General features: G+C 64.8%; 199 protein-coding genes, 1 tRNA gene, 2 rRNA genes and 1 pseudogene (2 of these 203 cut by a window edge). 104 read left to right on the forward strand and 99 right to left on the reverse strand.

The genetic code is table 11. The features are described from left to right. From WHT83_RS05150 to WHT83_RS05160, 3 genes are all read left to right on the forward strand, one after another. A 23S ribosomal RNA gene (locus WHT83_RS05150) occupies window positions 1–1,256 on the forward strand (it extends 1,558 nt beyond the left edge of the window). Window positions 1,257–1,409: 153 nt separating this feature from the next. Then, a 5S ribosomal RNA gene (rrf, locus tag WHT83_RS05155) occupies window positions 1,410–1,524 on the forward strand. A gap of 207 nt (window positions 1,525–1,731) precedes the next feature. Continuing rightward, window positions 1,732–1,808 (forward strand) — tRNA-Met (locus WHT83_RS05160). Window positions 1,809–2,009: 201 nt separating this feature from the next. Here the strand turns inward: WHT83_RS05160 and WHT83_RS05165 are convergent. Both WHT83_RS05165 and WHT83_RS05170 read right to left on the reverse strand, forming a co-directional pair. Next, complete coding sequence (locus tag WHT83_RS05165) at window positions 2,010–2,447, reverse strand: hypothetical protein (RefSeq protein ID WP_406873165.1); 438 nt, start codon at window positions 2,445–2,447, stop codon at window positions 2,010–2,012. Between the two features lie 139 nt (window positions 2,448–2,586). Continuing rightward, complete coding sequence (locus WHT83_RS05170) at window positions 2,587–3,243, reverse strand: TerC family protein (RefSeq protein ID WP_108605901.1); 657 nt, start codon at window positions 3,241–3,243, stop codon at window positions 2,587–2,589. A gap of 332 nt (window positions 3,244–3,575) precedes the next feature. Here WHT83_RS05170 and WHT83_RS05175 point away from each other — a divergent pair, with 332 nt between their 5' ends. From WHT83_RS05175 to WHT83_RS05210, 8 genes are all read left to right on the forward strand, one after another. Beyond that, window positions 3,576–4,250: a Crp/Fnr family transcriptional regulator gene (locus WHT83_RS05175; protein ID WP_318762959.1), complete on the forward strand. Its 675-nt coding sequence runs from the start codon at window positions 3,576–3,578 to the stop codon at window positions 4,248–4,250. A gap of 218 nt (window positions 4,251–4,468) precedes the next feature. Further along, entirely contained in the window at window positions 4,469–6,442 is a 1,974-nt protein-coding gene (locus WHT83_RS05180) for an AMP-dependent synthetase/ligase (RefSeq protein WP_406873166.1), read from the forward strand. Further along, window positions 6,439–7,218: an ABC transporter ATP-binding protein gene (locus WHT83_RS05185; RefSeq protein WP_406873167.1), complete on the forward strand. Its 780-nt coding sequence runs from the start codon at window positions 6,439–6,441 to the stop codon at window positions 7,216–7,218. The genes WHT83_RS05180 and WHT83_RS05185 overlap by 4 nt, the downstream gene beginning before the upstream one ends. A gap of 131 nt (window positions 7,219–7,349) precedes the next feature. Further along, window positions 7,350–8,324, forward strand: coding sequence for a branched-chain amino acid ABC transporter permease (locus tag WHT83_RS05190; protein WP_183263172.1), 975 nt, complete (start codon window positions 7,350–7,352; stop codon window positions 8,322–8,324). A 4-nt stretch (window positions 8,325–8,328) separates the two neighbouring features. Then, window positions 8,329–9,405, forward strand: a complete 1,077-nt coding sequence (locus tag WHT83_RS05195; RefSeq protein ID WP_406873168.1) for a branched-chain amino acid ABC transporter permease — start codon at window positions 8,329–8,331, stop codon at window positions 9,403–9,405. 48 nt (window positions 9,406–9,453) lie between these two features. Further along, complete coding sequence (locus WHT83_RS05200; protein WP_406873169.1) at window positions 9,454–10,785, forward strand: ABC transporter substrate-binding protein; 1,332 nt, start codon at window positions 9,454–9,456, stop codon at window positions 10,783–10,785. A gap of 64 nt (window positions 10,786–10,849) precedes the next feature. Further along, the gene (locus WHT83_RS05205; RefSeq protein WP_318762953.1) at window positions 10,850–11,686 is read left to right on the forward strand and encodes an ABC transporter ATP-binding protein; all 837 of its coding nucleotides are present in this window, start codon (window positions 10,850–10,852) and stop codon (window positions 11,684–11,686) included. Window positions 11,687–11,763: 77 nt separating this feature from the next. After that, entirely contained in the window at window positions 11,764–13,002 is a 1,239-nt protein-coding gene (locus WHT83_RS05210; protein WP_318762952.1) for a phenylacetate--CoA ligase family protein, read from the forward strand. Window positions 13,003–13,020: 18 nt separating this feature from the next. Here WHT83_RS05210 and WHT83_RS05215 read toward each other — a convergent pair whose 3' ends face one another. The 4 genes from WHT83_RS05215 to pdxA are packed head-to-tail and all read right to left on the reverse strand — an operon-like array spanning window position 13,021 to window position 17,299. Beyond that, a complete protein-coding gene (locus WHT83_RS05215; RefSeq protein ID WP_318762951.1) occupies window positions 13,021–14,151 on the reverse strand; it encodes an iron-containing alcohol dehydrogenase in 1,131 nt (376 codons plus the stop codon). Window positions 14,152–14,191: 40 nt separating this feature from the next. Next, window positions 14,192–15,355: an exo-alpha-sialidase gene (locus tag WHT83_RS05220; protein ID WP_404801299.1), complete on the reverse strand. Its 1,164-nt coding sequence runs from the start codon at window positions 15,353–15,355 to the stop codon at window positions 14,192–14,194. Between the two features lie 52 nt (window positions 15,356–15,407). Then, window positions 15,408–16,313 (reverse strand): dihydrodipicolinate synthase family protein, encoded by a 906-nt coding sequence (locus WHT83_RS05225; RefSeq protein WP_406873170.1) that lies wholly within the window; start codon window positions 16,311–16,313, stop codon window positions 15,408–15,410. Next, a complete protein-coding gene (gene pdxA / locus WHT83_RS05230; protein ID WP_406873171.1) occupies window positions 16,310–17,299 on the reverse strand; it encodes a 4-hydroxythreonine-4-phosphate dehydrogenase PdxA in 990 nt (329 codons plus the stop codon). The genes WHT83_RS05225 and pdxA overlap by 4 nt, the downstream gene beginning before the upstream one ends. A gap of 385 nt (window positions 17,300–17,684) precedes the next feature. Between pdxA and WHT83_RS05235 the strand changes: the two genes are divergently transcribed. From WHT83_RS05235 to WHT83_RS05275, 9 genes are all read left to right on the forward strand, one after another. Next, window positions 17,685–19,337 carry an ABC transporter substrate-binding protein gene (locus tag WHT83_RS05235; RefSeq protein WP_406873172.1) on the forward strand — a complete coding sequence of 551 codons (1,653 nt, stop codon included), beginning with the start codon at window positions 17,685–17,687 and terminating at the stop codon, window positions 19,335–19,337. 82 nt (window positions 19,338–19,419) lie between these two features. Further along, the gene (locus WHT83_RS05240; RefSeq protein ID WP_108605889.1) at window positions 19,420–20,376 is read left to right on the forward strand and encodes an ABC transporter permease; all 957 of its coding nucleotides are present in this window, start codon (window positions 19,420–19,422) and stop codon (window positions 20,374–20,376) included. 7 nt (window positions 20,377–20,383) lie between these two features. Next, window positions 20,384–21,343 (forward strand): ABC transporter permease, encoded by a 960-nt coding sequence (locus tag WHT83_RS05245; protein ID WP_406873931.1) that lies wholly within the window; start codon window positions 20,384–20,386, stop codon window positions 21,341–21,343. After that, window positions 21,340–22,350 (forward strand): ABC transporter ATP-binding protein, encoded by a 1,011-nt coding sequence (locus WHT83_RS05250; RefSeq protein ID WP_406873173.1) that lies wholly within the window; start codon window positions 21,340–21,342, stop codon window positions 22,348–22,350. The genes WHT83_RS05245 and WHT83_RS05250 overlap by 4 nt, the downstream gene beginning before the upstream one ends. After that, the gene (locus WHT83_RS05255; protein WP_108605887.1) at window positions 22,350–23,342 is read left to right on the forward strand and encodes an ABC transporter ATP-binding protein; all 993 of its coding nucleotides are present in this window, start codon (window positions 22,350–22,352) and stop codon (window positions 23,340–23,342) included. The genes WHT83_RS05250 and WHT83_RS05255 overlap by 1 nt, the downstream gene beginning before the upstream one ends. Then, window positions 23,339–24,415 carry a four-carbon acid sugar kinase family protein gene (locus WHT83_RS05260; RefSeq protein ID WP_406873174.1) on the forward strand — a complete coding sequence of 359 codons (1,077 nt, stop codon included), beginning with the start codon at window positions 23,339–23,341 and terminating at the stop codon, window positions 24,413–24,415. The genes WHT83_RS05255 and WHT83_RS05260 overlap by 4 nt, the downstream gene beginning before the upstream one ends. Further along, window positions 24,412–25,200 (forward strand): FadR/GntR family transcriptional regulator, encoded by a 789-nt coding sequence (locus tag WHT83_RS05265; RefSeq protein ID WP_406873175.1) that lies wholly within the window; start codon window positions 24,412–24,414, stop codon window positions 25,198–25,200. The genes WHT83_RS05260 and WHT83_RS05265 overlap by 4 nt, the downstream gene beginning before the upstream one ends. Window positions 25,201–25,251: 51 nt before the next feature. Beyond that, window positions 25,252–26,214: a hydroxyacid dehydrogenase gene (locus WHT83_RS05270; RefSeq protein WP_406873176.1), complete on the forward strand. Its 963-nt coding sequence runs from the start codon at window positions 25,252–25,254 to the stop codon at window positions 26,212–26,214. 2 nt (window positions 26,215–26,216) lie between these two features. Next, the gene (locus WHT83_RS05275; protein WP_406873177.1) at window positions 26,217–27,263 is read left to right on the forward strand and encodes an Ldh family oxidoreductase; all 1,047 of its coding nucleotides are present in this window, start codon (window positions 26,217–26,219) and stop codon (window positions 27,261–27,263) included. A 141-nt stretch (window positions 27,264–27,404) separates the two neighbouring features. On the opposite strand, the gene WHT83_RS05280 is transcribed toward WHT83_RS05275, so the two are convergent. Continuing rightward, window positions 27,405–28,427, reverse strand: a complete 1,023-nt coding sequence (locus WHT83_RS05280; protein WP_406873178.1) for a hypothetical protein — start codon at window positions 28,425–28,427, stop codon at window positions 27,405–27,407. Between WHT83_RS05280 and WHT83_RS05285 the strand changes: the two genes are divergently transcribed. The 5 genes from WHT83_RS05285 to WHT83_RS05305 all read left to right on the forward strand — a co-directional run bounded on the left by WHT83_RS05285 (window position 28,410) and on the right by WHT83_RS05305 (window position 43,212). Then, on the forward strand, window positions 28,410–40,256 hold the full coding sequence (locus WHT83_RS05285; RefSeq protein WP_406873179.1) for a DUF5801 repeats-in-toxin domain-containing protein: 11,847 nt from the start codon (window positions 28,410–28,412) through the stop codon (window positions 40,254–40,256). The genes WHT83_RS05280 and WHT83_RS05285 overlap by 18 nt on opposite strands. A 7-nt stretch (window positions 40,257–40,263) precedes the next feature. After that, the gene (locus WHT83_RS05290) at window positions 40,264–40,614 is read left to right on the forward strand and encodes a hypothetical protein (RefSeq protein WP_406873180.1); all 351 of its coding nucleotides are present in this window, start codon (window positions 40,264–40,266) and stop codon (window positions 40,612–40,614) included. A gap of 89 nt (window positions 40,615–40,703) precedes the next feature. Continuing rightward, window positions 40,704–41,078, forward strand: coding sequence for a hypothetical protein (locus tag WHT83_RS05295; RefSeq protein WP_406873181.1), 375 nt, complete (start codon window positions 40,704–40,706; stop codon window positions 41,076–41,078). Between the two features lie 25 nt (window positions 41,079–41,103). Then, complete coding sequence (locus WHT83_RS05300; RefSeq protein WP_406873182.1) at window positions 41,104–41,889, forward strand: lytic transglycosylase domain-containing protein; 786 nt, start codon at window positions 41,104–41,106, stop codon at window positions 41,887–41,889. A gap of 117 nt (window positions 41,890–42,006) precedes the next feature. After that, window positions 42,007–43,212: an ABC transporter substrate-binding protein gene (locus WHT83_RS05305; protein WP_406873183.1), complete on the forward strand. Its 1,206-nt coding sequence runs from the start codon at window positions 42,007–42,009 to the stop codon at window positions 43,210–43,212. Between the two features lie 78 nt (window positions 43,213–43,290). Here WHT83_RS05305 and WHT83_RS05310 read toward each other — a convergent pair whose 3' ends face one another. Both WHT83_RS05310 and alr read right to left on the reverse strand, forming a co-directional pair. Next, on the reverse strand, window positions 43,291–44,544 hold the full coding sequence (locus WHT83_RS05310; RefSeq protein WP_406873184.1) for a D-amino acid dehydrogenase: 1,254 nt from the start codon (window positions 44,542–44,544) through the stop codon (window positions 43,291–43,293). Window positions 44,545–44,559: 15 nt separating this feature from the next. After that, a complete protein-coding gene (gene alr / locus WHT83_RS05315) occupies window positions 44,560–45,693 on the reverse strand; it encodes an alanine racemase (RefSeq protein WP_406873185.1) in 1,134 nt (377 codons plus the stop codon). A gap of 130 nt (window positions 45,694–45,823) precedes the next feature. Here alr and WHT83_RS05320 point away from each other — a divergent pair, with 130 nt between their 5' ends. Beyond that, window positions 45,824–46,288, forward strand: a complete 465-nt coding sequence (locus tag WHT83_RS05320; protein ID WP_108605877.1) for an Lrp/AsnC family transcriptional regulator — start codon at window positions 45,824–45,826, stop codon at window positions 46,286–46,288. Window positions 46,289–46,330: 42 nt separating this feature from the next. On the opposite strand, the gene WHT83_RS05325 is transcribed toward WHT83_RS05320, so the two are convergent. The 3 genes from WHT83_RS05325 to WHT83_RS05335 form a co-directional block, all read right to left on the reverse strand. Further along, on the reverse strand, window positions 46,331–47,764 hold the full coding sequence (locus tag WHT83_RS05325) for an NAD-dependent succinate-semialdehyde dehydrogenase (protein ID WP_406873186.1): 1,434 nt from the start codon (window positions 47,762–47,764) through the stop codon (window positions 46,331–46,333). Between the two features lie 82 nt (window positions 47,765–47,846). Next, a complete protein-coding gene (locus tag WHT83_RS05330) occupies window positions 47,847–48,968 on the reverse strand; it encodes an NAD(P)/FAD-dependent oxidoreductase (RefSeq protein WP_406873187.1) in 1,122 nt (373 codons plus the stop codon). 1 nt (window position 48,969) lies between these two features. Then, the gene (locus tag WHT83_RS05335) at window positions 48,970–49,656 is read right to left on the reverse strand and encodes a GntR family transcriptional regulator (RefSeq protein WP_108605874.1); all 687 of its coding nucleotides are present in this window, start codon (window positions 49,654–49,656) and stop codon (window positions 48,970–48,972) included. 192 nt (window positions 49,657–49,848) lie between these two features. Between WHT83_RS05335 and WHT83_RS05340 the strand changes: the two genes are divergently transcribed. Further along, window positions 49,849–51,219, forward strand: a complete 1,371-nt coding sequence (locus tag WHT83_RS05340) for an aspartate aminotransferase family protein (protein ID WP_406873188.1) — start codon at window positions 49,849–49,851, stop codon at window positions 51,217–51,219. Between the two features lie 98 nt (window positions 51,220–51,317). Here the strand turns inward: WHT83_RS05340 and WHT83_RS05345 are convergent, their stop codons facing one another. Then, on the reverse strand, window positions 51,318–52,070 hold the full coding sequence (locus WHT83_RS05345; RefSeq protein ID WP_406873189.1) for an SDR family NAD(P)-dependent oxidoreductase: 753 nt from the start codon (window positions 52,068–52,070) through the stop codon (window positions 51,318–51,320). Window positions 52,071–52,138: 68 nt separating this feature from the next. Beyond that, on the reverse strand, window positions 52,139–53,056 hold the full coding sequence (gene pcaQ, locus WHT83_RS05350; protein ID WP_406873190.1) for a pca operon transcription factor PcaQ: 918 nt from the start codon (window positions 53,054–53,056) through the stop codon (window positions 52,139–52,141). Window positions 53,057–53,150: 94 nt separating this feature from the next. Here pcaQ and pcaD point away from each other — a divergent pair, with 94 nt between their 5' ends. The 11 genes from pcaD (at window position 53,151) to WHT83_RS05405 (ending at window position 62,771) form a co-directional block, all read left to right on the forward strand. Next, window positions 53,151–53,948: a 3-oxoadipate enol-lactonase gene (gene pcaD / locus WHT83_RS05355; RefSeq protein WP_406873191.1), complete on the forward strand. Its 798-nt coding sequence runs from the start codon at window positions 53,151–53,153 to the stop codon at window positions 53,946–53,948. Between the two features lie 7 nt (window positions 53,949–53,955). After that, on the forward strand, window positions 53,956–54,354 hold the full coding sequence (gene pcaC, locus WHT83_RS05360; protein WP_108605870.1) for a 4-carboxymuconolactone decarboxylase: 399 nt from the start codon (window positions 53,956–53,958) through the stop codon (window positions 54,352–54,354). Then, window positions 54,351–55,106, forward strand: coding sequence for a protocatechuate 3,4-dioxygenase subunit beta (pcaH, locus tag WHT83_RS05365; protein ID WP_108605869.1), 756 nt, complete (start codon window positions 54,351–54,353; stop codon window positions 55,104–55,106). Before pcaC ends, pcaH begins: the two co-directional genes overlap by 4 nt. Continuing rightward, a complete protein-coding gene (pcaG, locus tag WHT83_RS05370; RefSeq protein ID WP_406873192.1) occupies window positions 55,106–55,720 on the forward strand; it encodes a protocatechuate 3,4-dioxygenase subunit alpha in 615 nt (204 codons plus the stop codon). The genes pcaH and pcaG overlap by 1 nt, the downstream gene beginning before the upstream one ends. A 4-nt stretch (window positions 55,721–55,724) precedes the next feature. Further along, window positions 55,725–56,789 carry a 3-carboxy-cis,cis-muconate cycloisomerase gene (locus tag WHT83_RS05375; RefSeq protein WP_406873193.1) on the forward strand — a complete coding sequence of 355 codons (1,065 nt, stop codon included), beginning with the start codon at window positions 55,725–55,727 and terminating at the stop codon, window positions 56,787–56,789. An 89-nt stretch (window positions 56,790–56,878) separates the two neighbouring features. Beyond that, window positions 56,879–58,051 carry a 4-hydroxybenzoate 3-monooxygenase gene (gene pobA, locus WHT83_RS05380; RefSeq protein WP_406873194.1) on the forward strand — a complete coding sequence of 391 codons (1,173 nt, stop codon included), beginning with the start codon at window positions 56,879–56,881 and terminating at the stop codon, window positions 58,049–58,051. A gap of 139 nt (window positions 58,052–58,190) precedes the next feature. Then, window positions 58,191–59,375: an ABC transporter substrate-binding protein gene (locus tag WHT83_RS05385; RefSeq protein ID WP_406873195.1), complete on the forward strand. Its 1,185-nt coding sequence runs from the start codon at window positions 58,191–58,193 to the stop codon at window positions 59,373–59,375. A gap of 63 nt (window positions 59,376–59,438) precedes the next feature. Further along, window positions 59,439–60,302 (forward strand): branched-chain amino acid ABC transporter permease, encoded by an 864-nt coding sequence (locus tag WHT83_RS05390; RefSeq protein ID WP_108609594.1) that lies wholly within the window; start codon window positions 59,439–59,441, stop codon window positions 60,300–60,302. Further along, complete coding sequence (locus WHT83_RS05395; protein ID WP_406873196.1) at window positions 60,303–61,313, forward strand: branched-chain amino acid ABC transporter permease; 1,011 nt, start codon at window positions 60,303–60,305, stop codon at window positions 61,311–61,313. Further along, window positions 61,310–62,074, forward strand: coding sequence for an ABC transporter ATP-binding protein (locus tag WHT83_RS05400; RefSeq protein WP_406873197.1), 765 nt, complete (start codon window positions 61,310–61,312; stop codon window positions 62,072–62,074). Before WHT83_RS05395 ends, WHT83_RS05400 begins: the two co-directional genes overlap by 4 nt. Continuing rightward, window positions 62,055–62,771, forward strand: a complete 717-nt coding sequence (locus WHT83_RS05405; protein ID WP_406873198.1) for an ABC transporter ATP-binding protein — start codon at window positions 62,055–62,057, stop codon at window positions 62,769–62,771. The genes WHT83_RS05400 and WHT83_RS05405 overlap by 20 nt, the downstream gene beginning before the upstream one ends. An 18-nt stretch (window positions 62,772–62,789) precedes the next feature. Here WHT83_RS05405 and WHT83_RS05410 read toward each other — a convergent pair whose 3' ends face one another. From WHT83_RS05410 to WHT83_RS05420, 3 genes are read right to left on the reverse strand one after another with little or no spacing between them, the layout of a single operon-like run. Then, window positions 62,790–65,873 carry an efflux RND transporter permease subunit gene (locus tag WHT83_RS05410; protein WP_406873199.1) on the reverse strand — a complete coding sequence of 1,028 codons (3,084 nt, stop codon included), beginning with the start codon at window positions 65,871–65,873 and terminating at the stop codon, window positions 62,790–62,792. Window position 65,874: 1 nt separating this feature from the next. After that, complete coding sequence (locus WHT83_RS05415; RefSeq protein ID WP_406873200.1) at window positions 65,875–66,939, reverse strand: efflux RND transporter periplasmic adaptor subunit; 1,065 nt, start codon at window positions 66,937–66,939, stop codon at window positions 65,875–65,877. Further along, a complete protein-coding gene (locus WHT83_RS05420; RefSeq protein WP_406873201.1) occupies window positions 66,936–68,066 on the reverse strand; it encodes an efflux RND transporter periplasmic adaptor subunit in 1,131 nt (376 codons plus the stop codon). Before WHT83_RS05420 ends, WHT83_RS05415 begins: the two co-directional genes overlap by 4 nt. Before the next feature lie 254 nt (window positions 68,067–68,320). On the opposite strand from WHT83_RS05420, the gene WHT83_RS05425 reads away from it, so the two are divergent. The 4 genes from WHT83_RS05425 (at window position 68,321) to tauC (ending at window position 71,482) form a co-directional block, all read left to right on the forward strand. Beyond that, on the forward strand, window positions 68,321–68,566 hold the full coding sequence (locus WHT83_RS05425) for a DUF982 domain-containing protein (protein ID WP_183263137.1): 246 nt from the start codon (window positions 68,321–68,323) through the stop codon (window positions 68,564–68,566). Window positions 68,567–68,750: 184 nt separating this feature from the next. Then, a complete protein-coding gene (gene tauA / locus WHT83_RS05430; protein WP_406873202.1) occupies window positions 68,751–69,764 on the forward strand; it encodes a taurine ABC transporter substrate-binding protein in 1,014 nt (337 codons plus the stop codon). Between the two features lie 90 nt (window positions 69,765–69,854). Continuing rightward, the gene (locus WHT83_RS05435) at window positions 69,855–70,628 is read left to right on the forward strand and encodes a taurine ABC transporter ATP-binding protein (RefSeq protein WP_406873203.1); all 774 of its coding nucleotides are present in this window, start codon (window positions 69,855–69,857) and stop codon (window positions 70,626–70,628) included. Continuing rightward, on the forward strand, window positions 70,625–71,482 hold the full coding sequence (tauC, locus tag WHT83_RS05440; protein WP_406873204.1) for a taurine ABC transporter permease TauC: 858 nt from the start codon (window positions 70,625–70,627) through the stop codon (window positions 71,480–71,482). The genes WHT83_RS05435 and tauC overlap by 4 nt, the downstream gene beginning before the upstream one ends. Window positions 71,483–71,485: 3 nt before the next feature. On the opposite strand, the gene WHT83_RS05445 is transcribed toward tauC, so the two are convergent. Then, a complete protein-coding gene (locus WHT83_RS05445; protein WP_406873205.1) occupies window positions 71,486–72,364 on the reverse strand; it encodes an EamA family transporter in 879 nt (292 codons plus the stop codon). Between the two features lie 88 nt (window positions 72,365–72,452). Here WHT83_RS05445 and WHT83_RS05450 point away from each other — a divergent pair, with 88 nt between their 5' ends. Beyond that, window positions 72,453–72,941, forward strand: coding sequence for a MarR family winged helix-turn-helix transcriptional regulator (locus WHT83_RS05450; protein ID WP_183263134.1), 489 nt, complete (start codon window positions 72,453–72,455; stop codon window positions 72,939–72,941). A 223-nt stretch (window positions 72,942–73,164) separates the two neighbouring features. Here WHT83_RS05450 and WHT83_RS05455 read toward each other — a convergent pair whose 3' ends face one another. From WHT83_RS05455 to WHT83_RS05470, 4 genes are all read right to left on the reverse strand, one after another. After that, window positions 73,165–74,331, reverse strand: coding sequence for a PLP-dependent aspartate aminotransferase family protein (locus WHT83_RS05455; RefSeq protein ID WP_183263133.1), 1,167 nt, complete (start codon window positions 74,329–74,331; stop codon window positions 73,165–73,167). Next, a complete protein-coding gene (locus tag WHT83_RS05460) occupies window positions 74,328–75,716 on the reverse strand; it encodes a pyridoxal-phosphate dependent enzyme (RefSeq protein WP_183263132.1) in 1,389 nt (462 codons plus the stop codon). The genes WHT83_RS05455 and WHT83_RS05460 overlap by 4 nt, the downstream gene beginning before the upstream one ends. Before the next feature lie 241 nt (window positions 75,717–75,957). Beyond that, entirely contained in the window at window positions 75,958–77,799 is a 1,842-nt protein-coding gene (gene ilvD / locus WHT83_RS05465) for a dihydroxy-acid dehydratase (protein ID WP_108605853.1), read from the reverse strand. A gap of 140 nt (window positions 77,800–77,939) precedes the next feature. After that, window positions 77,940–78,815, reverse strand: a complete 876-nt coding sequence (locus WHT83_RS05470) for a MurR/RpiR family transcriptional regulator (RefSeq protein WP_406873206.1) — start codon at window positions 78,813–78,815, stop codon at window positions 77,940–77,942. A 140-nt stretch (window positions 78,816–78,955) separates the two neighbouring features. Between WHT83_RS05470 and WHT83_RS05475 the strand changes: the two genes are divergently transcribed. Further along, window positions 78,956–80,065: a Gfo/Idh/MocA family protein gene (locus WHT83_RS05475; protein WP_406873207.1), complete on the forward strand. Its 1,110-nt coding sequence runs from the start codon at window positions 78,956–78,958 to the stop codon at window positions 80,063–80,065. A gap of 372 nt (window positions 80,066–80,437) precedes the next feature. Then, the gene (locus WHT83_RS05480) at window positions 80,438–80,707 is read left to right on the forward strand and encodes a hypothetical protein (protein ID WP_406873208.1); all 270 of its coding nucleotides are present in this window, start codon (window positions 80,438–80,440) and stop codon (window positions 80,705–80,707) included. Between the two features lie 2 nt (window positions 80,708–80,709). Here WHT83_RS05480 and WHT83_RS05485 read toward each other — a convergent pair whose 3' ends face one another. Continuing rightward, window positions 80,710–81,453, reverse strand: coding sequence for a hypothetical protein (locus WHT83_RS05485; RefSeq protein ID WP_406873209.1), 744 nt, complete (start codon window positions 81,451–81,453; stop codon window positions 80,710–80,712). A 282-nt stretch (window positions 81,454–81,735) separates the two neighbouring features. Here WHT83_RS05485 and WHT83_RS05490 point away from each other — a divergent pair, with 282 nt between their 5' ends. The 6 genes from WHT83_RS05490 to WHT83_RS05515 all read left to right on the forward strand — a co-directional run bounded on the left by WHT83_RS05490 (window position 81,736) and on the right by WHT83_RS05515 (window position 87,957). Continuing rightward, window positions 81,736–81,945 carry a hypothetical protein gene (locus WHT83_RS05490; protein ID WP_245439586.1) on the forward strand — a complete coding sequence of 70 codons (210 nt, stop codon included), beginning with the start codon at window positions 81,736–81,738 and terminating at the stop codon, window positions 81,943–81,945. A 150-nt stretch (window positions 81,946–82,095) separates the two neighbouring features. After that, a complete protein-coding gene (locus WHT83_RS05495) occupies window positions 82,096–82,305 on the forward strand; it encodes a hypothetical protein (RefSeq protein ID WP_406874057.1) in 210 nt (69 codons plus the stop codon). Window positions 82,306–82,484: 179 nt separating this feature from the next. Beyond that, window positions 82,485–83,129 (forward strand): outer membrane protein, encoded by a 645-nt coding sequence (locus tag WHT83_RS05500; RefSeq protein WP_406873210.1) that lies wholly within the window; start codon window positions 82,485–82,487, stop codon window positions 83,127–83,129. Window positions 83,130–83,393: 264 nt separating this feature from the next. Next, a complete protein-coding gene (hrpB, locus tag WHT83_RS05505) occupies window positions 83,394–85,853 on the forward strand; it encodes an ATP-dependent helicase HrpB (protein WP_406873211.1) in 2,460 nt (819 codons plus the stop codon). 104 nt (window positions 85,854–85,957) lie between these two features. Then, complete coding sequence (locus WHT83_RS05510) at window positions 85,958–87,283, forward strand: ActS/PrrB/RegB family redox-sensitive histidine kinase (protein ID WP_406873212.1); 1,326 nt, start codon at window positions 85,958–85,960, stop codon at window positions 87,281–87,283. Between the two features lie 113 nt (window positions 87,284–87,396). After that, window positions 87,397–87,957, forward strand: a complete 561-nt coding sequence (locus tag WHT83_RS05515; protein ID WP_108605845.1) for an ActR/PrrA/RegA family redox response regulator transcription factor — start codon at window positions 87,397–87,399, stop codon at window positions 87,955–87,957. Window positions 87,958–88,040: 83 nt separating this feature from the next. Here WHT83_RS05515 and WHT83_RS05520 read toward each other — a convergent pair whose 3' ends face one another. Next, window positions 88,041–88,541, reverse strand: a complete 501-nt coding sequence (locus WHT83_RS05520) for an MmcB family DNA repair protein (protein WP_406873213.1) — start codon at window positions 88,539–88,541, stop codon at window positions 88,041–88,043. Between the two features lie 296 nt (window positions 88,542–88,837). Between WHT83_RS05520 and WHT83_RS05525 the strand changes: the two genes are divergently transcribed. Further along, window positions 88,838–89,458, forward strand: coding sequence for a L,D-transpeptidase (locus tag WHT83_RS05525; RefSeq protein ID WP_108605843.1), 621 nt, complete (start codon window positions 88,838–88,840; stop codon window positions 89,456–89,458). Between the two features lie 232 nt (window positions 89,459–89,690). Here WHT83_RS05525 and WHT83_RS05530 read toward each other — a convergent pair whose 3' ends face one another. The 5 genes from WHT83_RS05530 to WHT83_RS05550 all read right to left on the reverse strand — a co-directional run bounded on the left by WHT83_RS05530 (window position 89,691) and on the right by WHT83_RS05550 (window position 96,614). After that, a complete protein-coding gene (locus WHT83_RS05530; protein WP_108605842.1) occupies window positions 89,691–90,266 on the reverse strand; it encodes a NifU family protein in 576 nt (191 codons plus the stop codon). Between the two features lie 121 nt (window positions 90,267–90,387). Beyond that, window positions 90,388–90,879 (reverse strand): universal stress protein, encoded by a 492-nt coding sequence (locus WHT83_RS05535; RefSeq protein WP_108605841.1) that lies wholly within the window; start codon window positions 90,877–90,879, stop codon window positions 90,388–90,390. Between the two features lie 81 nt (window positions 90,880–90,960). Continuing rightward, window positions 90,961–92,031: a tryptophan--tRNA ligase gene (trpS, locus tag WHT83_RS05540; RefSeq protein WP_406873214.1), complete on the reverse strand. Its 1,071-nt coding sequence runs from the start codon at window positions 92,029–92,031 to the stop codon at window positions 90,961–90,963. 142 nt (window positions 92,032–92,173) lie between these two features. Beyond that, on the reverse strand, window positions 92,174–93,772 hold the full coding sequence (gene murJ / locus WHT83_RS05545; RefSeq protein WP_318762911.1) for a murein biosynthesis integral membrane protein MurJ: 1,599 nt from the start codon (window positions 93,770–93,772) through the stop codon (window positions 92,174–92,176). Window positions 93,773–93,818: 46 nt separating this feature from the next. Then, complete coding sequence (locus tag WHT83_RS05550) at window positions 93,819–96,614, reverse strand: [protein-PII] uridylyltransferase (RefSeq protein WP_406873215.1); 2,796 nt, start codon at window positions 96,612–96,614, stop codon at window positions 93,819–93,821. Window positions 96,615–96,917: 303 nt separating this feature from the next. Between WHT83_RS05550 and WHT83_RS05555 the strand changes: the two genes are divergently transcribed. From WHT83_RS05555 to WHT83_RS05565, 3 genes are all read left to right on the forward strand, one after another. Beyond that, window positions 96,918–99,413 (forward strand): heavy metal translocating P-type ATPase, encoded by a 2,496-nt coding sequence (locus tag WHT83_RS05555; RefSeq protein WP_406873216.1) that lies wholly within the window; start codon window positions 96,918–96,920, stop codon window positions 99,411–99,413. A 28-nt stretch (window positions 99,414–99,441) separates the two neighbouring features. Beyond that, window positions 99,442–99,834 (forward strand): DUF305 domain-containing protein, encoded by a 393-nt coding sequence (locus tag WHT83_RS05560; protein ID WP_406873217.1) that lies wholly within the window; start codon window positions 99,442–99,444, stop codon window positions 99,832–99,834. Between the two features lie 81 nt (window positions 99,835–99,915). Continuing rightward, window positions 99,916–100,755: an aldo/keto reductase gene (locus WHT83_RS05565; RefSeq protein WP_406873218.1), complete on the forward strand. Its 840-nt coding sequence runs from the start codon at window positions 99,916–99,918 to the stop codon at window positions 100,753–100,755. A 6-nt stretch (window positions 100,756–100,761) separates the two neighbouring features. On the opposite strand, the gene WHT83_RS05570 is transcribed toward WHT83_RS05565, so the two are convergent. Both WHT83_RS05570 and WHT83_RS05575 read right to left on the reverse strand, forming a co-directional pair. Then, complete coding sequence (locus WHT83_RS05570; RefSeq protein WP_108605834.1) at window positions 100,762–101,067, reverse strand: hypothetical protein; 306 nt, start codon at window positions 101,065–101,067, stop codon at window positions 100,762–100,764. 71 nt (window positions 101,068–101,138) lie between these two features. Then, window positions 101,139–103,607 carry an EAL domain-containing protein gene (locus WHT83_RS05575; RefSeq protein WP_406873219.1) on the reverse strand — a complete coding sequence of 823 codons (2,469 nt, stop codon included), beginning with the start codon at window positions 103,605–103,607 and terminating at the stop codon, window positions 101,139–101,141. Between the two features lie 331 nt (window positions 103,608–103,938). Here WHT83_RS05575 and WHT83_RS05580 point away from each other — a divergent pair, with 331 nt between their 5' ends. Beyond that, on the forward strand, window positions 103,939–104,538 hold the full coding sequence (locus WHT83_RS05580; RefSeq protein WP_406873932.1) for a YdeI/OmpD-associated family protein: 600 nt from the start codon (window positions 103,939–103,941) through the stop codon (window positions 104,536–104,538). 42 nt (window positions 104,539–104,580) lie between these two features. On the opposite strand, the gene WHT83_RS05585 is transcribed toward WHT83_RS05580, so the two are convergent. Together WHT83_RS05585 and WHT83_RS05590 are read right to left on the reverse strand one after the other, a co-directional pair. After that, window positions 104,581–104,880, reverse strand: a complete 300-nt coding sequence (locus WHT83_RS05585) for a DUF6958 family protein (RefSeq protein ID WP_406873220.1) — start codon at window positions 104,878–104,880, stop codon at window positions 104,581–104,583. After that, window positions 104,864–105,403 (reverse strand): GFA family protein, encoded by a 540-nt coding sequence (locus WHT83_RS05590; protein ID WP_406873221.1) that lies wholly within the window; start codon window positions 105,401–105,403, stop codon window positions 104,864–104,866. Before WHT83_RS05590 ends, WHT83_RS05585 begins: the two co-directional genes overlap by 17 nt. Before the next feature lie 132 nt (window positions 105,404–105,535). Here WHT83_RS05590 and WHT83_RS05595 point away from each other — a divergent pair, with 132 nt between their 5' ends. Further along, window positions 105,536–106,162 carry a TetR/AcrR family transcriptional regulator gene (locus tag WHT83_RS05595; protein WP_183263113.1) on the forward strand — a complete coding sequence of 209 codons (627 nt, stop codon included), beginning with the start codon at window positions 105,536–105,538 and terminating at the stop codon, window positions 106,160–106,162. Between the two features lie 47 nt (window positions 106,163–106,209). Here the strand turns inward: WHT83_RS05595 and WHT83_RS05600 are convergent, their stop codons facing one another. Beyond that, window positions 106,210–106,995 (reverse strand): alpha/beta hydrolase family protein, encoded by a 786-nt coding sequence (locus WHT83_RS05600; protein ID WP_406873933.1) that lies wholly within the window; start codon window positions 106,993–106,995, stop codon window positions 106,210–106,212. Between the two features lie 425 nt (window positions 106,996–107,420). Between WHT83_RS05600 and WHT83_RS05605 the strand changes: the two genes are divergently transcribed. After that, complete coding sequence (locus tag WHT83_RS05605) at window positions 107,421–108,437, forward strand: AraC family transcriptional regulator (RefSeq protein ID WP_343061737.1); 1,017 nt, start codon at window positions 107,421–107,423, stop codon at window positions 108,435–108,437. 27 nt (window positions 108,438–108,464) lie between these two features. Here the strand turns inward: WHT83_RS05605 and WHT83_RS05610 are convergent, their stop codons facing one another. The 4 genes from WHT83_RS05610 to WHT83_RS05625 all read right to left on the reverse strand — a co-directional run bounded on the left by WHT83_RS05610 (window position 108,465) and on the right by WHT83_RS05625 (window position 111,694). Then, window positions 108,465–109,589, reverse strand: coding sequence for an epoxide hydrolase family protein (locus tag WHT83_RS05610; RefSeq protein WP_406873222.1), 1,125 nt, complete (start codon window positions 109,587–109,589; stop codon window positions 108,465–108,467). Window positions 109,590–109,722: 133 nt separating this feature from the next. Next, complete coding sequence (locus WHT83_RS05615) at window positions 109,723–110,466, reverse strand: helix-turn-helix domain-containing protein (protein WP_406873223.1); 744 nt, start codon at window positions 110,464–110,466, stop codon at window positions 109,723–109,725. A gap of 2 nt (window positions 110,467–110,468) precedes the next feature. Then, window positions 110,469–111,455 (reverse strand): methyltransferase, encoded by a 987-nt coding sequence (locus WHT83_RS05620; RefSeq protein ID WP_406873224.1) that lies wholly within the window; start codon window positions 111,453–111,455, stop codon window positions 110,469–110,471. Window positions 111,456–111,538: 83 nt separating this feature from the next. Next, a complete protein-coding gene (locus tag WHT83_RS05625) occupies window positions 111,539–111,694 on the reverse strand; it encodes a hypothetical protein (RefSeq protein WP_183263107.1) in 156 nt (51 codons plus the stop codon). A gap of 213 nt (window positions 111,695–111,907) precedes the next feature. On the opposite strand from WHT83_RS05625, the gene WHT83_RS05630 reads away from it, so the two are divergent. Both WHT83_RS05630 and WHT83_RS05635 read left to right on the forward strand, forming a co-directional pair. Continuing rightward, a complete protein-coding gene (locus WHT83_RS05630) occupies window positions 111,908–112,240 on the forward strand; it encodes an ArsR/SmtB family transcription factor (protein WP_406873225.1) in 333 nt (110 codons plus the stop codon). Then, window positions 112,237–112,725, forward strand: coding sequence for an SRPBCC family protein (locus tag WHT83_RS05635; RefSeq protein ID WP_406873226.1), 489 nt, complete (start codon window positions 112,237–112,239; stop codon window positions 112,723–112,725). Before WHT83_RS05630 ends, WHT83_RS05635 begins: the two co-directional genes overlap by 4 nt. A gap of 185 nt (window positions 112,726–112,910) precedes the next feature. On the opposite strand, the gene WHT83_RS05640 is transcribed toward WHT83_RS05635, so the two are convergent. Further along, on the reverse strand, window positions 112,911–114,482 hold the full coding sequence (locus WHT83_RS05640) for a helix-turn-helix domain-containing protein (protein ID WP_406873227.1): 1,572 nt from the start codon (window positions 114,480–114,482) through the stop codon (window positions 112,911–112,913). Between the two features lie 512 nt (window positions 114,483–114,994). Between WHT83_RS05640 and WHT83_RS05645 the strand changes: the two genes are divergently transcribed. Then, window positions 114,995–115,303, forward strand: a complete 309-nt coding sequence (locus tag WHT83_RS05645) for a hypothetical protein (protein WP_406873228.1) — start codon at window positions 114,995–114,997, stop codon at window positions 115,301–115,303. A gap of 596 nt (window positions 115,304–115,899) precedes the next feature. Here the strand turns inward: WHT83_RS05645 and mutS are convergent. Continuing rightward, window positions 115,900–118,626: a DNA mismatch repair protein MutS gene (mutS, locus tag WHT83_RS05650; protein ID WP_406873934.1), complete on the reverse strand. Its 2,727-nt coding sequence runs from the start codon at window positions 118,624–118,626 to the stop codon at window positions 115,900–115,902. Window positions 118,627–118,767: 141 nt separating this feature from the next. Between mutS and WHT83_RS05655 the strand changes: the two genes are divergently transcribed. From WHT83_RS05655 to WHT83_RS05665, 3 genes are all read left to right on the forward strand, one after another. Further along, window positions 118,768–121,056 (forward strand): NADP-dependent malic enzyme, encoded by a 2,289-nt coding sequence (locus tag WHT83_RS05655; protein WP_183263100.1) that lies wholly within the window; start codon window positions 118,768–118,770, stop codon window positions 121,054–121,056. Window positions 121,057–121,525: 469 nt separating this feature from the next. Further along, the gene (locus WHT83_RS05660; protein ID WP_406873229.1) at window positions 121,526–122,572 is read left to right on the forward strand and encodes a DUF262 domain-containing protein; all 1,047 of its coding nucleotides are present in this window, start codon (window positions 121,526–121,528) and stop codon (window positions 122,570–122,572) included. Continuing rightward, on the forward strand, window positions 122,569–123,237 hold the full coding sequence (locus tag WHT83_RS05665) for a HEPN domain-containing protein (protein ID WP_406873230.1): 669 nt from the start codon (window positions 122,569–122,571) through the stop codon (window positions 123,235–123,237). Before WHT83_RS05660 ends, WHT83_RS05665 begins: the two co-directional genes overlap by 4 nt. 711 nt (window positions 123,238–123,948) lie before the next feature. Here WHT83_RS05665 and WHT83_RS05670 read toward each other — a convergent pair. After that, the gene (locus WHT83_RS05670) at window positions 123,949–124,941 is read right to left on the reverse strand and encodes an adenosine kinase (protein ID WP_406873231.1); all 993 of its coding nucleotides are present in this window, start codon (window positions 124,939–124,941) and stop codon (window positions 123,949–123,951) included. A 170-nt stretch (window positions 124,942–125,111) separates the two neighbouring features. On the opposite strand from WHT83_RS05670, the gene WHT83_RS05675 reads away from it, so the two are divergent. Further along, on the forward strand, window positions 125,112–125,834 hold the full coding sequence (locus WHT83_RS05675; RefSeq protein WP_406873232.1) for a sulfate transporter family protein: 723 nt from the start codon (window positions 125,112–125,114) through the stop codon (window positions 125,832–125,834). A gap of 35 nt (window positions 125,835–125,869) precedes the next feature. Here the strand turns inward: WHT83_RS05675 and WHT83_RS05680 are convergent, their stop codons facing one another. The 3 genes from WHT83_RS05680 to dut form a co-directional block, all read right to left on the reverse strand. Next, entirely contained in the window at window positions 125,870–126,676 is an 807-nt protein-coding gene (locus WHT83_RS05680; protein WP_406873233.1) for an isocitrate lyase/phosphoenolpyruvate mutase family protein, read from the reverse strand. A gap of 68 nt (window positions 126,677–126,744) precedes the next feature. Next, complete coding sequence (locus WHT83_RS05685; protein WP_318762894.1) at window positions 126,745–127,401, reverse strand: HAD family phosphatase; 657 nt, start codon at window positions 127,399–127,401, stop codon at window positions 126,745–126,747. Next, window positions 127,398–127,877 (reverse strand): dUTP diphosphatase, encoded by a 480-nt coding sequence (gene dut, locus WHT83_RS05690; RefSeq protein ID WP_406873234.1) that lies wholly within the window; start codon window positions 127,875–127,877, stop codon window positions 127,398–127,400. Before dut ends, WHT83_RS05685 begins: the two co-directional genes overlap by 4 nt. Before the next feature lie 250 nt (window positions 127,878–128,127). On the opposite strand from dut, the gene WHT83_RS05695 reads away from it, so the two are divergent. The 5 genes from WHT83_RS05695 to WHT83_RS05715 all read left to right on the forward strand — a co-directional run bounded on the left by WHT83_RS05695 (window position 128,128) and on the right by WHT83_RS05715 (window position 131,089). After that, the gene (locus WHT83_RS05695) at window positions 128,128–128,922 is read left to right on the forward strand and encodes a class II glutamine amidotransferase (RefSeq protein ID WP_406873235.1); all 795 of its coding nucleotides are present in this window, start codon (window positions 128,128–128,130) and stop codon (window positions 128,920–128,922) included. Between the two features lie 82 nt (window positions 128,923–129,004). Beyond that, entirely contained in the window at window positions 129,005–129,784 is a 780-nt protein-coding gene (locus WHT83_RS05700) for a helix-turn-helix domain-containing protein (RefSeq protein ID WP_406873236.1), read from the forward strand. A gap of 111 nt (window positions 129,785–129,895) precedes the next feature. After that, a complete protein-coding gene (locus WHT83_RS05705) occupies window positions 129,896–130,291 on the forward strand; it encodes a VOC family protein (RefSeq protein ID WP_406873237.1) in 396 nt (131 codons plus the stop codon). 42 nt (window positions 130,292–130,333) lie between these two features. Further along, complete coding sequence (locus tag WHT83_RS05710; protein WP_108605806.1) at window positions 130,334–130,744, forward strand: VOC family protein; 411 nt, start codon at window positions 130,334–130,336, stop codon at window positions 130,742–130,744. A gap of 75 nt (window positions 130,745–130,819) precedes the next feature. Then, window positions 130,820–131,089 carry a DUF1801 domain-containing protein gene (locus WHT83_RS05715; RefSeq protein ID WP_256371675.1) on the forward strand — a complete coding sequence of 90 codons (270 nt, stop codon included), beginning with the start codon at window positions 130,820–130,822 and terminating at the stop codon, window positions 131,087–131,089. Between the two features lie 51 nt (window positions 131,090–131,140). Here WHT83_RS05715 and WHT83_RS05720 read toward each other — a convergent pair whose 3' ends face one another. Beyond that, window positions 131,141–131,530 carry an SRPBCC domain-containing protein gene (locus tag WHT83_RS05720; RefSeq protein WP_159091534.1) on the reverse strand — a complete coding sequence of 130 codons (390 nt, stop codon included), beginning with the start codon at window positions 131,528–131,530 and terminating at the stop codon, window positions 131,141–131,143. Between the two features lie 249 nt (window positions 131,531–131,779). Between WHT83_RS05720 and WHT83_RS05725 the strand changes: the two genes are divergently transcribed. The 3 genes from WHT83_RS05725 (at window position 131,780) to phnN (ending at window position 135,942) form a co-directional block, all read left to right on the forward strand. Continuing rightward, on the forward strand, window positions 131,780–132,886 hold the full coding sequence (locus tag WHT83_RS05725) for a DNA alkylation repair protein (protein WP_406873238.1): 1,107 nt from the start codon (window positions 131,780–131,782) through the stop codon (window positions 132,884–132,886). Between the two features lie 124 nt (window positions 132,887–133,010). Continuing rightward, window positions 133,011–134,603, forward strand: a complete 1,593-nt coding sequence (locus WHT83_RS05730) for a peptide chain release factor 3 (RefSeq protein ID WP_108605803.1) — start codon at window positions 133,011–133,013, stop codon at window positions 134,601–134,603. 709 nt (window positions 134,604–135,312) lie between these two features. Continuing rightward, on the forward strand, window positions 135,313–135,942 hold the full coding sequence (phnN, locus tag WHT83_RS05735) for a phosphonate metabolism protein/1,5-bisphosphokinase (PRPP-forming) PhnN (protein ID WP_406873239.1): 630 nt from the start codon (window positions 135,313–135,315) through the stop codon (window positions 135,940–135,942). A 21-nt stretch (window positions 135,943–135,963) separates the two neighbouring features. On the opposite strand, the gene WHT83_RS05740 is transcribed toward phnN, so the two are convergent. From WHT83_RS05740 to WHT83_RS05765, 6 genes are all read right to left on the reverse strand, one after another. Next, on the reverse strand, window positions 135,964–137,073 hold the full coding sequence (locus WHT83_RS05740) for a DUF1513 domain-containing protein (RefSeq protein WP_406873240.1): 1,110 nt from the start codon (window positions 137,071–137,073) through the stop codon (window positions 135,964–135,966). A gap of 10 nt (window positions 137,074–137,083) precedes the next feature. Beyond that, entirely contained in the window at window positions 137,084–138,157 is a 1,074-nt protein-coding gene (locus tag WHT83_RS05745; RefSeq protein ID WP_406873241.1) for an imelysin family protein, read from the reverse strand. After that, complete coding sequence (locus WHT83_RS05750; protein ID WP_406873242.1) at window positions 138,157–139,773, reverse strand: di-heme oxidoredictase family protein; 1,617 nt, start codon at window positions 139,771–139,773, stop codon at window positions 138,157–138,159. Before WHT83_RS05750 ends, WHT83_RS05745 begins: the two co-directional genes overlap by 1 nt. A gap of 11 nt (window positions 139,774–139,784) precedes the next feature. Next, window positions 139,785–140,270 (reverse strand): bacterioferritin, encoded by a 486-nt coding sequence (bfr, locus tag WHT83_RS05755; protein WP_055972116.1) that lies wholly within the window; start codon window positions 140,268–140,270, stop codon window positions 139,785–139,787. After that, complete coding sequence (locus WHT83_RS05760; RefSeq protein WP_108605798.1) at window positions 140,236–140,547, reverse strand: (2Fe-2S)-binding protein; 312 nt, start codon at window positions 140,545–140,547, stop codon at window positions 140,236–140,238. Before WHT83_RS05760 ends, bfr begins: the two co-directional genes overlap by 35 nt. Before the next feature lie 74 nt (window positions 140,548–140,621). Then, the gene (locus tag WHT83_RS05765) at window positions 140,622–141,926 is read right to left on the reverse strand and encodes an imelysin family protein (protein ID WP_108605797.1); all 1,305 of its coding nucleotides are present in this window, start codon (window positions 141,924–141,926) and stop codon (window positions 140,622–140,624) included. Window positions 141,927–142,541: 615 nt separating this feature from the next. Here WHT83_RS05765 and WHT83_RS05770 point away from each other — a divergent pair. Further along, the gene (locus tag WHT83_RS05770) at window positions 142,542–143,774 is read left to right on the forward strand and encodes an NAD(P)/FAD-dependent oxidoreductase (RefSeq protein WP_406873243.1); all 1,233 of its coding nucleotides are present in this window, start codon (window positions 142,542–142,544) and stop codon (window positions 143,772–143,774) included. 218 nt (window positions 143,775–143,992) lie between these two features. Here WHT83_RS05770 and WHT83_RS05775 read toward each other — a convergent pair whose 3' ends face one another. After that, complete coding sequence (locus WHT83_RS05775) at window positions 143,993–145,267, reverse strand: 4-aminobutyrate--2-oxoglutarate transaminase (RefSeq protein WP_183263083.1); 1,275 nt, start codon at window positions 145,265–145,267, stop codon at window positions 143,993–143,995. Between the two features lie 187 nt (window positions 145,268–145,454). Here WHT83_RS05775 and WHT83_RS05780 point away from each other — a divergent pair, with 187 nt between their 5' ends. Continuing rightward, window positions 145,455–145,829, forward strand: coding sequence for a YciI family protein (locus WHT83_RS05780; RefSeq protein WP_108605796.1), 375 nt, complete (start codon window positions 145,455–145,457; stop codon window positions 145,827–145,829). Continuing rightward, a complete protein-coding gene (locus WHT83_RS05785; protein WP_108605795.1) occupies window positions 145,826–147,094 on the forward strand; it encodes an RNA polymerase sigma factor in 1,269 nt (422 codons plus the stop codon). The genes WHT83_RS05780 and WHT83_RS05785 overlap by 4 nt, the downstream gene beginning before the upstream one ends. A 62-nt stretch (window positions 147,095–147,156) precedes the next feature. On the opposite strand, the gene WHT83_RS05790 is transcribed toward WHT83_RS05785, so the two are convergent. The 8 genes from WHT83_RS05790 to WHT83_RS05825 form a co-directional block, all read right to left on the reverse strand. After that, window positions 147,157–148,026, reverse strand: a complete 870-nt coding sequence (locus tag WHT83_RS05790; RefSeq protein ID WP_108605794.1) for a DUF2189 domain-containing protein — start codon at window positions 148,024–148,026, stop codon at window positions 147,157–147,159. A gap of 196 nt (window positions 148,027–148,222) precedes the next feature. After that, entirely contained in the window at window positions 148,223–149,128 is a 906-nt protein-coding gene (locus tag WHT83_RS05795) for a carbohydrate kinase family protein (protein WP_406873244.1), read from the reverse strand. Between the two features lie 64 nt (window positions 149,129–149,192). After that, window positions 149,193–150,437 (reverse strand): Gfo/Idh/MocA family protein, encoded by a 1,245-nt coding sequence (locus WHT83_RS05800; protein WP_108605792.1) that lies wholly within the window; start codon window positions 150,435–150,437, stop codon window positions 149,193–149,195. A 30-nt stretch (window positions 150,438–150,467) separates the two neighbouring features. After that, window positions 150,468–151,481 carry a LacI family DNA-binding transcriptional regulator gene (locus WHT83_RS05805; RefSeq protein WP_108605791.1) on the reverse strand — a complete coding sequence of 338 codons (1,014 nt, stop codon included), beginning with the start codon at window positions 151,479–151,481 and terminating at the stop codon, window positions 150,468–150,470. Continuing rightward, window positions 151,478–152,473 (reverse strand): ABC transporter permease, encoded by a 996-nt coding sequence (locus WHT83_RS05810; protein WP_108605790.1) that lies wholly within the window; start codon window positions 152,471–152,473, stop codon window positions 151,478–151,480. The genes WHT83_RS05805 and WHT83_RS05810 overlap by 4 nt, the downstream gene beginning before the upstream one ends. Beyond that, complete coding sequence (locus WHT83_RS05815) at window positions 152,470–153,462, reverse strand: ABC transporter permease (protein ID WP_318762874.1); 993 nt, start codon at window positions 153,460–153,462, stop codon at window positions 152,470–152,472. Before WHT83_RS05815 ends, WHT83_RS05810 begins: the two co-directional genes overlap by 4 nt. Then, the gene (locus WHT83_RS05820; RefSeq protein ID WP_406873245.1) at window positions 153,459–154,958 is read right to left on the reverse strand and encodes a sugar ABC transporter ATP-binding protein; all 1,500 of its coding nucleotides are present in this window, start codon (window positions 154,956–154,958) and stop codon (window positions 153,459–153,461) included. Before WHT83_RS05820 ends, WHT83_RS05815 begins: the two co-directional genes overlap by 4 nt. A gap of 80 nt (window positions 154,959–155,038) precedes the next feature. After that, window positions 155,039–156,064: an ABC transporter substrate-binding protein gene (locus WHT83_RS05825; RefSeq protein ID WP_108609586.1), complete on the reverse strand. Its 1,026-nt coding sequence runs from the start codon at window positions 156,062–156,064 to the stop codon at window positions 155,039–155,041. A gap of 538 nt (window positions 156,065–156,602) precedes the next feature. Here WHT83_RS05825 and WHT83_RS05830 point away from each other — a divergent pair. The 3 genes from WHT83_RS05830 to rpe all read left to right on the forward strand — a co-directional run bounded on the left by WHT83_RS05830 (window position 156,603) and on the right by rpe (window position 162,613). Further along, entirely contained in the window at window positions 156,603–158,498 is a 1,896-nt protein-coding gene (locus tag WHT83_RS05830; protein ID WP_406873935.1) for a hypothetical protein, read from the forward strand. A gap of 11 nt (window positions 158,499–158,509) precedes the next feature. Further along, the gene (locus WHT83_RS05835; protein WP_406873246.1) at window positions 158,510–161,782 is read left to right on the forward strand and encodes a hypothetical protein; all 3,273 of its coding nucleotides are present in this window, start codon (window positions 158,510–158,512) and stop codon (window positions 161,780–161,782) included. Window positions 161,783–161,938: 156 nt separating this feature from the next. Then, window positions 161,939–162,613 (forward strand): ribulose-phosphate 3-epimerase, encoded by a 675-nt coding sequence (rpe, locus tag WHT83_RS05840; RefSeq protein ID WP_183263073.1) that lies wholly within the window; start codon window positions 161,939–161,941, stop codon window positions 162,611–162,613. A 365-nt stretch (window positions 162,614–162,978) separates the two neighbouring features. Here rpe and nagA read toward each other — a convergent pair whose 3' ends face one another. Genes nagA through WHT83_RS05860 form a run of 4 tightly spaced genes read right to left on the reverse strand, consistent with a single transcriptional unit; the run spans window position 162,979 to window position 166,817 of the window. After that, on the reverse strand, window positions 162,979–164,133 hold the full coding sequence (gene nagA / locus WHT83_RS05845) for an N-acetylglucosamine-6-phosphate deacetylase (protein WP_406873247.1): 1,155 nt from the start codon (window positions 164,131–164,133) through the stop codon (window positions 162,979–162,981). Next, a complete protein-coding gene (locus tag WHT83_RS05850) occupies window positions 164,130–165,140 on the reverse strand; it encodes an SIS domain-containing protein (RefSeq protein WP_406873936.1) in 1,011 nt (336 codons plus the stop codon). Before WHT83_RS05850 ends, nagA begins: the two co-directional genes overlap by 4 nt. Before the next feature lie 14 nt (window positions 165,141–165,154). Further along, the gene (locus WHT83_RS05855) at window positions 165,155–165,943 is read right to left on the reverse strand and encodes a GntR family transcriptional regulator (protein WP_406873248.1); all 789 of its coding nucleotides are present in this window, start codon (window positions 165,941–165,943) and stop codon (window positions 165,155–165,157) included. Continuing rightward, window positions 165,936–166,817, reverse strand: a complete 882-nt coding sequence (locus tag WHT83_RS05860; RefSeq protein ID WP_108605782.1) for an N-acetylglucosamine kinase — start codon at window positions 166,815–166,817, stop codon at window positions 165,936–165,938. Before WHT83_RS05860 ends, WHT83_RS05855 begins: the two co-directional genes overlap by 8 nt. 197 nt (window positions 166,818–167,014) lie before the next feature. On the opposite strand from WHT83_RS05860, the gene WHT83_RS05865 reads away from it, so the two are divergent. The 6 genes from WHT83_RS05865 to WHT83_RS05890 all read left to right on the forward strand — a co-directional run bounded on the left by WHT83_RS05865 (window position 167,015) and on the right by WHT83_RS05890 (window position 173,299). Then, window positions 167,015–167,929, forward strand: a complete 915-nt coding sequence (locus WHT83_RS05865) for an N-acetylmuramic acid 6-phosphate etherase (RefSeq protein ID WP_406873249.1) — start codon at window positions 167,015–167,017, stop codon at window positions 167,927–167,929. 33 nt (window positions 167,930–167,962) lie between these two features. Further along, window positions 167,963–169,219 (forward strand): ABC transporter substrate-binding protein, encoded by a 1,257-nt coding sequence (locus WHT83_RS05870; RefSeq protein ID WP_108609584.1) that lies wholly within the window; start codon window positions 167,963–167,965, stop codon window positions 169,217–169,219. A 216-nt stretch (window positions 169,220–169,435) separates the two neighbouring features. Then, window positions 169,436–170,377 carry a carbohydrate ABC transporter permease gene (locus tag WHT83_RS05875; protein ID WP_108605780.1) on the forward strand — a complete coding sequence of 314 codons (942 nt, stop codon included), beginning with the start codon at window positions 169,436–169,438 and terminating at the stop codon, window positions 170,375–170,377. Between the two features lie 7 nt (window positions 170,378–170,384). Continuing rightward, the gene (locus WHT83_RS05880; RefSeq protein WP_108605779.1) at window positions 170,385–171,224 is read left to right on the forward strand and encodes a carbohydrate ABC transporter permease; all 840 of its coding nucleotides are present in this window, start codon (window positions 170,385–170,387) and stop codon (window positions 171,222–171,224) included. After that, entirely contained in the window at window positions 171,221–172,285 is a 1,065-nt protein-coding gene (locus WHT83_RS05885) for a Gfo/Idh/MocA family protein (protein ID WP_406873250.1), read from the forward strand. The genes WHT83_RS05880 and WHT83_RS05885 overlap by 4 nt, the downstream gene beginning before the upstream one ends. Window positions 172,286–172,300: 15 nt before the next feature. After that, window positions 172,301–173,299, forward strand: a complete 999-nt coding sequence (locus WHT83_RS05890; protein WP_108605777.1) for an ABC transporter ATP-binding protein — start codon at window positions 172,301–172,303, stop codon at window positions 173,297–173,299. Between the two features lie 167 nt (window positions 173,300–173,466). Here WHT83_RS05890 and WHT83_RS05895 read toward each other — a convergent pair whose 3' ends face one another. Both WHT83_RS05895 and WHT83_RS05900 read right to left on the reverse strand, forming a co-directional pair. Next, window positions 173,467–175,200, reverse strand: coding sequence for a hydantoinase B/oxoprolinase family protein (locus WHT83_RS05895; protein WP_406873251.1), 1,734 nt, complete (start codon window positions 175,198–175,200; stop codon window positions 173,467–173,469). A 169-nt stretch (window positions 175,201–175,369) separates the two neighbouring features. Then, complete coding sequence (locus tag WHT83_RS05900) at window positions 175,370–177,439, reverse strand: hydantoinase/oxoprolinase family protein (protein WP_406873252.1); 2,070 nt, start codon at window positions 177,437–177,439, stop codon at window positions 175,370–175,372. 186 nt (window positions 177,440–177,625) lie between these two features. Between WHT83_RS05900 and WHT83_RS05905 the strand changes: the two genes are divergently transcribed. The 3 genes from WHT83_RS05905 to WHT83_RS05915 all read left to right on the forward strand — a co-directional run bounded on the left by WHT83_RS05905 (window position 177,626) and on the right by WHT83_RS05915 (window position 182,254). Then, on the forward strand, window positions 177,626–178,453 hold the full coding sequence (locus WHT83_RS05905; RefSeq protein WP_406873253.1) for a ferredoxin--NADP reductase: 828 nt from the start codon (window positions 177,626–177,628) through the stop codon (window positions 178,451–178,453). Window positions 178,454–178,673: 220 nt separating this feature from the next. Then, entirely contained in the window at window positions 178,674–179,720 is a 1,047-nt protein-coding gene (gene deoC, locus WHT83_RS05910) for a deoxyribose-phosphate aldolase (RefSeq protein WP_406873254.1), read from the forward strand. 164 nt (window positions 179,721–179,884) lie between these two features. Beyond that, window positions 179,885–182,254 carry an aldehyde dehydrogenase family protein gene (locus WHT83_RS05915; RefSeq protein ID WP_406873255.1) on the forward strand — a complete coding sequence of 790 codons (2,370 nt, stop codon included), beginning with the start codon at window positions 179,885–179,887 and terminating at the stop codon, window positions 182,252–182,254. A 45-nt stretch (window positions 182,255–182,299) separates the two neighbouring features. On the opposite strand, the gene WHT83_RS05920 is transcribed toward WHT83_RS05915, so the two are convergent. The 6 genes from WHT83_RS05920 to WHT83_RS05945 are packed head-to-tail and all read right to left on the reverse strand — an operon-like array spanning window position 182,300 to window position 189,430. Further along, entirely contained in the window at window positions 182,300–182,728 is a 429-nt protein-coding gene (locus WHT83_RS05920) for a MarR family winged helix-turn-helix transcriptional regulator (RefSeq protein ID WP_406873256.1), read from the reverse strand. After that, window positions 182,725–183,309, reverse strand: a complete 585-nt coding sequence (locus WHT83_RS05925) for an amino acid synthesis family protein (RefSeq protein WP_406873257.1) — start codon at window positions 183,307–183,309, stop codon at window positions 182,725–182,727. Before WHT83_RS05925 ends, WHT83_RS05920 begins: the two co-directional genes overlap by 4 nt. Next, on the reverse strand, window positions 183,302–184,171 hold the full coding sequence (locus tag WHT83_RS05930; protein ID WP_406873258.1) for a UPF0280 family protein: 870 nt from the start codon (window positions 184,169–184,171) through the stop codon (window positions 183,302–183,304). Before WHT83_RS05930 ends, WHT83_RS05925 begins: the two co-directional genes overlap by 8 nt. Next, window positions 184,168–185,703 carry a 6-hydroxynicotinate reductase gene (locus WHT83_RS05935; protein ID WP_406873259.1) on the reverse strand — a complete coding sequence of 512 codons (1,536 nt, stop codon included), beginning with the start codon at window positions 185,701–185,703 and terminating at the stop codon, window positions 184,168–184,170. The genes WHT83_RS05930 and WHT83_RS05935 overlap by 4 nt, the downstream gene beginning before the upstream one ends. After that, window positions 185,700–188,576 carry a molybdopterin-dependent oxidoreductase gene (locus WHT83_RS05940; RefSeq protein ID WP_406873260.1) on the reverse strand — a complete coding sequence of 959 codons (2,877 nt, stop codon included), beginning with the start codon at window positions 188,574–188,576 and terminating at the stop codon, window positions 185,700–185,702. Before WHT83_RS05940 ends, WHT83_RS05935 begins: the two co-directional genes overlap by 4 nt. Continuing rightward, entirely contained in the window at window positions 188,573–189,430 is an 858-nt protein-coding gene (locus WHT83_RS05945) for an FAD binding domain-containing protein (RefSeq protein WP_406873261.1), read from the reverse strand. Before WHT83_RS05945 ends, WHT83_RS05940 begins: the two co-directional genes overlap by 4 nt. Window positions 189,431–189,641: 211 nt before the next feature. On the opposite strand from WHT83_RS05945, the gene pncA reads away from it, so the two are divergent. Beyond that, a complete protein-coding gene (gene pncA / locus WHT83_RS05950; RefSeq protein ID WP_183263056.1) occupies window positions 189,642–190,241 on the forward strand; it encodes a bifunctional nicotinamidase/pyrazinamidase in 600 nt (199 codons plus the stop codon). Between the two features lie 56 nt (window positions 190,242–190,297). Further along, window positions 190,298–191,725, forward strand: a complete 1,428-nt coding sequence (locus WHT83_RS05955) for a sodium:proton antiporter (protein WP_183263055.1) — start codon at window positions 190,298–190,300, stop codon at window positions 191,723–191,725. A 139-nt stretch (window positions 191,726–191,864) separates the two neighbouring features. On the opposite strand, the gene WHT83_RS05960 is transcribed toward WHT83_RS05955, so the two are convergent. The 8 genes from WHT83_RS05960 to gcvA (WHT83_RS05995) form a co-directional block, all read right to left on the reverse strand. Then, complete coding sequence (locus WHT83_RS05960) at window positions 191,865–192,572, reverse strand: ABC transporter ATP-binding protein (RefSeq protein WP_108605763.1); 708 nt, start codon at window positions 192,570–192,572, stop codon at window positions 191,865–191,867. Next, window positions 192,569–193,306, reverse strand: coding sequence for an ABC transporter ATP-binding protein (locus WHT83_RS05965; RefSeq protein ID WP_318762852.1), 738 nt, complete (start codon window positions 193,304–193,306; stop codon window positions 192,569–192,571). The genes WHT83_RS05960 and WHT83_RS05965 overlap by 4 nt, the downstream gene beginning before the upstream one ends. Next, the gene (locus WHT83_RS05970; RefSeq protein ID WP_318762851.1) at window positions 193,303–194,268 is read right to left on the reverse strand and encodes a branched-chain amino acid ABC transporter permease; all 966 of its coding nucleotides are present in this window, start codon (window positions 194,266–194,268) and stop codon (window positions 193,303–193,305) included. The genes WHT83_RS05965 and WHT83_RS05970 overlap by 4 nt, the downstream gene beginning before the upstream one ends. Next, window positions 194,265–195,146, reverse strand: coding sequence for a branched-chain amino acid ABC transporter permease (locus WHT83_RS05975; protein ID WP_406873262.1), 882 nt, complete (start codon window positions 195,144–195,146; stop codon window positions 194,265–194,267). Before WHT83_RS05975 ends, WHT83_RS05970 begins: the two co-directional genes overlap by 4 nt. Before the next feature lie 150 nt (window positions 195,147–195,296). After that, the gene (locus tag WHT83_RS05980; RefSeq protein WP_406873263.1) at window positions 195,297–196,601 is read right to left on the reverse strand and encodes an ABC transporter substrate-binding protein; all 1,305 of its coding nucleotides are present in this window, start codon (window positions 196,599–196,601) and stop codon (window positions 195,297–195,299) included. Between the two features lie 165 nt (window positions 196,602–196,766). Then, complete coding sequence (locus WHT83_RS05985; RefSeq protein ID WP_406873937.1) at window positions 196,767–198,167, reverse strand: hypothetical protein; 1,401 nt, start codon at window positions 198,165–198,167, stop codon at window positions 196,767–196,769. A gap of 672 nt (window positions 198,168–198,839) precedes the next feature. Continuing rightward, on the reverse strand, window positions 198,840–200,144 hold the full coding sequence (gene pncB, locus WHT83_RS05990; protein ID WP_406873264.1) for a nicotinate phosphoribosyltransferase: 1,305 nt from the start codon (window positions 200,142–200,144) through the stop codon (window positions 198,840–198,842). 169 nt (window positions 200,145–200,313) lie between these two features. After that, the gene (gene gcvA, locus WHT83_RS05995) at window positions 200,314–201,276 is read right to left on the reverse strand and encodes a transcriptional regulator GcvA (protein WP_406873265.1); all 963 of its coding nucleotides are present in this window, start codon (window positions 201,274–201,276) and stop codon (window positions 200,314–200,316) included. Window positions 201,277–201,484: 208 nt separating this feature from the next. Here gcvA (WHT83_RS05995) and speB point away from each other — a divergent pair, with 208 nt between their 5' ends. The 8 genes from speB to WHT83_RS06035 all read left to right on the forward strand — a co-directional run bounded on the left by speB (window position 201,485) and on the right by WHT83_RS06035 (window position 208,809). Continuing rightward, the gene (speB, locus tag WHT83_RS06000; RefSeq protein ID WP_108605756.1) at window positions 201,485–202,546 is read left to right on the forward strand and encodes an agmatinase; all 1,062 of its coding nucleotides are present in this window, start codon (window positions 201,485–201,487) and stop codon (window positions 202,544–202,546) included. 93 nt (window positions 202,547–202,639) lie between these two features. Further along, window positions 202,640–203,443 (forward strand): transporter substrate-binding domain-containing protein, encoded by an 804-nt coding sequence (locus WHT83_RS06005; protein ID WP_318762846.1) that lies wholly within the window; start codon window positions 202,640–202,642, stop codon window positions 203,441–203,443. A 3-nt stretch (window positions 203,444–203,446) separates the two neighbouring features. After that, window positions 203,447–204,115, forward strand: a complete 669-nt coding sequence (locus tag WHT83_RS06010) for an amino acid ABC transporter permease (protein ID WP_108605754.1) — start codon at window positions 203,447–203,449, stop codon at window positions 204,113–204,115. After that, complete coding sequence (locus WHT83_RS06015; RefSeq protein WP_108605753.1) at window positions 204,112–204,759, forward strand: amino acid ABC transporter permease; 648 nt, start codon at window positions 204,112–204,114, stop codon at window positions 204,757–204,759. Before WHT83_RS06010 ends, WHT83_RS06015 begins: the two co-directional genes overlap by 4 nt. A 79-nt stretch (window positions 204,760–204,838) precedes the next feature. Then, complete coding sequence (locus WHT83_RS06020) at window positions 204,839–205,927, forward strand: PotD/PotF family extracellular solute-binding protein (RefSeq protein ID WP_404801240.1); 1,089 nt, start codon at window positions 204,839–204,841, stop codon at window positions 205,925–205,927. Between the two features lie 196 nt (window positions 205,928–206,123). Then, the gene (locus WHT83_RS06025) at window positions 206,124–207,161 is read left to right on the forward strand and encodes an ABC transporter ATP-binding protein (protein ID WP_108605752.1); all 1,038 of its coding nucleotides are present in this window, start codon (window positions 206,124–206,126) and stop codon (window positions 207,159–207,161) included. Continuing rightward, complete coding sequence (locus WHT83_RS06030; RefSeq protein WP_108605751.1) at window positions 207,158–208,012, forward strand: ABC transporter permease; 855 nt, start codon at window positions 207,158–207,160, stop codon at window positions 208,010–208,012. The genes WHT83_RS06025 and WHT83_RS06030 overlap by 4 nt, the downstream gene beginning before the upstream one ends. Further along, complete coding sequence (locus WHT83_RS06035) at window positions 208,009–208,809, forward strand: ABC transporter permease (protein WP_108605750.1); 801 nt, start codon at window positions 208,009–208,011, stop codon at window positions 208,807–208,809. Before WHT83_RS06030 ends, WHT83_RS06035 begins: the two co-directional genes overlap by 4 nt. Before the next feature lie 36 nt (window positions 208,810–208,845). Here the strand turns inward: WHT83_RS06035 and WHT83_RS06040 are convergent, their stop codons facing one another. Both WHT83_RS06040 and gcvA (WHT83_RS06045) read right to left on the reverse strand, forming a co-directional pair. Then, window positions 208,846–210,249, reverse strand: coding sequence for an MATE family efflux transporter (locus WHT83_RS06040; protein WP_406873266.1), 1,404 nt, complete (start codon window positions 210,247–210,249; stop codon window positions 208,846–208,848). A gap of 185 nt (window positions 210,250–210,434) precedes the next feature. Beyond that, entirely contained in the window at window positions 210,435–211,328 is an 894-nt protein-coding gene (gene gcvA / locus WHT83_RS06045) for a transcriptional regulator GcvA (protein ID WP_406873267.1), read from the reverse strand. A 132-nt stretch (window positions 211,329–211,460) separates the two neighbouring features. Here gcvA (WHT83_RS06045) and WHT83_RS06050 point away from each other — a divergent pair, with 132 nt between their 5' ends. Together WHT83_RS06050 and WHT83_RS06055 are read left to right on the forward strand one after the other, a co-directional pair. Then, complete coding sequence (locus tag WHT83_RS06050) at window positions 211,461–211,640, forward strand: hypothetical protein (RefSeq protein ID WP_108609581.1); 180 nt, start codon at window positions 211,461–211,463, stop codon at window positions 211,638–211,640. Between the two features lie 99 nt (window positions 211,641–211,739). Next, window positions 211,740–212,375: an HAD family phosphatase gene (locus WHT83_RS06055; RefSeq protein WP_108605747.1), complete on the forward strand. Its 636-nt coding sequence runs from the start codon at window positions 211,740–211,742 to the stop codon at window positions 212,373–212,375. 1 nt (window position 212,376) lies between these two features. Here WHT83_RS06055 and WHT83_RS06060 read toward each other — a convergent pair. From WHT83_RS06060 to WHT83_RS06115, 12 genes and pseudogenes are all read right to left on the reverse strand, one after another. Then, window positions 212,377–213,140, reverse strand: a pseudogene (locus WHT83_RS06060) (class II aldolase and adducin N-terminal domain-containing protein). A gap of 63 nt (window positions 213,141–213,203) precedes the next feature. Then, a complete protein-coding gene (ureG, locus tag WHT83_RS06065; RefSeq protein WP_108605745.1) occupies window positions 213,204–213,839 on the reverse strand; it encodes an urease accessory protein UreG in 636 nt (211 codons plus the stop codon). After that, on the reverse strand, window positions 213,836–214,276 hold the full coding sequence (locus WHT83_RS06070) for a DUF3995 domain-containing protein (protein ID WP_406873268.1): 441 nt from the start codon (window positions 214,274–214,276) through the stop codon (window positions 213,836–213,838). The genes ureG and WHT83_RS06070 overlap by 4 nt, the downstream gene beginning before the upstream one ends. Next, window positions 214,273–215,031: an urease accessory protein UreF gene (locus WHT83_RS06075; RefSeq protein ID WP_406873269.1), complete on the reverse strand. Its 759-nt coding sequence runs from the start codon at window positions 215,029–215,031 to the stop codon at window positions 214,273–214,275. The genes WHT83_RS06070 and WHT83_RS06075 overlap by 4 nt, the downstream gene beginning before the upstream one ends. After that, on the reverse strand, window positions 214,937–215,488 hold the full coding sequence (locus tag WHT83_RS06080; RefSeq protein ID WP_406873270.1) for an urease accessory protein UreE: 552 nt from the start codon (window positions 215,486–215,488) through the stop codon (window positions 214,937–214,939). Before WHT83_RS06080 ends, WHT83_RS06075 begins: the two co-directional genes overlap by 95 nt. A gap of 185 nt (window positions 215,489–215,673) precedes the next feature. Then, on the reverse strand, window positions 215,674–216,129 hold the full coding sequence (locus tag WHT83_RS06085; RefSeq protein ID WP_406873271.1) for a DUF29 domain-containing protein: 456 nt from the start codon (window positions 216,127–216,129) through the stop codon (window positions 215,674–215,676). A gap of 158 nt (window positions 216,130–216,287) precedes the next feature. Beyond that, window positions 216,288–216,833, reverse strand: coding sequence for a peroxiredoxin (locus WHT83_RS06090; RefSeq protein ID WP_108609579.1), 546 nt, complete (start codon window positions 216,831–216,833; stop codon window positions 216,288–216,290). A gap of 149 nt (window positions 216,834–216,982) precedes the next feature. Next, window positions 216,983–218,695, reverse strand: a complete 1,713-nt coding sequence (ureC, locus tag WHT83_RS06095) for an urease subunit alpha (protein ID WP_406873272.1) — start codon at window positions 218,693–218,695, stop codon at window positions 216,983–216,985. Then, entirely contained in the window at window positions 218,695–219,000 is a 306-nt protein-coding gene (locus tag WHT83_RS06100; protein ID WP_108605740.1) for an urease subunit beta, read from the reverse strand. The genes ureC and WHT83_RS06100 overlap by 1 nt, the downstream gene beginning before the upstream one ends. Before the next feature lie 11 nt (window positions 219,001–219,011). Next, window positions 219,012–219,266, reverse strand: a complete 255-nt coding sequence (locus WHT83_RS06105) for a DUF1272 domain-containing protein (protein ID WP_406873273.1) — start codon at window positions 219,264–219,266, stop codon at window positions 219,012–219,014. A gap of 7 nt (window positions 219,267–219,273) precedes the next feature. Beyond that, window positions 219,274–219,576 (reverse strand): urease subunit gamma, encoded by a 303-nt coding sequence (locus WHT83_RS06110; protein WP_108605738.1) that lies wholly within the window; start codon window positions 219,574–219,576, stop codon window positions 219,274–219,276. A 15-nt stretch (window positions 219,577–219,591) separates the two neighbouring features. Next, window positions 219,592–220,446: an urease accessory protein UreD gene (locus WHT83_RS06115; protein ID WP_406873274.1), complete on the reverse strand. Its 855-nt coding sequence runs from the start codon at window positions 220,444–220,446 to the stop codon at window positions 219,592–219,594. A 194-nt stretch (window positions 220,447–220,640) separates the two neighbouring features. On the opposite strand from WHT83_RS06115, the gene WHT83_RS06120 reads away from it, so the two are divergent. From WHT83_RS06120 to WHT83_RS06130, 3 genes are all read left to right on the forward strand, one after another. Beyond that, complete coding sequence (locus tag WHT83_RS06120) at window positions 220,641–220,895, forward strand: acyl carrier protein (protein ID WP_108605736.1); 255 nt, start codon at window positions 220,641–220,643, stop codon at window positions 220,893–220,895. Window position 220,896: 1 nt separating this feature from the next. After that, window positions 220,897–222,108 (forward strand): beta-ketoacyl-[acyl-carrier-protein] synthase family protein, encoded by a 1,212-nt coding sequence (locus tag WHT83_RS06125; RefSeq protein WP_406873275.1) that lies wholly within the window; start codon window positions 220,897–220,899, stop codon window positions 222,106–222,108. A gap of 157 nt (window positions 222,109–222,265) precedes the next feature. Beyond that, window positions 222,266–222,970 (forward strand): glutathione S-transferase family protein, encoded by a 705-nt coding sequence (locus tag WHT83_RS06130; protein ID WP_183263036.1) that lies wholly within the window; start codon window positions 222,266–222,268, stop codon window positions 222,968–222,970. 29 nt (window positions 222,971–222,999) lie between these two features. Here the strand turns inward: WHT83_RS06130 and WHT83_RS06135 are convergent, their stop codons facing one another. From WHT83_RS06135 to WHT83_RS06145, 3 genes are all read right to left on the reverse strand, one after another. Beyond that, window positions 223,000–223,317 (reverse strand): hypothetical protein, encoded by a 318-nt coding sequence (locus tag WHT83_RS06135; RefSeq protein WP_406873276.1) that lies wholly within the window; start codon window positions 223,315–223,317, stop codon window positions 223,000–223,002. A 95-nt stretch (window positions 223,318–223,412) separates the two neighbouring features. Further along, the gene (locus tag WHT83_RS06140; protein ID WP_108605733.1) at window positions 223,413–224,021 is read right to left on the reverse strand and encodes a nucleoside triphosphate hydrolase; all 609 of its coding nucleotides are present in this window, start codon (window positions 224,019–224,021) and stop codon (window positions 223,413–223,415) included. A 72-nt stretch (window positions 224,022–224,093) separates the two neighbouring features. Continuing rightward, a complete protein-coding gene (locus tag WHT83_RS06145; protein ID WP_406873938.1) occupies window positions 224,094–225,179 on the reverse strand; it encodes a hypothetical protein in 1,086 nt (361 codons plus the stop codon). Between the two features lie 272 nt (window positions 225,180–225,451). Between WHT83_RS06145 and WHT83_RS06150 the strand changes: the two genes are divergently transcribed. Then, entirely contained in the window at window positions 225,452–226,441 is a 990-nt protein-coding gene (locus tag WHT83_RS06150) for a D-alanyl-D-alanine carboxypeptidase family protein (protein WP_406873277.1), read from the forward strand. Window positions 226,442–226,497: 56 nt separating this feature from the next. Here the strand turns inward: WHT83_RS06150 and WHT83_RS06155 are convergent, their stop codons facing one another. Together WHT83_RS06155 and WHT83_RS06160 are read right to left on the reverse strand one after the other, a co-directional pair. Further along, on the reverse strand, window positions 226,498–226,899 hold the full coding sequence (locus WHT83_RS06155) for a cupin domain-containing protein (protein WP_183263034.1): 402 nt from the start codon (window positions 226,897–226,899) through the stop codon (window positions 226,498–226,500). A 179-nt stretch (window positions 226,900–227,078) separates the two neighbouring features. Further along, window positions 227,079–227,237: the final stretch of an IMPACT family protein gene (locus WHT83_RS06160; protein ID WP_406873278.1), read on the reverse strand. 429 nt of this gene lie beyond the right edge of the window; the window shows 159 of its 588 coding nt (coding positions 430–588); its start codon lies off the right edge, out of view; it ends in the stop codon at window positions 227,079–227,081.

Genomic DNA, 227,237 nt, shown 5'->3' on the forward strand with positions numbered 1-227,237 from the left:
CGAAACCGACACTGGTGGACTGGTAGAGTATACCAAGGCGCTTGAGAGAACTATGCTGAAGGAACTCGGCAAATTGCACGCGTAACTTCGGAAGAAGCGTGACCCTTTCATGCGCAAGCATGTGGAGGGTGGCACAGACCAGGGGGTAGCGACTGTTTATCAAAAACACAGGGCTCTGCGAAGTCGCAAGACGACGTATAGGGTCTGACGCCTGCCCGGTGCTGGAAGGTTAAGAGGAGAGGTGCAAGCTTTGAATCGAAGCCCCAGTAAACGGCGGCCGTAACTATAACGGTCCTAAGGTAGCGAAATTCCTTGTCGGGTAAGTTCCGACCTGCACGAATGGCGTAACGACTTCCCCGCTGTCTCCAGCATAGACTCAGTGAAATTGAATTCCCCGTGAAGATGCGGGGTTCCTGCGGTTAGACGGAAAGACCCCGTGCACCTTTACTATAGCTTTACATTGGCATTCGTAGTGGCATGTGTAGGATAGGTGGTAGGCTTTGAAGCCAGGGCGCCAGCCTTGGTGGAGCCACCCTTGAAATACCACCCTTATCTCTATGGATGTCTAACCGCGGCCCGTTATCCGGGTCCGGGACAATGTATGGTGGGTAGTTTGACTGGGGCGGTCGCCTCCTAAAGAGTAACGGAGGCGCGCGATGGTGGGCTCAGACCGGTCGGAAATCGGTCGTCGAGTGCAATGGCATAAGCCCGCCTGACTGCGAGACTGACAAGTCGAGCAGAGACGAAAGTCGGTCATAGTGATCCGGTGGTCCCGTGTGGAAGGGCCATCGCTCAACGGATAAAAGGTACGCCGGGGATAACAGGCTGATGACCCCCAAGAGTCCATATCGACGGGGTTGTTTGGCACCTCGATGTCGACTCATCGCATCCTGGGGCTGGAGCAGGTCCCAAGGGTATGGCTGTTCGCCATTTAAAGCGGTACGTGAGTTGGGTTCAGAACGTCGTGAGACAGTTCGGTCCCTATCTGCCGTGGGTGTAGGAATATTGAAAGGATCTGTCCCTAGTACGAGAGGACCGGGATGGACGGATCTCTGGTGGACCTGTTGTGGCGCCAGCCGCATAGCAGGGTAGCTATATCCGGACGGGATAACCGCTGAAGGCATCTAAGCGGGAAACCCACCTTAAAACGAGTATTCCCTGAGAACCGTGGAAGACGACCACGTTGATAGGCCGGGTGTGGAAGTGCGGCAACGCATGAAGCTTACCGGTACTAATAGTTCGATAGGCTTGATCGTTCTCATTCCTAATGCTCATCGCTGCCGAAAGGCAGGATGAAAAGGCACACAAAGACCAGCGAACAGCCCGAGAGGCACCCGACAGTTCCGCTGTCGACGCCTCTTGACGCTCCTTCGCTCAAAAAGCTTCTCGAACAACGTGCGTTTTGCCGACCTGGTGGTTATGGCGGAGCGGCTGCACCCGATCCCATTCCGAACTCGGCCGTGAAACGCTCCAGCGCTGATGGTACTTCGTCTCAAGACGCGGGAGAGTAAGTCGCTGCCAGGTCTGCCAAACGCACGTTAAATCCACGCATCGCAACGCGATGTTGCAATCTTCTCGATACAAACCAAGGCCCGCCAACGGGTAGACGGGCCGCGCAAGCGGCCCTTTCCATTGGCAGCAGCCTGAAATCCTCGCAATCAGGTGGGCAAATGCCTACATGAAGCAAGGAATCGCCGGAATATCCGCAAGCACAGCTTGCGAAAATGGTGGCGCGGGGTGGAGCAGCCCGGTAGCTCGTCAGGCTCATAACCTGAAGGTCACAGGTTCAAATCCTGTCCCCGCAACCAAATAACAAAACGCCCGTGTCAGAAATGACGCGGGCGTTTTGCTGTTCAACTGCCGGTGACGCGCCGATCGGAACCGCAGCAAAACCCCGCAAGCACGCAAACGCCGACAAAGCCGGGCAAAAAAGACAAAATCCTGGCTCCAAAATCAAAAAGGCCCGCACGGTGAAAACCGGCGGGCCTTTGTCGTATCACGCGCCGGCTTCAGCCAGCGGAGCGCTTCACTTCTGCCAGGCTGCGAACGGCGCCGGGCACGACCGGCGTGCCGCGCTGCGTCGAGGCGATCGCGGCGAAGGTCAGCCCAAGGCTCCGCAGATTGGCCCGGGCGCCGTTGAGCGGCTCGCGGCCGTCTTCGATGGCTGACAAAAGCTCTCCCATCGTGCCGGCAAAACCGTCGTTGAACCAGCTGCCTGCGAGTGCGGGCCGTGCCGTGCCGGCCATGGTCGTCAATTCCACCGCCTGAATGCCGAGGTCGGGGCCGGTGCTCGACAGGCTGCCTCCAGTGCCGGCGATGTAGCTGCGGTCCTGCGGGCCGAAGGGCGTCGCCCCGTCGAAGGCCAGAGAAGCCTGCCCACCGTCGAATTCGACAAGCGCCTGGGCGAGTAGCGGCGAAAGAAAAGTGAGCAGTCGATGGGCCGGCATCGTGTCTTGGCGGTGACCGCTCCAATGCCAGAGGCTGATTCCAGGTGCCTTGCGGTCATGAAAAAGGCCCGCGCGAAGCGGGCCTGATCATGTGGCAAAGGCTGGTCAGAGAGGCTTCTCCGGCCAGCCTGCCGGGCTCTCAGGAGCCGGTAATGAAGGGCATCAATTCGTGGGCGCCGCGATAGATCATCTCGCCGGCAACATAGAGGATGATCGCCAGGCCGACATAGGCGATCCAGCGATGCTTCTGCAGCAGGTTGGCGATGAAGCTCGCGGCAATGCCCATCAATGCGATCGACAGGACAAGACCGAAGACCAGAACGTTGGGATGGTCGCGCGCAGCGCCGGCGACGGCGAGCACATTGTCGAGCGACATGGACACGTCGGCGATGAGGATCTGCCAGGCTGCCTGGCCAAGGGTCTTGCGCGGGGCAGCACCTGCAACCTTGCCGTCCTTGTCGATGTCGCTTTCCGAAAGCGCCTCGATGGCCTGCGTTTCCTCGGCGTGGTTCTGGCGAAGCTCGCGCCACATCTTCCAGCACACCCACAACAGCAGCACGCCGCCGGCAAACAGCAGGCCGACGATCTGCAGCAACTGGGTCGTTGCGGCGGCAAAACCGATGCGCAGCACGGTCGCTGCGACAATGCCGATGAGAATGGCCTTTGCGCGCTGGTCCTTGGGCAGGCCCGCTGCGGCAAGGCCGATGATGATCGCGTTGTCACCCGCCAGGACCAGGTCGATCATGATCACCTGGAATAGAGCGGTCATTGCTTCGGGAGTGAAAAATTCTGTCATGCGGCACCCTTTGCTTTCAGCTGGGGGCGGCGCGGCTTGCAATCATAGCCGTAGGCAGCGCGGATTCCGCGCGTGTCAAAAAGTGCTGCTACAGCGTAGGGATTTCAAAAGCCAGGCCACCCGGATTGGAACGTCCAGTCCGACATCACAGTCCTGATGGACTGCCAGAGGGGCCCGGCCTGGTAGCGACTAGCTAATTGCCGGACGCGAGAAACTCAAGGCCAAATTTCGCAATGCAGAGCGGATTGGCGGCGATTAGCTGACCTCCCGGCGTGACGAGGGCACACACCCCATGGTACGCACGTCCTTCATGGCAGTGTGCAGGAGCGCGCGTGATAAGCCCGGAACAATTTCTGTCGTCGGTATTCTGGGCGCGGGAACTGCCGGAGGATGAGCGTGAGCGTGCGCGTCGCGGCATCATGTTGCGCACCCTTGAGCCGGGGACCTATTTCATCCATCGCGGCGATCGCATCGACAACTGGATCGGCGTCGTCAGTGGACTGTTGCGGCTGGGTTCGATCACCACCTCGGGCAAGGCCGTGACCTATGCCGGCCTGCCGCCGAGCTGCTGGTTCGGCGAAGGCTCGCTGCTCAAGGACGAGCCACGCCAGTATGACGTCCTTGCCCTGCGGCGTACGCAGGTGGCGCTACTCAACCGCTCGACATTTTTCTGGCTCTTCGAAAACAGCGTCGCCTTCGACCGGCTGCTGGTGCGGCTCATCAACGAGCGGCTCGGGCAGTTCATTGCGCAGGTCGAGCATGATCGCACGCTCGATTCGACGGGCAAGGTGGCGCGCAGCCTGGCCTCGCTGTTCAACCCGGTGATCAGTCCCTTCGTCGGCTCGCACATCGACATCAGCCAGGAGGAGATCGGCTTGCTGGCCGGCGTGTCGCGGCCTGTCGCCAACCGAATCCTGCAAGAACTGGAAAAGGCCGGCTTGCTCCGCAATGAGAGCGGCGGCGTTACGATCCTGGATCTGGAAAAGCTGCGCGGCTACGGCGAGTAGCGCGGCCGCCGCTGTGGCGCGTGGTTTATGAAGGTCTATGATTTCAAAGGGTTAGGCGTGCAATTGCGCCCAAGGCGCATGAGGCCGGTACCCAAGACTGAACATTGGCGTCCTGTCTGTCAAGCCAGCCCTTGAAAAAGCCTGCCAAGGTTGCGAGCTTCGATCCAACGACCGGGAACACCCGGCGATCTACGAGGGAACAAACGGGAGGCGTGCCTTTGGCACAAGGGAGCGTAACGCGCGAGCTCGATACGTTTGCCAAGCTGCTGTGCGAGCATGCTCGCCTGCGGCCCAGCCGCCCGGCGATGCGTCACAAGGATCTCGGCATCTGGCGGACATGGGACTGGAGCGAGCTGGCCCAAACCATCCGCGCCTATGCCGCCGGCTTGCAGCAACTCGGCCTGGAGCGCGGCGCGACCATCGCCGTCATCGGCGCGAACCGGCCGGCCATGTACTGGACCATTCTCGCCGCGCAATGGCTGGGGGCGATCCCCGTGCCGGTCTATGCCGATGCGGTGGCGGACGAGATGGCCTATGTGCTCGACCACGCCGACGTCGCCTTTGCGGCGGTGCAGGATCAGGAGCAGGTCGACAAGCTGATCTCGGTCCAGGACCGCGTGCCCAAGCTCCGCACCGTTCTCTATGACGAGCCGCGCGGCTTGCGCGACTACGATCACAGCCGGCTCCATGCCATCGGCGGCATCATCGAGCAGGGCCGCGAGCTTCTGCGGACCGATCCGGCTGCTGCAAGGGCGGTCGATGCCGAGCGGGATCGTGGTCAGGCCAGCGACATCTCCATCATCCTGTATACCTCCGGCACGACAGGCCGATCCAAGGGTGTGCTGCTGACCGCCGGCGGCTCTATCGCGGCGGCGCGCGATACCGTCACCTTCGACAAGCTCACCGACCGCGACGAAGTGCTCGCCTACCTGCCACTGGCCTGGGTCGGCGATCACTACCTCAACTACGCCCAGTCTATGGTCGCGGGCTTCTGCGTCGCTTGTCCCGAAAGCCGGGAAACGGCGGAAGCCGACACGCAGGAGATCGGACCGAGCTTCTATTTCGCGCCGCCGCGCGTGTTCGAGACGCTGCTGACCCGGATCACCATCCGCATGGAGGATGCCGGAGCGCTCAAGCGCGGTATGTTCAATTACTTCATCGGCGTAGCCAGGCGTTGGGGTGAAAAGATCCTCGACGGCGAGACCGTGCCGCTCGGCGCCCGCCTCGGCTACGTGATCGGGAACCTGCTGGTTTACGCGCCGCTGAAGAACGTGCTCGGCTTTTCCCGCATTCGCGTCGCCTACACGGCCGGCGAGGCAATCGGACCGGACCTGTTTTCCTTCTACCGGTCGCTTGGCCTCAACCTGAAGCAGCTCTACGGCCAGACCGAGGCCTTTCTCTATGTCACCGCGCAGCCCGACGGGCAGATCCGCGCCGGCACGGTCGGGCCGGCGACGCCCAATGTCGAGATCCGCATCGCCGACGATGGCGAGGTGCTCTATCGCTCGCCTGGCCAGTTCGTCGGCTATTACAAGGACGCTGAACGCACGGCAGAAACGGTCACCCCGGAAGGTTACGTGAAGACAGGCGACGCCGGCTTCTTCGATCCCGACGGCCACCTCACCATCATCGACCGCGCCAAGGATGTCGGCAAGTTGAGCTCGGGCGCGCTGTTCGCGCCGAAATACATCGAAAACAAGCTGAAATTCTTCCCCAACATCAAGGAAGCCGTTGCCTTCGGGCAGGACCGCGACTTCGTCACGGTCATGGTCAACATCGACCTGACGGCGGTCGGCAACTGGGCGGAACGCAAGAACATCGCCTACGGCTCCTACCAGGAGCTGGCGCAGCGCCCCGAGGTCTATGAAATGTTCACCGGTCACGTCGCCGAGGTGAACCGGGCACTGGCCGCCGAGCCGCGCATGGCGGCGGCGCAGATCAAGCGCTTCCTTATCCTGCACAAGGAACTCGACGCCGACGACGGCGAGATGACGCGCACGCAGAAGGTGCGGCGCGGCTTCATTGCCGAACGCTACAAGCCTCTGGTCGACGCGCTCTACAATGGCTCGGAGGCCTCCGACATCTCGACCGAAGTGACCTTCGAGGACGGCCGCAAGGGTATCATATCCGCCAGGGTCCGCATCGCCGAGGCTGAGGTTGCGCAAGTCGCCAAGCTTGGGGTCGCCGCATGAACGTCGCACCCGAAACACTGCTGGCGGTCGATGGCGTATCGCTGTCCTTCGGCGGGGTGAAGGCCATCACCGATGTGTCCTTCGACATCCGCAAGGGCGAGATCCGCGCCATCATCGGCCCCAACGGCGCCGGCAAGACCTCGATGCTGAACGTGGTCAACGGCTTCTACCACCCCCAGCACGGCCGCATCACCTACAAGGGCAAGACCCGTCCGCGCATGCGGCCCTATCAGGCCGCGAGCCAGGGCATCGCCCGCACCTTCCAGAACGTGGCGCTGTTCCGCGGCATGAGCACGCTCGACAACATCATGGTCGGCCGCACGCTGAAGATGCACCGCGGTCTGTTGTGGCAGATGCTGCGCTACGGCCCGGCGATGCGCGAGGAGATCGAGCACCGGCGCGTGGTCGAAGACATCATCGATTTCCTGCAGATCGAGGCGATCCGCAAGACGCCGGTCGGCAAGCTGCCCTACGGCCTGCAGAAGCGCGTCGAGCTTGGCCGTGCGCTGGCGATGGAGCCGGAGCTCTTGCTGCTCGACGAGCCGATGGCCGGCATGAACATCGAGGAGAAGGAGGACATGTGCCGCTACATCCTCGATCTCAACAAGCATTTCGGTACCACCATCGCCCTGATCGAGCACGACATGGGCGTGGTGATGGACCTGTCGGACCGCGTGGTGGTGCTCGAATACGGGCACAAGATTGCCGACGGCACGCCCGAAGTGGTCAAGGCCGATCCCAAGGTCATCGAGGCCTATCTCGGCGTGGGGCACTGACCATGCCGGTGTCTGGTGGAGGAGGAAAAATCCGCATGAACACGAGACGCAGGGCAGCGGAGACGACGGCAGGCGGCTTGGCATGTCGCCAGGCCTGTCCGACGCGCCGGGCCGGCTGAGGAGGGAGACCGATGCTCTACAACATCTTCATCGACCCCTTCGTGCAGATGGTGCAGATGCCCGACCTTTTGGTCCAGACCCTGTGGGAGGGGCTGGTGTCGGGCGTCCTCTATGCGCTGATCGCCCTTGGCTTCGTACTCATATTCAAGGCGTCGGGCGTGTTCAACTTCGCCCAGGGCATCATGGTCGTGTTTTCAGCGCTTACCCTCGTCGGCTTCTACGAGAAGTTTTCGGCCGCGGGCTTTTCCGGCCACACCGCGGCCTTCGTCGCGCTGATCCTGACGGCGGGCGTGATGTTCGTGCTGGCGATGCTGGTCGAGCGCGTCGTGCTGAGGCCGCTGGTCAACCAGCCCGACATCATCTTGTTCATGGCGACGTTCGGCGTCACCTATGTGCTGATCGGCTTCGGCGAGATGGTGTTCGGCGGCGACCCCAAGCAGATGATCGCCAGCGAGCTGTTCCTGCCCAGCGGCTCGGTCGACGTCGAGATGCTCGGCGGCCTTGTCAGCTTCCAGAAGATCGACATCGCCGCCGCCGTCATCGCCTCCGTGATGATCGTCGGGCTCGCCCTGTTCTTCCAGAAGACCCGCATCGGCCGGGCCTTGCGCGCCGTTGCCGACAGCCACAAGGCAGCGCTTTCGGTCGGCATATCGCTCAACCAGATCTGGGTTATCGTCTGGTTCGCCGCCGGCCTGGTCGCACTGGTGACCGGCATCATGTGGGGCGCCCGTTCCGACGTCTCCTTCGCGCTCGAGATCGTGGCGCTCAAGGCGCTGCCGGTGCTGGTGCTGGGCGGGCTGACCTCGGTGCCCGGCGCGATCGTCGGCGGGCTGATCATCGGCATCGGCGAAAAGCTCGGCGAATTCTACTGGGGCCCCCTGCTCGGCGGCGGCATCGAGAGCTGGTTTGCTTACGCCATAGCCCTGCTGTTCCTGCTGTATCGGCCGCAGGGTCTGTTCGGCGACAAGATAATCGAGCGGATCTGACACCATGTTCTATCGCGAGACGGGCCAGTTCAAGCAAAGCTACGCGGCCGACCAGGCAGTGTTCCCGATCCTGCAGGACCGGTTCGGCCTGGCCTTCATCCTGCTCATCGCCTTCGTCGCGGTGCCCCTGTTCGGCAACGAGTTCTTGCTTGCCTCGGTGATGGTGCCGTTCCTGATCCTGTCGTTGGGCGCAATCGGGCTCAACATCCTTGTCGGCTACACCGGACTGCTCTCCCTCGGCTCGGCCGCCTTCATGGGCGTCGGCGCCTATTCGGCCTACAAGCTGTCGACCATCTTTCCAGGCGTCAACATCCTGGTCTGGATCCTCTGCTCGGGCTTCTTCGCCGCAGGCATCGGCGTGCTGTTCGGCCTGCCGTCGCTGCGCATCAAGGGCTTCTACCTGGCGGTCGCGACGCTGGCCGCGCAGTTCTTCCTGCAGTGGTGCTTCGTGCGCATCAGCTGGCTCTACAACGACAATCCGTCCGGAGCCATCGAAGTGCCGGCCCGCACGCTGTTCGGCCTGGCCATCACCGGCCCCTCCGCGACGCCCGTCACGCGCTACCTCGTGGTGCTGGTCATCGTCGTCGTCATGACCCTGCTCGCTTCCAACATCGTCCATGGCAGGATCGGCCGCACCTGGATGGCGGTGCGCGACATGGACATTGCAGCGCAGCTGATGGGCATCCGGCTGCTGCCGGCAAAGCTGCTGGCGTTTGCGGTGTCGTCCTTCTACTGCGGTGTTTCGGGCGCGCTCATGGTCTTCCTCTGGCTCGGGGCCGCCGAGCCGTCCGCCTTCGACATCAAGCTGTCGTTCTTGCTGCTGTTCATGGTCATTATCGGTGGCCTCGGCTCGATGATCGGCAGCTTCTTTGGCGCAGCGCTGATCCACATCCTGCCGATCGTCATCCGCATGCTGCCCGAGGCGCTTGGCCTGCCCATTGCTGCCGCAACGGTGGAGCACCTGACGTATCTGATCGTCGGCGCCCTCATCATCTTTTTCCTGATCGTCGAACCGCACGGCCTCGCGCGGCTCTGGCAGATCGCCAAGCAGAAGCTTCGTGTGTGGCCCTTCCCTTACTAGGGGCCATGCACAAGACGGAAATGCAAAAGAAGTAGGGAGGAGAACGAAATGTCGCTCAAGAACTGGCTATACGCACTTTCTGCAGCAGCATCGCTGACCTTGCCGGCCGTGCACGGCGCGCAGGCCCAGGAAGAATCGATCTACGTGCCGCTGTTCACCTATCGCACCGGCCCGTTTGCCGGGTCCGGAACGCCGATCGCCAACGGCATGCACGACTACCTGACGCTTCTCAACGAGCGCGACGGCGGCATCGGCGGCGTCAAGCTGATCGTTGAGGAGTGCGAGACCGGCTACGACACCAAGAAGGGCCTCGAATGTTATGAATCGGTGAAGCCCAAGAAGCCGGTGATCGTCAATCCGTGGTCGACAGGCATCACCTTGCCGCTGATCCCCAAGGCCGCCGTGGACAAGATCCCGGTGCTATCGATGGCCTACGGCCTGTCGGCCTCGGCCAAGGGCGACACCTTCCCATGGATCTTCAACCCGCCGGCAACCTACTGGGACGGCTTCACCCAGATCCTGCAATACATCGCCACCCAGGAAGGCGGCGGCATCGACAAGCTCAAGGGCAAGAAGATCGGCTACATCTATCTCGATGCCAGCTTCGGCCGCGAGCCGCTGCCGCTGATCGAGCAGCTGTCGAAGGAACTCGGCTTCGAGGCCAAGCTCTATCCGGTGGCCGCCGCCGACATGCAGAACCAGTCGTCGCAGTGGCTGAGCGTTCGCCGCGACAAGCCCGACTACATGATCCTCTACGGCTGGGGCGCGCTGAATGCCACCGCCGTCAAGGAAGCGGTGAAGACCAACTACCCGATGGAGAAGTTCATCTCGATCTGGTGGCCGAGCGAGGATGACGCCAAGGGTGCCGGAGACGGCGCAAAGGGCTTCAAGACGCTGAACTGGCATGCCGTGGGCGCGGACTTCCCGCTTCTCGCCGACATCCAGAAGCACGTCGTCGATGCCGGCAAGAGCCAGGTTTCTGGCAAGGACAAGGTCGGCCAGGTTCTCTACAACCGCGGCATCTACAATTCGATGCTGATCGCCGAGGCCATCCGCAAGGCGCAGGAGATCACCGGCAAGAAGGCGGTCACCGGCGAGGACGTTCGCCGCGGCCTGGAAGGCCTCAGCATCGATGAGGCGCGGCTCAAGGAAATCGGCCTCGAAGGCTTCACCGGTGCGGTCAAGCTTTCCTGCGCCGACCACAACGGCCACTTCTCGACCTTCGTCCAGAGCTGGAACGGCACCACCTACGAGAAGGTGTCCGACTACATCGCGCCGATGAGCGACAAGGTCGGGCCGCTGCTCGATGCCGACGCCAAGGCCTATGCCGAGAAGAACGCACCGTGGCCGGCCCGCGCCGAGGCCTGCGACGCCTCGTAAGGCTGCAGCTTGAACCCTGTCCCTTCCCCGTCAGGGGGAGGGACCTTTGTCCCGGAGCTTGCTGATGTCTGAACATGCTTCCAACGCGGTCGAGCCGGCCCGCCCGATGCTGTCGGTTAACAACATCGAGGTGATCTACGATCACGTCATCCTCGTCCTCAAGGGCGTGTCCCTCACTGTCCCGCAGGGCGGCATCGTCGCCATCCTCGGCGCCAATGGCGCCGGCAAGACGACGACGCTGAAGGCGATCTCAAATCTTCTGCATGCCGAGCGCGGCGAGGTCACCAAGGGCTCGATCGAGTTCGACGGCGAACGTGTCGACAGCCTCAGCCCGAACGAGCTGGTGCGGCGCGGCTGCATCCAGGTGATGGAGGGGCGGCACTGCTTCGGCCATCTCAGCATCGAGGAAAACCTGCTCACCGGTGCCTTCACGCGGCGCGACGGCAACCGCGCCATCCGTGACGACCTCGACATGATCTACGCCTACTTCCCCCGGCTGAGGCAGCGGCGGTCTTCGATGGCCGGCTACACCTCGGGCGGCGAGCAGCAGATGTGCGCCATCGGCCGCGCCATGATGAGCCGTCCCAAGATGATCCTGCTCGACGAGCCGTCGATGGGGCTCGCGCCGCAGGTGGTCGACGAGATCTTCGAGATCGTCAGGGACCTGAACGACAAGCAGGGCGTGTCGTTCCTGGTGGCCGAGCAGAACACCAACATGGCGCTGAAATACGCCACCTACGGCTACATCATGGAAACCGGCCGCATCGTCATGGATGGCGACGCCGCCTCGTTGCGCGACAACGAGGACGTCAAGGAATTCTATCTCGGCATTGGCGGCGAGGGCCGCAAGTCGTTCCGCGAGGTCAAGAGCTACAAGCGGCGCAAGCGCTGGCTGGCCTGAACCGCGTCATTTTCCGGGTGTTGCGCGGTCATGCCCGCTGGGTGGCGCGCCCTCATCGTCCAGAACCTAGGTGAACCATGGTCACGAACGCACATTACGATGCCGCGGAAACCCAGGACCCGGCCGTCCGCGAGGCGGCACTTTTTGCTAGGCTGCGGTCGCTGCTCGATGGCGCGCAAGCCAGCGCGCCGGCCCTGCGCCAACAGCTCGAGGGGAGTGAGGTTGCGAGCCTCGTCGACCGTGCAGCGCTCCAGCAGGTGCCGGTCATCCGCAAGGGCGACCTGATTGCCCTGCAGGCCAAGGATCCGCCCTTCGCCGGCTTGTCGCCCGTCAGGCCTGGCGCGCTGAAGCGCCTGCTTGTCTCACCGGGGCCGATCTTCGACCCCGAAGGCCGCGACGACGACTGGTGGGGTGCGGCGCGGGCCCTTTTCGCGGCCGGCATGCGTCGGGAAGACATCGTCCACAACGCCTTCAGCTACCACCTGACACCGGGCGGCCACATGATGGAATCGGGTGCCCATGCGCTCGGCTGCGCGGTGATCCCCGCCGGTGTCGGCAACACCGATCAGCAGGTCGAGGCGGTCGTAGCGCTCAAGCCGTCCGGCTATATAGGCACGCCCGACTTCCTCAAGATCCTGCTCGACCGCATGAGTGCCACCGGTGCCGTCAGTCCGTTCCGCCACGCCTTGGTATCGGGTGCCGCGTTCCCGGCCTCGCTGCAGCAGGAGATCGCCGGCGCCGGCATCGACGCCTATCAGGCCTATGCCAGCGCAGAACTCGGCGTCGCCGCCTATGAAACCACGGCGCGCTCGGGCCTGGTGGTCAACGAGGGACTGATCGTCGAGATCGTGCGCCCGGGCACCGGCGAGGCTGTGGCCGATGGCGAGGTTGGCGAGGTCGTGGTCACACGCCTCGTCCCGGAATATCCCTTGCTGCGTTTCGGCACCGGCGACCTGTCGCGGGTGCTCTCCGGCCTCAGCTCCTGCGGCCGTACCAACATGCGGCTCGCCGGCTGGATGGGCCGCGCCGACCAGCGCACCAAGGTCAAGGGCATGTTCGTCGACCCGGCTCAGGTTGCCGCCATCGGACGCAGGTTTCCCGCCCTCGGCCGGCTTCGCCTCGTCGTCGGCCGCGACGGCGCACAGGACACGATGCTGCTCAAGGTCGAAGCCGGCGCGGCCAGCGACGAACTCCGTGCGGAGCTCGAGGCGGCATTGCAGGCCGCGACCAAGATGAAGGGCTGGGTCGAGATCGTCGCCCTTGGCAGCCTGCCCAATGACGGCAAGGTCATCGCCGACGACCGTCCGGTCGAATAGTCCCCGGCAGCCGCGGCCTCAGTAGGCCGTCCGGTAGATCGACAGGATGTCGCCTCGCGCCAGTTCGCGCGGGTTGTTGTCGAGCAGACGGCGGATGGCGAAGGCGTCGTCTGCCATCGTCTCCAGGTCGTTCTCCGGCACGCCGAGCTGGGACAGCCTCATCTCGATGCCGAGCGAGGCGCAATAGTCATGCGTCGACCCGAACACGTCCTGCACGGCATGGGCCTCCGGCAGCCCGAGGGCCGACAGGATATGGCTCGTCTTTTCCGAGGCCGCCGGTAGGTTGAAGGCGAGCACATGCGGGAAGATCAGCGCGTTGGCCGCACCATGGGCGATGTGCCAGCGCGTGCCCAGCGGATAGGCGAGCGCATGGCCGCCGGCGGTGTTGACCGGGCCGAGGCAGAAGCCGCCATAGAGCGAGGCGAGCGCCAGCCCGGCGCGGGCCTCGACGTCGCTGCCGTCCTTCACCGCGCGGGCGAGATAGCGGCCGACCAGCTTCACGCCTTCCAGCGCGTAGAGGTCGATCATCGGATGCGCCTTCTTGTTGGTGTAGGCCTCGACGCAATGGGCCATGGCATCGACGCCGGTGGCGGCGGTGACGGCCGGTGGCACGGTCATCGTCAGCGCCGGGTCGACGACGGCGATGTCGGCCAGCATTTCGATGCTTTCGACGGCGAGCTTGGCCTGCGTTACGGGATCGGTGACGAGGGCGCGAATGCCGGCCTCGCTGCCGGTGCCCGACGTCGTCGGCACCTGAGCGAGCGCGACCCGGCGCTTGGCCGCCTTGCCGACGCCGACGATGTCCTGCAGCCGCTGCCCGCTACCGGCCATCACCGAGACGAGCTTGGCGAGATCCATCGCGCTGCCACCGCCGAAACCGACGATCAGGTCGGCTTGCGACAGCGCGGCAAGTTCCAGCACTTTTTCGAGATTGGGCAGGTCAGGCTCGGGGCGCACTTCGCCGAAGACGACGGTTTCGATGCCGAGATCGAGTGTCGCCACGCGCGTGGCGTTGAAGGCGTCGGCAACGACGAGTGCCTTCTTGACGTTGCGCGCCTTCACCCAGCCGGCAAGCCGCGAAACCACGCCGGGACCGAATTCGATGACCGGAGGCCGAACGATCGAGATGGGCGTGCTGAGACCGGTCATCGTCTATGCTCCTGCTGGATTTGGTCGCCGCGATCACGCATCAGCTGTCGGCCGGGGAGAGGCGGACGTATTTGATGGCGCGGCGGAAATAGGTGAAGGCGACGTGGATCGTCCCGTCCGGGGTCGCGAGGATCGACGGGTAGGAGAACTCGCGGTTCAGCCCGTCCTTGGAATTGTTGGTCAGGCAGAAGCCATCGCCGGTCTCGAGGTCGATCCGCTCGCCGAAGGTTGCGCCGCCATCGGACGAGAAGGCGAGGCTGAGCGGCGCGCGCGGCACGCCCCAGACGGCCTTGCGGCCCTCCGGCTCGGCAGCAGGCTCGGTCGCGACCGGCTCGTCGCCCTCGATCTCGTCATAGAGCGAAAGGCGCCGGTCATCCGACATCGACGCATTGGCGTGGTTGTACACGATGGCAATGCGGCCATCGCCTGTTCGCACGGCCTGGACCGACGAATTATTGTTGGGCAGCTCGGTCGTTTCAGGGGCGCTCCAACGGCGGCCGCCGTCATGCGAGCGGCTGCGCAGCACCTGCTCGGAGAAGCGGTTGCGGTAAAGCGCTACCATCTCGTCACCGCCGAGCGGCACGATGTTCATGTGCACGGCGCCGATGCTGTCGGGCACGTCATGCATGGTCCAGCTTGTGCCGGCATCGGTGGAGATGAGCACGGCAGCGGTGTCGACATCGCCGCTCCAGCGCGTCCCCGGTCGGCCGATGCAGCGGAACACCGGCAGCAGCCACTCGCCGCGATCATTGACGATGATCGGTTGGCGCACGAAGGTGCCGGGGATGTCGCAGAGCACCGACACCTCGCCGAAGCTCTTGCCGCCGTCATTGGAGATGCGCCGCTTGACCACCGCACCGTCCTGGTGGCCCGAGGTCTGCGAGGTGTAGAGCAGGCACACCTTGCCGTCGGGCGCGTTGAACAGCAGTGGGTTCTGTTCTGATTTCTGCGCATCGTCCGACATCTTTTCCGGTGCCGACCAAGTGTCGGAACCGGGTGCCAGACGCGACAGGTAGACCGAGATGTCGCCCATGCCTTCCATCGTGCCGCCGAACCAGACGCAGGCGAGCGTGCCGTCGGGCAGCAGGCTGAGGTTCGCGGCGTGGTTCTGCACCGTTGGCGACGGCAGGAAGGCGTCGGTGCGTCCCGCAGACACCTGGTGCAACTTGCCGTCCATTTGCGCGGCAACATCCGCGTGGGTCATGCCTGCAGCGGATGATTGTGCCTGGGCCGCGGTGGTGGTCATCGAAACCTCCTTACGGCAGCTGTTCGAGCTGCGGCTTCAGCTCTGCCATCTCGCCGTCGCTCAGCCCGACCAGCGGCGGCCGCAGCCGCTGCCATGCCTTCTCGCCGTGCTTCAGGCCGACCATCGCCTTGATGGTCGGGATCTGGGCGTAGCTGTTGGAGAGGTTGCGCCAGGCATTGATGCGCGCCTGCGCCGCCTCGACCTTGGCCTCTTCGGCCGGGTTGGCGTGGTTGTCGAACACGGTGCGCAGCGAATCCGCGATCAGGTTTGAGGTGGCGGTGATGCAGCCGGCGCCGCCTTCACGCAGCAGCGGCAGCATCAGCGGATCGGCGCCCGGGAACACCGCGAAGCCGGGATAGGCCTTCACCAGCGCCTGCATGTTGGCGAAATCGCCCTTGGATTCCTTGATGCCGACGACAGTCTTCGGGAAGGCCGCGATCAGCCGCCCGACGAGTTCCACCGACAGCGGAATGCCCGACACCTGCGGGATATGGTAGAGCACCACCTTGAGCCGGTCGTCGGCGACGCCTTCGAGGATGCGGGCATAGGCGTCGAACAGCCCGTCGTCGGACACGCCCTTGTAGTAGAAGGGCGGCAGCATCACGACCTTGTCTATACCGATCGACAGCGCATGGCGGGTCAGCTCGATGGTCTCGGGAATGGCTGCGACGCCGGTGCCCGGCATCAGTCTGTCGGCGGCAACGCCTGCCTTGACGACGCTTTCCAGCATTGTCTTGCGTTCGCCGAGCGAGAACGAGTTTGCCTCTCCAGTCGTGCCGAGCAGGGCTACGCCATGGCAGCCCTCGTCGAGCAGCCTTTGGCAGTGTGTGGCGAGCAGGCCGTGGTCGGGCGAAAGGTCGGCATTGATCGGCGTGGCGGCGGCGGAGAAGACGCCAGAGATGGCAAAATTGGTCATGCGGTCACCCGAGGCGTTCCGGCGAGCTTGCGCGCATAGGCGATCGCCGCGTTCATGTTGACGTGATTGGCCTTGCCGCTCCCGGCAATGTCGAAGGCGGTGCCGTGGTCGACCGAGGTGCGGTCGATGGGCAGGCCGAGCGAGATGTTGACGCCGCTGTCGAAGGCGACCAGCTTCATCGGGATGTGACCCTGGTCGTGATACTGCGCGACCACCAGGTCGAAGGCGCCCGAATAAGCGCGGTGGAAGACCGTGTCGGGCGGAACCGGACCATGGGCGTCGATGCCCTCGGCCTTGGCCGCGGCCACTGCGGGAGCGATGAACTCGTCGTCCTCGGTGCCGAACAGGCCGTTCTCGCCACAATGCGGGTTGAGGCCGGCGACCGCGATGCGCGGGTTTTCAATGCCGATGCGGCGCAGATGGCGATACCCGGTACGAATGGTCTCGAGGATGCGCTCCGGCTTCACCCGGGCGATCGCCTCTTGCAGCGACACATGCGTCGAGACGTGGATCACCGACATGCGTTCGGCGGCGAGCAGCATCCAGGACGAGCGCGAATTGGTGAGATGCGCCAGCATGCCGGTGTGGCCGTCATAATGGTGGCCGGCAAGGTTCAGCGCTTCCTTGTTGATCGGCGCGGTGACGATGCAGCCGATCTCGCCTGCGGTCGCCGCTTCCACCGCGCGGGCGATGAAGCGGAACGAGGCGTCGCCGGCACGGGTGTCGATCTTGCCGAAGGCGATTGGGCCGCCCTCGATGGCGACATGCTCGACGGCCACCGTGTCGGCTCCACCGGAGACCAAGGCGAATTTCAGCGGCGCGCCGACGATCCTTGCCGCCGCCTCCAGGCTGTCGCGATTGCCGAAGACGCGCATGGTGGCGCGGTCGGCGGCACTCATCTCGGCCAGCGACTTGCAGATGATCTCGGGGCCGACCCCGGCGGGGTCTCCCATGGTGATGCCAATCGTGCGGCTAGAACTCGCCATCGCTCCCTGTCCGTCTTGTCCGCAGGCAGTACCGGTCGTACGGCACCCCGCTTGCTGGAATCCTCCCGAGCGCATGCCCCTCGGTGGCGCAAACTGCACTTGGCTTTATGGTCGGAAACTGATCGCAAGCAGACAAGTTGTCAAGTTGCTTTTTCCGATGTCAGATCGCAGCTTGAATCTGATGGTGCTTTACAACATTGATTTCTAAAGAGATTTTATTGGACATTTCACCAAGTTCTAATTTTCGTGCCACGCTATCTAAAAAAATGAATTGACATGTTTACAATATGGCGGCATTTGTTCGGCCACGGTTGCCGCTTCCGTGTCTGCTGCCATTGCATCCGACCAGAGCATCGCCGTTCATGGATTTCACGGGAGGAATGTCATGTCGAAACGGATTTCCGAGACTGCACGGCCACGCGCCGGGATGACCCGCCGCGATGCGCTCAGGCTCGGCCTGGGCGGTGCTGTCGGCTTCACCTTGCTCGGGCTTGATTCCAAGATCGTCTTTGCGCAGGAAGGTCAGGTGCTGAAGGTCGCCAACCCTGCCTTCAACCAGGACTGGTCGCCGCTGCGCGGCGGCGGCGTGCCTTATCGCTGGAACTCGGCCTGGTGGGCCTCGCCGATGTATTTCGACAGCGAAGGCAAGATCCACCCTTACGTCTTCGCGAGTTGGGAAGGCTCGGCCGACTCCAAGACCTGGACCTTCAAGCTCGATCCCAAGGCGACCTTCTCCGACGGCAGCAAGATCACCTCGGGCGACGTCGCCGGTTCGTGGAACGTGGCTGCGATGCCCGGCACCAAGAGCCAGCGCGCTGACCAGGTCCTGGCCAAGGTCGCCGGCTTCGCCGAAGTGACCGGCGGCACCGCCACCGAAATCTCGGGCGTCGCCACGCCTGATGAGGGCACCGTCGTCGTGACGCTGACCGAAGCCGACCCGATCTATTTCATGCGCGTCGCCAACCATATCGTGCCGATCACCAAGGCCTCGCAGTCGCGCGGCGAAGACGGCAACGAGATCCAGGACTGGTTCACGCCGGATGCAGGTGCGGTCTATTCCGGCCCGTTTAAGCTGACCAGCATCGACATCGACGGCGGCAAGCTGGTGTTCGAACCCAACGAGAATTTCTTCGGCCCGAAACCCAAGCTCGCCCGCATCGAGATCACCTCGATCGAGGACAATGTGACGGCGACTTCGCTGCTCAAGTCGGGCGAATTCAACGCCCACACCGAGCTCGTCACCTCGACCATCGTCCAGGACCTCGGCGCCGACTTCGCCGCCGGCCCGATCATCCCGACCGGCCAGCACTTCTGGTTCAATTCCAAGCGCGCGCCGATGGACGATCCCAAGGTCCGCCAGGCCTTGATCATGGCGGTCGACCGCGATGGACTGATGAAGGCCTCGTTCCCCGACGGCCCGCACAAGAAGACCGACCAGATCCTCAACTCGGTGCCCGGCGCCGACAATTCCGGCTTCGAGCCTTATCCCTACGATCCGGAGGGCGCCAAGAAGCTGCTCGCCGAGTCGACCTATGGTGGCCCCGAGCGCCTGCCCAAGATCCTGTTCGTCGGCATCTCTTCGCCGGCCAACGAGGCGGCGGCCCAGTTCATCGCCGAACAGTGGCGCCAGAATCTCGGCATCACCGCCGTCGACATGAAGCCGCAGCAGGACGCCTATGCCGGTCCGGACCAGAACGCGGTGCAGATCTTCCGCGACGACGTCGGCACCCGCGTGCCCGATGCCGCGAGCTATCTCGCCGGCTCGATCGCCTCGACCTCGTCCAACGCCCAGAACAAGCTCGGCGGCTACAAGAACGACAAGGTCGACCAGTTGCTGGCCGAAGCCGCCAGCAAGGCGGCGGACGACCCGCAGCGCATCGCCCTTGCCCAGGAAGCCCAGAAGGCCTTCCGCGAGGACTGGACCTTCATCCCCTGGTACGCACAGGCGATGTCGCGCTGGGCCAATGCCAATGTGAAGGGTATCGACAAGAACCTCGACTGGCAGGTTGTCGCCCCTTGGGAAATCACCGTCGGCTGATGCCCCGGTGAAGCGCACGGGGGCTCGGCCCCCGTGTTATGCTCCTCTTTGGAACTTACCGAGCGGTGGGAGGCCGCCCGCCATGCTGCGTTATATTGCAACACGGCTGCTGCTGTGGATCCCGTCCGTTCTGCTGGTCATGCTGGCCGTCTATGCCATGGCCTATTTTGGCGCCGGCGACCCGATCAAGCTGATTTTCCTGCGCGCCCCCGGCGACGTCGCCTACAATCCCGAGAAGATCGAGGCGATCCGCGATGCCGCCGGCCTCAACCGGCCGTTTCTCGTCCAGTTCGGCAGCTATATCCTCAACCTGATCCAGGGTAATTTCGGCAATTCGCTGACCTCGGGCCGTTCGGTGTGGGCGATGGTTTCGGCGGCAGCTCCGGTCTCGTTCAAGCTCGGCCTCTGCGCCGTCGTGCTGACGGCCATCGTTGCCGTCCCGCTCGGCATGATCGCGGCGATGAACCAGAACACCAAGATCGACTACGCGATCCTCGGCTCGGCGCTGTTCCTCTGGGCCATCCCGGCCTATGTCGCCGGCCCGTTGCTGATGGTGCTGCTGATCTTCATCCTGCCCGGCGGCAGCGTTCCTTACGGCTGGGGCGGCATCTTCGACGCACGCATCATCCTGCCGCTGCTCGTTCTCTCGTTCCAGCCGATCGCGCTGATTGTGCGCCAGACTCGCGCCGCCGTCATCGAGGTGCTGTCTGAGGATTTCGTCCGCACTGCCCGCGCCAAGGGCGTGCCCGAGATGGTGGTGGCCTTCCGCCACATTCTCAGGCCCGTGTTGACGCCGGTCGTCACCCAGCTCGGCCTGATCATGATCACCATCGTCAACGGCGCCATCTTCGTCGAGCTGGTGTTCGGTCTTCCCGGCCTCGGCCGGCTCACCGTCTCGGCGCTGACCAATTCCGACTATCCCGTCATCCTGGCCATCACGCTGATTGGCTCTTTCCTGGTGATGCTGTCGAACCTTCTGGTGGACGTGCTTTACCCGCTGCTCGATCCGCGCGCCAACGACACGATGAGGAGCCGCTGACATGACGATGACCCCCGTCAATCTCTCCTCCACCGTGGCCGACGACGAGCCCCCCGTCAGCCTGTGGCGCGATGCCTGGCACCGCCTGCTGCGCAATAAGCTGGCGGTCGCCGGCCTCGCCGTCGTCATCCTGCTCGCCTTCGTCGCCGTCTTCGGTCCCTGGCTGACGCCCTACGACTTCCTCACCCAGGACCTCGCCGCCCGTAATCAGGCGCCGTCGCTGGCACATCTGTTCGGCACCGACGATCTCGGCCGCGATGTCTTCTCCCGCGTCGTCTACGGCACCCGCACTGCCTTCGTGGTGGCGATCGTCGTGACGACGATCGCCGTCGTCATCGGCGTCACCCTCGGCGCCATGGCCGGCTACTTCGGCGGCCTCTTCGACCGCATCGTGATGTGGTTCACGGACATGACCATGTCGGTGCCCAACCTGTTGCTGGTCGTCGTCATCAATGCCTCGCTCAAGACGCCGCTCACCGCCTGGATGGAAGCGCGCTACCAGGCGACGCTCAACCCGTTCTACCGCGAAACCATCTGGGTCGACTTCCTGCTGGTCTTCGGCTCGATGGCGCTGATCAGCTGGCCGCCCTATGCTCGCCTGGTGCGGGCCCAGGTGCTGTCGATCCGCGGCCGGCCCTATGTCACGGCGGCACGAGCGCTCGGCCTGACCAACCGCCTGATCCTTATGCGCTACATCGTTCCGAACGCCATCGGCCCGCTGATCGTCTCGGTCAGCGCCGGCCTCGGAACGGCGATGGTGCTGGAAAGCGCATTCTCCTTCCTCGGCGTCGGCGTCAATCCGCCCACACCCAGCTGGGGTAACATGATCTCCGATGGCCTGCGCGTCTGGCAGCACTATCCGCATCTGCTCGCCGCACCAGCAGCCGTGCTCGGCCTCGCCACCGTCGCCTTCTCCTTCCTCGGCGACGGCCTCAACGACGCTCTCAACCCGAGGGGCAGCAAATGACCGCTCGCGCAGACAACAAGCCGCTGCTCGACGTGCGCGGCCTCACCATCGAGATCGAAACCCGCCGTGGCCCGGCCATCATCGTCGATGGCATCAATTTGACTGTCGGCAAGGGCGAGACCGTCGGCGTCGTTGGCGAGTCCGGCTGCGGCAAGAGCCTGACCATGCTCTCCCTGGTGCGGCTGCTACCCAACAAGATCAAGGTCAAGGGCGGCACCGCCGAGTTCGCCGGGCGCGATCTCCTCAAGATGTCGAAGTCGGAGCTGCGCCAGGTGCGCGGTGGCAAGATCGGCTTTGTCTTCCAGGATCCGATGACCTCGCTCAACCCGGTGATGCGCATCGGCGACCAGCTCTGCGAGCCGCTCATCTATCATCGCAACATGAGCAAGGCCGACGCCCGCAAGCGCGCCATCGAACTGCTGAGACTGGTCGGCATCCCGGGCCCCGAGCAGCGCATCACCGCCTATCCGCACGAACTGTCCGGCGGTATGCGCCAGCGCGTGATGATCGCCATGGGCCTTGCCTGCGATCCGGAACTTTTGATCGCCGACGAGCCGACGACCGCGCTCGACGTCACCATCCAGGCACAGATCGTCGACCTGGTTAAGGACCTGCGCAAGAAGCTCAACATGTCGGTGGTGTGGATCACCCACGACCTCGCGCTGATCGCCGGCCTCGTCGACCGTGTCGCGGTGCTCTACGCCGGAACCGTGGTCGAGGACGCACCGGTCGGCGAACTCTTCGCGCGCCCGACCCATCCCTATACACGCGGCTTGCTCGCCTCGATCCCGAAACTCTCCGACGAGCAGGCGAGCCGCCTGTCGTCGATCGGCGGCACGCCGCCCGAGCCGGGCCGTCGTCCCAAGGGCTGCCCATTCGCGCCGCGATGCGCTCTGGCAGAAAGCGTCTGTCATGAGAGCGTGCCGGTGCTTGAGTCGGTCGCAGGCACCAGCGGCCACCGCGTCGCCTGCTTTGTCGCCCAGCGCCAGATGAAGGAGGCCGCGTGATGGCTGCCGAACCGCTGATCAAGGTCGAGAACCTCGTCAAGCATTTCGTCGTCCGCCTGGGCGCCTTCGGCGAGCGCGGCGCCACCGTGCACGCGGTCGACGACGTCAACTTCGACATCTTCGCCGGCGAAACGCTTTCCTTGGTCGGCGAATCCGGCTGCGGCAAGTCGACGACGGGCTTCACCTTGCTCAACTTGCAAAAGGCGACCTCGGGCAAGGTCATTTTCCAGGGCGAGAACATCGTCTCGCTCGACGAGAAGCGCATGCGGCCCTATCGCCGCGAACTGCAGATCGTCTTCCAGGACCCCTATTCGACACTCAACCCGCGCATGACAATCGGCGAAGTCGTCGGTGAGCCGATCCTGTTCCACAAGCTCGCCACCAAGGCCGAATTGCCGGAAAAGGTGACGCGTCTGTTGGCCGATGTCGGCCTGCCCGCGCGCTTTGCCTCACGCTATCCGCATGAGCTGTCCGGCGGCCAGCGCCAGCGCGTGGCTATTGCACGTGCGCTCGCCTGCCAGCCGAAATTCATCGTCTGTGACGAGGCGATTTCGGCCCTCGACGTTTCGGTCCAGGCGCAGATCATCAACCTTTTGCTCGACCTGCAGGAAAAATACGGGCTGACCTATCTGTTCATCGCCCACGACCTTGCTGTCGTGCGCCATATCAGCGACCGCGTCGGGGTCATGTATCTCGGCCGTCTTGCGGAACTCGCGACGCGCGAACAGCTCTTTTCCAACCCGCTCCACCCATACACCAGGGCGCTGCTTTCGGCAGTGCCGGAGGCCGACCCAGAACTCGAAAAGACGCGTCAGCGGCAGATCCTCGTCGGCGACGTGCCGAGCCCGCTGGCGCCGCCGGCCGGCTGCCGCTTCCACACGCGCTGCCCGATCGCCATGGACAAGTGCCGCGCGGTGGTTCCCGAGTGGCGCGAGGTCGTTCCCGGCCACCACGTCGCCTGCCATGCAGTCGGGATGGAAACGGCGGGATGACGCTGATGCTCGCCATCGTCGCCGACGACCTGACCGGAGCGCTCGACACGTCGGCGCCCTTCGTCGCGTCGGGTCTCAAGGTGGCGGTGGCGATGACCCCTGAAGCGACTGTCAAGGCGCTCGCCAGCGAGCCTGACATCTTTGCCGTCAGCACCGCCTCACGGGCGCTGCCGGCCGATGTCGCCTCCACCCGGGTGCGCGACGTGGCCAAGCGGTTGATGCCGCATGCCCCTGCTATCGTGATGAAGAAGATCGACTCGCGCCTGAAGGGCAATGTCGGCGCCGAAGCCGACGCGCTGGCCGAAGCATCGGGTCGCAACGCGCTGGTGGTGGCACCTGCCGTACCAGACCAGGGCCGCGCGACGCGCGATGGCGCAGTCGTTGGTCGTGGCGTCGATGCACCCTTGCCGGTGCTGGCGGCATTCGCCGGCTCCCAAAGGCGCGTTACCGTCCGCAATGCGGCCACCGACGCCGACCTCGACCTGGTCGTCGCTGATACGGATTGGAGCGACGCCGTTGCCGTTGGGGCGAGGGGGCTGGGCCTCGCCTTCGCCCGCGGTCTCCACGCCAGTTTCAGGCCCGCCGTCGCACCGACAAGCGATCGGAACGTGCTGTTTGCCTTCGGCTCGCGCGATCCCATCACCGACCAGCAAATGGCCCGACTGCTTCAGGACAACCCCGATGCCGGCGTCGCGGACGCCCTCAATGGCCTCTTCGCGCTTCCCGATGACACGACCTTGCCTGTTGTCGTTCGCTGCATCGGCGAGATGGTCGAGGAGCCGGCCCGCATCGCCGCCCGTTTCGCCGAGCAGGTCGCCAACGCCGTCGAGCGCCTTCGCCCCTCGACGCTGGTTATGGGCGGCGGCGATACGGCGCTGGCCATACTTGGCGCGCTTGGCGCCGACGTGCTATTTCCGCAAGGCGAGGTGGCGCCGGGCCTGCCCTGGTTCACCATCGCGACACGCCATGGCGAGGGGCTGCGCTGTGTCGTAAAATCCGGTGGATTCGGGACGGTCGCGGTTCTCTCCGATCTCTTGCGACCGCCGAGCCGGGAACAGGCGGAACACACATGACGACCGAATTGCAGCAGGACGGAACAGAGCCTGACGCGACCGAGGCAGGGGAAAAGCCGGGCAACGGCAGCGCCAAGGTCGCCTCCAAGGCGCCCAAGCTGGTCGACAAGGTGTTCGATCAGTTGCAGGAGCGCATCGTCTCGGGCGAATTCCCGTCGGGCTCCAAATTGCCGGGCGAGCACGACCTCGCAACGCTGTTGGGCGTTTCCCGGCCGGTGGTGCGCGATGCGCTCGGCCGCCTGCGCGACGTCGGCCTCGTCTATTCCCGCCAGGGCTCGGGCACCTATGTGCGCGTCTTCGACACCCAGAAGACCAACCTCGGCTTCTCCCCGGTCAAGACCATCGCCGACATCCAGCGCTGCTACGAGTTCCGCCTGACCATCGAGCCCGAGGCTGCCTATTTCGCCGCACTCCGCCACGACGACGCCGCGATGCAGAAGATGCGCGCAGCACTTTCCGAGCTCCGCGACGCGACGCGAGACCAGACCCACCGCTCCGACGTCGACTTCCTGTTCCACCGTTCGGTGGCCGAGGCCGCCAACAACCACTACTACACCGCCTGTCTCGACGCCCTGCGCCAGCACATCGCCGTCGGCATGAACCTGCACGGCCTGTCGCTGATGGGCCCGCTGACCAAGCTCGAACAGGTCTATGACGAACATCGCGGAATCTGCGATGCCATCGCCGCAGGCGAGGCGGAGCTGGCGCGCGACCGCATGCGCGAGCATCTCGAAGGCTCGCGCAACCGCCTGTTCGAAAACAAGGTGCTTGACCTCTCGCGCTGACCTCGGGTCGGCTGAACTCCAGCCGCGCTTGCGGCACGACAGGAAAGAACGATGACAACGACGATCGTTACGGTCGGCGGCCGGATGGCTGCCGAGGGCCTTGCCATGTTCGAAAATGCCGGGGTCGAATGCATCTGGACGGAGGCTTACCCCCGGAAATCCGAGGTGCTGGAGCTGATCGAACGGCACCAGCCTGCTGCGCTGGTGATACGGCTGGTCGAGATGGTCGATGCCGACATGCTCGCCGCATCGCGCAATCTGAAAATCGTCGCCAAGCATGGCGTCGGCACCAACGACATCGATGTCGCGGCGGCCAAGGCGCTGGGCATCCCGGTCATCATGGCGACCGGCGCCAATGCCCATTCTGTGGCCGAGCACGCGCTCGGGCTGATCCTGGCGCTGGCCAAGGATTTCCTGCGCCAGGACGGCCATATCCGCCACGGCCTGTGGGACAAGAAGCGCTATGCCGGGCGCGAGCTGCGCGGCCAGAAGCTCGGTCTCGTCGGCTTTGGCCTGATCGGCCAGATTCTTGCCCGCATGGCCGCTCCGATCGGCATGCAGGTTTCGGCCTACGATCCGTTCGCGCCGGATGAGGCCTTTGGCGGCGCTGTCACCCGCGTCGGATCGCTCGACATGTTGCTTGCTGAAAGCGACGTCGTCAGCCTGCACTGTCCGCTGACCGAGGGCACGCGCGGGCTGATTGGCGCACGTGAGATCGGGCTGATGAAGCCGACCGCCTTCCTCGTCAACACTGCGCGCGGCGAGGTGGTCGACGAACCAGCCCTGATCGCGGCCCTTCAGGTTAACCACATCGCCGGCGCCGGGCTCGACAGCTTCGCCGAGGAACCGCCGGTCGCAAGCCCGCTGTGGCAGCTGCCCAACGTCGTGCTGACGCCGCATGTCGCCGGCGTCACCGAAGATGCGCGCCGGGCCGTCTCGATCATGACCGCCGGCAACGTGCTTGCCTTCCTCCGTGGTGAGCCGCTCGCCCACAACCTTTATGCAAGGGTTTGACCATGGCCTCCGATGACACGCGCCACGACGTCGACACGCTGACCGATCTCGCCTTTGCCCTCTTCAAGGCAGCGGGCCTCGAGCCGGACAAGGCCCATGCGGTCGCCGAAATCCTCGTCGAGGCCGACCTGATGGGCCACACCACCCACGGGCTGGCGCTGGCCCCATGGTATCTCGAAAGCATCCGCAACGGCGTCATGACCAAGGCCGGCCAGCCGAAGATCATTTCCGATCGCGGCGCCTGCGTTGCCTGGGATGGACTGCGCCTGCCCGGCGCCTGGCTCACCTCTACCGCCATGGACCTCGCCGTTGAGCGCGCCGCCACCTATGGCACCGTCACGATCACCATCGGCAACAGCCATCACATCGGCTGCCTCGCCGCCTACCTCACCCGCGCCACCGATCGCGGCTACATGGTGCTGCTGGCCAGTTCCAGCCCTTCGGGCGCCTCGGTTGCCCCCTTCGGCGGCACGCGCGGCGTTTTCACGCCCAATCCCATCGCCGCCGGCATCCCCACCGACGGCGACCCGATCCTGATCGACGTCAGCGCCTCCATCACCACCAACAACATGAGCTCGCGACTGATCGCCGAGGGCAGGAAATTCGATCACCAGTGGCTGCTCGACCGCGACGGCAATCCGACCGACGATCCTAATGTGTTGAACGACGGCGGCACCATCCTGCCCGCCGGCGGCCTCGACCACGGCCAGAAGGGCTACGCGCTGGCGATCCTGGTCGAAGCCCTCACCCAGGGGCTCGCCGGCTTCGGCCGCGCCGACAAGCCGGAAGGCACCAATGCCTCGGTGTTCCTGCAGGTCATCGACCCCAGCGCCTTTGCCGGCGAGGCGGCCTTCGTGCATCAGACCGGATGGCTGGCCGATGCCTGCCGCGACAACCCGCCCCGACCAGGCGTCGGGCGCGTTCGTTTGCCGGGCGAAAGTGCCGTCAGCCGCAAGCGCCAGGCACTGGTTCAGGGTGTCGCACTTCATCAAGGCGTATTCGACAAACTGCGTGCCGAGGCTGCCCGGCTCGGCGTCGATTTCATCTAGTTCGGGCGCTGCCGGGTGCCCGGCGCCGCAACCGTTCGTTGATCAATTGAGTCTTCGGACGCTAAAATTTTACATACTGTGGTATGCACCGCCAGTTTACCAAAAGAAAAAAAGAGAAAAGATCACATATCAAGATATATATTAGTGGATCGCATTAGGTTGCAATGACGATTGGCGCCTTGTTCTGTCGAGCCAATTAGGCAGGGGGATATGGCGATGGCGACCAGTATTGAGTTTGAGAACGTCTCGGGTGCACTCGAAGGTGCTTCGGCAGCAGGCACGGTCCAGTTGGCGCAGGCCGAAGGCGTCTCGCCACAGCAGCCGGCAGCTCAAGCCGATCCCGTTCCCGTCGACGCAGGTTCCGGCCAGCCGGTCCAGGCCCAGCCGAGCGCAGCCGCTCCGGCGCAGGCGCAGGCCGAATATGTCGCTGACGCTTCCAATGTCGTGCACCTGCCGGCCAGCGTCTCGATCGACAACATCAAGGTCGACGGCGACAACCTTGTTCTCGAACAGGCCGACGGCAGCGTCATCGTCATCAAGGACGCCGCTGCCAACGTTCCGACCTTCCTGATCGGCGATGTCGAAGTTCCGCGCGTCGCGCTGATTGCGGCCCTCGAAGCCGGCGGCATCAACGTCGCCTTCGGCGCCGATGGCTCGATTTCGGCTGCTGGTGGCTCGGCCTCGAGCTCGGGCGGCAACTTCGAACTGCCTGCCGGCGGCATCGGCGACGGTTTCGACCTGTCGGCCCTTCTGCCGCCGACCGCGCTGGCCTTCCCCGAATACGATGGCCGCGAACTGACCCTCGGCGAGAACGCTGATCCGGAATTCGCCGGCTTCTCGGTTCGTCTCTCGGAAGAGGGACTCGGGGGCGGAATCCAGGATGATCTGGGTGATCCGGACGACAAGTCCAACAGCGCCAGCTACTCGGGCTTCTTCGGCGCGACCGATCCCAACGGCGATGCGCTGACCTACAGCCTCGGCCTGCCCACTACGCCCGGCCTCACCTCCGGCGGCCAGCCGATTACCTGGGAACTCGTCGGCCCCAACCTGCTGGTCGGCAAGATCGATGGCGGCGAAGGTCCGGATCAGGAGATCATCCGCCTGGAGATCACCAATCCCGGCACCGGTGCGTTCCAGGTCACGATCATGGGGCCGATCGACCACCCCGTGAACAGCGTGGAGGATGTCATCGGTTTCGACGTGCCGGTGACCGTCAAGGACCCCAACGGCGGTTCGGCGACGGCCAATGTGAATTTGCAGATCGAGGACGACAGCCCGGAAATCAGCCTGGCTGATGCCGACGAGCCGGAGCTTGTCGTCGACGAATCTAACTTCGCCGACGACGCAACGACGTCGTTTGCGTCGAGCTTTGTCACGGCATTTGGCGCCGACGGCGCAGGAACGGTCACTTACGCCTTGAGTGTGGTTGCCGGCGAGTCCGGTCTCCTGGATACCGCTACCGGCGAGCAGGTTCTGCTCAGCATGAACAACGGCGTCGTCGAGGGCAGGACCGCTGTCGGCAATGCCCTGGTGTTTACCGTCAAGGTTGACGCTAACGGCAACGTCACGCTCGACCAGTCCCGCGCAGTCAAGCATGCCGATCAGGACAATCATGACGACAGCCAGAGCCTCCTCGACAATCTGGTCAAGCTGACCGCGACCATCACCGACGGAGACGGAGACTCCAAGTCCGCCTCGCTGGATATCGGTGCGAACCTTGTGTTCAGGGACGACGGTCCCAGCGTGTCCGAGAACAAGGTTGTGCTTCTCGACGACGACGCGCTTGGCGGCAATCCCAGCGGTACCGGCGACGACGCCGACAGCGCCAACGTCTCCGACAATCTCGGCCTCGATTTCGGTGCCGACGGCGGCTCGGTCGCGTGGCTGATGACGGGTTTCCCGACGGGCTTCGAGTATAAGCCGGGCGCCGACGGTGCGCTGGAGGTCTATCAGAACGGCACCAAGGTGCTCACCGTCACGCTGGACAGCGCTACCGGCGCTTATACCGTGACCCAGAATGCGCCGATCAAGCACGCGACGGGCGATAACGAAAACAACCAGTTCTTCACCTTGACCTATCAGGTCACCGACAATGACGGCGACACCGCCAACGGCACGCTGCAGATCAATGTCGATGACGACACGCCTACGATCGTCAGCAACGGCGATGGGGCCGTGCTCACGGTCGACGAGTCCACCCTCGGCACCAATGCAACGGGGTCCTTTGCCGGCAATTTTGTTACGTCCCACGGCGCTGATGGTCCCGGATCCGTCACTTACGCCCTGAGCGTGGTCGCCGGCAATTCCGGCCTCGTCGACACCGCAACCGGACAGCAGGTCGTGCTGAGCATGAACAACGGCACGGTCGAGGGCAAGACCGCCGGTGGCCTCCTCGTGTTTACCGTCAAGGTCGACCCAAGCGGCACGGTTACGCTCGACCAGATCCGCGCCGTCAGGCACGAAAATCCAGACAATAACGACGACTCCCGCAGCCTGACCGAAGATCTGGTCAAGCTGACCGCCACGGTCTCCGACGCCGACGGCGACAGCCAGTCGGCGACCCTGAACATCGGCGACAATCTGGTGTTCAAGGACGACGGCCCGTCGATCAAGCCGGGCAATGCGTCCGTCAAGGTTGACGAAGACGACATCTGGACTGCGCTTTCGCACGGTACATCGCCCGACGGCGACACCGAGTGGTTTACGGGCGCAGCAAAGGCGTCGGAATCGGTCGCAGGCTTGGTCAACTTCGGTGCCGATGGCGCCGCTGCCGGCGGTGGGTTCGGGTTCACCGCGACGGCGGTCGACCAGATGGAAGCCCTTGGACTGCAGTCCAAGGGTTCGCCTTTGAGCTATGCCGTGGTCGGCAACACGCTTGTCGCCTTCGTCGACAACGTCAATGGCCCGGACCGCCCGGTCTTCACGATGACGCTCGACGGCGATGGCGACTTCACCTTCCGCCTGGTCGACCAGCTCGATCATGTTGCGCCGGCGTCCGGTGCCAATCAGAATGAGGACTTGCAGACCGACGGCGCGCCGATCTCGTCGATCGACTTCGGCTCGGTCATCCAGGCCACGGACCGGGACGGCGATTCCGTCACCTTGGCCGGCAAGGTCAACGTGTCAGTTGTCGACGACATCCCGCAGGTCCACATCAAGGCGACCGGCGCCGCGGTGACGCATGATGAAACGGCAGGTCTCCAGGGCGATGACATCGATGATGCGGACATTGCCGCCCAGTTCGCGTCGCTCGACCAGCCGGCGGCCCTTGGCTACGCACACCAGAGTGACGTGGTCAGATATGGCACCGACCTTCTTGCGCCGGGTGCCGATGAGCCGATCACGATGTCGATCGCGCTTGCCCTCAACGGCCAGGTTAACGGCACGGATGGCCTTGCTTCCAACCTGCAGACAACCTCCGGCAGCCAGATATCGCTCTACCTCGTGGACGGTTTGATCGTCGGCCGCGTGGACAATGCCGACGGCTCGGCGAATCCGAACGGCCAGATCGCCTTCGCGGTCGCCCTCGATCAGGACGGTGGCGTCAGCATCGCCCAATACCTGCCGCTGCAGCATCCGAAGCCGGGCAATGGCTTGAACGATTCGCACGACGAGCCGGTCAATTTAGGTAACCTTGTCAAAGTCGTTCTCACAGCGACCGACAACGACGGCGATGCGGTCGAGAGGTCGGTCGTCATCGGCAACAAGATCGTGTTCGAGGACGACGGCCCCAAGATCACCGCGCCGGTCGCGAGTGCTGGCGTGGTTCACGACGAAACGCCTGGCAACGATCTCGACGCCAACGACACCGGCACGATTTCGCCGCTGAACGTTCTCAACCCCGGCAGCGACCCGCACGTTAACAACGGCGTCGGCCCCATTGGCGTCGCCCAGTCGCAGGGCGCCATCGTCACGGCAAACGTCGACTATGGTGCGGATGGCGCTGGCGGGCTGACCTACGCGCTCAACATCGGTTCCGCGAGCACGACGCTGCTCACCACCGAGGGTCAGGTAATCCACCTGTTTGACGAAGGTGGGATCATCGTCGGCCGCTTCGACGCTGCCGGTGGCCAGATCGACCAGGGCGACCCTGCTGCATTCGCGGTCGGCATCGACCCGGTGTCGGGCGTGGTCACGCTCGTGCAATACGTCTCGCTGCAGCATCCGAACCAGGGCGCCAGCCATGACGAGGAACTGTCGCTCGCAGCCAACAACATCAGGGTCGTCCTCACGGCCAAGGATGGCGACGGCGACACCACCAGCGCCACCGTCAATGTCGGCAACGTCATCAAGTTCCAGGATGACGGCCCGAAGCTGACCGTGACTGCGCCGCAGTCGGTTGCCAACGGCCTGTTCATAGACGGCTTCACAGGCAACAACGGCGCCTGGGGCACGGGCAGCGGCACCGCCGCCACGGGTCAGGCGGCCGGGTGGAAGATCGAAGCCTCCGAGACCGGAGGTGCGGGCACTGTGGTGCTGGAGAAGGTCGCCGATGGTTATCTCGGCGCCGACAGCCCGACCAACAGCGTCATGGTCGATCTCGAGGCCTCGCCGGGCAACATCCAGATCTCGCAGACCATCTCAGGCCTGACGGCCGGCGAAAGCTATGGCCTGTCCTTCGAGATCGGCGCCGCCAACGGTACTGTCGCCGGCAGCGCAAAGCTCGAGGTGATCTGGAACGGCCAGGTTGTCGGCGTCTACCAGCCCAACACGGGTCCGATGCAGACCATCGTCATCAACGTTCCGGCCATCGGCGGGAACAACACGCTTGAGTTCCGCGAAGTGGGCACGTCCGGCGACAACACCGGCACCTACCTCGCCAACGTCAAGCTGAACGACATCATCGTCATCGACGAGACCGCGGCCATTGACCCTGCGTCCGACGAAGTGGCCGCCACCCTGGCGATTGAAAATCTGTTCGATGACGTCAACGCTGGTACCGATCTCGACATGTCGGTGCAGTATGCCCAAGGCACCGGCTCTATCGTCAATGCCGACATTGCCTTCGGCGCCGATGGTCCGGCTGCCAACAACTCTCGGGTCTTCGCACTTGAACTCGCCAACGACAATGGCGTGAATTCCGGCCTGGAGACCACCGAAGGCAAGCCGATCTTCCTCTACAAGGACGCCAGCGGCCGGGTCATCGGTGTCTACGACGCCGACGGCAACGGCGTCACCAGCACCGACAAGGTCGCCTTCGCGCTGCATGTCGATGCCGGCACGGGCGTCGTCACGATCGCCCAGTATGTGTCGTTGCATCATCCCGACACCAACAGCCACGACGAAGGCATCACGCTTGCTGCCAACACGGTTTCGGTGAGCGTCACCGCGACCGACGGCGATGGCGACACCGCGACGGGCAGCGCCGACATCTCCGGCCGCGTCCTGTTCGAGGACGACGGTCCGAAGGTGACCTCTGTCGTCCCGACGGTGCCTGCCCTCGGACAGGAGCTGATCCAGAACGGCAGCTTCGAAAGCGGCCATGAGAATATCCTCGGCAACCAGGATTGGGAGATCTTCCACTCGCTTGACGGCTGGACGTCCGACGGCAACGTGCCGTTCGAGGTCCAGACGGGTGGTGCCGGCGGCGTAAGCACCCCGTACGGCAATGCGCTGGTCGAGCTCGATTCCGACACGGTCGGCAATTCGTCCAACGGCAACGTTGGCGACATCAACACCACCACCTCCACGAACGCCACGATCCAGCAGACGATTACTGGCACAGAGGCCGGCCAGACCTATCAGCTGAGCTTCGCCTATTCGCCGCGTGGCGGCGATGGCGCCGGTTCCAGCGGCATGCAGGTCTGGTTCGAAGGCAAGCTCGTCTACGAGATCCCGGCCAACAACAATGTTGCCCCCGGTCTGCAGCAGATCACGATCAACGTGACCGCCACCGGCCCTAACGCCGTGCTCGCCTTTAAGGGTACCGGCAGCGAAAACCAGCATGGCGCCCTGCTCGACAATGTCAGCCTGAAGGCGGTCTACACCACCACCATCGATGACGAGAATGTGCCGGGCGGTGCCACGGGCATTGCGGGCGGCCCCGGCGATGACGGCGCGAGCAATGTCGCGACCGGCAAGATCAATTTCGATGCCGGCAGCGACGGGCTCAAGTCGATCGTTGCAGAAGGCATTGACGGCCTCAAGGCGATCCATGTCGCCAATGGCATCGGGACGCAGTACGACGTTGCCCAGAATTGGGTGCAGAACGGTGCGGATGCTGGCGGCACGCTCACCGGCACGATCGACGTCAACGGTACCAGTGTCACCGTCTACACCCTGACCATCGACGCCTTCGGCAACTACACCTTGACCATGCTTCAGCCGCTGGTGCACTCGGTTACGGACAACCCTGACACGAGCGAGCAGGAGACCTCCTTCGAGGACAATCGTCCGCTCGACTTCGGCTTCACAATTACCGACGGCGACGGCGACACCGCGACGGGCAATATGGTCGTCAACGTCGACGACGACAGCCCTGAATTCGTCGATGGCGGCATCGAGGACGGCGCGGTTTCGGCCCTGAATGCGGCTGTCACCGGCGACCTGAACCTTGCCTTCGGCGAAGACGGCCAGCACGCCACGAACGGGCTGCGCATCACCGGTTGGCCCGAGCTCGAGGGCATCACCACCAGCCTCTCCCCCGATGGCAAGACCCTGACAGCCACGATTGGCGGCCAGAACGGCCCAACGCTCTATACGCTTCAGCTCAATGGCGACGGCACCTACACCTTCAACCAGGTGAACTCGCTGCCGGGCGGCGGCAACACGCTGCCGGAAGTCTCCGTTTCGGGTGGCTTTGGGCCGACCGCGACCAGGGACTACGAAGGCTTCACCCTCAAGGGCCTCGACGGCGGCCTGCTCAATGGCTCTGCAGACGGCATTGGCATTGGCAACAATGGCATGAATCCCGGCGAGAAGTTTGCCGTCGTTTATGATGTCGAGATGACGTCGGCCAAGCTTGGCGTCAACCATTTTGGCAATGGAACGGCTCGCCTCGACTGGGTCGCCAAGGATCAAGACGGCAACGTTGTCGCGAGCGGCAGTAGTTTGAACATCAGTTCGGACGGCTTCGTCACGATTCCGCCTGTCCTTGATCCGGGCTTGAAGTTCTTCAGCCTTGAATTCGAGACCGTCGCAGTCGAGGGCAATAGCCCGAAATTCAAGCTCATCAGCGTCGGTGGCGAAACGCATGCCGATGCACTCATCGACAAGCTGAATTTCGAGGTCACCGGCAAGGATGGCGACGGCGACACGGTGTCGGATGCCTTCGACATCAAGCTTGGCGGGTCGAAGCCTCAGGCAGGAAATGTCTGGGCTGCGGTCGATGAAGACGGCTTGCCAGGCGCCAATAACGCCCCTGGTTCAGTCGGAGATATCGACGCGAATGCGGGAGAAGTGGACCCGGGTGATCCGAGCGAGGCGATCTTCCTTGGCAAGCTTGAGGGCAGCGGCGGCGATGGCGCGCTGGTGTTCAGCTTTGCCGACCTGGATACCAAGTATGGTACAGTTGGTCAGGAGCAGGTCATTTATAGCTGGGATGACACGTCGAAGACGCTGACTGCTACTGGACCTCGCGGTGAACTGTTCACCATTCAGATCACCGACACCGCGACCGGCGCCTACAAGCTGACGCTGCTCGACAACGTCCTGCACGCCGCCGGCGGCGACGAAGCAAACGCCTTTACAGCGCTCGACTACACGGTGGGTGACTCCGACGCCAACACGTCGACCACCGACACCGACACCGGCACGTTGACGATCAAATTCAACGACGATGTTCCGGCGGTTGGCGTGACGGGTCCTGCGAGTGGTGCGGAAGGCACGACGATCAGCGGGACGTGGTCTCAGGCTATCGGCGCTGATGTCGAGGGCGCGGTGACCAAGGTGGTCGTCGGTGGAGCCGAGTACAATCTGGGCCAGGCGATTGCGGTTCCGGGGCTTGGCACGCTGACGGTCACTGCTGGCAGCTGGAGCTTCGCGGCGGCGAACGGCTTGGACAATACGCCGGCTCCGTCGGTGAGCTTCACGATCAAGGTGACGGACGGCGATGGCGACGTTGCGACGGCCGATCACAGCTTCACGATCACGGATGCGAACGCTCCGACTGTGCCTGTGGCCGGCACTGTCACGGCGAAGGTTGACGACGATGGCCTGACGGGCGGAAATTCGGCCAGCACGGCGGGTGATCTCAACGCCAATACGGGCGACGATCCGGCCGATACCAGCGAGAAGACCTTCACGGGTAAGCTGGATGGTAGCGTCGGCGCCGACGGTGCGGGCTCGAACGGCTTCTCATTTGCCGGGATCGACGGACAGACCGGAGTTGCGATCGGCCAGGAGACGGTCAAGTACAGCATTGTCAACAATGTGCTGACGGCGACGATCGAAAACGGGGACCGTGCCGGCACGGACTTGTTCAAGGTCGAGATCACCGACGTTTCAACGGGCGCCTACAAGGTGACGCTGCTCGACAACGTCATGCATGCGCAGGGTCCGAACGACGAGAACGATGCGTCGGTGAACCTAGGCTACACCATCACCGACGCCGACGGCTCGACGGTCTGGGGCACACTGGCCATCACCTTCGACGACGACGCACCGACGGCTGAGACTGCCGTCAACGGCAATGTCTCACAGGTAACCGAGGGGGGTTCGATTTCGGGCACTTGGGATCAGGCTGCCGGTGCTGACGGTCTCAAGGAGATCGTTTTCTCCGCGGGTAGCGAAACCCACACCGTCACGACGGCAAGTTTCGACAGCTTTGCGTTGAATGTTGCCGGAGGCACCGTCACCTTCAACCAAAATGGCACCTGGACCTTTGCCTCGCCGAACAACTCCGTGGCCGCCGACCAGAGCTTCACGCTCGGCGTCAAGGTGGTCGATCGCGACGGGGACGAGCACAGCAGCAGCGAGCAGATAAAGCTGCTCAACAGTGCGTCGCCGACGGCGACCGCTGCCGCGGTGGTCGTCGATGAAGACGATCTGGCTGCCGGCAATCACAATACGAACAGTGACGGTGATGCGAATCCGTCGGTGTTGACCGGCTCGCTTGGCAGTTTTGGTCTGGATGGGGCTGGTTCTGTGGTCTTTGGCGTCGCCAATGGCGCTGCGGTGACAGCGACTGGCTATCCGACGGTTAGCGCCGGCGGACAGCAGCTGTTTTACCATTGGGAAGCGGGCACTAAGACGCTGTACGGCACCACGGACACTTCCGGCGATACTGCGGCCGCCAACAATGCTGCATTCAAGGTAACCTTGAGCGGCACAAGCTACGAATTCACCTTGCTCAAGGCGCTCGACCACAAGACCGCCGGTACCGAGGATGATATCGACATCAGCCTCGGCTACACGATCACGGACAGCAATGGCGATACCGCCAACGCCACCCTGTCGATCAAGGTCGATGACGACATGCCTTTGGCAAAGAACGATACGGCGACGGTTGTCGAGGGTTCCAAGCCGAGCATGAACGTCGTGCTGGTCATCGACACGTCCGGCAGCATGGCCGAGGACGGCGACCTCAATACTCCGGGCGTACAGTCGCGGCTGGCCATGGCCAAGGCAGCGGCACTCAACTTGCTCAATTCGAGCGGCGTCACCATCAATCAGGTGATGGTCGTTGAGTTCTACGACGGCATCAAGGTAAACGACCCCACCTGGGGCAATTGGAGCAATCCAGCCGACCGGGCCGATATCGAAGGCTTCATCAACAGCAGGGTCACCGGCGGCGGAACCAACTACGACTTGGCGACCGGAGCTGTTCGGTCGAGCTGGGGTACGGGTCCCACGGCGGCCGACCTCACCAATGTCTACTTCTTGTCCGATGGCGATCCCGATCCCAACGATGCTGGGCTCGACACCAACGAAACGACGGTTTGGCAGAACTTCCTTGTTAACCCGGACAACAAGGCCTGGACCAACGACGCCGTGGACAATGTCTATGCTGTTGGCATCGGTTCCGGCGTAAGCACTGGTGCGCTCGATCCTGTTGCCTGGGCGAATGGCAATGCCAACTTCCCTCCGATCGTCATCACGGATGCGACGCAACTGAGCTCCACCCTGACGAGTACATTGCCAGGCTCGACCACTGGAAACGTGCTCTCCAATGACGGCGGCTTCGGCGCCGATGGCGGCCGTATCCAGTCGATCGAGGTCGACGGCGTGACCTACACCTGGAACGGCGCCAACGAGATATCCAAGTCCACTGGCGGCAGCGCCATCGCCGGAACGTCGTTCACCGTGACCACGGTGAACGGGGGGACCTTCACCTTCAACTTCGCAACCACCGGCGGAAAGAACGCCGGCGATTGGAGCTACAAGGCGCCGAACAGCGTTACCCAGGACAAGGTCGAGCACTTCACCTATGTCGTTCGAGACGGCGACGGCGACACGGCGTCGGCAAATCTGGATATCACCGTTCAGAACATCAACCAGGCGCCGGCTGGCATCGATGGCGGTATCAGCGGTACTGAAGACACCCCCGTCACGCTGACGACGGGCAACTTCAGCTTCGCCGACAGCGACAACAACGCGCTCCAGTCGGTGATCATCACGACGCTGCCGGCAGGCGGGCAGTTGCTGCTCAACGGTGTTGCCGTGGCTGCGGGAGCGTCGATCTCGGCCACCGCTATCGCCGCCAGTCAGTTGACCTATGTTCCTGCGGCGAATGCCAACGGCCCGGTCAACCTGACGTTCCAGGTGGTCGACAACGGCGGCACGGCCAATGGCGGGCAGAATACCGACACCTCGCCGAACACGCTGACGATCAACCTGGCGGCGGTGAACGATGCGCCGACTTCGACCGATGACGCGGTGACGATCAGCGAGGACACCACGTACCTTCTCAAAATCGCCGATTTTGGAGCCTTCGACGATGTCGAGGGTGCCTCCTTGGCAAGGGTGCAAATCACCACGCTGCCTGGCAACGGCTCGCTGCAATACTACAACACCGGCAGCAGCAGCTGGATGTCGGTAACCGCAAACCAGCAGTTCACGGTTGCGAACATCAACGCCGGCGGCCTGCGTTTCGTGCCAGATGCCAACGAATTCGGCACGGACTACGCCACAATCGGCTTTAAAGTCGGCGACGGGACGACGTTCAGTAACTCGGCCTACACGCTGACGGTCAACGTCAAGGATATGCCAGAGAACGCCGCGCCGGCAGCCAACAATGATATCGTGCTTACCAACGTCGTCGATGGCTCACCGATCGTCGTTTCGCATGCTGCCCTGCTTGCAAACGATACCGATGCCAACTTTGATCCGCTCGCAGTCAATGGCACCAGTTCTGCTGTCGGCGGGGGCGCCATGACTGGCGGGGGGAACGTTGTCTTCACGCCGACACTTGCGGCCCCGACACAATCGGTGTCTCAGTATAGGTTCACCGATGTAACTACGACGACCGTTGCGTCGGGAGGCCATCGGGCAGGGCAATTTGTGGCATCCGAGGCCGGCGACACGCCTCTGAGTTCGCTGGCGGCGCCCACGACCTTCACTGCAAACTTGTCGAATACCGACTACAACAATATCGAATCGACAAACGATGTTCGCTTCCAAACGGGTGACCCTGGCAAGGACAACAACGCCGTGTTCTGGGCAGAGTTCGATATCGCCCCGGACCCGTCTGCAATAACCCAGATCGTCTTTCGGATTGAAGCTCGGCAGGTGGGATCACCTGATAACGACGAAGGCATCGATTTCGGCATCTACAATTACAGCACTGGGGCTTGGGAAACGATCACCGAAGTCGTCACGACAAGTGACCACCTGTTTACGGTAACCAAAACGGGCAACGCCTCGGATTACGTTGGCCCCGGAGGCAAGGTTGCATTGGTCCTCTACAACGAGGATGATGATAACCAAGACCAACGCATCCAGGTCGACAATGTGGAGCTTGACGTCACCCATGCCGTTCAGGCGCCGTTTGCCAATGGCTCGTTCGACTATACCGCAACCGATGGCCAGGCCAGCGATGGCGCGCAGGTCAACATTACCGGTGTCAACAGCAATACTGTCACCGGAACTGGAGCAGACGAAATTCTGATCGGACGCAGCGGCCACACAGTTAACGCTGACATACGTGCTGGCTCTATCGGCAATACCAATGCCAACCAGTTCGGCTTTACCTATGTCGCCGCGTTGACCGCATCGGACTTCGTCAAGCAGATCACGATCGATATCAGCACGTACGGCAATTCCTTCTTTGATCTGACAGGCAGCAGCTCAGTGCCATTCACTATTGGCAGCCAGTCGACCATTACTGTTGCCGATATTCAAAGCGTGACGTCAGTCGATAGTGAGACGCTGGTCGTCACATTTTACGATGGAGCATTCAGGCAGGGTGATACGCTGCGTTTTGAAGCTGATGTTGATTCATCAACTAGCGGTTTCGACACTGCTGCTGGTTTTGGGGCAAACAACGTACCGTTCCAAGTCCAGTTCAGTGATGGGAGCACCGCAACGGGTCATTATGGACCTGCCGCGGCAAGCAGTGCGGCGGATACTCTTGTTTCCGGAAGCACGCTCAATGGCGGCGGCGGTGCCGACTATCTCGTTGGCAGTGTTGGCAACGACATTCTGAATGGCGACGCTGGAAATGATGTCCTCGTTGGTGGCGGCGGAGACGACATTCTGGCCGGCGGTCTTGGGTACGATATTTTGACTGGTGGGGATGGCAACGACACATTTGTCATTGAATCCGGCGCCTTGTCGCTTGCGATTGACGACTTGATCACTGACTACACGTCTGGCGACGTTGTTGATTTGACGGATGTCTTTGCGACGTTCTCATCCAACAACCGCCCCGATAACGCCAACGAAGCAGAAGCCCTGGTAAGCTTGATCAATGACGGTACGAATACCAGTGTGATGGTGGACAGCAATGGTCTTGCCGCAGGTGGTTCAATGGTCTCAGTGGCGACTTTGTCCGGTATTCACACAACCATCACGGTTCTGTACGATGACAACCAACCTCCTGCTCCGGTGACTTGATCAGCATATGACAAAGACAACGATCATCATCACGGATAGCTCCGGCGAGATTTCGCCGGAGCCTGCTTCGGCATATTTCGACGATGAGATCGCGTTGCCGGTACTCGCCCCGTCTCCGCTGCCGGCAACCGACCAGGCGGCGCTCGGCGAGATCCTCGCCGATGCGCTGTTCGGCGAGGTCATCGAGATCTCCGACCTGATCCCGCACCTGCTGGCGCCCGCTGCCGATGTTGCGGTGGGTTCGGCGCCGGTCGACGTTGTGATGGCAGATGAGATGGCAGGGGATACCATGGCCGCCATGGTGCCCTTCACCATCCTTTTCGAGGAAGACGGGTCGTCGGGACACGGCACGTTTTGAGTTTTTGAATACGCCCGGGTTTGCCGGGTGGGGACGTCAACGGGTTGCAGCCGGCGACCAACGCATGCCGGCAGGAGAGGGGACTTCTCATGGCTTTCAACTGGAAGATTCGGTCGGCCTTTGCCGGCCTTTGCCTGGCAGCCTTCGCCGGCCAGGCTGTGGCGGCCGACCTGATCGACATGCCCACGGTCAGCTATTGCAGCATGGCCGGCACGTCCAGCCTGGCGCTGAACGAGAATGTCGGCGAGCTCCGCACTGAGGTCGTGCGCCTGATGGACGAAGCGGTTGCGGCGGCGAACAGCTCGCAGTGGATCGATTCCAAACGCCCGGTCTTTGTCTGGGCTTCGGAGGCCAAGGTCGCCTGCGGCAAGGCCTACGGCTACCTCAAGACCAACTACCGCGACGAAGACTACCTCAACAAATGCGAGTGCTTCCACAGCCGCATGGTCGAGTACATGAACTAGCCGGGCAGCGGGCACGAGTTCTCCTGTGGCCTTCGCCGTGGCGATGCCGCTCGATGGGCCCCGGCCCAGCGCGATGGGACGGCGCTTCGCTGCCGCGGCTTTTGGCTGCCTGGCCTTGGCGGCGACCGCGGCTTCCGCCGCCGTTCCCGAGTTCAGGCTGCCGCAGGCCGATCATGTCGCGGCGCCGGCGCAATGCGCCGATCCGGGCGCCGATGCCGGCAGGGAAGCCTTCCGTGCATTTGCCGCCTGCGAAGCCACGGCCAGGGACCTGCCGGCCGAGTTCGCCCTTGCGGTAATGGAGATCGAGAGCTTTTTCGATCCCGAGGCGCGCGGCGGCGACGGCGAGATAGGGCTGATGCAGGTGATGCCGGCCACCGCCCGGCTGATGGGTTTTCGCGGCACGCTCGCCGAGCTGGCCGACCCGCGCACTAACATCGCCCTTGGCGTGCGCTACCTCGCCGCCGCGTTCCGGCTTGGCGGCGGCGACCTCTGCACGACCGTCATGAAATACCGCGCAGGCCATGCCGAGACGCGGTTTTCTGCGCTTTCGGTGCGCTATTGCCTCAGGGCCCGGGCGATCCTGAAGCGCGACGGCCACACGGTGACCGGTACGGTGCCCGAGGCGACGTTCGGTTTCGCAGCCGTGGCCGGCCTTGGTGAAGTCACGGTCACCGGGTCGGCGGCACCCAAGGGCGTCTGCGTCAGGCGCTCCTTCGTGCCGGGCCCGCGCTACATGCGCTGCGCCGAATACCGGCCGGCGGCCCAGGCGCGTCATATCCGCAGCTTGCGCGCCAAGCTGTTTGGCGGCTAGGTCTGGATGCGGGGGGTGCCTTGCTGCGCCACGTGTCCCATTGGGCGCGGACGCTGCAGTACTTTGAATCTGCGCACGGCCCTGCCGAAATCGGGGTCTTGCGCCAGGGGAGGAATGATGACGGTATCCCGACAGCGCTACTTGCGGCATGCCGCATTGCTGGCTCTCGCATTGGCGCTGCCGCTCGGCCTTGGCGCCTGCCAGTCCGGCGCTGGCAGCGAGGACGTGCTGGGCACCGCTGCCGACGGCAGTGCCGTGTCCGCGCCAGCCGCGGCGAAGGCCGGCCCGGCGAAGGCGGGTGAAACGCTCGGCAAGGGGCCGGTCAAGGTGGCGATGCTCTTGCCCCTCTCCGCCGGCGGAACCGCCGGCGACCGCGGCCGCAAGATGCGCGACGCGGCAGCGCTGGCCATGGCCGACCTCGGCAACGATCTCATCACGCTCAATGTCGAGGACACCGGCGGCAATGACGGCCGCGCGCGCACGCTGACCACGGGCGCGCTGGCCTCGGGCGCCAAGCTGGTCATCGGCCCTTCCGAGCAAGGCGCGGTGCGGCAACTGGCGGCAATCTCGGGCGCCAACCGGCCGCTGGTGCTGGCCCTTGCCGACAATTATGCCGGTGCGCCCGGTGTCTATTCGGTCAGGCTCAACGAAGCCGACAGTGCCGCCGCCGGCGCTGCCGCCATCGCCGCCAAGGGTCCGCGCAAGTTCGTGCTGTTCATGGCCGAGGGCGAGGCCGGCAAGGCGGTCGAAAAGCGCGTCGCCAACAGCCTCTCGATCTACGGCGCCTCGCTTGCCGTGGCGCTGCCTTTCGGCCCGGGCGGTTCGGAAAAGGCGGTGGCCGACATGATGGCGCTGGTCAGCGATCCGCAGGCGGTCGTCATCGCCAGTGGCGGCGCCAACCCGGCGCCGCTGGTCTCGGCGCTGAAGGCCAGGGGCGTGCTCGGCAAGAACGTCACGCTGGTCGGCTCCAATCGCTGGCTCGAGCACGGCATCGACGATCCGGTCTTGCAGGGTGCCTACATCGCCACGCTCGACAGCGCCGAGATCGGGCCGATCGCCGAGCGTTTCCGCAAGACCTACAACTACGAGCCCGACGTCAATGTCGCCTATGGCTACGACACGGTGGCGCTTGCCGCCGGCATCGCCAGTGCCATGGGGCCGAAGGGCTTCACCAGGAAGGTGATCGAAAACCCCACCGGCTTCCGCGGCTCGACCGGCGTCTTCCGCTTCCGCCAGGATGGTGCGGGCGAACGCGCCATGCCGTTCTTCCGCATCGACAAGGGCAAGCTCACGCAGATCGAAAAGTCGACCTCGGGCTTCTAGGCCCACGTCTCGCTGTTGCTGTGGCAACGAAAAAGGCGTCGGAACGATCTCCGACGCCTTTTCTCATAGTTACCGTGCTCAGGCGTAGCGCGACAGCGCCAGGTCCGAGACGTCGATGTCGGGGCGGGTGCCGCCGATCATGTCGGCCAGCACGCGGCCCGAGCCGCAGGCCATCGTCCAGCCCAGCGTGCCGTGGCCGGTGTTGAGGTAGAAATTGTCGAACCGGGTGCGGCCGATAACCGGAGTACCATCCGGCGTCATCGGCCTGAGCCCGCTCCAGAAAGTGGCGCGGCTCTGGTCGGCAGCGCCGCCGAACAGGTCCTCGACCGAGAACTGCAGCGTCGCCTTGCGCGATGGCGACAGGTCGGTGTTGAAGCCGGCGATCTCGGCCATGCCGCCGACGCGGATGCGGTCGCCCAGGCGGGTGATGGCGATCTTGTAGGTGTCGTCCATGATGGTCGACACCGGCGCCTTGCTTTCGTCGACGATCGGCACGGTGATCGAGTAGCCCTTGACCGGGTAGACAGGCACCCTGAGCCCGAGCGGCTTGACGAAGGACGGCGTGAAGCTGCCCAGCGCCCCGACGAACGTGTCGGCCTCGAACTCGCCTTCGGAGGTGCGGACGGCCACGATGCGATTGCCTTCCTGGCGCAGGCCTTCGAGCTTCACGCCGTAGCGGAACTCGACGCCGAGCCCTTCGGCGAGCTTCGCCAGCTCGTTGGTGAACTTGAAGCAGTCGCCGGTCTCGTCATTGGGCAGGCGCAGGCCGCCGGCGATCTTTTCGCGCACCGGCGCCAGGCCCGGCTCGGCGCCGACGCAGCCGGTGGCGTCGAGCACTTCATAAGGCACGCCGTCGCTCTGCAGCACCTCGATGTCCTTGGCCATGCCGTCGAGCTGCTTCTGGTAGCGGAACAGCTGCAGCGTGCCTTGCGTCCGATGGTCGTACTGGATGCCGGTGTCGTCGCGCAGGTTGATCAGGCAGTCGCGGCTGTATTCGGCGAGGCGCACCATGCGGCTCTTGTTGAGCGCATAGCGGGCCGAGGTGCAGTTGCGTAGCATCGCGGTCACCCAGCGCCAGGTCGAGATGTCGAGCATCGGCTGGATGATCAGCGGCGCGTGCTTCATGAACAGCCACTTCATGGCCTTCTGCGGAATGCCGGGGGCGGCCCAGGGCGAGGCGTAGCCGGGCGAAATCTCGCCGGCATTGGCAAAGCTGGTCTCCAGCGCCGGGCCCGGCTGGCGGTCCAGCACGGTGACCTTGTGGCCGGCTTTGGCCAGGTAGTAGGCGGAGGTGACGCCGATGACGCCGGCGCCGAGGATGACTATGCGCATGATTGCCCCTGTGAGTTAGCGCGCTGCCGGGCTGAGGTAGCGGCGCTCGTAGCGCCGGCCCAGGCTGGTCAGGATTTCATAGGAAATGGTGCCGGCATCCGCCGCGATCATTTCGAGCGTCTGGTGTGGGCCGATGAGCTCGACCATGTCGCCGAGCTTCAGCGTGCCTGGTGCCAGCGTGGTGATGTCGAGGATGATGCTGTCCATCGACACACGCCCGACGATGGGCAGGCGAACATCGCCGAAGTAAGCAGCCCCGGTGTTGCTGAGATGGCGCGGCAGCCCGTCGGCATAGCCGGCGGCGATGGTGGCAAGCCGCATCTCCGCCTTGGCGACGAAGCTCGCGCCATAGCCGATTTCTGAGCCGGCCGGCACGGTGCGCGTCTGCACCACGGCGACCTCGAGCCGCACTACCTGATGCATCGGGTTTTCGGCTCCGGCCAGCGGCGCGCCGCCATAAAGCGCGATGCCAGGGCGGGCGAGGTCGCCGCGATAGTCCTCGCCAAGGAAGATGCCGGCCGAATTGGCAAAGGACAGTTTTGCGTCGGGAAAGCGGCTGCGGACGGCGCCCATTCGCGCCAACTGGCGGGCGTTGGCGGCATGCGCCGGCTCGTCGCCGCAGGCGAGATGGCTCATGATGATGTCGACACGGATGCCGCCGAGACGCTGCGGCTCGGCAAGCAGCGTTTCCAACTCCCGCGGTTCGAGCCCGAGCCGCGACATGCCGGTGTCGGCCTGCAGGGCTGCCGGCAGCGTGGTCTTGCGCGCCCTGGCCGTCGCCGACCAGTTGGCGGCCTGTTCGAGCGAGTTCAGCACCGGCACGACGCCGAGATCGGCGCAGTCGCCCTCGCTGCCCGGCATCAGGCCGTTCAGCACCAGGATGCGCGCGTCGGAAGCGAGATACGGCTTCAGCCTGACGGCTTCGATGAAATGCGCGACGAAGAAGTCGCGGCAGCCGGCCTCGTAGAGCGCCGGCGCGACATGGGCGACACCCAGGCCATAGGCATCCGCCTTGACGACGGCGGCGGCCTTCGCCGGTGCCGTTTGCCGGCAAAGCAGTTCGTAATTGGCTACCAGCGCCTTCAGGTCGATGGTCAGGACCCCGCAGGCCGCACGGCTCTCGATGTCGCTACGCACGCTCATGGTCATGTCCGGGGCCTGTCCTCGCCTGATCAAGACAATACCGCAACAATCGTCGAAAATCTTGCCAATGTGACGTAGCTTGTGCGAACAAGACGAGATTGCTGCAATTATTCTCGCCTGTTTGGAAGGAAATGCGATGCCGTCCCTGGATGCCATCGACCGCAACATCATCCGTGCCCTGCGTGCCAATGCGCGCATCAGCAATGCCAGGCTGGCGGAAGAGGTTGGCCTGTCGCCGTCCGCCTGTCTCAGGCGCGTGCAACTGCTGGAACAGGAAGGCGTGATCCGCGGCTACACCGCGATCATCGGCAACGCAGCCGCCGACGAGGGCATCGCCGTCATCGTCCAGATCACGCTTGAGCGGCAGACCGAGGACTATTTCAACCGCTTCGAGCTTGCGGTGCGGCGCTACCCCGAGATCAAGGAGTGCTACCTGATGACGGGCGACTCCGACTATTTCCTGCGCGTCGAGGTGGCCAGTGCCGGCGACTTCGAGCGCGTGCACAAGGAAATCCTGTCGGCGCTGCCGGGGCTCGCCCGCATCCACTCCAGTTTTTCGATCCGCAACATCCTGCAATCGAAACGGCCGAAGGCGTCGTAAGAAAACCCGGCGCCGCTTGCGACGCCGGGTTTGTTGTCAGTCTCAGACGGCTGCCTGGGTCAGGAACTTGGTGACCAGGTAGGCCTCCAGCGCCTCCGAGCCGCCTTCCGAGCCGTAGCCGCTGTCCTTGATGCCGCCGAACGGCGTTTCGGGCAGGGCGAGGCCGAGATGGTTGATGGTCAGCATGCCGGTTTCGATCTCGGCGCCGAGGTCCGTCACCGTCTTGTTCGACTTGGTGAAGGCATAGGCCGCAAGCCCGTAGGGCAGGCGGTTGGCTTCGGCGACGACATCCTCGAACGTCTTGAACGGCATCACCAGCGCCACGGGGCCGAACGGTTCCTCGTTCATGATGCGCATGTCGGGGCGGACGCCCGAAAGCACAGTTGGCTCGAAATAGGACCCCTTGTTGCCGATGCGCTTGCCGCCGGTCTCGATCCTGGCGCCGTCGCTGACCGCCTCGTTGATCAGCTTCTCGACCGCTTCGAGGCGGCGTTCGTTGACCAGCGGGCCCATGCGGGTGCCTTCGGCCAGGCCATCGCCGACCTTCACCGCGCGCACATGCTCGACGAACTTGCCGAGGAAGCGGTCATGCGAGCCTTCCTGGATCAGGAAGCGCGTCGGCGACACGCAGACCTGGCCGGCGTTGCGGAATTTCGAGCCGGCCAGGATTGCCGCTGCCGCATCGATGTCGGCGTCGTCGAACACCATCGCCGGGGCATGGCCGCCCAGTTCCATCGTCGCCCGCTTCATATGCGTGCCGGCAAGGGCTGCGAGATGCTTGCCGACCGGCACCGAGCCGGTGAAAGACACCTTGCGGATGATCGGATGCGGCACGAGGTAGCCCGAGATCTCCGGCGGATTGCCGTAGACGAGGTTGAGTACGCCGTCGGGCAGGCCGGCGTCCTTGAACACGTCGGCCAGGCATGCCGGCGACGCCGGCGTCTCTTCCGGCGGCTTGACGATGATCGAACAGCCGGTGGCGAGTGCCGCGCCGATCTTGCGCACCGCCTGCGACACCGGGAAGTTCCACGGCGTGAACGCCGCCACCGGGCCCACCGGCTCCTTGACGACGAACTGCTGGACACCGGGCGCGCGAGCCGGGATGACGCGGCCATAGGTGCGGCGGCCCTCTTCGGCGAACCAGTCGAACAGGTCGGCCGACGACAGGATTTCCATCCTGGCTTCGCCGATGGGCTTGCCCTGTTCCTGCGTCATCAGCGTGGCGATCTGGTCGACACGCTCGCGCATCAGTTCGGCGGCGCGGCGCAGCACCTTGGCGCGGTCGAACGGCGAGACCTTTCGCCACGCCTTGAAGCCGCGTTCGGCAGCAGCAAGCGCCCGGTCGAGGTCGCCCTTGCCGGCCGAAGCCACCTTGCCGATCACCTCGTTGGTAGCGGGATTGTAGATGTCGATGGTGTTGCCGCCTTCAGCGGCCGTCCATTTGCCGTCGATGAACAGTTTAACGTCAGGGTACATTGCGTGTCCTTGCTGGTCGTTCGTGAGGGGCGGGCTCAGGCTTGCGTCGACGCTGGCCTAAACGCGTAATCGGGTGGTTGCGCTAGACATAGGATGGCATAATTCTTTGTGCCACCAGTTCGGCGATCGCCAATGACGAGGTCAGCCCCGGGCTTTCGATGCCGAACAGGTTGACGAGGTTCTTGACCCCATGGGCCTCCGGACCCTGGATGACGAAATCGGCCGCCGGCTCGCCCGGCCCCGAGAGCTTGGGGCGGATGCCGCTGTAGGTCGGGCTCAGGCTGCCGTCGGCCAGATCCGGCCAGTACCGTCGAATCTCGCCGTAGAAATGTTCGGCGCGGCGCGGGTCGACCGCGTAGTCCTTCTCCGCGATCCACTCGACGTCGGGGCCGAAGCGCATGGCGCCGTTGAGGTCGAGCGTCAGGTGAACGCCGAGCCCACCCGGCTCCGGCACCGGGTAGATCAGTCGGGAGAAGGCTGGCTTGCCGGTGACCGCGAAATAGCTGCCGCGCGCCAGCTTGAGTTCCGGCACGAATTGCGGGTCGAGCCCTTCGAGCGAGGCGGCCAGACTGTTGGCGCCGAGCCCGGCGGCATTGATAAAATGCCGCGCCGCGATCTCGAAGCCGTTGCCGGTCGTGGCGTCGCGCGTTTGCAGCACGAACCGGTCCGCCTCGATCCGCCCCGACACGATTTCGGTGTTGAGGCTGGGATAGGCGCCATGTTCCTCGGCTTCGCCGAGCAGCGACAGCATCAGCGCATGGCTGTCGACGATGCCGGTCGAGGGCGACAGCACCGCCGCCACGCAATTCAGCGAAGGTTCCAGCGCCTGCGCCTCGCCGGCACTCAGCATGACCAGGTCGTCGACGCCGCAGGCCCGCGCCTTGTCGATGATCCCGGCAAGCGTCGCCTCCTGCCCGGGCAGCGTCGCAGCTATCAGCTTGCCGCAGCGTTTGTGCGGAATGTTGCGCTCGGCGGCATAGGCATAGAGCCTGTCGCGGCCGGCGACGCACAGCTTCGCCTTCAGGCTGCCTTGCGGATAGTAGATGCCGGCGTGGATCACCTCGGAGTTGCGCGAGCTGGTCTCGGTGCCGATGGCATCCGCCGCCTCGACAATGATCGTCTCCATGCCGCGGCGCGCCAGCTCGCGGGCAACAGCCAGGCCGATGACGCCGGCGCCGGCGACGATGCAGTCGACGCTGTCCATGTCAGGCAGCGTCCCCGGCCGGTTTCAGCGCGCTCAGTTGCTCGATGATGACCGAGCTTGCGCCCCTGATGTCGTCGACGATGGCGCGTTCGGCCCTGTCGGCATCGCGGGCTTCGATGGCGGCGAGGATGACATGGTGTTGGTCGATCATGGCCCGGCCGCCATGCTGGTAGGACGCGGCGATCATCGGCCCCATCTGCAGCCACAGCCGGCCCAGTATGCCGCGCAGCACCGTCATGTTGGCAATCTGGGCAAGGGCGAAATGGAAGGTCTGGTTGAGTTCGAGCGCGCCGGCCCAGTCCTCGTCCGCGATCGCCTGTTCATTGCGGTCGATGAGATCGCGCAGCCGCGCCATGTCCCTGGCCTCGGCCTTCAGCGCCGCCTCGCGGGCGGCCAGCCCTTCGAGATTCATCCTGATCTGGCGTATCTCGAGATAGCGTTCCAGCGTCATCACCGGCACGCGCACCTCGCGCGCCGATTTCTGCACCAGCGCCTCGTCCTGGATCAGTCTGAGGATCGCGTCGCGCACCGGTGTCACGCTGGTGCCGAGGGACTGCGCGAGATCGCGGATGGTCAGCCGCGCGTCAGGCGCGAAGCGACCCTTGATCAGCGCGTCCGACAGCTGGCCGTAGACGATCTCGCCGAGATTGTCGTGTTCCACCGCCTGCAAGCCGAAACTCTCGTTCATCGATCCTTGATCCTGTCGACCTGTCTTGGCCTGCCTGCGGGCGCGCGCTGGCCCTTGACAGTCTGCGGTCGGAAAAACATGATGCATCAAACAGCAAAACACGGATTTTGCAAGTGCGGTCGCAGCCAGGCCGGATCGTTCTTGCATGCGGATCGCCGCCGGTGCGGCTCAGGACCGAACAAAGGAACCGTCATGGACACCCAGCCCAATTCGCCCGAGGCGCGCGACAAGAAATACCACATGCACGCCTACACCAATGCCCGCCGGCATCAGGAAGTCGGTCCGCTGATCATCGAAAAGGGTGACGGCATTTATGTCGAGGACATCTCGGGCAAGCGCTACATCGAGGCGATGTCGGGCCTGTGGAGTGTCGGCGTCGGCTTCTCCGAGCAGCGCCTCGTCGATGCCGCGACCAGGCAGATGTCCAAGCTGCCCTTCTACCACAACTTCACCCACAAGGGGCATTCGCCGCTGGTCGACCTCTCAGAGAAGCTGGTCACCATGGCGCCGGTGCCGATGAGCAAGGCGTTCTTCACCAATTCCGGATCCGAGGCCAATGACACGGCCATGAAGATGATCTGGTTCCGCTCGAATGCGCTCGGCCAGCCCCAGCGCAAGAAGATCATTAGCCGCAAGCGCGCCTATCATGGCGTCACCATCGCCTCGGCCAGCCTCACCGGCCTGCCCAACAACCACCTGTCCTTCGACCTGCCGATCGCCAATGTGCTGCATACCTCGTCGCCGCACCACTGGCGCGAAGCGCTGCCCGGCGAAACCGAACAACAGTTCTCGACCCGACTGGCCGACGATCTCGAAAAGCTGATCCTGGCCGAAGGCCCCGAGACCATCGCCGCCTTCTTCGGCGAGCCGGTCATGGGTGCTGGCGGCGTCGTCGTGCCGCCGGCCGGCTACTGGGAGAAGATCCAGGCCGTTCTGCAGAAATACGACATCCTGCTCGTTGCCGACGAGGTCATCTGCGGCTTCGGCCGTACGGGCAACATGTTCGGCACCGAGACTTATGCGATGAAGCCGGACATCATGGTCATGTCCAAGCAGATCTCGTCGTCTTACCTGCCGATCTCGGCGATGCTGATCAACGACAAGGTGTTCGAGCCGCTGGCCGACGAGAGCAACCGCATCGGCACCTTTGGCCACGGCTTCACCGCCGGCGGCCACCCGGTGGCGGCAGCCGTGGCACTCGAAAACATCGCCATCATCGAGGAGCGCAATCTTGTCGCTAACGCCCGCGAGGTCGGCGCCCATATGCAGAAGCGCCTGGCACGCATAGCCTCGCACGACCTCGTCGGCGAGGTGCGCGGCATCGCCCTCATTGGCGCCATGGAACTCGTTGCCGACAAGGCGACCAAGGCTCCCTGGGGCGCTGCCGGCGCGCTCGGCGGCCTGGTCAACGGCATTTTGCAGCAGAACGGCGTCATCTCCCGCAACATGGGCGACGCGCTGGCCTTCTGCCCGCCGCTGATCATCAACGACAAGCAGGTCGACGACATCTTCGACGCGGTCGAAAAGTCGCTCGACGAGGCGGCGAAACAGGTCAAGGCCTGACCGACTCTGCCATCAGCAAAAAGCCCGCCAAATGGCGGGCTTTTTCGTTTGGCGATGGCGCCTTCCCTTCTCCCACGAGGGGAGAAGGACGAATCGCTTCACACGTGCTGGCCGCCGTTGATGTGGATCTCGGAGCCGGTGACGTAGGATGCCTGGCCCGAGCACAGGAAGTAGATGATGTCGGCAACCTCTGAGGTCATGCCGAGGCGTCGCATCGGGATCGTCTCGACGATCTTGTCCGTGCCCGGCGACAGGATCGCAGTGTCGATTTCGCCGGGCGCGATCGCATTGACGCGGATGCCGTGCGGGCCGAAGTCGGCGGCCATTTCGCGCGTCAGCGCGCCGAGCGCGGCCTTCGACGTTGCATAGGCGGTGCCGGCAAAGGGGTGGACGCGCGTTCCGGCGATCGAGGTCACGTTGACCACCGAACCCTTGGCAGCGGCCAGTTCCTTGAACAGGCCGCGCGCCAGCATGATCGGCGCCAGGAAATTGACCTGGAACACGTCGCGCCAGACATGCATCGGCGTGTCGATCGAGTTCATGCGGCCGCCACCCTTGTGCTTGGGCGAGATGCCGGCATTGTTGACCAGCGCGTGCAGCAGGCCGCCTTCCTTTTCCAGCCGTTGGCGGATTTCCGAAACGGCGCTGCCGACGTCGCCCTGGTCGGCAAGGTCGACCTTGATGTGGTCGTCCGGACCGGCGGGCCATGGGCAGTCGTCGGAAAACGCCTGGCGCGAGCAGGTGATGACGCGCCAGCCTTCGCGCGAGAAGCGCTTCACAGTCGCATGGCCGATGCCGCGGCTGGCTCCGGTCAAAACGATCGTCTTTCGCCCTTCGGTCTTCTCGGCCATCGCATCCTCATTTCAAGCTTACAGCGTATGTAGCGAATGCATCTCGCCATTGCGAGGGGGCGCGGCTCTCAGCCGCGCTCGGCGGCGGCTTCGCGGATCGTCTTGAGCAGGATCGAAAATGCTGCCGAAGGCTGCGTGTCGGTGCGCATGGTCAGCCCCACCGGGCCGCGTGTCTCCGTGGTGTCCACCGGCAGCATCTTCAGCGTACCGACCTTGATCTCGTCGCTGACCACGCCATGCGAGATGATCCACACGGCATCGCTCTGGCGTACGAAGGCGCGGCCGAACGAGTCCGACACGGTCTCGATCTCGGTCGGGATCGAGGCGACGCCATTGGTGATGAAGAAGCGCTCGACGAAGGGCCGGATGATTGAGCCGCGCGTCGGCATCAGCAGCGGGAACTCGCCCAACCGCTCGAACACGTCGGTGTCGCCCTTGAGCAGCGGATGGCCGGCGCGCACCACGAATACCACCTGCTCGGAATAGAGGTGCTCGAAGAAGAAGCCGGTCATCTTCTCGGGCGCGGCCAGGCGGCCGACCACGAGGTCGAGCTCGCCGAGCCTGAGCTGCTCCAGCAGCACCGCGTTCTCGCCGGTCACGATCTTGATCGTGGCGCCCGTGTCCTCGCCGAGGAAAAGGCTCATCGCCCGCGGCATGATGTGCGCCGAAACGGTCGGCAGCGCGCCGATGCGGATCGGCGGCCCGCCCTCTGCCCGTGCATTGGCGACCGAATCGATGCCCTGGCGCAGCGCGGTGATCGCCATGCCGGCATGCTGCATGAACACTTCGCCCGAGCGCGTGATCTTGATGCCGCGGCCGTCGCGTTCGAACACGCTGACGCCGAGCGCTTCCTCCAGTTCGCGGATCGTCTTGGTCACCGCCGGTTGGCTGACGTTCAGCAGCCCGGCCGCCTTGACCACGCTTTTCTGGCGCGCGACTTCTAGGAATGTCTGGAGGTGGCGGAACCTGACACGGCTTTCGATCATGGGCTTTTCATAACCCAGGAGTTAAGAGAAGGCCACAAAATATCATTTTACCAAACCAAACATCTCATCCACTGTCTTCTAGAGGAGAAATCGAGTGCAATTCACAGACATCGGCGGCGTCACGCTGCACCACCAGCTCATCGGCGGGCCCGCGGACAAGCCGGTCCTGGTATTTGCTAATTCGCTGGGCACCGATTTCCGCATCTGGCGCGACGTTATCGTCCGGCTTGCCGGTGACTTTCCCATCGTCACCTACGACAAGCGCGGCCATGGTCTTTCGGACACGGGGACGGCTCCTTATTCGATGGATGACCATGTCGGTGATCTTGCCGGCCTGCTCGATCATCTCAACGTCAAGAACGCCATCGTCTGCGGCCTGTCGGTCGGCGGGCTCATCGCGCAGGGCCTCTATGCCAGGCGCCCCGATCTCGTCCGTGCGCTCGTCCTCTGCGACACCGCCCACAAGATCGGCACCAACGACAGCTGGAACACGCGCATCGCCGCCGTCGAAAAGGACGGCATCGCCTCGATCGCCGATGGCGTGATGAAGCTGTGGTTCACGCCCGAGTTTCACGAGCAGCGCCAGCCTGACCTCGTTGGCTACCGCAACATGCTGTCGCGCCAGCCGCTCGCCGGCTACACCGGCACCTGTGCCGCCCTGCGCGACGCCGACTACACCGAGGCGGCAAAGGCGATTGCCGTGCCCACGCTTTGCGTCGTCGGCGACCAGGACGGCTCGACGCCGCCTGCACTGGTGCGCTCGATGGCTGATCTCATTCCCGGCTCGCGCTTCAAGATCATCGACGGCGCCGGCCATATCCCTTGCGTCGAAAAGCCGGACGAACTCGTCGCCCTCATCAGGCGCTTCATCGCCCGCCTTCCACTGGAGTGATTTGACCATGAACGCATCGGCGCCAGCCTCGACCAGGTATCGCCAGGGTCTCGCCGTCCGACGCTCGGTACTCGGCGATGCCCATGTCGACCGCGCCGAAACGGCCTCCACCGATTTCGACCGGCCGTTCCAGGAACTGATCACCGAAGCCGCCTGGGGCACGGTCTGGGCGCGCCCGACCTGGACCAAGCGCGAGCGCTCGATGGTGACGCTGGCACTGCTGGCAGCCCTGGGCCATGACGAGGAGGTGGCGATGCATGTGCGCGCCACCGCCAACACCGGGGCATCGCGCGAGGACATCTGCGAAACCTTCCTCCATGTCGCGATCTATGCCGGCGTGCCGGCGGCCAACCGCGCCATCAAGATCGCCAAGCAGGTCTTTGCCGAAATGGATGCGGGCCGATGAGCATTGACCCCAAGCCGAACCGCCAGCCCGAGATCGGCGCCTTCTTCCAGCGCGACCGCTCCTGGCATCCGCCGGCCTACACGCCTGGCTACAAGACCTCGGTCCTGCGTTCTCCGCAGAAGGCGCTGCTGTCGCTCGACACCACCATTTCCGAGATCACCGGCCCGGTCTTCGGCCACGGCATGCTGGGCGAGCTCGACAACGACCTGATCCACAATTTCGCCAAGCCGGGCGAGAGCGCCATCGGCGAGCGCATCATCGTCTATGGCCGCGTGCTCGACGAGCGCGGCAAGGGCGTGCCGGGCGTACTGCTCGAGTTCTGGCAGGCCAATGCCGGCGGGCGCTACCGCCACAAGAAGGAGGGCTACATCGCCGCCCTCGACCCCAATTTCGGCGGCTGCGGCCGCACCATCACCGGCGAAGACGGTTCCTACGCCTTTCGTACGATCAAGCCCGGCCCCTATCCCTGGCCGAACGGCGTCAACGACTGGCGCCCCGCCCACATCCACTTCTCGGTCTTCGGCCATGGCTTTGCCCAGCGGCTGATCACCCAGATGTATTTCGAGGGCGACCCGCTGATCTGGCTCTGCCCGATCGTCAGGACCATCCCCGACCGGGCAGCCGTCGAGACGCTGATCGCGGCGCTCGACATGCAGTCGACCATCCCGATGGATGCGTGCGCCTACAAGTTCGACATCGTGCTGCGCGGCCGCCGCTCGTCGGTGTTCGAAAACCGTCTGGAGGGCAACTGATGGTCCAGTCGCTGAACCGGCTTAGGGAAAGCCCCTCGCAGACCGCCGGGCCCTATGTCCATATCGGGCTCACCCCCAATTTCTGCGGCATCGCCGGTGTCTTCGAAAAGGACCTCGGCACGGAAATGGTCAATGACGAGACCAAGGGCGAGCGCATCACCGTGCGCGCCCGCGTGCTCGATGGCACCGGCACGCCCCTCAAGGATGCGCTGATCGAGATCTGGCAGGCCGACGCCGCTGGCCTCTACAACTCGCCGACCGAAATTCGCGGTGCCGCCGATCCCAACTTCACCGGCTGGGGCCGCATGCCGACCGACATGGTCTCGGGCGAATGTCTGTTCGAGACCATCAAGCCGGGCCGTGTGCCCTACAAGCCCGGCCTGCTCATGGCCCCGCACATCACCTTCTGGATCGTTGCCCGCGGCATCAATCTCGGCCTGCAGACACGGATGTATTTTGCCGACGAAGAACAGGCGAATGCCGAGGACCCGGTGCTGGCCCGCATCGAGCATCGCTCGCGTGTGCCGACGCTGATCGCCGCGCGCCAGGACGATGTCTATGTCTTCGACATCCACCTGCAGGGTGACAACGAAACCGTGTTCTTCGACGTCTGAGCACATGACCGTTTCTCCCTTCGATCACCCTTTGCTGTCCGGCCTTCTCGGTGACGAGGAGACTGCGCGCCAGTTCTCCGCCGACGCGGAACTGGCCGCCATGCTTGCCTTCGAGCGCGCACTGGCCGAGGCCGAGGCAGGCGAGGGCGTGATCGGCCGCGAGGCAGCCGATGCGATTGTCGCCGTACTCGCCTCGTTCGAGCCCGACGTTGCGGCTCTCAGAAATGCCGTCGCCCGCGATGGCGTGGTCGTGCCCGAACTGGTGCGCCAGTTGCGTTCGGCAGTCGGCGCACCGCATGGCGACAAGGTCCATTTCGGCGCCACCAGCCAGGATGTTATCGACACGGCGCTGGTGCTCCGTCTCAAGCCGGTTGTCGAGCGCCTCGATGCGCTGCTCGCCGAGGCGGCCGCAAAGCTGGCGGCGGTGGAGAAGAGATTTGGTGCCCGTCTGCTGATGGGTCGCACGCGCATGCAGGCGGCGATCGAAATCACCGTCGCCGACCGTGTCCGCGCCTGGCGCGAACCGGTCGAACGCAACCGCGCGCGGCTGGCTGCGATCCGCCACGAACTTCTCGTCGTCCAGTTCGGCGGTGCCGCCGGTACGCTGGAAAAGCTTGGCGACAAGGCGCTCGCCGTGCGGAAATCGCTGGCCGAAAAGCTGGGACTCCACGACGCCCCACAATGGCACAGCCAGCGCGATCGTCTCGCCGAATTTGCCGGTCTGCTGTCGCTCATCACCGGCAGCCTTGGCAAGTTCGGCCAGGACGTTGCCCTGATGGCGCAGGACGGCTCAGAGATTGCACTCGCCGGAGGCGGCGGCTCCTCTGCGATGCCGCACAAGCAGAACCCGGTGGCAGCGGAGGTGCTGGTGACGCTCGCCCGTTTCAACGCCACGCAACTGTCGGGCATGCACCACGCTTTGGTGCATGAGCAGGAACGCTCGGGATCGGCCTGGACGCTGGAATGGCTGCTCCTGCCGCAGATGGCCGTGGCGGCGGCGGCGGCGCTCAGGCAGGCGGCGGCACTCGCCGGCCAGATCGAAAGCATAGGTGCGCGGCCGGGCAACTAGCCCGCGGCACCCGTCAACAAAACGCCTGACACTTGGCGTGCCGAAGGCCCGCAGCTCGATGGCAGGCGGTGCGGGTAGAAGGAAAAAAGATGCGTACTCAGGTGGTCATCATCGGCTCCGGCCCGTCCGGGCTCCTGCTCGGGCAACTGCTCGCCAATAGCGGCATCGACAACGTCATCCTCGAGCGCGTCGATCGCGACTATGTGCTCGGCCGCGTCCGTGCCGGCGTGCTGGAACAGGGCATGGTCGACCTGCTCGACGAAGCTGGCGCCGGCGCGCGCATGCATGCCGAAGGCCTGCCGCACGAGGGTATCTCGCTCGCCTTCGACAACCGGCTGCATCGCATCGACCTTGCCCAACTCACCGGCGGCAAGCGCGTCACGGTCTACGGCCAGACCGAGGTGACGCACGACCTGATGGACAAGCGCGAGGCGGCGGGACTGACCACGATTTACGATGCCAAGAACGTGCTGCCGCAGGGGTTCGACAGCGACACGCCCTTCGTCACCTACGAGAAGGATGGCGCTACCCACCGCATCGATTGCGATTTCATCGCCGGCTGCGACGGCTTCCATGGCATCAGCCGCAAATCGGTGCCCGAAGGCGCCATCAGGACCTATGAGCGTGCATACCCGTTCGGCTGGCTCGGCATCCTGGCCGAGGTGCCGCCGGCCGACCACGAGCTGATCTACGCCAACCATCCCAGGGGCTTTGCGCTGTGTTCGATGCGCTCGACCCACCGCAGCCGCTACTATGTCCAGTGCCCGCTCGATGATCACGTCGAGGACTGGAGCGACGAGCGCTTCTGGGACGAGCTGCGCCGGCGCCTGCCACCCGAGGCTGCGGCGCGCGTCGTCACCGGCCCGTCCTTCGAGAAGTCGATCGCGCCGCTGCGCTCCTTCGTCGCCGAGCCGATGCGCTTCGGCCGTATGTTCCTCGTTGGCGACGCCGCCCACATCGTGCCGCCCACCGGCGCCAAGGGTCTCAACCTCGCCGCCAGCGACGTGCGTTACCTCTACTGGGGCCTGCGCGAATTCTATCAGGACAGGTCGCAGGCAGGCATCGACGCCTATTCGGCCCGCGCCCTGTCGCGCGTCTGGAAGGCGGTGCGGTTCTCCTGGTGGATGACCACCATGCTGCACCGTTTCCCCGACACCGACGACTTCGGCCAGCGCATCCAGGAGGCCGAACTCGACTATCTCGTCCACTCGCAGGCGGCATCCGCCTCGCTCGCCGAAAACTATGTCGGGCTGCCTTATTGATCCAAGGGAATCGCGCCAGTCACATATCTTTCAGGTTATGGATTGCGCGATTCTTTTCATTTTACATTACCGTTTCGAACATGACACTTGGCTACGGACATACCGAGACCGACGCGCGCGACAGTGCCGGCTCGTCCAGATGGAGGAAAAATTGAAGAAGTCTGTTTTGGCCGCCCTGGCGGTACTTGCGCTTTCCGGCACCGCCTTCGCCGACACCATCAAGGTCGGCGTCGTCGGTCCGTTCTCCGGCCCGTTCGCCATCCAGGGCAAGAACTTCAAGGCCGGCATCGACGCCTGGATCGCGCTCAACGGCGCCAAGGTCGGCGACGACGACATCGAGATCGTCTACCGCGACCTGCCGGCTGCCGACCCGGCCCAGTCCAAGGCGCTGGCCCAGGAACTGGTCGTCAAGGAAGGCGTGCAGTATCTCGCAGGCTTCTATTTCACCCCTGACGCGATGGCGGTCACCCCGCTGCTCGAGCAGGCCAACGTGCCGCTGGTCGTCATGAACGCCGCCACCTCGGCGATCGTCACCAAGAGCCCGCTGGTCGTGCGCACCTCCTTCACCACCTGGCAGACCTCGGCGCCGATGGCCAAGGTCGCCAAGGAGCGCGGCGTCAAGAAGGTCATCACCGTGGTCTCCGACTACGGCCCGGGCGTCGATTCCGAGAACGCCTTCAAGACCACCTTCACCGCCGAAGGCGGCGAGGTTGTCGATTCCGTCCGCATGCCGCTGTCGACCAACGACTTCAGCCCGATCATGCAGCGCGTCAAGGATTCCGGCGCCGACGCCGTCTTCGCCTTCCTGCCGTCGGGCCCGACCACGCTCGGCTTCGTCAAGGCCTACAATGACAACGGCCTTGCCAAGGCAGGCGTGCAGTTCCTCGCACCCGGCGACCTGACGCAGGAGTCCGATCTGCCGGCGCTCGGCGAAGCCGCATCCGGATTGCTCACCACCTTCCACTACGCCGTCTCGCATGACTCGGCCGAGAACAAGAAGTTCGTCGAGGCCGCGCACAAGGCCATCGGCAATCCGGCCGAACTGTCCTTCCCCTCGGTCGGTGCCTATGACGGCATGCACGTCATCTACAAGATGATCGAGGCCACCGGCGGCGAGCAGGACGCCCAGAAGGCGGTCGACGCCGTCAAGGGCCTCGCCTGGGAAAGCCCGCGCGGCCCGGTCTCCATCGATCCCGAGAGCCGTCACATGACGCAGAACATCTATCTGCGCGAGGTCGCCAAGGCCGAGGACGGCACCTTCTACAACAAGGAAATCGCGACCTTCGAAAAGCAGGGCGACCCCGGCCTTGCGGCTCTGAAGTAACAGCGTTACGCCAACGACAGGGCCCGGATGCCTGACGCGTCCGGGCTGCTGCTGGATCAAACGATGCAAACCGTTCTCAGCGTTGGGATCGACGCCCTTGCCTATGGCATGGTGCTGTTCGTCATCTCGATAGGACTTTCGGTGACCATGGGCCTGATGCGCGTGGTCAACCTCGCCCATGGCGCTTTCGCCATGATCGGCGGCTATATCGCTTCTTACGCCACCCAGACGCTCGGCTTCGGCTACGGCGTCGCCATCCTCGCCGCGGTGGTCGGCACCATCATCATCGCCATCCCGGTCGAGCGGTTCCTCTACCGCCGCATCTATGGCGCGCCCGAGCTTACCCAGGTGCTGATGACCATCGGCATCACCTTCTGCGTCATCGGCATCGCCAACTACGTCTTCGGCCCGACGCTGAAGACCATTCCTTTGCCCGAGACGCTACGCGGTCCGGTCGATCTCGGCTTCCGCTCGATTGCCGCCCACAAGCTGTTCGCCATCGCCTGCGGCGTCGCTGTTGCGGGTGCGCTCTGGTACCTGATCGAAAGGACGTCCTTCGGCGTCAAGCTGCGCGCCTCGGTCGACAATGCCGCCATGGCCGCCTCGCTCGGCGTGCGCACCCGCATCGTTTATGCCGTCAGCTTCGCGGTTGCCGTCGGCCTCGCCGCCTTCGGTGGCATTGTCGGCGCCGAGCTCCTTCCGATCGAGCCCTATTACGCGCTGCGCTACATGGTGACCTTTCTCGTCGTCGTCTCGGTCGGTGGCGCAGGTTCCATCCCCGGCGCACTGCTCGCCTGCCTGCTGCTCGGCGCCATCGACACCACAGGCCGCTATCTTCTGCCCGAATATGGCGAGTTCTTCTTCTACCTCGCCGTCATCGCCATCGTCTGCGTCTTCCCGCGCGGCCTTTTGGGCAGGAGAAGCTAGATGGCCGCCATCGAAACCACCTCCGCCGCCAAGCCTGAGGCCGCCGCTCGTCCGAACTGGCTCAAGCGCGACCTCGTCGGCCTCGCAGTGATCCTGGCCGTCGCTGCCATCGGCTACTTCCTGTTCCCCAACAATCTGGCGCTGCTGACCCGCATCCTGGGCATTGCACTCCTGGTGTTGTCGATCGATCTCGTCACTGGTTTCTGCGGTGTCGCCACGCTTGGCCATGCCGCACTCTTCGGCGCCGGCGCCTACGCCTCGGGCATCGCCGCGGTCCATTTCGGCATCACCGATCCGCTGCTGATGGTCGTGGTTGGTGCCATTGGCGGCGCTGTTGCCGGCATCGTCTCCGGCGCGGTCATCCTGCGCGGCCATGGACTGGCGCAATTGGTGCTGTCCATCGCCGTCGTCCACCTGTTCCACGAGGCTGCCAACAAGGCCTCCGTGTATACCGGTGGTAGCGACGGCCTGTCGGGCATTTCGCCCGACCCGATCTTCGGTATGTTCGCCTTCGATCTCTGGGGCCGCACGGCCTACGGCTTCGCCGTCGCGCTGGTGGTCATCGCCTTCATCGTGCTGCGGCTGATCACCCGTTCGCCCTTCGGCATGCTTTGCCGCGGCATCAAGGAAGACCCGATCCGCATCCGCGCCATGGGCGCATCGGTCCAGGGCACGCTGCTCAAGATGTATGTCATCTCGGGCGCGGTGGCGGGCACAGGTGGCGCGCTCAACGCCATCTCCACCCAGGTCGTCGGCCTCGACTCGCTCAGCTTCACGCTCTCCGCCGAAGCGCTGGTGATGCTCGTGCTTGGCGGCACCGGCTCGCTCTATGGCGCGCTGATCGGCACCGTCAGCTTCATGTGGTTCGAGGATTTCGTCTCGGCGGCCAATCCGTTCCACTGGCTCACCATCGTCGGCGCGCTTCTGATCGCCGTGGTGCTGTTCGCGCCGCGTGGGCTCTATGGCACGGCGCTCTCGCTTGCCGATCGTTTCAGGGGGAACGGCAAATGAGCGCGGTCTTCCAGGTCCAGAACCTCAACAAGGCGTTCGGCGGCCTTGCCGTCACGCAGGATGTGTCGATCACCATGAACCCCGGCGACCGCGTGGCCCTGATCGGCCCCAACGGCGCCGGCAAGACCACCTTCGTCAATCTCGTCACCGGCCATCTCGAACCCGATTCCGGCAAGGTTCTGCTCGGCGGCAACGATGTCACCTCACTGGGGCCGACGCCGCGTGTCCGCCAGGGCCTCGTCCGCTCGTTCCAGGTCACGCGCCTGTTTCCCGACATGACGCCGGAAGAACACCTGGCGCTCGCCGTGATGCAGCGCACCGGCCGCACCGGCGCGATCTTCGGCCACTACCAGGCCAAGGCGGACGTCATGGCCGAGGTCGCCGAACTGCTGCGCACGCTCGGCCTCGATCACATCGCCACCCGCAAGGTCGCCGAGATCGCCTATGGCCAGCAACGCCTGCTCGAGATCGCGCTCGCCCTGGCGCTCAAGCCTAAGGTGCTGCTGCTCGATGAGCCGGCCGCCGGCGTGCCTCAGAGCGACACGCCGCGCATCGAGGCCGCCCTTGCCGGCCTGCCGTCCGACCTCGCCGTGCTGATGATCGAGCACGACATGGATCTCGTTTTCCGCTTCGCCAGGCGTGTCATCGTGCTCGCCGCCGGCGCCATCATCTTCGACGGTTCGCCGCAGGACGTCACCAGGGACGCCCGTGTCCGTGAAGCCTATCTCGGAAGCTACGCCAATGACCGCAGCGCCGCTTGAAGTCGCCGACCTGAGCGCCGGCTACGGCCCGACGCGCGTGCTGGAGAACGTCTCTTTCTCCGTGCCCGCCGGCTCGCGGCTTGCCGTGCTCGGCCGCAACGGCATGGGCAAGACGACGCTGCTCGCCACCATCGCCGGCCAGACCAGGCGCTACGGCGGTTCGATCCGCCTCGGCGGCACCGATCTCAGTAGCCAGGAAAGCTCGGCGCGTGCCCGCAGCGGTCTCGGCTACGTGCCGCAGGCGCGTTGCATCTTTCCTTCACTGACCGTCGAGGAAAACCTCTTCGTCGGGCTCAAGGGCCGCGACCGCTCGGCGATCGAGGAAGCCTACCAGATGTTCCCGCGCCTCAAGGAGCGTCGCAGGAACCTCGGCTCCCAGCTTTCCGGCGGCGAACAGCAGATGCTGTCCACTGCCCGCACCATTCTCGGCAAGCCGACCGTGCTGTTGCTCGACGAACCTTTGGAGGGCCTGGCGCCGGTCATCTGCGAAGAGCTGATGGTGGCGTTCTCGCAACTGGCCTCGGGCGGCGAGATGACCGTCGTGCTGGTCGAGCAGCGCATCCAGAGCGCGCTTGATTTCGCCGACCGCGCCATCATCCTCGAGCGCGGACGCATCGCCTGGTCGGGCACGCCGTCGGAGCTGTCAGCGCAGCCCGAAGTGGTGGAAAAGCTGCTCGGCGTCGGCAGCCTGCACTGAGCCGCCGAAAAACGCTCGCTACCCGACAGCGGCCTCGGCAGCCTCGGTCGTCGGTGTCGCCTCGCCCGGCTCCTTGATCCTGAACCAGGCGACATAGAGCGCGGGCAGGAACAGCAGCGTGATCGCGGTGCCGGCGAGGATGCCGCCCATCATCGCATAGGCCATCGGCGCCCAGAAAACCTCGCGCGCGATCGGGATCAGCGCCAGACTGGCTGCGGCAGCGGTCAGCGCAATCGGCCGCATGCGGTGCTCCGAGGCTTCGATCACCGCGTGCCATTTGTCTGTGCCCGTGGCGATCAGCTCCTCGATCTGCACGATCAGGATCACCGAGTTCCGGATCAGGATGCCGACCAGTGCCAGCACCCCGAGCAGCGCCACGAAGCCTAGCGGCTGGCCGGTCGGCACCAGCGCCGCCACCACGCCGATCAGCCCCAGCGGCGCCACAGCCACCACCAGGAACAACCGCTGGAAGCTCTGCAGCTGGATCATCAGCACCGTCGCCATGATGAACAGCATCAGCGGCACGACGGCAATGATCGGACCCTGGCTGTTCACGCTTTCCTCGACCGAGCCGCCGGTCACTACCGCGTAGCCTGCCGGCAGCTTGGCGGCGAAAGCCTCGACCGCGGGCTTGAGCTCTGCAACCACGGTGTCGGGCAAGGTGTCGCCGACCATGCCGGCCTTGACGGTGATGGTGGGCATCCGGCTGCGCCGCCAGATCGTCGGTTGTTCCAGTTCGTAGCGGAAATCGGCGACCGTCGCGAGCGGGATCGCCTCGCCGTTGCCGGTTGGGATCTGCAGATTGCGCAGCGTCTCGATCGAGCCGCGCTCGACGTCCTGGGCCCGCACCACTACGTTGATCAGGTAGGTCGCGTCGCGCACCTGGGTGATCGCCACGCCGCCGACCACGCTGTTCATCGCGCTGGCGATATCTTCGGAGGTGATGCCGAGCTGGCGCGCCTTGTCCTGCAGCACCTCGACCTTGAGCACGCGCGACGGCTCGTTCCAGTCGAAGCTCGGCGCCTGAATCTTCGGATTGGCGGAGATGATGCCGGCCAGCTGCTGCGACAGGGTCCGTACCGTCTGAACGTCGGGACCGCTGACGCGATATTGCACCGGCCGGCCCACCGGGGGCCCGAGTTCCAGCGTCTTGACGAAGGCGTCGGTGCCGACGAACTGTTCCCGCAGGATCTTCTCGATCGCCGGCTGCACCCGATGCCGCGCTTCCAGATCCTTGGTGACGATGACCGTCTGGCCGAAATAGGGATTGGCCGGCTGCACGTCGTAGGCCAGCACGAAGCGCACCGCGCCCTGGCCGATATATGAGCTCCAGTGGTCGATATCGGCGTTGCCCTTCAGCGCGATCTCCTCGAAATGCTCGATCTCGGCGCGCGTCTCGGCGATCGAGCTGTTGTGCGGCAGATTCCAGTCGACGATCAGTTCTGGCCGGTCGGAGGGCGGGAAGAACTGCTGCTGCACGAAGGTCAGCCCGACGACCGACAGCGCGAACAGCACGACGGTGGCGATGATGGTGAGCCAGTGGCGGCGCACCGCCCAATTGAGGATGCGGGAGAAGCCAGCGGCAACGCGGCCCGGCCGCTCGTCGTGCTTCTTCATCGTTGCCGGCAGGAGCGTGACGCCGAGCAGCGGCGCAAACAGCACCGCCACGATCCATGACAAGAGCAGCGACACCGCGATGACGACGAACAGCGTGTAGGTGTATTCGCCCGCCTGGCTGCTGTTCAGCCCGATCGGCACGAAGCCGGCGACGGTGACCAGCGTGCCGGTCAGCATCGGAAACGCCGTCGAGGTGTAGACATAGGTCGCCGCTTTCCTTAGCGAGTCGCCGACCTCCAGCCGCGCTACCATCATCTCCACCGCAATCATCGCATCGTCGACAAGAAGCCCGAGCGCGATGATCAGCGCGCCGAGCGAGATGCGCTGCAGCGAGATGCCCAGATAGGCCATGACCAGGAAGGTGATCGCCAGCACCAGCGGGATCGACAGCGCGACAACGAAGCCGGCGCGCATGCCCAGGCTGATGAAGGAAACGGCGAGCACGATCGCGACGGCCTCGAACAGCGCCCGCGTGAAGCCGGAGACGGCATGCTCGACAATGGCCGGCTGGTCGGCAACCTGGTGCACGCCGACGCCGATCGGTAGTTCGCCCGTCACCTCATGCATCAGCTCCTTCAGCGCCTCGCCGAATTCCAGCAGGTTGGCGTTGGGCTTCATGCCGATCGCCAGCCCGATCGCCGGCTCGCCATTGACCCGGAACAGCGCGGTCGGCGGATCGACATAGCCGCGGCTGATGGTGGCGACGTCGCTCAGCCGGAAGAAGCGGTCGTTGACCCTGAGGTTGATTGCCCTCAGGCTTTCCTCCGAGGTGAACTGGCCGCCGACGCGCACCGCAATGCGTTCCGACCCGGCCTGGATGACGCCCGACGGCGCAATCGCGTTTTGCGATTGCAGGCTGGCGATGACAGCCTGCTGGTTGAGGCCGAGCGCCGCGATCTGGCGCGTCGAGAATTCGAGGTAGATGACCTCGTCCTGCGCCCCGATCAGCTCCACCTTGCCGGCATTCGGAATGGTCAGGATGCGGGTGCGCACCGTCTCGACATGGTCGCGCAGCTGGCGCATCGACAGCCCGTCCGATGTGAAGGCATAGACGTTGCCGAACACGTCGCCGAAGCGGTCGTTGAAGAACGGCCCCTGCACCCCTTGCGGGAAATTCGACCTCAGGTCGCCCACCATGTTGCGGACCTGCACCCAGGTCGGGGCGACGTCGCGCGCCTTGGTCGTCGGCTTGAGGTTGACGAAGATGATCGTCTGGCCGGCGGTGGTGACGCTGCGGCTGAAGTCGAGGCTTTCCAGCTCCTCGAGCTTCTTCTCGATCCGGTCGGTCACCTGCCTGGTCGTCTCGTCGACCGAGGCGCCCGGCCAGTTGGCCTGGATCAGCATGGTCTTGATGGTGAAGCTCGGGTCCTCCTCGCGGCCGAGGTTGAGATAGGCGAACACCCCGGCGATCGTGAAGATCAGCATGAAATACCAGACCATCGAGCGGTGGCTCAGTGCCCAGTCGGAAAGATTGAAACCCTTCACGCTACGCCCCCTCTGGAATGCGGACCTTCTGGCCTTCTGCGAGGCTGTTCACCCCGGCAGTCACCACCCGCGTCCCCGCCGTCAAGCCGTCCACGGTGAAGCTGGCGCCATCCTTTGCCTTGACCTCGATACCCTGCAGGCTGACCGTCGACGCAGCCTGGTCGACGACCCAGACGAAGTTCTTGCCATCCTTCTCCAGAAGCGCCGACAGCGGCAGGTCGATCGCCTCGTCGGCCTTCAATACCGGCACGGCCGTCACCGTCGAACCCAGCCGGAAGGCGGTCGGCGGGTCGGTCAGCGCCAGCCGCACCCGCCGGGTCCGTGTCGACGCATCGGCCTGCGGCGCGATCTCGCGGACATGCGCCTTGGTGCGCAGCGACAGCGCCGATTGCAGCGACACTTCGAATTCGGCGCCTTCCTTGAGTTCGCTCGCCATCTGGTCGGGAACGTCCACCACCGCCTCGCGGGCGTCGGAGCGCGCCACCGTCACCACCATCTGTCCGGGCGACACGGTCTGGCCGACTTCAGCGCCGACGGCGGTGACGATGCCGTCGAAATCGGAGAACAGCCGGGCATAGCCGAGCTGTTCCTGTGCCTTGGCAAGGGCGGCGCGCGCCCTTTCGACATTGGCAGCAGCCGAATCAAGTGCCTGCTTGGCGGAATCGTAGACTGCCTGCGACGTGTTGGATTCCTGGAGCAGGGTGCGCTGGCGTTCTTCGCTCGCCGAGGCGTTGGCGAACTGCGCCTCGGCGGTCGACAGGTCGGCGCGTGCCGACTGCATCGACAGCTCCAGCGCCAGCGGGTCGATGGCCGCGAGCGTTGTGCCCTTGGCGACCTGGTCGCCGACGCCGACGTCGCGCGCCACCAGCCGCCCGAGCAGGCGGAAGGCGAGGTCGGCGGAAAATTCCGGCTGGATGGTGCCGGCGAAACCCTGCACCGTCCGTGCATGCGGTTCGACGACGATGGACAGCACCGGGCGGATCACCTCGGGAGGCGGGGCCTGTTCCTGGCTGCAGCCGGCCAGTGCCAGCACGGCCATCAGGCCGATCGGCGCGAGTGATCTCATGGTGCCACCTCCACCACCTGGCCGGGGCTCAGCAATTGGCCGCCTTGCGCGACGACGGTTTGCCCTGCCTCCAGTCCCTTCGACACGACCACGACGCCGGAAGCGAACGACAGCACCTCGATCGGCACCATCGCCACCGCCTTGGTGCCGGGGTCGACGGTCCACACGGCCGGCCGGCCATTCTCCGACATCAGCGCCTGCCACGGCAGCACGATGGCCTGTTGTGGCTTGGCGGTGATCGTGCCTGTAATCGCCGCGCCGAGCGGCATCTGTGCCGGCGTGTCGGGCACCGCCACCTTGACGCGGATCGAGCCGGAGGCCGGGTCGACGGCTGGCGAGACCTCGCGCACTTCGCCTGTCGCCTCGATCTTCGGGTCGGAGATCAATGATATCCTGACCACCGGCGCCACCGGGGTCCGGGCAACCATGGCCTCGTCGACGTTGAACACCGCGTCGCGGTCGCCGTCCTCGGCAACGGTGAACACCGTCTGTGCCGCCTGCACCACCTGGCCGACCTCGATCGTCCGTGCCGTCACCACGCCGGACGCACTGGCCTTCAATTCGGTATAGCCCATCCGGTCCTTGGCATTGGCAAGCTGGCTCTGCGCGGCTTCGACCCCGTTTCGCGCCACGCGCAGGGACTGTTCGGCGAGGTCATATTCGCGCCGCGTCGTGAAGCCCTGGGCAAGCAAAGTCTTCTGGCGGTCGAAGGCAGCCGACGCCTGCCGCAGTTGCGCGTCAGCGGAATCGAGGCTGGCTTGCGCCGCGCGCACGTCGGACTGCTGCTCTTGCGGATCGAGCCTGGCCAGTACCTCGCCCTTCTCGACGCGTTGGCCGACATCGACCGTGCGTTCCGAGACGCGCCCGCCGACCTGGAACGACAGGCTGTTGAGCGTGCGGGCGGCAATCACGCCAGTCAGCGACGTGGCCGGGGCGAAGTCGGACAGCTTCACCTCAATCGCGCGGACCACCACCGGCAGCCGTTCGGCCGCCTCCTTCTTCTGGCAGGCGGCCAGGGGCAATGAAAGGCACAGGGCAAGCAAGGCGAGCGAGGATGTCGAATTGGCGCGGGCAGGCGTTCTGCCATGAGTGCCTGACGGGTTCGGGTTCGCGGAAGTCATGTACATCCCCCAAAATCGCTTCGCCTCAGGCTACGACGGAGAATTCCATCCGGCAACGGCTAGCCGAATTTCTTGTCAGGCCGGTGACGGGTGTTTCCGATCACGGTTTGGGAGGGTAACACGGGTGTGATGTTTGGCGGATTTGGACACGGAACCCGAGCGATTCCGGTGCGTTGAAAGGGGTTGCAGAGCATCGGACCCGAAGTGGGGAGCCGGTTTGGGGAGATCGGATGCTCAAGGAATGGACGTCGGAGGCCCTTATGGATCGAATGCTCTTTGACAGTCCGGTTTCGATTCGCATCGGACCGGAAAGCACCCAGCGCGAAGTCACGACCGTCAAGGGCGCCTACGAGGCGCTGGTTGATTGGCCGCACGCCAAGCGCAGCGGCCCGCTCTACCGCGAGGCGGTCGAGACGGTCTCGGCGGCGCTCGCCGGCACCCGCTCGCACAAGGCGGCGCGGCAGGCACTCGTCGCTGCTGCCGAGGAGATCGGTATCCTGGTCTGACCCACTTGCCATGTTTCCGGCGCCGCCCGTTCGCCGCACGGCGAACGGCACCGCCCCTGTATGCCGCAAGGACGGGCAGGACATTTCCTCGCCGGCCGGGTTTTGCAGCATAAATTAACTCTACAGAGTTTGTAGAATTTACCATCCTGAATGGGCATCGTCATTCAACCCCGAGGGGAAGCCCATGTCAGATTTCACGCGCCGTGCCTTGCTCGCCACCGTTGCCGCTCTGTCGATTGCGCCGTCCGTCGGCTCTCTCCATGCCGAGGACCTCAAGATCACCATCGCCTACCAGACGGTGGTCGAGCCCTCGAAAGTGCCGCAGGCCGATGGCGCCTATGAGGCTGCCACCAAGGCCAGCATCGACTGGCGCAAGTTCGATTCCGGCGCCGATGTCATTGCCGCCATCGCATCCGGCGCGGTCGACATCGGCTATGTCGGCTCGAGCCCGCTGGCAGCTGCCGCCAGCCGCCAGTTGCCGATCGAGACCATCTTTGTCGTCGGCCTGATCGGCGAATCCGAAGCGCTCGTCGCCCGAAACGGTGCAGGCATCGAGAAGGCCGCCGATCTTGCCGGCAGGAAGGTCGCCGTGCCCTTCGTCTCGACCACGCATTACAGCCTTCTCGCAGCGCTGAAACACGAGGGCGTCGATCCCAAGTCGGTCGAGATACTCAATCTGCGCCCGCCGGAAATCGCTGCCGCCTGGCAGCGCGGCGACATCGACGCGGCTTACGTCTGGGATCCGGCGCTCGGCCAGATCAAGACCTCGGGCAAGGTCGTGCTCGACTCGGCCAAGGTCGCCGAATGGGGCGCGCCGACCTTCGACGCCTGGATCGTCCGCGCCGACTTCGCCGAGAAGAACCCGGCCGCCGTGCGTGACTTCGTCAAGGTGACGGGTGCTGCCTATGCCGAATTCCTCGCCAAGCCGGAAGCCTGGGACAAGGGCTCGCCGCAGGCCGAGAAGATCGCCCGCCTGACCGGCGCCAAGGTCGAGGAAGTGCCGGCCCTGCTGAAGGGCTATGTCTTCCCGACGCTGGAAGAACAGGCCTCGGTCAAGTTCCTCGGCGGCGACACGGTCAAGGCGGTCGCGGCGACCTCGGCTTTCCTCAAGGAGCAGGGCAAGATCGACGCCGTTCAGCCTGACTATTCGAAATACGTGACGTCGAAATACGTCACCGAGGCGCTCGCCTCCAACTGAGGCGCCAGCCGGCCCGCGTCCTCCCGCGTGGGCACAGACCCCGGCCGGCTCCTCCCGGCCGGGGCATCCCCTTTTCCAGGAGACCCAACGATGTCGACGCTTACGCTCAGCAACATCGCCGTGCGCTATTCCGGGCAGCCTCGGCCGGCGGTCGAGGGTGCATCGCTCTCCGTCGGCCAGGGCGAGTTCGTCGTGCTCACCGGACGTTCCGGCTGCGGCAAGTCGACCTTGCTTAACGCCGCCGCGGGCCTGGTTGTGCCCGAGCACGGCGAGGTCTCGGTCGACGGCCGGCCGATCGAGGGGCCAGGGGCCGACCGCGCCGTCGTCTTCCAGAGCGACGCGCTGTTTCCCTGGTTCTCGGCGCGCGACAACGTCGCTTTCGCGCTGAGAGTGCGCGGCATCGGTGAGCGGCAGCGCCACGCCCTCGCCAACGAACTGCTCAGGCGCGTCCGGCTCGACGGCCTCGGCGACAAGCCGGTTTGGGAGATGTCGGGCGGCATGCGCCAGCGCGTCGGCCTTGCCCGCGCGCTCGCCGCCGAGCCCGACTTCCTGCTGATGGACGAGCCGCTCGGCGCGCTTGATGCGCTGACGCGCGAGCGCATGCAGACGCTGCTGCTCGACATCTGGGCGCCGGGAAATCTCGGCGTGCTGATGGTCACCCACGGCATCGAGGAAGCGCTGCTGCTCGGCACCCGCGTCGTCGTCATGGCGCCCGATCCCGGCCGCATTGCGCTGAGCTTCGAGGCCGGCTTCAGCCGGCGCTATGCCGCCGGCGAGCCCGTCCGCTCGATCAAGGCCGATCCGGCCTTCGCCTCAGCCCGGGCCGAGCTTGCCGATGCGATTTTCGAGGGAGAGCCGGCATGACCCTGCTGCAGGCCGAACGCGGCCGGCGCGACCTGGCCGAACCTGAACGCGCGACGGTGCGCTGGCCGCGCAGCGATACACCCCGCCGCGAGCTGTCGTCGCGAACCATCAGCGCCATCACCATACTGGCAGCCCTTCTGGTATGGACTCTCGTTACCAGGCTCGGGCTCGTCGCACCGCTGTTCCTGCCGCCGCCGCAGGACGTGCTGTCGAAATTCTGGACGGTCGCCTCCCAGGGGTTCGTCGACGCGACGCTTGCCCAGCATCTGCTCGCTTCGCTGGGGCGTGTCTTCACAGCATTGGTGGCGGCGACCTTGGTCGGCATTCCGGTCGGGCTCGCCATCGGCGCGAGCCGCGTCGGCCGTGGCCTCTTCGACCCCGTGCTCGAGTTCCTGCGGCCGATCCCGCCGCTCGCCTACCTACCGTTGATCATCATCTGGTTCGGCATCGGCGAGTCCGCCAAGGTCCTGGTCATCGCCATCGCCATGGTGGCGCCGATTGCGCTGTCGACGGCGTCTGGCGTTCGCGGTGTCCAGCAGGATCGTCTCAGTGCGGCCAGCTCGCTCGGCGCGACACGCTGGCAGGTCATCCGCTTCGTCGTGCTGCCCAGCGCGCTGCCATCGATCGTCACCGGCCTGCGCATCGCGCTCGGCGCCGGCTGGACCACGCTGGTCGCCGCCGAACTGGTGGCTGCAACGCGGGGCCTCGGCTTCATGATCCAGTCGGCGGCGCAGTTCCTCGTCACCGACGTCGTCGTCATGGGTATCCTGGTCATCGCAGCGGTGGCCTTCGTGCTCGAATTCGGCCTGCGCTTTGTGGAGCGCAGGCTGGTGCCCTGGGCCGGGCGCGACTGACCGTCAGGCGGTGGCGAGTTTGGTCCGGGCGGGCTTGGCCTGCTGGGCGCGCTGGCTGAGCCAGACGCTGCCGAGCACGACGATCATGCCGAGGATCTGCGCTGCGCTCAACGACTGGCCGAGCACCGACCAGCCGAGGATCACGGCGGTCATCGGGCTGAGGAAGCCGAGCGGCGACACCACTGACGGTTCCAGCTTGGCGATACCGCGGAACCACAGGATGTAGGTCAAGGCCGCACCGATCAGGCCGAGCCAGGCGAGGCCGAGCAGGTTGGCGGTCGTCAGCGGTGGCAGCGAAGGCTCCTGCAACAGGGCGATCGGCAGAAGCAACAGGCCGCCTGCCGTCAGCTGCCAGGCGGTGAAGGTCAGCGGTGTGACAGGCGGCTGCCAGCGCCGGCTGAGCACGGTGCCAGCCGCCATCGATACGGCGCCGGCAAGTCCTGCCGCGATGCCGATCGGATCGAGCGCCGCATTCGGCGTCAGGATCAGCAGCGCCACGCCGGCCATGCCGGCAATGGCAGCTATGATCGCCAGCGGGCGGATCGGCGAGCCGAGCAGGGCGCGGGCGAGCAGGATGACAATCAGCGGCTGGATAGCGCCGACCGTTGCCGCCACGCCGCCGGGCAGGCGATAGGCGGCGACGAACAGCAGCCACCAGAAAACAGAGAAGTTGAGCGCGCCGAGCACCAGCACGCGCGCCCACCAGATGCCCTGTGGCAGCTGTCGCACGAGCAGCAGCAGCAACAGGCCTGCGGGCAGGGCGCGCAGCATCGCCACCGTCAGCGGATAGCCTGCCGGCAGGAACTCGGTCGTCACGATATAGGTGCTGCCCCAGATGGCGGGGGCGATGGCCGTCAGCAGCAGGTCGGAGTTGCGGGACATGGGTGGTTTATCTCCACATCAATAATCTTGACGTCAAGATAATACGAGTTCTCTTGACGTCAAGAGATTTTTTCCCGAAAGCTTGGCCATGGATCGCGTCGACGACATTCTTGCCCAGTGGAACCGCGAACGGCCCGACCTCGACGTCGCGCCCATGGGGCTGATCGGCCGCCTCAACCGGGTCTCCCAGCACCTCGGCCGCGAGATGGAAAAGACCTTCGCCGCCCACGGACTGAACTATGCCAGCTTCGACGTGCTGGCGACGCTGCGCCGCTCCGGCGCGCCCTATGCGCTGTCGCCGGGCGATCTCTCCGCCACGATGATGATCACCTCCGGCACCATGACCAACCGCGTCGACCAGCTGGAAAAGGCAGGGCTGGTCGAGCGCCGGCTCAACCCCGACGATCGCCGCAGCTTCATTGTCTCGCTGACTGAAAAGGGTTTCGCCACCATCGACGCGGCCGTCACCGACCACGTGGCGACGCAGTCGCGCATCGTCGAAATGCTTGCCCCCGAGGAGCGCGCCGTGCTCGGGGCACTGCTCAGCAAGTTTTTGGTGGGTTTCGAGAGCGCCTGAGGTCGGCTACGGCCAGTTTGAAGCTACCCCCACCCCTAACCCCTCCCCACAAGGGGGAGGGGACCAGGTTTGCCGCCGTCGGAGCGATCTCCTGCCGTCCGAGCCAGGAATTAGGTCGGCGCTTTGCTCGATGTGTCAAAGATCTGGTGGCTGCGGGGCCGCAGAATCCCCTGTGGGGAGGGGTTAGGGGTGGGGGGGTACTTGCCGCGCAAGCCTTGCTGGCTCACCCCGCCAGCGCCTGCTCCAGGTCGGCGATCAGGTCGTCGCCGTCCTCGATGCCGGCCGACAGTCGCACCAGCGAATCCGAGATGCCGATCTCGGCGCGCTTTTCCGCCGGAATCGAGCCATGCGTCATCAGCGCCGGGTGCTCGATCAGGCTCTCCACCCCGCCGAGGCTTTCGGCCAGCGTGAACAGCTGGGTGCGTTCGAGGAAGCGTTTGGTGCCGGCGAGATCGCGGTCGAGTTCGGCCGTGATCATGCCGCCGAAATGAAACATCTGCGCCTTGGCGATGGCGTGCTGCGGGTGGCTTTCGAGACCGGGATAGATCACCCGGGGCACGTCCTTGCGACCCTCCAGCCAGCGAGCGATCTTGGCCCCGTTCTGCGAATGGCGCTCCATGCGCAGCGCCAGCGTCTTGATGCCGCGCAGGGCGAGGAAGCTGTCGAACGGCCCCGAGATCGCGCCGATGGCGTTCTGCAGGAACTTCAGCTGGTCGCGCAGATCCTTGTTGTCGCCCACCACCACGCAGCCGCCCACCATGTCGGAATGGCCGTTGAGATATTTCGTCGTTGAATGCACGACGATGTCGATGCCGAGCTCCAGCGGCCGCTGCAGATAGGGGCTGCAGAAGGTGTTGTCGGCGACCGACAGCACGCCTTTGCGCTTGGCGAGAGCCGCCACGCCTTCGAGGTCGACGACGCGCAGCAGCGGGTTGGTCGGTGTCTCGACCCAAAGCATCTTGGTTTCCGGCCGGATCGCGGCTTCGACGGCGGCAAGATCGGTGAAGTCGACGAACGTCACTTGCAGCCCGGCCGAGCGTTTGCGCACCCGTTCCAGCAGCCGGAACGTGCCGCCATAAATGTCGTCGGTGGCAACGATATGCGCGCCGCTATCCAGCAGTTCGAACACCGTGCCGATCGCCGCCAGCCCGGAGGCGAAAGCGAAGCCGGCGGAGCCGCTTTCGAGATCGGCGATCGCTCGCTCGAAGGCAAAACGCGTCGGGTTCTGGCTGCGGGCGTATTCAAAACCCTTGTGCACGCCCGGGCTCTGCTGGCCGTAGGTCGACGTCGCGTAGATCGGCACCATGACGGCACCGGTCGTCGGGTCGTGGCTCTGGCCGCCATGGATGGTGCGCGTCGAAAATGCCAGCCGGTTCTTCTGTGTCGTCATTTTGTCCGCCTGAGGTGGTTGATGAGGTCGACCCGGGTGATCAGCCCGACGAATTCTTCGCCGTCGAACACGATCGCCACTTCGTTGCGGTCGAAGATCGGCAGCAGTGCATCGAGCGTCTGGTTGGCCTGCAGCGTGTGCAGGTCCTTCGCCATGGCGGTCGAGACGGGCGCGTTGAAACGGTTCCAGCGGCTGTCATATGGACCATCGACCTTGGACAGGATGTCGCCCTCGTCGATGATGCCGACGAGCTTGCCGTCCTCCAGCACCGGCAGCTGAGACACGTCCCCGCGCCGCATCCGGCCATAGGCGGTGAGCAAATTGTCCTCGGGTCCGACGAACACGGTGCCGCCTTCGCGATGCGAGCGCGCCACGAGGTCGCTCAGGTCGCCATGCTGCTCCTTCTCGGCAAGCCCCTGTTCGGCCAGCCAGAAGTCGTCGAACACCTTGGAGAGATACTTGTTGCCGCTGTCGCAGACGAAGGTCACCACTCGCTTCGGCGTCCTCTGCTCGCGGCAGTAGCGCAGTGCTGCCGACAGCAGCGTGCCCGACGACGAGCCGGCCAGGATGCCTTCCTTGGCGAGCAGGTCGCGCACCGCCAGCATGCTTGCCTTGTCGTTGACCGAATAGGCCTTCTTCACCAGCGACAGGTCGGCATTCGGCGGCACGAAGTCCTCGCCGATGCCTTCGACGGTCCAGCTGCCAGCCTCTTCCATCTTGCCGGTCTTGATCAGCGGCGCCAGCACCGAGCCGACAGGATCGGCCAGCACCATCTCGGTCTTGGGCGACACCTTGGCGAAGAACCGGCCGAGCCCGGTCAGCGTGCCGCCGGAGCCGACGCCGACCACCACCGCGTCCACGTCGCCTTCGAGTTGGTCCCAGATCTCGGGTCCGGTCGTCGTCTCATGCGCCTCGGGGTTGGCCGGATTGGCGAACTGGTTGACGTAGAACGAGCCGGGAATCTCGGCGGCGATCTTCTCGGCCATGTCCTGGTAATATTCGGCATGTCCTTTGCCCACGTCCGAGCGCGTCAGCCGGACCTCGGCGCCGAGCGCGCGCAGGTGCTGGATCTTCTCGCGCGACATCTTGTCGGGCACCACGAGGATGATCCGGTAGCCCTTGGGGATGCCGACTTGCGCCAGCCCCAGCCCGGTATTGCCGGCGGTCGCCTCGACGATGGTGCCGCCGCGCTTCAGCTTGCCCTCGCGCTCGGCCGCCGCGATCATCGACAGCGCGATGCGGTCCTTGATCGAGCCGCCGGGGTTCTGGCTTTCGAGCTTGATGAACAGCCGGCAGGGCCCGGTGTCGAATTGCGTCAGCTCGACGACCGGCGTGTTGCCGATCAACTCGAGCACGGACCTGAAGGGCGGGTGCAGGCGGCTCATGGCGGCGTCTCCCTCGGGCAGGGTGCTGAACATATCGCATCTCAGCCGGTCGGGACATCCGCCGGATCTGGCCGCATTTACCGGCGCAGGCCCCTGCGAACAAAGGCAGGCGATTTCGTTTCCGGGCGATGCTTGAGAAGGAAATTCCCGTATGCCCGAAAATGTTCCGCCCGCCGGGTCGGCTGACCGGGCGGGCGGCTGCATGTCTGGTTTTGGCCGCGCCGCGGCGCGGAGACGTATGCTATTCGAAGTCGCCGAGGTCGCGCACGGCGCCGCGGTCGGCCGAGGTGGCGAAGGCGGCATAGGCCTTCAGCGCCTTGGTCACCTTGCGCTTGCGCAGTTCAACTGGCTTCCAGCCCTTGGCGTCCTGCTCGGCACGGCGTGTGGCCAGCTCGGCCTCGTCGACGCGCAGGCTGATGGTGCGGTTGGGGATGTCGATGTCGATGATGTCGCCCTCGCGCACCAGCCCGATCGTACCGCCATTTGCCGCCTCAGGCGAGACGTGGCCGATCGACAGGCCCGAGGTGCCGCCCGAGAAGCGGCCGTCGGTCAGCAGTGCGCAGGCTTTGCCCAGGCCCTTCGACTTGAGGTAGCTGGTCGGGTAGAGCATCTCCTGCATGCCGGGGCCGCCCTTCGGGCCCTCGTAGCGGATCACCACCACGTCGCCGGCCTTGACCTCGTTGGCGAGGATCGCCTTGACGGAAGCGTCCTGGCTCTCGAACACCCGTGCCGGGCCGGAGAACTTGAGGATCGACTCGTCGACGCCGGCTGTCTTCACCACGCAGCCGTCGCGCGCGATGTTGCCCTTGAGTATGGCCAGGCCGCCGTCCTTGGAGAAGGCATGTTCGGCCGAGCGGATGACGCCCTTTTCCCGGTCGAGGTCGAGGTCGTCCCAGCGCCGGTCCTGGCTGAAGGCCGTCTGCGTCGGCACGCCGCCGGGAGCAGCGAGGTAGAAGTCGCGCACTGCCTGGCTCTTTGTCCGCGAGGTGTCCCAATGGTCGATGGCTTCGCCGATCGTTGCGGTGTGCACCGTCGGCAGGTCGCGGTTGAGCAGGCCGGCCTTGTCGAGCTGGCCGAGGATGGCAAAAATACCGCCGGCGCGATGGACGTCTTCCATGTGCACGTCGGCCTTGGCCGGCGCCACCTTGCACAGCACCGGCACCTTGCGCGACAGCGCGTCGATGTCGTCCTGGTCGAAGTCGATCTCGCCTTCATGTGCCGTGGCCAGGATGTGCAGCACGGTGTTGGTCGAGCCGCCCATGGCGATGTCGAGCGCCATGGCGTTTTCGAACGCGCCTTTGGAGGCAATATTGCGCGGCAAAACGCTTTCGTCGTCCTGCTCGTAATAACGCTGTGCGAGGTCGACGATCAGGTGTCCCGCCTCGACGAACAGGCGCTTGCGGTCGGCATGCGTCGCCAGCGTCGAGCCGTTGCCGGGCAGCGACAGGCCAAGCGCTTCGGTCAGGCAGTTCATCGAATTGGCGGTGAACATCCCCGAGCACGAGCCGCAGGTCGGGCATGCCGAGCGCTCGATGATCTTGACGTCCTCGTCCGAAACCTTGTCGTCGGCGGCCGCGACCATGGCGTCGACTAGGTCGAGCGCGACGTTCTTGCCACCGAGCACCACCTTGCCGGCCTCCATAGGACCGCCGGAAACGAACACCGCCGGGATGTTGAGGCGCATCGCGGCCATCAGCATGCCGGGCGTGATCTTGTCGCAGTTGGAGATGCAGACCATGGCGTCGGCGCAATGCGCGTTGACCATGTATTCGACGCTGTCGGCGATGATCTCGCGGCTCGGCAGCGAGTAGAGCATGCCGTCATGGCCCATGGCGATGCCGTCGTCGACGGCGATGGTGTTGAACTCCTTGGCCACGCCGCCGGCCGCCTCGATCTCGCGGGCGACGAGCTGGCCGAGGTCCTTGAGGTGGACGTGGCCCGGCACGAACTGGGTGAAGGAGTTGACCACGGCGATGATCGGCTTGCCGAAATCGGTGTCCTTCATGCCGGTGGCGCGCCATAGGCCACGCGCGCCCGCCATGTTGCGGCCGTGGGTGGTGGTGCGCGAACGATAAGCAGGCATGGGGGCTCTCTCATACAATAGATGGCTAACAGTGGGATTGAGCCACTATCGCCCCTGCGTCAACTATTTTCCGCCTCAAGGGCATTCTGGCATGCCGACAGCGGGAAGCTGCCATGCGTCCAGCGCACCACAGCGGTGGTTCAACCCTTCGAATTGGCTGATTTCTTGCCTTTGCGTCCGCGCCTGAGCTCGGCCACGCCGACGGTCAGTCCCATCGCCAGAGCCATGGTCGCGGCCAGCGAGCGGAAGCCGCCGAAATCGGCCTCCGCCACCTCGAACCAGACCTTGGCGAACTGAGCCAGCGGCGAGAACGCGCTGTCGGTGATGGCGATGACAGGCACGTTGTTCGCCGAAAGTATCCGTGCTTCCTCCACCGTCGCCGAGGCGTAGGGTGAGAAGCTGATGGCGATCACCGCATCCCTGGAATTGGCAAACGAGATGATTTCGGGGCTCAGGCCCGAGGCGGATTCGATCAGCTGGCTGCGCACGCCGAGCTTACCGAGCGCATAGGCGATGTAGCTGGCGACGGGGTAGGAGCGGCGGCGGGCGAGGATGTAGATGGTCTCGGCGCCGTTCAGCAGGTCGATGGCGCGGTCCAGCGTCTCGTCATCGAGATTGCGCGACATCACGTCGATCGATTTGCTCGCCGCGGCCAGGAAGCCGTCGACGATGCGGCGGTTACTGGTGCCGTCGTCATTGCCGCGCACCACGGTCAGCCGCTCTTCATAGGAGGTCGTCCGCTCCCTCAATCGCTCGCGGAACACCTGCTGCAGGCTGGTGAAGCCGTCATAGCCGAGATGCTGGGCGAAGCGGATCAGGGTCGAGGGCTGCACCCCGGCCGAACTCGCAATGCTGGCGGCGGTGCCGAAGGCGATCTCGTCGGGATTGTCGAGCGCATAGGCGGCCACCTGGGCGATGCGCTTGGGCAGGCCCTCGCGGCGGTCGAGGATCAGCGCCCTCAGCGCCTCGAAATCGCGCGGCAGTGCCTCCGAAACCGTATCCGCCATGTCGTCCATTCCGCCTCCGCCTATTCCACCATAGCGCCGCCGCCACGGGCTGTCCAAATAAAATGAACCGTATGTTCCATTTTCGCAAAAATTCGACTATTCAATCCGTCAACGGCAAATGCCCATTCTATAAACCGGGAGAGCGTGAAGTGACAGGTGTAGGTCTTATCGGAACCGGCTTCATGGGCAAGTGCCATGCGCTGGCATGGAATTCGGTGCGCACGGTGTTCGGCGACGTGGAGAAGGTCAGGCTCGTCCATCTCGGCGAGGCCAATGCCGGCCTCGCCGCGATCCGCGCCACCGAGCTCGGTTTCGAGAAATCCTCGGGCGACTGGCGCGCTGTCGTCGCCGATCCCGAGGTCGAGATCGTCTCGCTGACCACGCCAAACCAGTTCCATCCCGAGATGGCCATCGCCATCCTCGAAGCCGGCAAGCACCTGTGGTGCGAAAAGCCGATGGCGCCGACGCTCGCAGAGGCCGAAGCCATGGCCGCCGCCGCCCGCAAGTCGGGCAAGACAGCGGTACTCGGCTACAACTACATCCAGAGCCCGGCCATCCGCCATATCCGCCAGCTGCTCGACGAGAAGGTCATCGGCGAGGTCAACCATCTCCGCGTCGAGATGGACGAGGACTTCATGGCCGATCCCGACGCTCCGTTCTTCTGGAAGCACGAGGCGACATCAGGCTACGGCGCGCTCGACGACTTTGCCGTCCATCCGCTGTCGTTGATTTCGGCACTCTTCGGCCGGGTCGAGCGCGTCATGTGCGACATGGCAAAACCCTATCCGGATCGGCAGGTAACGGGCGGCGGACGCCGCGCGGTCGAGACCTACGACATCGCCTCGAGCCTGATCCATCTCGACAACGGCGTCTCCGGAACGCTTCTGGTCAACCGCTCGGCCTGGGGCCGCAAGGGCCGCATCCAGGTCCAGATCTTCGGCTCCAGGGGCTCGATCGTCTTCGACCAGGAGCGCTTCAACGAGATCCAGCTCTACGTCACCTCGGACCGTGCGACCGAGCAGGGTTTTCGCACCATCCTCGCAGCCCCCGTCCACGAGCCCTATGGCAAGTTCATCCCCGCCCCCGGGCACGGCCTAGGCTTCAACGATCTCAAGACCATCGAATGCCGCGAACTCCTCGCCCGCATCGCCGGCCAGCCGGCGCGCGTTATCGACTTCGACGAGGGCGTGGAGATCGAGCGCACCGTGCATGCGATGGCGCAGTCGTTTGCCGAGCAGAAGTGGGTGAAGGTGAGGTAGAGGACGCATTTACGTCGGGCAGGCGTCAGAGTGGAGCGATGCTATTGCTGCCGCGAGGCACGTTGAGATCTACGCTACGCTTCGCAAGCCGTGATTTCGCTACTAGTCGCGTATCTCTGGTTCAGTCCAACGAGGCAGACGGTCGCGAAATACTGCTGCTTTCCGGTTGAAGGTATAATATAGACCCATGGATTTCTGAATGCAGAAGATCTTGGGGGGATAGTGGTTAGGAAGTTTTCTCATACGGCTTGCTTTGCGCATTTCGGCACTGCACCACGAAACGTTCAGTGGAGTTGGTCAGCGCGTAATGAAACGACAAAGGTGGTAGTGGTTACACTATGGCAGGACGAATTCGTTCGACGAGATGGCCGAATGATATATGAGCGCGGAGATCTCGGTCCAGCTGAACGAGCCAAGTTGGGGCACCGGGAGTTGATGGAGAATTTGCGTTGGGCCGTCGACCATTGCGATGGGAAATTGAGCGTCATCGTTGCTATTGCGAAAGACAAGTTCGCCCACCCGAGGTCAATTGCCGAGTGTTTTCCAAGCAAGATGGCCGTTTTTGTCACAGAACTCAACGAAGCCGTCGGATCGTTCTGTCTGCAGGCGAAAGAAGCAAGCGTTCCAGCAGCGTCCAATTAAGATCATCGCATCGGACTTTGATTGGGGAGTGAAACCCATAGGTTGGGCCGAACAACTTCCCACCCCTGCTGCGCCGCATAAAACGCCAGCAATATCGCGGCGTTGAGTTCGAGCACTTCCTCGACGGCGGCAAGTGCGCGCGACGATGCAGCGATGTCGATGACCTGCGCCAACCCGATGAAGCCGACATGCAGGAAAAGCAGGGCGTGGCCCGAGAGCCATGTCGTCGCTCCGCCCATGTTGCGCGCGATCTGGCGCAGGGCGAACAACGAGAGCCCCACTGATACCGCGAGCATCAGCACGACCAGCAGCCAGGCGAGGTTGTGGCTGACCTGCTGCAACAGCCGGAACGCCAGGATCAACAGGTCGTGGAAACCGTCGAGCTGCCCGCCGCCATAGAGCGCCAAGGGCTGGAACCCGAACAGCCGCGAGCCGAAGCTGGTTTCATCAAGAAGTTCGGCGAGGGCAATCAGGCCCGCCAGCACCAGCGGCACGCGCGGTCCCCGCAGCGCCGTTGCGGCACCCGCTCCGAGCACGGCTGCCCCGAGGAAAAGCACGGTGCCCATCTCGATGATGCCGTCCTCCTGCAGCAGCAGCGAGCGGATTCCGGGCGCAATGATCGCCGCGAGCGCCGAGGCGACGGTGACTGCGCCGACGAGCGCCAGCGCACAGGCCAGGAAGCGGAAATGGTCGCGCCGTGGTCCCATGGCGACGTTGCCAACTGCTGGATGCATCATCTGCGCCACGGACCCTCTCCTGTCGCAAAACTGTCAGGGATCCGTCACATATCGTCCGTTTCGGGCAATGAAAGGGCCGTCGGATCACACTTGGCTAACGATTGTGACGCTTCGCGGTCGGCATTCACCGCGTCGCTCCTGGCAACCCGGTCCACCGTTCCCTGGACTTCGCTGGCAGGCGAGCTCGCTACAATTTTAATCTTATCCTGTTGTTAATACTTATCTTTCCTTCACCAGCGCCAGTCACACCGGTTCATGCCCGATCATTCATGATTCGCGAGGAGGCGCATGATGGACAAGCGTTACGAACTGGTCCTGGACCCATCCGATCTCTGGACCGTCTGGGACACCATGACCGAGGAGCCCGCCATGCTCGGCTTTGCTCCGCTCATCGGCCTGACCAAGTCCGAGGCGTCGATCGCCTGCGCTCTGCTGAGCGACATCGATCAGAAAAACACGGCGGAAAAGACCAGGGAACGCCGTGGAAAGAGCGCGGCCTGAGCCCGGGATCGCAGCTGAAAGCAGCCCGCACCCAGGTGCGCAGGCCGCGAGACGAGCCAGCGGGCCTCGCACGCGACATTGCCTGATCCCCGCTTCCGCTGATATTGCGGCCGGGCCGCCCACGCGGCGGATGGCCCGGAACGAATACTGATGACCAAGCTTCCTGACCTGCCGGTGACGGCGGTCCTGCCGCAACTTGCCGAAGCCCTGTCGGCGGGCAGCAGCGCCGTGCTGGTCGCCCCGCCCGGCGCCGGCAAGACCACGCTGGTGCCCCTGGCGCTTCTCGACGCTGCGCAGACGAGGGACGCGCAAAATTCTGCCACGGACCCCTCTGTCACCGTCAAGGATTCATCACGTTAAGCTTCATTCCGGCAAAGAAAGGGTCGCGATGAGCACTGCCTTGGCGACCGAATGTGACAGGAAGCTCCATTCAATTGCTGCAGGTACAATCTGAGCTGTACTACTTGTTGACACCTAAGATCGCGGCTGTATCCAGTCCAACCAGACAGATTCGACTTGCTGTCGTCTGAGGGGGAACCATGAAACGTCTTGCCGTTGCCTCGGCTTCCATGGTCGTGGCTGCCGGGTCGGCTTTTGCGCAGGACGCAAGGCAGGCCGCTGTCGACTGGTCTGGCGCCTATGTCGGCGCCTTTGCTGGTGGCGCCAATGGCGATGCGACTTATGCCAACGTTCCCGTTGGCGTTCCCGACATGGGAGCTATCGATGGCGGCCTTGCCGGCCTGAAAGTCGGCTATCGCTACCAGTACGGCGCGGCGGTCATGGGTGTGTCGGTGGACGGAGCCCTGGGCAACGTCAAGGGCATAGTGGGCAGCTTCAATCACGCCCGGTTCAACGTGGACTGGCTGGCAACAGCCAACGCCCAGTTCGGCCTGGCGTTCGGCCGTGCACTGGTCTACGGCACCGCCGGCGGGGCGCTGGTCGGCATCCAGCACGACTACGACTCGTTCGCGTCCCTTGACGTCTCTTATCCCCGCCGCACGCACTCCGGTTATGCCGTCGGCGGTGGCGCGGAATATGCGTTCGCGGAAAAGGCCTCGATCAGCTTCGAAGTCCGACATTTCGTCCTTGAGAAGCAAACCTTTCCGCAGGTGCTCAATGTGATGGGTCACGCCGTCGATGCCGATTTCACGACAGGCACCATCGGCCTGAACGTCAGGTTCTAGTGCATGACCCCGAAAATCGGAATCGATTTTCGGAAAGGATCATGCACCAATTCAAGTGCTACAGCGTCCTTTGCGCGTCCAAGAGGACGCGCGGCGCTGTAGATGCCCGCTGGCTTCGGCTGGTGCAACTGGCCTGATGCCAGCTCATCCCCGCGCGGCCTGCACGCTGAAATTGGCCGGGATGCCGTTGTTGCCTGATGCCGGCTTGCGCTGATATTGCGGCCTGGCCGCCTGCGCGGCGCAGATGGCCCGGAACGAATACTGATGACCAAGCTTCCCGACCTGCCGGTGACGGCGGTCCTGCCGCAACTTGCCGAGGCCCTGGCGTCCGGCAATAGCGCCGTGCTTGTCGCCCCGCCCGGCGCCGGCAAGACCACGCTGGTGCCGCTGGCGCTGCTTGAAGCGCCGTGGCGCGGCGACGGCACGATCATCCTGCTCGAACCGCGCCGGCTCGCCGCCCGCGCCGCCGCCCGCCGCATGGCTTCGTTGCTCGGCGAGGAGCCGGGCGGGATCGTCGGCTATGCCATGCGCATGGAAAACAAGGTCGGACCGAAGACCAGGATCCTGGTCGTCACCGAGGGTGTGCTTGCCCGCATGATCCTCGACGATCCCGAACTGCCCGGTGTCGCGGCCGTGCTGTTCGACGAGTTCCACGAGCGCTCGCTCGACGGCGATTTCGGCTTGGCGCTGGCGCTCGACGTGCAGGGCGCGTTGCGCCCGGACCTCCGGCTCATCGTCATGTCTGCTACACTCGACGGTGCGCGGGTGGCGAAGTTGCTGGATGGCGCCCCGATGATCGAGAGCCAGGGCCGCAGCTTTCCGGTCGAGATCCGCTATGACGAGCGCCCGGCAGGCACAGCCATCGAGGACGCGATGGCCAAGGCGATCCGTGGCGCCCTTGCCGATGAGCCGGGCAGTGTGCTCGCGTTCCTGCCCGGCCAGCGCGAGATCGAGCGCACCACCGAACGTCTTGAAGGCCGCGTTAGCGCCGATGTCGACGTCGTGCCGCTCTACGGCATGCTCGACGGCAAGGCCCAGGACGCGGCAATCAGGCCGGCGCCTGCCGGTCGCCGCAAGGTGGTGCTCGCCACCGCCATTGCCGAGACCTCGATCACCATCGACGGCGTCCGCGTCGTTATCGATTCCGGCCTGTCGCGCCTGCCCAGATACGAGCCGGCGAGCGGGCTTACGCGGCTGGAGACCGTGCGCGCCTCGCGTGCAGCCGCCGACCAGCGCGCCGGCCGCGCCGGCCGCACCAGCCCGGGCATCGCCATCCGCCTCTGGCGCGCCGAACAGACGGCGGCACTTCCGGCATTTTCGCCGCCCGAAATCCTGGAGGCCGACCTGTCCGGTTTCCTGCTCGATTGCGCTGCCTTTGGCGTCGCCGATCCGACCACGCTTTCTTTCCTCGACGCTCCACCGGCACCGGCGCTGGCCGAGGCGAGGGCGCTTCTGGCCGAACTCGACGCCATCGACACCGACGGCCGCCTGACTGCTTCAGGCCAGGCGATGCGCAGGCTCGCGCTGCCCGTCCGCCTCGCCCACATGGTCGCCGAAGCCGCGCGCCAGGGTGCCGGGCCGGAGGCCGCGCAGCTCGCCGTGCTGATGACCGAGCGCGGCCTCGGCGGCGACAGTGCCGACCTCGAACGCCGGCTGCAGCGTTTCCGCAACGAGCGCTCGCCCCGCGCCAACGCTGCCCGGCAACTGGCCGAGCGTCTGGCCCGGCAGGCTGGCAACGGTGCGCAGCCGTCAGGTGCACCCACCCCCGGCGCGCTTCTTCTGCTCGCCTGGCCTGACCGTGTCGCCAAGGCGCGTGGCGAACGCGGTCGTTTCGTGCTCGCCAATGGCAGCGGTGCTGCCGTCGATGCTGCCGATCCGCTCGCCGGCGAACAGTATCTCGTCGTCGCCGATCTCCAGGGCAAGGCGCAGAACGCCCGCATCTCGTCCGCCGCCGCGGTCTCCGAAGCCGACATCCGCACCGTCCTTGCCTCGCATCTGGAGCGGAAAACCCAGGCCGCCTTCGACAGGGAAAAACGCGCCGTCCGCGTCCGCGAAACGGTCCGCCTGGGCGCGGTCACCCTGTCCGAGCGCATGCTGCCGGCGCCCCGGGGCGAAGAGGCCGACCTTGCCATCCTGGAAGCGCTCCGCGCCCACGGCCTCGACCTGCTCGACTGGGGCAAGGAGGTCGAGACGCTGCGCCAGCGCCTCACCTGGCTGCATCGCGGCCTCGGCGATCCCTGGCCCGACATGGCGGACGAAGCCTTGCTCGACCGCCTCGAGGATTGGCTGCTGCCCTTCCTGCGCGGCGAGGCGTCCTTTGCCCGCATCGGCGCGGGCGTTCTGCACGATGGCCTGATGTCGCTCGTCCCGCACGACCTGCAGCGCAAGATCGCCGCGCTTGCCCCGACGCATTTCACAGTACCGTCCGGCAGCCATGTGCCGATCCGCTACGATGGCGAATGGCCGGTGCTGGCCGTCCGCGTGCAGGAGCTGTTCGGCATGGACAAGCATCCCTCGATCGCTGGGGGCACCGTGCCGCTCACCCTGGAACTGTTGTCGCCGGCCCATCGCCCGATCCAGACGACGCGCGATCTGCCAGGCTTCTGGCGCGGCTCCTGGGCCGATGTCCGCTCCGACATGCGCGGCCGCTACCCCCGGCATGTCTGGCCGGACAACCCGCTGGAGGCACAGGCCACCGCCCGCGCCAAGCCGCGCGGCACGTGATGCCGACCCGAACCGAAGGTTTGCGGAGCCGCTGATACTGGTTTTCAGAAAAGACCGTGCACGGGCACTTGGCGCGGGCGCGCCTTGCAGCGCATATAGCTGGCATGAACTCGCTGACCCGCACCCCCGACCTCCAGCACAGCCACCGGCTGCGGCTCAACACGCTTATCCGCCTGCGCTGGCTGGCGATCGTCGGCCAGAGCTTTACCGTCGTGGTGGTCGCCTACTGGCTGGAGTTCCCCCTGCCGGTCAGCCTGTGTTTCGCGCTCATCGCCAGCTCCGCCTGGCTCAACCTGTTCCTCGCCTTCCGCTATCCGGCCACCCAGCGCCTCAATCCTTTCGCCGCCTTCGCAATCCTCACCTTCGACAGCCTGCAACTCGCCGGCCTGCTGTTCATCACCGGCGGCCTCACCAACCCGTTCTCGCTGTTGATGACGGTGCCCGTCGTCATCTCGGCGACGTCGCTGCCGCTGCGGCTGACCGCCATGCTGGCGGTGCTGGTCATCATCATGGTCAGCCTGCTTGCCTTTTTCCACCTGCCGTTGCCCTGGTATGAAGGCATCGTGCTGGCGATGCCGTTCATCTACACATCGGGCATCTGGATCGCGGTGTGCTGCTCGATTGCCTTCACCGCCATGTATGCCTTCCGCGTCGCCGACGAGGCTCGCCTGCTCGCCAACGCGCTCGCCGCCACCGAACTGGTGCTGCAGCGCGAGCAGCATCTGTCGGCGCTCGACGGCCTCGCCGCCGCCGCCGCCCATGAGCTTGGCACGCCGCTCGCCACCATCACGCTGGTCGCCAAGGAGATGGAGCGCGCGCTCGGCAACGATCCGAAATATGGCGAGGACGTCACCTTGCTTCGCAGCCAGAGCGAGCGCTGCCGCGAGATCCTCAAGCGCCTCACCAGTCTGTCCTCCGAGGGCGAGGAGCATCTCGCCCGCCTGCCGCTGACGTCGCTGGTCGAGGAGGTCATCGCCCCGCATCGCGACTTCGGCATCTCCATCAAGCTCGATCCCGGTGAGCGCATCGGGCCCGAGCCGGTCGGTCACCGCAACCCCGGTGTCATCTACGGTCTCGGCAATCTCGTCGAAAACGCCGTCGACTTCGCCCGCAGCCGCGTCACCGTGCGCTGGCGCTGGGACAGCGACGTCGTCGCCTTCAGCATCCTCGACGACGGCCCGGGTTTTCCTGCCGACATCATCGATCGCATCGGCGAGCCCTACATGTCGACCCGCCAGGGCGCCGAGCCGGGCGGCGGTCTCGGCCTCGGCCTGTTCATCGCCAAGACCCTGCTCGAGCGTTCCGGCGCCGACATCAGTTTCAGCAATTCGAACGGACCGGGAGAGGGGGCGGTTGTCGAGATCTCCTGGCCGCGCGCCATCTTCCTCAATCCCGCCCCTGCCGGCACGACGATGTTCGACACCGCATGAGGTCTTGAACGGGGTGTTCACCGCCCCGGCATTGGACATCGCGGCTTTGCACCTATATCTGCTTGAAAAACGATAAGAACGACTGGGATCAACGACAAAAAGGATCAAAGGCGATGACCACCCAGGACATTGCGGCCGCATTGCCGGGCGAAGACCATTCACTGCTGCTCGTCGATGACGACAAGCCCTTCCTGACACGCCTGGCCCGCGCCATGGAAAGCCGCGGCTTTACCGTCGATACAGCCGAAAGCGTCGAGGAAGCGGTCGCCAAGGTCCGCGCCAATCCACCGGCCTATGCCGTGGTCGACATGCGCCTCGGCGACGGCAACGGCCTTGATGTCGTCTCGGCCATCCGCGAGCGGCGTGAAGACACCCGCACTGTCATCCTCACCGGCTACGGCAACATCGCCACCGCCGTCACCGCCGTGAAGCTCGGTGCCATCGACTACCTCTCCAAGCCTGCCGACGCCGACGACGTCTATGCCGCACTGACCAACGCCTCTGGCGAGCGTGCAGCCCCGCCGGAAAATCCGATGTCGGCCGACCGCGTCCGCTGGGAGCACATCCAGCGCGTCTACGAGATGTGCGAACGCAACGTGTCCGAAACCGCACGCCGGCTCAACATGCACCGCCGCACCCTTCAGCGCATCCTGGCCAAGCGGGCGCCGAGATAAAGCGAATAGTGAGTAGCGAATAGCGAATAGTGAATAGTGGGCGGCGCTTGATCTTCGGGCGCCGTTTCTCGTTCTGCTATTCCCTATTCGCTCTCCCCCTCCAGCGCCGGCACCGAAACCCCGGCGAGTTCCGCTGCCAGCAGCCGGGCTGCGCCGGCGCGGGCGATGCGCAGCATCAGGGCTTTGCGTGTCGCTGCCGCGATCCGGTGCTCCGGGGCCTCGCGCATGATCTCGGCGCCATAGCCGTCGGAGAGGATGAAGCCGCACTCCTCGGGGAAAATCTCCGCCGGCACCTCCGGATGGGTGGCGAAGAAGAAGCGGTCCGAATGCAGCCGGTATTCCGGCCATTTGCGGTCGACACGGAAGTCCTCGATCGACGACTTGATCTCGATGATCCAGATGTCGCCCTGGCGCGTCAGCGCCACAAGGTCGGCGCGTCGCCCGGTCGCCAGCGACAGTTCGGGCAGCACATGCGCGCCCATCTGCATCAGCAGGCGCTGTACGCCGCGGCGCACCAGCATGGCGCGCTCGGACTGGCGGCCATCGACGAGAGGGTTGGAGGCGACAGGTGAAATGATCGGCATGGACCAATCATTGCATCATTTGTTCACGTTTTGAACCCGTCTGTTGGATTATTCCAGACAGTTTTCCGCCATCCGGCTCTGCGCGAACGCAAAATCCGCCATTGCCCCCTATCGTTGAATCTGTTGGCTTTTCCCGCGATGCGTGTTGCCGAAATGCCATAACCCGGACGTTACGTTAACGAGAGCGCGGCTTTGCTGGCCTCCGCCTCTTGGCAAGCAAAATGCCCGACCGGTAAGAATGGTGGCAAAAATGAGGCCGAATCGGCCCGGACACCGCTCTTGCTTGGGAACCCCACATGCGATTGAAGTCTCTTGCCATTGTCGCCGCCCTGGCGCTGACCACCGCACTCGCGGGCTGTTCGACCGACGGCGTCTCGCGCATGTTCTCCAACGACTATGGTGGCCGCGTCGACGCCGGTTACCAGCTGCCGACCATCCCGATCAGCAAGGTTCCGCGCCAGTTCCATCGCCAGATCGTGCGCTACGAAACCAATGAGAAGCCCGGCACCGTCGTCGTCGATACCGGCCAGAAGTTCCTCTACCTCGTCCAGCCCGATGGCAAGGCGATGCGCTACGGCATCGGCGTCGGCCGCGAGGGTTTCGAGTGGCAGGGCACCGCCCGCATCGCGGTGAAGCGCGAATGGCCGGTGTGGACGCCGCCGCCCGCAATGATCAAGCGCCAGCCCGAGCTCGCCAAGTGGTCGGGCGGCATGCCCGGCGGTCCGAAGAACGCGCTCGGCGCCCGGGCGCTCTACCTCTTCAACAAGGGTGGCGATTCCGGCTACCGCCTCCATGGCACGCCGGAATGGAACTCCATCGGCAAGGCCATGTCCTCGGGCTGCATCCGCCTGATGAACCAGGACATCATCGACCTCTACAACCGCGTCGAAGTCGGCGCCAAGGTCATCGTCCAATAACTGCGAACCGTCCAGGCAACACGGACGTCGCAAACGAAAAACCGGGCGCTTTGGCCCGGTTTTTTGTTTGAGCTGTCACTTGTGGACGGCGAGGGTCTTTCGAGAACTCGCTCCGGCGAGGCATATGGCGTGGATTTCGAGAACAGGAGCGCAGCGGACGTTCAGGTCCGTGAGCACCGGAAGCGCAGAAAGCCGCGTCAGATGGCCGTCGGAGTAGAGTTCGCGAAGATCCTCAGGAGATCTGTTCGACCTGCTGGACCTCAGGCACGAAGTGGCGAAGCAGGTTCTGGATGCCGTGCTTCAGCGTTGCCGTCGAAGACGGGCAGCCGGCGCAGGCGCCCTTCATGTGCAGGAACACGGTGCCGTTCTCGTAGCCGCGGAAGGTGATGTCGCCGCCGTCCTGGGCCACCGCCGGGCGCACGCGCGTGTCGAGCAGCTCCTTGATCGTCACCACGATCTCGGCGTCAGCCTGGTCGAAGAATTCGTTCTGGTCGTCATGATGGCCGCCGCCGCCTGCGGCCTGGCCGGCCATCACGGGAGCGCCCGACATGAAGTGTTCCATGATCGAGCCGAGGATCGCCGGCTTCAGGTGCTGCCAGTCGGGGCCGTCCTTGCTGACGGTGATGAAATCGTAGCCGAAGAACACGCCGGTCACGCCCGGAATGTCGAACAGCCGGCCGGCAAGCGGCGAAGCCGCACGCGCGCTGTCGGCATCGCGGAAATCGGCGGTGCCTTCGAGCAGCACTTCCTTGCCCGGCAGGAACTTCAGCGTCGCCGGATTGGGGGTCGCTTCGGTCTGGATGAACATGGACGTGTCTCCGTGCCCGCGCGCGCGGGAGTGTCAGTTTGGAATAGTTCTAATTAGGCTCAAGACGGCCGACATTCAAGCCGCTGGCGCGCCTCCGCGCCAATATGTTGCGCCCGACCTATTAGGCCAGGCTGTCGATGTCCTCGTCGGACAGGTTCTGCGGCACCACCGTCACCGGGATCGGGAAGGCGGCACCCTTGCCGGCGATCGAGGCGACGAGCGGCCCGGGGCCTTCCTTGCCGGCGCCTGCTGCCAGCACCAGGATAGCGATATCCTGGTCGTCTTCAATCAGCTTGTGGATCTCGTCGGCCGGCCGGCCCTCGCGCACCACCAGTTCGGGCTCGATCCCAAGCGTCTCGCGGACCCGCCCGGCCTGCGAATCGAGGGCGGCATTGGCTGCTGCGGTCGCCTCCTCGCGCATGATCTTCTCGACTCCCAGCCAGTGCTGGAAGTCGTCGGGCTCGATGACATAAAGCAGCACCAGGACGCCGTTCGTGCTCCGTGCCCGCTTGGAGGCATAGGCGACTGCGCGCTCGCATTCCGGCGTATCGTCGATGATCGCCAGGAACTTGCGCCGGTGGCCGGCTTCCTTGCTGAGGCGTTTGGAGACCATGTGCTACCCTGATGCGAGGTTTCGGTTGGCAATCTGCCACCGGCGCCGGCCGCCCGCAAGCAGCCGGCGACGATGTCGTATTCAGTCGCCCAGCAGGCCGATGATGTTGCGAACGTCCTTCATCGTCTTTTCGGCGATGACGCGGGCGCGGTCGCCGCCGTCACGCAGCACGGCGTCGATATGGCCGGGATCGGCCATCAGGCGGCGCATCTCGTCGGCGATCGGTGCCAGCTTCTCGACGGCGAGGTCGGCAAGCGCCGGCTTGAACACCGAGAACTGCTGGCCGGAAAACTGGCGCAGCACTTCTTCCTTGGAAATGTCGGCAAGGCCGGCATAGATGCCGACGAGGTTTTCCGCCTCGGGGCGTTCCTTGAGGCCTTCGAGCTCGCTCGGCAGCGGTGCCGGATCGGTCTTGGCCTTGCGGATCTTCTTCGAGATGGTGTCGGCATCGTCGGTCAGGTTGATGCGCGACAGGTCGGAAGGGTCCGACTTTGACATCTTCTTCGAACCGTCGCGCAGGCTCATGATGCGCGCGGCCGGCCCGCCGATGATCGGCTCGGTGATCGGGAAATAGCCGTTCACCGTCTCTTCGCCCACCTGCATCTCGACGCCGATGCCAAGGTCGGCGATGCGGCTGGAGAAATCGTTGTTGAACTTCTGGGCGATGTCGCGCGTCAGCTCCAGATGCTGCTTCTGGTCGTCGCCGACCGGCACGTGGGTGGCGCGGTAGACGAGGATGTCGGCGGCCATCAGGCTCGGATAGGCGAGCAGGCCCAGCGAGGCGTTCTCGCGGTCCTTGCCGGCCTTGTCCTTGAACTGCGTCATCCGGTTCATCCAGCCGATGCGCGCCACGCAATTGAAGATCCAGGCAAGCTCTGCATGTTGCAGCACCCGCGCCTGGTTGAAGACGATATGCTTCTTGGGATCGATGCCCGAAGCCAGGAATGCGGCTGTGATCGAGCGCGTCTGGCCCTCGAGGTCGTCATGGACGAGCTGGGCCGTCAGCGAATGCAGGTCGACGACGCAATAGATGCACTCGTTGGTTTCCTGCAGGGCGACGAACTTGCGGATGGCGCCGAGGTAGTTGCCGAGATGGAGATTGCCGGTCGGCTGGACGCCGGAGAAGATGAGCGGTTTGAAGGCGGCGGTCATGATTGATCCCGTGGCTTGTGGAGGGCCGTTTCGCGCGCGGCGAAATTCGAGTGGCGCTTATGAACGAGCCGAAAGCGTCGATCAAGTCTCGACTGGTCTGGCACTATTGTCGCCGCGCTGTAGTACAGCGTCCTTGTCGCGGTCATTCGGGGTCGATGGCGGCAGGGGCTGCGTTGGTGCGATTGCGCCGGATGTTGCGCCTGATCATGCCGATATCCGCTCCGCCGATGCCGAAGGCGACGCCGAAATAGACGACCATCGCACCCGCCACCAGCACGGCGAGCGCCGCCGCCTGCGTGTAGAAGGGCGCCGCGGAGCCAAGCCATTGCTCGGCTTCGCCGGCGGCGAACCACAGTCCGGCCGCCATGATCGCCGAGGCAATGACGAGACGGGGGATGCGCTTCAGCAGTGCAGCATCTCGATCCCAGTGGCCGCGCCAGATCAGGGTCCCCAGCAGCATCGCCGCATTGGCCCAGCCTGCCGCGGCAGCGGCCGCAGCAATGCCGGGTGCACCCCAGGACGGAAACAGCGTCAGCGCCACCGAGATGTTGATCGCCACCGAAATGGCGGCGAAATACATCGGCGTCCGCGTGTCCTCGCGGGCGAAGAAGCCGGGCGTAAACGCCTTGATCAGCACGAAGGCCGGCAGGCCGAGGCCGAAGATCGCCAAGATCGCCGACACCACCGGCGTGCTGTTGGTCGCGGCAAACGCGCCGCGCTCGTAGAGCACGCGCACGATCGGCTCCGAGATGACCAGCAATGCCGCCGCTGCCGGCAAGGTCAGGAACAGCGTGAACTCGACCGAGCGGTTCTGCAGGTTGGCGGCCTCGATCAGGTTGCCCGACTTCAGCGCCCGCGACAGCTCCGGCAGGAGAACGATGGCAACAGCCACGCCGACCACGCCGAGCGGCAGCTGGTAGACCCGGTCGGCAAGGTTGAGCGACGACACCGCACTGTCCTGTCCGGAGGCGATCGCTGTGCCGATCAGCGTGTTGATCTGGGTGATGCCGCCGGTGATCGCCGCCGGCAAGGCAAGCCACAATAGGCGCTTGACGTTGGGCGTCAGCTTCGGCCTGCGAAAGCCTATGGCGATGCCGGCGTGGCGCACCGCGATCCAGACGATGCCAAGTTGCACCAGGCCCGCCGCCAGCACGCCCCAGGCCAACGCATAGCCCACCGTCAGCCCGTCATGACCGCGATACCAGGCGTTGGCAAGCACGCCGACCAGGATGATGTTGAGGAACACCGGGGCGACGGCCGCAGCGAAGTAGCGTCTGAGCGAGTTCAGCATGCCGCTCATCATCGCCGCCAGCGACATGCAGATGAGATAAGGGAACATGATGGTGGCCAGCGCCACCGTCAGGTCGAACTTCTCCGGGTTGTCGGCGAAGCCGGGCGCCACGACGAAGCGCACGATCAGCGGCATCGCCAGTTCCATGGCGATGGTCAGCGCCAGCAGCGCGGTGAACAGCACGCCGAACACTTCTTCCGAAAACCGCTTCGCACCCTCGACGCCGTTGGCTTCGATTTCCTTGGCAAACAGCGGCACGAAGGCGGCGTTGAATGCGCCTTCGGCAAACAGCCGGCGGAACGTGTTGGGAAACTGGAACGCGGCATAGAAGGCATCGGCCACCGGGCCGGTGCCGAGTGCTGCCGCCATCAGCATCTCGCGGGCAAAGCCCAGCGCCCGGCTCATCAGCGTGCCCGAGGCGACCGTCGCGAATTTCTTGATCAGTGACATGGGGCGCGACGATGCCTTGCGGATTTGGGCGGGATAATGGCTGCGCTCATTCCGCCGCCGCTTTGGCCTTGGCGCGATCAGCGTTCGGCCCTTCGAGCGTGGCGATCAGGCGGGCGCGGATGTTTTCGAGCCGTGTCGGGTTGTCGATCTTCTGGCCCGTCAGATCGGTGACGTAGAAGGTGTCGATCACCTTTTCGCCGAAGGTGGTGATATGCGCCGAGGCGATGTCGAGCGACAGGTCCGACAGCGCGCCTGTGATCTCCGACAGGAAGCCGGGGCGGTCGAGGCCTACCACTTCGACCACCGAGAAGCGGTTCGAAAGCGTGTTGCGGATCTCGGCGCGCGGCTGGATGCGGAATGTCTTCTGGCCGCGCTTGGGCTTGGCCCGCTTGGCGATCATCTCCGGCAGCCAGGACCGGCCCGAAAGCACGTCCTCGATCAGCTGGCCGACGCGCTCGGCGCGGCGGCGTTCGTCCTCGTCGCGGTCGAATTCGCGGCTGATCAGGATGATGTCCAGCGCCCGTCCGTCGGAGGTGGTGAAGATCTGCGCATCGACGATGTTGCCGCCAGCGGCGGCACAGGCGCCGGCAATCACCGACAGCAGGCGCGGGTGGTCCTGCGCCAGGATGGTGATTTCAGTGACGGCCTCGAACTCGTGCGTCCGCACCATCGTCGACAGCTGCTTGCCGGCCGCGTCGGCGCCGCGAATGAACTCGGCATGGCGCTTCTGGTCGTCGAGATCGACGGTCAGCAGGTAGTTCTCGTAATGCAGCTTGGCGTATTTCTTGCGCGCCTTCTCCGGCCAGTCGGCAAGTGCGGCGGCCAGCGTCTCGCGGGCGGCTGCCGTGCGCTCGGCCCGCGACAGCTCGGAAAAGCCGCCGGTCAGCAAAAGCTCCGTTTCGAAGTACAGCGTGCGCAGCAGCTGGCCCTTCCAGCCGTTCCACACGCCGGGACCGACGCCGCGGATGTCGCACACGGTCAGGATCAGCAGCAGCTTCAGCCGCTCCACCGACTGCACCACGTCGGCGAAGTCGTCGATGGTCTTGCGGTCGTTGAGGTCGCGTGTCTGCGCCGTCATCGACATGACGAGATGGTTTTCCACCAGCCAGGCCACCGTCTCGGTGTCGGCGGGCGACAGCCCCATATGCGGGCCGATGCGGCGGGCGATCTTGCCGCCGGCCTCCGAATGGTCTTCGGGCCGGCCCTTGGCGATGTCGTGCAGCAGCACCGCCACATACAGCGCCTCGCGCTGTTTCTTGAGGCCGGGGATCAGCGTGTGCGACAGCGGGTGGATCTTCTCGCCGTCGCCATGCTCGATCTCGGACAGCACGCCGATGCAGCGCAACAGGTGCTCGTCGACCGTATAGTGGTGATACATCGAGAACTGCATCATCGCGACGATTCTGCCGAAGTCGGGGATCAGCCGCCCGAGCAGTCCTGCCTCGTTCATGCGCCTGAGGTTGAGCTCGGGATTGCGGTCCGAGGTCAGGATATCGAGGAAGTAGCGGTTGGCCTCCTCGTTGCGGCGCAGCCCCTTGTCCACCAGCCCCAGCGAGCGGGTCAGCAGCTTCAGCGCGTTGGGATGCAGCTCCAGCCCGTGCCGGTCGGCGAACCAGAAGAAGCGCAGCATGTTGACCGGGTCGCGCCGGAACACCTGGTCGTCGGCGACGTTGATGCGCTGGTTGTCGATGATGAAGTCGCTGGTGCCGGCGAGCTTGCGCCGGCGCCGCGAGAATCCCTGCAGCAGTCCGTGGAAACCGGGCGCGTCCTTGGCCTGCTCCTCTTCCAGCGCCGCACAGAAGATGCGGGTCAGGTCGCCCACTTCCTTGGCCACCAGGAAGTAGTCCTTCATGAAGCGCTCGACGGCCGATAGCCCTGGCTGCACGGTATAGCCCAGCCGCTCGGCGATCTCGCGCTGGATGTCGAAATGCAGCCGCTCTTCCGGCTTGCCGGTCAGGAAATGCATGTGGCAGCGCACCGCCCAGAGGAAATCCTCCGCCTCGACGAACTGGCCGTATTCCCCTTGCGTGAACACGCCCTTGTTGATCAGTTCGGCGCCGGTGCGCACGCGGTAATAATATTTGGCGATCCAAAACAGCGTGTGCAGGTCGCGCAGCCCGCCCTTGCCGTCCTTGATGTTCGGTTCCACCAGATAGCGGCTCTCGCCCGATTTGGCATGGCGGGTGTCGCGCTCGGCAAGCTTTGCCTGCACGTATTCGGGCCCGGTGTCCTTCACCAGCTCCTTGTCGAAGCGCTCGATCAGCTCGTCGCAGAGCTTGCGTTCGCCCCACACGAAGCGGGCTTCCAGGATCGCCGTGCGGATGGTGATGTCGCTGCGCGAAAGCCTCAGGCACTCGTCGATGTTGCGGGTGGCGTGGCCGACTTTCAGCCCCATGTCCCACAGCATGTAGAGCATGTACTCGACGATCTGCTCGCCCCACGGTGTCTGCTTGTAGGGCAGCAGGAACAACAGGTCGATGTCGGAGCCCGGGGCGAGGGTGCCGCGGCCATAGCCGCCGACGGCGACCACCGCCATGCGCTCGGCCCGCGACGGGTTCTTGGCGCGGTAGACGTGGGTGACGGCGAAGTCGTAGAGGACGCGGATCACCTCGTCCATCAGGTGCGAGATGCGGATGGCGCAGGCGGTGCCGCCCTCGTCCTCCATCAGCATGTCCTCGGCGATCTTCTTGCCGGCGGCGACGCGCTCCTTGAACATCGCCAGCGCCGTTGCCCTGATTCCCGGGTCTGCCCCGTTGCCGTCCTCGCCGGTCAGCGCGCTCAGGTCGCGGCGCAAGGCGTCCGCGTCGATCAGAAGCTCCAGGTTGAGCGGAATGTCTGTCATGTGCCTCGGCTGGCCTCGCCCTTGAGGCCGCGTCTATAGCGCGATTTTTCCGCCATGGGTATGGCCGGGCGCTGTTGCAGTTCACGCTGATATAGGTTCGCCGGGGCGTCGACCAGGAGCAGCAGCACATCCCTGCCTGAGGCGTGGCCGGTCCTGTGCCCGCCCCACGAGGGCGAGGGAACGATTGCACCGGTGCTGCCGCTAGGCGGGAAGTACTTCGAAGACTATCCCCGGCGGGGTGTTGACCTTCCCCGTGCTGGAACCTTTAGGATCTCTGCCACGAGGAATGCGGAACCAGTACAGATGAACGACAAGCACGACCATCGCGGCCACGATCATGCGGCCAAGAGCAAGGCCCCGGCCGAAGGCGAAACCGTGGTGCGCGATCCGGTCTGTGGCATGACCGTCGATCCGGCCGCCGGCAAGCCGACGCTCGAGCATGGCGGCCACCGCTACCATTTCTGCAGCGATTCCTGCCGCAACAAGTTCCAGGCGGCGCCCGACAAGTATGTCAGTGCCAAGGACCCCGTCTGCGGCATGGACGTCGCCCGCGACACCGCCAGGAACTTCGTCAAGCACGAGGGATCAGGCTACTATTTCTGCTCGTCCACCTGCGAAGGCAAGTTCACCGCCGAGCCGGCAAAGTACCTCTCCGGCAAGCCCGCGGCGGAGCCGATGCCCAAGGACACGCAATACACCTGCCCGATGCACCCCGAGATCATCCGGGACAAGCCCGGCTCATGCCCGATCTGCGGTATGGCGCTCGAGCCGATGATGCCGAGCGCCGACGACGGCCCTAACCCTGAACTGGTCGATTTCACCCGCCGCTTCTGGGTCAGCGCGGTCCTTTCCATCCCGCTCCTGGTCATCGCCATGGGGCCGATGGTCGGCCTGCCGGTGCGCGACTGGATCGGCGAGCCGTTGGCCGCCTGGCTCGAGCTCATACTGGCAACGCCCGTCGTGCTCTGGGCGGCACTGCCCTTCTTCCATCGTGGCTTGGATTCGTTCCGCAACCGCAGCCCCAACATGTGGACGCTGATCACGCTTGGCGTCGGCGCGGCCTATCTCTATTCGGTCGTCGCCACGCTGTTCCCCGACCTGTTCCCGCATCAGTTCCGCGGCCATGGCGGCGCGGTGCCGGTCTATTTCGAAGCGGCCGCAGTCATCGTCGCACTCGTCTTCCTCGGCCAGGTGCTGGAGCTCAGGGCCCGCGAGCGCACCGGCTCGGCCATCCGTGCTTTGCTCGACCTTGCGCCCAAGACCGCTCGCCGCATCGCCGAGGACGGCTCGGAAAGCGAAGTGCCGCTTGACGAGGTGGTCAGCGGCGACCGTCTGCGCATCCGGCCGGGCGATGCCGTTCCGGTGGACGGCATCGTGCTTGAAGGCCGTTCGTCGGTCGACGAATCGATGATCACGGGCGAGCCGGTCCCGGTCGAAAAGGTCGAGGGCGAAAGGGTGACTGGCGGCACGCTCAACAAGAACGGCTCGCTGATCATGCGCGCCGACAAGGTCGGCAGCGAGACGGTGCTGTCGCAGATCGTCGACATGGTCGCCAAGGCCCAGCGCAGCCGCGCGCCCATTCAGGGCCTCGCCGACCGCGTCTCTTTCTATTTCGTGCCCACGGTGGTGCTGATCGCCATCGTTGCCTTCGTCGTCTGGGCAATCTTCGGGCCCGAGCCCAGCATGGTCTTCGCCTTCGTCTCGGCCGTCTCGGTGCTCATCATCGCCTGTCCCTGTGCGCTTGGCCTTGCCACGCCGATGTCGGTCATGACGGCCACCGGCCGCGGCGCCCAGGCAGGCGTGCTCATCAAGGACGCCGAGGCGCTGGAACGCTTCTCCAAGGTGAGCACGCTCATCGTCGACAAGACCGGCACGCTGACCGAAGGCCGGCCGCAGTTGACCGACGTGGTTGCTGCCGAGGGCATTGCCGACGACGAGTTGCTGTCGCTTGCCGCCGGCCTTGAAAAGGGCTCCGAGCACCCGCTCGCCGAAGCCATCGTCGAGGGTGCGGTCAAGCGTGGCGTCACCGTGCCCGACGCCCAGGACTTCGACTCCGTCACCGGCAAGGGTGTCACCGGGACCGTCTCCGGCCGCAAGGTCGCGCTCGGCAATGCCGCGATGATGGCCGATCTCGGTCTCGACACGGCAGAACTTGCGGCGCGCGCCGACGCCCTGCGCGGCGAGGGCAAGACGGCGATGTTCGTCGCCGTCGACGGCAAGGCGGCGGGCATCGTCGCCGTCGCCGATCCGATCAAGGCCTCGGCCGCCGAAGCGATCCGCACCCTGCATGATCTGGGCCTGCGCATTATCATGGCGACCGGCGACAACGAGCGCACCGCCAAGGCGGTCGCCCAGAAGCTGGGCATCGACGAGGTCCGTGCCGACATGCTGCCCGAGAGCAAGAAGGCGCTGGTCGACGAGTTGCGCGCCAAGGGGCAGGGCGTCGCCATGGCTGGCGACGGCGTCAACGACGCGCCCGCCCTTGCCGCCGCCGATGTCGGCATCGCCATGGGCACCGGCGCCGACGTCGCCATGGAAAGTGCCGGCATCACCCTGGTCAAGGGCGACCTCGGCGGCATCGTCCGCGCCCGCAAGCTCGCCCAGGGCACCATCCGCAACATCAAGGAGAACCTGTTCTTCGCCTTCATCTACAACGTCCTGGGTGTTCCGGTGGCTGCGGGCGTCCTATATCCGGTCCTCGGCACGCTCCTGTCGCCGATGATTGCCGCCGCCGCGATGAGCCTGTCGTCGGTGTCGGTCATTGCCAATGCGCTGCGGCTCAGGGCCATCAAGCTTTGAACCCCGGCCACGAAAAAGGACCTTCCGGATGAACCTGATGAAAAAGATCGTGCTGGCCCTGATGGCCGCGGGCATGCTCGTTGCCGTCGTGCTCGAAACCGCCTCGGCGCAGACCGATCACGGCGGTCACGCCATGGGCATGACCGCTCCCGCCACCGACAGCGCCTCGGCGCAGGCCTACAAGGCGGCGATGGACAAGATGCACCAGGCCATGTCGGCGCTCGAATATTCCGGCGACGCCGACGTTGACTTCGCTCGCGGCATGATCCCGCATCACCAGGCTGCCATCGACATGGCCAAGGTCGTGCTTGAGCACGGCAAGATCCCCGAAATGCGCAAGCTCGCCGAAGAGGTCGTCGCCGCCCAGGAGGCCGAAATCAAGCAGATGGAAGCCTGGCTCGCCGCCAATCCGGCCAAGTAAGGGGAAAACTGCCGCAGCGTCATTGCGGTAGCCAACGGCAAATGGCGCTGTAAGCTGGCGGAAACCGCTGAGGAGACCGCCATGCCATCCACAACCGCGACGTTGCCTTCCGGCGAAGCCATGCCGGTGCTCGGCCAGGGCACCTGGATGATGGGCGAGGATCGCAGCCGTGTCGCCGACGAGGTGGCAGCGCTGCGGCTCGGGCTCGATCTCGGCGTCACCTTGATCGACACCGCCGAGATGTATGGCAACGGCGGCGCCGAAAAGGTGGTCGGCGAAGCCATCGCCGACCGCCGCGACGAGGTCTTCCTCGTCTCCAAGGTGCTGCCGTCCAATGCTTCCCGCAACGGCGTCGTCAGGGCTTGCGAGGCGAGCCTCAAGCGCATGCGCACCGATCGCATCGACCTCTATCTGCTGCACTGGCGTGGTGGCGTGCCCTTGGCGGAAACCATTGCCGTGTTCGAGGAGTTGCGCCGCTCGGGCAAGATCCGCCACTGGGGCGTCTCGAATTTCGACGCCGACGACATGGAAGAGATGGAGCGCCTGCCGGCAGGCAAGAACGCCCAGGCCAATCAGGTGCTCTACAATCTCGGCCGGCGCGGCATCGAATTCGACCTAGCACCCTGGTGCCGCGACCATGGTGTGCCGATCATGGCCTATTCACCGGTCGAGCAGGGCGCTCTGGCCGACGATGCGGGGCTTCAGGCCATCGCTGCCCGCCACGACGCAACCGCAGCGCAGATAGCGCTCGCCTGGGTCATGGCCCGGCCCGGCGTCATCGCCATCCCTAAGGCCACCCGGCTCGAACATGTCAGGCAGAACGCCGCCGCGCGTGACATTCGTCTCACCCCGCAGGATCTTGCCGAGCTGGACAAGCTCTTCCCGCCGCCCGCGCGCAAACGACCGCTGGAGATGATCTGATCCCGATCAGCCCGCCTTGACCGTGCATATGCCGTTGGCGCCGCCCTTGCCGGTGTAGGAAACGCTTGGCGACCCGTCGGGATTGATGCTCAGAGAGATCGTCACCCCGTGGCCGGTGGCCTCGAAGTAGTTGTCGTTGAACTTCTTCAGTTTGGCTTCCGTGCCGTTGATGTAGATCGGCCCGCCTTCGTCGGCATGCACCTCGATGTTGCCGGGGCAGGTGGCGTTGACCAGCGGTATGTTGGCGCTGGCTACTGTGGCCATGGCCGAAGCGGCAGCAAGAAATACGGCAGTGGCGAGTGGCTTGTTCATCTGCATGTCCCCTTAGTGGCGCTGTGCTGCCCGCTACTGTCGCGCCGCGCAATTCATCGCGCAAGTCGGGGTCAGCTCGCCAGCGGCAGGCCCGGGGTTGCGCCGCTTGCGGCGCCGAGGCGTCGCCGCTTGCCTGTCGCAAATCCGTCATCGAATGGCTGTGGCCGGGCGATGCCATAGCCCTGCGCATAGTCGACGCCGATGTCGCGCAGCGCGATGGCGATGTCGTCGTTCTCGACGAACTCGGCGATCGTGCGTTTGCCCGTCACCTCGCCGATGTGCTGGATCATCTCCACCATGGCGCGGTCGATGCGGTCGACGAGCATGTCCTTCACGAAGCCGCCGTCGATCTTGAGATAGTCGACCGGCAGCGCCTTCAGGTAGCTGAACGACGACATGCCCGAGCCGAAATCGTCGAGCGAGAAGCGGCAGCCATGCGCCTGCAGTGACTTGATGAAGCGCGCGGCGCTGTCGAGGTCGGCGATGGCGCTCGTCTCGGTGATCTCGAAGCAGATCGTCGACGGCGCCACGCCGCTGCGCACGAACTGCTCCAGCACGTAGCTGACGAAGCTGTCGTCGCCGAAGCTGGCGCCGGACAGGTTGATGGCGCAGATGGCGATCGGGTTGTCGGGCTGCGTCCGCTTGTGCACGGCCAGCCGCTCGAAGGCCGAGCGAACCATCCAGCGGTCGATCAGCGGCATCAGCCCGTAGCGCTCGGCCGCCGGGATGAAGGCCCCCGGCGGGATCATGTTGTTGTCGGCGTCGGCCAGGCGGATCAGGAGCTCGATATGCGCGCCCGTCGTCTCGTCCGCCTGCAGCGGCACGATCTCCTGCGCGTAGATGCGGAAGCGGTTCTGTTCCAGCGCCTCGCGTAGTCGCTGCACCCAGGCCATTTCGCCCAGGCGATGCTCCAGTTCGAGGTCGCCGATCTGCTGCAGCTGGATGCGGTTGCGGCCCTTGTCCTTGGCCATGTAGCAGGCGATGTCGACGCTGCGCAGCGTCTCCTCCAGCGTCATGCTGGCATCAGACAGGCCGACGACGCCGATGCTGACGCTGGTGCTGAAAGCGCGCCCGGCCCAGACGAAATGCAGCTCTTCCACCGCCTTGCGCAGCCGCTCGCCCGTGCCGGCTGCCAGTTCGGCAGGACAGTTCTCCATCAGCACGCCGAACTCGTCGCCGCCGAGCCGCGCCAGCAGGTCGCCGGAGCGCAGGTTCTGCCGCAGCGCGGTCGATACCTTGCGCAGCAATTCGTCGCCGGCGGCATGCCCGCAAGTGTCGTTGACGATCTTGAACTGGTCGAGGTCGAGATACATCAGCGCATGTGTCGACGGGCGCTTTGCCAGGCCCTCAAGCGAGGCGCTCAGCCGCGTTTCGAATTCGAAGCGATTGGCGAGCGAGGTTAGCGTGTCGTGCCTGGCCTGCCAGGACAGCTGCGCCAGGAATTCCTGCTCCTTGGTTCGGTCGTGGAAGACCAGCACCGCGCCCACCACCCGCTGCTCGACATAGAGCGGGGCGCCGACCAGCGAAATCGCGACGCTCGACAGGTCAGGCCGCACCAGTTGCTGCGGCACGCCGCTGCCGTCGATGGCTTCGCCGGAGAGCACCCGCGCCATGAAGCTGCGGTCTTCCTTGTCCGCCTCTTCGTTCATCAGGCGAAACAGCTGGTCGAGCGGTTTGCCCCTGGCATCCGTGCCGCGCCAGTCGAGCAGCCTTTCCGCGGCCTCGTTCATGTAGTCGAGCCTGCCTTCCGCGTCGGTGGCCACCACCGCCTGGCCGATCGAGGCCAGGGTGATCTGCGCCCGCTCGCGCTCCGCGTTCAGGGCGTCCTCGAAGGCCTGGCGCTGTTGCAGCAGGTTTCCCGTCCGCCGCATGGCGAGCAGGATCAATAGGGCGGCGGTGATCACGTTGACGCTGAGCAAAAGGGTGGTGATGGCGCGGGATCCACGCCCGAGCGATTGCGAAAACGCATCCGCCAGCGGTGCCGTTTCCCCGTTGAGGCTCTGGATCTTGCGGCTCCACTCGGCACGCATTTCCGGCGACGCGCGGTTGCTCGAGATGTCCTGATGCATCGCTTCGCCAAGTGCTGCGACCTCGAGGATCTTGGGATCGGCGTCGATCCAGCGCTGCACGGCGTTGGACAGGTAGCTCACATCCCTGAAATTGCGAAACAGCCAGATCATGCCGGGAATGTCTTCGGGATGGTTGCCGGCGCGCAGGAAGCTGTCGAAGGCCGCGTCATAGTCCGGCACCGGCTGCGCCATGGCCAGCCTGGCTTCGCGGTCGGCCAGCGGCACGGCAATCGCCTGCTGGAACCGGTCGTGGAACCGCGCATCGCCGGTGTTGGCATACATGGCGAGGCTGTAGATGGCGTCCCTCTGGCCCTTCGACCAGGCACTTTCGCCGGCCACATAGGCGCGCACTGCCGAGAGCGTATAGAGGCTGGCACCGGCGATGATGGCTTGCACCAGCACCACGGCTATGAACGGCCACAGCAGCGCAAACAGCCGGAATCTGGATTTGATGTCGCGTAGCCTCGTCACATGCCCCAACGAAACGAACTCGCTCTCGCCTGTAGTTGTTGTCGCGTCCCCAGCGCGAATATTTTGCAAAACGTATATCGGCGGGCTTTAAGAATTCCCTTCACCGCAAGGTTCCAGGTACATTCGAGTACATTGACGTAACGGCAAATGTTTCCAGTATGGGCGCGCCTTGGTTCCGTTGCAGGTCGCAGGATAGTGCCTGTACCGCTGGCCGGCCGTCGGGATAGGCTGTGCAACGTCATGTGTTCGAGGGGAATATGCAGGACCGGACTTTCCTTTGCCCGTTGCAAGCCTGCCCGGTCGCGGCGCTGACCAGGGCACAGCCACTCTGATGGCGCCCGTCATCGTCGACCCGGACAAGATCCGCGAGTTCAAGGATGCCGCGAGCTTCTACAGCTGGCTCGCCGGGCACCACGACAAGCAGGACGAAGTCTGGATCAGGGTCCACAAGGTGAGTTCCGGTTTGCCCTCCATCACTCCCAAGGAGGCCATAGACGTCGTGCTGTGCTGGGGCTGGATCGACGGCGTGCGCAAGGGCCTCGACGACACGAGCTTCCTGCAGCGCTACTCGCCGCGCGGCAGGAAGGGCACCTGGAGCCAGATCAACGTCGACAATGTCGCCCGCCTGATTTCAGAGGGCAGGATGACCGAACATGGCCTCAGGCCGGTCGACGCGGCAAAGGCCGACGGGCGCTGGCAGCGTGCCTACAAGTCCGGCAAGGACATGAAGATCCCCGACGATCTCCAGGCCGCCATCGACTCCGAGCCGCTGGCAAGGGCAATGCTCGGCAAGCTCAGCGAGCAAAACCGCTTCGCGCTCGCTTTCCGCACTCACAACATGAAGACCGAGGCCGGCCGCAGGAAGAAGATCGAGGCCTTCGTCGAGATGCTCAAGCGCGGCGAGACGATCTACCCGCAACGGATGAAGTAGGGCTGTCCGGCACGTGGGCCTTGGCTGTCGGCAGCTCTGGGTTTATGCCCGATACAGCCGCAGCGGCTTGGTCGCCTCGCGGCGGACCACGCCCCGCGCCTCGAGGTCCAGCTGGGCCGCCTTCAGCCACCAGCCGGCCTTGTCGCCACCGGGGAACAGCGCCTCCGGCAGCAGCGGCAGCACGCCCGCCTTGGCCTCGGCCACCGTCAGGCCCGGCGCTTCGGCCGGTAGCACGGAAAGCAGTGCATCGCGCATCGCCGTGTATTTGGCCTTGTCGACGCGAACGACGTGCCCGGGCGAGATCACGTTCCTGATTTCGATCTTCTCAGCTGCTTTGGACATCGAGCTCGCCCTGGACATATGTGAGTTTGGGGGCGCGAAAGCCCATCGCTGCCCAGGCCGACAACAGCCGCCACATGAAGCGGCCGGAATGCTTGGCGTAGCTCGGCAAGCCATCCGAGAACTCCACGCCCGGCCTGCGGTCGGCGGTCATCGTGCGCATCTCGACCGGCGGCTGGTCTTCGGGGCGAAACCGCCTCCTATAGACCGACAGCCAGTGCCCGCCCTTGAACTCGAGAAACATTGGCGAGTTGCAGCATTTGGCCACCACGCGCCGGGTCGGTGCCGTCTGGCTCAGCCGATGTTCGCGCAGCAGTTCCGCACCGTGCACGCAGCGCATCCGGTCCTTGCGATAGAGCGCGAAATTCGTGCCGCCGTCGCTCTCCAGCACCGGCTTTCCCCCCGGCAGCGCCTCGAAGATCCCGCCTGCCTTCTGGCAGCTCGAGCAGTAGCAGGCCGCGCCGACGATCGGCGCGCCGCTCGCTTCGAACCCAACCTGGCCGCACCTGCAGGCGACTCGTCGCATGTCTTTCCCGACACCAGCCATGTCGTCACCTCGTCCTTCGATCTAAAACTAGACTGTACCGTCTAGTTTGATTTGTCAATCGGATCGGCCTATCCTGCTGTCGGGACTGCCAACATCAGGGAAGGGCTATCCATGAGCGGTGCGAAAAGTCGCCAGCAACGAACGCGCGACGCCATCGTCTCGGCGGCAGCCGTGCTGTTCCTGAAGAACGGCTTCCTCGGCACCAGCATGGACGAGATCGCGGCGACGGCCGACGTCTCCAAGCAGACGGTCTATGCCCATTTCCAGAGCAAGGAAGCGCTGTTCCTCGATGTGGTCAGGGGCATGACCGGCCTCGCCGGCGACGAGCACCAAAAGCAGGTCGCCGAGCCGCTGGACGACCGTCCCATCGCCGAATACCTGCTCGAATACGCTGAACTCCAGCTGACCATCGTCATGACGCCCAAGCTGATGCAGCTGCGGCGCCTGGTCATCGGCGAAGCCGGGCGCTTTCCCGAACTCGGCAAGGCGCTGCACGCGCTTGGGCCCCAGCGCTCGATCGACCGCCTGTCGCGTGCATTCGAGGGCTATCGCCGGCTCGGCCAGATGCAGGCCGACGACCCCCCGGCCGCGGCCGGCTTCTTCAACTGGCTCATCATGGGCGGTCCGGTCAACGATGCCATGCTGTTGGGCGACGGCGCCATCCTGTCGCCCGAGGCCTGCCGCAGTCATGCAAAGGAAGCCGTCCGCATCTTCCTCGCGGCGTACGGGCCGCGCTAGGTGCGCACGCCGCATGGCACCGGCCTATGGCCGGCACCGGGCAGGGCTCATTGCCCGGGAGCCATCAGGTCGCGCACCAACCTGTCCTTCACCAGCGCGATCATCTCGGCATGCAGTTCGCCGCGTGGCCTTGTGGCCTCGTCGGAACAGATCGGATCGATCTCGCCCACCGACTTCAGCAGATCGGCGGCACCTTCCTTGCATTCCGGCAGGAAGCTGAAATGCGTGGCGCCGGCCACCGTCGCATAGCTGCCCCTCGGCGTCAGCTTCGCCAGCCGGTCGGAGATGACAGCCAGGGGAATGGTCTCTGCATTGCCGAGATTGATGAAGTGCATCGGGATCGCGATCTCCGTCAGGCTCTGCGCGTCATAGGCCTGCGCCAGCCCGGGATCGGCCAGCACAGCCGTCTTGATGCGGTGGTCGAGGTTCGACTGCTCGAAGCGCGTCCGGTCGATGCTGCGCAGGTCGAGCCTGTCGACCGTCACCCGCGCTTCGTCGACGTAGCCGACGCCGCCGGCAAACCAGGCGCAGTCCCATTTCTTGTAGCCGTCGCAATAGCTGGCATAGGCCTCGAGATCGGCGCGTGCGCCGGCAAGCTCCATCGCCGCGGCGCCGCCGAGCGAAAAGCCGACCACGCCGATCCTGTCGGCGTCGATGACGCTGTTCCAGGCTGGGTCCCTGGTCATCGCGTCGATGACGGCCGAAAGGTCGCCCGTGCGCTGCCACAGCTTCGGGGTGTCGGCCGGCGTCGAGAAACCGCTGGTCGTGCCCGGATGGTTGGGACCGGCAACGACGAAGCCCGCCTTGGCCAGCTCGGTGGCGAGCCAGCCCATGGCCTGCACGCGGCTGCCCGAGCCGTGCGACAGCAGCACCAGCGGATGGCGCCCCGGCACCGGCGGCGCGTCGAGCGCGGCCGGCGCGCCCATGAAAACCCTGTTGTCGCCCAGGGTCGTCGGCGTGCCGCCGGCGCCGGCCGGATACCAGACGGTAACGGCAAGGTCGCGGCCGGGCTGGACCACGGTCACCTCGCGCACGCCGGCCTCAGAGGCAAGGCAGGCGGAAACGAAGCCGATGAGGGCCGGAATTGTGGTGAGTAGCTGGAGCATGACGAACCTCGCTCTTGTTGCGAAAGAAGACGAGCCAGCAATGGCGAAATCGGGCATCCTGATCGTCCTCGATCGCGATTCAGGTCGTGCTCGATCGCGATGCAGGCCATGATCGGTCGTCTTCTCCTCTGGTGGGATTCGCCTTGATCTTCGTGCCCCTGTCCTTCGTCGCCGCGCTTTTGCTGGTCATCCTGCTCGTCGCGGCGCTGCGCGCCCGGGAAACCACCGGCGGCAACACGGCATTCCTCGTCCTCGTCGCCCTCTGCGCCCTGCAGTCGGTCGTCGTCGGCCTGCGCTGGGGCTACCATGTCGAGGCGGCGCGTTATGTCCTGCCGATCCTGGCAGCCAGCCTGCCGCCGTTGGTGCTCTTCAGTTTCCGCACCTTGCTCCAGCGCGACGATGTCCGGAGCGGCCCTATGCGCTGGCTCCACGCCTCGCCGCCGCTGGTCATGACCGCCCTGGTGCTGTTCGTGCCAGCCCTCATCGACGTCGCGCTGATCGTGATCTTCGTCGGCTATGCGCTCGCCGTGCTGAACCTGGGACGCAGCGGTCCCGACGCCCTGGTCGAGGCACGCCTCGACAGCGCGGTCGCCGCCCACCGCGCGCTGGTCATCGCCGCCGCAGCGCTCTGCCTGTCGGCCCTGTTCGACCTCGGCGTGCTGCTCGCCTTCGAATGGTCGATGGGGGCGAACGCCGAGATCATCGCCAGCAACGCCAACATTCTCGGCCTGTTCTTCATCGGCCTGACCGCCTTCGTCGCCTCGCGCGCCCATCCCTCGGCGCCGACCCAGCCCAGCCCGCCCGAGCCGTTGCCCTCCGAGCAGGACCGCGAAATCCTCGACCAGGTCCAGCGCCTGCTCGTCGGCCAGAAGCTCTATCGCGACGACAACCTCACTCTGTCGCGGCTGGCCCGGCGCGCGGGCGCCCCGGCGCGGCAGATCTCGGGCGCCGTCAACCGTCTCGCCGGCAAGAACGTCTCGCAATACATCAACGACATCAGGATCTCTGAGGCCTGCCGCCTGCTCCGCGACACCGACATGTCCGTCACTGCGGCCATGCTCGACGCCGGCTTCCAGACCAAGTCCAACTTCAACCGCGAGTTCCGGCGCGTCACCACGCTCAGCCCGGCCTCCTGGCGCGAACGGAACCGGCCCCAGGCTGCAGCCTGAGGCCGGACGATCTCCAGCGCATCTTTCTCAGCCCCGCAGCCGGGTAAAGAACGCCGCGACCTCGCCCGCCCAGACCTCCGGCACTTCCATCGCCGCGAAATGGCCGCCGCTGGCAAGCTCGGTCCAGCGCACGATGGTGTTGCCTTCCTCGCCGTAGCGGCGGATGGCGACCTCGTCGCGCGCGAACACGGCAACGCCGGTCGGCACGCCCGAATTCGGCTTCGGCGACCACGCTTCGGGATCATGCGCGTTTTCATAGTAGAGCCGGATCGACGAGGCCGCGGTGCCGGTGAACCAGTAGACCAGCACATTGGTCAGGAAGGTGTCCTGCTCGACCGCGTCAGGGCTGTCGCCGAAGCCGGCAAACATGTCACCCAGCCATGAGATGAGGCCGGCCGGCGAGTCCGTGATGCCATAGGCGAGCGTTTGCGGCCGGCTCGACTGCAACGCGTTGAAGCCGAAGCGCTCGGCCATGAACTGCTGCAGGCGCTGCAAGCGGCTCTTCTCGGCATCGCTGAACGAGGCGATTTCGCTCGGCTCGATCGGGCCGAGCGGAATGAAGCCCATCGTCGCCGCATTGACATGGACGCCGATGACACGATCAGGCGCCGCGCGGCCGATGGCGGGTGCGATGATTGCGCCTGCGTCGCCGCCCTGCACGCCGAAGCGCCGGTAGCCGAGGCGCGACATCAGCTCGAGCATGGCGTTGGCGATGCGGTCGTCATTCCAGCCCGCTTCGCGCGTCGGGCCGGAGAAGCCGAAGCCGGGCAGCGACGGGATGACGAGATCGAAGCCGGCCGCGGTCAGCGGCCCGATCGCGCCGAGGAACTCGACGAACGAGCTCGGCCAGCCATGCAGCAGGAGCAGCGGCACGGCATTGGCGGCCGGGGACTTCACGTGCAGGAAATGGATCGTCTGGCCGTCGATCTCGGTGACGAACTGCGGGTGGCTGTTGATTGCCGCCTCCTCGGCGCGCCAGTCGAAGCCGTTCTTCAGCCGCTCGATCGCGCGGGTGACGAAATCGGATGCCATGCCGTAGCTCCAGCCCACGCCCGGAATCTCGTTGGCGAGCCGCGTGTTGGCGAGGCGCACCTGGAGCTCAGTCAGCTCGGCCTCTGGAATGGCGATCTTGAAGGGGGTGATGTCAGACATTGCCGCGTGTCCACCTGGCTTTGTGCACGGTCCCGTTTGAACATCGTTGCGATATCAGGGGCATGCACGGGGTTGAAAGTGCATCCTTTCTAGCCGGCGGCAGGGTCTTACGGATTGAAGATTTCCGACAGTTTCAGCGGCGCGCGGCCTGCCCGGGAGTGACGCCCATGATCGCCTTGACCGAGCGGATCATGTGCGGCTGGTCGGCATAGCCGAGCGCAAAGGCGACGTCGGCCGCCGGCCGCCCCTGCTGCAGCAGCGCCAGCGCCTTCTGGGCGCGTTCGATCTGCGTGAAGGTCTTGTAGGTGACGCCGGTCGTCTTCAAAAAATGCCGCTGCAGGGTCCGCTCCGACATCGCCATGGGATGCCCCGAGACGATCGACGCGACGACCCGGTTGTCCTCGACGATACAGTTGCGCACCAGCTTGCGCACGAAGCCATCGACGGTATCGAATGTCGGGATCTCCAGCACGTCGGACCCGAGCCGGAAGCGGTCCTTGCCGATCATAGGCAGCACCACCCCCTGGTCGCGCATCAGCTCGCCCGGCATCAGCGGCATGAAGCTGCTCGGCTTGAAGGCAATCGCCAGGATCTCGTCGCCGGCGGCATAATCGTGGGTCACGGCAGCGGTGGTCAGCCCGGTGCGCAGCACGGTGGTCGTATCGGCATTCCTGAAAATGACCACGTCCCAGCAACCGTCCGGCTGCATCCGCATCGAGCCGCCGGTGGCAAACCTGGTGTGCGTCACCGCCTCGACATGCGGCGACGACCACCCCTCCAGTGTCACGACCTCATGCATCTTTGCCGCCAGTCCGCCCGCAAGTGCAGTGTCGCCGGAGTTGCGGGAGGATGCAATGGCACCCAGGTAGGAGGCCACGATCAGCTAGGCAGGCGCCCGCGAAACAACGTGGTGCCGTCCGTCAGGCGCGACCGCGAGATGTCAAGCAATCCGGCCTCGGTCATCCACGCGCGATACTGGCCTTCAGTATACGCCTCGCCGTGCCGGTAGAGGTTCAGGAAGGTGAGATTCAGAAAGACGCCCTCCGGCGGGCCAAGGCGGTCGTCATCGACGACACCCCACCCCGCAATTGCGATCTCGCCTCCGGGTGCGAGGCAGAGCGCCGCGTTCAGGATCGAACGGCGCGCCTGCTCCGGCGGCAGGACCTGGACGACGGCCTTCAGGATCGCCAGATCGTGCCGGCCGATCGATGGCGCGACCGTGATGTCGCCTTCTTCGACAACGACGTCGTCGGCACCGTATTCCGACAGGATGGCCGGCGCGACGGCTGCGACCGTCGGCAGTTCCATCAGCGTCGCCGCAATCTGCGGCCGTCCCTCGCGCAGGCCGACGAGAATGGTGCCCGGCCCCCCACCGATGTCGATCACCGAACCGATCGCCTCAAGGTCGATCTCTTGCGCCAGCTGCCGGCCGAAAATCACCCCGCCCGGTGCGAGCAGGCGGCTGAATGCCGCCGCGGAATCGAGGTTCGCTTCGGAAAAGTCGTGCAGCGCGGCCGGCCGGTTCTGTCGCAGCGACTCCGCGGTCAAGAGGTCAGCACCCCAGAGCTCGCGCAGCAGAGCATGATCGCCGCCGCGATAGGTCGGCTTGGACGCGTCGAGGAAGGCCGACGCTTCGGCTCCGTTGCGAAACTGGCCATCCTCGACGTCGAGCAGACCGATGCTGGCGAGCGCGAAGAGCAGCCGCGACAGACGGTCGGGCGCGACGTCGAGCGCGGCCCCGAGGCTGTGTGCCGTCGCCGCGCCGCCACCGAGCCGGGTGAAGATGCCAAGCTCCAGCCCGGCGCGAAGCGCCAAGGCGGGGGGCACAGCCGCGATCAGCTTGTCGATCCGCTCGGAATCCACCATGCCACGTCCCCTTCCGCGATCCAGGCCCGACTTTGAAGCAGTTCGCAAGATCGGAAGCAACCGGGCAGGCAAGTACGGCCGCGCTACTTCTCTCGCTTTTCGATCTTCAGGTTTGGCAGGTCGGGTCGCCTGGATTTCACCCCGGCCTCCTTCAAGGCCGTGTATCCCACCTTTTTGAGGAGCTTCTCTGTCTTGGCGCGCTCCTTGTCGAGGGCGCTCTCACCTTTGACCTTGGGCATCCGTCCTCCATTTGGTTCGTTCGCCGGCAAACAGGATTGCCGGCGCGCGCGATATCAGCATTGAGGCCGCGGCAGCGATGACGTCAATGACCGAAATCAGGCGCGTAGCCGAACTGGCCAGGATCTGCCCCCCGAAGGCGGTCAGCTGACGCATACTAAGGCAAATGCCTTAATGTCCTTGACAGGCGCCGCCGGCCTGCATTACTAAGGCATATGCCTTACCATTCTACCCCCCTCGACCTCGCCTTTCACGCCCTCAGCGACCCGACCCGCCGCGCGGTGGTGTCGCGGCTGGCCGCGGGCGAGGTGCCGGTCAGCGCCCTGGCCGAGCCGTTCGACATGGCGCTGCCCTCCTTCGTCCAGCATCTCAAGGTGCTGGAAGATTGCGGGCTGATCGCCAGCGAAAAGCGCGGGCGCAGCCGCTGGTGCAAGCTGGTGCCGGCGCGCTTCGACGAGGCGGCGGACTGGATGGAAGCGGAGCGCCGGCGCTGGGCCGAGCGGCTGGATCGGCTGGAAGTCTACCTGGACAAGACGGAAAGAGGATGAAGCACATGGCAAACCTGTTTGAGACCTGGTCGCTCGATCGCGAGATCGTGCTGGTCAAGCTGCTCAACCACCCGCGCGACAAGGTCTTTGCCGCCTGGATGGACCCCAAGGCGCTGGCTGAATGGTACGGCCCCGCCGGCCTCAGCATCGAAAACCACGAGGCTGATATCCGCGAAGGCGGGGTCTGGCGCTTCGACATGGTGGGCGTGTTCGAGGGCAAGCAGCAGCGCTTCGCGAACCTCATGCGTTTTCTGGAGATCGTGCCCAACGAGCGGATCGTGATCGACTATGGTACGCCCGAGCCCGACGACCCCGACCGTTTCCGCGTCACGGTGACGTTCGATGAGCAGAGCGACGGCAAGACCGTGCTGACCATGCGCCAGCTCCACCCCACCGCCAAGCGGCGTCAGGTGGTCATCGGCTTCGGCGCGGTCGAATACGGGCTGCAGACGCTGGATGGCCTCGCCGCCTGGCTGGACGGGTGAGCCTTTGGGGGGCGGCAGCGGTGGTTAGGCTGGTGCATGCGGGACGGTGGTCGTATCGGCGTTCGTGAAAATGACCACGTCCCGACGACCATCCTGCTGAATCTGTATGCTGCCGCCGGTGGCGAACCTGGTGTGCGTCACCAAATCGCCTCTATCCCCCGAACTTGCTGCGGTCGAGCTGCCCTTTATTTGGGCTTCCATTGGAGCTCATCAAGGCGGCAAGCCGCACGAAATACAGCACTGCGCAAATTCTTGTGTGCGGACGTCTGCGATGCAGCACGTTCATAGCACTTCAAAAGTAATGTCCGGAATTTGTCGAGATTGTCTTGCCCGTCCGGCAGTCCCTGCACTGCCAGCGCAAACTTATGAGCGTCTGAATCGTCTTTCGGTTCCTCAATGTGGCCTTCGTTAAATGCCTTGACCAACTGCTTCGGCTTACCATTGTTGATATTGTAAGCACTCCGCTTTCCGTTGAGGCACGCAACTGCGCCATCGCGATTTGAAGGCTGGCTCGCACTTTCTTTTTTCAAATGTTCGATCGCGTCCGCGGCGGAAATGCCCGCGTGATGGACATAAAACCAAAGAGGCTGCCATTCGCGGCTGGAGTGCGCCGAGTGCGCCAAATAGTCGAGCGGATGCGCGACCTTTTCGCCGGCGAGAAAATTTCGCAGAACGGCATCAGCCGTAATGTTGGCGCGGATGATCTTTGTCGCGACAGCGTCGCCGTTGGCGGTAACATCGCCTACGAGCTTCAACGTGGGTGCGCCGGATTTTTCGTCGAACTCGCCTTCTCGGATGAATTTGATCTGGTCCAGCAAGGTGGGATCAATGACAATCGGGCGCTTGCCGTCGTCAAGAACACCCTTGTCCAAGTCTGCGATCAACGCACGTGCAGGTCCAAGGGCGAGTAACCGCTCGACGAGCGGAAGCACATCCAAACGAGCCGCAGCATCGCGTGCATCAAGAATACCGCGAAGGTCGCTGTATTTTATGCGTTCGCAGCTGCCAGGATAGCGGAAGAATATATCACCTTCCTTTAGCACCTTGCCGTCCCCGCTGCGCACGATGACCGGCCGCCCCGGATGTTGCTCCACATGCATCACGCCGATGGTCTTTGCTCCGATGACGGCAATCACGGTCCGCACGTTTGGCGTTGGATCCAGATAGGAGCGGATCAGCTTCGTGAATTCGGCAGGGTCGGCTTTCATAAATTCATCGTTGTTCAGGCCAGTGACTGCGTAGCTCTTGTCAGCCACGGCTGTTGCAGCGCCGTCTTTATCGTGAACGCCGAAGAAGATGTATCCGCCCCGATTGTTGGCGAGCGCGGCGATGGCACGGATCCATTCCCAGCAATGCTTGAAACCGAAGTTTGCCTTGCATTCGTGCTGATCGGTTTCTCCGCTGATTAGCCGCCACGTTCCGCTACCGTCTGAAGTGAATTGTCCCGAGATGACATCCGGGTCCAGAGGTCCTTTGGGGCCGTCAATCTTTTGGGGCGCGCCGATCACTGTAGGTACCGCAACAGCTGCGACATGCCCCTCTGGTTTGGGTGCTGAAATGAAAGCGTCCAGCTCGGCATCGGTCGCTTGCGGGACTTCCGGGCCATAAGACCCACCGCGAATTTGCGACATGCGGCCTGAGTTCACCGCGCGATCTGGGCGATTGAAGAAGAACTGGATATCTTTGTTCTTCATACCGCGCGCGAGCATGGCCTTGATCAGCCCTATTTCCTGATCCGTAATACTACGCTTGGCCATCTGTTACACTACCCACGCCTTCTGTACTTGGGTTCCAAAGTGGTGGATGACCTTCATGTAAATGCACTCGGTCCTTAGGCCTGTGAGATCGAGGCTTGTCGAACGTGATTGTCGTATTGTCAGTGAACCCCATGCGAAGTTGCCCTCCCTGCTGCGCTCCTGCCTGAATCGCAGAAAATCTAGGTGTAGCACGCAGTTAGATGGATACGGAAGATCACGGGGATACTTGTCTTCGCTCTGCCAATTCTATTGTTGAGTCGCTCGCTTCAGTACAGAGATGCGAACACGTGGCGACAAAGGCAAGTCTGATCTTAGAAAATGTCGCCGCTGACCTTGACGTCGAAACAGGCGGGCGGCATGCTGCACTGGGCCTTGATGCACAGGCCGGTGTGTCCACCTCGCGAAGCTGCGGCAGTGCGTATTCTCAGATTGACTGACACCGTTCCTTATCGGGCGGGTCCGGTCGGCAGTGGGCACCCGGTTGGATTCGTTGCAACAAGGAATGGATCATCATGACTGCCGATGCCCTCAAAGACATTAAAGCCTTGGCCAAGCGGGTCGCCCGTGCGAGTCGTATCCAGCATATTGCGGCCCTGGATGCCGTTGCCGTCGAACTCGAGCAATCCCACTGGCGAGGTCTTATGGAGGCAGCCAAGAAAGGCTGGAGCCCAACACCCGAGCAGTTGGCAAACCTGCGACGCGTGTTCCTGGTCCCCGGCCTCACCGAGCAGACTGGCCATACGTCCGAATGGGGCGCTCGGCGATGGTCTATCCTTCAGCCGATGGTCGCCGGAAGACAGTACGCCACTGGAGGCCAATGAAGCGTACGGCGAATTGGATGGGCACTCGTTCTATCTGTCGGGGGACGATTTTTCCGTCGCAATTGGCGACCGTGGATGGGAAATCACCGTCGATCATGCACCAGTGTCGAAGCCGATTGTGACGGTGATGGACCGTCACCGAAAGACACTGCCGATCCATAACGAGGCCTTTCGCGCCCGGGCGACCCAACTGCTGGAAATACGGGCAAGGCGCATGCATGCCGAGGTTGCATCTGCTTGGCCGCGCCGTTCGACGATGCCTGATCGAACAGGCAAGGTCCAGCATCCCTTGGGAGGCTTGGCAGCCAAGTGGCACTGCCTACACTGCGATGGAGTGCACGATGGCCGCACGATAGCGCAGAATCTATGGCATTGTCCGACATGCGCGGCCGCGCCCATAGACATCTTCATGGACCCCTTCTGGAATGGGGCCAAACGCTCCGCATGAGTTGCAAACGTATTGCCTTTGGGAATTTCACCAAGGCTATATGTTCGAGGTGCGGCACTTAGCTGCCATCCGATTGTGTCCGCTGCGGGTCAAACCGGTTTGTTCTACACACGCCACGTCAGGTCTTTTTGGCGGGCTGCTGTCCTCCCTAGCTCCCCGCCAGGCCTTTCAGCCGGTACAGCGCATCCAGCGCCTCGCGCGGCGTCATCTCGTCGGGGCTCAGCCCCTTGAGCGCCTTGCTCAGCGGGTCATTGGCGACGGGCTTGGCCGCCTCGCGCTTCACCGCGACCGAAAACAGCGGCAGGTCGTCGACAAGCCGGTTGGCCTTGCCTGAGGTTTCGCCTTCTTCGAGCTGGTGCAGCACCTCCTTGGCGCGCGCCACCACTGCGTCGGGCAGGCCGGCGAGGCGGGCCACCTGCACGCCGTAGGAGCGGTCGGCGGCACCCTTGCCGACCTCGTGCAGGAACACCACCTCGCCTTCCCACTCCTTCACCCGCATCGTCACATTGTGCAGGCGCTCGAGCTTGCCGGCCAGCGCCGTCAGTTCGTGGAAATGGGTGGCGAAGACGGCGCGGCAGCGGTTCTTCTCATGCAGGTATTCGACCGCCGCCCAGGCGATCGACAGGCCGTCGAAGGTCGCGGTGCCTCGGCCGATCTCGTCGAGGATGACCAGCGAACGCTCGCTCGCCTGGTTGAGGATGGCGGCGGTCTCGACCATCTCGACCATGAAGGTCGAGCGCCCGCGCGCCAGGTCGTCGGAGGCGCCGACGCGCGAAAACAGCCGGTCGACGACGCCGACATGGGCGCGCTCCGCCGGCACGAACGAGCCCATCTGGGCGAGGATCGCGATCAGCGCGTTCTGGCGCAGGAAGGTCGACTTGCCGCCCATGTTCGGGCCGGTCAAAAGCCAGATCGCGCCGTTGCGGCCGGTCTGTGAGGGCGACAGGTCGCAGTCATTGGCGACGAACGGCGCGGCAGCCGCCCTCCTGAGCGACTGTTCGACGACAGGATGGCGTCCGCCTGTCACCTCGAAGGCAAGGCTGAGATCGACCTGCGGCCGGCACCAGGCTTCGCTGACGGCGAGCACCGCAAGTGCCGCCGAAACGTCGAGCACCGACAGCGCGTCCGCACCGGCGCGGATCGCCTGGGCGTGGTTCACCGCTTCGCCCACCAGCGCGTCGAAGGCGGCGAGCTCGATGGTCAGCGCCCGGTCGGCGGCATTGGCGATCTTGGTTTCCAGTCCGGCGAGTTCTGTCGTGGTGAAGCGCATTGCGCTCGCCATCGTCTGGCGGTGGATGAAGCGCGCCTTGGCCTCGTCGGTGCCATTGAGTGCCGCCTGGTGGTTGGCCGTCACCTCGATGTAGTAGCCGAGCACGTTGTTGTGGCGGATCTTCAGCGAGCGGATGCCCGTCTCCTCGATCAGGTCGCGCTCCATGCCGGCGATCACCCGGCGCGACTGGTCGCGCAGCGCCCGCATCTCGTCGAGTTCGCCATGGTAGTTCGCACGAACGAAGCCGCCGTCGCGCTTGAGCAGCGGCAGTTCTTCGCCCAGCGCCGCATCGATATGTCTGGCAAAGTCGGCCGGCAGCGCCGCGATCGCCGCCATCGCCTTGCGCAGCTCTTCCGGCAAGGGTGCCGCGCCGAACAGCCCGGCAATGGTCGTTGCTGCGGCAAATCCCGAGCGCAGTGCGCCGAGGTCGCGCGGCCCGCCGCGGTTGAGTGCCAGCCGCGACAATGCCCGCGGCATGTCGGCGACGCCCTTGAGGCTGAGCCTGAGCGCCTCGGTCAGCCTGGCCTCGCCCATGAAGAACGACACAGCGTCGAGCCTGCCGGTGATCGCGTCGGGATCGGTCAGCGGCGACATCAGCCGGTCGGCGAGCAGCCGCGCGCCGCCGCCCGTCACCGTGCGGTCGACCGCCCGGAACAGCGAGCCGTCGCGGCCGCCGGAAAGTGTACGCAACAATTCGAGATTGGCGCGTGTCGCCGGGTCGATGAACAGCGTCGAGCCTTCCTGCTCGCGCTCGGGGTGCGACAGCGGCGGCCGCTCGGCCTTCTGGGTCTTTTCGACATAGGCGATCGCGCCCGAGATCGCCGACAGCTCGGCGCGGGAGAAGGCTCCAAAACTGTCCGGCGTCGCCACCTCGTAGAAACGCGCGATGCGCTGCGGCGCCGAGGTGGAATCGAACAGGCTCGGCGGCTGTGGGCTGGCGATGCGGCCGACCAGGTCGAACACCGGCTTGAGCTCCTCGTCGTGGAACGCCGGCTCGGCGACGATCAGCTCGCGCGGGTCGATGCGGAAGATGTCGGCGGCGAGCCGCTCCGGCGTCGTCTCGGCCACCCGGAAGACGCCGGTCGAGATCTCGATCCAGGCGAGTGCCAGGCTGGCTTCGCCGGCCCCCTTCACCCGCCCCAGCGCCATCAGGAAATTCGATTCCTGCGGCGCCAGCAGCTTGTCTTCGGTGATCGTTCCCGGCGTCACCAGGCGCACCACGTCGCGCTTCACCACCGATTTCGAGCCGCGCTTCTTGGCTTCGGCCGGGTCCTCGATCTGCTCGCACACCGCGACCCGGTAGCCGAGGCCGATCAGCTTCTGCAGGTAGTCGTCCGCCGCATGGATCGGCACCCCGCACATCGGGATGTCCTGCCCCTGGTGTTTTCCGCGTTTGGTGAGAACGATACCCAATGCCCGCGACGCCTTCTCGGCGTCGTCGAAGAACAGCTCGTAGAAGTCGCCCATGCGGTAGAACAGCAGCGAATCCGGGTTCGCCGCCTTGATCTCGATGAACTGCTCCATCATCGGCGTCGGCGCGGCATGCACCGGGGTGTCGGCCCGGGCTTGCCCCCGGGCTTCCCCGAAGTCAGCTTCCGCGTTGATGGTCGGTCGGTCGTTCACGCCAGGGCCTGCGAAAAAATGAAATCCACCCCTCTGCTTGGCGGTTTACAGCGCCGATGTGTAGCCTTAATCCGGAACGCTCCACAAAAAGAATATTTCAAAGGGACAGGGACGCTTCTCATCATGGCCGCCAACAAGAAAACCGACAATACCGGCCCCTCCGTCAGCGCCGAAGAAGCGCTCGAGTTCCACGCCATGGGCCGGCCCGGCAAGCTCGAGGTCGTGCCGACCAAGCCGATGGCCACCCAGCGCGACCTCAGCCTCGCCTATTCGCCCGGCGTCGCCGTTCCGGTGAAGGCCATCGCCGAGGACCCCTCCCGCGCCTTCGACTACACCACCCGCGGCAACATGGTCGCCGTCATCTCCAACGGCACCGCGATCCTGGGCCTCGGCAATCTCGGCGCGCTTGCCTCCAAGCCGGTCATGGAAGGCAAGGCGGTGCTGTTCAAGCGCTTCGCCGACGTCGATTCCATCGACCTCGAGGTCGACACCGAGGATGCGGAGGAATTCATCAACTGCGTGCGTTTCCTCGGCCCGTCCTTCGGCGGCATCAACCTCGAGGACATCAAGGCGCCCGAGTGCTTCATCATCGAGCAGCGCCTGCGCGAGCTGATGGACATCCCCGTCTTCCATGACGACCAGCACGGCACCGCCATCATCGCCGCCGCCGGCCTGATCAACGCGCTGGAGATCACCGGCCGCGACATGAAGACCACGCGCCTGGTCTGCAACGGCGCCGGCTCCGCCGGCATCGCCTGCATCGAGCTCATCAAGGCGATGGGCTTCGCCCCCGAGAACGTCATCTTGTGCGACACCAAGGGCGTGGTCTACCAGGGCCGCACCGAAGGCATGAACCAGTGGAAGTCGGCCCATGCGACCAAGACCGAGCGCCGCAGCCTGGCCGATGCCATGGATGGCGCCGACGTCTTCTTCGGCCTCTCCGCCAAGGGCGCGCTGACCCCGGCCATGGTCCAGTCCATGGCCAAGAACCCGATCATCTTCGCCATGGCCAATCCCGATCCGGAGATCACGCCCGAGGAGGTCGCCGAGATCCGCACCGACGCCATCATGGCGACTGGCCGTTCGGACTACCCGAACCAGGTCAACAACGTGCTCGGCTTCCCCTATATCTTCCGCGGCGCGCTCGATGTGCGCGCCACCACCATCGACGACAACATGAAGGTCGCCGCAGCCAACGCCCTGGCCGAGCTCGCCCGCCAGGACGTGCCCGACGACGTCGCCGCCGCCTACCAGGGCAACCGGCCGAAATTCGGCCCCAACTACATCATCCCGGTGCCGTTCGACCCGCGCCTGATCTCGGCCATCCCGGTCGCGGTCGCCAAGGCGGCCATGGAATCGGGCGTCGCGCGGAGGCCGATCCTCGATCTCGCCAAATATGCCGACGAACTCTCCGCCCGCCGCGACCCGATCGCTTCCACGCTCCAGCGCATCTACGACCGCGTCCGGCGCCAGCCCAAGCGCGTCGTCTTCGCCGAGGGCGAGGAGGAGCAGGTCATGCGCGCCGCCGTCTCCTACGTCAACCAGAAGCTCGGCACCGCCATCCTGCTCGGCCGCGACGACGTCATCAAGGAAAACGCCAGGCAAGCCGGCATCGACCTCAACAAGCCGGGCCTCGAGATCATCAATGCGCGGCTGTCGCGCCGCAACGCCATCTATGCCGACTTCCTCTACGAGCGCCTGCAGCGCAAGGGCTATTTGCTGCGCGACTGCCAGCGCCTGATCAACAATGACCGCAACCACTTCGCCGCCTGCATGGTGGCGCTCGGCGATGCCGACGGCGTCGTCACCGGCGTCACCCGCAACTACTCGACCGTGCTGGAGGACGTCCGCCGCGTCATCGACGCCAAGCCCGGCCACCGCGTCATCGGCGTGTCGATCGTGCTCGCCCGCGGCCGCACCGTCATCGTCGCCGACACCGCCGTCCACGACATGCCGAACGCCGAGCAGATCGCCGACATCGCCGAGGAGGCCGCCCACTTCGCGCGGCGCATGGGCTACGAGCCGCGCGTGGCGATGCTCGCCTACTCGACCTTTGGCCACCCCGCCGGCGAGCGCTCCGAGCGTGTCCAGGAGGCGGTCAAGATCCTCGACAAGCGCCGCGTCGATTTCGAGTATGACGGCGAGATGGCCGCCGACGTCGCCCTCAACCACCGCCTGATGCAGCAGCAATACCCCTTCTGCCGCCTCTCGGGTGCCGCCAACGTCCTGGTCATGCCGGCGTTCCACTCGGCGGCGATCTCGACCAAGATGCTGCAGGAACTCGGCGGCTCCACCGTCATCGGCCCGCTTCTCGTCGGCCTCAACAAACCGGTCCAGATCGTCCCGCTGAATGCCAAGGACTCCGACATCGTCAACATGGCGGCCATCGCGGCGTACAACGCGGGGACTTGAGGGCTAGGCGAGGCGTTGACGCCGAAGCTGCCGATCTCCCCCCTTGTGGGGGAGATGTCCGGCAGGACAGAGGGGGGTGCGAAGGATCACGACATCTCCACACGGCGCTGCCTGCCGCCAACGTGCTGGTCATGCCGGCCTACCACTCGGCCGCGATCAAGACGCTGCAGGAACGGGGCGGCTCCACCGTCATCGGCTTGCTGGCCTCAACACGTACTACGCGGAAGCGTGCGAAGCGGTTCGCACCAGCGAGTGAAAAGCCTCCCTAATAGGATTTCCGAGCGGCTCTAGGCCCTGATCCGTGGAGGTCGTGGGCGCCGTTATGTCGTCCCGGCCAATGCTTATTGGACGGCTATCCGATTTGGCAGATCGCCAGTAATGGGGCGGAGCGGCGAGGCATATCCACTTGCCGTCGTTGCGCAAGCCACTTAACGTGACGTCTTTAGTATATTAGCGGGACCTTTGCGAAATGATCAATCCGTCAAAAGCGGCTCAGGAGATTCTTGCGCAACGACGCAATGTCGGTTTCGATACCTATGACATTACCGTCAAGCAGCTCGTAGATATGGTGCAGGAGGATACGATTAATGTATCTCCTGACTATCAGCGGCGCTTTGTATGGGATGAACTGCGGCAATCTCAGCTAGTAGAGTCAATATTTCTTGGTATCCCAATTCCAAGTCTGTTTCTTGCGACAAACGAAGACTCTACATGGGAAGTGATTGACGGCCTGCAGAGAATAACCACTCTGGTAAATTTTGTTTTTCCTGTTGGCCTGCAAAAAGATGGCTCGCCTTATAAAGAGCTCAAGTTGAGAGGATTAGAGAAGATACCGTCACTAAATGGCGCTAATTTTGATGCGCTGACCAGTAATCTAAAACTTAGTTTTATGACTAGGCCGATCAGAATTACTGTTCTAAATGATCTTAGCGATTTCCAAGTAAGATTTGACCTTTTTGAGCGTTTGAACACTGGGGGAATTACTCTGCATGAGCAAGAGATAAGGAATTGTGTTTTTCAAGGAAGATTTAACGATTTTGTAAAGAAATGCGCGGGCGACCCGAGGCTGGATAGATTGGTAAAACGGACAGACAAGACTGGCCGGGGTAATTTGGAAGAGCTTGTTCTAAAGTTTTTCGCGTACTTTGAAGACAGGCGCGAGTTTCGACATTCTGTAAAAGAGTTCCTGAATAACTATATGGAGAAGAAGACAAAAGTTTTCTCCAATCAAGAGGCTCTTGAGGATATTTATATTAGAACAATGGATGCGCTATCGGCGGCGCTTCCGGCCGGAATTGCGCGCTCCAACAGACCCAACTCGACGCCACTTGTTTTGTTTGAGGCAGTTACAGTTGGTGTAGCTGACGTTATCGCCGGCGGAGGGCATGTCAGTGCGCCAGCGCTGCAAGAGATACTCGACGACGAAGGTCTAAAGGCGCTCACAACGGGCGCGACCAATAGCCTTCCGAAGCTTATCGGGCGAATTGAATACGTGAGCTATAGGGTGAAGGCATGAGCTTTGAGGCGGCGGCGTCAGAAACTCGAGAGCGGCTGGCAGAGGCGCTCTCACTTCTGAACCATCTGGCTAGCACTGCCCCGAAGGACTTGGCTGCTGCAAATGACGTCGAGAAAGCCATGCGTGGGTTGTGGCTTGTGTCGATCTATGGGGCATTCGAGAGATCCATTAATGCAACGGTCGAGCAGGCTATTCATGAGATTACAAGCCATCAATCACCTAGCCTCAATTGTAAGCCGCCAATTCATTCTATTTTCTATTATAGTCAGGTTCAGTCGCTGAAAGATTGCGGGTACAGCAGCGTATTCGACAAGGCATCTGAAATAATGGTGAAAGTCTTGAGTAATGAGCCGATAGCGCAAACCGAAAATCCGCTTGCAAATATGCTGCAGAACGTCGGCGCAAACACGTTGGAGCTTGTGATTAAGTTTTTCGGCGCTCCAGTTCTTGAAATTGGAAAGGCTAATGCAGGCCGTCTGAATGCGCTTCGAGAGCGCAGGAATGCCGTCGCCCATGGCAGAGAGTCCGCCGCGCAAGTAGGAGAGCGATACAGGGTTGAAGAATTAAGGAAATTGTATGAGGTAGTCGACTATGAGCTTGCGAGATTTCAACTGCATATGAAAGAGTTTTGTGAGAAGAAGATGTATATAAGAAGAGCTGCTTAGGAATATTGCATTCCATAGGTCTGATATTGTTCTCTCAATTGAGGCCTCGGCTGCCCGATCGCACATTGTCACCATCTGTCAGCAATCTCGCGCTTAATCCCCGCCCCCGTTTTTCCACACCCCCAAAAACCTCCCGTATCATCCCCCGCAGTTTCTCCCGCGGGAACGCCGGTCGCGACGGTGGCATGCGGGGAGGAGCCGGCGCCTCCGGCAATGGGCCAACGTAGCCTGTTGCCCGGGGAGGTTCCGTCCGAGGGTTCCCCTCCGGGTACTACGGCCCGGGTGCGCTGGACGATGCGCTAGTGGGGCAGGGGCGACAATGCCCGTGCTTCGAGAAGCGGAACGGACGGGGACAGAAATCGCCGGCGGGGCGCGGGTTCGCGCCACATACTTACATTTGGCAGGCACGGCCCCGCGCCCCGCTTCCCGGATTTTCACCAGCAATGGCCAGACCGGCAACGGGGCGTGGCGATGGAGAGGTGCGAAATGTTGCCACGCTGCATTCCTTCGCGCCCCCCTCTGGCCTGCCGGCCTTCTCCCCCACAGGTGGGGAGATTGGCAGCGTCGGCCGTCTCGCTCAGCTTGAGAGGTAGAAGGTTGGCGAAGGTCGCAATGACGGCTGATCTCCCCACCTGTGGGGGAGATGGCCGGCAGGCCAGAGGGGGGCAACGTAGGGCGCGACGGGCGAAATCACCGCCGCTGCGGAAAACCCTACAGCAACCCCGCCTGCTCGGCTTCGCGCTTCAAGTTCTGCCGTGGGCGCGGGCCGATCTGCTGGATCACCAGCCCGGCGGCGAGCGAGCCGAGGTCGCCGCAATCCTTGAGCGAACGCCCTTGCGTGTAGCCGAACAGGAAACCGGCGGCATAGAGGTCGCCGGCACCGGTGGTGTCGACCAGCTCGCGGATTTCGGTCGCCTGGATGACCACCGTCTCGTCGCCGCGCACGATGACAGAACCCTTCTCCGAGCGGGTGACGGCGGCGATCTTGCAGTCCTTGCGGATCTGCGCCAGCGCTTCGTCGAAGGACGAGGTCTCGTACAGCGACTTGATCTCGTGGCTGTTGGCAAAGACGATGTCGACGGTGCCCGAGCGCATCAGCTCGAGGAACTCTGCGCGGTAGCGGTCAACGCAGAACGAATCCGACAGCGTCATCGACACTTCGCGGCCGGCGGCATGGGCGTGCGCCGCGGTCATGCGGATCGCTTCCTTGGCCAGCGGCGGGTCCCACAGATAGCCTTCGAAATAGGTGACCTTGGCCCCGCTCGCCTTGTCGGCCTCGACGTCGTCGGGCCCGAGCTCGACGCAGGCGCCGAGATAGGTGTTCATCGAGCGCTCGCCGTCGGGGGTGACGAAGATCATCGACCGCGCCGTCGGCGGGGTGCCGTCGAGCGGTTTCGTGTCGAAGGCGACGCCATGGGCGTGGATGTCGTGGGTGAAGATGTCGCCGAGATGGTCGCGGGAGACCTTGCCGAAATAGGCCGAGCGGCCGCCGAAGCTGGCGATGCCGGCCGCCGTGTTGCCGGCCGAGCCGCCCGAGGCCTCGATCGCCGGGCCCATGCGCGAATAGAGCAACTCGGCGCGCTCGGCGTCGATCAGGTTCATCGCGCCCTTGATGATGCCGTTGTCGGTGAGAAAGGCCTCGTCGCATTGCGCGATGATGTCGACGATGGCGTTGCCGATGCACAGCACGTCATATTGGCTCATCAGGGTCTCCGCGGCGCTCTCGCCGTTGCTCGCGCCGACGGGTCGGCAAAACGGATTGCGTTTAGCGGCTCGCGGCCCATTTGCCTACCCGGCAATTTGGGTGGCCTGCGCTTGAGGCCGGCCATGCGGCACCTTATCTCAGGCCGGAAACAGGGAGCGACCCCGCCAACATGATCCTCGAAGCCGCCCGCACTGCTGCCAGCCAGCTGTTTACCGCCGAGTTCCGCTCGGTGTTCCTCAAGACGCTGGGGTTGACCATCCTGGCGCTGGCAGCGCTCTGGTTCGGCATCCGCGAGGTCTTCGACTGGCTCGCCTGGCCCTGGATCGAGGCACTGCTGCCCGGCCTGCCGGCCTGGACCGGCTGGCTCGGCCTGATCGCCGCCATCGTTGCCGGCATAGGCCTCGCGTTCGGGCTGGCGCTGCTGATCGCGCCGGTCACGGCCATCATTGCCGGCCTGTTCCTCGACGATGTCGCCGAAGTCGTCGAAAAGACCAGCTACCCTGGTGACCGCCCCGGACAGCCCGTGCCCGCTTTGCGCTCGCTGGTTCTGGCGATCAAGTTTTTCGGCATCGTCATCCTGGGCAATCTGCTGGCGCTGTTTTTGATGTTCATCCCCATCGTCAACATCGGCGCCTTCTTCCTGGTCAACGGCTATTTGCTCGGCCGCGAGTTCTTCGAATTCGCCGCCATGCGCTTCCGCCCCGAACAGGAGGCCAAGGATCTGCGCCGCCGCAACGCCGGTAAGGTGTTCATGGCAGGCCTGGTCATCGCCGCCTTCCTCGCCGTGCCGATCCTCAACCTTCTGACCCCGCTTTTCGCCGCGGCGATGATGGTGCACCTTCACAAGAGCGTGTCGGCGGCGGAGGCGCGGGTGGCGCCGACGCGGGCGTGACGGTGGCGCTCGCCTCGATCCCGACGAGCGAGCGTTCAGCCGTCGCGGCCGAACATCGCCTGCAGCTTGCCGTAGGCGATGCCGTCGCGGGCGAATTCGAACGTGCCCTGGCCGAGCATCTCGCGCGACGCCCGCTCCATCATGCCGAAGGCGTAGCTCGTCAGCTTCGAGCCGAGCGAGATCCGCTTGGCCCCCGCCTCGGCCAGCACCGCGACCGAAAAGCCCGGCACGGCCAGCACGTTGACCGGCTTGGTGACCGCGCTGCACAGCGTCCGGATCATCTCGATGTCGGTAATGCCAGGCGCATAGAGCACGTCGGCCCCGGCCTTCTCGAAAGCCTGCAGCCGCTTGATCGTGTCGTCGAGGTCGGGCCGGTCCCAGAGGAAGTTCTCCGACCGCGCCGTCAGCACGAAATCGTGCTTCAGCGCCCGCGCCGCTTCGGCCGCCGCGGTGATGCGCTCCACCGCATGCGAGAACTCGTAGATCGGCTTGTCGGCCTCGCCGGTGTGGTCCTCGAGTGAACAGCCGGCAAGGCCTGCGGCCTCCGCCGCGAAGATCGTCTCGCCGGCACTTTCGGGGCTGTCGCCCTTGCCCTTTTCGAGGTCGGCCGAAACCGGCAGGCCGGTGGCATGTGCCATGTCGCGGCAGTGGTGGATCATCGCCTCGAAGCCGACGCCGCCGTCGGGCAGGCCGCGCGAGAAGGCGAAGCCGGCGCTCGTCGTCGCCAGCGCCTCGAAGCCGAAGGATGCGAGCAGCTTGGCGGTGCCGATATCCCAGGGGTTGGGGATGATGAAGGCGCCCGGCGCCTCGTGAAGTTTCCGGAAGACCGCGCCGTTGTCCATTGCCTCGCCCTCAAGCTCAACCAATGGCGCAATACTAGCCCGGAGCGCGGAGCCTCACAAATCCTGTTTCAGGCGAGCGGGATCAGTCCCGCCAGCTTGCGCATGTCGTCGAACAGCACGGCACCGGTGGCCGCCAAGCCCTCGCGGTCCGAGTGCGGGTCGGCGTGGTAGGCGAACACCCGCATGCCGGCGGCACGCCCCGCCTGGGCGCCGGCGACGCTGTCCTCGATGACGATGCAGTCGGAAGGCTGAAAGCCCATCGCGCCGGCGGCGTGCAGGAAGAGGTCGGGAAACGGCTTGCCGCGCTCGACCATGGTGGCCGAGAACAGCACGTCGCGGAAATAAGGCAGCAGCCCGGTCTGGCCGAGCGTCATGTGCATCTTGGCGACACGCGCCGAAGACGCCACGCAATAGGCGATGCCGGCGGTCTGGACGGCGGAGACGAAGGTCTCGATGTGCGGGATCGCCTGCACGCCCGTCTCGAACAGCTCAGGCAGTTCGCGATACCAGCGCTCGACGAAATCGGGTCCGAGGATGGCGCCGGTCGCCTCGACCTCTTTCTGCACCGACACCAGGCTGCGGCCGACGAACTGGCGGCGGCAGTCCTCGTAGGTCACGGGATAGCCGGCTTCGGTCAGCCACGACGACAGCCGCCGGTTGGCCAGCGGCTCGGTGTCGACGAGCACGCCGTCGCAGTCGAAGATGACGAGCTTGGGTTTGCTCATGCCGTGCCGGTCGAACCGAAGCCACCGGCGCCGCGCGTAGTCTCGTTGGCGAGGTCGCGTTCCTCGATCGCAACGCGGGTTACCGAAGCGATCACCATCTGGGCGATGCGCATGCCGCGCTCGACATAGAAGTCCTCGTCGCCATGGTTGATCAGCAGCACCTTGACCTCGCCGCGATAGTCGCTGTCGATGGTGCCGGGCGTGTTGAGGCAGGTGATGCCGTGCTTGAAGGCGAGGCCGGAGCGCGGACGCACCTGGCCTTCGAAGCCTTCGGGGATCTCGAAGATCAGGCCGGTCGGCACCAGCGCGCGCTTGCCCGGCAGGATCAGCAGCGGCCGGTCCTCCGGCACTGCGGCGCGCAGGTCCATGCCGGCGGAACCGCCGGTTTCGTAGGCCGGCAGGTCCAGGTCTCCGGCGTGCGGCAAGCGGACGATCCCGATGACGGGGGCGGAAGAGTTTTCGGCGGCGGATTTCATGGCGGCGATCCTATGGGACGGTGCTTGGGGAACGTCAATCCCGATCTCCGCATGGCTTGCTTGCAAGGACGGGGCTGTGTGGTTTTTGCATGACGGTCTGATGTGAACCCTTTGCCACAGCCGCGACACAAACGGATGGAGAAGCTCGGCTGGGTGCGCGTCCGCGCATTTACGATTTGTTATCCATGTTGGCCGAGTCTGGGCGCGGTCCTGCGTCCTTATTGCGGGCTGAATTTGAGGTCGAAGAGCCATGTGCCGGTGGGCCGCCTATCTCGGTGAAGAGGTCTTTCTCGAAGACATCGTTTCCGCGCCCTGCCATTCGCTGATCGCGCAGAGCCATTGCGCCCAGGAAGCGAAGTCGGCGACCAATGGCGACGGTTTCGGGCTCGCCTGGTATGGCGACCGGCCCGAACCCGGACTTTACCGCGACATCCTGCCGGCATGGTCGGACCCCAATCTCAAGAGCCTGTGCCGGCAGATCAAGTCGAGCCTGTTCCTAGCGCATGTGCGCGCAGCGACAGGCGGCGGCACCAGCCGGGCCAATTGCCACCCCTTCGTCTCGGGCCGCTGGAGCTTCATGCACAACGGCCAGATCTCCGGCTTCGAGCGCATCCGCCGCCGGCTCGAGGCCGCCGTTTGCGACACGCTCTACGACCAGCGCCAGGGCACGACCGATTCCGAGCTGTTCTTCCTGCTGATGCTGGAGGAGGGGCTGGATGCCGACCCGCAAGTGGCGGTGGCGCGGGCTGCGCGGCGCGTGATCGAGGCATCGGAGGCTGTGGGCATGGCCGCGTCGTTCAAGCTGACGGCGGCCTTCAGCGACGGCGAGAACCTTTTTGCCGTCCGCTACGCCACCGACGCGCAGGCGCCGACGCTCTACACGCGCGAGGGCGCCACCGGACGCTGCATCGTCTCGGAGCCCTTCGATCGCGAAGGCGAGAGCTGGCAGGCCGTGCCACCATCGAGCTTCGTCACCATGACGCGGCAGGGCATGACGGTCAGCCCCTTCGAACCGGCAGTGGCGCAACTGGCAATGGCCGGCTGAAATCTGCTAGCTGCCAGCGATGCATTGGCCGGTTGAAGCGGCCGTAACCATTTCGCGCAAACGGATTTGGCTGGCTCGGAAGATGACGTTTTCGGCTCGCTACACGGAATTGGGCCTGGTTGCAGACCTCACCGACGAGGTCGAGGCGGTATGGACGTCGATCAGCGACCGCGCCGGAAGCTACCGGGTTTTGCCGGACGGCCGGTGTGACATCATCCTCCGGTTCGATGCCGGGCAGAAGCCGATCACTGACGTGACGGTGGTCATCACCGGCCCCATAACGCGCGCTTATGACGTTGCCATCGAACCGGGCATGGGGTTTGTCGGCGTCCGAATTCGCCCGGGCTGTTTCGAGAGGATTGTCGGATTTGAACCCGCAGATCTGGCAAATGCCAATTTGATCGGCGCCGATGCACTCTCCGCATGCCCCGATCTGAAAATGCTCTGCGGGGCAGCGTCGGACCAAAACGAGCTTGTCGCGCGGCTGACAGCCTTTGTTCGTCATCGCACCGCATGGAGCCGCCTCCCGCCTGCGCCGCTGGGCCGCAGCGTGATCAGCGCCTTTCACGCATCCGGCGGCCGCCTGCGCATAAGCGAGGTGGCGGACATGCATGCCATCTCGGAGCGGACCGTACAGCGCCTTGTGGTGAAGGCCACGGGGCTTACGCCGAAGGCTTATGCAGCTGTACTTCAGTTCCACCGCGCCTTGCGGCTGCTTCGGGATCACCGTCTGAGCCCGGCAAGTGCCGCTCTGGAGGCGGGTTTTTCGGATCAGGCGCATATGAGCCGCGTGTTCCGTCGCATGGGAGGTTTCTCGCCGGCGCGACTTCCCGATGTCACCCTCGTCAGTTTGGGCGACTGATGTCCGATTTGTTCAAGATAGCATTGGAGCACGGTGTATGATTGGCCACCAGGCGGGGCCGGCTCGTTTGCCCCTGGTCCCTGTTCACGGGCCCTTGTCTGGAGATGTTCGATGGCTGCACGCCTTGGCTACACGATCCTTTATGTTGCCGATGTCGAGGCGACCGTCTCGTTTTACGAAGCTGCCTTTGGCCTGCCGCGCAAGTTCATCCATGAGAGCAATCTCTACGCCGAAATGGACACGGGCCAGACAACCCTCTCCTTCGCCGGCGAGGCCATGGCGGAGATGAATGGCCTGGCCATTCGTGCCAACCGCAAGAACGACGTGGCGGCGGGGTTCGAACTGACGCTGATCTTTCACGATCCCCAGGAAGCCTATCTCAACGCGGTTGCCGCCGGCGCCACGCCGGTCAAGCCACCGGAAAACAAGCCGTGGGGGCAGATTGTTGGTTATGTCCGCGATCTCAATGGTTGCCTCGTCGAGATTGCCTCGGCCATGCCGGACTGACCCTCCCGCACAACCAATCGACACCTTAGAAGAGGCCGACGGATGCGTCCGACAACTGCATCTCCTTGCATCACGACGAAACGCGTCGCCGAGACGCGCGAATTTTACATCAGGCATTTCGGCGCGCGCCCCGCTTTCGATTGCGGATGGTTTGTCAGCCTTGAATTTGGAGAAGGCCTTTCACTGCAGTTCATGGAGCCGCAGGGGGACCAGCCCTTATGCAATACGGCGGGGCTGACCTACAATTTCTGCGTTGAAGACGTCGATGACGCGCATCGGCTGATGACGGAGGCCGGGCTCGTGCCTGTCATGCCAATCGAGGACCATTCTTGGGGTGATCGTGGCTTCGCGATCCAGGACCCCAATGGCATCGCGCTCTACATCTACTCCAATCGGGAGCCATCTGCCGAGTTCAGGCAATTTTACGCGCCACGAGTTGCCCATGACCGGTAGTCGCATCCAGGCGTTCCTCGACGATCTGCGCGACCGTCACGCAGACCACTTCGCAATGGTGTCGCGCTGCGCGAGATCGTGCTGCAGTCCGCTCCGTCCATCGCCGAGGAGATCAAGTACGGCGGCATCCTGTTTTCGTCGCGGGCGGCGTTTTGCGGTGTCTTCCCATATGCCGGTCACGTCACGCTGGAGTTCAGCGCAGGTGCGTCCTTGCCGGATAGGTACCGTCTGCTCCAGGGGCAAGGCAAGCTGCGGCGCCACATCAAGCTCTTTGCGGTTCCGGATATTCAGGACCGGCATGTGGCAGAGTATGTCGAACTGGCGCGCCAGGCTGCGGATGCGTGATGTCGCTTGCACCATCGGTCGGTGGACCTGAGCGACGCTACTCTGGCTCACTCAATGATGCGTCAGTGCCTTGTTCATCGGCTCCCAGTACATCTTCGTCCAGCCTTCATCGAGCATGGCGTGCGTCGATCTGGGGTAGCCGCTCTGGTCGAACACAAGTCTGGTTCCCGTGCCGTCGGCCTGCAGCTCAAAGCGCACGATCGAAAAGATGCCTTCGGGCCACGCGCGCGAACGCCATGTCTGGACGATGCGGCGGTTGGGCACGAGCTCGATGTTGCGGGCCTCGATGTCGCCACCGAAGATCGACACCTCGCCGCCCTCATGCGTCGAGATATGGGCCGATCGCCCGCCCGTCATCGCCTGGAACCGGGCGGAGTTGAGAAGCAGGTCGTAGATGTCCTTTGGCGTGCCCTTGAGATGCACTTCCTGGTGAATGGTCATGGCGACCTCCCTGATTGTCGAGGAAGCGGCGTCCTGTTCATCGACCATCCAAGAATATTTTCCGCCTGTCGGGCACAGCCGTCAACGGCAACATGCGGTCTCGACACAGCGGCGTTTCAAAATCTCCTGACAGATCCTTGGCAGGAGATTGTTTGCAGTTTCGCGGTTCGGTTCGTATTTGCGCAGAGCCCGTGCGTCCGGACGGACGCACAAGGGTCGGCGCGGGGGCGCTGAACAGGGACGAAACCGATGATGGAAGACCAGACGCAAGCCGCCCCGGCGCTCAAGGAGATTTTCGATCTGAACCGGCTTCGCCATCTCGCTGACGAAACGGCCTCCATCTCGCCTGCTTTCGATGCGGAAAAATTCCTTTCCCTGGCGACCGAGAACCTCGATGAACTCGGTATCATGCAGCGTTTGCGCCAGACGGCAACGAGCTTGCATGGCAGCCTGCCCGGCGGCTTCGAGCACGCGATCGAAGTGCTGCACGAACTGGCGCCGCGCATCCAGCATGGCTTCGCCTCGATCGTGCTTTCCGAATATGTCGCACTGTACGGCAAGGGCCACTTCGATCTGTCGATGCAGGCGCTGAGCTCCTTCACCCGCTTCGGTTCGGCCGAGTTCGCCATCCGTCATTTCCTGGCCAAGGATTTCGACAGGACGCTTGAGGTGATGCATGGCTGGGCGCTCGACGACAACGAGCATGTGCGACGCCTGGCCAGCGAGGGTTCGCGCCCGCGGCTGCCGTGGTCGTTCCAGCTCAAGCAACTGATCAAGGATCCGTCGCCGACGGCGCCGATCCTCGAGGCGCTCAGGAGCGACCCGAGCCTCTATGTGCGCAAGTCGGTGGCCAACCACCTCAACGACATTTCCAAGGATCACCCCGACAAGGTCATCGACCGCGTCTCAGGCTGGGACATGGACGACAGGAACACTGCCTGGATCGTCAAGCATGCGCTGCGCACGATGATCAAGAAGGGTGACGCGCGGGCGCTTGGCGCGATCGGTACGACGGGCAAGCCGATGGTGCGTGTCGACACCTTTGCGATCCAGCCGGCGGCGATCCTGCTCGGCGGTCGCATCACGCTCAAGGCCAGCATCGCCTCGACCGCCGAGACGGTCCAGCAGCTGGTGGTCGACTATGCCGTTCACTATGTCAAGAAAAGCGGCGGCAGCTCGAAGAAGGTGTTCAAGCTCAAGGAAATCAACCTGGCGCCGGGCGGCCAGAAGGAGCTTTCGATCAGCCAGGCGGTGCGCGACTTCACCACGCGCAAGCATTATCCCGGCCATCATCTGATAGAACTGATCGTCAATGGCGAGACCGTGGCCGAGGGTGGGTTTGAGTTGAGGGGCTGACCTGCGCTAGGCGCGACGCCTACGCCTCCCTCCCCCATGAGGGGGAGGACATCGACGCATCGTTCCAATTCCTCGACAGGCGCGGCATCGGCTGTTAGAAGCCCGCCATCACAAGGAATCCCCGATGGCTGAAGACATCGAAAAGGCGGTGGCGCGCCGCCGCACCTTCGCGATCATCGCGCACCCTGACGCCGGCAAGACGACGCTGACCGAAAAGCTGCTTTTGTTCGGCGGTGCGATCCAGCTCGCCGGCGAGGTCAAGGCCAAGAAGGACAAGATCCAGACCCGCTCCGACTGGATGAAGATCGAGCGCGAGCGCGGCATCTCGGTCGTCACCTCGGTGATGACCTTCGAATATGGCGACAACGTCTTCAACCTGCTCGACACGCCCGGCCACGAGGACTTCGCTGACGACACCTATCGCACACTTTCGGCGGTTGACTCGGCCGTCATGGTCATCGACGCCGCCAAGGGCATCGAGCCGCGCACGCTGAAGCTGTTCGAGGTCTGCCGCCTGCGCGACATCCCGATCATCACCTTCGTCAACAAGATGGACCGCGAGGCGCGCAACACCTTCGAGGTCCTCGACGAGATCGAGGAGAAGCTGGCGCTCGACACCGCTCCGATCACCTGGCCAATCGGCCAGGGCAAGACCTTTGCCGGCACCTACCACCTCGCCCAGAACGCGGTGCGCCGCGGCGACGACGAGAAGGAGCGCACCGAGGTCCATGGCCCCGATTCCAACCGCGCCGCCGGCCTTCTGCCCGACAACGATCGCCCCGCCTTCATCGAGGAGCTGGAACTGGCCCGCGAGGCCTGCCGGCCCTTCGATCTCCAGGCGTTCCGCGAAGGCCACCTGACGCCGGTCTATTTCGGCTCGGCGCTGCGCAATTTCGGCGTCCGCGACCTGATCGAGGCGCTGGGCGAATTCGGCCCGGCACCACGCGCCCAGGAGGCCGACACGCGCAAGGTCGAGGCGACGGAGGAGAAGATGACGTCCTTCGTCTTCAAGATCCAGGCCAACATGGACCCCAACCACCGAGACCGCATCGCCTTTGTCCGCGTCTGCTCGGGCGAGCTCAAGCGCGGCATGAAGGCGAAGCTGGTGCGCACCGGCAAGCCGATGAGCCTGTCGGCGCCGCAGTTCTTCTTCGCCCGTTCGCGCATCACCGCCGACGAGGCCTATGCCGGCGACGTGGTCGGCATCCCCAACCACGGCACGCTGCGCATCGGCGACACGCTGACCGAGGGCGAGGACATCCTGTTCCGCGGCGTGCCCAACTTTGCGCCGGAAATCCTGCGCCGCGTGCGCCTGGGCGACGCGATGAAGGCCAAGAAGCTCAAGGAAGCACTCCACCAGATGGCCGAGGAGGGCGTCGTCCAGCTGTTCCAGCCGGAGGACGGATCGCCTGCCATCGTCGGCGTCGTCGGCGCGTTGCAGATCGACGTGCTCAAGGAACGCCTGTCGGTCGAATACACGCTGCCCGTCGATTTCGAGATGGCGCGGTTTTCGATCTGCCGCTGGATCGATGCCGACGATGCGGCCGACCTGCATCGCTTCATCGAAAGCCATCGCGGCGACATCGCCCGCGATCTCGACAACGATCCGGTGTTCCTCGCCCAGCACGAGTTCTCGCTCAACTACGAGGCCGAGCGCTGGAAGATGATCCGCTTCGCCGCGATCAAGGACTATCAGGTCCGCGACAAGGTGGCGTAGCCGAGAATTTGCCGCCTTCTGGTGAGCCCGCTGGCCAAGGCTGGCGGGTGCATTTGCGTGACCACACCCGCCAAATATTCATGCTGCCATCGAGAGTATTTGGTTTCGCCCACTGGCGGCATTTGAGTCGGAATTTTCTACTGGACTATTCTATAAAGTTACTGGGGCATATATTCAATTATATAGGCCTAGTTGCAGCGCCCAACGAATGTCCATAGTGCTTATAAATTAGAGCGAGCTTGCAAAGGGCGGGTCACTGCCTTCGGCGGGTGCGAAGCACGGGCCCGCGCCGGTGGAGGCAAATGAACGGAATTGAAAAGCAGGAATACGATTCCACTGGAACAGGTGGAGGAAAGCTGGCTGCGCGCCTGGGTCAATGAGGGCATCATCACGGCCCAGGAATTCGAAACCGAAATGCGGCGGCGGGCGCCAGCTGTGGTTTCAAGCCAATCCGGCGAGGTTGATGACGCCGAGCCACCCCGCTCCGCGTCGAGCGACTAAAGCCCTTCAGGGCAACCAAGTCTGTCGATGCGTTGCGTTTCGTCATTCCGTCATGCAAATCGCCTAATGGCATCGCAGCGCCGCCGTCCGCCCGTGGTCCAACCCATGGCGCGTGACAGGGCGGCACCGGAGATGTTCAATGCGCCGTTGCCTGCCCAGGGTCCCGGCGCCGCCGGGCGGGGGTCTGGCATGGAGGATATGACGTCGCATGATGGTTTCAGCATTGATCGAGCGTGAATTGACCCGTGTCGGCGCGCCTGTACGCAACGGGGTGTTCGTCGCCGTCGTTGGCCCCAGCGGCGCCGGCAAGGACACGCTGATTGCCTATGTCCGCGAGCGCCTGACCGATGACGACCACGTCGAGTTCGCCCGCCGCGTCATCACCCGAAACAGCGACGGTGCCACCGAGGACCACGACACGCTGGCCGATGCGGCCTTTGTCGACGCCGAGGCGTCAGGCGCTTTTGCGCTGTCGTGGGAAGCGCATGGCCTGCGCTACGGCATACCGGCGTCGGTCGACGACGCGATCTCGGTCGGCCACGTCGTCGTCGCCAACACCTCGCGCGGCGTCATCCCGGTCCTGCGCGCGCGTTACGCCCATGTCGCGGTCGTTGAGATTACCGCTGCCCCCGAAATCCTCGCCACCCGTCTTGCCGCGCGTGGCCGCGAGTCGCGCGGCGAGGTTCTGGCGCGGCTCGCCCGCACCGCCCCGCACGATCTCTCCGGCCCAGGCCACGTGCTGATCGACAATTCCGGCACGCCCGAGATTGCAGGCGAGAAGTTCCTGGCCGTTCTGCGCCGGTCCGTCGCCTATTCGGATGTCTCCGGGCTTGTCTAAGCTTGTTGCGTAAGCATCAGCTTACGCTTTTCGCAAATTGATGTGCAGCATGTGGTTATCCCAGACGTGCTGCGGGTCCTCGGTCGTCTCGCCGCCGGGCGCGACGATGAGGCCGGCGCCGGTCGTGGCGAGGAAGCCGTCGCGGTCGGGCGCGAGGCCGCAGACCTCGACCAGCTCGTTCTTCGCCACCACCTTGCCAGTCCTCGCCTCGATCGTCGCCCAGGCATTGCCTTGCGGCGAGGAGACGGCAATCAGCCCGGCACTGCGGTTGGCCGCCACCGAGCCGATATAGTTGCGGAAGCCGCCCAAGATGCTCTCGGGCATGTCGAGCATCTCAAGCTCTTTGCCGCGCGCGGCGCGTCCGACCAGCAGCGGCTTTTCGCTGGCAGGGCCCTCGTGCTGGCAGCCGAACCACACGGTGCCCTGGGCGTCGATGTCCATGTGCCGGATCGACAGCTGGTGCAGTTTCTCAGGCAGCTCGTGCTTTTCGATGAGGTCGCCGGAAACGCGGTCGACCAGCACGAAGGATGGCTTCATGGTCGGGATGTTGAGCTTGGCGCGGCCGAAATCCGGGTGGGTCTCGATGCCGCCGTTGCAGATGGCCAGCGTGCGGCCGTCGCCGAGCAGGATCAGCTCGTGCGGGCCCACCCCATGGGTCGGGAACTCGCTGAGGCGGCGGAAGCCGTCGCGGGTGTCATAGACGCCGACCATGCCGGCGGCGTTGTCGAAGTCGTTCTCCGTCACGTAGAGCAGTGCGCCGTCGGGCGAGAACACGCCGTGGCCGTAATAGTGGCGGCCGGCGATGCTCGGGATGGTCAGCGGCTCCTCCCGGCCGGTGTGGTCGAACACGAGCATGAACGTGCCCGGCTGGCGGGCAAACACCACCGACTTGCGCGAATGGGGATCGAAGGTCACGTCGTGACCGCGCTCGGGCAGGGCCACGCTGTGCAAGATCTTGCCCGCCTCGGACAGCACCGCGACGCCGTATTCGCCTGAGCGTGCTTGGTAAGCCGTGGCGAACATAGCGTCGGTGTCGAGCGCCAGCGCACGTTTGGCCGGGGAAAGCGCCATCAGGAAGGACGTACCTGCGGCCTTGAGGAAGTCGCGGCGATCGAACAGGGGCGTGCGCATCGCAGAACCCTCAGTCGCCGTCGAGCGAGGAGAAACCCGCGGTGAGGCCAAGCGCGCCGGCGAGCCGGGTGCCGAACAATTCGGAAAGGCTCGAAGTCACCACGCCGAAATAGCCGAGCTTGCCGCGCATTTCGGTGTCGGCGAGTGCTGCATCGATCGGGCCGGAGACCGCAGCCACAGCGTTCTGCGCGTTGGCGAACTCGAATTCGATCGACTGGGCAACCCACCGGGAATCGGCGGGCAGCAGGTTGCCGAACTGCGAGGCGTCGAACAGCGCCTTCATGCCTGATATGTTGCCGCCGAGCGAGGCAGCAGTGCCTTGCGAGCGCCAGTAGAGCGCCTGTTTCGGCTTGTCGGCTTTTGCCTCCTCGCCGAGGAAGCCGTTGACGCGCACGTCGCGCACCAGTTCGAGCCCGTTGACATAGACTTCGAGCAATTCGGTGACCGCTTCGGTCGCATCGCGGTAGAGCGGGTTTTCGGCGCCCGGATGCTTCCATTGGGCGACGAAACCCTTGTCGTCGCGCCACGCGGCATCGACCTCGGAGGCTATCGAGCCGATGTTGCCAGAGATCGCCTTGCCATAGGCGCAGCGATAGGCGCCTTCGGTCCCGGTGAGCTCGTCGGCGCCGGTCCCGAACAGCACGAATTCCAGCGCGCCAAGGCCCTGCATGGCGACGCTCTTCTGTGCCAGCTTGGCTGCGTCGGTCGCCGTTTCGTCCTTGTCGGCCAGCGCCGCCTGTACCTGCTTGAGGCCGGTGCCCTTGCGGTCCGGCCAGAACAGGATGCGTTCGAGCCGGTTCTGCTCGGTGATCGGGCCGAAGCGGATGATCTCGATTTCCGACCATGTCGCCGTGGTCTTGGAGAACTGTGCGCGCGCGGCATCCAGATTGTCGTCCGACGGCGCCGCGCAGAGTGTAGCCATGGACCTGCCAAGCGTTGTGCTCGCCTCGACCAGCTTGCCATAGGCGGGCCGGATGTAACCCTCGATGGCGCCTGAGATCACCTTGTCCGAAGCTTCGTTAGCCTGGGCCGCAGGCAGCGCGACGAAAAGCGCGAGGGATGCTGCGAGGACAATCCTAGCCATCAGAGCGACTCCAGGAATTTGATCAGGGCGTCACGGTCGGAAGCAGGCAAGGCTGCGAAGCGGTCGCGGGCGGCCTGTCCTTCGCCGGCGTGCCACAGGATGGCTTCGGTCAGGTTCCGCGCCCGCCCGTCATGCAGGAAGAAAGTGTGGCCGTTGACGGTTTGGGTCAGTCCGATGCCCCACAGCGGCGGCGTGCGCCATTCCCTGCCGGTGGCGTCGCCGACCTGCTGGCCGTCGGCGAGATCCTCGCCCATGTCGTGCAGCAGGAAGTCGGAATAGGGCCAGATCAGCTGGAAGGCCTGCGCCTTGTTTGGCGCGTCGCGCCGGGTGACGAATTTCGGCATGTGGCAGGACGCGCAGCCCGCCTCGTAGAACATCTGCTTGCCGCGCAGCACCTCCGGCTGGTCGATGCCGCGGCGGGCGGGCACGGCGAGGTTCTGCGAATAGAAGGTGACGAGGTCCATGATCGGGTCGGGTGCCTCTGCAGGACCCAGCCTGTCCTGCACGCCATTGGGCATGGCCAGGCAGTCGCCTTGCGCCTTGGTGCAATCGCCCCAGTGGCGCGGCACGTCGGGCGTCGAGATGCCGATGTCGCCGGCGAACGCGTCGGCCGACTGCTGCCGGATCGACGGCGCCGATGCCTTCCAGCCGAAGCGGCCAAGTGTCAGTTCGCCGGTCTTGTGGTCGCGGACGATGGAGGGCCTGCCGGAGATGCCGTCCCCGTCCTTGTCGTCGGGATCGGCGTTGGCAAGGATGTCGGCTGGGTGGATCTGCTCGACCAGCCCGAGGCCGATCATCTGCGGCGTGACGCGCGGCGACAGCGTCGTCTTGGGGTCCATCGGACCGTAGCCGAGGTCGGACACCGAATAGCTCGGCCAGCGCAGCACCATCTTGGTTCCGCCGGCCAGCTCGACCGGGAACTGCTGGTAGGAAATGACCATCCGGCCTTCGCCCCTGAGCCCAGGCACGGCCAGGTCCTGGAACTGGCCGCCATAGACCGGGTCGGGGAAGTTCAGCACCTTGCGCTCGGCCAGCGCGGCTTTTTCCTCCTCCGTCTCGGCCGGGCGTGCCAGCCTCAGGAACATCGAGGTGGCGTCGACATTGCCCTCCGGCGGATGGCCGCGGCCATCTTTCAGGTGGCAGCTCTGGCAGGCGCGCGCATTGAACAGCGGGCCGAGGCCGTCGGAAGCCTGCGTCGAGGATGGCGACGACACCCAGAGCTTGCGGAACATGCCGTTGCCGAGCTTGAAGGTGCCTTCTTCCTCGAAGGTGATGTTGGCGGAAGAATGCGAGAATGCGTCCTGGTTGACGCGCTTCTCCGAGGTGCCGGCGCCGCCCTGCATCAGCTCGAACTGCTCGGGCCTGGAAAAGTCGGTCGTCGGCCTGACGACCCTATCGACGCGCGCCTTGTCCTTGGGCTTGAGGTCGTGGCGCTCGGTGGCCAGACCGGGCGAAACCTGTTCGCCCGCGGCCGAAGGTAAGGCCGCGGCGATCAGGATCAGGCCCGATGCAGCAACGGTGCGAAGCGCCTTGGCGCTTCGCGTCTCGTTGGCTGGGTTGGTGCTGGCAGGTGCACCCGGCAGCTTGCGGCGCGGGATCAGAAAAGTGCGCCGCATTCCGGCATGTCCTATTCGGCTTTGTCAGCTGTCTCGGCGTTGAGCTGGCCGTACTTCTCTTCGCCGATCTCGTTGAGCAGCTGCAACTGCGTCTCCAGGAAGTCGATATGGCCTTCCTCGTCGGCAAGCAGCTCCTCGAAGAGCTTCATGGATACGTAGTCGCCGTGCTGGGAGCAGACGTCCCGTGATTTCTTGTAGGAGGTGCGGGCGTCATATTCGCCGGCAAGATCGCTCTCGAGCACTTCCTTGACGTTCTGCCCGATGCGCAAGGGGGCCAAGGACTGCAGGTTGGGGTGGCCTTCGAGGAAGATGATGCGCGCGACCAGCTTGTCGGCGTGGTGCATCTCCTCGATCGATTCCTCGCGTTCCTTCTTGGCCAGCTTGCCGTAGCCCCAGTCTTCGAGCAGGCGGTAGTGCACCCAATACTGGTTGACCGCGCCGAGCTCGAGGAAAAGCGCTTCGTTAAGCCGCTCGATGACCTGTTTTTCGCCCTTCATTGATCCTACTCCCGAATTGGACCCGCAACTCTCTCACACGATCCATGTGAGAAACGATATCCACCCCACTCGCCTCAGTACGAGCGTGATAGGCTTCGGTTACCCGAATGATCGTTTCGACCACATTTGGAAAGCAGCCGCAACAGCGCCCGCGCTTTTGCAGCGTGTGATAGACCTTTGCCGGCACGATCAGGGACCACGGATCCCTGTCCAGGAGTTCTATGATCGTATCTTCGATCTCCCTTTGGGTGATCAGGTTGCAATGGCAGATCAGCATGACTTGCTCTGGGATGGCTGGCGGCGCGCATCGTGCGCGCCGCGTGGCTTGAATTATCTAGGTACGGCAGGCGCTCACTGGAAGACCTTGTCCGGAGCGTCGAGGCTGTCCGAGCCCTCGAAGGCGATGGCATCGAGCTTGAGCGTCGCCACGGCGCGCTCGATCGACTTGGTCTGGTCGACAAGAGCGTCGATTGCCGCCTGGACGGTGGCGTTGCCCTCGGCATTGCCTTCGCCGATCTGCTGGTCGTAGGCCTCGCCGCCGACGGCACGAGCCTGGATCGCTTCCATCTTGGCAACCGTGGCGTCCAGCTTGCCGGACAGTTCGGTGTCGATGGCGGCGTCGGCTGCCTTGACCATGTCGGAGACCGACGGTCCCTCGACGGTCGAACCGTCGATGCGCTTGTAGCTGCCGTGATAGGCGTTGCGGATGCCGACCGCGTCGTAGAGATGCGAGATGTGCGTGTTGTCGGAGAAGCAGTCGTGCTCTTCCTCCGGATCGTGCAGCAGCAGGCCGAGCTTCATGCGTTCGCCGGCCAGTTCGCCGTAGGACAGCGAGCCCATGCCGGTCAGGATGGTCGAGATGCCGGCATTGGCCTCGCCGTCGAGCAGCGCCTTGCGCGCGGCACCGTCGGCCTTCCAGTTGCCGACCATCTCTTCGAGATCGGCGACCAGGAGGTCGCTTGCGGCCGCGAGATACTGGCCGCGGCGGTCGCAATTGCCGCCGGTGCAGTTGGCCGTGTCGTAGTCGGTGTAGGGGCGGTTGCCGGCACCGGGGCCGGTGCCGTTGAGGTCCTGGCCCCAGAGCAGGAATTCGATGGCGTGGTAGCCGCTGGCGACGTTGGCCTCGATGTCGCCGGCCTCCTGCAGCGTGCCGGACAGGAATTCAGGCGTGATCTTCGAGGCATCGACCTTCTGGCCGTTGATCTCGATCGACGGGTTGGCGATCACGTTGGCAGTGTAGAGCTTGTTCTCGTCGGATTCGGTGCCGTAGGCCTTGTCGACATAGTCGATCAGGCCTTCGTCGAGCGGCCAGGCGTTCACGCGGCCTTCCCAGTCGTCGACGATGGAATTGCCGAAACGGTAGACTTCCGTCTGCTGGTAGGGGATGCGGGCAGCCTTCCAGGCTTCGCGCGCCACAGTGAGCGTTTCCGCCGACGGCTTGGCTATCAGCGCCTCGACCGCGGCGTCGAGTGCCTTGGCTGATGTCAGCGAGTCCTCGTATTTGGCCAGTGCGATGTCGGAATAGGTGGCGAGCACGGCCTTGGCGTCGGTCTCGGCCTTCGCCGGCAGCACGAAGATCGCGGCGGTCAGCGCGCTCGTCGCCGCAATGGCGGCAAGCCTGCCGAAGTGCCGGTTGCGCGAGATGGATGCAGGCATGGTCTCTCCTCAGTGAACCAGATGGCGCTGACGCGCGCCGGAATATCGTGTGCCGACAGCCACTTGCTGCATCGGCGGCATGGATTCGAATGAAAGCTCAGGGGTGGCCGGGCTTCGGACATGCGCACGGTTTGAAGCCCGCTCCGGGCTCGGCAAGACCATGCTGCAAACAGCCGTGCCGTGGCACGGTTCGACGAAGGCAGGCACCCGGTAGGCTCCAATCGAAAGGGTTAAAGGCCCAGACATCAAAGACAGGCGCGGTAAAGCACGGCTTCATAAAAGCGTTGCGTCTGCAAAAGTCAACGCAAAAGCCGCAAAAAGCGTAGCAGGATCAATAGTTTAGAATTATTCTAAACTAATTTTGTCCAGTTTGTGGCGCCGAGAAGCAGCCAAGTCGTTGATTTGTCGAGAGACGCATTGGACCGACGGCATCCTGCCGAGCAACGCCTGCGACAACGCGTAGCGGCTCGGCAATGCGGCCGGTGCAGGCAAAATGCCGCCTTGCGCGCTTGACAGGCCACCATCTGGCTGTCACCCCAAAATCTGCCCCTGGCCCCTTGTGCCCGTGCGGGCCAACGGCCATTTCCCCGGTTGATCCCCAACAGCGAGGCGGGCATGAAGAACGGTGTCGTGATTGTCGGTGCAGGCCATGCTGGGGTCCAGGCCGCCGCCAGCTTGCGCGAGGAGGGCTATGACGGTCCGGTCATCCTGCTCGGCGACGAGAAGGAACTGCCCTACCACAAGCCGCCGCTGTCCAAGACCTTCATCAAGGATCCGGCGGCCCAGCCGCAGCCGCTGCGCGGCGAGGTCTTCTATACTGGCCACACAATCGATTTCCGCCCGGGAACGCTGGTGGAGCGCATCGACGCCGGTGCCAACAGCCTGGCACTCGCTGGCGGCGAGAGCCTCGACTACGACCACCTGATCCTTGCCACCGGCTCGCGGCCGCGCATCCTGCCCTTGCCTGGCGCCGATCTTGCCGGCGTGCTGTCCTTGCGCTCGGTTGCCGATGCGCGGTTGATCCGCGACCATAGCGCTGCCTGCGAGGACGTCGTCGTCATCGGTGGCGGTTTCATTGGCCTGGAGATCGCAGCCACGCTCGCCGCCGGCGGGCGTCGCGTCACCGTGGTCGAGGCGCTCGACCGGCTGCTCGGCCGCGCCGTCGCTCCGCTGATTGCTGAGCATGTGCGCAAGCGGCTTGAGGCAACAGGCGTCCGCATCCTGCTCAAGACCACCATCGAGCGCATCGAGGGCGAGGGCGGCCATGCCGCCGGTGCGCTGACTTCGGCCGGCGAAAGGCTGCCGGCGAAGATGGTCATCATCGGCATCGGCGTCGTGCCCAATGTCGAACTTGCCGAGACCGCGGGCCTGGCGATTGCCAACGGCATCCGCGTCGACCAGGCGATGCGCAGCTCCGTCGCCAACATCCTGGCGGTGGGCGACAATGCCAGTTATCGCCACTGGCAGACCGGTTCCGATGTGCGGCTGGAATCGGTGCAGAACGCCACCGACCAGTCGAAGCTAGCCGCCCGGACCATCGTCGGCCATGGCGGCGACTACAGCGCCGTGCCGTGGTTCTGGTCCGATATCGGCGACATGAAGCTGCAGATGGTCGGACTGACGTCCGGCAGCGACCGCCAGATCCTGTCGGGCGACACGGCCGAGAACCGCTTTTCGGTCTACCACTTCATCGGCGAGCGGCTTGTCGCCATCGAGTCCGTCAACCGCCCCGCCGATCACATGCTCGGCCGCAAGATGCTCGGCCTCGGCTTCTCGCCGACGGCGGAGCAAGTAGCGGGTGGCGCGGAAGCGCTGAAGGCGGCGCTGGCTGCGCAGCCGCCGGGCTGAGGCACTTCGCTCGCCATCCAACCTGGAATTCGTCGAAAGCTGGGTATCTTCTCCCATGGTCGACGGGGGAAGGTGGCTGGCGGCGACCGAACGAAGGGCTCCCCCAAAAACCTCATGGTGAGCCTGTCGAACCATGGGTTTTGGGGCAGGCAGGACATGGCTCCCAGCGCCCTCGTGGTTCGACAGGCTCACCATGAGGGCTACTGACATGCCCTGCCTTACGCCCTTGCCTCGCTGATCGAGGCCTCGAGGATATCGAGCGCTTCGGTCATCACCTCGTCCTGGATGGTGATCGGCGCCAGGAAGCGGATGACGTTGCCGTGGACGCCGCAGGTCAGCAGGATCAGCCCCTTCTCCAGCGCCTTGAGCCTCACCGCATTGGCGAAATCCGCCGAGGGCAGCTTCGTCTTCGCATCGTTGAACTCGACGGCGTTCATGAAGCCGGGGCCGCGGATGTCTGAAATCTCAGGCACATCGTCGCGCAGCGATTCCAGCCGTTGCTTGAGCCGCGCGCCGAGCTGGTTGGCGCGGTCGCACAGTTTCTCGTCCTCGATCACGTCGAGCACGGCATGCGCCGCGGCAATGCCGATCGGGCTGCCGCCATAGGTGCCGCCGAGGCCGCCGGGATTGGGCGCATCCATGATCTCGGCGCGGCCGGTGACGGCGGCGAGGGGGAAGCCGCCGGCCAGGCTCTTGGCCATGGTCATCAAGTCGGGCGCGACGTCGTGATGGTCCATGGCAAACATCTTGCCGGTGCGGGCGAAGCCGGTCTGCACCTCGTCGGCGATGAGGAGCATGCCGTGCTGGTCGCAGATCTTGCGCAGCGCCGTCATGAAGTCGCGCGGTACTTCGTAGAAGCCGCCTTCGCCCTGCACCGGTTCGATGATGATGGCGGCGACGCGCGCGGGATCGACATCGGCCTTGAACAGCCGGTCAAGTGCGGCCAGCGCGTCGGCGACCGTCACGCCGTGCAGCGGCACGGGGAAAGGCGCATGGAACACATCGCCCGGCATCGCGCCGAAGCCTGCCTTGTAGGGCTGCACCTTGCCGGTCAGCGCCATGCCCATGAAGGTGCGGCCGTGGAAGCCGCCGGCAAAGGCGATGACGGCCTGCCGGCCGGTGGCGTTGCGGGCGATCTTGATGGCGTTCTCCACCGCCTCGGCGCCTGTCGTGACGAAGACGGTGCGCTTGTCGCCCTTCATCGGGGCGATGGCATTGAGCCTTTCGCCGAGCCGGACATAGCTCTCATAGGGCACGACCTGGTGGCAGGTGTGGGTGAAGCGGTCGAGCTGCGCCTTGACCGCTTCGATGACGCGCGGGTGGCGGTGGCCGGTGTTGACCACGGCGATGCCGGAGGAGAAGTCGATGTAGCGGCGGCCCTCGACGTCCCAGATCTCGGAGTTCTCGGCCCGGTCGGCATAGACCTGCGTCGTCATGCCGACGCCGCGGGCGATGGTCTGCATCTTGCGTTGTGAGATTTCGGCGTTCTTCATCGCTCGTCCTCCAACCTTGTGGGCGCCTTGCACGCGCCAGACCGACGCCATTTCTGCACCTCTCCTGGTTTTTCACAAGCCGTCATGACGGACGAAGGGCTCGGTTCCCGATGGCGGCAAAAAAATTGCCGACGCCATGTAGGAATTGCGCATACTCGCGCGTCCTAGTCATGAAGGAACTGAATCGATGCTCTACGCGATCCTCTGCTACAACAACGAAGACGTGGTCTGTGCCTGGTCCAAGGAGCAGGACGACGAGGTGATGGCGCGCCTTCAGGTGGTGACCGAAAAGCTGGCCAAGCAAGGCCGCCTCGGTCCGGTCGCGCGCCTTTTGCCGACGACCGCCGCCACCACCTTGCGCAAGACCAAGGACGAGCCGCTGGTCATCGACGGCCCCTTTGCCGAAACCAAGGAACAGTTCCTCGGCTTCTACGTCGTCGAATGCGCCACCCTCGACGATGCCGTCGATGTCGCCAAGGAGCTTGCCGATGCCAATCCCGGCGGCGGCTCTTATGAACTGCGCCCGATCGGCGCCTATTTTCCCGCGCGAGAGGCTGTATGACCGACCCGGCCTGGATCAACACGGCACTGTCTTCGGCACGGCCCCAGGCCGTGGCCGCCCTGCTGCGCTACTTCCGCGATCTCGACACCGCCGAAGAAGCGTTCCAGGAGGCCTGCCTGCGCGCGCTGCGCAACTGGCCGAAGAACGGTCCGCCGCGTGATCCGGCCGCCTGGCTGATCTTCGTCGGCCGCAACTCCGGCATCGATGCCGCCCGCCGCCGCAACAAGCAGGCACCGATGCCGCCGGAGGAAACCGTCTCCGACCTGGAAGACGTCGAGGGTGCTGTCGTCGAACGCCTCGACGGCGCGCATTACCGCGACGACATCCTGCGGCTGCTGTTCATCTGCTGTCATCCCGACCTGCCGGCGACCCAGCAGATTGCGCTCGCCCTGCGTATCGTCTCGGGCATCCCGGTCAAGCAGATCGCCCGCGCCTTCCTGGTCGGGGAAAGTGCCATGGAACAGCGCATCACCCGCGCCAAGGCGCGCATCGCCAATGCCGACGTGCCGTTCGAGGCACCGGGGCCGGTCGAGCGCTCGGAGAGGCTGGCTGCGGTGCTTGCCATGGTCTATCTCGTCTTCAACGAAGGTTATTCGGCAGGTGCGACCGAGATCGCCAACCGCGCCCCGCTCTGCGAGGAGGCGATCAGGCTGGCGCGGCTGCTGCTGCGCCTGTTCCAGACCGAGCCGGAGGTGATGGGCCTGACGGCGCTGCTGCTTCTCCAACACGCGCGCGCCGCCGCCCGCTTCGATGCCGAGGGCGAACTGGTGCTGATGGACGACCAGGACCGCAGCCTGTGGAACCGGGCGCTGATCGACGAGGGCCTGGCGCTGATCGACAAGGCAATGCGCCATCGCCGCTCCGGTCCCTACCAGATCCAGGCCGCAATCGCCGCACTGCACGCCCGCGCCGCGCGGCCCGAGGACACCGACTGGGCCGAGATCGACCTGCTCTATTCGGTGCTGGAATCGATGACGCCGTCGCCGGTGGTCACGCTCAACCGGGCTGTTGCCTATGCCAAGCTGCGCGGCCCGGAAGCGGCGCTGAAGCTGATCGAGCCGCTGGAGCCCAAGCTCGCGGGCTACTTCCACTTCTTCGGCGTCAAGGGTGGGCTCTTGATGCAGCTCGGACGCGCCGAGGACGCGCGCGAGGCGTTCGGCCGGGCGATCGCGCTCGCCAACACCGCGGCCGAAGCCGCTCATATCCGCATGCATCTTGACCGCCTGTCGGCCGAGAGCCTCCCGCGCGACGGCATCTCGGCTTAGTCAGTTTCCGCGCAGGTCGAGATCGCCCGCGCGGCTTCTGTTCGGCTTGGCTTCGTCGTCTACTAGCGAAGCCAATATGGGAAGTGTCTATCGTCCCCCTCGACGGGAGCAGGTGGCAGTGGCGTCTTCTTGTCGTCCGGGACGTCCACCACTTTGCGATAGAGGTGCCAGGTAGCGTGGCCGAGCACCGGAATGACGATGGCGAGGCCCGCCAGGAACGGCACGGACCCGATCAGCAGCGCGACCGCGACGATCAGGCCCCACAGCAGCATCGGCACCGGATTATCCCGCACCGCCCGTGCCGAGGTTTCGATCGCGGCATAGGCACCGACATCGCAGTCGAGCAGCAGTGGGAAGGCGACGACAGTGGTGCAGAGCACCACCAGGGCGAACAGGAATCCGATCAGATTGCCGAGCACAATCAGCGTCCAGCCACGCTGGGTGGTGAAGAGATCGCTGAAGAACGCTGCCGTCGACTGCGGGGCGTCCGGCCCGTAAAGCCAACCGTACAGCCCCTGCGCGACCAGGAGCCAGGCGACGAAGAGCACGAGCAGCATGATGCCGATGGCCACCATTGCAGGAATGGCTGGCGACTGCCTGACATCGAAGGCATGCTTCCAGGACGTGTCGAGGTTTTGCTCGCGCCGTCGGCTGATCTCGTAAAGGCCGATGCCGGCGAATGGCCCGAGCAAGGCAAATCCCGACATCAGCGGGAAAATGAGCTGCAGGGCGTTGCCGCCCGATGTCCATGTGATCAGAAACACCCCGACGATCGGGTAGATCAGGCACAGGAAAACGTAATGCGACGGCTTGTCCCAAAAGTCTTCGAAGCCACGTCGCAGAGCATCAAACACATCCGCGACCGTTATCCGGCGGATGGCGGGATGCTCGAGCGTATTGGTGGCGCCTGCGTACACATGGAAGCTTGCCATGACCACTCCTCCTTGGGGTGGGTCGCGGCCCGGGCTCGGCATGAGTGGTCACACCAAAACCGCGACCTTCACCATCTCAAATATAACGTGCTTCGAGCGATTTGACGACTCTTGCCGAACGTGTGCGGGGCTCCACGCAAGGTCATCGAATACAGTGGCCATACCCGTTCGTCAGGGCTGCTACCTTCGCGCCGTGTCAGGCGCTGTAGCGCCGCGGGAAGGTCGAGATCGCCCGCGCTGCCGTCTCGACGCCGCGCGCAAGCGCTGCGCCGAGCGATCCGCCCTTGGCAAGGGAAGCGAGGAAGGCGGCATTGAAGGTGTCGCCGGCGCCGACGGTGTCGATGACCTCGACCCTGGGCGATGCTGCATGAAAGTGCTCGCCGCCGGCATAGGCGTGGGCGCCCTGCGCGCCGTCCTTGACCACCAGCGTATGCGCGGCGCCGATCTGCCGGACGAGTAGGGCGGTAGCAGTGTCGAGATCGTCGACGCCGGCTAGCCCCTTGGCCTCTTCGGCATTGATCAGCGAGATGTCGGCGGCGGCGATCCAGTCGCTGACCTGCCGCTTGTTCGCCTCGGTCCAGCCGACCGGCGGCCAGCCCGGGTCGATGGCGGTGCGCCAGCCTTTTGCCGACAGCGCTTCGAGCAGCGTCGTCGTGCCGGCCTCGATGCGCGGCATCAGGTGTCCGCCCGAGATGAGCGCCAGGGCATTGTCGCCCGGGGCCTGGGGCAGCCGCTCGATCAGGTCTTCGAGGCTGGCACGCTGCAGATGTCCCGGCGTGGTGAAGAACACCCGGTCGCCGCCCTTGTGGACGATGCCGACCGTCAGCGTCGTATCGCACGGCTCGACGATCCATTCGCACGAGGCGGCATCGAACTGTCCGCTCAGCCACGCCCCGTTCGGGTCGTTGCCGACGGATGCGATCATCAGGTGGGCTTCGCCCATCCCGGCCAGCGCAAGTGCGGTGTTGCCGGCGGAGCCTCCCGGCCGCATCTCGGAACGGTCGACGACCACCTCGGTGCCGACGGCCGGCCAGCCGTCGACTTCGCCGAGCACCAGGTCGACATTGACATTGCCGAGAACGAGCAGCGTCGGAACGGTCATAAGGTCTGCCTATGCTATTGCAGCATCCGCCCCGATGGGAGCGGACGCTCGTGTGTCAGTATGGTCACGCGCCGGTGCGCGCGACCACCGGCACATAGTTTTCGAGTTCGGGGGCAGGGAAGCTGACCGTTCCGTTGATCTCGGCAGAGCGATAGAGCCCCATCAGGATCTCGACCACCGCAAGCCCGTCGTCGAAGGTTTCGATCGGCTTCTCGCCCTTGCGGAAGCACTCCACCATGTGACGATTCTCGTCGGTATAGCCGTAGATGCCGGCTTCGTCTTCAAGAACCGGCATCAGGCCCTGTTCGGCATTCTGCTTTTCGACCAGGTCCTCGCCTTCGGCGCCCTTGACCTCGCGCGACATGAACACCTTGAGGCCGGTGTTGAGCGAATTGAACTCCATCGCGTATTCCGGCCCGAGCAGTTCGAGCTGGATGCGCAGTCCGGCGCCGACATAGGCCCACGAGGTCGTCGCCTCGATCACCAGCTCGTTGCCGTCCTCGTCCTCGAGCAGGATGGTGCCGCGGGCGAAATCCTCGGACGGGCGGTTGCGGTAGTCGACCTCGGTGCCGAAACGCTTCTTCAACTGGTCGGCATAGTTTGGCCGCGTCCATTTGAGGTTGGCGACGGTGCCGCTGACCGACTTGATGGTCAGCGACTTGCGCTCGGCACCAGGCTTGGTCAGCAGGTGCCGCGCCACCTCGACGCTGTGGCACATCATGTCGGACAGGACGCCGCCGCCCTGCTTGTCGCCCTGCCAGAACCAAGGTTCGTGCGGGCCGGAATGTTCTTCCGCGGCGCGCGCCAGGTAGGGCCGGCCGGTGGCCGAGGCGGCGCGGCGCCAGATGATGTCCTTGCCGCGGATGACCGGCGTGCAGAACACCTGGTTTTCGAGGTAGCCGTGGTTGAGGCCGGCGTCGTCGGCTAGGCGCAGCATCTCGCGCGCCTCGGCGATGGTCCGGGCCAGCGGCTTTTCGCAGGCAACCGCGATGACCTTGCTGCGGCCTGCCTTCACCTCTGCGTGCAGCGTGCGCATCACGTCGAGGCGCGTGTAGTTGGGCGACAGGATCCAGATCGCGTCGACATCGTCGGCATTGACCAACGATTCCAGGCTGTCGTGGCTGGTGCACTCGCCGAGGCCGAGTTCAGCGACGCGGTTGGCGAAGCGGGCGCGGTTCTCGGCCTTACGGCTGTAGACGCCGGTGACGTCGACATTGCGCACGCCGAGCATGCCCCTGAGGTGGAACTCCGCGATGAAGCCGCTTCCGACGAAGCCGACGCGCAGCCGCTGTTTGGGCAATCCGGTCATGGTCGATCCCTCATTTCCTGGTAACTGAAATCATTTCGGCGCTGGCGCCGTGGTGCCGCGTATCTTCAGCGTCGTCGGCAGCATCGCCGGCTTGCGCGGCGTCAGCCCGCCGGCAAGCATGTCGAGCAGCATGTTCATGGCGGCGCGGCCGATCTCGGCTCGCGGCTGGCTGACGGTGGTCAGCGGCGGGTAGAAGGCCTCGCTGAGGAACAAATCGTCGAAGCCGACGACGGAGACGTCGCCGGGTACGTCGAGGCCTAGGCGGCGCAATTCATGGATCACGCCGAAGGCCATTTCGTCGTTGGCGACGAAGATCGCCGTCGGCGGCTGCGGCAGCTCGAACAGTTCGCGGCACAGCCGCTGGCCGGTGTGCAACAGGTAGTCTCCGACCGGCTCGTAGCTGTCGGGGATCGCGAGCCCGGCCGCCTGCATGGCGGCGCGGTAGCCGTTGCGGCGGCTGACGCTCATGATCTCCGGCACTGGTCCCGAAATGTGGGCGATGCGCTTGTGGCCAAGGCCGATCAGGTGTTCGACGGCGTCGCGCGCGGCGCCCTCGTTGTCGATCATCACATGCGGGAAGCCGGCATCGCGGATCTCCTCCAGCGCCACCACGATGGGCGCGTCGGCGACCGAATCGAGAAAGCCTTCGCGCGCCGGCAGCTTGCCGGTCATCAGGATCATGCCGTCGGCATGGCCATCGCGCAGCATGTCGAAATACTCGACCTCGCGGTCGGAGTCGTTTTCGGTGTTGCCCATCAGGACGGAGTAGCCGGCGGCGCGGGCGGTGGCTTCGACGCCTTTCAGGATCTCGAGATAGAATGGGTTGCCGACGTCGCGGACCACCATTAGCACCGCCATTGCCCGTTGCGTGCGCAGATTGCGGGCGCTGACATTGGGCCGGTAGTTCATCTCGCGGGCGACCTCGCGGATGCGGCTGAGCGTCGGCTCGGCCACCAGTCCGCTGTCGGACAGCGCGCGCGACACGGTAGCCGCGGAAACACCCAGCCGCTCGGCGATGTCCTTGATCTTGGGCCGCTCGTTCATCCGCGCATCGCCCGCCCGCGTCCATAGAACAGCATCAGCAAGAGCAGCGTGGCGCCGAACACCATCTGCCGCCCGGATTCGTCGATGTGCACCGTGGTCAGGATGCCTTGCAGGATGACCAGCAGCAGCGCGCCCGCCATGGTGCCGGTGTAGCCGCCCTTGCCGCCCGACAGCGGCGTGCCGCCGAAGACGACGGCGATGATCGACGCCAGCATGTACTGCTCGCCGACATTGGCGAAGGACGAGCCGGAATAGCCGAGCAGGCAGATGCCGGTGATGGCCGCGAACACGCCCGACAGCATGAACAGCGAGATGCGCATCGCCCTGACCGGCACGCCGGCCATGTAGGCGGCCTGCTCGTTGGAGCCGATGGCATAGATGCGGTGGCCGTAGACGGTGCGGGTCAGCATGAAGGCCATCAAGAGCCCGATCGCCACCCACAGCCAGATGATGCCGGGCAGGCCGAGCAGGAACGGCTGGGTGACGAAGCGCGACAGGCCGGGCGCGGCAAACCCAGAGGGGATGCCGTTGCGCACGACGACCAGCAGGCCCTGCAGCACGCCGAGCATGCCGAGCGTCATGACCAGCGGCGGGATGCGCAGAAGCGTCACGCCCATGCCGTTGATCAGGCCAATGAAGGCGCCGGCCGCCATGCAGGCGAGCACCGCCGGCACGATGGCGCTGTCGGCGCCGTTCATGACGTTGCCGGCGATGATGGCGCTGAGTGAGATGACGCCGCCGACCGACAGGTCGATGCCCTCGCGGCCGCCGAGGATGACGAGGTTCTGGCCGGCGGCGACGATGCCGAGCAGAGCCGCGACGATCAGCAGCCTGAGGATCTGCTGGGCCGAGGCGAAGCCCGGCGAGAGCGTTTCGCCGAGGATCAGCAGTGCTGCGATCAGGATCAGCGCCACGACCAGCGGCTGCTTGAGGAAGGTCAGAACGGGCGACGGCGCCGGCGCCTTGGAGTGGGTCTGGGTCGTGGCGGTCATGCGCGTGCCCTCCGTCCGACGAGGACGCCGGCCATCAATGCGATCAGGATGGCGAGGCCCTGGACCAGGTTCTGCCATTCCGACGGCGTGCCGACGAAGAACACCAGCGAGTTGATGAGGCCGATGATCAGCGCCCCGATGATCGAGCCGACGACGGTGCCGAAGCCGCCCGACAATGCGCTGCCGCCGAGCACCACGGCCGCGACCGAGAACAGGGTCATCTTGCCGCCGACGAGCGGGTCGCCGCTGGCGGTGTCGCCGGTGATGCAGAAGGCGGCGAGTGCCGCGAACAGGCCGCAGAGCGCGTAGCCCTGGATGCGGATCCTGGTCACCGGCAGGCCGCTCTGGAAGGCTGCCTGCGCGTCGTCGCCGACGGCGAGCAACTGGGTGGCGAGACGAGTGCGCGCGAGCACGTAGAGCACGATGGCCAGCAAGACCGCGGCGTAGAAGACGAACGGGATCTCGAAGAAGCGGCCGCCATAGGTGCGCCAGAAGGCAGCCGGTGCCGGCGTGCCGGCGACAGGCATGACGTAGAGCGCCAGGCCGGTGAAGAAGATGCTGGTGGCGAAGGTGGCAACGATCGCCTGCAGTCTGAGTGCAGCCACCACGATGCCGTTGACGATGCCGCAGGCCAGTCCGGTGAGCAGGCCGACGCCGAGGGCCGCGACCACCGAAAAGCCGCTGCCGCCCATCTTTTCCATCAGCACGACGATGACGACATTGACCAGCGAGACGATGGCTCCGACCGACAGGTCGATGTCGCCGGCATAGACGACATAGGTCTGGGCGATGGCGAGCATCATCAGCGCGAGATAGGTCTTCACCAGGCCGGTGATGCCGATGAAGCTGATGCTGCGCGGCTGGTAGAGGCCGTTGAGCGCCAGCAACACCAGCGCGATCAGCAGTGCCGGCAGGAAGGGGTAGCGCTCGACGAGACGCTTGAGCCCGCCGCCCGGCTTTTGCGTGGAAATGGTCGCGGTTGTCATCACGCGGCCTCGTAAGCTGCCTGGTAGAGATTGTAGCGCGTACGGTCCGCGCCGGTGAGTTCGCGCCGCACCGAGCCGCCATTGAAGACGAGGATGCGGTCGGCATTGTTGAGCAATTCGGCGTCTTCGGAGGAGTAGAGCACGATACCCATGCCCTCTTCGGCGAGCTTGCGGATCAGCGAAAACAGGTCTGCCTTGGCCGACAGGTCGATCCCCTTGGTCGGATCGTCGAGCAACAGGACGTCGGGCCGGTCGATCAGCCAACGGGCGATGACGATCTTCTGCTGGTTGCCGCCCGACAGCGAATTGATCGGATGGCTGAGCCCGCCGAACTTGGTGTGCAGCGCCTCGAGCGCCGGCTTCACCCGTGCCGCCAGCGCTGCCGGTCGCGCCAGCTTCAGCTTTTGCCGGAGATAGTGGATCGGCGTGGCGTTTTCGATGATCGGACGGCCCTGGATGATGCCGTCGCGGCTGCGGTCGCCGGAGACATAGGCGAGGCCGCGACGGATGGCGGCGCGGGGATTGGACGGCGTGAAGGCCGAGCCGCCGAGCGTGATCGTACCGCCCGCCGCCGGGTTGGCGCCGAAGATGGCGCGCAGCACCGCTGACTGGCCCTGGCCGTGCAGGCCGCCGAAGCCGAGGATCTCGCCCTTGGCGACCTCGAAGCTGACATTGGCAAAACCCTTGCCGGAGAAGTTCTCGGCCTTGAGCACGGCCGCCTTGCGGTCGGTCGCCGCGGCCGGCGGCGCGTTGGCACCGGCGGCGAGCTCGTCCTGGCCGCCGACCATCAGCCGGATCACCGCTGCGGGATTGGTGTCGGCGATGTTTTCGGTGCCCACCGTCTCGCCGTCGCGGATGACGGTGACGCGGTCGCCGATGGCGAAGATCTCGTCCATGCGGTGCGAGATGAAGATGATGCTGCGGCCATCGGCCTTCAGGCCGCGCAGGATTTCAAAGAAGCGGTCGACCTGGGCCCGGTCGAGCGCCGACGTCGGTTCGTCGAAGATGGTGATCGGCGCTTCGGTTGCCAGCGCCTTCATGATCTCAACCAACTGGCGCTGGTCGGCGCGCAGGTTCTCCACCACCGCTTCCGCAGAAAAGCCTTCGCCGGCAACCGTTTCGAACAGGGCGATGTAGTGCGCGGCGCGGGTTTCCAGTGCCTTGCGGTCGACGAAGATGCCGCCCGGCATGTCGGGCAGGCAGATGTTCTCCGCCACCGTCCGGTGCCCGGCCAGGCTGAGCTCCTGGTAGAAGATGCCGATGCCGTGCTCGCGCGCCGCATGCGGACCGGTGATGGTCACCGGCTTGCCGTCGATCAGGATTTCTCCGCCGTCCGGCCGCACGCTGCCGGCCAGCACCTTGCATAGCGTGCTCTTGCCCGAGCCGTTGGAGCCGATCAGCACATGCACTTCGCCGGCCTCGACCGTCAGGTCGCCGCGGCGCAAGGCCAGGGTGGCGCCGTAAGCTTTGCTTACGCCGCGCATGATGAGTTTCGACATGGTGGTGGCTTTCCGGTGCTTCGTCGGTCGGGGGACGCGCGGCTGTTTTCTGGCGCGCGTCCCCGTTCGTGGGAGGAAGCTTACTTGAACAGTGCTTCGGCGTCAGCGATCGAAAGCTGGCTGGTGTAGGAGAAGTAGCCCGGCTTGCCGTCGAGCTCCTTGGCGACCTGATCGACGTTCTTGCCGTCGATGAAGGGGATCGGCAGGTACATGGCGTTCTTGTACTGGCCAGCCGTTGCCGGCTCCTTCAGTTCCTTGCCTTCAAGCATCAGCACGGCGACGTTGAGTGCCGAAGCCATGACGCCGGGAGGGTTCACCGAAGCGCCCGAGTTCAGCTTGTCCTTGACCCAGAGGTCGATGAAGTCCTTGCGAATCTCGCCGGTGGCGGCGATCGACGACTGCTTCTTGGCATCGATGATCGACTTCCAGGCGCCTGCCGCCATGCCGTCCTGCACCCAGACACCGTTGATGTCGGGGTTGGTGGCGAGCAGGTTCTGCATCGCCTGCTGGCCCTGGGCCTGATCCCAGTTGGCGTTCACTTCATTGACGATCTTGATGTCGGGATACTGGCCGAACACTTCCTTGTAGCCGGCGACGCGCATCTCGTTGGCCGGGTGGCCAGCAACGCCGTTGATGGCAACGACGTTACCCTTGCCGCCGAGCGTCTCGGCCAGCCACTTGGCGCCTGCGGCACCCCATGCCTTCTGGTCGATGCCGACATAGGTGGCGTCGGGCGACGACACTTCGGCGTCGGTCGAGATCACCAGGATGCCGGCTTCCTTGGCCTGGGCAAACACCGGATCGAACGCCGTCGGGCTGTTCGGGTTGATGATGATGGCGTTGACGCCTTCGCTGATGAAGTTGCGGACGTGTGCGATCTGGCCGGGCACGTCGACATTGGCGCTCTGCACCACGACCTCGACATTGACGCCCTTTTCCTTCCAGGCCGCTGCTGCTGCCTGTGCCTGTTCGATCATCTGCGTCCGCCACTCCGAGCCGACCCAGCCGTTGGACAGGCCGATCTTGTAATCGGCCGCCTGGGTCGAGAACGCCGACACGGCCAGCGCCGCGACGGTGGTGAGCGCCAGTGCTGCAAATTTCTTCATGAATTCCTCCCGATGCAAAAACTGCTGCAGCAGATGATAGCCAGAAAATGTAATCGATTTCAATCGGCATTTTGCAAGGGTTTTCGGAACATTCGATTGCCTCAAAATGAGGTCGCCGGCGGGCCCTTCGAGGTGAACCTTTCCCGGCGTTGGCGCGACCAACGTCCAGGCGCCGCGTGGTGCGGTGTCATGAAAGGAAAACCCAATGACCACAGACACCAGGTGTTGCGGGTCACCGCGAGCACCCGGAGCACGGCGCGACCACCGCCTCAGGGACAGGGTGGACGCGTTGGGCTTCGGGCTTGTTCCATTGACCCTAGGTAAGCCCCGGCGTATCGTCGCGCCGAGGGACAATAGCAGGACTGCAAGGGAGGAAAGTGCCGGGTATCAGCGCTTCGCTCTCGCATGCGCTCCAGCACCTTCTTCCACACAACTCGGGAGAGGTGTCATGCCGTGCTTTCGTGGTGGTTTCGGTGCGCTCGCGCATGCAACCGGACCGTCAGGCAACCACCTGGGAGCACTCGCGCTGAACGCCGGCATGATGGCGCTGGCGCTCGCCGCCAATCTCTGGCTGGCGCCACAGGCCGGCGCCCAGGAAACCCAGATCATCAACCCAGGATCGATGGCGGTCACCGGCTTTTCCGGCACAGTCATTCCCGGTATCGAGGAAGGGTTGCCGCCCGGCGTCGACCCGGTAGACGAAACCTTCATCGACACAGAGCGCGCAACCTTGCGCGTTTTCGACGTTTCGGCCCTCGGCGGGCCGCCGTCGGGCCAGCTCGTCAATACGCCGTTGCCCTTCGAGGTCCTCGCCGGCCAGATCGGCCAGGTCTTCGCGCTGACCTATGACGACGGTGTCCGCGACGGCACCCCGTCGGGCGTGCCCGATCTCTACGCGGGCGCGACCTCGCTGCACGGCATCCGCATCGTCACGCCTGATGCCGACGACGACGGACGGCCTGAGCGCCAGCGCCGCGGCATCGCCGGCGCCACCTTCATGGCCGGCCAGTTCGGCGAGGAGAATGGCGGCGGCCCCGGCACGATCTGGCGGATCGACGGCATCTCGGGTGCTGTCACCAAGTTCGCCGACATCGACACCAACAGCGGCCCCGGCATTGGCGACGTCGCTTTCGACAAGATCCATCGCCAGTTCTTCGCCTCCGACCTCGATACCGGCCTGATCCACCGCATCGACGCCACGGGCGCCCTGGTCGACACCTTCGATCACGGCGTCACGGGACGCCCGGTGCGCGGGCTGGCCCCGACTGCCGATGACGGCGCGGTGATGGACATTGCCGGCGCCGCATTCGACAGCGAGGACCCCGGCACCTGGGGCTATACCCAGGACGAGCGCCGCGTTTGGGGCGTGGCCTTCCACGGTGGCCGCGTCTACTACGCGGTCGGTGACGAGGCCGAGATCTGGTCGGTCGGCATCGCCCGCGACGGCAAATTCGCCGGCGACCCGCGCTGGGAGCTGACCGTCGAGGCCGACAAGGACCTGCCGGTCACCGACATCGCCTTCGACAGCAGGGGCTTCATGTATCTGGCCCAGCGCGGCGAGGTCGAAAACCGCTTCGACTACAGCCAGTTCGCCGACACCGGCGATGGCGAGGTCATCCGCTACTGGCGTGAAAGTCCCGATGATCCGGCGACCGAAAGCATCTGGGTGCCGGTGCCGCAGGAATATGCGGTCGGCTTTCCCGAAGGCAATCGCCAGTCGGCCGGCGGCATCCACCTGCAATATGGATATGACGCGCAGGGCTTCATCAACCCCAACGCCTGCACCGACACCATCGTCAAGACCGGCGACAAGCTCAGGGACAACCCGGCCCTGGCCGAGCAGCTCGCCACGGGTGGTCCGCTCGCCGTCCATGGCGTGCAGATCACCTCGACCTCGCTCGTGAAGCCGGCGAACGTTCCGCCTTTCGGATCGTGGTTCGTCGACTTCGACAGCTTCTATGAAGATCCCGAGGTCGAGGGACATGTCGGCGACGTCGAGATATGGCGGCCATGCGAAGGCCGCGCCGGCTATTACGAGCAGATTCCCTATCCCGGCGACTATCCGACGCCGCTGTGGCCGCCGGATTTTCCGCCGCCTGGCAACATCCCGCCCTGCCTCGACGTCGAGGCAGTCGAGTATTTCTGCACCCCGGCCGGGCTCGAGGCCGATCTCTATGTCCGTGACGTTGCAGGCATCGGCGGCGATTCCGTCAAGGCCGATTCCAGGACGCCGGGCGTTGGCATCTCACCGCTTCAGCAGACCAAGCCGGCAGGCGCGCCGTTCACCATCGGGGTGACCGGCCACTTCCCCGGCGACACGGTCAATGTCGGCCTGTGCTTCTACAAGCAGTCCGACGCCGACAAGGGCGGCTATTACCCTTGCTGCAAGGTGGTGGTGCCGCTCGAAACGCCCGCCGCAAGCTGCGAACCGTGAGGGAGGGAGAGATGAACATCCACGCTCCCGTCCCGCTCGACAGCAAAGCAACCGTCATGGAGACGATCATGAAACCCCTGTCATTCGCCAGGCGCGGTGCGCGCTGGCTGGTGGCGGCAGGTATCGCGCTCGCCGCCATGCCCCTGTCGCCGGCAGCCGCCCAGCCGTTGCCCGATGTCGTGCCTGAACTGAGACTCGACCGCGTCATCCCGCATCCCGGCCATGACGATGTCGTGCCGTTCTTCACCAAGAAGGGCGCCCAGCGCAATTGCGACTATGTCGTCTATAATCTGCGCTTCGGTGCCCGCGGCAATCCGGAAAAGTTCTTCGATCCGGCCTTCGCCAACGGTCTCAAGACGCTGCGGATGGATTTCCGCGACCAGCTTGCGCCCGGCCTGAAGATCGTCAATGTGCAGGCCAGCGGCGACGGCACCGATGCCGTCGGCGGACCGTTGCCGGCAGCCGGCATCGGCACCACCGTCAACCCGAACGACACGGCGACCATCGCCGACTTCCGGCTGTCGGCGACCGATCTCGACGGTGTCGGCGCGCCCAACGAACGCTACATCGACATCCGCATCACAGCTCTGATCGACCACGCCGCCTTCCCGGCGCCCACGGTCGTCGACAACCAGGGCTTCGTCAAGCTGTCGGCAGGCCCCGGTTCGATCGAGATCCCCTCGCACGATCCGGCCAAGCCCGACGATGGTGATTTCCGCACTGGCGAGAAGACCCAGATCCGCATCGACGTCACCGACTGCGAGCCGCCTCCGCCACCGCCTCCGGGCGGCGACGAGCCGTGCTTCAAGGTCGAGACCGGCGATGTCGACTGCGTGCCCGGTGGCGGCGCCTACATCTACAACATGCCTGTCGGGCCCGAGATGGCCGGCCGCTGGGTGCAGCTGCGCACCACCACGCCGGGCATCACCATCGACCCGCCGATGCAACTCGTTCCGCCCGGTGGCGGCGTGCTGCACTGGGAGATCGAAGGTGCAATACCCGGCGATGTCGTGCATCTGATCGTCACCGGCATCGAAACCTATGCCGGTCCGGAAGAGGGCGTCGGCCTGTGCTGCACCCAGACGGTCGACATCGTCATTCCCCCCGACCTTCGCTGCCCGCCCGACAAGGAACCGGACATCAAGGTCGAGAAACGTGCCGACGTTGCCCGCTGCACGGTCCTTGGCGGCTGCAACTTCACTATCCGCGTCACCAATGTCGGTGACGGCCCCTACAATGGCAAGATCGTGCTCGACGAGGTGACCTTGCCCGGCAACGCCACGATAGATTCCGGGCCCAACGCGCCCTGGACCTGTCTGCCGGCAACCAGCCCGATGAGTTGCGAGCATCCCGCGACCACGCTCGATCCCGGCGAATGGGTCGATCTCAAGATCGGCTTCAAGCCCGGACCCGGCTGGGAGGCGAGCTTCATCCGCAATTGCGCCGAGTACGACTACACGGCGAGCGAGAAGCCCGACGTGTTCGGCCGCACCGACAACGACAAGGCGTGCGCCAGCATTCCGATCTGCAAGCGCGGCGATCCCGATTGCCGTCCGCCGGTGGAAAAGAAGGTTGACCTGCGCATCACCAAGGACCCGCGTTCGCTTGCCTGCAGTGCTGATGGCGTCTGCAGCTTCCTGATCCGTGTCTACAACAACGGCACCCAAAACTATGTCGGTCCGCTGACCGTCATCGACGACTATCCCACTGGAGCGCCGACGTCCTCGACCTTCGGCCCGACCCCGCCCTGGGCCTGCGGTCCGGCCGGTCCCGGCCGGTTCCGCTGCGACCATCCGGGCGTGGCACTGGTGCCGGGCGCGTCGGTGCCGCTTTCGGTGGTCGCCATCGTGCCGCCGGACTATCCGTCCGACATGATCCGCAACTGCGGCGAGGTGCGGGCGATCCCCGGCGAGACGGTGCTGGCCAACAACAAGGCCTGCGCCACCATGCGCATCCCGCATCCGGGGCGGCCGCGGCTGACCGTCGCCAAGACCGGCGACCGGCAGTGCGAGACGGGCAGGCCCTGCACGTTCGAGATCACCATCACCAACAGCGGCACCGGTCCCTTCAATGGCTCGGTCCGCATCGGCGATGCCATCGGCGTGGACGGGCTCGGCCGGCTGGACGGCGTTCCGATCAGCTCGATCGAGCCGCCTTTCGGCTGCACGCCCGAGCCAACGACGCTGCCATTGTCCTGCGTCACCAACATCAGCCTCGGCGCCGGCGAAAGCCGCGTCCACAGGGTGACGGTGGTGATCCCGGACGACGGCCGCCTCGCCAATCTCCCCCGGCCGGTGCCGGCCCAGAACTGCGTTGCCGTGCTTCCGCCCGACACGCCGGTTCGCGGGCTGGACCTGGCCGGTGGCACGGCCCTCCCGGGCGGTCTTGGCGCCGGCAGTCCCTATGCCTGCCACCGCTTCCTGATCGACCATGAGGTCAAGCAGGAGTGCTCGGAAGGCTTCGTGCTCAACCAGGCCGGCCGTTGCGTCTGCCCCGAAGGCACGGCGTTCCGCAATGGCCAGTGCGTGCCCGATGGCGGCACGGTGACGCCGGTTCCGCCGGTCAAGCCGCAATGCCGCCTGTTGCCGGGACAGATCCGCACCGAGGACGGACGCTGCATCTGCCCACGCGGCACGGACCTCAAGAACGGCAAGTGCGTGCGGCCTGAACAGCCGCCGGAACGGCAGTGCAAGCTGCTGCCCGGCCAGATCCGTACGCAGGACGGAAGCTGCGTCTGCCCGCGTGGCACCGAGTTGAGGAACGGCCGCTGCGTCAAGGATGTGCCGCCGGTACGCCAGTGCACGCTGCTGCCGGGCCAGATCCGTACGCAGGACGGGCGCTGCATCTGCCCGCGTGGCACCGAGCTGAGGAACGGTCGCTGCGTCAAGGATCAGCCGCCGGTGCGCCAGTGCAAGCTGTTGCCCGGCCAGATCCGGACGCAGGACGGGCGTTGCATCTGTCCGCGCGGAACGCAGCTGATCCGGGGCGCATGCCGCAAGGCACCGACGACGCAGTGCCCTGACGGCACGTCGCTGGTGCGTGGCCGCTGCGTGCCGGACCGTCAGGACACCGTCTGCCGCCGTGGCGAGGTGCTGATCAACGGCCAGTGCATGACCATCGAGCGTGAGTGCCCGCGCGGCACGGTCGGCCAATATCCGAACTGCCGTCCGATCCGCCAGCAGCCCACGTTGCAGATCCCGATCAACCCGGATGTATTCCGCGGCCTGATCCCGCAGAGACGGGAGCAGCAACAGCCGAGGACCAACAACATCATTCCGCAGTGATCGTCACAAGCGCATGTAACCCCGCCGGCCGGTCCGGCGGGGTTCTGCTTTTCCGGGGTTTATACGGTGATGTGGCTGCATTCCGGTCTCGACAAGCCGGGCGCCGGAGATTAGGCAAGCCGGAAACTGGCTCTGCCCCTTTCGAAAGGCCTGAACGTGAGCAACAAAACCCTGATTGCGCCCTCGGTGCTGTCGTCGGACTTCTCGAAGCTCGGCGACGAGGTCGAGGCCATCGTCGCCGCCGGCGCCGACTGGATCCACCTCGATGTCATGGACGGCCATTTCGTCCCCAACATCACCTTCGGCCCCCCTGTCATCAAGGCGATCCGCAACCGCACCGACAAGGTGTTCGATTGCCACCTGATGATCGCGCCGGCCGATCCCTATCTCGCGGCCTTCGCTGACGCCGGCTGCGATATCATCACGGTCCATGCCGAGGCCGGCCCGCATCTCGACCGGTCGCTGCAGACGATCCGCAATCTCGGCAAGAAGGCCGGAGTGTCGCTCAACCCGTCGACGCCGGAATCGGTGATCGAATACGTGCTCGACCGGCTCGACCTGGTGCTGTTGATGACCGTCAATCCGGGCTTCGGCGGCCAGGCCTTCATCCCGGCGGTCATCGACAAGGTCAAGCGCGTCAAGGCGATGATCGGCAACCGTCCGATCGACATCGAGATCGACGGCGGCGTGACGCCAGAGACCGCGCCGCTGGTTACTGCAGCGGGAGCCAATGTGCTCGTCGCCGGCAACGCCGTGTTCAAGGGTGGGCCTGCGGCCTATGCCGCGAACATCGAGGCGATCCGGGCCGCGGCTGACAAGGCTGCGATCTAAGCGAGAGAATTTGCCCCTCACCCTTACCCTCTCCCTGTGAAGGACGGGGAGAGGGGGCGTCAACGTTGCCGTTTGTCCCTTCTCCCCGTCATTACGGGGAGAAGGTGCCGGCAGGCTGATGAGGGGCAGCGCCGCCGTACGCGGACTTGGATCCTCGCCCCCAATTCGAACAGAAATACCCCCACCCCTAACCCTCCCCACAAGGGGAGGGGAACTAGCTCCTCACGGCTTCGGCCTGGATTGTCGAACTTTGGCGCTGAACGGTCGGTCCCCCTCCCCCTTGTGGGGAGGGGTTAGGGGTGGGGGTGTGAGCGCGAAAGCAGGTCGTTAGGCAAGCTGCGAGGGAGCATTGCGCCCCATCCAACCTACGCCGAAAACACCTTCTTGCCGTCGATCCAGGTGCCTGACACGTCGAGCGTGTCGGTCAGCTGCACGGCGTTCGCCGCGTAGCCCTTGGCCAGCCGCCCGAGGCGCTTTTCCTGCCCGACCGCCTCCGCCGGATAGAGCGAGGCCATGCGGATCGCCTCGCCGAGGTCGTAGCCGATCTCGTGCATGAAGCGGATCGCCGAGATCATGTCGAGGTCGGCGCCGGCAAGCGTGCCGTCTTCCAGTGTCAGCCGTCCGTTCTCGCGCTTGATGGTGCGGCCGTTGAGCTGGAACGATTGGAGATCGGTGCCGATGGTTGCCATCGCGTCGGTGACCAGGAAGATGCGCGCCGGCCCGTTCTTGGCCTTGAGCGCGATCTGCATTGTTGCCGGGTCGACGTGGATACCGTCGGCGATCAGCCCTGCGGAGAAGGTGCCGATGTCGACTGCCGCTCCGGCAAGGCCGGGCTCGCGGTTGCCGATCTGGCTCATGGCGTTGAACAGATGCGTCGCCATCGACGCGCCCGCCTCGGCATATTGCTTCGCCGTGCGGTAGCTGGTGTCGGTGTGGCCGAGGCTGACGACGACGCCGGCATCCGCCAGCCTCTTGACCTGCGCTACCGTCACCGATTCTGGTGCCACCGTGGTCAGCAGCACAGGCATCGACGGGCGTGCGGCGATGAGCGCTGCCTGCTCCGCCGCGTCCATCGGGTGGATCAGCTTGGGATCGTGCGCGCCCTTGCGGGAGAGCGACAGATGCGGCCCCTCGAGATGCAGGCCGAGGAAGCCGGGCATCTTGCGCTTCGCTGCTTCCGCACCCGCGGCGATGGTCGAGCGCGTGATCTCGGGGGTGTCGGTGATCAGCGTTGGCAGCACCGCCGTCGTGCCGAACGGCATCTGCGCCTTGCAGATGATGTCGAGCGTGTCGGCGTCGGGCTTGTCGTTGAGCATCAGCCCGCCGCCGCCATTGACCTGGAGGTCGATGAAGCCGGGGACGAGCATGGCGCCGCCATCCGTCATCGTCACGCCGGCCGGAACAGCGTCGCGCTCGACGATGCCCTCGACCAGCCCTTCAGCGACGATGAGCGCGGCATCGTCGTGCCACGCCTCTCCGTCGAAGATGCGCCCCGCAGCTATCGCAAAACGATCGCTCATATCGTTTCGGTCACTTTCCTGAGATTGGGCGGGCTGTCGGGGTCGAGGCCGCGATGGCGGGCGAAGGCCTCGACGAAGCCGTAGAACGAGGCGATCAGCATCAGCGGATCGGTCAGCGGATGGCCGGTGGCGACATGCGGCAGCACCTTGGCCTTTTTGGCCAGCGAAGACGTGATGTGGATCGCGGCACCGCGCCCGGCAAGGCCGTCGGCGGCTTCGGCGATCGACGGCTCCGAGGCGTCGCGGGCGGCAAGCGCCAGCACCGGGAAGCCCGGCCGCACCAGTGCCAGCGGGCCGTGCATGACCTCTGCCGCACTGTAGGATTCGGCGTGCATGGCGCAGGTTTCCTTGAACTTCAGCGCCGCCTCGTTTGCGATGGCAAAGGACGGGCCGCGGCCGAGGATGAACAGCGAATTGCCGTCGGTCAGGTCCCCGGCAATGTCCATCCAGTCGCATTCGACTGCCTTGGCGAAATGCTCGGGCAGGGCCTTCAATGCTGCGAGCAACTTGTCGTCGCTGGTCCAGTGGGCGAGCACGGCCAGGCCCGCTACCGCCGAATTGACGAAGGTCTTTGTCGCCGCGACGCTTTTTTCGACGCCTGCCTGGATGTCGATGGCATGGTCGGATGCGGCTGCCAGTGGCGAGCCGGCGGTGTTGGTGAGCGCGATCGTCAGCGCGCCGCCGGCGCGGGCGCCTTCCGCCATGGCGACGATGTCGGGGCTCTTGCCCGACTGCGAAATAGCAAGGCAGGCGGAATCGGCGAGCTTCAGCTCAGCGCCGTAGATCGACGAGATCGACGGGCCAATCGAAGCCACGGGGAGACCGGCGGTCAGCTCGATGGCATATTTGAGGAAGGACGCCGCATGGTCGGAGGAGCCGCGCGCAACGGTGGTGACGAAGCGCGGCGCCGCGCGCTTGAGATGCAGGCCGGTTTCGGCCAGTTCGTTGGCTGAACCTTCGAGCAGGCGCGCAGTCGCTTCGGGGATTTCGGCGATTTCGCGCCGCATGTGCGTTGTCGCGTTCAAGCGATGTCTCCTTCTTGCCCATCCGGGCCGGGTAGCCTTAGTTCAGCGACGAAGTCATAGGCGTCGCCACGGTAGATCGACTTGGTGAACTCGATCACCTTGCCGCTGGCAAGGTATGAGATGCGCTCGATCTGCAGGCAGGCCGAACCTTCCGGCACGACCAGCAGCTTGGCCTCGGCGCCGCCGAGATTGACCGCCGAGATGCGCTGCACGGCGCGCACCGGCCGGTGGCCGGTCTTGCCCAATGCCATATAGAGCGACGTTGTGACTTCGCGAGGGTCGGGCAGCACCGAAGCCGAGATTGCCGCGCGTTCGATCGCCAGCGGCGTCTCGTCGGCGATGCGCAGGCGGCTCAGCCTGGAGACGAGCTCGCTCGCTGACAGCCCGAGCACCATCATCTCGTCGGGCGAGGGCGGGTAGACGCCGCGCTCGAGCCATTGCGAGCGCGCCGCCATGCCGCGCCGGGCCATGTCTTCGGTGAACGACGTCAGCCGCGACAGCGATTGCTCGACACGCTCCATCCGCGGCGCAACGAAGGTGCCGGAGCCATGGCGCTGGACCAGCACGCCGGACTTGACCAGGTCCTGCACCGCCTTGCGCACGGTGACGCGGGAAATGTCGGCCTGGGCTGCGATGTCGCGTTCCGAAGGCAGGGCATCGCCGGGGCCGATCAGTCCGCGCCTGACTGCATCCTCGATGTTCTTCTTGAGCTGCAGGTAGAGCGGCGCGCCGCTCTGGCTGACGTCGCGCAGGGCTGCGAAAACCCGCTCGGCGGCGTCATCCATGGCCGCCTCCCGCCTTGCCGAATGTCCTGGCCGCCATTGCCACGGCGCCGCCGAGCGCGTCCTGCAGCGGCGGATGCATGATCGCGCGGTAGCGCTTCGAAAGCAGTGGCGCATAGAGGCCGGCAAGCCCGCCAAGCAGGCACAGCCGCTCGGTTGGCGCCAGATCGAAGACAGCGAGCGTTTCCTCGACGTCGGCGACGGCACGCTCGACAAGCTTCTGGCCGAGAGCGTCGCCTTTCGCTGCGTGCTCGAACACCATTGGCGCGAATGCACCGTAGTCGCCGGGCTTGGCAGCCGTGGTGAATTCGACGATGTCGCTGGGGTCGCGGTTGAAACGCTCGAGCATGATGTCGGCGAGCGGCGTGCCGGCATGGACCTTGTCATGGACCAGCAGCGTTTCCTGCAAAAGGTCGCGGCCGATGCGCGCGCCGCTGCCGAGATCGCCGATCTGGAAGCCCCAGCCGCCGACGGGGCGGAGCTGTCCTTTCTGGCGTGCCAGATAGACGGTGCCGGTTCCAAGGGCGGCAATGGCGCCGTCATATTCGCCGAGCGCGCCTTCGAGCGAGATCAGCGAGTCGTTTTCGATGCGGCTGTTCCGGAACGGCAGCATGGCTTCGAGCCGCTGCTTGTAGTCGCCGACATTGGCGCCGGCGAGGCCGAGCACGGCATCGGTCGTGCCGATCAGCGCGGGGTCGCGGCCGGCATCGGCAAATGCCAGACGTGCGGCTTCGACGATATTTTCACAGGCGCCTGCGAGGTCGGTGCGTATATTGGCGGGTCCGCCCCGCCCGCGACCCAGAATGTCGCCGGTCGCGCTGGCCAGTGCGGCCCGGCAGCCGGTGCCGCCACCATCTATCCCGAGCACAAGATCCACGGCGTTTTCTCCTCGTGATGGATAATACCAATAAAATACCAATAGCCAAGTGTTAAATTCCCGCTTCCGGACAGACTTCCGCATTATGTTGAATTTTATAGATTTTTCGGCCTGCCTTGCATTGCAGCAAAGGAATTTGTTAACGCCGCTGGACAAGTGGTATTTTTTTGGTATTGTCGATGAAAGGGAGAGACAGAATGGCGCCAACGCGTACCGAAGCGGTGCATAAAGATGCCGGGGGCATTGATGCTCAGGCACCTGAATCCGTTCTTCGCCTGCTTGCCGCAGCGCAGGTCGAGGCTGCCGGTGCCGTTCACGCTGCCATCCCCGCAGTTGCCGAAGCTGCCGCCAAGATTGCCGAGCGCCTCGCTGCCGGCGGACGTCTTGTCTATGCCGCGGCCGGCAGTTCAGGCCTTATGGCGCTGGCCGACGCGCTTGAGCTTCCCGGAACCTTCGGCATTCCCCGCGACCGCGTAGTCATCCTGCTTGCGGGCGGCACCGACAGCCTTGTCAATCTCATCGGTGCGCCGGAAGACGATGCCGGGCAGGCCATGAAAGAAGTCGCCGCTGCCGGGCTGAATGCCGGTGATTGCCTGATCGCCATCTCGGCCAGCGGCTCGACGCCTTTTGCCATAGGCGCGCTCGAAGAGGCCCGGCGCCGTGGTGCTGCAACGATTGCGGTCGCCAACAATGCCGGTGCGCCGATGTTCGGCATCGCCGAAATTTCGGTCCTGCTTGGCACGCCGCCGGAAGTCGTTGCCGGCTCGACCCGCATGGGCGCCGGTACGGCCCAGAAGATCGCGCTCAACATGATGTCGACGCTCGTCGCCGTCCATCTCGGCCATGTCCATGACGGTTACATGGTCAATCTTCATGCCGACAACATCAAGCTGCACGAGCGCGCCGCACGCATCGTCTCGGCGATTGCAGGCTGCGACACGGCCACCGCGAAAACCCTGCTCGAAATGAGCGGCGGTTCGGTCAAGGTGGCGATCCTTTTGGCCTCGGGTGCGGCAAGCCCGGAGGCGGCAAACCAACTTCTGGATGGGGCGGGCCAGAAACTGAGGTCCGCTCTGTCGAAGCTCGAGGGGAGCAGAGGCTCTCATCAGTAGAGGCCCGAGAGAAAGTAAACAGGGAGAATGGAAATGAAACATAGGTTGCTTACTGGACTTCTGATGGCGTCCAGCATCCTCGGCTCCGCCGGGATCGCGCTCGCCCAGGACAAGACGCTGACCATCGAGAGCTGGCGCAATGACGACCTCGCCATCTGGCAGGAAAAGCTGATCCCGGCGTTCGAAGCCAAGAACCCCGGCATCAAGGTCACCTTCTCGCCGTCGGCTCCGACCGAGTACAACGCCGCGCTCAACGCCAAGCTCGATGCTGGCTCGGCTGGCGATCTCATCACCTGCCGTCCGTTCACGTCGATCGACCTCTATGGCAAGGGTCAACTTGCCGATCTGACTGCGCTGCCCGGCATGGAGAACTTCTCCGATGTCGCCAAGTCCGCCTGGCAGACCGACGACGGCAAGGCGACCTTCTGCGTGCCGATGGCGTCCGTCATTCATGGCTTCATCTACAACAAGGAAGCCTTCGACAAGCTCGGCATTGCCGTGCCGGCGACCGAAGAAGAGTTCTTCGCCGCCCTCGACAAGATCAAGGCTGACGGCACCTACATCCCGATGGCGATGGGCACCAAGGATCTCTGGGAAGCCGCGACCATGGGCTACCAGAACATCGGCCCGAACTACTGGAAGGGCGAGGAAGGCCGTCTGGCGCTCATCAAGGGCGAGCAGAAGCTGACCGATGCCGACTGGGTTGCGCCGTTTGCGACGCTCGCCAAGTGGAAGCCTTATCTCGGCGACGGCTTCGAGGCGCAGAGCTACCCCGACAGCCAGAACCTGTTCACGCTCGGCCGCGCCGCGATCTTCCCGGCCGGCTCGTGGGAGATCTCGACCTTCAACACCCAGGCGCAGTTCAAGATGGGCGCCTTCCCGCCGCCGGTCCAGAAGGCTGGCGACACCTGCTACATCTCCGACCACACCGATATCGGCCTGGGCCTGAACCCCAAGAGCGCGAATGCCGATGCCGCCAAGGCCTTCCTGTCCTGGGTCGCTTCGCCTGAATTCGCCACGATCTACGCCAACGCGCTGCCGGGCTTCTTCAGCCTGAACTCGGCGCCGGTGAAGATGGAAGACCCGCTCGCCCAGGAATTCGTCTCCTGGCGTGAGAAGTGCAAGCCGACCATCCGCTCGACCTACCAGATCCTGTCGCGCGGCACCCCGAACCTCGAGAACGAGACCTGGGTCAAGTCGGCCAACGTCATCAACGGCACTGAGACCCCGGAAGCCGCTGCTGCCGAACTGCAGAAGGGCCTCGACAGCTGGTACAAGCCGGCTAAGTAAGATGCGGCGGGCTTGATGCTCGCTCGGGAGGGCGCCGCTTCGGCGGCGCTCTCCCACCCCTCGGACATTCGAACCTTGCGGACTCGAAATCTGGGGTTGAACGTTGGCGTACAAAGATGCGCTACTGCTTCCGACGGCCGTTGGCGGGAAGCCCGCTGAGGTCCATCCTCGCTATCACCATCAACGGCCCGACACGGCCGGACCAGGGAATTTGAGATGTCGGAGCAAAGCCTAGAGCATAGCCAAGACAAGAGACCGACGCGTTGGCACATTGCCGTCTTCCTCGCGCCGGCCCTCCTGGTCTACACCGCCGTGATGATCCTGCCACTGTTCGGCACGCTGCAGCTGTCGTTGTTCCGCAGCATAGACAATGTGCAGGTCTTCACCGGCCTCGAAAATTTCCGAACGCTGTTCGGCGATCCGCGCTGGTCGAACTCGTTCTGGAACGCGCTCGGCAACAATACCTGGTTCTTCATCATCCATATGCTGGTGCAGAATCCGATCGGCATCCTGCTTGCCGCCCTGCTGTCGAGCCCCAAGCTGCGGTTCTCCGCCTTCTACCGCACGGCAATCTTCATTCCGACCATACTGTCCTTCGTCATCGTCGGCTTCGCCTGGAAGCTGATCCTGAGCCCCTTGTGGGGTGTCGCGCCCAACCTGCTCGATATGGTTGGTCTCAAAAGCCTGTTCGTGCCCTGGCTCGGCAAGGAAGAATATGCGCTGACCGCGCTCAGCCTGATCTCGGTATGGCAATTTGTCGGCATCCCGATGATGCTGATCTATGCCGCTATGCTGTCGATCCCAGAAGAGGTCATTGAGGCTGCCGAATGCGACGGCGTCACCGGCTTCTCCCAGTTCTGGAAGATCAAGCTGCCGCTGATCCTGCCTTCGATCGGCATCATCTCGATCCTGACCTTCGTCGGCAACTTCAACGCCTTCGACCTGATCTATTCGGCGCAGGGCGCGCTGGCCGGCCCGAACTATGCCACCGATATCCTCGGCACGTTCCTCTACCGCACCTTCTTCGGCTTCCAGCTGCAGACGGGCGATCCGAACATGGGCGCCACCATCGCCTCGATGATGTTCTTCATCATCCTCACCGGCGTCTGCGTCTACCTTTTCCTCATCCAGACGCGGCTGCGCCGCTACCAGTTCTGAGGGTGTCATGAGCAAGGCTGCCACATCCCTGCCGCGCACCATCGGCGCACACGCGATCCTTTTGACCTACACCGTCATCGCGCTGTTCCCGGTGATCGTCATCGTCGTCAACTCGTTCAAGTCGCGGGCCGCGATCTTCCGCTCGCCGCTGACGCCGCCGACGGCCGAGACCTTCGACCTCATCGGCTACACCACTGTGATGGCGCAGGGCGACTTCATCCAGTATTTCCAGAACAGCCTGACGGTCACCGTCGCCTCGCTGTTCCTGGTGCTGCTGTTTGGTGCCATGGCGGCGTTCGCGTTGTCGGAATACCGCTTCAAGGGCAACACCATGATGGGCCTCTATCTGGCCCTCGGCATCATGATCCCGATCCGCCTCGGCACCGTCGCGATCCTGCAGCTGATGGTGGCGTCAGGGCTGGTCAACACGCTGACAGCACTTGTCCTGGTCTACACGGCTCAAGGCCTGCCGCTCGCCGTTTTCATACTCTCCGAGTTCATGAAGCAGGTGTCGGACGACCTCAAGAATGCCGGCCGCATCGATGGGCTCTCGGAATACCGCATCTTCTTCCGTCTCGTCCTGCCGCTGGTCCGCCCGGCCATGGCGACCGTCGCTGTCTTCACCATGATCCCGATCTGGAACGATTTGTGGTTCCCGCTGATCCTGGCGCCCGGAGAGTCGACCAAGACCGTCACGCTCGGCGCCCAGGTCTTCATCGGCCAGTTCGTCACCAACTGGAACGCCGTGCTGGCGGCGCTGTCGCTCGCCATCCTGCCGGTGCTCGTCCTCTATCTATTCTTCTCGCGGCAGCTGATCCGCGGCATCACTTCCGGAGCAGTCAAGTGAGCACTGAAAAGCCCCTACGCGTCGTCGTCGCCGGCCTCGGCAACATGGGCCGCAGCCATGCGCTGGCCTATCACAACAACCCCGGCTTCGAGATCGCAGCCCTCGTCAACCGTTCCGATGTGCAGCTGCCCGCGGGCATGGAAGGCTACGCCATCCAGCGCTCGTTCGAAGGCACGATCCGCGATTTGAAGCCTGACGTGGCCTCGATCAACACCTATTCCGACAGCCATGCCGACTACGCGGTCATGGCGCTGGAAGCCGGTTGCCATGTCTTCCTCGAGAAGCCGCTGGCAACCACCGTTGCCGACGCGGAGCGCGTCGTCGCCTGCGCCAAGGCCAATGGCCGCAAGCTGGTGATCGGCTACATCCTGCGCCATCACCCTTCCTGGATGCGGCTGATCGGCGAGGCGCGTGCGCTCGGCGGTCCCTACGTCTTCCGCATGAACCTCAACCAGCAGTCTTCCGGCCACAAGTGGGACACCCACAAGCAGCTGATGAAGACGACCTCGCCGATCGTCGACTGCGGTGTCCACTATCTCGACGTGATGTGCCAGATCACCGATGCCGAGCCGGTCGAGGTGCGCGGCATGGGCCTGCGCATGACCGACGAGATCGATCCGGCGATGTATAATTACGGTCACCTCCAGGTGCTGTTCGCCGACGGCTCGGTCGGCTGGTACGAGGCAGGCTGGGGACCGATGATGTCGGAGACCGCCTTCTTCGTGAAGGACGTCATCTCGCCCAAGGGCAGTGTCTCGATCGTCGTCAACGAAGCCGCCACCAAGTCGGATGACGTCGATGCCCACACCAAGACCAGCATGATCCGCGTCCACCGCGCCGATCTCGGTGCCGATGGCAATTTCGTCCATTCCGACGAGGACTTGTCGATGAAGGACGAGCCTGGCCACCAGGGCCTTTGCGACCGCGAGCAGGCCTTCGTGCTGAAGGCCATCCGCGAGGACATCGACCTCACCCGTCATATGGATGACGCCGTCAAATCGCTGCGCGTGTGCCTGGCTGCGGACGAAAGCGTCCGCACCGGCCGCCCCGTGAAGCTCTAGAGACAGGAAAAGCCCGTGGGTTCGCTCAAGATCGAAAATGTCAAAAAGTCCTTCGGCCCGGTCGAGGTGCTGAAAGGCATCGACCTCGACGTCAAGGACGGCGAGTTCGTCGTGTTCGTCGGCCCGTCCGGCTGCGGAAAGTCGACGCTGCTGCGCATCATCGCCGGCCTCGAGGACGCATCGTCGGGCGACGTGCTGATAGACGGCCAGAGGGTCACCAACGCGCCGCCCGCCAAACGCGGCATCGCCATGGTGTTCCAGACCTATGCGCTCTATCCGCATCTCAACGTGCGCGATAACATGGCGCTCGGCCTCAAGCAGGCGGGAACGCCGGCCGCCGAGATCGACCAGCGCATCGGCGCATCTTCGGCGATGCTGTCGCTGGAACCCTATCTCAAGCGTCGTCCGGCAGAGCTCTCCGGCGGCCAGCGCCAGCGCGTCGCCATCGGCCGCGCCCTGGTGCGCGAACCGAAGCTGTTCCTGTTCGACGAGCCGCTGTCGAACCTCGACGCGGCGCTTCGCGTCAACACGCGCCTGGAGATCGCCCAGCTGCACAACCGGCTCAAGGCGACGATGGTCTATGTCACCCACGACCAGGTCGAGGCGATGACGCTGGCCGACCGGATCGTCGTGCTCAATGCCGGCCGCGTCGAGCAGGTCGGTGCGCCGATGGAGCTCTACAACAAGCCGGCGAACTTGTTCGTCGCGGGCTTCATAGGCTCGCCCAAGATGAACTTCATCGACGGCGCGCGGCTGGGCGAAACCGCCAAGACGGTCGGTGTTCGCCCCGAGCATATCGCAGTCAGCGACACCTCTGGCGCCTGGAAGGGCACGGTCATCCACGCCGAACATCTCGGCGCCGACACCAACGTCTTCCTTGAGACGGAAAAGGCCGGCCTCGTCACCATCCGCCTCTTCGGTGAGTACCAGACCGGCCCTGGCGCCACGCTGTACGCGACGCCCGATGCGGCGCGCACTTATCGCTTCGACGCGGATGGGCGGGCGCTGGGCTGACAGCGGCAGTAGACAACGGCCCCCTCACCGGTTCGCTGCGCGAACCACCTCTCCCCCATGGCATGGGGCGAGGAACCCAAGTTCTGTTGTGACCCAGCCTTCACGGTTAGCGTTTCCTCTCCCCACGGAGTGGGGGAGAGGTGGCCGTGAAGCGGCCGGTGAGGGGGCTACTTCGCTCGTAGTTGCGAGGTGGAAATCACATCCACGCCATCATCCCCACTCACCACCCCGAACATCGCAGCTGCCTGCTCGCGCGTGTAGTAGCCGAGCCCGACATCGCGCAGCACCAGTTCGGGATCGCGTGAAAGCGGATCGCCATAACCGCCGCCGCCCGGCGTGCTGACCAGAACCCGGTCGCCGGCCTTGAGCGGAATGTCCTGCTCCTTCGACAGATGCGGCGGCACATGCGGCTGCCCGTCGCGAAAAACTGTCACCGTATTGACGGCACCATCCTTGCCTCCGAGCGCGCCCTGCGGGCCGAAGCGGCCATGGTCCATGACGAAGGAGGCGCGGGCTTCGCCGCGCAACAGCTCTATCTCGTAGGCGAGGCCGAAGCCGCCGCGCTGCTTGCCCGCGCCGCCCGAGCCTTCGCGCAACGCGTATTGCCGGTAGAGCACCGGATAGGCCTGCTCCATGATCTCGACCGGCGGCGATTTCGAGATGCCGATGGTCGAGCAGCCATTCGACAGCCCGTCATGGTCTGAATTGCCGCCATAGCCGCCGCCGGAGATCTGGTACATGACATAGTCGCGGCCGCGCGCCGGGTCGTTGCCGCCGAGCGCGAAGTTGCCGCTTGAGCCGGCCGGTGATGCCGTCACCTTGTCGGGTGCTGCCTGCACCATTGCCGCGAACACCGCTTCGGCGATGCGCTGGGAAACCTCCGCCGCGCATCCTGAAACCGGTCGCGGATATCTGGCATCAAGGAACGTGCCTTCCGGCCGCTTGACGATCAGGGGCTCGAAAGCGCCCGCACTGATCGGCACGTCGGGGAAGATGTGGCGCATGGCGAGGTAGACCGACGACAAGGTCGTGGCCAAGACGCTGTTCATCGGCCCAATGCATGGTTTCGACGAGCCTGAGAAGTCGAAGGTCAGCGTATCGCCGGCCTTTTTGACCGATAGCGCGATCGTCAGCGGCGCGTCGACCACCCCGTCGGAATCGACGAAGGCCTTAGACCTGTACGTGCCGTCGGGCAGGAACGCGATATGCGCCCGCATCTGTTCGGCCGCCCGGCTTCGCAGCTCGGCGATGGCCTCAACAACGGTTTCGTCACCGTAACGATCCAGGATCTGGAACAGCCTGCCCTGCCCGACATGGAGCGCTGCCGCCTGGGCGCGGATATCGCCGATGCGCTGGTCTGCCACCCGGATGTTGGAGCAGATGATGGCGTAGATCTCGGGGTCCATGACCCCTTTCTTGAACAGCTTGACCGGCGGCAGGCGCAGGCCTTCCTGCTCGACCGCAGTCGCCGAGGCGGAAAAGCCGCCCGGCACCGCGCCGCCGATATCAGGCCAGTGGCCGGTGTTGGACAGCCAGCAGAAGATTTTTCCTTGGCGCCACACCGGCATGGCGAAACGCACGTCCATCAGATGCGTGCCGCCGAGATAGGGGTCGTTGACGACGTAGATGTCCCCCGGCTCGGGCGGCAGCACATGCCCGTCGGCAATCATCTCGATGATGGTTTTGGTCGAGTGCTGCATCACGCCGACAAACACCGGCAGCCCTTGCGACCCCTGCGCGATCAACGAGCCGTCGACGGCGGAGTAGATGCCGTCGGAGCGGTCGTTGGCCTCGGCGATGACGGGCGAGAAAGCCGCGCGCGAGAATGTCAGGTCCATCTCGTCGCAGGTCTGCTGCAGCGCCGCCTGGATGACCGAAAGCGTGATGGCGTCGAGGGTCATGACGTCGCCCTTCTGCTGAGCAACAGCACCCCCTGCTCAAACCACCTCTCTCCCTGCCCGGGGGAGAGGAATCGCTGCTTGGACGACGGCGCTTGTCTAGCTTGGGTTCCTCGCCTCCACGGAGTGGGGGAGAGGTGGCGAGCGAAGCGAGACGGTGAGGGGGGCTTCATCAACTCCCCACCTGTACAACAATATTCCCATCCCCATCGCTCCGCGCCCTATCTCCAGGCTCCAACACCGTCGTTGCGTCCATCTGCTCGAGGATGGCCGGTCCTTCGATCGCGGCGTCGAGCGGCAGTTTTTCGCGCTCATAAACCGGCGTGTCGCGCCAGCCGCCCTCGAACCACACCGGCCTGACCTCGCGCAGCGCTCCCGCAAGCGTTGCCGCCCGTCCGGCGGGATCGATCAGCCGGCTGAGGTCGATGTCGGGACGCAAGCCAGTCACCGAGGTGTTGAGGTTGACGAGGTTGGCGCGGATTTCCGGCAGCTCGACCTTGAAGCGGGCGAAATAGGCCCTTTCGAATAGTGCCTGCAGCGTGGCGCGGTCGACTTCTGCCGAGGGCAGCGGCACGTTGATGAGATGCGTCTGGCCGATAAACTGCATGTCGGCGGAATGGCTGACGCGGATGCTGCGGGGCCGGATCGCCTCTTTGGCGATCAGCGTCTCGCCCTCGGCCCGGTGTTGCGCCAGCACGGCCCGCGCCCGCTGCTCGTCGAGCGTCGCCACCGGCTGGTTGATCGTGTTGACGAAGTCGTGGCGCAGGTCGGCGACGACGCAGCCCAGCGCATTGGTGATGCCCGGTCGCGCCGGCACCAGAACGCGGGGAAGGCCGAGTTCGCGGGCCAGCGCCGAGGCATGCAGCGGCCCGGCGCCGCCGAAGGCAAACAGCGTGAAATCGCGCGGGTCGTGGCCGCGCGATACCGACACCATGCGGATGGCGCCCGCCATCCTGATATTGCCCAGCCGCAGCACCGCGCCTGCTGCCTCGACCCCGTCGAGCCCGGTCGTCTTGCCGATCCTGTCTGCGAAGACATTGCGCACCGCCTCGACCGTGACGGGGGCGTCGACCGCCAGCAGCTTCTTCGGGTCGAGCCGCCCGAGCACCAGGTTGGCGTCAGTGATCGTCGGCTCGGTACCGCCGCGGCCATAGCAGATCGGTCCGGGATTGGCCCCGGCACTCTCCGGCCCGACCTGGATCAGTCCGGAGGCATCGACGCGCGCGATCGAGCCGCCGCCGGCGCCCACCGTGTGCACCGCCACCATCGGCACATGGATCGGCATCGCATATTCGATCTCGATCTCGTTCGACACCGCCGGCTCGGCATTGAGGATCAGCGCCACATCGGTCGAGGTGCCGCCCATGTCGTAGGTGACGAGGTTCTCGAAGCCGGCTCGGCGTCCGGTATAGGCGGCGGCGATCACGCCCGAGGCCGGGCCGGACATGACGGTCTTCGCCGCCTCGCGGGTGACGAAGCGCGCCGAGATCATGCCGCCATTGCCGTTCATGATCAGGAAGTCGCGGCCATAGCCACGGCTCGCCAGTTCATCGCGCAGCCGCGCGACATAACGTTCGAGGATCGGCTGCACGGCTGCATTGACCGAGGCAGTCACCCCGCGCTCGAACTCGCGCGCCTCCGACAGCAGCGAGTGTCCGGTCGTGATGTACCCGTTCGGCCAGGCCTCGGCGGCGATCTCGGCGGCACGGCGCTCGTGCGCCGGGTTGGCATAGGCGTGCAGGAAATGGATCACCAGCGCTTCGCAGCCGGCGGCAACCAGTTCGTGCACCGCCGCCCGCATGCCGTCCTCGTCGAGTGGCTCGCGCACGCGCCCCGAGGCCTCGACGCGCTCGCTGACTTCGAGCCGGAGGTTGCGCGGGATGACCGGCACGAAAGTGCCTGTCATGCCATAAGGCTGGGGACGGGTGCGGCGGCCGAGCTCGATCACGTCGCGGAAACCGCGCGTCGTGATCATGCCCGTCCTCGCCAGCCGCCGCTCCAGCACCGCATTGGTGGTGGTCGTCGTGCCGTGGACGATGAGGTCGATATCGGCGATGGCAAAGCCTGTCTCGGCAAGCGCGGCGATGACGCCATGTGCCTGGTTGTCGACCGTCGTCGGCGTCTTGGCGATGCGGACCGCGCCGCCATTCGCGCCGTCGACCAGCAGCAGGTCGGTGAAGGTCCCGCCCACGTCGATGCCTGCCACGACATTTCCCGCGTTTGCGGGAATATTCTCGTCCATGGACTAATCCCGAAAAGCCCGGACTACGATCATGTGCCAGTTTAGAAAGGCGTTTTATGCCACAATCTTGACGCTGATATCATTTGTATACTAATTAATAAGGCGAACAAGGCCCCACACTTTGCCTGTATTTCCGCAGCGCGCCGGTCCAGAAACGCCGCCCGCGCCGGGCGAGAGGTTTGATCGATGAACACTGCAGCAGCGCTGAAGACGGCCGACGCAAAGCCGCTTCAGTTCCCCATCCCTGCCAATGTCTACGCCGAAACGGTTGTTTCGGTGAAGCATTACACGGATCGCCTCTTCGCCTTCCGCATCACCCGGCCTCAGTCGCTGCGCTTCCGCTCGGGCGAATTCGTTATGATCGGCCTGCCCAATGCCGAAAAGCCAGTCTACCGCGCCTATTCGGTGGCAAGCCCGTCCTGGGACGATGAAGTCGAGTTCTTCTCGATCAAGGTGCCGGATGGCCCGCTGACCTCCGAGTTGCAGAAGATCCAGCCCGGCGACACCGTGCTGATGCGCCAGAAGTCGACCGGGACGCTGGTGCTCGACGCGCTGACCCCGGGCAAGCGCCTGTTCATGATCTCGACCGGCACCGGCATAGCACCCTTCGCCAGCCTGTTGCGCGATCCGGACACCTATGAGCGCTACGAACAGGTCGTTTTGACTCACACCTGCCGCGACGTTGCCGAACTGGCCTATGGCCAGGAACTGGTCGCCAATCTCGAGAACGATCCGCTGATCGGCGAACTGACCCACGGCCGCGTGACGCTTTACAATTCGACGACGCGCGAGGAATCCGAGCGCATGGGCCGCATCACCGCGCTGATCTCGTCGGGCAAGTTCTTCAGCGACCTCGACATCGACAAGTTCGATCCCGAGACCGACCGCATCATGATTTGTGGCTCGATGCACATGCTGAAGGACGTCAAGGAACTCGCCGAAAGCCTCGGCTTCGTCGAAGGCTCGCTCAACGAGCCGGGCACCTTCGTCGTCGAGCGCGCCTTTGTCGGCTGACGGCTGATTGCGTCGGACCGGCTGCCGATCCGACGCCTTGACCATCCGGTCAAAATACCGCTGCACCCCTTTGGGTTTTTCGTCTATCTTCCGGCCCTAGGGGCTCGTGGAGCGTCGCTCCGCGGGCTATTCTTTGTCGCGCCGCGCCAGGCGGTGCCTGAGATGTTTCGCCCGCCACAGTGTCACTTGAATGCTGGGCATCAGGAGGAAAGGCAGTCAGATGAGCGGCAAGCCGCGTGAAGCCGAAATGCAGTCCTCAGCCACGGTCATGCCTCTGCCGTCTCGGCTGGCTGCGAATGCTGCGGAGGGCCACGGGATCGTGCGCAATCCCGGCATGGCGCTGGACCTGGGGTTCGTGGAATCGATGCGGAACGTCAACCGCTCGGCTTTGGAACGCCGGGTAGGCACGCTGACCAAGCGGCGTTCGATCAAGGCCGACAACCAGGCCGCCTGGCTGTTGCGCTCGATCTCGCTGATGGACCTGACGACGCTCAACTCCAACGACACCGACGAGCGCGTCCGCCGGCTCTGCGCCAAGGCTGTCTATCCGCTGCGGCGTGATCTTGTTGAAGCGCTCGGCCTGGGCGACACCGTGATCCGCCCGGCTGCGGTCTGCGTCTACCACCCGTTTGTCGCCACCGCAGTCGACGCGGTGAAGGGGACCGGCATCCATGTCGCTGCGGTGTCGACGGCCTTCCCGCATGGTCTCGCACCGCTTTCGACCCGTATCGCCGAGATCGAGGCGTCTGTTGCCGACGGTGCCGACGAGATCGACGTCGTCATTCCGCGCGGGCTGGTGTTTGGCGCCAGGTGGCAGGAACTCTACGACGAGATCAAGGCCTTCCGCGCTGCCTGCGGCGAGGCGCATCTCAAGGTCATCTTGGGCACCGGCGACCTGGCGACGTTGCGCAATGTCACGCTCGCCTCCATGGTGGCGATGATGGCGGGCGCCGACTTCATCAAGACCTCGACCGGCAAGGAGAGCGTCAACGCCACGCTGCCCGTCGGCCTCGCCATGGTCAGGGCGATCCGCGCCTATCACGAGCAGACCGGCTATCTCATTGGCTTCAAGCCCGCCGGCGGCATCTCGACGGCGAAGGTCTCGCTCGACTGGCTGGTGCTGATGAAGGAAGAACTCGGCCGGCCCTGGCTCGAGCCCGAACTGTTCCGCTTCGGCGCGTCGAGCTTGCTCACCGACATCGAGCGCCAGCTCGAGCACCATGTCAGCGGCCGTTACTCGGCCAACCACCGCCACGCCATGGCGTGAGGCTGCGCCCCTTACCCTCCCCCTTGTGGGGAGGGTCGCGCCGCAGGCGCGGGATGGGGTACAGCCCGACAGCAGACCAAGTAACTGATGTAACCGAACAACGACCCCCACCCGGCCCTTTGGGCCACCCTCCCCACAAGGGGGAGGGTAAGGGAGAGCCTCTCATGAACATCCTCGAACGATATCACGCCATGGATTATGCCCCAGCACCCGAGGCCCGCACGGAAGCCGATGCCTGGCTCTCTGCCCGCGACTTCTCGAAGGCGCTGTTCATCGCGGGCGACTGGCGCGCCGCATCAGGTGACAAGACCTTCGACACCGAAGATCCATCGACCGGCAAGCTTCTGGCCAAGGTCTCCGATGCCGGTGCTGCCGACATCGAGGCCGCGGTTGCTGCGGCGCGCAAGGCGCTGCCCAAGTGGAGTGCTGCCTCGGGTTACGAGCGCGCCAAGGTTCTCTACGCCATCGGCCGCGCCATGCAGCGTCACCAGCGCCTGTTCGCCGTGCTGGAAAGCCTCGACAACGGCAAGCCGATCCGCGAGAGCCGCGACATCGATGTGCCCTTGGCGATCCGCCACTTCATCCACCATGCCGGCTGGGCCCAGTCGCTCGATCGTGAGTTTCCAGGCCGCAAGGCAGCCGGGGTCGTCGGCCAGATCATCCCGTGGAACTTTCCGCTTTTGATGCTCGCCTGGAAGATCGCGCCCGCGCTCGCCACCGGCTGCACCGTGGTCTTGAAGCCGGCCGAGTTCACGCCGCTGACGGCGATCCTGTTTGCCGAGATCTGCGAGCGCGCCGGTGTGCCGAAGGGCGTGGTCAATATCGTCCAGGGTGGACCCGAGGCGGGAGCGGCCATCGTCAATCATGCCGGCATCGACAAGATCGCCTTCACCGGCTCGTCCGAGGTCGGCAAGACCATCCGCAAGGCGACTGCCGGTTCCGGCAAGAAGCTGTCGCTCGAACTCGGCGGCAAGTCGGCCTTCATCGTCTTCGAGGACGCCGATCTCGACAGCGCCGTCGAAGGGCTTGTCGACGGCATCTGGTTCAACCAGGGCCAGGTCTGCTGCGCCGGCTCGCGCCTCCTTGTGCAGGAAAGCGTCGCGGATGCCTTCATCGCCAAGGTCAAGACGCGCATGAGCCGGCTGCGCGTCGGCGCGCCATTGGACAAGAACACCGACATCGGCCCGCTCGTCGACCGGACCCAGCTCGACAGGGTCAGGCGCCTTGTCGAGGAGGGTGCGAGGCAAGGTGCCGTTTGCTGGCAGCCGGACCAGGACGTGCCAGCGACCGGCTACTACCACCTGCCGACGCTGGCGACGGGGGTGGCGCCGGCCAACATCCTCGCCCAGGAGGAAGTGTTCGGCCCGGTGCTCGCCACCATGAGCTTTCGCAACACCGAAGAGGCGGTCGAACTCGCCAACAACACGCGTTATGGCCTTTCCGCCTCGGTGTGGAGCGAGAACGTCAATCTGGCGCTGCATGTCGCGCCGCAGCTCAAGGCCGGCGTGGTCTGGGTCAACGGCACCAACATGTTCGACGCCGCCTGCGGCTTCGGCGGCTATCGCGAGTCAGGCTTTGGCCGCGAAGGCGGGCGCGAGGGGCTGGAGGAATATTTGGCGCCGAGCGAGCCGCATGGGCCGGTCATCAAGCCTCCGGCGGCACCGAAGGCAGCCGCGCGCGACAATGGCGAGAGCCACGGTATCGACCGCACGGCCAAGCTGTTCATCGGCGGCAAGCAGGTGCGGCCCGACGGCAACTACTCGCTGCCGGTGCTGACACCCAAGGGCAAGCTTGTCGGGGAGGTCGGCCTGGGCAGCCGCAAGGACATCCGCGATGCGGTCTCGGCGGCGCGCGCCTGCAAGGCCTGGCCGGAGGCGACAGCCTACAACCGGGCGCAGGTGCTCTATTACCTCGCCGAGAACCTGTCGGGCCGCACGGAGGAGTTCGCCGCCCGCATCTCGGAACTGACCGCTGCCAGCCACAAGGTGGCGAAGGCCGAGGTGGAAACCTCGATCGAGCGGCTGTTCTATTATGCCGGCATGGCTGACAAATTCGAGGGCAGGGTGCACCAGCCGCCGGCACGCACGGTGACGCTGGCGCTACATGAACCGGTCGGCGTCATCGGCATCGTCGCTCCCGACGAGGCCCCGCTGCTCGGGTTGGTCTCGCTCGTCGCTCCGGCACTCGCCATGGGCAACACCGTGGTCGTGGTGCCCTCGACCGCGGCGCCGCTGGTCGCCACCGATCTCTATCAGGTGATCGAATATTCCGACCTGCCGGCGGGTGCGATCAATATCGTCACCGGCCACACGGCGGAACTCTCGGCCGTGCTCGCCAAGCACGACGACGTCGACGGTCTGTGGGTCGTCGCCGAGGCCGAGACCTGCGCCAAGGCTGAAGCGGAATCGACAGGCAACCTCAAGCGCGTCTGGACCGGCCACGGCCGCAGCCTCGACTGGCCAACCGCCCAGGGCGAGGCTTTCCTGCGCCGTGCTGTCGAGGTCAAGAATGTTTGGGTGCCGTACGGGGATTAAGGCAGTAGGGGAGCAGAAAAACATCCTGCCCTACTGCCCCAATGCTCAGCTAATCTTCGAAAGCAGCATCACCAGCGTCGCCGCATCCTTGGCGGACAGCGGCGACAGCGTCTCGGTGGTAATCGTGCGCGCCAGCGGCACAAGCTGGTCGATCATCTGCCGCCCTTCGCCGGTCAGGCGCACCATCAGCCGCCGCTTGTCGACCTCGTGCTTGGCCAGTTGCACCAGCCCGCGCGCGGCGAGCCGGTCGATCACGCCCTTGACCGTCGCCGCATCCATGGCGATCAGCCCGCCGAGCTGGTTTTGCGAGGTCTCGCCGACATCGCGCAACTTGGCCAGTGCCGCGAATTGCGGCGGCGTCAGGTCGCCGATATGCGAGGCGAAGATCGCCAAATGGCGCTGGTGCGCCTTGCGCAGAATGAACCCGATCTGCCCCTGCAATTGATAGTCGCCCTCGGCTGGTTCAGGGCTCATCTCAACCCGTCCCAGGCCTTGATGTCGGAGGCCTTCAATCCACCCATGCGGTCGTGGATGCGCGGACCGCAGGTCATGACCAGCGCGAAGACGATCTCTTCGGGACGCGGGCCGTCTGGCATGCCGACTTCCATGGCGTCGAAATGGCTGCGTACATAGGCGGCGTTGATGTGCCCGACCGGCACGTCCATGCGCGCGCCGAAGCCGCCGAGTTTCTTGGCCGAAGGCACGATCGCCTTGGCCTCGCCCAGCCTTTCGCGCATGGCGTAGCCGCCGGGCACATGCCACAGCGCCCCATGTTCGAGTTCGCCCGCACTGCCGACGATGGCACCCTTGCCATAGCCGTCGATGGCCTTGGCATCGCCGCCAAGCGCCGCGATCAGCCGGTCGGTCAGCATCAGCCCGAGCGGCTTGAGATCGTCCATGGCGCTCTGCAGATCCTCGACATAGCGCCCGGCGAACGGGTTCTTCACCACCGCAAGTGCGGCCGCACGTCGTCGCGGCTCGCGGGCGGGCGGCCCACCGTCGTGGAATATCTCTTCGACGGTCACCGCAATCTTGCGGATCGGAAACTCATGCATGGCTCAGTACCCCCCTCGTGAACCGCTCAGCCGGCATGCCGCTGACACGATGTTCGCCTGCAAGGAATAGCACGGCAGTCTGGATCGACCCTTGCCGCCGCATCTGGTCGGCGGCCGCAAGCCCCGCGTCGAGCGCTCGGAAGATCTCCCGGGGCGTCAGCAAGCCGACGCCGGTGGTCGCCAGCCTGTCGCCGAGATCGCTGTCGGGTGCCAGTTCGCACGCAGGCCTGCGCACGATTGCCGGGTGGCCCGGCAGGTCGACGGCGTTGGCGATCAGCGTCGCCGCCGCGTCGGCTGCCGCTCCGTTCGCGGCAAGCACCGTCACCGCATCGGCGATGCCGAGCGAAAAGCTGCGCCCGCGCCAGCCGCTGGTGGCGATGCCGCGCACCGGGTCCTGCCAGCGGATCGTCATCCGGTCGGCGAGACCATGGCCGGTGCCGGCGATGGCCGCCGACATCTGCTGGCCAGGGGCGAGGTACAGCGCGATGTCGCCGCCATTGTTGACATAGGCCCGGCCGAGCCGTCGTCCGGCAACCATGGCCGCCAGCATCTCGTCGGCGACCGAGCCGGCGACGGCGGCCATCGGCGTGATAAACTGTTCAGCCAGTGGTGCGACCGCCGCCTCCATGCGTCGTGCCGTCGGGCCCGCGAAGCGCCGGGGGCTGGTCGAGGCCGGGCGGCGCAGCTCGGCCAGCTCTTCGACCAGTTCGGGCAAGATGGTCTGGAAACGTTCGACCGCCTGGCCGTAGGCAGCACGCAACTCGTCCTTGGCGCCGAACCCCTCGACGATCAGGTCGATCGGGCCGTGGTTGAGATGCAGCCGGCGACCGTCCGGCAGCCAGCTTGCCTGGGGTCCGTTCATGGCGATCCGTCCGGCACCGCCCGGCGCAGTTGCGCCAGCGGTGGCCAGGGATTGTCGGCACCGGCCCGGGCCTCCGCCCGCTCGTTGAAATATTCGCCGCCGCGCGCGAGCACGTCGCCGATGCTCCTGATCTCGGCCGCATGTCCGCCGAGCAACAGGTAGTCGTCCTTGCGCAGCGTGAACTCGATCGGCGCCACCAGCGCCGGGGTCGGCACATAGCCGAAGGCGCCATCCGGCACGCGTGTGACGTCGACCATCAGCGTGATGCCGCCCCCAGGCCAGACATAGACCGGCGCGCCGCCGACCGTCACATAGGTCTTCAGGCCATGGACAGAGCGGGTCAGGTTGACGGGGTTTTCGGTGACCCCGGCGCGCAGCGAGCCGCCCGCGCCGCCGACGAACAGCACGGTGCACAAAGCCGGCTCACAATTGTCCTCGATCAGCCCAACCGACTTGCGCAACCGCTCCGGGAACGGCTTTTCGACCGGTTTCAGCTCGGTATCGAGCTCGTAATAGGCGAACTGTTCGCCTGTCGTCGATACCATCAGCAGCGTAAGCCCGGGGCGGGCGCCCTTCTTGGCGTTCCAATCGCCGAGGATGGAGAGCGGGTCGGAGATACTGGTGCCGCCCCAGCCGAGCCCAGGCTCCGAGACCTTGAAATAGCGCCCAGGCGTGGATTTCCGCCCGAGGATTTTGATCCCCGTATCTTCCCAGCCCAGCACCTTGCCGGCCTGGTGTTCGGAAACGACACCGGTGATGTGATCGTCGACCACCACCACCTCGTCGACCAGCCCGCGCCATTGCGTGGCGAACATGCCGATGGCCGCCGAGCCGCAGCCGACGCGCATGCGGTGTTCGGTCTGGCCGTCGATGACCGGCGCCTTGCCGGCCTCGACGACGACGGTCGCGCCGCCGTCGATGGTCAGTTCCACCGGCTTCTTGTTGCAAAGGTCGAGCAGGGTCTCGCAGGTCACCCGTCCCTCGGATTTCGAACCGCCGGTAAGGTGGTGCACGCCGCCGAGCGACAGCATCTGCGAGCCGTATTCGCCCGTCGTCACATGGCCGACCGCCTCGCCCTGCGCGCGCACGCTCGCCGTTTCTGGTCCGAGATGGCGGTCGGTGTCGATCTTCACCTTGACGCCGCAGTAGGAGAAGATGCCTTCGGTGACGACGGTCACCAGGTCGACGCCCTCGACCTCCTGGCTGACGATGAAGGGAGCCGGCTTGTAGTCGGGGTAGGTCGTGCCGGAACCGATGGCGGTGACGAAACGCCGGCCGGTGTTGACCAGCTCGCCGTCCCAGGCCTCGCCGCCGAACGGCACCAGCGGGGCGCCGCTTTCGACCGCAAAGTCGAGCACGCGCACGGGGTCGCAGCGCACGATGCGGCTGCCGAAATTGCCGTAGCGGTCGCAGGCGCCAGTGCGGCCCTCGGCGATGTAGCACATGACAGGGCAGGCATCGCAGCGCAGCTTCTCGCCCGCCTGCCTGTCGCCGGCCTCATGTGTCTCGAAGCGTTCGGAGAGCTCGTTCATCGGCGTGCCTCCTGGATTGCCGCCAGGATGCGCGACGGCGTTGCCGGCACCTTGGTCACCAGCACGCCGGTGGCGTGGCGGATGGCGTTGAGGATCGCCGGCGCGGTCGGGATCAGCACATGCTCGCCCAAACCCTTGGCGCCGAAGGGTCCTTCCGGGTCCGGAACTTCCACCAGGATGGTTTCGATCGGCGGAACGTCGCCGATGGTCGGGATCAGGTAGTCGTGCAGGTTTTCTGTCCGGCCGGGGATGTATTCTTCCATCAGCGCCATGCCGATGCCCTGGGCGATACCGCCCTCGATTTGTCCTTCGGCGAGCAGCGGGTTGATGGCGCGGCCGACATCGTGGGCGGCGGTGATCTTGACCAGCCTGACCGTGCCCAATGCCATGTCGACCTCGAGTTCGGCGATCTGTGCGCCATAGCCGTAGACGGCATAGGGCTTGCCCTGGCCCCTGGCGTCGAGCGGCGTGGTGGGCGGGTCGTAGCTCTCTTCTGCGGCAAAGACCAAGCCGTCGTCGTCGGGCTTCAGCAGTACAAGATCGATGCGCCGTCGTTCGCCGCCTTCATGCACCAGCAGCAGGCCGCCGGGCAGCAATTGCAGCGACGCGTCTGCCGAGACATTTGCGTAGCGCAGGATCTTTTCGCGCAGCGTCCGCGCCGCCTTCTCCGCCGCCTTGCCCGAGACATAGGTCTGGCGTGACGCCGAGGTCTTGCCGGCGTCGGGCGTGATCGCGGTATCAGCGCTTCGCATGGTGAAATCGCCGAGCGGCAGGCCGAGCGCGTCGGCTGCGATCTGGGCGATCACCGTGTTCGAGCCCTGGCCGATGTCGACCGCGCCCTGGTGCAGCGCCACCTTGCCGTCTGGCGTGATGCCGAGCTTGATTGTCGAGGGGTTGGGCAGCGAGGTGTTGCCGCAGCCATACCAGCACGAGGCGATGCCGACGCCGCGCCTGACGGCATTCTGCGACGCATTGAAGGCTTCGGCGTCTGTCAGCGCGCGCCGCCACTGCGGCTCCAGTGCGGCGAGGCAGTCGATGATGCCGACGCCGGTTTCGAGACGCTGGCCGGTCACTGTTTCGGAGCCGTTTCGAAGCGTATTCTGCAAGCGAAACTGCAACCGATCGATGTCGAGCCTGTCGGCCAACTCGTCATAAAGGGTTTCCTGCATCAGCGTTGCCTGCGGCACGCCGAAACCGCGGAAGGCGCCCGACACCGGGCCGTTGGTGTGGATGGCGCGGGCATTGGCGCGATAGTTCGGCGTGGCATAGGGGCCCGATGCATGCACCGGCACGCGGTTGGCGACGGTGGGCCCGAAACTGGCATAGGCGCCGGTGTTGAAATCGCCGGCAAAGATCATCCCGCGGATCATGCCGTCGGCATCGGTGCCGATCGTCGCCTGCATCGAAGCGGGATGGCGCTTGGTGGTCGAGGCCATCGATTCCGTGCGCGTGTAGGCAAGCGCCGCCGGCCGGCCGGTCTTCAGCGCGACGAGGCCGATCAGCGGCTGCAGCGAGACATCGATCTTCGAGCCGAAGCCGCCGCCGGTCGCCGTCGGCACGATACGGACCTTGTCCGGCGCAAGGCCGAGGATGCGCGCCGTGTCGTCCCGGTCTATGTGTGGCGCCTGGGTGCAGGCGACGATGGTGAGCGTGCTGCCATCGACAAATGCATAGCCGGCTTCCGGCTCGATATAGGCATGCTCGACATAGGAGGTTTCGATGCTGCCGGAAACGACGACAGCCGCGTTGGCGAGGGCCGTTTCGGGATCGCCGCGCTCGACCACGCCTTGCACGAGGAGATTGTCCGGCCGGCTGGCGTGGATCAGCGCAGCCCCCGTCGCCTGTGCCGCGACAGGCTCCATCGCTGCCGGCAATTCGCGCCATTGCACCGGGAACCTGGCGAGGTCCAACTCGCGGGCGGCCCAGCCCTCGCAGGCCACCAGCGCCACCGCTTCGCCGCGGAACCGGGTCTCGCCCTCGGCCAGCGCCGGCTGGTCGGCGAAGGGCGGGATGACGCCGAAGCAGTTGATCCCGGGAATGTCGGCGGCAGTGAAAACGGCTGTGACACCGGCATTGTCGGCGACATAGGCGTCGAGGTCGCCGAAGCTGAATGCTGCGCGGTGATGTGGCGAACGGACGACCAGCACGGACAGCGCATCCGGTGGGAACGAGTCGGCACCGAATTTTTCGGCGCCGGTCACCTTTGCCACGCCGTCGAGCCTGACCGGCGAGGCGCCGACCGCATGGCCTGCTGGCGGGAGGCGCAAGTCGAAATGCTTGGATGACATACCCCCCTCTGGCCTGCCGGCCATCTCCTCAAGGGGGGAGATTAGCCAATCGCTGCCGTTGGAGCTGCCGATCTCCCCCCTTGAGGGGGAGATGGCCGGCAGGCCAGAGGGGGGTGCCACAAAGCAATGAGCCTCCATCACCGCTGCCACGATCTTGCGGTAGCCGGTGCAGCGGCACAGAACGCCGCCCAGCGCGTCCTGCACCTCGGCTTCGCCAGGAGACGCATTGCGTTCGAGCAGTGCGGTGGCAGCCACCAGGATTCCAGGCGTGCAGATGCCGCATTGTGCGGCGCCATGCGCCAGCAACGAGGCCTGGAGCGCGGACAGGCCGTCGCCGCCCAGGCCCTCGACCGTGCGCACGGCAGCGCCTTCCACCGAAGCCGTCGGCAACAGGCAGGCGCAGACCGGCTCGCCGTCGAGCATCACGGTGCAGGCGCCGCAGTCGCCGGCATCGCAGCCGACCTTGGTGCCGGTGAGCCCGAGTTCGTCGCGCAGGACCGATGACAGTCGCCGCATCGGCGCCGCCGATACCGACACCGGCGCGCCGTTGACGGTGAAGCTGATCGGCGCGCGGTCGTTTTTCATGCCGCCGCCCGTCTCTCGCTTGCGCCGGCAGCCTGCAGAAGCGCACGCGCCACGATTTCCCGCGCCGCGCCTCGCCGATAGGCCGCGCTGCCGCGCACGTCGTCGATCGGCGTCAACTCGTCGAAGGTGACGCTGCCGACGATCCTTTCGATGAACTCCGGTGGCTGGCCGGCCAAATCGCGCTCGAGCCGATGCAGCCGCTGCGCCACCGCCGAACACGAGCCCACCGCGACCGCTGCAGCGGCAATGCGTCCTTCACTGTCGAAGGCGACCCGCGCCGCTGCCATGGCGATCGAAATTACCAGGTAGCGCCGCGCCCCGAGCTTGTAGAAGGCCGAGCTGCCGGCGGTTGCCGCCTTGGGAATCCGCACCGCTGTCACCATCTCGTCGTCCCGCAGGATGGTTTTGCGGTTGCCGAGGATGAAATGGTCTAGCGGAACTATCCGCGTTGCGTGCCGTGATCGCAACTCGACCTCTGCGTCGAGCACCAGCAACGCCGGAACACCGTCTGCCGCTGGCGAGGCGTTGCAGATGTTGCCGGCGACCGACGCCACGTTCTGGATCTGGATCGAGCCGATTTCGCGCGCCGCCTGCTTCAGCGCATCGAAGGCGGGAGGCAGCGGGGTGCGCAGCAGCTCCGCCCAGCTTGTCCGGGCTGCGATGACGAAATGGCTGTCGGTCTCGGCGACGCCGCGCAGCGCGGCGATGCCGTTAATGTCGATGACATCTTGCTGCAGGGGGCGACTGCCGAGGGCGGGGTAAAAGTCGGTCGCTCCCGCCACAATGCGCCACGACCCTTCGCTGAGCAGCGCGAGCGCTTCTTCGAGCGTCTTGGGTTTCGCGTAACGGGTCACGCAATGCCTCCCGGCATGTCGCCGGACAAAACTCATTCGCATGCAAATGATAACTCGCTGCGACCTTTTGTCAAAGCCCGTAACGTTGGGTGAGGGTGGTCCTCATGAACTGCAACGGCCAGTTTGGCGGTTGACGCGGGCGGCCATCTGGCCGAGTTTCGGCGCTCGCCAAGACGGCGGTCCCACTCGACGCAGGTTTGATGGAGGCTCCATGGCTGGTGATGCGCTCATCGTCATCGACATACAGAACGATTTTTGCCCCGGCGGCGCGCTTGCCGTGTCAGGCGGCGACGAGATCATGCCACTGGTCAACGATCTCATCCGCAACACCGAGCATGTGCTGTTGACGCAGGACTGGCACCCGGCAGGCCATTCCAGCTTTGCCTCCAGCCACCAGGGCAGGCAGCCGTTCGAGTCCATCGACATGCCCTACGGCGCCCAGACGCTTTGGCCCGACCATTGCATCCAGGGCAGCAAGGGTGCCGATTTCCATTCCGGCCTCGCCTGGGCAAAGTCCGAGCTGGTCATCCGCAAGGGCTTCCGCGCCGGCATCGACAGCTATTCGGCCTTCTTCGAGAACGATCATCTGACGCCGACCGGCCTTGCCGGCTATCTCAACGAGCGCGGCATCGACTCGATCACGCTGGTAGGTCTTGCGACCGATTTCTGCGTGGCCTATTCGGCGCTCGATGCGGTCAGGCAGGGGTTTGCGACGACGGTGCGGCTCGATGCCTGCCGCGCGATCGATCTCGGCGGCTCGCTCGACATCATGATCGGAAAGATGCGCGACGCCGGCGTCAAGCTCGTTTGAGCATTGGCGATCGCGTACTGGATAAACCGGCGTTTGCGTCGGCTTGAGGGGACGAAATGAAACTCTTGCATATTGCTGCAGCTCCCTTGGCGCTGTTCGGGCTACTGCTGACCGCCGGTTCGGCTTTTGCAGCGGAAGCTGGATTGCCCGGTGCCGCGATGTCGTTGTGGTGGGCGCTGCCTTTTGCCGGCTTGCTGCTTTGCATTGCCACTGGGCCGCTGCTCTATCCCCACGTCTGGGAGCACCACTACGGCAAGATCACAGCCCTCTGGGCGGCCCTCGTCGTCGTGCCGATGGCGATTGCGTTCGGCACGGCTGTCTCCGCCGAGGCGGTGCTGCATGCGCTGCTGCTCGAATACATGTCCTTCATCATCCTGCTGTTCGGGCTGTTCACCATCGCCGGCGGCATCCTGGTCGCCGGCAACATCCATGGCACGCCCATGGTCAATGGTGCGCTGCTGCTGATAGGTGCTGCGCTTGCCTCGGTGGTCGGCACGACAGGCGCCTCGATGATCCTGATCCGCCCGATCATCCGCGCCAACGACAACCGGCCGTTCAACGCCCATGTCGTCGTCTTTTTCATCTTCCTGGTGTCCAACATCGGCGGCTCGCTGACCCCGCTCGGCGACCCGCCACTGTTCGTCGGCTTCCTCCGAGGCGTCGATTTCTTCTGGACCACGGCCAATCTGTGGCGCGAGACGCTGTTCGTCGGCGGCATCGTGCTCGCTACCTTCCTCGCACTCGACTGGTTCCTGCACAGCCGCGAGCAGGGCCAGCCCAAGATCAAGGACCCGACGCCGGACTCCAAGGTCCGCATCCGCGGCGTCGCCAACATCGTCCTGCTGGGCGGTGTCATCGGCGCCATCCTGCTGTCGGCTTCGTGGAAGCCCGGCATCGCCTTCACCATCCAGGGTGTGCATGTCGAACTGCAGAATCTCGTCCGCGACGCCATCATCGTGGTGCTTGCGCTCGTCTCGCTGCGCATCACCCGCAAGGAGTACCGTGCCGCCAACGGCTTCAACTGGGGCCCGATCCTTGAAGTGGGCAAGCTGTTTGCCGGCATCTTCGTCTGTATCGTGCCGGTCATTGCCATTCTGCGGGCAGGGGTCGACGGTGCCTTTGCGCCATTAGTGTCGATGGTCACCGGGCCGACTGGCGCACCCAACGACCTCGCCTATTTCTGGCTCACCGGCATACTGTCGTCCTTCCTCGACAATGCGCCGACCTATCTCGTGTTCTTCGAGCTGGCCGGCGGCGATCCCAAGGAGCTGATGACCACGTTTGCCTCGACGCTGGCGGCGATCTCGGCGGGCGCGGTGTTCATGGGCGCCAACACCTATATCGGCAACGCGCCCAACTTCATGGTCTATGCCATTGCGCGCGAGAGCGGGGTCAGGATGCCCGGCTTCTTCGGCTACATGCTGTGGTCGGGCGCGGTGCTGATCCCGACCTTCCTGATCGCCGGCTTCGTGTTCTTCGGGTGAGGGGCAGCTCCCCCTCATCCGGCCGCTGCGCAGCCACCTTCTCCCCGTTGGGAGAAGAGGTTGGCGGTGACCTTTCAGAGCTCCTCTCCCCAGCGGGGAGAGGTCTGCCGAGCGAAGCGGAGGCAGGGCGAGGGGGGCTCTACCCCACGCCGACATAGCGCCTGACCAGCGCCGGATCGTCGCGCAGCCGTGCGACGTCCACCGTCTCGCGGTTGCGGCCGTTCTCGATGAAGGCGACACGGTCGGCTACGGACAAAACCGCATCCACCCGCTGTTCCACCAGGATGGTCGAAACCCCGCGCTCGCGTAAGCCGGCCACCGTCTCGCGGATCCTGGCGATCATCGACGGCATCAGCCCCTCGGTCGGTTCGTCGAGCAGCAGCACCTCGGGTTCGAGGCACAGCGCACGCGCCATCGCCAGCATCTGCTGTTCGCCGCCCGACAGTGTGCCGGAGCGCTGCTTCAGCCGGTCGCGCAACAGCGGAAACAGGTCGAGCACGCTTTCCCGCACCGCCTTGCCCTTTTTGCGCGTCATCAGGCCGATCTCGATGTTCTCGGCGACGGTCAGTTCGGCAAACAGGCGGCGGCCTTGCGGCACGTAGGCGACGCCCGCCTTCGGCACCTCATGCGCCGGCAGTTCCGTAAGTTCGCGCGCGCCCAGTTTGATGGAGCCGGCGCGGGCCGGCACCAGACCCATGATCGCCTTCAGCGTCGTCGTCTTGCCGGCACCGTTGCGACCGAGCAGGCACAGCACTTCGCCCTTGCGCAGTTCCAGGTCGAGCCCATGTAGCACCTGCACTTCGCCGTAGAAGCAATCGAGGCCGCCGATCGTCAGCGCCGCGCTCATGCGCTGGCCTCCTGCGCGGTGCCGAGATAGGCTTCCTGCACGGCCGTGTTGGCGCGGATTTCGGCCGGGCTGCCCTCGGCCAGTATCTTGCCGGCATTGAACACAGTGATGCGCCGGGCCAGCTCCATCACGACCTGCATGTTGTGCTCGATCAGCAGCACTGTGGCGTCCCTGGCGATCTCGCGCACCAGGGCGATGAAGCTATCGATCTCGCCGTCCGAAAGGCCCTGCGTCGGCTCGTCGAGGATGAGCAGGCGCGGCTTGAGCGCCAGTCCCATCGCAACTTCCAGCAAGCGCTGGTGGCCGTAGGCCAGCGCGCCGGCTTGCTCATGCGCCCGGCTGGTAAGCCCGACGCGTTCCAGCGCCTCCATCGCACCCTGTCGCACCGCGCCGCGCGATCTGCCGTCGGTCAATGTCCGCTGCACCGGCAGGGCCACGTTCTCGTAGGCGCTGAGATTGGCGAACACGCTGGTGATCTGGAACGTGTAGGCGATGCCGCGCCGCACCCTGAGATGCGCCGGCATGTCGGTGATGTCCTCGCCGTCGAACACGATGGTTCCCGCACTCGGCGCATAGCGCCCGCAGACGAGGTTGACAAAGGTCGTCTTGCCGGCGCCATTGGGACCGATCACCGCCCGGATCTCGCCTGGCTCGATCGAGAAATCGACATTGTCGACGGCGCGCAAGCCGCCGAAGTGACGCGACAGTCCTTTCGTCGTCAGAAGCGGCGTCATGGCAGCCACCTGAGCCAGCGTTCGCGGAGTGTGCCGAGCACGCCCTTGCGGAAATAGAGCACCAAAAGGATCAGCACCGCGCCGACCACCAGCATGTAGGCCGAGGTGTAGCCGCTGGTGATGTCGATGACGTAGTACATGAACAGCGTGCCGATCAGCGGCCCGAGCGTCGTTGCGGCACCGCCGAGCAGTGCCCAGAGCAGCGGCAGGATCGAATATTGCACCGAAGCGAAGGTCGAGCCGACATAGCCGAACAGCAGCGCGTAGGCGGCGCCCGCTGCCGCGCAGATAACGCCCGATATCACCACCGCCGTAAGCTTGTTGGCGAAGGTGTCGTAGCCGAGCATCCTGGTCCGCTCCTCGTTTTCGCGGATGGCGACCAGCACGCGGCCGTGGCGCGAGCGTACGATGGCGAGCGTGGCGAACAGGGCTGCAGCAAACAGCGCCACCGCCAGCAGGTAGCGCGTGGTTGGGTTGGTCAGGTCGAGCGTTGCGGTGCCGAGCGTGATCCGCCGCGCCTGCTGCTGCAGCACCAGCCCTTCGTCGCCGCGCGTCCATTCGCCGAAATAGAGCGTGGTGAGGTAAAACACCTGGGCGAACATCATCGTCACGATCATGAACGCGACGCCCGACGTCCGGAGCGCCAGCAGGCCGATGACCAGCGACACGACAAGGCCTGCACTGACCCCGCCGGCAAAGGCCGGCACGACGCCCCAGCCGAGATGGTAGAGTGGCAGGCCGGCGCCATAGAGCCCTGCGGCGAAGAACATGGCATGGCCGAGGCTGAGCAGCCCGACATAGCCGAACAGCAGGTTGTAGCCCATGGCGAAGACGGCGAGCACCAGCACCCGCGCCAGCACGCCATGATGATATTCGGGCAGTACGAAGTTCAGCGCGACGAGCAGGGCTATCACCGCCACATGCAACGCGTAGACCTTTGCCGTCGCTTCGCCTCCGATCATTTCGCTGCCGTTCCGAACAGGCCTTGCGGCCGGAACACCAGCACCATGGCGACGACGAGCGTGGCGATGATCTTGGCCAGCGTCGGCGAGAAGAACACCGAGATGATGCCGTCGGACACGCCGATCAGAAGGGCGGCAATGACCGTGCCGCGCAGCGAGCCGAGCCCGCCGATGATGACGACGATGAACGATAGCAGCAGAGGGTCGAGCCCCATCAGGTAATGTGCCTGCTGGATCGGCACGATCAGCACGGCGGCGATCGCGGCGAGCATGGCGCCGAGCGCGAACACCGCGCCATAGACGCGTCCGACTGGGATGCCGAAGGCCTGCGCCGTCTCGCGGTCATACTGCGTCGCCCGCATCACCAGCCCGATGCGCGTGCGCGTCAGCACGAACCAGGTAGCGAGCAGCAACAGCGCCGAGGCCGCGATGATCGAAAGCTTGTAGCCGGAATAGCCAAACCAGGGCAGCTGGATGCGGTAGTTGAACGGCGGCGCCACCGGCCGCGCCTCGGGACCGTAGAAGGTCAGCGCCAGCTGCTGGATGATGTAGAGTAGGCCGATGGTGGCGACGATGGTTGCTTCCGGGTTGTATTCGACGCGGCGCAGCACCAGCCGCTCCGACACCCAGGCGACGGCGCCGACGATCAGCGGTGACACCACCAGAGCGACCGCGAAGCCAAATGCGGGATGGCCGGTGAGTGTGGTGGTGATCGCCCAGGCCAGAACGGCGCCCAGCATGAAGAACTCGCCATGGGCGACGTTGACGATGCGCATCACCCCGAACACCAGCGACAGCCCGAGCGCCGTCAGTGCCAGCACCGCCGAGGTGACCAGGCCTTCAAGCGTGGCGAGCAGGAGATGCGGGAAGAAGGCCATTCAGGTGCGGCGTCCTTACCCTCCCCCTTGTGGGGAGGGTGACCGCGAAGCGGTCGGGTGGGGTACAAAGGCTCAGTTAAGCGGTTGGCGACCCCCACCCCGGCGCTTCGCGCCGGCCCTCCCCACAAAGGGGGGTGGGGTGCCGCACCCTCACAGCGGCTGCGTCGTGTAATCACCTTCGGGCTCGTACATGCCGTCCTCGATCGACGTCCGGTGGACGACGTTGAGCTTGCCGCCCTCGACCTTGGAGATGTTCTGGTGGCCGAAGACCTGGTGGATCTTGCCGTTGAACTTCTTGTCGCCCTGGGGATGCTCGGGGCCTTCCTTGAATTCGGTCAGCGCCTCGGTCGCCTCGACCAGCTTGGCGCGGTCCTCCGGCCCCTTGTAGCCCGAATCCTCCATCGCCTTCTTGATGACGTAGAGCGTTTCCCAGCAGCCGAACATGTGGGCGGCGGTCGATACGTCCTTGGCGTCGCTGGTCGAAGCGCCGTTGTCGTCGATGCCGACGGCCGCGCGATAGGCCTTCTGCGCCTCGCTGTCATTGGCCTGGGCGTAGCGCGGCGAACCTTCCCAGAAATGGCTGCCGTCGAGGAACTCGAGGCCCGGGCTGTTGATGTCGACGGCTTCGAGCGAGTCGATGAAGCCGAACAGCTGCGGCTTGTTGGAGCCGTAGAACTCGCCGAGTTCCTTGACGAAGGTCAACACGCCCGGCCCGACCATGACGTGGTACAGCACCTCGGTGTCGGCGGGAATCTGCGGCAGGTATTTGGTGAACGAGCTTTCGGTCGGCGGGATCGGGATCTGCGCCACCACCTCGCCGCCCTGCGCCTTGATGGCGGGGGCGAAATAGTCGCGGTGATCGTAGCCGAAGGCATAGTCCGGATAGATCATCGTCACCTTCTTGCCGAGGTTGGCGGCGACCCAGGGCGCGACCGACGTGACCTGCGAGCGCACGTCGGTGATGCCGGGCTGGAAGACCCAGCGGTTCAGCTTGCCCGAGGCGACATGGTAGCCTTCGCTGACGACGTAATAGGGGATCTTGAGCTCGCCGGCGGTCGGCGCCGAGCCGACGACGACATGGGAAAACAGCGTGCCGAAGACGATGTCGGTCTTGTGCTGGGAGGCGAACTTGCCGACCACTTCGGCGCCGCGCTTGGGATCGGTGCCGTCGTCCTCGACGATGATCTCGACCGGACGGCCGTTGATGCCGCCGGCATCGTTGATCAGCTTGACCGCGGCGTTGGTGGTCTTTTCGTACCAGCGGCCATAGGCGGCGCCGATGCCGGTGCGGTGGGCCTGGAAGCCGATCTTGATCGGCGCCGACGACTGCGCCTGCGAATAGCGCACGAAGCCCGGTGCGGCCATCAGGCCGGCGCCTGCGGCCAGACCCTTGAGTGCGGTGCGGCGCGTGACGCCACTCTTGCCGAGGTCGAAGAAGCGTTTGCTGTCAGTCATGCCCTATCCCCTTGCCGTGCGTTTTGACCAACGTTCGTGTGGATGTGAAGCCCTTCGCCCAGGAACCAAGAACCGGGCGAAAAATCGCATGTATACAAACTAGATCACCAATCCCCGGAGGTGGCAATAGTTGCTTCCCCAAGGTCAAAACCAGCTGCATTTGCACTATCCGGCCGTGGCTGTCGAGAGCAGCCAGAGGCCGAAAACCGTGTAGCCGATCATCAGCAAGGTCAGCGGCAACTGGCTCAGCGAGGCGCGGGTCGCGGATGGGTGCAGCCGCCAGGCGAACAGGTGGGCGACAAGCACCGCCAGCACGTGTCCGCCGACGATGATCGCCGCCTGGAGGTTCCATAAAAGCCAGGCGGAATTCGCGCCCATGGCGATGCCGGCCTCGACCGGCATGTGCGCCGTGCCGAACAGGTTCCAGCCCAGCGCGAACGGGTCCGACAGCGCCACCAGCGCGTATTGCCCGTTGACCAGCAGCGCCGTCAGGTAGTGCGAGAAATGATAGGCGAGCGCGATCGGAACGATCGACCAGACAAACAGGCCGGCGGATTTGTGGAGGGGCTGTGTGCTGCGAACCAGCCGTTCGCCGACAAGGACGGCGAGCAAGCCGATGGCGGCAAGCAGGATAAACATCGCCGCCAAGCCAAGGCTGTTGGTGGCGACAAGTGCTGAGCGGCCGGGCAGTTCGAGCGGGTTGACGCCATTGAGGCCAAGCCAGAAGAAGGTCTTGGAAAAGCCGTCAAAGGACACCGAAGCCAGTGTCGCGAGCAGGAAAAGCGCGCCCGAGGGCGGCAGCGGCTCGGCCTCGTTGAGCTTGGCACCGGGCCAGCACAAGGCAAGGCGCAGGCGGGAGCCGTCCTGATTGCCGTCGACGATGCCGAAGCGCGCGATCATGGCAAAGAACGCCGACAAGAACTCGCCCTGTCGGCTCCAGCGCTCGAAGCCGAAGGCGAGCATGGCGGCGAAGGAGAACAGCCAATAGGTGCTGGCGGCGATGGCGAGGCGCGCCGGGTCGTCCGGGGCGGGGTAGATCAGCTCGAACCAGGCAAAGGCGAAGAACAGGATGAAGGCCGGCCAGTAGCCGACCCAATCGGGCAGGCGCAGCGGGCTGTCGCCCCCGGCCTTGGCGCCGAATGCTCGACTGACCAGGCGATACGGCCCGTACCATGGGTTGAGCCAATGCCACAGATTGCCGAACAGGCCCTGGGCCAGCGTCAGCCCGACCCAGAGCAGTGTCCAGATCGTCAGCGGCAGCGGGTTGGACAGCGGATCGCGCGAGCCGATGAACCCGGCGGCGACAAGAGTTGCGAAGACGGCGAAGGACACGAGGCTGACAGGCAGCCGCAGGTCGGGGATCGAACCGAGCGGCAAACGCCGGCGCCAGAAGGCTGTCAGCCGCTCCGGTGGCAGCAGCGCCAACACCAGGAAAGATGCTGCCACGGCCAATGCTGCGCCGGCTATGTAATGGCCGGTCGGCAACAGCAGGACATGGCCGCGGTCGGAGGCATGGGCGAGGGCGGGCAGGGTTTGCGATGCGGTTATGGCGCATGCGGCGAGCATCGCCGCCGCGCTGCGCCGAATGGTCATGGCTATGTTGGTTCCCCGCATCACGCTCCCGATGTGCCATATGGCTTGGGTCGCGGGAAGGGCAGGTCGCGCGCTTCCGCCTCGCCCGGTGTTCTTGCCCCGCTCAGTCGCCTCGGCTTTCACCGCCTTGGGGCTCATCACCCAGCAGGAAATCCGACCTCCCGCCAGCCCGGCACCGGCGCTTTCGCCCGCTGTCTGGTGCCACGCGGAATGGTTACAGATGGTGACAGTTTGCGCTTGGTGGGCCATTCCATTCTGGACCGCAGCGGCAACTGCCGCGTCACGGCATGGATCCCCGGGTCTCCGCACGTCGCTTCGCTCCTGCTCCGCCCGAGGATGACGAAGGCATCCGGCTTCGCGGCCAATCGTCAACCGTCAGAGATTGGTAAGTCGACGGAATTGTTCCTCGTCTTATCCGCCAGTGTCCTGGCATTCTCTGCTAATTGCAAATTTCGGCGACTAGCCGAAAGCCAGCATGCCTCGTCATCCTCGGGCGGAGCAGGAGCGAAGCGACGTGCGGAGACCGGGGGATCCATGCCGTGACGCGGCAGTTGCCGCTGCGGTGCAGAAAAGCCCGAAGCGACCAAGCGTGGAAAAACCCTCCACCTTCGATGGGACCAGCCCGAGCTGCCCCCCAAACCCGGCTTAAACCTTCACCAACTGTTCCACCCGATCCTTCTCGCCGAAGATGCGGAGGTAGCGGGCGATTTCCTTTTTGTCGCCGGTGGCCTTGGCCGGGTTGTCGGAGAGCTTGACCGCGGGGCGGCCGTTGGCCTCGGTGACCTTGCAGACCAGCGAGATGGCGTTCAGCCGGTCGGTTTCCTTGGGCGCGCAGCCCTCGAAATCGTTGGTCAGGTTGGTGCCCCAGCCGAAGGACATGCGCACCTTGCCCTCGAAATGGCGGTAGGTCTCGATGATGGTGTCGACGTCGAGGCCGTCGGAGAAGATCAGCAGCTTCGAGCGCGGGTCCTGGCCTTTCTTGCGCCACCACTCGATGATGCGCTCGCCGCCCTCGATCGGCGGGGCGCTGTCGGGGCGGAAGCCGGTCCAGTCGGCGACCCAGTCGGGCGCGTCGCGCAGGAAGGCGGCCGTGCCGAAGGCGTCGGGCAGGACGATCAGGAGATTGCCGCCATAATAGCGCTGCCAGTCGCGCAGCACCTTGTAGGGTGACTGCTTGAGCTCGTCCTCGCTGTTGGCGAGTGCCGCATAGACCATCGGCAGCTCATGCGCGTTGGTGCCGAGCGCCTCGAGGTCGGTGTCCATCGCCAGAAGCACGTTGGAGGTGCCGGTGAAGGCCTCGCCGATGCCCTCCTTGAGTGCTTCGACGCACCAGCGCTGCCACAGGAACGAGTGGCGGCGGCGGGTGCCGAAGTCGGAGATCTTGATCTCGGGCAGCATCTTCAGCTGCTCGGTCTTGTCCCACATCTTGGCCTTGGCGCGAGCATAAAGCACGTCGAGCGCGAAGGGGCCAAAGGCCTTCATCGCCGAGCGCGAGCGCAGTTCGTTGATGATGGCGAGTGCGGGGATTTCCCACATCGAGGTCAGCACCCACGGGCCGGCGAAGGTCAGTTCGTACTGGCCGTCTCGCTTTTCGAGGTGATAGGGCGGCAGCTGGAAATTCTCGAGCCAGGCGAGGAATTCAGGCTCGAAGATCTGCTTGCGCCCATAGAAATTGTTACCGCCGAGCCAGATCATCTCCTTCTTGGAGAAGCGCAGGGTGCGGGCATGGTCGAGCTGTTCGCGCAACTCGCCCTCGTCGATCTCCTCGGCGAGCTTGACCGACGTCGCGCGGTTGATCAGCGAGAAGGTGGCGTCGACCTTGGGGTGCATGCCCCAGATCATCTGCAGCATCAAAAGCTTGTAGAAGTCCGTGTCGAGCAGCGAGCGGACGATCGGATCGAGCTTCCAGGTGTGGTTGTACACCCGCCGTGCAATGTCGGTCCTGGCCATGCCGCTTCATCCTCCTTGGCGCATCCGCCCAGTCGGGCAGGCGCGCGCCGCATCCTCGCTGTTAGCATTGGGATATAGCGCGGGGGCGATCAAGGCGCAGGCGAGAAAAAAGCAGCCTTGGCCCTATGGTTGCATCGGCCGAACAAGAAAGATGAGGCAGCCCTAATGCTTAGCCGGTCGCCGTTGCTTTCTGCCCGCGGCGCTTGCGGATACTGATCTGGCCGGTGACGGCCTGTTCGGTGCGCGCCGGCAGCTCCTCGCGTTGGGCGAACAGCCAGTCGATGAAGACCTGGGCGATCGGCGCCGATTTCACCTCGTTGCGGCAGACGACGTAGAAGGCATCGACCGCCGGCACCGACAGGTTGAACGGCGTCACCAGCTGTCCCCTGGCGAGCATGCTCGACGCGGTGACGCTGTCGCCCAGCGCCAGGCCGTGGCCGTGGACCGCGGCTTCGGTGGTCAGGCTCGCGCCCGACATGTGGTGTTGCTGCACCGGACGGACGTCGAGCGCATCGGCGGCTGCCAGCCAGGTGTGCCATTCGCGGCCGTCGTCTGCATGCAAAAGCACGTGGTCCGCAAGGTCGCGGACGCTGCGGATCGGCCGGTTGTTGATCAGCGTCGGGCTGACGACGGGAAACAGCTCCAGCGTCGACCATTTTTTCAGCCAGCAGTCGGTCCAGCTGCCGTCGCCATAGAGCACGCAGACATCGACGTCCGGCGCATGGATGTCGCGGGGATCGTTGGAGGCGTTGAGGCGCAGGCTGATGCCGGGATATTGCGAGGTGAAGCCGCCGACACGGGGCACCAGCCAGAGCGACAGCAGCGCCGGCACGCAGCTGACCGTCAGCTTGCCCGAACTCGTCGGCCGCGTCATGCGCGCGGTGGCCGAGGCGATGCTTTCGAAGGCACTGGTCACCGCCGGCAGCAGCTCGGCGCCCTGCGGGGTCAGCTTCAGCCGCGAGCCGGCGCGCTCCAAAAGCTTGACCTTGAGCGTTGCCTCCAACGCTCGGATCTGGTGGCTGATGGCGCCATGGGTGACGTTGAGCTCGCCTGCCGCCTTGGTCAGCGAGCCATGGCGTGCGGTCGCCTCGAAGGCGCGCAGCGGGTTCAGCGGGGGCAGGCGCCGGGACATGAAATCTCCGTGTGGAGTGGCGTCGCACTGTGAGAAATTCTCACACCGAAGACCTTAACATTATCAATTGCTATTTCAACGGCGCTGCCGGAAACTCACCGCAATAACAACCAAAAAGCATGCGGGGAACACGAGATATCAGGCTGACCGCCGGGAGCGGACGGCCGCAGGCGATCGTTCCCGCATTGCGACTTTTGAGGAGGCAATCATGGGTTTCGACGTCAACAAGCTTGCCGAGCTGCGCCAGAAATATGGCGAAGGCCACGGCGGCGATCTGTTCGACCCGAAGTTTCGCCGCGTCGCCGACAAGATCTTCAACAAGGCCGGAACCCGGCTGGCGCCCTATTCGGGCGTACCGACGTTCCTGACAGCCCCCTATCTCCAGGTCGACAACGACAATCCCGATTTCGGCGACCTTCAGGTCGCGATGATCGGAGTGCCGATGGATCTCGGCGTCACCAACCGTCCGGGTTCGCGTTTCGGCCCGCGCGCGCTGCGCACCATCGAGCGCATCGGGCCTTACAATCACGTGCTCGACTGCGCCCCGGTGCAGGAGCTGCGCGTGGCCGACATCGGCGACGTGCCATTCCGCAGCCGCTACCGGCTCGAGCTCAGCCATGAGGACATCGAGCGCCGCATCGGCCAGGTCGTCGATGCCGGCGTGGTGCCGCTGTCGGTCGGCGGCGACCATTCGATCACCCATCCGATCCTCAAGGCCGTCGGCAAGAAGCGCCCGGTCGGCATGATCCACATCGACGCCCATTGCGACACCGGCGGCGCCTACGACCTGACCAAGTTCCACCATGGCGGCCCGTTCCGTAACGCCGTGCTCGACGGCGTGCTCGACCCGACCCGCGTCATCCAGATCGGCATCCGCGGCTCGGCCGAATATCTGTGGGAGTTCTCCTACGAGTCCGGCATGACCGTCATCCACGCCGAGGAGATCAGTGGCATGGGCATCCCGGCGGTCATCGAGAAGGCCAAGAAGATCGTCGGCGACGGCCCGACCTATCTATCCTTCGACATCGACAGCCTCGACCCGGCCTTCGCCCCCGGCACCGGCACGCCCGAGGTGGGCGGGCTGACGACGCGTGAAGTGCTGGAGATCGTTCGTGGCCTCAAGGGCCTCAACCTTGTCGGTGGCGACGTCGTCGAGGTGGCGCCGCAATATGATTCAACCACCAACACCGCGCATGCCGGCGCCCAGGTGCTGTTCGAGATACTGAGCCTGATGCTGTTCAGCCCCTTCGTCACTGGCAAGGATGCTTGATCACAGCAATTTCGACTGGCCGCTGTTTGGGAAGCGGCGGCCAGGTGCTAACGCGACTGTTCAACAAACAAACATTCCAGAGGGAACCACGACATGAACATCAAGACGCTTCTGCAATCGACGGCAGCGGCCCTGCTTGTCGCAGGCACCGCCATCTTCGCCGTGCAGCCCGCCAATGCCGACGCGCTCGAAGACATCGCCAAGGCCGGCCAGGTCAATGTCGGCGTCTTCGCCGATTTCCCGCCCTTCTCCTCGGCCAGCGCCGACATGAGCCTCAAGGGTTATGACATGGATGTGGCGCAGGCCATCGCCGACGCGCTCAAGGTCAAGCTCAACCCGGTACCGGTGACCGGCCAGAACCGCATTCCCTACCTGACCGACAAGCGCGTCGATTTGCTGATGAGCGTCGGCTACTCCAAGGAGCGCGAGCAGGTCATCGACTTCGCCGCCGCCTATGCGCCCTACTACATCGCCGTGATTGGCCCCGCTGAGCTCAAAGTCGCAGGCAAGGAAGACCTCGCCGACAAGTCGATCGCCGTCAACCGCGGTACGCTCGAAGACACCTCGCTGACCGAGGCCGCACCTGCTGGTGCCGACATCAAGCGCTTCGACAACTACAACGCCGTCATCCAGGCTTTTATCTCGGGCCAGACGCAGCTGATGGTGGTTGGCAATGACGTCGGCGCCCAGGTGTTGGCCCGCCAGGAGGCGCTGAAGCCGGAACAGAAGTTCCAACTCCTGACCTCGCCGTCGCATATCGGCCTCAACAAGAACGAGGAAGGCCTGAAGAAGGTCATCAACGACACTGTGGCGGCGATGCTCGCCGACGGCCGGCTCTCGAAATCGTCCGAGGCGTGGCTGAAGGTTCCGCTCAACCCCGAAAACCTCAAGGATTGATCGGTGGGCTACAGCCTCGACTTCGGCTGGCTTGAAGGGGCTGCGGGCGCAATCGCCCGCGGTGCCGCCATGACGGTCTTTTTGATCGTGGTGACGACGATTGCCGGCACGCTGATCTCCGTGCTGGCCGCCGCCGGCCGCCGCAGCGGGCCGAAATGGCTTAAGCGCGCCATCACTGTCTATGTCGAGGTGATCAGGAACACGCCGTTCCTGGTGCAGCTGTTTTTCATCTTCTTCGGCCTGCCGAGCCTCGGCATCCGGCTCGACCCGATCGTCGCCGCCATCCTGGCGATGACGCTCAACATGGCGGCCTATACCACCGAGATCGTCGGCGCCGGCCTCGATGCGGTGCCGAAAGGCCAGCGCGAAGCGGCCGCTGCTTTGGGCTTGCGGCCGCGCCAGGTCTTCGTCAAGATCGTGCTGCCGCAGGCGCTGAAGGTCATCTTTCCCGCCCTGACGAGCCAGATCGTGATCATGATGCTCGAGTCTTCGGTCGTGTCGCAGATCGCAGTCAGTGAACTCACCTACGAAGCCGATATGCTGCAGGCGCGGACCTTCCGTCCCTTCGAGACCTATTTCGTCGTGGCGATGATCTATCTCGGTCTTTCGATACTGCTGCGCCGCCTGCTTGTCGGCGTCGGCCGCCGCACGCTCTCGGCAGGTGTGACATGATCGAGTTCACCTTCTGGGACATCCTGCGCAACCTGGTCTTCGCCACGCGCTGGACGGTGCTTTTGTCGATCGCGGCCTTTGTCGGCGGCGGCGTCGTCGGAATCGCCATCCTCTTCCTGCGCATCTCCAAGACCAAATGGATGCGCCGCTTTGCCAGCGGCTATATCGCGCTGTTCCAGGGCACGCCGCTGCTGATGCAGCTGTTCTTGATGTTCTTCGGCCTGCCGATGCTCGGCTTCCGCATCGAGCCATGGACGGCCGCCGTGCTTGGCCTGACCTTCTTTGCCAGCGCCTATCTCGCCGAGATCTGGCGCAGCGGCGTCGATGCCTTGCCGCGCGGCCAGTGGGATGCCGGTGCCAGCCTCGGCCTGCACTATGTCCAGGAGCTGCGCCTGATCATCCTGCCGCAGGCCTTCGCCATCACCCGCGCCCCCGTCGTCGGCTTCCTCGTCCAGCTGATCAAGGCCACCGCGCTGACCTCGATCATCGGTTTCGAGGAGCTGCTCAGGACCTCGAACGCCATCAACAACGCGACCTTCGAGCCGTTCACCGTCTACGGCTTGGTGGCGCTGATCTTCTTCGTGCTTTGCTATCCGCTCACCCAATACGCCCGTTCACTGGAGGCCCGCGCCGCAGCACGCTGAACCACACTCAGTCATTATCCATCATAAGAATCCGTGGGAACAGCCGGCGCAAAGCCGGCAATAAATGAGGAGAAGACAAATGACCAAGATACTGAACCACCCGATGAGCCGCCGCGCCGTGCTCGGTGCCGGCGTCGCCTCGGCCGGCCTGCTCGCCATGCCGTCGATCCTGCGCGCCCAGGAGAAGTCGATCAAGATCGGCGTCTATGGCGGCTACTTCAAGAAGTCGTTCGACGAGCACATCTTTCCTGAATTCACCAAGGCGACCGGCATCGCCGTCGAGTCGATCGCCGAGCCGACCGGCGAGGCCTGGCTGGTGCAGCTCGAGCAGGCCGCCAAGGCCGGACAGGCTCCGGCCGACATTTCGATGATGTCGCAAGTAGCGACGCTGAAGGGGCAGGCCACCGAATTGTGGACGCCGATCGATGCGGCCAAGATCAAGAACCACGCCAATCTGCTCGATCACTTCATCAACAAATATCCTGACGGCCGCATCGCCGGCATCGGCGCTGTGGCGTGGTACATCACGCTGGTGACCAACACGGATGTGTTCAAGGAGGCGCCGACTTCCTGGGCTGCCCTTTGGGACCCGGCAAACGCAGACAAGCTCGGGCTTCTGGCGCTTGCTTCCAACTCGTTCCTGCTCGAGGTGACGGCCACCACCTTCATGGGCGGCACCAAGGCACTCGACACCGAGGAGGGCATCCTCAAGGCGCTCGAGAAGCTGGCCGAGGTCAAACCGAATGTCCGGCTGTGGTATCGCGACGAAGCGCAGTTCGAACAGGCGCTGAAGTCCGGCGAGATCCCGATGGGCCAGTATTACCACGACGTCACCGGCCTTGCCGCGGCTGACGGCCAGCCGGTGCGCTCGACCTTCCCCAAGGAAGGCGGCATCCAGGACTCGGGCAACTGGGTCATCTCGCGCGCCTCGACCAAGGTCGACGAAGCGCACATCTTCATCGACCATATGAGCCAGCCGGCGGTTCAGTCCTTGATGTCGCGCAAGGTTGGCACTGCGCCGACGCTCAAGAAAGAGGTTCTCGACCTCAAGCCTGAAGAGTTCGCCGCCGTCTCGTCGGACATTCCGCCGATCATCCCGCGCTACGACCTCTACACCACCAAGGCCGACTGGATTAACCAGAAGTGGACCGAGCTGATCGTCGGCTGATCTGGATTACCCTCCCCCTTGTGGGGAGGGTGGCCCGCAGGGCCGGGTGGGGGTACCCGCGAAACATTGAGCTTGCAGACCCCCACCCCGTCGCTTCGCGCCGACCCTCCCCACAAGGGGCAGGGTACCAGCGCCTTCGCTGCCGACGGCAGCGCCATGCAATTCGTAGAACCTTCAAACGAGCAGGTGCCCCCTCATGTCCGGACTCGTGCTTAAGGACATCACCAAGTCATTCGGCAGCTTCAAGGCTGTCGACACCGCCAACCTGTCGGTGCCCCACGGCAAGTTCGTCTGCCTGCTCGGCCCGTCTGGCTGCGGCAAGACCACGCTGCTGCGCATGATCGCCGGGCTCGAGGATCCGTCCAGCGGCGAGATCCTGCTCGACGGCACCGACATCACCCCGGTGCCGACGCACAAGCGCAATCTCGGCATGGTGTTCCAGTCGCTGGCGCTGTTTCCGCATCTGTCGGTCGGCGACAACATCGCCTATCCCTTGCGCATTCGCGGCGCCTCGCGCGAAGACCAGAAGAAGCGCTCGGACGAGTTGCTCAAGCTCATCCATCTGAGCGGGTTTTCCGATCGCCCGGTGGCCAAGCTTTCCGGTGGCCAGCGCCAGCGCGTCGCGATCGCCCGTGCACTGGCTTTGTCGCCCAAACTGTTCCTGCTCGATGAGCCGCTGTCGGCGCTCGACGCCAAGCTGCGCGAGGCGATGCAGGTCGAGTTGCGCCAACTGCAGCAGCGGCTTGGTATCACCACCTTCGTCGTCACCCACGACCAGCGCGAGGCGATGACCATGGCCGACCTCGTCGTCGTGATGGGTCACGGCAAGATCCTGCAGGCGGCCCCGCCGATCGAAATCTACCGCAAGCCGGCCGACGCCTTCGTCGCCGACTTCATCGGCATGACCAATTTGCTCGATGCCACCGCCGACAGGCTCGGCCGCGTCTCGGTGCTCGGCCAGGCCATTCCTAACCTTGTGATGCCTGAGGGCCTGACCAAGGCATCGGTGTCGATCCGCCCGGAGGACGTGCACCTCGGCCCGGTCGGTGGCGACGCGATCGCCGGCACCGTTACTTTCGTGCGCGACCTCGGCGGCACCATCGAGACCTTCGTCGAGGCCGGCGGCAAGACCATCGTTGCGGTGGCCACGCCGCGCGAGCGGCCCGAGGTGGTGGCCGGCCAGCAGGTCGGCCTGATCCTGCCGGCGGAAGCCTGCGTGGTGCTCAAGTCATGAAACGCGAGGCGCCGAAATCGCTTGCAGATTACAGCCCGCTGTTCTTCCCCGGGCTGATGCTGATCGTCTTCTTCGTGATCCCGTTCTCGACGATGATCGCCGTCAGCTTCTTCCAGCGTGATCCCTCGGGCTTCTATACGCCCGATTTCGTCTTCACCAATTATGCTCGCTTCCTCAGCTTGTTCTTCGGCAAGGTGCTCGGCTTTTCGCTGGTGCTGGCGGTGATGGTGGCGATCTGCTGCGTCGTCATCGCCTTCCCCTTCACCTTCCTTTTGACCAAGCGGCCGCGCAAGGTGCAGACGATCTGGCTCGTCTGCCTGCTGTCGGTACTGTCGCTGTCCGAAGTCATCATCGGCTTTGCCTGGTCGACGCTGTTTTCGCGCACCGCCGGCATCACCAACCTGTTCGTCGCCATCGGCCTGATGAAGGAGCCGGTGGCGCTGCTGCCGAGCTTCTGGGCGGTGCTGACGGGCATGGTCTACCAGGCGCTGCCCTACACCATCCTGGTGCTCTATCCCGCGCTCGTCCGCCTCGATCCGACGTTGCTGGAGGCCGCGCGCACGCTCGGTGCCTCGCCGGTCAGGGCGTTCATGAACGTCGTCGTGCCGGCGCTGCGCAACACTATCGTCGCCACGCTGATCATGGTCTTCGTCTTCGCGCTCGGCTCGTACCTGCTGCCGCAGATCCTCGGCCGGCCGTCGCACTGGACGCTGTCGGTACTGATCACCGACCAGGCCATCTATCAGTCCAACATGCCGTTTGCCGCGGCGATGGCGGTGTTCCTGGTGTTGATGTCACTGGCGCTGGTGGGGCTGACACTGCTTGTCGGACGCAGGGAGAACGCGCTGTGAAACAGACATTCCTTCGCCGGCTCTATTTCGCGGCCGTTGCCCTGTTCCTCGCGGCCCCGCTGATCGTCGTCGCCGGCGTTTCGGTCAACGAGAAGCAGGACCTGGCCTTTCCGCCTAAGGGCTTTTCGCTTGCCTGGTATGCGCAGATCTTCGCCGATCCGGAATGGCGCAAGGCGCTGATCGCCTCGTTGTCGCTGGCGGTCACCGCCGCAGCCCTTGCGGTCGCCATTGCCCTGCCGCTGGCCTGGTTCCTGTGGCGGCGCATCGCACCCTGGGCCAACGTGTTCCAGATCCTCGGGCTGGCGCCGTTCATCCTGCCGCCCGTGATCACCGCGCTCGGCATGCTGACGTTCTGGGCGACCACGGGTTTCTACGGTCAGCCGTGGACGGCGGTCATCAGTCACGCCATCTTCTTCGTCACGCTGCCGCTGGTGACGCTGTCGCTCGGCTTCGCCTCGATCGACCGCTCGCTGGTCGAGGCGGCGGCGACGATGGGCGCCGACGACCGCACTGTGCTGAAGACGGTGGTGTTGCCGCTGATCCGGCCCTATCTCGTCTCGGGCTACGCCTTTGCCTTCGTGCTGTCGCTCAACGAGTACATCGTCGCCTACATGACGATCGGCTTCACGCTGGAAACGCTGCCGATCAAGATATTCAACGCCTTGCGCTACGGCTATACGCCGACGATGGCCTCGGTGTCGGTGTTCTTTGTCGCTGTTGCGGCTCTCGTGTTCGGGCTGATCGCCAGGTTCGGCGACATCAGGCGGCTGCTCGGGGCGATGTCGTCGGAAAGCTGATGCAACAAGGGCCGCGGTTTTCCGCGGCCCTTTCCTTTAGATCACCGGCTTGTCCATCAGGCCGAGTTTTTCGCGCCTGAGCCAGCGCCAAAGAAGCAGAACCGAGACCACCGCGAGGCCCGTGAACAGGCCGATCCAGATACCACGGCCTTCGAAGCCGAAACGGAAGGCGAGGACGACGCCGAGCGGCAGGCCCACGCCCCAATAGCCTATTGCCGCGAGAATCATCGGCACCGTCGTGTCCTGCAGCCCGCGCAACTGGCCGGCCGACACAGCTTGGGCGCCGTCGACCACCTGGAACAGCGCCGCGAACACCAGAAAGCTGACCGCCAGGCCGATCACCTGGGCGTTGGCCGGGTCGCCGACGTCGATGAAGGCCGAAATCAGCAGATGCGGCCAGAACACCATCACCATCGCCATCAGCGCCATGAAGCCGACGCCGAGCACATAGGCGGTCCAGCCGGCGCGGGTGATGCCGTCATGGTCTTTTGCACCAAATGCCAGCCCGACGCGCACGGTGACGGCCTGGCCGAGGCCGAGCGGGATCATGAAGGTCACCGCGCAGATCTGGATGGCGATGGCATGCGCCGCGAGCGAAGCCGAATTGATCAGCCCCATCAGGAAGGCGGCGGCGTTGAAGATGGTGACCTCGAAGGCGAGGATGCCGGAGATCGGCGCGCCGAGCTTCAGCAACGCCATGAAACGCGGCCAGTCGGCCCGCCAGAAGCGTCCGAACAGCCGGTAGCGGCGGAACTTCTTTTCCGTCATCACCACGGCGGCCATGCCGACAAACATCATTGCACTGGCGATGCTGGTGGCTAGGCCGGAACCGGCGATACCCATCTCGGGGAAGCCCCACTTGCCGAACACCAGAAGCCAGTTGCCGAGCGCGTTGGCAGCAACGGCGATCGCCATGATGACCAGTGCCCAGCCGGGGCGCTCGAGCGCCGAGATGAACGAGCGCAAGACGATGTAGCCGAAGAATGGCAACGCCGCCCACTGCAGGTGGTGCACGTAGATACCGGCCTGTTCGGCGAGCTTGGGGTCCTGGCCCATGACGAGCAGGATCGCCTTGGTGTACCACAACAGGGCCCAGATCGGGATCGAGATGAGGACTGCCAGCCACAGGCCCTGGCGCACTGTGCGGCGGACATCGCGCACGGAATGGGCCTTGCGGCCGAGTTCCGCGGCCATCATCGGCGAGGTCGCATACATCAGGCCAAGCCCGAAGATCAGCGGTGCGAAATAGAGGTTCGAGCCGAGCGCGCCGGCGGCAAGCGCATCCGGCCCCAGCCGGCCGAGCATCATCACGTCGGTGGCGGTCATGGCGGTCTGCGCCAGGTTGGTGAGGATCATCGGCCAGGCGAGCGCGAGCATCGCGCGAAGCTCGTCGCGCCAAGGATTTGCCGGTGATTGCGCGCCGGTTTCGATCGCAGACATGTTTTCCGTCTTTCGTGCCGATTATCGCGAGAAATGCCGCCGATATCGTTCGATTCGGCCTCAAAACCTTCAGTTTTGCCTCGCCGTGGTCAGCTTTTGAAGCAAACCGCCCGACGTGGCAAGCCGTCACGGGCGCCAAGCATTGAGCCAGCAGGGTCGCGAATGCCCGCGCGCGGCGCGGCCGTTCAGCCGCCGAAGTCGGCGATTTCGGGCAGGATCCATTCGCGGAAGGCGCGGATCTTGGGCACGTTGCGGCGCGCTTCCGGATAGACCAGCCAGTAGGCATGGCCATCGTCGCCAAGCAGGTCGAAGGGCTGGATCAGCCGGCCCTCGGCGATCTCGTTGGTAAAGAACTTGCGCGTCAGGATCGCCACGCCCTGGCCGGCCATCGCCGCATTTGCCTCATAGGCCTGCGAGCCCATTGAGGTGTCGGGCCGTCCTTCCAGGCTGTCGCTCGGCACGTTCGCCAGTTCGAACCAGCGCTTCCACCAGACATCAGTCGGATCGAGGATGCGCAGCTTGAGCAGGTCGGCTGGCTCCTTCACCCCGCCGATGCTGTCGGCCAGGCGAGGGCTGAGCATCGGCGTATACTGGGCGCGGAAAAGCAGGTGGGAGACAAGGCCCGGCCAGGCACCGTCTCCGGAGCGGATGCCGATATCGACTTCCTCGCGCGCAAAATCGACCATGTGGCTGGATGTGTCGAGCCGCACGGCAATGGCGGGATGGCGCATCTGGAACGAGCCGATATGCCGGGCCAGCCAGTTGGAGGCGAAGGTCAGCACGGTGGAGATGCACAAGGTGCCGCCCGATCCGGCCCGCGCCGCGGCATAGGCCTCGCCCAGTATGTTGAAGGCGTCGCCGACGGCCGGCGCCAGGCGGCTGCCGGTTTCGGTCAGCACCACTTGCCTGGGTTTTCGCAAGAATAGCGGCGTGCCGACCCGCTCCTCCAGGAGCTTGATCTGGTAGCTGACCGCCGCCTGGGTCATGCCGAGCTCGGTCGCAGCCTTGGTGAAGCTGCCATGGCGCGCGGCAGCCTCGAAAACCCGTAGCGCCGTCAGCGGCGGCAGTTGCTGGCTCATGCCAGGGGCATCCTATGCATAAGGGCTCTTAATGGGTCGTGATCGACGTTCAATTGGAAATGCCAATCATTACAAACCAATATGTAGGCCAACGCATCAGCACTCTTCAAGCAACTCATAAGGATGACGATCATGGCCACGGTACAGGCAAGTCTTATCCATTGCGAGCAGATCAGCTGGACTGCGCGGCTGGCCGCCGTCTTCGGCGTGCGTGCCCGGCGGCGGGTCCTCGATGCCAGGGACCTCTCCGACCACCTCAAGCGCGATGTCGGGTTCCTCGACGGCAACAGCCCCTGCGGCCGGCGTCGCTGAAGGCCGGACGCACGCGCATGTGTCCTCTAAGGCCATATGAACGGTTCATTTCCGCCACCAAAGCTCCTATGAGCAATGGGGTGAACAAGGACCGGTCAGATGACACCGAAGGCAGTGTATTGGGATATGGACGGCACGCTGATCGACAGCGAGCCGCTGCACGAGCAATCGCTGGTCGCCGCACTGCGCAGCGTCGGCGTCGAGCCGCCAGTCGATCTGCACGCCCGCGTCGTCGGCCAGGCGGCGCGGCCGGTCTATGAGGTCTTGTGCGAACAATTCGGCCTCGGCCTGGAATTCGACGACTGGATCAACCTGAAATACAACCACTATATGAGGCATGCGCCGGGTCTTCTGCCGCGCGAGGGCGCGATGGAGATTTTCCGCGACCTCAAGGCGAGCGGCGTGATCCAAGCGATCGTCTCGAATTCCGACCGCATGGTGGTTGACGTCAATCTGCGTGCCGTCGGCCTTCACGAGCCGGCGATGAAGACTATCAGCCGCAACGACGTGCGCAACGGCAAGCCCGATCCCGAGCCCTATCTGCGCGCCGCCTGGCTGACCGGCATCGATCCGGTCGACACGGTGGTGATGGAAGACAGCGTCACGGGTGCCATCGCTGGCGTCGCCGCCGGCATGCGCACCATCTTCTGGCCGCAGGACAGGATCGATGGTCCTGCCGGCGCACTGATCGCGCATAGCGCCGCAGAGGTCAGGGAACTGCTCGGGCTGGACTGAGTTAGCTCCGGTACGTCGGCTCCTGCTCGTCGAGGATCGCCTTGAGCTCGGCGAGATGGCGTTCGGCCTGGCCGGGATAGTCCTCCTGCTCGAGTGCCGCCTTTTCGGCGATCTCGTCGGAGAGCGTGCGCAACGGCCGGCCAGTCCACAAGGCCTTGATGTAGGTCTCGCAGGCGCGTTCGAAATAATAGAGCCGGTTGAAGGTGTCGGCGACGCTGTCACCGATGACCAGCACGCCGTGATTGCCCATGATCATCACCTTGACCTTGGGATCGGAGAGCAGGCTGGAACAGCGCTCGCCCTCTTCCTCGAAGGCGAGCCCGCCATATTGGCCATCGACGACATGGCGGCGGAAGAAGATCGCCGTGTTCTGGTCGATCGGCGGCAGGGTGGAATCGGCCAGCGAGGCAAGCACGGTGGCGTGGATCGAATGCACATGCATGACGCAGCGCGCATGGGCGCAGTTGCGATGGACCGCACAATGCAGGCCCCAGGCGGTCGGGTCGGGTCGGGTGCGTTAGGCCCGCTCATCGTCTCGGGATCGTTGGCGTCGATCAAGAGCAGGTCGCTCGCCTTGATGCGCGAGAAATGCACCTGGTTGGGGTTCATCAGGAACTTCGAGCCGTCGGCGTTGACGGCGAGCGAAAAGTGGTTGGCCACCGCCTCATGCATGTTGAGCCGCGCCGTCCAGCGGAAGGCGCAGGCGAGGTCGACGCGCTCTTCGTAGAACGGCAGGTTGGTCTGCTTGAGCTGGGCGACGGCCATGTGTTCCTCCCTCTCTGGCTGGGGGGAAGAATGCCGCGTCATGTCAGGTGCGGCAACCGCCGCTCAGGCTGAAATCCGCTGGTCCAGCCGGAGCCCGCCATTCTCGACGATGAAGTCGATGACCGCTTCCAGTCCCTTGCCGCGCGACAGGTCGGTGAAGCCGAACGGCCGCTTGCCGCGCTGGCGGGCGGCGTCGGCTTCCATGACCTCGAGATCGACGTTCACATAGGGCGCGAGGTCGCTCTTGTTGATGACCAGGAAGTCGGAACGGGTGATGCCGGGGCCGCCCTTACGCGGGATCTCCTCGCCCTGGCAGACCGAGATGACATAGAGCGTGATGTCGGCGAGGTCTGGCGAGAAGGTTGCCGCGAGGTTGTCGCCGCCCGACTCGATGAAGACGATCTCGAGGTCGGGGAATTTGCGGTTCATCGCGGCGATGGCCTGGAGATTGATCGAGGCGTCCTCGCGGATGGCGGTGTGCGGGCAGCCGCCCGTCTCCACGCCCATGATGCGCTCTTCCGGCAGCGCCTGGAGGCGGGCGAGCAGCAGCGCGTCCTCCTTGGTGTAGATGTCGTTGGTGACGACGGCGATGGAGAACTCGTCGCGCAGCGCCTTGCACAGCTTTTCGGTCAGCGTCGTCTTGCCCGAGCCGACGGGCCCGCCGATGCCGATGCGAAGCGGGCCGTTTTTCGATGTCATGGCTGAAATCCCTTGATGGCGAGGAAGGCGAAGCCTGTGCCGACGAGCAGGCACAGCGGCGAATAATACAGCCGGTCGAGGCGGGCGAAGGGCATTTCCGGCGTCAGCCGACGCCACGCCGGGGTGAAGCCGGCGATGCCGCGACCCAGGAACACCAGCGCGATCATCAGCGCCGAAGCGGCGAGCCCTGCTCTCGGGAACGGCGTGGCGAAGACCCCGACCAACGCCAGCGGCCACAGCGTCGCCAGCAACAGGCAGGCGGCAACGGCAAAGCAGGCGAAGGGCGTCGGCATGGCGTCGATGCCACGGAAGCCGGCGACCGCACGGGCGCAGGACGCCTGGTCGGTGCCGGGCCAGACGCCGCCGAGGCCCCAATAGACATGCAGCGAGGTCAGGAGATAGAGCACCGTGGCAAGCGCGAAAGCGATCACGATCATGAGCGGAAGAGCCTTGAGTGCTGGGTTTCGTGGCGCATGGCCACGATGTCGGAGGTAAGCGCCGCCGAGCCGAGGTCGCCGAGGCTCGACGCCGCAGCGCGGGCGGCAACCGCAAGCGCCACCGGCTCGAACGCGGCAACGATGCCGGTCGCAGCTACCTGGCCGACGACGCCGAGGCGGATCGCCGCCTGCAGAAGATTGGTCGAGAACGCCTGCAGATAGGCCGCAAGCGCATCCTCGAGCGCGATGCCATTCGCGCCTGAAACCGCACCGACGGCGACGCAGTAAGGCCAATCGGCAGGCAGTTTTTCAAGCACCGGATGCGGCCAGGCGGCGGCGGCGGTAAGGAAGGCCTGTCCCTGCAGCATCGTTTCCATGTGGCGTTCGCGCGAGCCGGCGAGCGCCTCGCCGAGTTCGGCGATCTCGGCGAGATCGCCATCCTCTCGGGCGCGGCGCCACGCTTCGGCGAACAGCACGGCATCGTTCCAGCCGGAGCCGAGTTCGGCAAGGGCTGCCAGCCAGCCGGCAAGGTCGTCGCGGCTGGCGACAAGCCCGTCATGCACGGCGCGTTCGAGGCCGTGGCTGTAGGAGAAGCCGCCGACCGGGAACGCCGGCGACAGCCACGCCATCAGTCGCAGCAGCGCTGCACCCTTGCCGGGCTCAGTCATGGTGGTGATGGTGTCCGCCATGATGGTGGTTGTGATCGCCATGGTGGTGATCCCCATGGTCGTGCGCGTGACCGTGGCTTTGCCCATGGTCGTGGCCGTGACCGGAATAGGCGCCGCGCACTGGCTCGAACGGCTCCAGGATGTCGCTGACCTGGGCGCCGAGGCCCTCCAACATTGCCTTGATGACATGGTCGCGCAGGATGAGGATGCGGTCGGCTTCGATCGCCGCCGCCAGGTGCCGGTTGCCGATGTGCCAGGCAAGTTGCGTCAGGTGAACCGCATCATGGGTGCGGATTTCGTAGAGCTCTTCCTCGGCGGCAATGATCTCGGCGTGCCGGCCGTCGTCGAGCACCAGCACGTCGCCGGTTTCGAGCACGACGGGCTCGGGCAGGTCGACCAGCACGCGGTCGCCATGGACGAGTTCGACGGCGCGGCGGCGGATATGGCGTTCGTCATGGGCGAGCACGGCAAGGTCGAACGGCAGCTGGCGCTGCGCATCGGCACGGACGGCTTCGGCGCGAATGAGATGGGGAGCACGCAGCATCGGTAAGCTCTTCCTTTCACATGAAGTCGGGGTGTTAGCCGGTTCGGGCGATGGCGTCGAACAGGACCAAAACCGCGATATCTGACGGGTTACAGTAGCCGTGATGATGGCGTGATGGAATCGTCCGCTGCGGGTGGCGACAAAGTGCCACCAGCGCAGGTGGCTAGCATCTCGATTGCACCCAACTACTCCGGGAAGAATTCCAAATCGAGGACCTGACCAATGCTGAAAGTGCAATCTGACGGGAAAGCGTCTGCAAACAGTCCGGTTTCGGTGGCGGCGTTCGATCGTGCAAGCGCATATTCCTCGGCCAGAACCTTCCTCGGATAGCTGTTCAGGCTTGGGCTGTCCTTGACCACCCGCGAAATCCGCCAACGCTGTTCGGTAATCGTTGCTTTCCAGCTTCCCGCCCGCTGATCCGGCTGGAACCGCCACTTCAAAAGATGGACAAGCAGCACATTGAGCCTGCTTTCGATTTCGCGTTTGTCACTGCGCCCCGAGCTTTCGATCTCCTCGGCGAGATTTTCCCGGTCGAGCTCCTGCAGATTTCCCTCGCGCAGCAGCGCGCCTTGCTCTGCGCACCAGCGAGCATAATCGGCCTCGTAGGGCGTCAATTGCGGTTTGCCGAAAATCTTGTTCACGGCACGCATCCTGCGCCGAAATACGCATATCGCCAATAGATCTTGGCGTGGATGAAGTTCCCGTGCCCTTTGCCAATTGACCGGCCGTATTCGAGGTAACAAAAAACCCCGGCGCGCGGAGACGGCCGGGGTTTCGATCTTGGCGAGAACACTGAAGCTTATGCGGCTTCGGCGACGTCGTCGTTCTTGAGCGCCTCAAGAATGTTCTGCGGCGAGGAAACGCCGTAGGGATCGCTGTCGCAATTGTCGGAGAAGCCTTCTTCCTCGAACCACTTCTCGATGCGGCCGTTGTTGATGACGGCGGCGTAGCGCCACGAGCGCATGCCGAAGCCGACATTGTCCTTGGCAACCAGCATGCCCATCTTGCGGGTGAATTCGCCCGAGCCGTCCGGGATCAGCTTGACCTTGTCGAGGTTCTGCGACTTGCCCCAGGCGTTCATGACGAAGGCGTCGTTGACCGACACGCAGTAGATCTCGTCGATGCCCTGGGCCTGGAATTCGCCGAACAGCTTTTCGAAGTCGGGCAGCTGGTAGGTCGAGCAGGTCGGGGTGAAGGCGCCCGGCAGCGAGAACAGGACGACGCGCTTGCCGTCGAAATAGTCGGCCGAGGACTTGTCTTCCCAGCGGAAGGGATTGGGGCCGCCAACGGCCTCGTCGCGCACGCGGGTACGGAAGGTGACGGCAGGAACTTTTTTCCCGAACATGTAGAACTCCATTTCCAAGATAGCCGGAGCCCCCGATCTTGGGCTCGGGAGTCCTGCCGGATATTTTTGCTAGCGAGGGCTAGATAACAATTGGCCGGAGGCGGTTCCAGCATTGCCGGCGTGGCATCAGGTCGCGGGTGGACCTGACGTCAGAACAGGAAGTAGCGCTGCGCCATCGGCAGAACCGTCGCCGGCTCGCAGGTCAGAAGCTCGCCGTCGGCGCGCACCTCGTAGGTCTCGGGATCGACCTCCATCTGAGGCATTGCGTCGTTGAGGATCATCGAGCGCTTGCCGATGCCGCCGCGGGTGTTTTCGACCGCCACCATCTGCTTTTCGACGCCGATGCGCTCGCGCAGGCCGCCCTCCAGCCCGGCCTTCGAGACGAAGGTGATCGAACTGTGGGTCAGCGCCTTGCCGAAAGAGCCGAACATCGGGCGGTAGTGACTCGGCTGCGGCGTCGGGATCGAGCCGTTGGGGTCGCCCATGGGTGCGGTGGCGATCCAGCCGCCGAGCAGCACCATGTCGGGCTTGACGCCGAAGAACGCCGGGTTCCACAGCACGAGATCGGCGCGCTTGCCGACCTCGATCGAGCCGATCTCCCTCGACATGCCGTGCGCAATGGCCGGGTTGATGGTGTATTTGGCGATGTAGCGGCGGGCGCGGAAATTGTCGTTGTTGCCATTCTCGCCCGGCAATGCGCCGCGCTGGCGCTTCATCTTGTCGGCCGTCTGCCAGGTGCGGATGATCATCTCGCCGACACGGCCCATGGCCTGGCTGTCGGACGAGATCACCGAGAACGCGCCGAGGTCGTGCAGGATGTCCTCCGCCGCGATCGTCTCCTTGCGGATACGGCTTTCGGCAAAGGCGATGTCCTCGGGGATCGACGGCGACAAATGATGGCAGACCATCAGCATGTCGAGATGCTCGGCGATGGTGTTGACCGTGTAGGGCCGCGTCGGGTTGGTCGAGGCCGGGATCACGTTCGGATACTGGCAGACCTTGATGATGTCGGGGGCATGGCCGCCGCCGGCACCTTCGGTGTGGAACGAATGGATGGTGCGGCCCTTGAAGGCGGCGACCGTGTCCTCGACGAAACCGCCCTCGTTCAGCGTGTCGGAGTGGATGGCAACCTGGATGTCGTAGGCGTCGGCGACCGACAGGCAGGTGTCGATGGCCGCAGGCGTCGAGCCCCAGTCTTCGTGCAGCTTGAGCCCGCAGGCACCGGCCAGCACCATCTCCTCGAGTGCGCCCGGCAGCGAGGCGTTGCCCTTGCCGAACACGCCGATATTCATCGGCAGGCCGTCGAAGGCCTGGATGATGCGGGCGATGTTCCATGGTCCAGGCGTGCAGGTGGTGGCGAGCGTGCCGTGCGCCGGACCGGTGCCGCCGCCGACCATGCAGGTCACGCCGGAGTTCAACGCCTCGTCGACCTGCTGCGGCGAGATGAAATGGATGTGGGTGTCGATGCCGCCGGCGGTCAGGATCTTGCCTTCGCCGGCAATGATCTCGGTGCCGGGACCGATGATGATGGTGACGCCGGGCTGGGTATCGGGATTGCCTGCCTTGCCGATGGCGGCGATGCGGCCGTCCCTGAGCCCGACATCGGCCTTGTAGACGCCGGTGTGGTCGAGGATCAGCGCATTGGTGATGACGCAGTCCATCGCCCCCTGGGCGCGGCTGAGCTGGCTCTGGCCCATGCCGTCGCGAATGACCTTGCCGCCGCCGAACTTCACTTCCTCGCCGTAGACGGTGAAGTCGTTCTCGACCTCGATGAACAGCTCGGTGTCGGCGAGCCGGACCTTGTCGCCGACGGTCGGACCGAACATCCGGGCGTAATCGGGACGGGAGATGATTGCTGGCATCAGAGCTTTCCCATCACCTTTTTCTGGAAGCCGTAGACCTCGCGCTTGCCGCCCAGCGGCACCAGCGTGACGTCGCGCTCCTGGCCCGGTTCGAAGCGCACGGCGGTGCCGGCGGCGATGTCGAGCCGCATGCCGCGCGCCTTCTCGCGGTCGAATTTCAGGCCGTTGTTGGTCTCGTAGAAATGATAGTGGCTGCCGACCTGGATCGGCCGGTCGCCAGTGTTGGCGATCTTGAGCGTGACTGTCGGCTGGCCCTTGTTGAGCTCGATCGAGCCGGGGGCGGTTATGATTTCGCCGGGGATCATGGTGTCGCTCCTCAGGCTGCCGATTTCGGCGTGCAGCCTTCGGCTTTCAGCACGCGCTTGGTCGAGGCGGGATATTTCAAAAGCATGGCGGCGGGCCGGATCGGGCGGGCGGAAAAATTGCCGCCGCAATTGGGGCAGTTGCCGCCGAGCACGCCGTCAGCACAGTCCGTGCAGAAGGTGCATTCGAAGGTGCAGATCACCGCGTTTGTCGCCGCGGGCGGCAGGTCGCGGTCGCAGCATTCGCAATTGGGGCGCAGTTCGAGCATGGCGGCCTCAGCGGATCGGTTCGTGCACGGTGACCAGCTTGGTGCCGTCGGGGAATGTGGCTTCCACCTGGACGTCATGGATCATCTCGGCGATGCCGTCCATCACCTGGGCGCGGGTGATGACATGGGCGCCGGCCTCCATAAGCTCGGCAACAGGGCGGCCGTCGCGCGCGCCCTCGACGATGAAGTCGGAAATCAGCGCCACCGCTTCGGGATGGTTGAGCTTGACGCCGCGCTCGAGCCGCTTGCGCGCCACGATCGCCGCCATGGCGATCAGCAGCTTGTCCTTTTCCCTTGGCGTCAGGTTCATTCGCGCACCGAAATCCTAGAGTGACCACAGTCTGGGCAAGCCTGCCTGCCCATTGAGCAGGGCTACCAGGGGCATGAGTCGTTTACGTAGCTGGTAGCCGTCCTCGGCGGACAGCCTCGCAAGAAGCTTGCCAGTTCCGGCCACGTTCCAGGCGCTGACACCGCCATCGTCGCCGATGATTCGCCGCGCCGGCTCCACCAAGACCTCGGTTTCGTCGGAGATCAAGAGCAGCGTTGCCATGGCGATGCGCCCGCCGGCAGATGCCGGCTTGGCGAGCGTCGTTTCCATGTCGGGGCCGACGGAAAATTCTTCCGCGTGGACGAGCTTTCCCTCGCACCGAACGCGCCAGCGGTCGCGAAACAGGCCGTCCTTCGCGCGCTCGCCCATGGCGCTGCGGCCGAAGACCGTCGCTTCGACGATGAGCGCTTCGGCACCTCTAGCCATGTCGACATCGAGCGAACGGGAGAATGCGGAGCGGTCGAACACGATCGTCTCCTGTGGCAGCCATGCTAGCCGACCGCCTTCGCCAACCGTTAGCCGCACGTCCACTTCGGCCTGGCCGGCCAGCGCGCGGTAGACCTTTTCGCACGCCTGGGTGGTGATCGATGCCCGCGCGCCGGCCCCGACCGCAACCTCCCATCCGATGCGGTCACCGCCAGTCAGGCCACCAGCCATGTTGATCAGCACCGCCTCCAGCGGATCGCCCCCGGTATCGGGCAGCCTGATCTTGGCGGCGCCGTCCTGGTAGAGCCGGGCGAGGCGGCTGCGTCCGGCACGATGCTCGATCTCGATGCGGGCACGTGCCGCCACGCGTTGCGAGGAAATCGCTGCTGCGTCCGTCGCCGCGGACAAGGATGCGCTGATGGTCATGATGCCCTGAGGTTTAGCCGAGACGACGCGATTGTCGATATATAGCTTGTTGCCTCACGGCGTTTCGGTTTCTATAGAGAGATGCCTTTTTGGCTCATTTCGGGGGCGAACAGTGCAATTCGGGCTCGGAAAGGGCCCGACACGACGGTCGTGCGACGCCGGCCAATGTAAGAGAGTTCTGGGGAAGGGTACTGATGGCTGATCAGCTGGCAACGGAAATCATCGACAAGATCAAGGCGCATGCAGAGACCGGCGGCGAAGAGATCACGCTCGATACCGAATTGACCGCGCTCGGCATCCATTCTCTCGAACTGACCGAGATCATCTTCGATCTCGAAGAAGAATACGGCATCGAAATCGAGATGAACACGGCCGATGCCTGGAGCAGCCTCAAGAATGTCGGCGACATGGTCGAAGCCGTTCGCGCCCTGATTGCACAAAAAGCCTGAGATGAAGCGTCCCCGCATCGTCATTACCGGCATCGGCGGGCTGTGCGGGCTCGGCACCGACGCGCCTGCCATATGGGACTCCATGCGCGCTGGCCGCTCGGCCATCGGGCCGCTGACCAATGGCGCCCTGCATGAACTCAAGATCCGCATCGGCGCCGAAATCAAGCAACTGCCCGAGCACGGCATCGACCGCAAGCAGCTCGTTTCGATGGACCGCTTCAGCCTTCTCGCCGTCATCGCGGCCAAGGAAGCGATGCGCCAGTCCGGCCTGGTCGTCGACGAAAACAACACCAACCGCGTTGGCACCATCGTCGGCGTCGGCGTCTGCGGCTGGGAAGCGATCGAGGAAAACTATCGCGCCATCCTGCTCGAGGGCAAGAACCGCGCCGGCATCTTCACCGTGCCGAAGGTCATGCCGGGTGCTGCGGCCGGCCAGGTCAGCATGAACCTCGGCCTGCGCGGTCCCGTCTTTGGCGTCACATCCGCCTGCTCCTCGTCCAACCACGCCTTCGCAACCGCAATGGACCAGCTCCTGCTTGGTCGCGCCGATGCGATCGTTGCCGGCGGCACCGACGCACCGCTGGTGTGGGGCGTGATCAAGGGCTGGGAAGCCTTGCGTGTCGTTGCGCCCGACACCTGCCGGCCGTTCTCCGCCGACAGGCAAGGGCTGGTTCTCGGCGAGGGCGCCGGCATGGCCGTGCTCGAAACCTACGAACACGCCATCGCGCGCGGCGCGACCATCCTGGCCGAACTTGCCGGAACCGGCATGTCCGGCGATGCCTCCGACATCGTTGCACCGACGGTCGAAGGCCCGACCGCCGCCATGCGTGCCTGCCTGCTCGATGCCGGCCTGGCACCGGAAGAGGTCGATTACATCAACGCCCACGGCACCGGCACCAAGGCCAACGACCAGATCGAGACTGCAGCCATCAAGCGCGTGTTCGGCGCCCATGCGCACAAGCTGTCGGTGTCGTCGACCAAATCGATGCATGCCCATTGCCTCGGCGCCTCGGGCGCGCTCGAAATGATCGCCTGCGTCAATGCGGTGCGCGAGGGCCTGGTGCCGCCGACCGCCAATTATCGCGAGGCCGACGCCGACTGCGACCTCGACGTGACGCCCAACGTCGCCAAGGCTCGCCCGGTGCGGGTGGCGATCAGCAACGGCTTTGCCTTTGGCGGCACCAACGCCGTGGTGGCGGTGAAGGCGGCCTGACCGGCCGTCTTCGATCTCCCGGAGTCATATCTCCAGGTGTCATCTGGATAAAACAGCGCGCATGCATATTGATGACGCGCGCCTGCATGCCTAACTTTTGCATGCCCCACCATTCCGGCCAGCGCTTCGCGTCGGCCCACCCCACGAGGAACCGTCGATGAGCGATCTCACTCCATTTCCGATTGCTGCGCGCTGGCCGGCGCAACACCCGGACCGCATCCAGCTCTATTCGTTCCCGACGCCGAATGGCGTCAAGGTCTCGATCGCCCTCGAAGAGCTTGACCTGCCCTATGAGGCCCATGCCATCAACATCGGCAAGAACGAGAGCTGGACGCCGGAATTCCTGGCGCTGAACCCGAACGGCAAGATCCCGGCGATCATCGATCCCAACGGTCCGGGCGGCAAGCCGATCGGCCTGTTCGAGTCGGGCGCCATCCTGCTATATCTCGCCGAAAAGACCGGCCGCCTGATCCCGGCCGACCGGGTGCGGCACTACGAGACCGTGCAGTGGGTGTTCTTCCAGATGGCTTCGGTCGGCCCGATGTTCGGCCAGCTCGGCTTCTTCCATAAATTCGCCGGCCGGGAGATCGCCGACAAGCGTCCGCTCGAGCGCTACCGCGACGAGTCGCGCCGCCTGCTCGGCGTGCTCGACCAGCGGCTCGCCGGCCGCAAGTGGATCATGGACGATGACTTCACCATAGCCGACATTTCCCTGCTCGGCTGGGTGCGCAACCTGATCGGCTTCTATGAAGCGGGCGACATCGTCGGCTTCAAGAGCTTTGAGAATGTCGCGGCGTGGCTGGAACGCGGCCTGGCACGGCCGGCGGTGCAGGCTGGGCTGAACATCCCGGCGCGCTCCTGAGCACCGGCGTCAAGCGAAGGCGCAGGTGCCTACTTGGCCTTCGCTTTCGCCTTGCCGCCGTCGCGGGTGATCACTGAGGCGGCAATGCCGGCTACGCCGCTTGCCACACCCTTGACCTTGCGCATCACCCGTGCGGCCACCGATGGCCGCTTGTCGGCAACGGCCTTCTTCGGACTGGCTGCCTTCGCGGGCTTTTCAGCTGCCGGTGTGACTTTTTTTGGCGCTGCCTTGCCGAATGCCGGCTTGGCTGCGTCTTTCGACCGTTCGGCCATTGCCGGGCCTGCACCCGCCTTCGACTGAAGTGCCTTGCCCGACCTGGGGGCAGCTTTCTTTGCCTTGGTAGCCATGGCTGTCGCCTCGCTGTTGCGCATGTCCGGACCCGCATTTGCAGGTCGTCCGCATGTCAGACAACGGGCAGTTGGCGCTTCGGTTCCGCTTGCGCTCAGATCACCAGATCGGCCTTGCGCCGCGCGGCGAGCACGCGGTCGATGTTGGGCATGTCGTTGCTGTCGATCCAGTTGCGGGCGTCGGCGTCGGATCGGCCATGCTCGCGCCAGCGTTCGACCAGGCGCCGCTCGAGCTCCTCGCGTGGCGCATCGACGAAGATGGTGAAGTCGAACAATGAGTCGAGCCGCTGCCAGGGTTCCTCGTCGAGCAGCAGATAATTGCCTTCGACAAGGATGAACTTGACGTCGGCGCCGACGATCTCCGCTCCCGCGCGCGACAGCTCGATGCTGCGGTCGAAAACCGGGATGGCGATGTCGGGCTCCGCGGCCCGCAACCGCTTGAGCAGCACCTCGAAGCCGGCGAAGTCGAAGGTTTCGGGCGCGCCCTTGCGCGCGCTCAGGCCGCGCGTCTCGAGCACCTTGTCGTCGAAGTGGAAGCCATCCATCGGCACCACGGCTGCCGAGCCTTCGGGCAGCACGTCGCGCAGCGCCGACGACAGCGTCGACTTGCCCGAACCGGGCGGCCCGGCGATGCCGATCACGAAGCGCTCGGCATGATGGGCGCGCTTGAAAAGGGTGGCGGCGATATGGGCTATCTCTGACATGGGCCTTCCCGATGGTCTCGTTTGGCATCCTGCTGGAGCATCAGACAAAATTGAGGCGGCGAAGGTTCCAGTTCAAGTGCGTTTTGCAATTCGCAGGAACGCATCGTCGAATGAGGTCTCACGGCTGCTGCCATCTGCGAACGTCAGCCGAAGCCTTCCTTCGCTGGGAGCAATCGAAACCGGCGGCTGGCCGCCCTCCAGCGGCAGCGCGCCGACGATCTGGCGGAAAGCAACATCCCCGCCGAGCGCAAAGGCGGTTTCCACGCCTTCGCGCCGCAGCCAGTTGTCGCCGAGCGACGCGGCATGGCCGATCGCCGTGCGGCCATCCTCGATGCCGAGAACGCCGGCACGGCCGTTCCACGGTGCGTAGAAGCGGCCGCCATTGCTGATCCACAGCATAGTCACGGGCAGCTCGGCCGGGTTCTTCAGCACCAGCACGACGTCGGCTTCGGCCTTGCGCGCCACCGCAGTCCAGCCCATGCCGCCGTGATCGGCCTCGACCAGCGTGACGAAATCCTCGTGCCGGCGGCTGGCGCTGAAGTCGGTGAGGTCGACCTCGCCGCCGGATGCGGCGGGGAAGCGTGCCGGATCCGCGCTGCGGGCGGGATAGGCGAGCAGATGGCTGCCGCGGGCCGGGTCGGGCTCGGTCGCGTCCGGCGGCGTCGCCGCCAGCCGCTTCGGCGAAAACGCCAGCCTCCCGCCCGCCCGCATCTCGGTCATTGGATGGTGGGCGACGGAGATCGCGCCCGAACCGCCGGTAAAGCTGTGTTCCTGGTAGAGGAACGGATGGCCGTCGCGCAGGATCAGCGTCTTTTCGACCACAGCGCCCATCACCTTGTGCTGCAGCCGGAAGCTGGCGCGTCGACCGCCCGAAATGGCTTCGTCGGAGACGAGATCCCATGCGCTGTTGGCCGGCCAGCCGTGCAGCGGTGCCGCCTCGACGTCGCTGCGCGAAAACGGCGCGCAGAGGAAATCGCCCGACAGCCTGACAACGCCCGCCGGCAGCCCTTCCGGCAGGTCCGGCCTGTCGATCCATGGCGCGCGGTGCAACGGCCTGATTCGGCGTCCGCCGGCTTCGATGGCGAGATCGGCGACGTGGCCGACCGACAGGTCCAGTGCGACGGAAATGCCCTCGGCCTGCAATCGATGCACGTTCATCTGCCAAATCACCCGCTGTTGCTGTCCCAGACAAGCCGCTTTTTCACGGCCGGCGCAAGCTTGCAGGTGTAACCAATAGTCAACACCGCTGGCGCAACATGCGTCTGGCGCGATGAGCCAAATGGACGGCTTGTCCCACATTCTGTAGTTTCCGGCTGTTGTTGCCGGCCGGCATCCCACTCAGCCAGAGTTCTTGGCGACCACCGACAGGTTTTTCCTTGTTAGCCCAAGCCTTCCTGCTTCCGCTCTCCTTCAGGTCCCTCCGGCGCCCTGTGCCCGCCCTGTTTCGCCAACTGGCGGCGCTGCTTGCCGTGGCAGCCTTGCTCGCCGGCTGCGCTACCACGGAAACGCTCAGTGTGGCCCCGCCGGCCGCGCCGGAAAAATATGCGGCCATCGTCGTCGACGCCACCAACGGGCGTACGCTGTTCCAGGCCTATTCGACGGCGCCGCGCTATCCCGCCTCGCTGACCAAGATGATGACGCTCTACCTGACCTTCGAGGCGATGCAGCAGGGGCGGGCGTCCAAGACCACGCTGATCCCGGTGTCGGAGAATGCCCGCTCGCAGCCGCCCTCCAAGCTCGGTTTCAAGCGCGGCGAGCAGATCGAGCTGGAAGCGGCGGTCCGCGCCCTGGCGACCAAGTCGGCCAACGACGTGGCGGTAGCTGTCGGGGAGTATCTCGGCGGCTCGGAGGAGGGTTTTGCCCGCCTGATGACGTCGAAGGCACGCCAGCTCGGCATGACCGCGACGGTGTTCCGCAATGCGTCGGGCCTGCCCGACGCCGCCCAGCGCACCACCGCACGCGACATGGCCGTGCTCGGCATGGCGCTGCGCAAGCATTTTCCGCAGCATTACTATTATTTCTCCGCCACCGACTTCAATTTCCGCGGCAAGCGGGTGCGCGGCCACAACGACCTGCTCGGCCGGGTCAATGGCGTCGACGGCATCAAGACCGGCTACATCAGGGCGTCGGGCTTCAACATCGTCACCTCGGTCAATGCCGATGGCCGCAAGCTGGTGATTGTCGTGATGGGTGGCGACAGCGCACGCAAGCGCAATGCCCATGTCGAGGAACTGATCGTGCGCTACATGCCGCAAGCTTCGGGCGGCAGCCTGGCCTCGTCGCTGTTCCAGCCGGCGGCGCAGCCCGTGCCGATGCCGACCGAGACGGCGGTCGCGATGCCGGCCGTCACGTCGATGCCGGCACCCGTCGCTGCAGCGGCCCCGGCTTCAGGTCCGGTGCCGATGGCCGAAGTCTACTGATGCGCATCCCCGGCGATTGATCTGCCGGGGAGCTTGCGTAGTCAGCGACCCGTCGCTCAGGCCGGCGCCTTGTATTGTGCGTCGCTGACATGCTCGAGCCAGTCGACGGCGCGGCCGTCCTGCGCTTCCTGGATCGCGATGTGCGACATCGCCGTGGTGGCCGCGGCACCATGCCAGTGCTTTTCGCCGGGCGCGAACCAGACGACGTCGCCGTTGCGGATTTCCAGCACCTCGCCGCCCCAGACCTGGACCCAGCCGCAGCCTGAAGTGACGACCAGCGTCTGGCCGAGCGGATGGGTGTGCCATGCCGTGCGCGCGCCGGGCTCGAAGGTGACGTTGACGGCGCGCACCATGGCCGGTGCCGGCGCCTCGATGATCGGGTCCTGGCGCACCGCGCCGGTGAAATAGTCGGGCGAGGGCGTTGCCGACGGCCGCGATCCGCAGCGTTTGATGTCCATTCCAAGATCTCCTTCAAGACAGATGGCGGGGGTATCGCGGTTGCCAGCCGGCTGCAGGGCTGGTTTGCCTTGCCTGAGCTTATGGCTGTTTCCTGACCGGCGCCATCCAATGCTGCCATGACGCATCTTCGGTCGGCTTCGGCCGGCTTGGCCGCAGTCAAAGTCCGTGGGAGCCAGGGTCAATCGGCAAAAGCCACCGCTGCCCGACCGCTGGTCAGGTCAGCGATCATCCTGGTGACCGCCGCGGCGTCGGCCTCGGGCAGGGCGAGGGTCAGCACAGCGCCGGTGGCGGTGAATGTCTCGGCGATGGTGCGGACGCCCGGCAGCGCCGCGAGCCG

The organism is Aminobacter sp. P9b (assembly GCF_045345995.1).
GTDB classification, from domain to species: domain Bacteria; phylum Pseudomonadota; class Alphaproteobacteria; order Rhizobiales; family Rhizobiaceae; genus Aminobacter; species Aminobacter niigataensis.

Excerpts from the sequence above, each read along its gene's own strand:
- WHT83_RS06110 (WP_108605738.1), bottom strand. The coding sequence starts at position 219,576 with ATGAACCTGACGCCAAGGGAAAAGGACAAGCTGCTGATCGCCATGGCG.
- WHT83_RS05670 (WP_406873231.1), bottom strand. The coding sequence starts at position 124,941 with ATGAGCCAATATGACGTGCTGTGCATCGGCAACGCCATCGTCGACATC.
- WHT83_RS05165 (WP_406873165.1), bottom strand. The coding sequence starts at position 2,447 with ATGCCGGCCCATCGACTGCTCACTTTTCTTTCGCCGCTACTCGCCCAG.
- WHT83_RS05290 (WP_406873180.1), top strand. The coding sequence starts at position 40,264 with ATGACAAAGACAACGATCATCATCACGGATAGCTCCGGCGAGATTTCG.
- WHT83_RS05235 (WP_406873172.1), top strand. The coding sequence starts at position 17,685 with ATGTCGAAACGGATTTCCGAGACTGCACGGCCACGCGCCGGGATGACC.
- WHT83_RS05225 (WP_406873170.1), bottom strand. The coding sequence starts at position 16,313 with ATGACCAATTTTGCCATCTCTGGCGTCTTCTCCGCCGCCGCCACGCCG.
- WHT83_RS05270 (WP_406873176.1), top strand. The coding sequence starts at position 25,252 with ATGACAACGACGATCGTTACGGTCGGCGGCCGGATGGCTGCCGAGGGC.
- WHT83_RS05965 (WP_318762852.1), bottom strand. The coding sequence starts at position 193,306 with ATGACGCCGCTTCTGACGACGAAAGGACTGTCGCGTCACTTCGGCGGC.
- trpS (WP_406873214.1), bottom strand. The coding sequence starts at position 92,031 with ATGACCGCCGCCTTCAAACCGCTCATCTTCTCCGGCGTCCAGCCGACC.
- WHT83_RS05835 (WP_406873246.1), top strand. The coding sequence starts at position 158,510 with ATGAACATCCACGCTCCCGTCCCGCTCGACAGCAAAGCAACCGTCATG.
- gcvA (WP_406873265.1), bottom strand. The coding sequence starts at position 201,276 with ATGTCCCGGCGCCTGCCCCCGCTGAACCCGCTGCGCGCCTTCGAGGCG.
- WHT83_RS05850 (WP_406873936.1), bottom strand. The coding sequence starts at position 165,140 with ATGCGGCGCGAAATCGCCGAAATCCCCGAAGCGACTGCGCGCCTGCTC.
- speB (WP_108605756.1), top strand. The coding sequence starts at position 201,485 with ATGGGTTTCGACGTCAACAAGCTTGCCGAGCTGCGCCAGAAATATGGC.
- tauC (WP_406873204.1), top strand. The coding sequence starts at position 70,625 with ATGACCCTGCTGCAGGCCGAACGCGGCCGGCGCGACCTGGCCGAACCT.
- WHT83_RS05205 (WP_318762953.1), top strand. The coding sequence starts at position 10,850 with ATGTCTGAACATGCTTCCAACGCGGTCGAGCCGGCCCGCCCGATGCTG.
- pncA (WP_183263056.1), top strand. The coding sequence starts at position 189,642 with ATGGCTGGTGATGCGCTCATCGTCATCGACATACAGAACGATTTTTGC.
- WHT83_RS05710 (WP_108605806.1), top strand. The coding sequence starts at position 130,334 with ATGCGTCCGACAACTGCATCTCCTTGCATCACGACGAAACGCGTCGCC.
- WHT83_RS05415 (WP_406873200.1), bottom strand. The coding sequence starts at position 66,939 with ATGAGATCACTCGCGCCGATCGGCCTGATGGCCGTGCTGGCACTGGCC.
- WHT83_RS05775 (WP_183263083.1), bottom strand. The coding sequence starts at position 145,267 with ATGAAGAACGCCGAAATCTCACAACGCAAGATGCAGACCATCGCCCGC.
- WHT83_RS05265 (WP_406873175.1), top strand. The coding sequence starts at position 24,412 with ATGACGACCGAATTGCAGCAGGACGGAACAGAGCCTGACGCGACCGAG.
- pcaQ (WP_406873190.1), bottom strand. The coding sequence starts at position 53,056 with ATGATCGAAAGCCGTGTCAGGTTCCGCCACCTCCAGACATTCCTAGAA.
- WHT83_RS05805 (WP_108605791.1), bottom strand. The coding sequence starts at position 151,481 with ATGAACGAGCGGCCCAAGATCAAGGACATCGCCGAGCGGCTGGGTGTT.
- WHT83_RS05555 (WP_406873216.1), top strand. The coding sequence starts at position 96,918 with ATGAACGACAAGCACGACCATCGCGGCCACGATCATGCGGCCAAGAGC.
- alr (WP_406873185.1), bottom strand. The coding sequence starts at position 45,693 with ATGACCATGAGCGTGCGTAGCGACATCGAGAGCCGTGCGGCCTGCGGG.
- WHT83_RS05200 (WP_406873169.1), top strand. The coding sequence starts at position 9,454 with ATGTCGCTCAAGAACTGGCTATACGCACTTTCTGCAGCAGCATCGCTG.
- WHT83_RS05695 (WP_406873235.1), top strand. The coding sequence starts at position 128,128 with ATGTGCCGGTGGGCCGCCTATCTCGGTGAAGAGGTCTTTCTCGAAGAC.
- WHT83_RS05600 (WP_406873933.1), bottom strand. The coding sequence starts at position 106,995 with ATGGGCTGGCTCGCCACCGAGCTGGCCAAGGCGGGCTTCGTCGTTGCC.
- WHT83_RS05450 (WP_183263134.1), top strand. The coding sequence starts at position 72,453 with ATGGATCGCGTCGACGACATTCTTGCCCAGTGGAACCGCGAACGGCCC.
- WHT83_RS05820 (WP_406873245.1), bottom strand. The coding sequence starts at position 154,958 with ATGTCGAAACTCATCATGCGCGGCGTAAGCAAAGCTTACGGCGCCACC.
- WHT83_RS05760 (WP_108605798.1), bottom strand. The coding sequence starts at position 140,547 with ATGCTGATCTGCCATTGCAACCTGATCACCCAAAGGGAGATCGAAGAT.
- WHT83_RS05725 (WP_406873238.1), top strand. The coding sequence starts at position 131,780 with ATGATGGAAGACCAGACGCAAGCCGCCCCGGCGCTCAAGGAGATTTTC.
- pncB (WP_406873264.1), bottom strand. The coding sequence starts at position 200,144 with ATGGCCAGGACCGACATTGCACGGCGGGTGTACAACCACACCTGGAAG.
- WHT83_RS05325 (WP_406873186.1), bottom strand. The coding sequence starts at position 47,764 with ATGTACCCTGACGTTAAACTGTTCATCGACGGCAAATGGACGGCCGCT.
- WHT83_RS05800 (WP_108605792.1), bottom strand. The coding sequence starts at position 150,437 with ATGACCGGATTGCCCAAACAGCGGCTGCGCGTCGGCTTCGTCGGAAGC.
- WHT83_RS05495 (WP_406874057.1), top strand. The coding sequence starts at position 82,096 with ATGACCAAGCTTCCTGACCTGCCGGTGACGGCGGTCCTGCCGCAACTT.
- WHT83_RS05960 (WP_108605763.1), bottom strand. The coding sequence starts at position 192,572 with ATGAGCGCGGCGCTGACGATCGGCGGCCTCGATTGCTTCTACGGCGAA.
- WHT83_RS05260 (WP_406873174.1), top strand. The coding sequence starts at position 23,339 with ATGACGCTGATGCTCGCCATCGTCGCCGACGACCTGACCGGAGCGCTC.
- WHT83_RS05920 (WP_406873256.1), bottom strand. The coding sequence starts at position 182,728 with ATGAGCCCTGAACCAGCCGAGGGCGACTATCAATTGCAGGGGCAGATC.
- WHT83_RS05470 (WP_406873206.1), bottom strand. The coding sequence starts at position 78,815 with ATGGACGACATGGCGGATACGGTTTCGGAGGCACTGCCGCGCGATTTC.
- WHT83_RS05190 (WP_183263172.1), top strand. The coding sequence starts at position 7,350 with ATGCTCTACAACATCTTCATCGACCCCTTCGTGCAGATGGTGCAGATG.
- WHT83_RS06115 (WP_406873274.1), bottom strand. The coding sequence starts at position 220,446 with ATGACCATCAGCGCATCCTTGTCCGCGGCGACGGACGCAGCAGCGATT.
- WHT83_RS05655 (WP_183263100.1), top strand. The coding sequence starts at position 118,768 with ATGGCCGCCAACAAGAAAACCGACAATACCGGCCCCTCCGTCAGCGCC.
- WHT83_RS05870 (WP_108609584.1), top strand. The coding sequence starts at position 167,963 with ATGAAACATAGGTTGCTTACTGGACTTCTGATGGCGTCCAGCATCCTC.
- WHT83_RS05905 (WP_406873253.1), top strand. The coding sequence starts at position 177,626 with ATGAACACTGCAGCAGCGCTGAAGACGGCCGACGCAAAGCCGCTTCAG.
- WHT83_RS05435 (WP_406873203.1), top strand. The coding sequence starts at position 69,855 with ATGTCGACGCTTACGCTCAGCAACATCGCCGTGCGCTATTCCGGGCAG.
- WHT83_RS05195 (WP_406873168.1), top strand. The coding sequence starts at position 8,329 with ATGTTCTATCGCGAGACGGGCCAGTTCAAGCAAAGCTACGCGGCCGAC.
- WHT83_RS05620 (WP_406873224.1), bottom strand. The coding sequence starts at position 111,455 with ATGGTGGATTCCGAGCGGATCGACAAGCTGATCGCGGCTGTGCCCCCC.
- WHT83_RS06055 (WP_108605747.1), top strand. The coding sequence starts at position 211,740 with ATGACACCGAAGGCAGTGTATTGGGATATGGACGGCACGCTGATCGAC.
- nagA (WP_406873247.1), bottom strand. The coding sequence starts at position 164,133 with ATGAGCGATCGTTTTGCGATAGCTGCGGGGCGCATCTTCGACGGAGAG.
- WHT83_RS05830 (WP_406873935.1), top strand. The coding sequence starts at position 156,603 with ATGATGGCGCTGGCGCTCGCCGCCAATCTCTGGCTGGCGCCACAGGCC.
- WHT83_RS05720 (WP_159091534.1), bottom strand. The coding sequence starts at position 131,530 with ATGACCATTCACCAGGAAGTGCATCTCAAGGGCACGCCAAAGGACATC.
- WHT83_RS06155 (WP_183263034.1), bottom strand. The coding sequence starts at position 226,899 with ATGGACATCAAACGCTGCGGATCGCGGCCGTCGGCAACGCCCTCGCCC.
- ilvD (WP_108605853.1), bottom strand. The coding sequence starts at position 77,799 with ATGCCTGCTTATCGTTCGCGCACCACCACCCACGGCCGCAACATGGCG.
- murJ (WP_318762911.1), bottom strand. The coding sequence starts at position 93,772 with ATGTCACTGATCAAGAAATTCGCGACGGTCGCCTCGGGCACGCTGATG.
- WHT83_RS05215 (WP_318762951.1), bottom strand. The coding sequence starts at position 14,151 with ATGACCGGTCTCAGCACGCCCATCTCGATCGTTCGGCCTCCGGTCATC.
- WHT83_RS05400 (WP_406873197.1), top strand. The coding sequence starts at position 61,310 with ATGAGCGCGGTCTTCCAGGTCCAGAACCTCAACAAGGCGTTCGGCGGC.
- WHT83_RS05320 (WP_108605877.1), top strand. The coding sequence starts at position 45,824 with ATGCCGTCCCTGGATGCCATCGACCGCAACATCATCCGTGCCCTGCGT.
- WHT83_RS05345 (WP_406873189.1), bottom strand. The coding sequence starts at position 52,070 with ATGGCCGAGAAGACCGAAGGGCGAAAGACGATCGTTTTGACCGGAGCC.
- WHT83_RS05635 (WP_406873226.1), top strand. The coding sequence starts at position 112,237 with ATGAAGCACATGGCAAACCTGTTTGAGACCTGGTCGCTCGATCGCGAG.
- WHT83_RS06040 (WP_406873266.1), bottom strand. The coding sequence starts at position 210,249 with ATGTCTGCGATCGAAACCGGCGCGCAATCACCGGCAAATCCTTGGCGC.
- WHT83_RS06135 (WP_406873276.1), bottom strand. The coding sequence starts at position 223,317 with ATGGCTACCAAGGCAAAGAAAGCTGCCCCCAGGTCGGGCAAGGCACTT.
- WHT83_RS06005 (WP_318762846.1), top strand. The coding sequence starts at position 202,640 with ATGAACATCAAGACGCTTCTGCAATCGACGGCAGCGGCCCTGCTTGTC.
- WHT83_RS05520 (WP_406873213.1), bottom strand. The coding sequence starts at position 88,541 with ATGCCGATCATTTCACCTGTCGCCTCCAACCCTCTCGTCGATGGCCGC.
- WHT83_RS05580 (WP_406873932.1), top strand. The coding sequence starts at position 103,939 with ATGGCGCCCGTCATCGTCGACCCGGACAAGATCCGCGAGTTCAAGGAT.
- WHT83_RS05740 (WP_406873240.1), bottom strand. The coding sequence starts at position 137,073 with ATGCGCACGCCCCTGTTCGATCGCCGCGACTTCCTCAAGGCCGCAGGT.
- tauA (WP_406873202.1), top strand. The coding sequence starts at position 68,751 with ATGTCAGATTTCACGCGCCGTGCCTTGCTCGCCACCGTTGCCGCTCTG.
- WHT83_RS05275 (WP_406873177.1), top strand. The coding sequence starts at position 26,217 with ATGGCCTCCGATGACACGCGCCACGACGTCGACACGCTGACCGATCTC.
- WHT83_RS06100 (WP_108605740.1), bottom strand. The coding sequence starts at position 219,000 with ATGATCCCCGGCGAAATCATAACCGCCCCCGGCTCGATCGAGCTCAAC.
- WHT83_RS05285 (WP_406873179.1), top strand. The coding sequence starts at position 28,410 with ATGGGGCCGATCGACCACCCCGTGAACAGCGTGGAGGATGTCATCGGT.
- WHT83_RS05940 (WP_406873260.1), bottom strand. The coding sequence starts at position 188,576 with ATGAAAAACGACCGCGCGCCGATCAGCTTCACCGTCAACGGCGCGCCG.
- WHT83_RS05610 (WP_406873222.1), bottom strand. The coding sequence starts at position 109,589 with ATGTCTGACATCACCCCCTTCAAGATCGCCATTCCAGAGGCCGAGCTG.
- WHT83_RS05385 (WP_406873195.1), top strand. The coding sequence starts at position 58,191 with ATGGAGGAAAAATTGAAGAAGTCTGTTTTGGCCGCCCTGGCGGTACTT.
- WHT83_RS05700 (WP_406873236.1), top strand. The coding sequence starts at position 129,005 with ATGACGTTTTCGGCTCGCTACACGGAATTGGGCCTGGTTGCAGACCTC.
- pcaC (WP_108605870.1), top strand. The coding sequence starts at position 53,956 with ATGAACGCATCGGCGCCAGCCTCGACCAGGTATCGCCAGGGTCTCGCC.
- bfr (WP_055972116.1), bottom strand. The coding sequence starts at position 140,270 with ATGAAGGGCGAAAAACAGGTCATCGAGCGGCTTAACGAAGCGCTTTTC.
- WHT83_RS05790 (WP_108605794.1), bottom strand. The coding sequence starts at position 148,026 with ATGGCAAGCTTCCATGTGTACGCAGGCGCCACCAATACGCTCGAGCAT.
- WHT83_RS05460 (WP_183263132.1), bottom strand. The coding sequence starts at position 75,716 with ATGAGCCGCCTGCACCCGCCCTTCAGGTCCGTGCTCGAGTTGATCGGC.
- WHT83_RS06090 (WP_108609579.1), bottom strand. The coding sequence starts at position 216,833 with ATGTTCGGGAAAAAAGTTCCTGCCGTCACCTTCCGTACCCGCGTGCGC.
- WHT83_RS05900 (WP_406873252.1), bottom strand. The coding sequence starts at position 177,439 with ATGGACGAGAATATTCCCGCAAACGCGGGAAATGTCGTGGCAGGCATC.
- WHT83_RS06020 (WP_404801240.1), top strand. The coding sequence starts at position 204,839 with ATGACCAAGATACTGAACCACCCGATGAGCCGCCGCGCCGTGCTCGGT.
- WHT83_RS05595 (WP_183263113.1), top strand. The coding sequence starts at position 105,536 with ATGAGCGGTGCGAAAAGTCGCCAGCAACGAACGCGCGACGCCATCGTC.
- WHT83_RS05935 (WP_406873259.1), bottom strand. The coding sequence starts at position 185,703 with ATGAACGAGCTCTCCGAACGCTTCGAGACACATGAGGCCGGCGACAGG.
- WHT83_RS05170 (WP_108605901.1), bottom strand. The coding sequence starts at position 3,243 with ATGACAGAATTTTTCACTCCCGAAGCAATGACCGCTCTATTCCAGGTG.
- WHT83_RS05375 (WP_406873193.1), top strand. The coding sequence starts at position 55,725 with ATGACCGTTTCTCCCTTCGATCACCCTTTGCTGTCCGGCCTTCTCGGT.
- WHT83_RS05660 (WP_406873229.1), top strand. The coding sequence starts at position 121,526 with ATGATCAATCCGTCAAAAGCGGCTCAGGAGATTCTTGCGCAACGACGC.
- WHT83_RS05795 (WP_406873244.1), bottom strand. The coding sequence starts at position 149,128 with ATGACCGTTCCGACGCTGCTCGTTCTCGGCAATGTCAATGTCGACCTG.
- hrpB (WP_406873211.1), top strand. The coding sequence starts at position 83,394 with ATGACCAAGCTTCCCGACCTGCCGGTGACGGCGGTCCTGCCGCAACTT.
- WHT83_RS06105 (WP_406873273.1), bottom strand. The coding sequence starts at position 219,266 with ATGCTCGAACTGCGCCCCAATTGCGAATGCTGCGACCGCGACCTGCCG.
- WHT83_RS05630 (WP_406873225.1), top strand. The coding sequence starts at position 111,908 with ATGCCTTACCATTCTACCCCCCTCGACCTCGCCTTTCACGCCCTCAGC.
- WHT83_RS05535 (WP_108605841.1), bottom strand. The coding sequence starts at position 90,879 with ATGGTCTCCAAACGCCTCAGCAAGGAAGCCGGCCACCGGCGCAAGTTC.
- WHT83_RS05335 (WP_108605874.1), bottom strand. The coding sequence starts at position 49,656 with ATGAACGAGAGTTTCGGCTTGCAGGCGGTGGAACACGACAATCTCGGC.
- WHT83_RS05480 (WP_406873208.1), top strand. The coding sequence starts at position 80,438 with ATGATATATGAGCGCGGAGATCTCGGTCCAGCTGAACGAGCCAAGTTG.
- phnN (WP_406873239.1), top strand. The coding sequence starts at position 135,313 with ATGATGGTTTCAGCATTGATCGAGCGTGAATTGACCCGTGTCGGCGCG.
- dut (WP_406873234.1), bottom strand. The coding sequence starts at position 127,877 with ATGAAATCCGCCGCCGAAAACTCTTCCGCCCCCGTCATCGGGATCGTC.
- WHT83_RS06140 (WP_108605733.1), bottom strand. The coding sequence starts at position 224,021 with ATGTCAGAGATAGCCCATATCGCCGCCACCCTTTTCAAGCGCGCCCAT.
- pobA (WP_406873194.1), top strand. The coding sequence starts at position 56,879 with ATGCGTACTCAGGTGGTCATCATCGGCTCCGGCCCGTCCGGGCTCCTG.
- WHT83_RS06030 (WP_108605751.1), top strand. The coding sequence starts at position 207,158 with ATGAAACGCGAGGCGCCGAAATCGCTTGCAGATTACAGCCCGCTGTTC.
- WHT83_RS05915 (WP_406873255.1), top strand. The coding sequence starts at position 179,885 with ATGAACATCCTCGAACGATATCACGCCATGGATTATGCCCCAGCACCC.
- WHT83_RS05665 (WP_406873230.1), top strand. The coding sequence starts at position 122,569 with ATGAGCTTTGAGGCGGCGGCGTCAGAAACTCGAGAGCGGCTGGCAGAG.
- WHT83_RS05590 (WP_406873221.1), bottom strand. The coding sequence starts at position 105,403 with ATGCGACGAGTCGCCTGCAGGTGCGGCCAGGTTGGGTTCGAAGCGAGC.
- WHT83_RS05240 (WP_108605889.1), top strand. The coding sequence starts at position 19,420 with ATGCTGCGTTATATTGCAACACGGCTGCTGCTGTGGATCCCGTCCGTT.
- WHT83_RS05785 (WP_108605795.1), top strand. The coding sequence starts at position 145,826 with ATGACCGACCCGGCCTGGATCAACACGGCACTGTCTTCGGCACGGCCC.
- WHT83_RS06015 (WP_108605753.1), top strand. The coding sequence starts at position 204,112 with ATGATCGAGTTCACCTTCTGGGACATCCTGCGCAACCTGGTCTTCGCC.
- WHT83_RS05875 (WP_108605780.1), top strand. The coding sequence starts at position 169,436 with ATGTCGGAGCAAAGCCTAGAGCATAGCCAAGACAAGAGACCGACGCGT.
- WHT83_RS05425 (WP_183263137.1), top strand. The coding sequence starts at position 68,321 with ATGGATCGAATGCTCTTTGACAGTCCGGTTTCGATTCGCATCGGACCG.
- WHT83_RS05675 (WP_406873232.1), top strand. The coding sequence starts at position 125,112 with ATGATCCTCGAAGCCGCCCGCACTGCTGCCAGCCAGCTGTTTACCGCC.
- WHT83_RS05420 (WP_406873201.1), bottom strand. The coding sequence starts at position 68,066 with ATGTACATGACTTCCGCGAACCCGAACCCGTCAGGCACTCATGGCAGA.
- WHT83_RS05550 (WP_406873215.1), bottom strand. The coding sequence starts at position 96,614 with ATGACAGACATTCCGCTCAACCTGGAGCTTCTGATCGACGCGGACGCC.
- WHT83_RS05985 (WP_406873937.1), bottom strand. The coding sequence starts at position 198,167 with ATGCTCGCCGCATGCGCCATAACCGCATCGCAAACCCTGCCCGCCCTC.
- WHT83_RS05570 (WP_108605834.1), bottom strand. The coding sequence starts at position 101,067 with ATGAACAAGCCACTCGCCACTGCCGTATTTCTTGCTGCCGCTTCGGCC.
- WHT83_RS05585 (WP_406873220.1), bottom strand. The coding sequence starts at position 104,880 with ATGTCCAAAGCAGCTGAGAAGATCGAAATCAGGAACGTGATCTCGCCC.
- WHT83_RS05500 (WP_406873210.1), top strand. The coding sequence starts at position 82,485 with ATGAAACGTCTTGCCGTTGCCTCGGCTTCCATGGTCGTGGCTGCCGGG.
- WHT83_RS05185 (WP_406873167.1), top strand. The coding sequence starts at position 6,439 with ATGAACGTCGCACCCGAAACACTGCTGGCGGTCGATGGCGTATCGCTG.
- WHT83_RS05930 (WP_406873258.1), bottom strand. The coding sequence starts at position 184,171 with ATGAACGGACCCCAGGCAAGCTGGCTGCCGGACGGTCGCCGGCTGCAT.
- WHT83_RS06130 (WP_183263036.1), top strand. The coding sequence starts at position 222,266 with ATGAGCGATCTCACTCCATTTCCGATTGCTGCGCGCTGGCCGGCGCAA.
- WHT83_RS05295 (WP_406873181.1), top strand. The coding sequence starts at position 40,704 with ATGGCTTTCAACTGGAAGATTCGGTCGGCCTTTGCCGGCCTTTGCCTG.
- deoC (WP_406873254.1), top strand. The coding sequence starts at position 178,674 with ATGAGCGGCAAGCCGCGTGAAGCCGAAATGCAGTCCTCAGCCACGGTC.
- WHT83_RS06120 (WP_108605736.1), top strand. The coding sequence starts at position 220,641 with ATGGCTGATCAGCTGGCAACGGAAATCATCGACAAGATCAAGGCGCAT.
- WHT83_RS05220 (WP_404801299.1), bottom strand. The coding sequence starts at position 15,355 with ATGACCCACGCGGATGTTGCCGCGCAAATGGACGGCAAGTTGCACCAG.
- WHT83_RS05455 (WP_183263133.1), bottom strand. The coding sequence starts at position 74,331 with ATGACGACACAGAAGAACCGGCTGGCATTTTCGACGCGCACCATCCAT.
- WHT83_RS06070 (WP_406873268.1), bottom strand. The coding sequence starts at position 214,276 with ATGATCGTGATCGCTTTCGCGCTTGCCACGGTGCTCTATCTCCTGACC.
- pcaG (WP_406873192.1), top strand. The coding sequence starts at position 55,106 with ATGGTCCAGTCGCTGAACCGGCTTAGGGAAAGCCCCTCGCAGACCGCC.
- WHT83_RS05765 (WP_108605797.1), bottom strand. The coding sequence starts at position 141,926 with ATGCCTGCATCCATCTCGCGCAACCGGCACTTCGGCAGGCTTGCCGCC.
- WHT83_RS05645 (WP_406873228.1), top strand. The coding sequence starts at position 114,995 with ATGACTGCCGATGCCCTCAAAGACATTAAAGCCTTGGCCAAGCGGGTC.
- WHT83_RS05245 (WP_406873931.1), top strand. The coding sequence starts at position 20,384 with ATGACCCCCGTCAATCTCTCCTCCACCGTGGCCGACGACGAGCCCCCC.
- WHT83_RS05565 (WP_406873218.1), top strand. The coding sequence starts at position 99,916 with ATGCCATCCACAACCGCGACGTTGCCTTCCGGCGAAGCCATGCCGGTG.
- WHT83_RS05390 (WP_108609594.1), top strand. The coding sequence starts at position 59,439 with ATGCAAACCGTTCTCAGCGTTGGGATCGACGCCCTTGCCTATGGCATG.
- WHT83_RS06080 (WP_406873270.1), bottom strand. The coding sequence starts at position 215,488 with ATGCTGCGTGCTCCCCATCTCATTCGCGCCGAAGCCGTCCGTGCCGAT.
- WHT83_RS05745 (WP_406873241.1), bottom strand. The coding sequence starts at position 138,157 with ATGGCTAGGATTGTCCTCGCAGCATCCCTCGCGCTTTTCGTCGCGCTG.
- WHT83_RS05395 (WP_406873196.1), top strand. The coding sequence starts at position 60,303 with ATGGCCGCCATCGAAACCACCTCCGCCGCCAAGCCTGAGGCCGCCGCT.
- WHT83_RS05680 (WP_406873233.1), bottom strand. The coding sequence starts at position 126,676 with ATGGACAACGGCGCGGTCTTCCGGAAACTTCACGAGGCGCCGGGCGCC.
- WHT83_RS05975 (WP_406873262.1), bottom strand. The coding sequence starts at position 195,146 with ATGGCCTTCTTCCCGCATCTCCTGCTCGCCACGCTTGAAGGCCTGGTC.
- WHT83_RS05490 (WP_245439586.1), top strand. The coding sequence starts at position 81,736 with ATGGACAAGCGTTACGAACTGGTCCTGGACCCATCCGATCTCTGGACC.
- WHT83_RS05445 (WP_406873205.1), bottom strand. The coding sequence starts at position 72,364 with ATGTCCCGCAACTCCGACCTGCTGCTGACGGCCATCGCCCCCGCCATC.
- WHT83_RS05530 (WP_108605842.1), bottom strand. The coding sequence starts at position 90,266 with ATGTTCATCCAGACCGAAGCGACCCCCAATCCGGCGACGCTGAAGTTC.
- WHT83_RS05330 (WP_406873187.1), bottom strand. The coding sequence starts at position 48,968 with ATGGACAGCGTCGACTGCATCGTCGCCGGCGCCGGCGTCATCGGCCTG.
- WHT83_RS05250 (WP_406873173.1), top strand. The coding sequence starts at position 21,340 with ATGACCGCTCGCGCAGACAACAAGCCGCTGCTCGACGTGCGCGGCCTC.
- WHT83_RS05780 (WP_108605796.1), top strand. The coding sequence starts at position 145,455 with ATGCTCTACGCGATCCTCTGCTACAACAACGAAGACGTGGTCTGTGCC.
- WHT83_RS05730 (WP_108605803.1), top strand. The coding sequence starts at position 133,011 with ATGGCTGAAGACATCGAAAAGGCGGTGGCGCGCCGCCGCACCTTCGCG.
- WHT83_RS05980 (WP_406873263.1), bottom strand. The coding sequence starts at position 196,601 with ATGACTGACAGCAAACGCTTCTTCGACCTCGGCAAGAGTGGCGTCACG.
- WHT83_RS05560 (WP_406873217.1), top strand. The coding sequence starts at position 99,442 with ATGAACCTGATGAAAAAGATCGTGCTGGCCCTGATGGCCGCGGGCATG.
- WHT83_RS05255 (WP_108605887.1), top strand. The coding sequence starts at position 22,350 with ATGGCTGCCGAACCGCTGATCAAGGTCGAGAACCTCGTCAAGCATTTC.
- pcaH (WP_108605869.1), top strand. The coding sequence starts at position 54,351 with ATGAGCATTGACCCCAAGCCGAACCGCCAGCCCGAGATCGGCGCCTTC.
- WHT83_RS05525 (WP_108605843.1), top strand. The coding sequence starts at position 88,838 with ATGCGATTGAAGTCTCTTGCCATTGTCGCCGCCCTGGCGCTGACCACC.
- WHT83_RS06125 (WP_406873275.1), top strand. The coding sequence starts at position 220,897 with ATGAAGCGTCCCCGCATCGTCATTACCGGCATCGGCGGGCTGTGCGGG.
- WHT83_RS05405 (WP_406873198.1), top strand. The coding sequence starts at position 62,055 with ATGACCGCAGCGCCGCTTGAAGTCGCCGACCTGAGCGCCGGCTACGGC.
- WHT83_RS05705 (WP_406873237.1), top strand. The coding sequence starts at position 129,896 with ATGGCTGCACGCCTTGGCTACACGATCCTTTATGTTGCCGATGTCGAG.
- WHT83_RS05750 (WP_406873242.1), bottom strand. The coding sequence starts at position 139,773 with ATGCGGCGCACTTTTCTGATCCCGCGCCGCAAGCTGCCGGGTGCACCT.
- WHT83_RS05770 (WP_406873243.1), top strand. The coding sequence starts at position 142,542 with ATGAAGAACGGTGTCGTGATTGTCGGTGCAGGCCATGCTGGGGTCCAG.
- WHT83_RS05305 (WP_406873183.1), top strand. The coding sequence starts at position 42,007 with ATGACGGTATCCCGACAGCGCTACTTGCGGCATGCCGCATTGCTGGCT.
- ureC (WP_406873272.1), bottom strand. The coding sequence starts at position 218,695 with ATGCCAGCAATCATCTCCCGTCCCGATTACGCCCGGATGTTCGGTCCG.
- WHT83_RS05685 (WP_318762894.1), bottom strand. The coding sequence starts at position 127,401 with ATGAGCAAACCCAAGCTCGTCATCTTCGACTGCGACGGCGTGCTCGTC.
- WHT83_RS05865 (WP_406873249.1), top strand. The coding sequence starts at position 167,015 with ATGGCGCCAACGCGTACCGAAGCGGTGCATAAAGATGCCGGGGGCATT.
- WHT83_RS05510 (WP_406873212.1), top strand. The coding sequence starts at position 85,958 with ATGAACTCGCTGACCCGCACCCCCGACCTCCAGCACAGCCACCGGCTG.
- ureG (WP_108605745.1), bottom strand. The coding sequence starts at position 213,839 with ATGACATCGAAAAACGGCCCGCTTCGCATCGGCATCGGCGGGCCCGTC.
- WHT83_RS05895 (WP_406873251.1), bottom strand. The coding sequence starts at position 175,200 with ATGACCCTCGACGCCATCACGCTTTCGGTCATCCAGGCGGCGCTGCAG.
- WHT83_RS06075 (WP_406873269.1), bottom strand. The coding sequence starts at position 215,031 with ATGGGCAAAGCCACGGTCACGCGCACGACCATGGGGATCACCACCATG.
- WHT83_RS05925 (WP_406873257.1), bottom strand. The coding sequence starts at position 183,309 with ATGCATGAGTTTCCGATCCGCAAGATTGCGGTGACCGTCGAAGAGATA.
- WHT83_RS05625 (WP_183263107.1), bottom strand. The coding sequence starts at position 111,694 with ATGCCCAAGGTCAAAGGTGAGAGCGCCCTCGACAAGGAGCGCGCCAAG.
- WHT83_RS05955 (WP_183263055.1), top strand. The coding sequence starts at position 190,298 with ATGAAACTCTTGCATATTGCTGCAGCTCCCTTGGCGCTGTTCGGGCTA.
- WHT83_RS05210 (WP_318762952.1), top strand. The coding sequence starts at position 11,764 with ATGGTCACGAACGCACATTACGATGCCGCGGAAACCCAGGACCCGGCC.
- pdxA (WP_406873171.1), bottom strand. The coding sequence starts at position 17,299 with ATGGCGAGTTCTAGCCGCACGATTGGCATCACCATGGGAGACCCCGCC.
- WHT83_RS05640 (WP_406873227.1), bottom strand. The coding sequence starts at position 114,482 with ATGGCCAAGCGTAGTATTACGGATCAGGAAATAGGGCTGATCAAGGCC.
- WHT83_RS05310 (WP_406873184.1), bottom strand. The coding sequence starts at position 44,544 with ATGCGCATAGTCATCCTCGGCGCCGGCGTCATCGGCGTCACCTCCGCC.
- WHT83_RS05515 (WP_108605845.1), top strand. The coding sequence starts at position 87,397 with ATGACCACCCAGGACATTGCGGCCGCATTGCCGGGCGAAGACCATTCA.
- WHT83_RS05825 (WP_108609586.1), bottom strand. The coding sequence starts at position 156,064 with ATGAAGAAATTTGCAGCACTGGCGCTCACCACCGTCGCGGCGCTGGCC.
- WHT83_RS05880 (WP_108605779.1), top strand. The coding sequence starts at position 170,385 with ATGAGCAAGGCTGCCACATCCCTGCCGCGCACCATCGGCGCACACGCG.
- WHT83_RS05810 (WP_108605790.1), bottom strand. The coding sequence starts at position 152,473 with ATGACCGCCACGACCCAGACCCACTCCAAGGCGCCGGCGCCGTCGCCC.
- WHT83_RS05970 (WP_318762851.1), bottom strand. The coding sequence starts at position 194,268 with ATGATCGGAGGCGAAGCGACGGCAAAGGTCTACGCGTTGCATGTGGCG.
- gcvA (WP_406873267.1), bottom strand. The coding sequence starts at position 211,328 with ATGAGCCAGCAACTGCCGCCGCTGACGGCGCTACGGGTTTTCGAGGCT.
- WHT83_RS05340 (WP_406873188.1), top strand. The coding sequence starts at position 49,849 with ATGGACACCCAGCCCAATTCGCCCGAGGCGCGCGACAAGAAATACCAC.
- WHT83_RS06050 (WP_108609581.1), top strand. The coding sequence starts at position 211,461 with ATGGCCACGGTACAGGCAAGTCTTATCCATTGCGAGCAGATCAGCTGG.
- WHT83_RS06145 (WP_406873938.1), bottom strand. The coding sequence starts at position 225,179 with ATGAACGTGCATCGATTGCAGGCCGAGGGCATTTCCGTCGCACTGGAC.
- WHT83_RS06025 (WP_108605752.1), top strand. The coding sequence starts at position 206,124 with ATGTCCGGACTCGTGCTTAAGGACATCACCAAGTCATTCGGCAGCTTC.
- WHT83_RS05855 (WP_406873248.1), bottom strand. The coding sequence starts at position 165,943 with ATGGATGACGCCGCCGAGCGGGTTTTCGCAGCCCTGCGCGACGTCAGC.